We start from the raw sequence: 230686 nt of genomic DNA, 5'->3' as shown, positions 1-230686 counted from the left end.
GGTGCGCGACCAGCGTGCCTACCTCGTCCGGATCACCACCCGGCAGTCGCTGAACCGGCTGCGTGCGATGAGGCGCCGCAGGGAGGCGTACGTCGGCCCCTGGTTGCCCGAGCCGCTGCTCACCGCGCCGGACGTGGCCGAGGACGTCGAGCTCGCGGAGAGCGTGTCGATGGCGCTGATGCTCGTCCTCGAAACGCTGTCACCGACCGAGCGCGCCGTCTTCGTGCTGCACGAGGCCTTCGACGTCGGCTACGACGAGATCGCCGCCGTCGTCGACAAGAGCCCCGCCGCCGTCCGCCAGATCGCGCACCGGGCCCGCCGGCACGTCGACGCCCGCCGTCCGCGTGAGGTGGTCTCCCCGAGGGAGACCCGGGCGGTTCTGGAGTCGTTCCGACGCGCGGTCGAAACCAGGGACCTGCGGGCTCTCCTCGACGTGCTCGCCCCCGAGGTCGTCCTGGTCGGCGACGGCGGCGGCATCCGGCACGCCGCGCTGCGGCCGGTCGTCGGCGCCGGGAAGGTGGTCCGCCTCATCCTCGGTGGTCTCGGCAGGGTCGAGGGCGTGCTCACCGCCGGCCCCACCGTGGCCAACGGCGAACCGGCGCTGCTCGTCCGCCTGGACGGCGAGATCGACGGCATCATGGCTGTCCGGGTCGAGGACGCCCGCATCACCGGCCTCTACTACGTCCGTAACCCGGAGAAGCTGACCCGTGTCGGGTCCGAGACCGCGCTCACCCGGAGATGAGAACCGGTGGCGGGGTCCACCCGGCCCGGGGCGGAGCGAGTCGGCGTGGCCGCACGACCGGACGGCTCTTCCCAGGGCGGGCGATCTCCGCCAGGATGAGAGAGCGCTCTCTCCGGCTCGACCGGCAGGGGTGCACCCCGTCGCCCGTCGATTGGAAACCCCCATGACCATGCCGCCCACCCGCCTGCGGGTACGGCTCGGCCGGACGCTCGCGCTCGGGCTCGCGATGGCCGTCGCCGCCACCACGACGAGCGGTGCCGCCGTCGCCGGCCCGCCCCGACCCGCCGTCCCGAACCTCGGCCCCCACGTGACGGTCTTCGACCCGAGCATGCCGGTCAGCCAGATCCAGGCGACGCTCGACGCGACGCACGCCGCGCAGGTCGACGACGAGATGGGCACGAAGCGGTACGCCTACCTGTTCAAGCCCGGCGTCTACGGCACCGCCGAGCAGCCCCTCCAGATCAAGGTCGGCTACTACACGGAGATCTCCGGACTGGGCGCCTCGCCCACCGACGTCGTCATCAACGGCAAGATCGAGGCGTACAACCGGTGCCTGACCGAGGGGGGCACCGCCAACTGCATCGCCCTGGTCAACTTCTGGCGCACCGTGTCCAACCTCTCGCTCCGGATCAACGCGGCGGGCCAGGACGGCTGCCGCTCCACGGCGAACTTCTGGGCGGTGTCCCAGGCGGTGTCGATGCGGCGGCTCGACGTCAGCGGCGGCGGATTGTCGCTGATGGACTACTGCACCGCCGGCCCGCAGTACGCCAGCGGCGGCTTCATCGCCGACTCGCGGCTGCCCGCCACGACGAACGGGTCGCAGCAGCAGTGGCTGACCCGCAACAGCGAGGTGGCGAGCTGGTCCAACGGGGTGTGGAACCAGGTCTTCGCGGGTGTCGTCGGCGCGCCGGACGACGCCGGCTTCCCGGACCCGCCGTACACCACGCTCGACACCACCCCGGTCAGCCGGGAGAAGCCGTACCTGTTCGTCGACGCCAAGGGCCGCTACCAGGTCCGGGTGCCCGCCGCCCGGCGGGACACCCGGGGCGTCACCTGGGCCGACGGCCTGACCCCGGGCCGGACCATCCCGATCGGCGACTTCTTCGTCGCCAGGCCCTCCGACCCGGTGCACGTGATCAACCGCGAACTCGCCCGCGGCCGGCACCTGCTGCTCACCCCGGGCGTGTACGACATCGCCCGCAGCATCCAGGTCCGGCGGCCCGACACCGTGGTCCTCGGCATCGGGCACGCCACGCTGACCGCCGTGGACGGCGCCATCCCCTTGGACGTCGCCGACGTGCCCGGTGTGGTCGTGGCCGGCGTCACGATCGACGCCGGTGCCACCGAGTCGCCGGTCCTGCTCCGGGTGGGCCGCAAGCACGGACCCGACCGCAGCGACCCCCGCAACCCGACGACCCTCTCCGACGTCTACTTCCGCGTGGGCGGTCCGCACATCGGCAGGACGCACATCGCGCTGGAGGTCAACAGCGACCACGTCCTCGTCGACCACACCTGGGTGTGGCGCGGTGACCACGGTGTCGAGGGGTTCACCGAGGGCGTGAACGGCGACACCGACCGGTGGCGCACCAACACCGGCCGGTACGGGGCCGTCATCAACGGCGACCACGTGACCGCCACCGGCCTGTTCGTCGAGCACTTCCAGCGGTACAACACCGTCTGGAACGGTGAACACGGCACCACCGTCCTCTACCAGAACGAGCTGCCGTACGACCCGCCGACGCAGGCCGACTGGATGAACGGCGACGTCAAGGGCTGGGCGGGCTACAAGGTCGGTGACCGGGTGCGCCACCACACCCTGCACGGCGGCGGCGTCTACGTCTTCAACCAGAACAACCCCTCGATCCACACCGAGAACGGCTTCGAGGTCCCGGTGCGGCCGGGCGTCCGGCTGCACCACGTGATGACCGTGAACCTCAGCGCCGGCACGATCGACCACGTGGTCAACGGCGTGGGCGAGCCGGCCGACTCCACCCGGACGGGGGCGCCGGTCTACCTGGCGCGCTACCCGGCGAACTGACGCCAGCAGCACCGACGAGGGCCGGACCCCGTCCACCGGGACACCGTGGGGTCCGGCCCACGCCGGCCGCCGGCCAGGGCCGGTGGTGGCTCCGCGCAGGTCGGCGAGCGCAGGTCCCCGTGCCGGTCAGCCGACCTCCGGGAGGTCCACCAGGGGGCCGTCCCGGCGGCTCAGGGCCAGGAGCAGTTCCCGGGCCTGCCGGAGTTCCTCGGGATCGCTGCCTCCCTCGTACAGGCCGGCGATCGCCGCGCCGTCCGCCGCGCGGACGATGAGCAGGGCCCGTTGCGGGTGCAGCCCGTCGGCCTCGAACGCCTCCCGCCATCGTTGCTTGTCGCGTTGCAGCACCTCGGCGACGCCGGGGACGGTGCACAGGGTGGCGGCCAGCATGGCCTGCTCGGGGACGGTGGAGCCGTCGAGCAGATCGTCGAAGGTGGCGTTGACGTAGCCGCGCACCAGGCGCCCGGGAGCGTGGTCGCGGGGGTCGGCGGCTGCGTAGACGGCGGCGGCGAACTGCTCGGCGAGGTCCTCGGCCAGGGTGAGGAGAAGCTGGTCCCGGGACCGGAAGTGGTGCAGCAGGCCGCCCTTCGAGACGCCGGCCTGCCGGGCGATCGCGTCCACGCTGGCGCCCGAGCCGTGGGTGCCGACCACCTTCGCGGCGGCGTCCAGCACCACCCTGCGCGTTCTCACCGTGTCGCGTTCCCGACCCTGCACCACAGCCTCCGGTTCGTTCCGCGCGGCGACACCGATTCACCGCTGCCTCGATCCTACGAGCCGACCATATGGTTTGCACAGCCGACCAGGTGGTCGGTAGCGTGGAGGGATGACCTCCGCGACACCCTTCCCGCCGGTCGGTTCCACACCCGGTGCACCCGACCGTCCGGTCCGTGCCGGTGCGCGGCAGTGGGCCGCGTTGGGAGCGCTCACCCTGGCGGTGACCCTGTTGGCCGTGGACGGCACCGTGCTGGCGCTGGCGATCCCGGCCCTGACCGCCGACCTCGGGGCCAGCTCCACCGAGGTGCTGTGGATCGGTGACGCCTACTCCTTCGCCCTGGCGGGGCTGCTGATCAGCATGGGCACCCTGGCCGACCGGATCGGCCGCAAGCGGCTGTTGCTGATCGGCGTCGCCGGCTTCGGTTGCGCCTCGCTGGTGGCGGCCTTCGCACCGACCGCCGGCTGGCTGATCGCCGCCCGCGTCCTGCTGGGGGTGGCCGGGGCCACGTTGATGCCCTCGACGCTGTCGATCGTGCGGAACGTGTTCACCGACCCGGCCCAGCGCACCCGCGCGATCGCGGTGTGGTCGGCCGGCGCATCCGGTGGCGCGGCGCTGGGTCCGCTGGTCGGTGGGGCGCTGCTGGAACACTACTGGTGGGGATCGGTCTTCGTGATCAATCTACCGATCATGCTGCTGGTGCTGATCAGCGTCGCGCTGCTGGTGCCGGAGTCGCGCAACCCCGCCGCCGCGCCCTTCGACCTGGTCAGTGCGGTGCTGTCGGTGGCCGCGATCGTGCCGCTGGTGTGGGCCGTCAAGCACACCGCCAAGACCGGCCTCGACGCGGCCGGCCCGCTGGCCGCCGCGCTCAGCGTGGGCGCCGCGCTGGTGTTCGTGCGCCGCCAACGCACGCTGCGGACGCCCCTGGTGGACGTCACCCTCTTCGCCCGGCCGGCGTTCACCGGCACCATCCTCGTCTCGCTGATCACCATCTTCGCCTTCAGCGGGTTGCTCTTCTTCTTCTCCCAGTACCTCCAGCTGGTCCGCGGTCACTCGCCCCTGGACGCCGGACTGCGGGAGCTGCCCGCCACCCTGGCGTCCATCGCGGTGGTCGTCGTCGCCGTCCGGGTCATCGCCCGGCTCGGCGTCGGCCGGGCCCTGGCCGCGGCGCTGCTGGTGGCCGCGGCGGGGCTGGCCGTGCTGGCGATGGTCGAGGGCGCCGACGGCTACGCCGGCCTGGCCGTCGGGCTGATCCTGGTCGGGTTGGGGATCGGGATGGCGTTCACCGCCTCCACCGACGCGATCCTGAGCGCGGTGCCCCGCGAACGGGCCGGCGCCGCCTCGGCGATCTCCGAGATGTCCTACGAACTGGGCGTCGCCCTGGGCATCGCCCTGCTGGGCACCCTGCACGTCGCGCTCTACCGCGCCGGTCTGCCCGACCTGTCCGGTCTGACCGGCCCCGGCCGAGAGGCGGTCACCGACTCGCTGGCCGCCGGCACCCAGGCCCTGACCGGCACCGGCGAGCAGGGCAGCCAGATCCTGGCCGCCGCCCGCGACGCCTTCGCGCACGGCATGCAGATCACCTCGGTCATCGCCGCGGTCCTGTTGGTGGTGGCCGCCCTGATCGCCTGGAAGGTCATCCCCTCCCACCGCCGCTCCTGAACCGGCGGCATCGCCGGAATCCGGGTGGCTGTGCGGGGTCGTCGACTGGGAAGCTGTGCTGGTGTTCCTGACGATCACCTCGACTGCGCCCGCCGCCACCGACCTGGGGTTCCTGCTGCACAAGCATCCGGGCCGGGTGCAGAGTTTCGAGCTGTCGGTGGGGCAGGCGCACGTGTTCTACCCGGAGGCGACGGCACAGCGGTGCACGGCGGCTCTGCTGGTGGAGGTGGACCCGATCGCCCTGGTGCGTGGCAAGGGCTCGGGCGGACCGGACGGGTTCTCGTTGGCGCAGTACGTCAACGACCGGCCGTACGCGGCCTCGTCGATGCTCGCGGTGGCGTTGGGACGGGTGTTCCGTACCGCGATGGCGGGACGCTGCGACGCCCGCCCGGAGCTGCCGGACCAGCGACTGCCGTTGGAGGTGCGTGTGCCGGCGCTGCCGTGCGTGGGCGGGGTCGAGGTGGCGCGCCGGATGTTCGAGCCGTTGGGGTGGACCGTCGAGGCGACCGCCCTGCCGCTCGATCCCCGGGTGCCGCACTGGGGGCCGTCGCGGTACCTGGACGTGCGCCTCGCCGGTCGGGTGCGGCTGGCGGAGGCGTTGAACCACCTGTACGTCCTGCTACCCGCGCTCGACAACACGAAGCACTACTGGGTCACCACCGACGAGGTGGACAAGGTGGTCCGCGCCGGAGCGGGCTGGCTGCGGGAACACCCGGAGCGGGACCTGATCCTCCGCCGCTATCTGGCGCACCGGCGGACCATGGTCAGCACCGCCGTGGGGCGGCTGGCCGAGGTCGACGACGCCGAACCGCGGACGGTGGACAACGCCGTACCGGACGGGGACACCGACGAGCTGCCCCCGCGTTCGCTCTCCCTGGCCGAGCAGCGCCGGAGTGCGGTGCTGGCCGCGCTCCGGGCCGCCGGCGCGGCCCGGGTGGTCGACCTGGGCTGTGGCGAGGGGAGCCTGCTACGGGCGCTGGCGGTCGACCCGGTCTTCACCGAACTCGTCGGGGTGGACGTGTCGGCCCGGGCGCTGCAGGTCGCGGCGCGCCGGCTGCGTCTGGAGCAGATGTCCGAGCGGCAGCGGGAGCGGATCCGGCTGGTCCAGTCCTCGCTGACCTACCGGGACACCCGGATCGCCGGGTTCGACGCGGTGGTGCTGATGGAGGTCGTCGAGCACGTCGACCCAGCACGGCTCGGGGCACTGGAGCGGACGGTGTTCACCCACGCGCGCCCCGCCACCGTGGTGGTGACGACACCCAACGTCGAGTACAACGTCCGGTACCCGGACCTGCCCGCAGGGCACATGCGCCACCGCGACCACCGCTTCGAGTGGACCCGCGCCCAGTTCCGCTCCTGGGCGGAAACGGTCGCCGCCGAGCGGGGCTACACGGTGCGCCACCTGCCGGTCGGAGTCGACGACCCCGAGATCGGCCCGCCGACCCAGATGGCGGTGTTCACCCGCCTCGACGCCACCGGAGACGCCCGATGACCGACACCGAACGGCCGCTCGTCGTCCCGCAGCTGTGCCTGGTCGCCCTGGTCGGGGTGTCCGGTTCCGGCAAGTCGACCTTCGCCGCCACCCACTTCGCGCCCTTCGAGGTGCTCTCCAGCGACTTCTGCCGTGGCCTGGTCAGCGGCGACCAGAACAACCAGGCGTCGAGTGCCGACGCGTTCGACGTGCTGTACTACATCGCCGGCAAGCGACTGGCCGCCGGGCACCTGACGGTCGTCGACGCGACCAACGTGCAGTCCGACGCGCGGAGGAAGCTCGTCGAGCTGGCCCGCGCCCACGACGTGCTGCCGGTGGCGGTCGTGCTCGACCTGCCGGAGAAGGTCTGCGTCGAGCGCAACGCGCGACGGGCGGACCGGGACTTCGGCGCGCACGTGGTCCGCCGTCAGCACGACCAGCTCCGCCGGTCGCTGCGTGGCCTGGCCCGGGAGGGCTTCCGCCGGGTCCACGTGCTGCGCGGCATCGACGAGGTGCGGGCCGCGACGATCGTGCGGGAGCGGCTGCTCAACGACCACCGGCACGAGACCGGCCCGTTCGACGTCATCGGTGACGTACACGGCTGCCGTGGCGAGTTGGAAACCCTGCTCGCCCAGCTCGGCTACACGGTGACCCGGGACGAGGCGGGACGGGCCGTCGACGCGGCGCACCCCGGGGGCCGACGGGCGGTCTTCGTCGGCGACCTGGTCGACCGGGGCCCGGACTCGCCCGGCGTGCTGCGCCTGGTGATGGGCATGGTCGCCGCCGGGCACGCCTTCGCGGTGCCCGGCAACCACGAGAACAAGCTGGTACGCGCGCTGTCCGGCCGCAACGTGCAGGTCACCCACGGGCTTGCCGAGACGCTGGCCCAGCTCGCCGACGAGCCCGAGGAGTTCCGCAAGCAGGTCGAGCTCTTCTGCCGTGACCTCGTCTCCCACCTGGTCCTCGACGACGGTCGGCTGGTCGTGGCGCACGCCGGGCTCCCGGAGGCGTACCACGGCCGGGCCTCGGGGCGGGTACGCAGCTTCGCCCTCTACGGCGAGACCACCGGGGAGACCGACGAGTTCGGCCTGCCCGTGCGCTACCCGTGGGCCAACGACTACCGGGGACGCGCGACGGTGCTCTACGGCCACACGCCCACCCCCGAGCCGGAGTGGGTCAACAACACCATGTGCCTGGACACCGGGTGCGTGTTCGGGGGCCGGCTCACCGCTCTGCGCTATCCCGAGAAGCAGATCGTCTCGGTTCCGGCCGAGCGGGTCTGGTACGAGCCGGTGAAGCCGTTCCCGCCCTCCGCGTCGACCGGGTCCAACACGGCGGAGACGACCGTCACGGCGGACGGATCCGCCAGCCGCCGGGAGCCCGACCTCCTCGACATCACCGACGTACTCGGCAAACGGACCGTCGAGACCCACCACCACGGACGGGTCACGGTCCGGGAGGAGCAGGCGGCCGGCGCGCTGGAGGTGATCAGCCGCTTCGCGCTCGACCCGCGATGGCTGCTGTACCTGCCGCCGACCATGGCGCCGTGCGCCACCTCCCCGCGCGGCGATCTGCTCGAGCACCCCGCCGAGGCGTTCGACGCGTACCGGGCCGAGGGTGTCGGGCAGGTGATCTGCGAGGAGAAGCACATGGGCTCGCGCGCCGTCGCCCTGGTCTGCCGTGACGCCGCGACGGCCCGGGTGAGGTTCGGCGCCCCCGACGGCACGACCGGCGCCCTCCACACCCGCACCGGCCGGCCGTTCTTCGGCCCCGAGTTGACCGAGGAACTGCTGGACCGGCTGCGGTCCGCAGTCACCGCCGCCGGGCTGTGGGCGGAGCTCGACACCGGGTGGCTGCTGCTCGACTGCGAACTGCTGCCGTGGTCGGCCAAGGCCGAGGATCTCCTCCGCAACCAGTACGCCGCGGTCGGCGCAGCCGCGCGGGCCGCCCTGCCGGCCGCCGTCGACGCCCTGGCGACGGCGCAGGCGTCGGGACTCGACGTCGACGCGCTGCTCGAGCGCACCCGGGCCCGGGTCAGCAACACCGAGTCGTTCACCGAGGCGTACCGCCGTTACTGCTGGCCCACGGACGGCCTGGACGGTGTGCGCCTGGCTCCCTTCCAGGTGCTCGCCACCGACGGGGCCACCTACCACGACCGGGACCACGGCTGGCACCTGGCGCTCGTCGACCGGCTTGCCGACGCCGCACCCGATCTCGTCCAGACCACCCGCCGGCTGCTCGTCGACACCACCGATCCGGAGTCGACGGCCGCGGGCGCCGACTGGTGGGACCGGCTCACCGCCGCCGGTGGCGAGGGCATGGTCGTCAAACCGTACGCGAACCTCACGCGGGGCCGGCGCGGGCTGGTCCAGCCCGGCATCAAGGTGCGCGGCCGGGAGTACCTCCGCATCATCTACGGCCCCGACTACCCGGAGCCGGCGAACCTGGAGCGGCTGCGCCAACGCGGCCTCGGCCGCAAACGGTCGCTGGCGCTGCGGGAGTACGCCCTCGGCCTGGAGGCACTCGAGCGCGTCGCCCGGGGCGAACCCCTGTGGCGCGTCCACGAACCCGTCTTCGCTGTTCTCGCCCTCGAGTCGGAACCCGTCGACCCGCGGCTGTAGCGCGGCAGGGGGCGGGCTACCGCCGGGCTATCGTGAGCGGGTGAGTACCCGCCACGTGCCGGCGCAGATCGGCGACCTACCACCGATCGGGCGGCCCGCCAACAGCGCCCTGCTCGCGGCCGGCATCACGACGCTCGCGCAGGTGGCCGCCGAGCGTCGCCGCGACCTGCTGGCCCTGCACGGGGTCGGGCCGAAGGCGGTCGGCATTCTCGCCGCCGCACTGGCCGAACGGGGCCTCGCCTTCGCCGACTGACGGCTGCCGCGCCGTGTGATCGCGCGAGTGCCGCGGCCGTGCTCCCGGGCCGTGCCGCCCTGTGCTGTGCCGCGTCGCGCTGCCGTGCTGCGCCGCGTCGCGCCGTGCCGTGCCGTGCTGCCGTGCCGTGCTGCCGTGCCGTCGGGGCCCTGGCATGTCGGTCACTACTGTTAGCCTGCGCTGCGTCGTCGATCATGGCGATTCCTGATGAATTCTGGCTGTTTCGCCACTGCGGAGGGTATTCCTGATGGGCTGGCTACCGGTGGGAGACTCGTACGAGATCTCTCTCGTGGACGGGAAGGTGGCGGCCCGGTCCTCGGGCCCGCGCACCACCGGCCGTCCACTGAAGACCCTGCCGAAGGCGCTGCGGGACAGCGCCGAGGTGGACCGGCTGCGCCAACTCGCCCAGTGGCTGGACCGGCACGCCGCCGAATGCCTGGCCCGGGTCGACGCCTGGGTGGTGTCCTCGCTGCCGGTGCCGACCGGGCTGCTGGCCCGGGTCTGGCCGGACCCGGCCTGGCGGGACGCGCTGCGCGACCTGGTGGTGCTCGGGGAGGACCCGGCCGAGCCGGGCTTCCTGCGGGACGTCACCGCCACCGGTGACCTGCGCGTGGTCAATCTCGACGGGGAGACCGTCCGGCTCTCGCCGACCTGCGCCACGCTTCCGCACCCGGTACGCCTGCCCGACCTGGCCGACCTGCGCGGGTTCGCCGACGAGATCGACGTCTGCCAGCGGATCGAGCAGCTGCACCGGGGCACCTGGGACAGACCGGCCGACCTGAGGGACCGGGACACCGCGATCACCGAATTCCGCGGCACCACGGTCCCCAACCGGCTGGCCGTCCGGGCCGCCACGTCCGGCTTCCGGGTTTCCGGTTCGCGGGTCACCTGCCGGGTCTGGGAGGCCGGTCGCACGGTCGAGGCGGCCATCTGGTTCGACGAGGACTACTGGGACACGGAGGCGACCCTGGGCACCCTGTCCTGGTCGGTGGTGGACGGACCGACGCTGCGGTTGCCCGAGGTCGGGCCGGTGGCCTGGTCGGAGGGAATGCGAATGGCGACGGCCCTGTCCGGCGCCGCGACCGGAACGGGGGAGCAGGCGTGACCGGGATGCCGACCAGGTCGGGCGACGATTCGACCGAGAGCCTGCTGACCGCCGGTGCGGTGCTGCCGGCCGACACCGCCGGGGCCGGGGACCGGGCGGTACCCCTCACCGCCCGCGCCTACCGGCACGAGGCCCTCGACGACCGGGTGGTGGTCCGCCTGGTCGACGCCGTGCTGGGCGAGGGCGAGGACCTGGCCCTCGGCTTCCTCGGCCTGGCGCCCGCTGCCGAGCCGGCCGTCGTCGGGCTGGGTCCGCGCCGTCCGCTGGCCTTCCCGGAGTGGGTGCTGGTGCACCACCCGGCGGACGGCCGGCACGCGCTGGCGGTGGTGCCGGAGTTGCAGAAGCTGGCCAAGCAGGTGCGCTCGCGGCCGAAGGCCGCCCTGGACGGGCACCAGGCGATCGCCGACCGGTTCGCCCGTACGCTGCCGCACCTCCTGCCGACGTTCTTCGAGCAGGCGGCCCGGGTGTTCGTCGCCGCCGGGCAGGACACCTACGCGATGCAGCTGTTCAACAAGGCGCGCCGGGCGGAGGCGCAGCACGGCCTGCCGGTCGACCTGAACCGCCTGGACGAGGTCTACCTGGAGTTCGCGTCGGCCAAGGTGGTGTCCGCGACCGCGTTGGCCGGCTACGCGAAGGAGCTGTCGGCCCAGTTGCCGGCCGACGAGGCGCTGGACCGGTTCTGCCGGTTGGCGTTGCGGGCCGCAGCGGCCGGCGTGGTGCCGTCCACGCAGTCGGCCAGCGCGGTCAGCCGGCTGGTCCGGATCGCCGTCAAGGCCGCCGGCCGAGCCGGCGCCACCGCCGTCGCCGACCGCGAGGCGGCCTACCTGGCCGAACTGCTCCGGCTGCCGGTGGCGGCCGAGGCGCCGGCCGGCTGGTGGAAGGCGCACCTGCCGACGGTGACCGCGCTGGCCGGCCGGGACCCGGCGATCCGGGGCAGCCTGCTCGACCTGATGCCCGCCGACCGGGACGACCTGGTCACCTGGCTGGCCGTGTTGACCGACACCGGCGCACTCGCCGGTCTCTCCGAGCCGGACGTGCCGGACCCGGCCCGCCCGCAGGACGGCTCCGTCGGCTGGCTGCGCCGCTTCGTCAGCCTGGCCGACTCCGGCCACCGCCGTCGCCGCGTGCCGGAGCTGTACCCGCTCGTCGAGCGGATGGCCGACCGGCTGCGCGCCGAACTGGCCGCCAGCGGCGAGACCCTCGCCGCCGCTACCGACCTGGACCTGCTCGACCTGCTGCTCGCCCTCGGCCTGCCGGTGACCGCGCCGAAGGAAGGCGACCTGCTGGACCTGGCGCAGTGGGTCACGGCCGAGGGGGAGCGGGACCTGCTCGCCGTGACCGGCGACGACCGGTTCACCGGTGCCCTGCGCCGGGGCCTCGACCAGCTCGACGACCAGCAGCACGCCCTGCGCCGGGTGGCCGGGACGCCGGGCCTGCGGCCGATGCTGACCGACTGGCTGCGGGAACGGATCCGCGACCGGTTCGCCGCCGGACTGCCGTACCTGCCGGAGTCGGTGGACTGGCTGGGTCGGCTCCCGGTCGAGGCGTTGCGCCTGGTGTCCGCGGAACTCGCCCCCGGCGCGGGCGGCGACCTCGGGCCGACCCTCGGCGTCGACCTCGCCGAGCAGGTGGCCCGCAGCCTGCGCGGCGGCATCGTCGAGGAGCTGGGCTGGCCGGACTGGGAGCAGGCCTGGCAGGAGGTGACCGGCGGGGACCACCGGGTCGAGCTGACCCGGCAGGAAGCGTGGCCGTACGTGATCCTGGGCGGGCCGACCACGGTACGGGTGCTCGGCGCCGAGGGCATCGTACTCCGCCACGACCTGCGTATCCCGGCCGGCGACCGGTGGGGCCGGACCGGCTACCACTACGTCGACGGCCAGCTGCTGGTCTACTGGCACTCCCAGGCGCTCGGCTACGACCTGTGCGGCTACTGGCACTCCTCGCCCGGCGAGCCGCAGCCGATCGTCGGCCGTTCGGCGGGCAGCGAGCCGCGTACGAACAGGATCACCCTGCCGCTGCCCGGCGGGGGACGGACCACCGGCGACGGCGTGCTGCACGTCGGGGACACCGCTGTCCCGTCGGAGCTTCCGGTCATCACCGACGGCACCTCCTACTGGGTCCACCGCCCGGGTGAGGAGGACGGCAAGCGCGGCTGGCACGAGTACGACCCGGCGAGCGGCACCCACGGCCGGCGTGGACTGCCCCGGTTCCTGGCCGACGTTCCGGCCGACGGCGGCCACCTCCGGGAGTCGGCCAGCTGGTTGCGGCCGGCCCTCTCCGACCGGGCCACCCCGGCCGCCGTCCCGGTGGACGGTCTGCTCGGCTGGCGGGTGGTCACCCTGCCGGACGGCTCGGTACGCGGTGAGGACCTGGCCGGTCGTACCGTCACCGTGGCCCGGGGACAGGATCCGGTCGCGGCGCTGGTGCTGCCCGGCGACGACCGACCGCGCGCGGTCCTGCGGGGTTTCGCCCTGGTCGACCCGGACGGCGTTGTCTCGGCCGCCGCCGGCCCCCCGGACAGCCGGACCTACACCTCCGGCGCGGTGCCGCTGCCGGACCAGCGGTTCCTCGGCAATTTGCTGCCCCGGGACCCGGTCGGTTCCGCCGCCCTGCGCCGGACGGACCGGGAAACCGCCGCCGCGCTGCTCGCGGTCGCCCTCGACGAACGCCGTGCCGCCCTCGCCGAGGAGGCCGCGCAGGCGGCGACCCGGTCCCTTCTGCCCAGGGCCGCGCAGGCGGTCGCCGGCCGCGCCGTCGCCGGTCCGGCGTCCGCGACCGGCACCCCCGGCTCCGGGGCGTCCACCACCGCCGACGGGGACGCGCTGGTCGAGCTGGTCCGCTCCACGATGCCGGCGGTCGGTCACGACGCGCTGCTGGCCGGGGTGGCCGGGGTGCTGCGACTGGCCGCCCGGGTGCGCACCGACCTCGACGCGGTGACCGAACGGCTCACCAGGTCGCTCGCCGCCCCGGCGGCGGCACCGGTGGCCACCGCGTCCGGACCCACCGACGAGCAGCTCAACCTGGCGCTGGACGGGCTGCGCGGCTCGGCCTACGGGGCGGGCCGGTGGAGCCGCGCCTTCACCCAGTTGCACGCGTTCGCCGCCCAGTCTGCCGCCACCGACGGCGGCGACCCCGCCGTCCGGCTGCACCTCGACGGGCCGCCGCTGCCCTCCGCGCTGGCCTGGTGGCCGGTGCTCGACGGGGTCGCCGCCGTCGCCTACCGGGCCGTCGCGGCGGTCACCCCGGACGAACACCGGGAGACGGTACGCGCCCTCCTCACCGAGCTGGACCGGCTCGGCCTGGCGGAGGTCGGCGAACCGCCCCGGTGGCGCCGGTTCACCCTGCACCTGCTCGACGAGGACGTGAACAACCCGGACGGCACCCGCCGGCATCCCCGGCCGGGGATCCTGCCGTTGGCCGACGGCGCGTTCATCGCGGTCCTGCACTCCAGCGGCACGGCCACCGGCTACCTCTTCGACGCGCTGTACCACGATCCGACCGGCGTGTTCGCCGTACCCGAGCCGTACACCACGCGGGCGTCGGCCCCGGTCGGCGCCGACCGGCCCGCCGGCTGGCTGGCCGGCTTCCTCGCCGAGTGGGCCGCCCGTGGCGCGCTGCCCTGGCGGCCGGAGGCGGCCGAGCAGTTCGCCGAGCTGACCGGCGTCACCCCCACCGCCGCGAAGCTGATGCTGGCCGGGCTGCCGTACGTGGACTCGGCGGGCACCGTGCCGGCCGAGCTGCGCCGGGCGCTCGGGGTGCGGCAGGTCGGCGAGGTCAAGCTGGCCTTCGGGGTGCTGAACGAGGCCGGCCCCGAGGTCCGACGGGCCGTGGTGTCGGCGCTGCTGCCCGACAACCCGGCCCGGCTGTGGACCGACGGCCCGGACGTGGCCGCCGCCGCGACGGCCTGGAACGCCGTCCTGGGCCGCCGGGTGGTGGTGCCCGAACAGTTGCTCGCCGAAGCGGCGCGCGGGGTCCGCACCGGTTGGGGACCGGCGAAGGCGTTGCCGGCGCTGCTCGACCCCGCCCGTTCGGTGGAGCTGAGCACCGACCTGGCCTTCGAGATCAGGGGCGACCGGGCCCGGCAGGTCGACGCCCGGCTCACCGGCTTCACCGGTGAGGTGCTGCGTTCCACGGTCGCCCTGGCGGCCTGGGTCGCCCACCACACGCCGGCCGGCGACCCGTGCCGGACCGCGTTGCCGGCGGTGCTGGCGGTGCTCCGGGAGCGGCTGGCCAATCCCCGTCTGCTGCTCGATCTCAACGAGTACCTCTCGCTGCCCGCGTTCCGGCAGGTGGCGGGCACCCCGTCGGAGACCGGCCCGGGGTGGGAACGCTACGGCGCCATCGTGCTGGCCACCCACGACAGCCAACCGTCGCCCGCGCTGCGGCCGGACCTGCTCGACGCCGACGGGACGGACCCGTACCTGCCGGCGCTGCGGCAGGACGCGGCCCATCCGTGCGCGACGGAGGTGGCGCTGCGCCTGGTCCGCGACCGGCGGTTCGCGGCGCTGCTCGACCAGCCGGGAGAGCCGGGCGGCGACGGGCGGGCCGCCGACGGGACCTGGTGGCCGCAGGATCCGACCCGCTCGGTGCCCGACCTGGTCGCCGAGGCGGCCGGCGAACACGGTCTGGGCGCCGACGCGGCGGCGGTGTACCTGATGCTGCTGGCCATGCCGGACCCGACCGACCGTAACGCGGCGAAGTGGACCGGCTGGAAGCCGGCCCGGCTGAAGGCCGCCCGTGCCGAGCTGGCCGGCACCGACCTGGTCGTCGGGGCCAGCCGGCCCCGGGCCGGCCGGTCGCTGTTCCTGCCCGGTCCGTGGCTGGAACGCGGCAGTGGGCAGGCGCCGATCGAGGGCTGGAAGGTCGCCCTGTTCGACCTGGCCCCCGACGGCACGGCCGGGCTCGGCGTGACCGTGCCCCTCGAACCGGTGCCCGACCTCTACCGCCGGGCCTGGCGACGCCTCCGGGACGGCGACCGGCCCCGGTTCGACGACCTGTCCAGCCGGACTGTCCGCCGCTGACCCCGACCCGGTGGGCGGCGGTGCCCGCGACGACCGACCCGGCCGTCGCGGCACCGTCCACCGCCGAACCCTGTTCCGAGCACCCCCATCCGAACCAGAGAGATCGAGGAACGCCCGTGACCGTGACGGAACACGTCCGCCCCACCACGGCGCCGGAGACCGCCGCCCAGGTCCTCTCCGCCGAGCAGCGGTACGCCGACGAGTTGGCCTTCCTGGCCGCGTACGACGACGGGGCCCGGCCTCCGGGCTGGGCGCTGACCCCACGCGCCGTGGTCACCTTCATCCGGGGCAGCGACGGCGAGGCGTTGACGCTGCCGGCCGACCGGCGCACCCGGCCGGACGGCACCGAGCTGCCGGCCACCCTGACCGTGCCGGCCAAGTTCGTCGGGGAGCGGAGCCTGGTCGAGCGGTGCGTGGTCACCCTGGCCGGCGAGCGGGGCCTGCTGCTGGTCGGTGAGCCCGGTACCGCCAAGTCGATGCTCTCCGAGCTGCTGGCCGCCGCGGTCAGCGGCACCAGCGCGCTGACCGTCCAGGGCACCGCCGGCACCACCGAGGACGCCTTCCGGTACGGCTGGAACTACGCCCTGCTGCTCGCCCAGGGCCCGAGCCCGCAGGCGCTGGTCGACTCGCCGGTGCTGACCGCGATGCGGACCGGTCGGGTGGTCCGCATCGAGGAGGTCACCCGCTGCCTGCCCGAGGTGCAGGACGCGCTGGTGTCCATCCTCTCCGACCGGCGGATGAACGTGCCGGAGCTGTCCGGCACCGAGGACGGACTGATCCGGGCGATGCCCGGCTTCACCGTGATCGCCACCGCCAACCTGCGGGACCGGGGCGTGTCGGAGATGTCCTCGGCGCTGAAGCGCCGGTTCAACTTCGAGACCATCCACCCGATCGCGGACGCGGACACCGAGACCGACCTGGTCCGTCGGCAGGCCACCGCCGCCGTGCAGCGCGCCGGCGCGGCGTACACGGTGGACGACGCGGTGCTCGACGCGCTGGTCACCGTGTTCCGCGATTTGCGCTCCGGCCGGTCCGGCGAGGGCTGGGACGTGGAGCGGCCCGGCACGGTGATGTCCACCGCCGAGGCGGTGCAGGTGGCCGCGTCGCTCGGCCTGGCCGCCGCGTACCTGCCCGGCGGGGACGCGCTCGACCTGGTGCCCGGACACCTGCTCGGCGTGGTCCGTAAGGACGACCAGAACGACCACGCCCGGCTGCTCGGCTACTGGGACGGCCCGGTCCGCCGCCGGGCCGAGGACGGCTCGGCGATGTGGCGCCGGCTCTGGGACCTGCGGGAGAACCTGCGGTGAGAACCCTTTCCCGTACGTCGACCGGTGCGGCCCCGCCGCCCGCCGACCCGGCGACGACCGACCCGGCGACGGCAGATCCGCGTGCCGTGGTCGACGCGCTCGCCGGTTCGACCCGGCCGTACCTGATCGGGGTGCGGCACCACAGCCCGGCCCTGGCGGCGGTGATCCCGGCACTGCTGGACGCCGCCGGGGCGGAGGTGGTCTGTGTCGAGCTGCCGGCCGACTTCCAGCCTTGGCTGCCGTACCTGTCCGACCCGGCCGCCCGAGCCCCGCTGGCCCTGGTCGGCAGCCACGGCACGGACGGGCCGATGGGCTTCTACCCGTTCGCCGACTTCTCCCCGGAACTGGCCGCGATCCGCTGGGCCCGGCAGCACGGCGTCGAGGTGGTCTGCTGCGACCTGCCGCTGGCCGACCCGGGCTGGGTCGGCGACCCCACCCACCCGGCGACCGACCTCGACCCGACCACCGACCCCGACCCGGCCGCCGGTGAGCCGGTGTCCGGCCCGCGCCGGTCCGGCTACGCCGCCGCGCTCGGTGCCAGCGGCACCGGTCGGGACGGCGACGACCTGTGGGACCGGGTGGTCGAGGTACGCGCTCCGGGCTGCCCGCCCGAAGCGGTCCGTCGGGCCGCCCTCGGCGTCGGCTGGGCGATGCGGACCGACAGCGCCGACGGCGACGGCGTCCCGGCCCGGGACCTGGCCCGCGAGCGGCACATGCGCCGGGTGCTGGCCGAGGCCGGTGCCGACGGCCGTCGGGTCGCCGCCGTCGTCGGTGCCTTCCACGCCCCGGCGCTGCTCGCCGCGCCGCCGGTCGACGCCTCCGCCGGCCCGGTCGATGCCGCCCCCGCGTCCACCCGACCCGTCGTCGCCCCGGGCGACCCGGTCCGGTCCGCGCCGAGCCGGTCCGGACCGGCCACCACCGGTGGCGGTACGGCGGTCACCTCGCTGGTGCCCTACGCGTTCGACCTGCTCGACTCCCGGTCCGGCTACCCGGCCGGGATCCGCGACCCGCGCTGGCAGCAGTCCGTCCTCACCGCCGCCGGCGACCCGGAGCGGATCCGGGCCGCCGCCGCTCGGGCGGTCACCGACGTGTGCCGGGAACTCCGCGCGGCCGGTCACACCGCCGGCACCGGCGAGGCCGCCGAGACGGTACGGCTGGCCGACGACCTGGCCCGCCTGCGGGACCTGCCCGCCCCCGGTCGGGGCGAGGTGCTGGAGGCGGTGACCACCGTGCTCGGCCAGGGTGAACTGCTCGGCCGGGGCCGGGCGCTGGCCAGGGCGCTGGAGACCGTGCTGGTCGGCGCCGAACGGGGCCGGATCGCCCCCGGCACGCCGCGATCCGGGCTGGGCCCCGCCGTCGAGGCGGAACTCACCGCGCTGCGGCTGCCCCACCCGGACAGCCCGAAGTCCCGCGAGGTCCGGCTGGACCCGCTGCGCACCGAGCTGGACGGGCGGCGGGAGATCCTGCTGCAACGCCTCCAGGTCTGCGGTGTCGGCTACGGCGAGGCGATCGCGGTCTCCGGCACCGGCGACGGCGCCGCCCTGACCACCCGCTGGCAGCTGGCCTGGACGCCGTCCGTGGCGGCCCGACTGGACCTGGTCGGCGTACGCGGGGTGACCGCGGCGCTGGCGGCGGCCGGCACCCTGCGGGAGCGGTTCCGCCGGGAGGCCGCCGACGGGGGTCCGACCGCCGCGCAGCTGCTCACCGGGCTCCGCGACGCGGCCCGGTGCGACCTGTCCGACCTGGTCACCGACCGCCTCGAACTGGCCGCCGTGGTGCTGCCGGGCACCGCCACGCTGCCCGAACTGCTGGCCGCCCTGGACCTGCTGGAAGCGCTGCGCCGGGAACACCTGCCCGGCACCACCGCCGACGGCCGGATCCGGGCGGGCGAGCTGGCGGGGGTGCTGCTGGACGCGGCGGTGCGCGGGCTGCCCGGCCTGGCCGGCAGCGACGACCCGGCTGACGCCGTCGCGTTGGTCGACCTCGCGGTCCGGGCCGGCGAGGACCGGATCGGACTGCGTCTGGACGAGGCCCTCGGTGACCTGGCCAGGACCGGTTCGGCGTTGATCCAGGGCGCCGCCCTGGCCGCCCGGGTGCTGCTCGACCTGACCGACCTGGAGACGCTGGGCAGCCGGGTGGCCGGCTGGATCGACGCGGCGACCGGGCCGGACACCCGGCGGCACCTGCACCGGCTGCTCGGTGGTCTGCTCACCGCGGCGCACCCGTTGCTACAGTCCGCCCCGGCCGCGCTGGACCCGCTGCTGGACCGGATCGAGCGGCTCGCCGACACCGAGTTCCTGGACCGGCTGCCGGCGTTGCGGGGCGGGTTCGACGTGCTCACCCCGGCGGCCCGGGACCGGCTGTTGCACACCGTCACCGACCGGCTCGGCGACCGGCTCGATCTGGTCCTGTCCGCCCCGCCCGAGCTGCTGGCCCGCTGGGCCGCCGCCGACGCGGCGGGCCGCGCCGTCCTGGTCGCCCGGGGCATCCCGATGCCGGGCCCGACGACCAACGTCGCCGACGCCGACGCCGACGCCGACGCCTCCACCGGAACCGCGTCGGAGACGCCGGCCGCCGGGCTCACCGCCACGGACCGCTGGCGGCTGCTGCTCGGCCGCCAACCCGACCGGTTGCCGGCCGACGCCCGCCGTTACGCCCGTGCCCTCGACGAGCTGTACGGGACGGGCCGGGGCGAGGGGGGCACCGACCTCGGCCAGGCAGCCGGCGGTGGCCAGGAGGCCTCCTTCCCGACCGCACGGGAGTGGGCCGCCGAACTCGAGGCACTGTTCGGCACCACCGTCCGCGAGGAGGTCGTCGCCCGCGCGGTGGAGAGCGGCCGTACCGACGTGCTCACCGAACTCGACCCGGCCGCGGTACGCCCCTCGATGGAGCTGCTGACCTCGGTGCTGTCGCTGGCCGGTGGGCTGCCCGAGGCACAGCTGACCCGGCTGCGTCCCCTGGTCCGGCGGCTGGTCGAGGAGTTGACCCGGCAGCTGGCCACCCAGGTGCGTCCGGCGCTGACCGGGTTGTCCAACCCCCGGCCGTCGCGCCGGCCCGGCGGCCGGATCAATCTCGCCCGGACGCTGCGGGCGAACCTGGCGCACACCCGGCGGCTCGACGACGGCCGGACGGTGGTGGTGCCGGAACGCCCGGTCTTCCACACCCGGACCCGCCGCGAGGCCGACTGGCGGCTGGTGCTGGTGGTCGACGTGTCCGGCTCGATGGAGGCGTCCGTGGTGTGGTCGGCGCTGACCGCCGCCGTCCTGGCCGGCGTGCCCACCCTGTCCACCCACTTCCTGGCCTTCTCCACCGAGGTGGTCGACCTGACCGACCGGGTCGACGACCCGCTGTCGCTGCTGCTGGAGGTACGCGTCGGCGGTGGCACGCACATCGCCGCCGGGCTGGCCCACGCCCGCTCGCTGGTGACCGTGCCGAGCCGCACCATCGTCGCGGTGGTCAGCGACTTCGAGGAGGGCTACCCGCTGGCCGGGCTGCTCGGCGAGGTCCGCACGCTGGCCGGTTCCGGCGTGCACCTGCTCGGCTGCGCCGCCCTGAACGACAGGGGAGTGCCCTGCTACTCGGTGCCGGTCGCCGAGCAGCTCGTCGCGGCCGGGATGCCGGTCGCCGCTCTCAGCCCGCTCGAACTCGCCCGCTGGGTGGGCGACCGCGTACGCGGAGGATCACGTTGACGGAGCGCACACCCACCACCGTGGACACCGACCGGCTGCCGCCGGTGCTGCCGGCAGTCACCGCCACGGCGGTGGCGACCCTGCCACCCCGGCTGCACCGGCGACTGGACGCCACCGTCGAACGGCTGGCCGGCGTACCGGTCGGTCGGGTCGACGGCGGGGTGTCGGTCGACTGCGGTCCCGAGGCCCTGGTCACCCTGACGCCCGGCCCGGCCGGCGCGGTCACCGACCCGGACCAGGCGCGGTGCAGCTGCCTGCTGGCCCCCCGCTGCCTGCACCGGACCGCGGTCCTGGTCGCCTGCCCGGTCGCCGACGAGGCCACCCGTCCGGCGTCCACCGCCGCCGCACCGTCCCGTCCGGAGGGGGCCGATCCGTCCGGTCCGGACAGCGCCGACCCGGTCGCCGGGCGGACGGGGAGGTCCCGGCGTACCGGGGAACCGGCCGGCGCGGACGGCCCGGCCGGTCGCGGCAGCGCACCGACGAAGGCGCAACGGGCCGCCGCCGGCGTGCTGTGGCGGGCCGCCGTCGCGGTGCTCGCGGCCGGCGTGCCGGCCGCCGGCGCGGTCCCCCAGGCCGAGCTGCTGCGGGCCGCGCACGGCGCCCGACTGGCCGGTCTGCCGCGCGCCGAGAGCGCCGCGCTGCGCACGGTACGGGGGCTGCGCGCCCACCGGGACCGACAGGCCGGTCACCGACTGGCCGAACTGGTCGAGGTGCTGCACGACCTGCTGTACGTGGCCGGCCGGCTGGCCGCCGGTGATCCCGACCCGGCGCTGGTCGGCGTCCTGCGGCGGTCCTACCAGCCGGACGGCACGCTGGAGGTGTACGGCGTCTGCCGGGAGCCGGTGATCAGCGCGACCGGGTACGCCGGGGTGGTCACCCACCTGGTCGCCGCCGACGGACGCCAGCTCTCCTTCGGCGACGTGAAGCCGGGCGGCCCGGAGCGGGCCCGCGACTGCGCGCGGGCGGTCACCGAGATGGGCGCGGTCGCGGTCAACCACGCGGTGCTGGCCCGGGGCGGCCTGCGGATCACCGGCACGACGGTCTCCCCGGACGGCCGGCTCGGTGCCGGCAAGGGCGTCCGGGCCACCCCGCTCACCGGGACCGACTGGTCCGTCGGGCCGCTCGCGGACCTGTTCGCCCGTCCGCTGGCCGAGGTGGTGGCCGCCCAACTCGCCGTCGACGATCCGGCGGACCCGGACCGGGCCGGGACCGCGCTGGTCGGTGCGGACCTGATGGTCGTGGGTGCCGTCGGTGACCAGGTGCTGGCCCGCGAGTTGGCGCCTGCCGCCGACGCCGGGGGAGAGCGCCCGCCGCTGCCGGACGGGCCGGTGATCCGGTTGGTGCCGGTCAGCTCCCATCCCGTGCTGTCCCACGTGGCGAACCTGCGGCGGCTCGCCTCCTGGCCGGGCCTGCGGATCCGGGTGGTCGGCCGGCTGGACCCGGACCGGGCCGGCACCCTGCGCCCGCTCGCGGTCGGCGCGGTGCCCGGTTCCGCCGCGACGCTGCGGCTGCCGGCGGACTGGCACGGGCGGGCGGACCTCGGCTACGACCGGATCCAGGGTGGCCACCTACCGCCACGTGATCCGGCCGCGACGACCGGGCCGGTGCTCGCCGTCGGTGCCGATGCCGATGCGGAGTCCCCGCTGTGGCGGGTCCGCCGGCTGGTGGAACTGGCCGTCTCCGGCGGTCGCCGTGCGGTCGGCGAGGCGGCGCGCGGCGAGGGCGCCTGGCTGGCCGGTCCGCTGCGCCGGGCCGGCTTCACCACCGCCGCCGCGGTGGCCACCGCACTCGCCGAGGAGTCCGACCGGCGCGGCCGGGACGCGTTCGGCCGGCTCACCGATCCCGACCCGGACCGGTACGCCTGGGCCTGGCTCGCCGCGACCGCCCACCTCGCCGCCACCGAGCGGGAGCTGATCCGTTCCTCGTGGACCGCCCGAGCATCGGCTGACCTGCCGGAACCCGGGACTGCCGGGGGCCGGGCGGCCGGTGGGCGGCGGGCCGGCTGACCGGCGCACGTGAGCCGGACCGCCGGTACCCCGGCGCCCGCCCGGATCCGGGCGGGCGCCGGGGCGCGGAAGCCGTGCCGCGCCGGGGCTGAATCATCCGATCGGTCGATGACCCCGGTGTATTTTTCCCGGGTCACTCCACTCCTCTACTGGTAGTCAGCCCTTCCAGAGGAGGAGCGCCATGAGGAGTATCCGGCTGTTGGCGGGCGTCGTCGTCGCGGTGGTGTCCGCCGTGACGGTGGCCGTGCCGGCACACGCGGCGGATCCGGTCGCCGCCGACACGGGACGGGACGGGACCGAGGCGGCGGTCCTCGCCTACAAGACGGTGTACCCGACGATCACGGACGGCGCCGCCACACTCGCGGCGACCCAGCAGGAGGCCCGTAAGCAGCTGCACGAGCAGTTGGCGAAGGATCCGCAGACGTACGGCGGGGGCTACTTCGACCCGCCGTCGGGGGTGACCCACGTGGCGCTGACCACGCAGGCGGGCGCGGATCGTGCCGTCGAGGCGGGACGGGCGCTCGGGCTCTCCGTCGCCGCGCGGGTGGTGGAGCGCAGCTACGACGAGTTGGAGCGGCTCGCGGAGACGGTCCGGGTCGGCACCGACGACCTCGCCGTCGTGGCCAAGCAGCGGGTGGGCGTCGAGGTGAGCACCAACACGGTGACCGTCGCCCTGACCGCGCAGGAGGAGGCCGGCCTGCCGAAGGGCGCGGTACCGAGCTGGGTCACCATCGTGCCGGCGAGCACCGACGCGGTCGAGGAGGACGTCTGCACGTCGCGGGCCAACTGCAACGACAGCCTGCGGGCCGGACTGGTGATCCGCCGCTCCGGCGGGGGCTGCTCGCTGGGCTTCACCGCCCGCAGCAGCGGCGTGCGGTGGGCGCTCACCTCCGGTCACTGCGGCGGTGGCTCGGTGACCAACTGGTCCACCGCCGGGACGCCGATCGGCCCGATGCACCCGGTGAACGCGCTCAACTCCGGCGCGGTCGACGCCGGGGCCATCCAGGTCACCAACGCCGGGTACGCGGCGGACACCCTCGGCCGGATCGCCATCTCCGGCTCGTCCTGGGTGCCGGTGAAGGGCCGGGCGCACACCATGTCGTTCATCTGGGTCGGCGACGTCGTCTGCGTCTCGGCGCGGTACGCGGCGCCCGCCACGTCCGGTAACCCGTGCGGGGTGGTCACCAAGACCAGCGACGCGGCGGTGCGCGGCCTGACCCGGTACGAGGGGTACGACCCGTGCCCCGGTGACAGCGGCGGCGGCGTCTACTGGCTCACGTCGTCCGGCAAGCGGTACGCGTTCGGCCTGCACAGCCGCAGCACGTCGGGGTGCAACGCGTCGCCGCGGAAGGCCTGGTTCAGCGCCCTGCCGAGGTTCTGGCCCGGCCTGTCCTACGACGTGGCCTGACCGGTCGCCGACCGACGCCGACGGGGGACCGGCCGGCTGGAGCCCGCTCGGGCCGGCCGGTCCCGTACCCGCTGGTCGGCGCGGGCCGGTGACGGGTCAGTCGGATAACCGCCAGTTCATAGAAACGCATCTACATTCTGATGTCTGCCGTCTAACATCTCCTCAGCTGATCGACATTGGTCGATCAAGCCTCACGTTCCGGAAGGACATGTCCAGATGGCTCTCCAGTCCTCCGCCAGGCAACGCTGGCGTCTCGGCGTCGCCACCACCGCAGTGGCCGCCGCAGTGGCGTTCGCCGCCCCCGCGACCGCGGCACCCGCCGACGGCGCCATCCTCCAGGCGGGCGGCGCCACCGCCGTCGCCGACTCGTACGTCGTGGTGCTCAAGGAGACATCGGTGGCCCGCACCGGGGTCGACGCCTCCGCCCGGAGCCTCGCCCGCCAGTACGGCGGGGCGGTCGCCCGCACCTACCAGCACGCGCTGCGCGGCTTCGAGGTCAGCCTCTCCGAGGCGGCGGCCCGCCGGCTCGCCGCCCACCCCTCGGTGAAGTACGTCCAGCAGAACCACCGGGTCAGCATCGCGGCCACCCAGTCGCCCACCCCCTCCTGGGGCCTGGACCGGGTGGACCAGCGCAACCTGCCGCTGAACAACTCCTTCACCTACCCGAACAACGGCTCGGGCGTGCGGGCGTACGTCATCGACACCGGGATCCGGTTCAGCCACGGCGACTTCGGCACCCGCGCGGTGAGCGGCTTCGACGCCATCGACGGCGGTTCGGCCGACGACTGCAACGGGCACGGCACGCACGTCGCCGGTACCGTCGGCGGCACCGCGTACGGCGTGGCCAAGGGCACCACCCTGGTCGGCGTCCGGGTGCTCAACTGCCAGGGCAGCGGCACCTACGCCCAGGTCGTCGCGGGCATCGACTGGGTGACCGGCGACCACGACCCGGGTGAGCGCGCGGTGGCCAACATGAGCCTCGGCGGCGGCTTCGACCAGGCCACCAACGACGCGGTGGCGGCGTCGATCGCCGACGGCGTCAGCTACGCCGTCGCGGCGGGCAACGAGTCCGGCGCCAACGCCTGCAACGTCTCGCCGGCCAGCACCCCGGCCGCCATCACCGTCGGGGCGACCGAGTCCAACGACGCGCGGGCGAGCTACTCCAACATCGGCACCTGCCTGGACATCTTCGCCCCGGGCAGCGCGATCACCTCGGCCTGGCACACCGGCGACACCGCCACCAACACCATCAGCGGCACGTCGATGGCCAGCCCGCACGTGGCCGGCGCCGCCGCCCTGGTGCTCGCGGCGAACCCGTCGTACACCCCGCAGCAGATCCGCGACAAGTTGGTCGACGACGCCACCGGCAACGTGGTGACCAACCCCGGCACCGGCTCGCCGAACAAGCTGCTCTACACCGGCAACGTCGTCCCGCCGACCCAGGACTTCAGCGTCGCGGTGACCCCGGCCGCCGGCTCGGTCAACCCGGGCGGCTCGCTCACCGCCACCGTCTCCACCACGACCACCGTCGGCAGCCCGCAGACGGTCAGCCTGACCGCCAGCGGCCTCCCGGCCGGCGCGACCGCCACCTTCAGCCCCGCGTCGGTCAGCACCGGCGCCTCGGCCACCCTGACCATCGCCACCGCCGCCAGCACCGGGCCGGGCACCTACCCGGTGACCGTCACCGCCACCGGGCCGGTGACCACGCAGAGCACGTCGTACGTGCTGACCGTCAACGGGCCGCCCGGCTGTTCGCAGACCAACAACACCGACGCCACGATCTCCGACAACAGCACCGTGGAGAGCGCGGTCACCATCTCGGGTTGCGCCGGTAACGCGTCGGCGGCCAGCACCGTGCAGGTGGCGATCGTGCACACCTTCATCGGTGACCTCGTGGTCAGCCTGGTCGCCCCGGACGGCACCGCCTACGTCCTGCACAACGGTACGGGCGGGTCGGCCGACGACATCAACCAGACCTACCCGGTGAACCTGTCGTCCGAGGTCTCCAACGGCACCTGGCGGCTGCGGATCCAGGACGCCGCCTCCGGTGACGTCGGCTACCTGAACACCTGGACGCTCAACCTGGGCGCCCCGGTCGTCCCGAGCTGCGGCGGCACCAACGGCACCGACGTGACCATCGCCGACAACAGCACGGTCACCAGCGCGATCACGGTCAGCGGGTGCGCCGGTAACGCGTCGGCGGCCAGCACCGTGCAGGTGGCGATCGTGCACACCTTCATCGGTGACCTCGTGGTCAGCCTGATCGCCCCGGACGGCACCGCCTACGTCCTGCACAACCGTGCGGGCGGGTCGGCCGACAACATCAACCAGACCTACCCGGTCAACCTGTCGTCCGAGGCCCGCAACGGCGTCTGGCGGTTGCGGGTGCAGGACGCCGCCTCCGGTGACGTCGGCTACCTGAACACCTGGACCCTCGGCCTGTAAACCCGTTCGACGCCGGTCACCCGGCTCGGCCGGTCGGCCCCCGCCCGCGACGTGCGGGGGCCGACCGGGTACCGCCGGGACAGCAGCCCGCCCGGCCGTCGGGGCATTGACAGCCGCCGTGGTGGCGTCGACACTGTGGCGACAACTCAAGACGCGTGTACGTGTGGGGGAAGTCCGGTCGAATTCCGGCGCTGGCCCGCAACGGTAGGCCGTCCAGGGGGTGACCCCGGCGGCGAGCCCGAATACCCGACGTATCCGCGAATCCCGCTCCTTCACCCGTCGTGGCCCACGGGTCGGAGTCCCGGCCGGCTGCCCACGTTCGCCAACCGTCCGGGATCTGACGACCACCGGGCCGGAAAGGCACGTGACGATGGTCGTCCGCCTGAGCCGGCACCACCTGCTCGCCCTCCTCTGCGGTCTTCTCGCCGCCCTCACGCTCGGTGCACCCGCCCTCGCCGCGCCCGCCCAGGCCGGCGCGAACCGCCCCGCCTCCGCAGCCGGTTGGCTGGCCCGGCAACTCGTCGACGGTGAACGCTTCGAGACCGTCTTCGACGGCGTCGCCTACCCCGACCCCGGACTGACCCTGGACGCGGTGTTCGCCTTCGCCTCGGCCGGCGTCGCCGACCACGCGGGCAACCGGGCCCTGAGCTGGGTCACCCGGCCGGACATCCGCGACGGCTACCTCGGCGACGGCACCACCGAGGCGTACGCGGGCGCTACCGCCAAGCTCACCCTCGCCGTCCAGGTGCGCGGCGGCGACCCGACCGCCGTGGGCGGCCTCGACCTGGTCAGCCGGCTGCGGTCACTCCAGGCACCGACCGGCCGGTTCACCGACCGGTCCGCGTACGGCGACTACAGCAACGCCTTCAGCCAGTCCTTCGCGATCCTCGCGCTGGCCCGGACCGCCGCCGGTGTCCCACCCACCGCGGGACAGTGGCTCGCCGGCACCCGCTGCCCCGACGGTGGCTACCCGCTGCTGCCCGCGCAGCCGACCTGCGTCTCCGACGTGGACGCCACCGCCCTGGCGGTGCAGGCGCTGCGGGTCGCCGGCCGACCCGCCGACGCCGCCGCCGGCATCCACTGGCTCGTCTCCGTGCAGCGCACCGACGGGGGCTTCACCAACGCGGCCGGCACCGCGAACGCGAACAGCACCGGTCTGGCCGCCCAGGCGCTCCGGGACGGCGGCCGACCGCTCGCCTGGGCCAGGGCCCGAGGATTCCTGGTCGGGCTCCAGGTCGGCTGCGCCGGTGCGCCCGCCGACCGGGGCGCGGTCGACGTCGACGGCGGCACCCTCGACCGGGACACCGTCAACCGGGCGACCGCCCAGGCCGTCCTGGGCCTGACCGGCGTCGGCTACCCCCGGCTCTCCGCCGTCGGCGCCGATGCGCACGCCCCCACCCTGCCCTGCCGATGAACCGCCGAGAAACCCTGCCGACAGAAGGAGAACCCGTGTCCCGCTTCCGTCCCTCCCGTCGTGGCTGGCTCGTCGGCCTGATGGCCGCCGTCCTCGCCACCGCCGGCCTGACCGCCGCCGAACCCGCCCCACGGCCCGCCCAGGCCGCCGCCTGCACCGGCACCTCCGGTGTCACCGTCGTGGTGGACTTCACCGCGCTCGGCGGGGGAGTGTCGGTCGCCTGCGCACTCGGCGACCCGGCCACCGGGCTGGCCGCCCTGCAGGGCGCCGGCTTCACCGTCACCGGCACCCAGCGCTGGGGACTGGCCTTCGTCTGCCGGATCAACGGCCTGCCGACCTCCGCGACGGACCCGTGCGTCAACACCCCGCCGGTCACGGCGTACTGGTCGTACTGGCACGCGCCGAGCGGCGGCGCCTGGTCCTACAGCAGCTCCGGCGCGGGCAGCTACAACCCCGCACCCGGCAGCGTCGAGGGCTGGTCCTTCGGTTCGGGAGCGGCACCGAGCATCCCCGCCCCCTGACCGGCGGCCACCCGCACCGAACGCGGTGACCGGGTGCCGGCACCTTTCTTCTGGCGTCACGTGACGACCGGACGCTATCGTGTCGGCACCCGGGTCCATCCGGGACAACTGCATACGTCCTGAGTGGGGGGAAGCCGGTAGAAGCCGGCGCTGACCCGCAACCGTGAGCGAGGCCCACCTCGCGAGCCGGAACACCCCGCCCGGGACGAGCGGCTTCCACTGTCGAGGTCTACAGGGTGAAGTCCGGCCACCGCCGAGGCCCGTCACCCCGCTCACGATGCACGCGAGCGGGTTCTTCGGATCCGAGGTGCCCTCCGGAGCTCACCGACCGCTCTGCGAAAGGCACCCAGCATGCCCCTGTCCCCGCTCCGACGTCCCGGTATCGGCGTCGCGGCGACGACCGCGCTCGTCGCGCTCGCCGCCACCGCCCCCGGCCTCGGCCTCGCGGCCCCGTCCAGCACGGCCGACCCGGCCGCCGCCCGCGCCGGTGCGAGCTGGCTGGCCGACGAGTTCACCGACGGGGCGCTGCCCGGCCCGTTCGGCGGCCAGGACTGGGGCCTGACCGTCGACGGTCTGCTCGCGTTGACCGCCGCCGACGTGGCCGAGCCGACTCGCCGTGCGGCCACCGATCAGGTCGCCGCGCACGTCCGGTCGTACAACAGCTACGACGACTACGGCATCGAGGGCTTCACCGACGGCGGTGCGACCGCGAAGCTGCTCTACGCCGCCACCGCCGCCGGTGCGGACCCGACCGACTTCGGCGGCTGGGACCTGCGCGCGGAGACCCTGGCCCTGGTCGCCGGAGCGGACAGCGGCGACCAGCGGGGCCGGATCACCAGCCGGACCAACGAGGCCAGCGGACCCGACGCCAGCAACACCTTCGACCAGGCGTTCACCGTGCTCGGGCTGGCCCGCAGCGGTGACCTTCCGCAGGACCCCGTGGACTTCCTTCTCCGCCAGCAGTGCGCGGCCGGGGGCTTCCGGCTGTACCCCGACGCCGGGGACAAGCCGACCTGCGACACCCAGGCCGCACCGACCCTCGACGTGGACTCGACCGCCATGGCGGTGCAGGCCCTGCTGACCGCGGCCGAGGAGGGGGCCACCGGCGCCGCCGACGCGGCCCGACGCGGCGCCGACTGGTTGCTGACCCAGCAGCACGCCGACGGTTCGTTCGGCGGTTCGGGCCCGACCACCGGCACGAACGCCAACAGCACCGGTCTGGCCGGGCAGGCCCTCGCCGCGGCCGGACGGGACACGGCAGCCGACCGGGCCGCCGTCGCCCTGGTCGCGCTGCAACTGACCACCGCGACCGGCGGGGCAGCCGCCGCCGACGCCGGTGCGATCGCCTACAACGCCGAGTCCCTGGCGGCGGCCCGGGGGGCCGGACTGGGGGAGAACGACCGCGACCAGTGGCGTCGGTCCACTGCCCAGGCGCTCCTCGGCCTGGCGCAGGTGCCCCTCGGCCGGATCGGACTCGACCCGCCCTCCTCGCCGAGCCCCAGCCCGAGCGTCTCCGTCTCACCCTCCCCGAGCGGTTCACCGACGCCGTCCGGCTCCGCCACACCCACCCCGACACCGAGCCTCACCGACAGCCCGGTCCCGCCGACCCCGACGTCGACCGCGTCGACCCCGTCCGCCGCACCGAGCACCACACCGGCCGGGGGCGGGACGGGCGGACTGCCCACCACCGGCGCCTCCGTCGTCACGTACCTGCTGGTGGCGCTGCTGCTCATCGGCGGTGGTACGGCGCTCGTGGTGGTCACCCGCCGGCGGACGACGTGACCGCCGGAATCCGGTTCCCGGCGGTCACCGGGGCGGTCCGGCTCACGGCGGTCCCCGTGGCCGTGGCCGCCGCCCTGGTCGTGCCGAGCCCGGCCCGCGCCGCCGGCACCGCCGGTCCCTGCCCGGACGCCTCCGGGGTCACCGTCGTGGTCGACTTCAACGAACTCGGCGGCGGAACGGTGGTCCGCTGCGCCCCGGGCGCCCAGGCGACCGGCCTGGCGGCACTGAAGAACGCCGGCTTCTCGGTCACCGGCACCCTCCGCTGGGGTGAGGGCTTCGTCTGCCGCGTCGAGGGCAAGCCGTCGGTGGCGACCGAGAAGTGCGTGGACACGCCACCGGCCAACGCCTACTGGTCCTACTGGCACGCCGACAACGGCGGCAGCTGGCGCTACAGCGACAAGGGCGTGCTGAACCGCAGGCCGCCGGCCGGCAGTTTCGAGGGCTGGTCGTTCTCCCGGGACCGCAGCCCCGACGACGCGCCCCGCCCCGGCGTGGCACCGACCCGACCGGCGCCGCCCCGCCCGACGACGTCCCCACCCGTTCCGCCCGGCGGGGCGACCCCACCGGTTCCCCCCGGCCCGTCCCAGCCGGGGCGGCCCGTGCCGACGGGAGCACCCGGCCCGTCGGCGGCCACCACCGCCCCGGCCACCGCGTCGGCACCGGCGACACCGACCGCGCCGGCCCCCACGGGCCTGCCGGCCGCCCCGGGAACCGGCGAACCCGCCGCCGCCCCGCCAGGTGGCCCCGCCGACGCGCCGGTCACCACCGACGTCGCCGCGCGGCACGACGACGGGCTCCCCCTGGGCACGGTGGCCGGAGTGCTGCTGCTGGTGGCACTGGCCGGCGGCGGGATCCTCGCCGCCCGACGCCGGCGCGCCACCGACCCGGATGGCTGACCGTGCCACCGTCACCGGGGCACCCGCTCCGGTGCCGGTTCCCCGCGTCGGGGCAGCCGGGTCCCGCCTGCCCCGGGCCCTGCATCCCGGCGCCTGGTGGCTGTGGGCGCTCGGACTCGCCACCGCGGCCAGTCACACCACGAACCCGCTGCCCCTGGCCCTGCTGATCGGCACCGCCGCGTTCGTGGTCGTCCGCCGTCGGGGCGACGCCCCGTGGGCGTTGGCGTTCCGGATGTACCTCGTGCTCGGCGCGGTGATCGTCGCGATGCGGGTGGTGTTCCGCGTCGTCTTCGGCGGTGGCCAGGGCGAGCACGTCCTGCTCCGGCTTCCGGAGATCCCGCTGCCGGAGTGGGCGGCGGGCATCCGGCTGTTCGGGCCGGTGGCCGTCGAGGAACTCCTCGGCGGGTTCTACGACGGCCTCCGACTGGCGACCATGCTGATCTGCCTCGGCGCCGCGAACGCCCTGGCGAATCCGAAGCGACTGCTCAAGGCGGTCCCCGGGGCGCTCTACGCGGTGAGCACGGCGGTCGTGGTGGCCCTGTCGGTCGCCCCGCAACTGGTGGAGAGCGTGCTGCGGGTACGCCGGGCGCGACGCCTGCGCGGCGGCTCTGGGAGGGGACTGCGCGCGCTGCGCGGCGTCGCCCTGCCGGTCCTCGTCGATGCCCTGGACCGCTCCGTGGCGCTGGCCGCCGCGATGGACTCCCGTGGTTACGGCCGGACGGCCGCCGTACCCGCCGGTCGGCGGGCCGGCACCGGCGCGTTGGTGCTCGCCGGCCTGGTGGGTGTCTGCGTCGGTGTGTACGGGCTGCTCGACGGCACCGCCCCGGAGTACCTGGGCGGGCCGATGCTGCTCGGCGGCCTGGCGACCGCCCTGGCCGGGATGCTGGTCGCCGGCCGCCGGGTGGTCCGCAGCCGCTACCGGCCGGACCGCTGGCGGCTCGCGGAGCTGACCGTGGCCGGCTGCGGGCTGGCCGCCGCAGCGCTGGTCATGCTGGCCGGATCGGTCCACCCGGCCCTGCTCTACCCGCCGGTCAGCCCGCTCGACTGGCCGGAGCTGACCCCGCTGGTGGCACTGGCCGTGGCGGTCGCCGTGGCACCCGCCTGGCTGGCACCCCCACCCGCCGTGGCCCGGCCCGGCACCCCCGGAGGCGGACGATGATCGAATTCGACCGGGTGACGGTCCGGTACGCCGGAAGCGACACGCCGATGCTCCGGGACGTGACGCTCCGCATCGACGAGGGGGAGTTGTGCCTGGTCGTCGGTCGGACCGGCGCCGGCAAGTCGACCCTGCTGCGGGCGATCAACGGGCTGGTGCCGCACTTCACCGGCGGCACCCTGCACGGCACGGTACGGGTGGACGGCCGCGACACCCGCGATCACCCCCCGCGTGACCTGGCCGACGTCGTCGGTGTCGTCGGACAGGATCCGCTGGCCGGCTTCGTCACCGACACCGTCGAGGAGGAACTCGCCTACGGCATGGAGCAGCTCGCCCTGCCGGCCGCGGTCATGCGCAAGCGGGTCGAGGAGACCCTGGACCTGCTGGGCATCGCCGAGCTGCGGCACCGGCCGTTGCGGACCCTCTCCGGCGGGCAGCAGCAGCGGGTCGCCATCGGCGCGGTCCTCACCAGCCATCCCCGGGTCCTGGTGCTCGACGAGCCGACCTCCGCGCTGGACCCCACCGCCGCCGAGGACGTCCTCGCCGCCGTCACCCGCCTGGTCCACGACCTCGGCGTCACCGTCGTCCTCGCCGAACACCGGCTGGAACGGGTGGTCCAGTACGCCGACCGGCTGGTCCACCTCCCCGGGGACGGCCGGGCGGTCGACGGGGACCCGGCGACCGTGCTCGCCGACGCCGACATCAGCCCTCCGCTGGTCGAACTCGGCCGGCTCGCCGGTTGGACACCGCTGCCGCTGTCGGTCCGCGACGCGCGCCGACGGGCGTCGACCCTGCGTCGGCGTCTCGCCGGCACGGCACCACCCACGATCCCCGTTGTCGCGGACTCCACACCGGTCCTGACCGCCCGGGGGGTCGTCGTGCGGTACCCGGGAACGGTCGCCGTGGCCGGCGTCGACCTCGACCTGCACCCCGGCCGGATCGTCGCCCTGATGGGCCGTAACGGGTCCGGCAAGTCCAGCCTGCTCTGGGCCATCCAGGGCAGCGGGCCGCGGCAGGGCGGCACGGTCACCGTCACCGGTCCCGACGGCGCGGTCGACCCGAGGAGCGAGCCGGCGGACCGGGCCCGCCGCCGGGTCGGACTCGTTCCGCAGACCCCCGGTGACCTGCTCTACCTCGACACCGTGGCCGCCGAGTGCGCGCAGGCGGACCGGGAGTCGGGCGCACCGGCCGGCACCTGCCGGGCGCTGGTGGACGACCTCACCCCCGGCCTGCCCGGCGACCGCCACCCCCGGGACCTGTCCGAGGGGCAGCGGCTCGGGCTCGCGCTCGCCGTCCAGCTCACCGCCGCCCCGCCGGTGGTCCTGCTCGACGAGCCGACCCGGGGACTGGACTACCTCGCCAAGCGTCAGTTCGCCGCCCTGGTACGCCGGCTGGCCGCCACCGGTCGGGCGGTGGTGGTGGCGACGCACGACGTCGAACTCGTCGCCGGCCTCGCCGACCGGGTGCTGGTCATGGCCGAGGGGGAGATGGTGGCCGAGGGTACGGCCGCCGAGGTCATGCTCGCCTCCCCGGCGTTCGCCCCGCAGGTGGCCAAGGTCCTGGCGCCGGAGCCCTGGCTGACCGTGGACCAGGTCGCCACCGCGCTGGCCCGCTCCGGGGCACCGGCATGAGCGTGATCCGGGTCGCCCCCCGCACGGCCGTCGTCCTGGTCCTCGCCTCGGCCGCCGCGCTGGCCACCTTCGCCTGGCCGTTCGTCGTCCCCGCCCAGGCGGAGAGCACCGCGCGGACCGGCGAGGCACCCCTCGTCCTGGTCGTCATGCTGCCGGTGCTGGTGGCGCTGGTACTCGCCGAACTCAGCTCCGGCGGCATCGACAGCAAGGCCCTGGCGATGCTCGGTGTCCTCGCCGCGGTCAACGCCGCGTTGCGTCCGCTGGGGGCCGGCACCGCCGGTATCGAGACGGTCTTCTTCCTGCTCGTCCTCGCCGGTCGCGTCTTCGGTCCGGGCTTCGGGTTCCTGCTCGGCGCGATCTCGCTGTTCGCCTCCGCGCTGCTGACCGCCGGGGTCGGGCCGTGGCTGCCGTTCCAGATGCTCGCCGCCGCCTGGGTCGGTCTCGGTGCCGGCCTGCTGCCGCGACGACCCCGGCGCAGAGCCGAGATCGCCCTCCTCGCCGGCTACGGCGCGGTCGCCGCCTACGGGTACGGCCTGCTGATGAACCTGTGGTTCTGGCCGTTCAGCACCGGTGCGGACACCCAGCTCTCCTACGTCGCCGGCGCGCCGGTGCTGGAGAACCTGCACCGGTTCGCCGTCTTCACCGCGGTCACCTCGACCTTCGGCTGGGACACCGGTCGGGCGATCACCACGGCGGTGGCGATCGTCCTCGCCGGACCCGCGGTGCTGACCGCGCTGCGCCGGGCGTCCCGCCGCGCCGCCTTCGGCGCGCCGGTCACCTTCGCCGAGGCGGACCGGCCGGACACCGTGCCGCCCCCGGCCGACCGTTCAGCCGACCGGAGCGGGCCGGCGCCGGTGGTCACCGGCGGCGACCGGCCGGCACCACCGCACCCGCACCCCCGCGATCCGTGACGGGACCGGTTCGCGGGTCAGCCCCGCAGGAGCCGTCGGCGTCGTCGCCGATCGGGACGACCGTCCATCGTGGGTGGACCGGGGCGGGTCGCGGCCGTGATCGCGAAGAAGAGCAGGGTTCGTTACTATTGGCCTTTCGCAAGCCCGGTGCGCATCATGCACCGGAAAGATTCCTATCGTAGCGGTGGCGCCGGATACGTCACGTGTCGGCGAGGAAGGGCGACAATGGAGCGGCCGGAGTGGGCACCAGACGATGTTGATCTCAGCCGGCCGAGTGTCGCCCGGGCCTACGACTACTGGCTCGGCGGCTCGCACAACTTCGAGGTAGACCGGGAGTTCGCCCGTCAGGCGCTCGCGGCGGTGCCCGATCTGCGCCTGGTGGCGCGGGCGAACCGGGAGTTCCTGCACCGGGCGGTGCGGTTCATGCTCGACCAGGGCGTCCGGCAGTTCCTGGACATCGGGTCCGGCATCCCGACGGTCGGCAACGTCCACGAGATCGCCCAGCAGGTGGATCCGGACGCCCGGGTGGTCTACGTGGACATCGACCCGGTGGCGGTGGCGCACAGCACCCAGATCCTCGCGGGCCAGCCGAACGCGGTGGCCCTGCTCGAGGACCTGCGCCGCCCCGAGGCCATCCTCGGCCATCCGGAGACCCGCCGCCTGCTGGACCTCGATCGGCCGGTCGGTCTGCTGCTCGTCTCGGTGGTGCACGCGGTGCCGGACGAGGACGACCCGTACGGTCTGGTCAAGCGGCTGTGGACGGCGCTGGCCTCGGGCAGTTGCGTGGCGATCAGCCATGTCACCACCGACAGCCGGCCGGACGAGATGGGAGAGGGCGCCCGACTGAGTGGCCGGACCAGCACGCCCGTCACCGCCCGCACCCGCTCCCAGGTGGAGGATCTCTTCGCCGGCCTCGATCTGGTGGAACCCGGTGTGGTCTGGTCACCGCTGTGGCGGCCCGAGACGCCGGCCGACGTCGGGGAGCGTCCCGAGCGGATGAGCTTCTACGTCGGAGTCGGACGCCGCAGGTGAGCGATCGGCCCGGTACCCACGGGGACGACGACCGGCGCCGACAGGACGTCGAGGAGTTCGCCCGGGTGTGGGCGACCGCGTTGCACCGGGCCCACTACGTGCCGATCAGCGCCGAGGAGCGGCATCGGATCGTCCGCCGGCTGACGGACCGCCTGGTCGCCGACCTGCTCACCGGAGCGGCCGATCCGGGCGGCGGCCAGCGGATCGGCGCCGATCTCGTGGCAGCGGGCTTCGGATCACCCGAGGCGCTCGGTCGGACGATCGCGATCATCGGGTCGCGGCTGCTCACCGATCTGCGGATGCCGGCCGACCCCACGCTCACCGCTCGGCTGTCCGGGCTGCTCGCCGAACTCTCGATCGGCTTCGCGTCGGCCGCGCACGACCGCAGCCTCCAGGCGCAGGACCTGGTCCGGCTGGCCGCGCTGGCGGCACACTCGCGGGCCGAGGAGGCGCTGCGGGTCAGCGAGGCCCGGTTCCGCCGCTTCGCCACCCACGACCAGTTGACCGGACTGCCCAACCTGACCCTCTTCGCCGAGCGGTTGGCGAGCGTGGCCGCCGGCACGCCGGTCGGCCGGGCCGGCGTCTGCTGCCTCGACATCGACGACTTCGCGGCGGTCAACGACGTGCTCGGGCACGAGGTGGGCGACCTGCTGCTCCGGGACGTCGCCGGCCGGCTCGGGGCGATCGCCGACCGGCGGGGCGACCTGGTGGCCCGCCTGGACAGCGACCGGTTCGCGATCCTGGTCGCCGGCACCACCTGCGCCGAGGACATGAACAAGATCGCTGATCGGGCGCTCGCCGCGCTGGCCCCTCCGTTCCACGTCGCGGGCACCGAGGTGCCGCTGACGGCGAGCGCGGGGGTCGCCGAGGGGCCCCTCCAGGACGGCAGCGCCGCATCGTTGATGCGGGCCAGCGAGATCGCGTTGCACTGGGCCAAGGCGGACGGGAAGGCGACCTGGCGCCAGTTCGACCGGGACCGCAGCGACGCCGACGCCGAGCGGTACCGGTTGTCGGCGGCCATGCCGGCGGCCCTGCGCCGGGGCGAGTTCACCCTCGCCTACCAGCCCATCGCGGACCTCCGGTCCGGGCGGCTGGCCGGGGTGGAGGCACTGGCCCGCTGGCATCATCCCCGGCTGGGCCTGCTGAGCGCCGCCCGGTTCATCGAACTCGCCGAACGCACCGGTCTCGTCGTGCCACTCGGCAACCACCTGCTCGGTCAGGCGTGCCGCCAGGCCAGCCGCTGGCAGCGCCGCCAACCGGGGCTGTACGTGAGCGTGAACGTGTCGGTGCGCCAGCTCCAGCAGGGCGGCATGGCCGGGACGGTCTCGCAGGTCCTCGACCGGACCGGCCTGCCGCCGGACCTGCTCCAGCTCGAGGTCACCGAGCAGGCGGTGATCGAACTGTCCGGGGCGGTGGCGGACACGCTGAGCGCGTTGATGACACTCGGCGTCCGGATCGTCATCGACGACTTCGGCGTGGGATACGCGAACCTGGCCAACCTCCGCGCCCTACCCCTGCACGGCCTCAAACTCGACGCCAGCCTGACCCGTGCGTCGACATCGGCGTTCGGGCCCGCCGCGACCTCCCGCCCCGGCACGGACGACGACTTCCTCACCACCGTCGTGTCGCTCGGCCACAAGCTCGGCCTCACCGTGACCGCCGAGGGTATCGAGACCGCCGAGCAGGCCCACCGCCTCACCGCCACCGGCTGCGACAACGGGCAGGGATGGTACTTCGGTCGCCCGGTCCCGCCCGGCGAGATCACCGCCCGCCTCGTGGCCCGGAACCACCCGACGCCCACCACGTAGGTCCCGGGGAGCGGAACGGGCGTCTACCGGCCGGTGCCGGCCGCCTGGGGGGCGAACACCACGCTCCACGGGCGCGCGGTCTCCACCTCGGGAACGGCCATCGGCTCCGGACAGCCCTCGTCCAACGTCGCGGCGGCGATCTCCGCGAACCGCCGGGCGGCAGGGTGCGGGGACTGCGCCGGCCAGGCGGTGGACGTGGTCCGGTACAGCGGGTGACCGGTGACGGGCCGCCAGACCACGCGTACCTCGCGGCGCGCGACGCCCTCCGGCTCGAACGCGACGCCGTGGCCGGCGAGCACCAGCCCCAGCGCGAACTCCGGGTTGCGGGCGTGCCGGATCCGCGCCGGTGCGAAGCCGGACCGGCGGCAGACGTCGACGACGTGGTCGTGCCAACCCGGCGCGGTGGCGCGGGGCGGCAGGACGAGACCGTGACCGACGAGATCGGCCAGCCCGACCTCGGTCCGGCGGGCCAACGGCGACACGCGTGGCAGGACCACCCCGAGCCGGGTCCGGGAGGTCGGGCCGAACCGCAGGTCCGGGGCTTCCACCGGCTGATGCACCAGGCCGACGTCGAGTTGGGCGTCGGCGAGCATCCGCAGCTGCTCGCCGGTGGTCAGCTCCTGGAGGTCGACGTCGAGGCCGGGCACCTGCTCGGCGAGGCGTCGCAGGAGGGCCTGGAGGGTGACGGCGGGCGTCTCCGGCGGTACGCCGGCGCGCAGTGTCCCCAGCGTCCCGTCCCGCACCATGCGCAGCAGCGCGCGCATCCGTTCCTCGCCGGCCAGCAGCCCGCGCGCCTCGTCGAGGAGCAGCCGGCCGGCGGGGGTGAGGGCGACCCGGCGTCGGGAGCGGTCGAACAGCGTCACGTCCAACTGCCGCTCCAGCCGCTGGATCGCCTGACTGAGCGGGGGCTGCGCGATGCCGAGTTCCTCGGCCGCCCGGCCGAAGTGCAGTTCCTCCGCCACCACCAGGAAGTAGCGCAGGTGCCGCAGGAGATCCATCTCTCGACAGTACGCGGGCCACGGCGGCTACCGTGGCGGCGTGTTGGCCACGGAGATCCTCGACCGGGTGGGCGTCGACGCCCGGGTGCACGCCGTCGACGTCGACACCGGCCGGGAGGTCGGGATGCGCGCCGACGAGCAGGTGGTGATCGCGTCGGTGTTCAAGATCCTGCTGGTGCTGGAGTTCGCCCGGCAGGTCGTGGCCGGGCAGGTCGACCCCACCGAGCGGGTGCTCGTCCGCCACGAGGACCGGTTGGGCGGCTGGGGTACGGCCGGGTGCGCCGACGACGTGGAGCTCTCCCTGCGTGACCTGGCGTACTTCACCATGTCGGTCAGCGACAACACCGCCGCCGACCTGCTGCTGCGCCGGGTGGGCCCGGACGTGGTGCCGCTGCTCGCGACGGAGCTGGGACTCGTGCGGACCAGGGTGGTCGGCGGGCCGCGACAGGTGCTGGAGTCGATGTTCGCCGACGTGGGCGCGACGGACGCCGCCGGGTTCGCCCGCATCTTCGGCACCCTGTCCGAGGAGCGGATCCGGACCCTGCGGGTCTTCGATCCGGAGCACACCACCTCCAGCACCGCGCGGGAGATCACCCGGCTGCTGACCCTGATCTGGCGGGACGAGGCGGGCCCGCCCGCCGCGTGCGCCATGGTGCGTGACCTGATGGCCCGGCAGATGTTCTGGACCCGGCTGCCGTCCGGTTTCCCGCCCGAGGTGCGGGTGGCGGCCAAGACCGGCACGCTGCCGGGGCTGCACATCGAGGCGGGGGTGGCGGAGTACCCGGACGGCGGCCGGTACGCCATCGCGGTCTTCGCCCGCACGCAGCGGTTGGACGCCCGCCGGATCGACGTGGACCTGGCGATGGGTGAGGCCGCGCGGGCAGCGGTCGAGGCGCTGCGCGCGATGTGAGCCACGCCTCCGCCCGCCTCCGGCCCGGACCCGCTGGGCAGCACCGATACGCGACGGGATATGGACGGTGCGGCCCGATCGTCTTGGACGTGCCGGTTCGGGCGGTGCTTCGCTGCCCGCCATGACCGATTCACGACTGGGCCGCCGCCGCTTACTGGGTACCGCCGTCGGCGCGGCCGTCGCCACCGTGGCCACCGACTCCGTCCTCCCCTCCACCGCGCCGGCTGCGCCGGGCCGCCGCGACCCGGGTGGCCCCGCCGTCACGTACCGCTGGCTGGGCACCTCCGGGTGGCGCGTCGACATCGGCGGGAAGACCGTCCTGGTGGACCCGTACCTCAGCCGCTTCGGGACCGGGCTGTTCGAGCCGCCGTTCGACCCGGCCACCAGGCTGACCGTCGACCCCCGCCGCGTCGCGGAGCACGCCGGCACCCCACAGACGATCCTGGTCACCCACACCCACTGGGACCACTACAACGACGTACCGCACATCGCCGGGCAGTCCGGTGCGCGGGTGTTCGGCACGCTCACCGCGTACCACCTCGGACTGGCCTACGGCCTGCCCACCGCCCAGCTCAGCCCGGTCCGGGGCGGCGAGGTGCTGGACTTCGGCGACTACACCGTCGAGGTGGTGGCGTCGCTGCACAGCCGCAACGCCTCGTACTCGATGGCCTTCCCCGGGGTCCGCGCCGCGGTCCCGCCCCGGCCGGAGACGATCGCGGACCTGCCGGAGGGCGACACGCTCGCGTTCCAGCTGACCCCGCGCGGCGGACCGTCGGTGTTCTTCATGGGCGCGAGCGACTTCGCCGAGCGCAACCTCGCCGGGCTGGCCCCCGACGTCGCGATGGTCGCGGTGCCGAACACCGACGTCACCCACGAGTACGTGCCGCGCCTGCTGGGCGCCCTCGACCGGCCCGCCACCGTGGTGCCGGTGCACTGGGACAACTTCGAGACGGAGCTGGAGAACCCGCCTCCGGTCACCCCGGGCGACCGGGAGCGGCTGGACATCTTCGTCGCCGCCGTGCGCAGGGTCGCGCCGCGTACCCGGATCCTGCTGCCGCGCTACCTGACCCCGTACACCTTCGGGTAGCGCGCGGGCCGGGCCCGGCCGTGGCGATCCGTCCGACCGCCGAGGCGTCGCGGGGCCGGCCGCCGCTCCCGGGAAGCCGGGCGGGGCGCTGCCCGCGCGGAGCGGCCGGACGCGGTCGAGGGTCGGCACGGATGGGGGTTGTCGCCGACCGGGATACATCGTATTCTCCATCGAACTAGTAGGGATTTTGAGCGAGCGGGGACCGCGTGGGTCACCACGCCCCCCGCTCTGCTCGCAGGTGGCACGCGGAGGAGCTACGCCATGCGGATCACAGCGCGTGCCGACCACGCCGTGCGGGCGACGGTCACCGCGGCCGTCGGCGCCGGTGACACCCTCCGCGTCGGGCCGGCCCGCCGGACACCGTGCCGGAACTGCCACCAGAACAGGTCGCCCACCAGGGCGTAGCCGCCGCCCGCCTGCGCCGTGGCAGGCCCGGAGCACCGGCGATCGCGAAGTGCCCGTTCACCTCACCCTGACCGAACCACCCGGCGGACGACACGGTCCGGTCGACCTGCCACCCCCTCACGACTGGCGGTAGACATGCGAAAACTCATCCTCCTCGCGCTGGTCGGCCTCGGCGCCCAGCTCGTCGACGGCAGCCTCGGCATGGCGTACGGCGTCACGTCGACAACGCTGCTGCTGGCCATCGGCACCAACCCGGCGGCGGCGTCGGCCACCGTGCACCTTGCCGAGATCGGCACCACCCTCGTCTCCGGCGCCTCGCACTGGCGGTTCGGGAACGTGGACTGGCGGGTCGTCTGGAAGATCGGCATTCCCGGTGCGGTCGGTGCCTTCGCCGGCGCCACCTTCCTGTCGAGCCTGTCCACCGAGACTGCCGCGCCGTTGATGTCGATCATCCTGCTCGCGCTCGGGCTCTACATCCTGATCCGGTTCACCGCACTGGGTCTGCCCAAGGGCAACCTCGGCAAGCCGCTGCGGAAGCGTTTCCTCGCCCCGCTGGGTGTGGTGGCCGGCTTCGTCGACTCCACCGGCGGCGGCGGCTGGGGCCCGGTCGGCACCCCGGCCATCCTGGCCAGCGGTCGTCTCGAACCGCGCAAGACCATCGGCTCGATCGACACCAGCGAGTTCCTCGTCGCCGTCGCCGCCAGCATCGGGTTCATCGTCGGTATCGGCAACGAGGGCGTGAACTTCGCCTGGGTCGCCGTGCTGCTGATCGGTGGCACCATCGCCGCGCCGATCGCGGCCTGGCTGGTCCGGCACATTCCGCCGCGCGTGCTCGGCTCGGCGGTCGGCGGGGTCATCATCCTGACCAACACCCGCACCCTGCTGCGCAGCGACTGGATCGACGCGCCCGACGGTGTCCGCTACGCCTTCTACGCCGTCATCTACGCCGTCTGGGCCGCCGCCCTGGCGTACTCGATCCGCCAGTACCGCGCCAACCGGGACGAGGAACGCCGCGTCATCGCCGAGACCGAAGCCGCTGCGGCGGCCGACCCGTCGAACGAGAAGAGCAGCACCCCGACCGGGTGACCCGGCACCACACCGGACGACGCTGATCGGCCCCACCGGAGGACGGCGGGGCCGATCAGCGTCTGCGTCCACCCGCTGTCCCGACGGCTGCTCACGGAGTTACCGCGTCCGCCGCCGGTGGCGGTACGCGGGTCAACCCACGGGGAAATCGTCCGGGTCGACGGTGCTGGTGCTGGCGTTGCCGCCGACCACCGGCGTGAGGGAGAGCGACCAGCTGGTGTACGTCCGCGAGGTGGTGCGGAACGTGAGCGGGTCGTCGAACTTCTCGAAGTCGCAGTCCCGGCTGAAGGCCTTGCTCCTGGCGTCCCAGTCCTTGCCGCTGGCCATGAAGATCTGGTATGTCCCGTCCCGGACACCGCGTACCGTGAAGGTGCTCTTGCCACGGACGTAGACCCGGGTGACCGCGGTCTTGCCCCGGACGATGCCGATCACCGCGTCGGCACCACCATTTTCGATCTTGAGCTGGCCGAGGCCACCCTTGGTCCGCTTGACGTAGGAGCCGTTGCTCAGCCGCCGGTTGCCGTCCCTGGTCTCCTTCGGGACGAAGGAACCGACCCGGTACGCCCGCGTCTGATCCGCGGTCGCCAGTGCCTGCGCGGCGGCCCGGAGCTGGTCGGCGGCCGTCTCCCGGCTGATCCGCGCGACCGCCGCCGGCCCGAGGCAGGCCTGCCCCGACGGGGTGGCGGTCAGGGCGGTGGCCAGACCGTCCAGTGCCTCGATGAACGTCCCGTGGGCGGTGGCCACGCTCGCCGGCGGCACCAGGGCGTCCAACGCCCGCCGCTGCTCGGCGGCGGTCGTCGCCAGCGTGGACGTCGCAGCGGCCACCGCCGTGGGGCCCTTCGCGGCGGCGAGGGTCCGGAAACCCGTGAGCAACGCCTGGTCGGTGCTGGTCAGCGTCGTCTGGTACTGGTCCGGGGTCATCGGCGCGACACTCGGGGAGGAGGCGACCGACGGTGCGGCGGAGCGGCCTCCGGTGGTCGGCGGGCGGTCCCCGTCGTCGCCGGTGAGGAAGAACGCCAACGGCAGGCCGCCGCAGACCAGCACCGCCACCACCACCGCGGCGGCAGCGACGAGCACCGTTCTGCGTCGCGCCGGCGGGGCCGGGGCGGGCATCGGCGGGCCGTACTGCGGCGGACCGGGTGGGTGCCCTGGTGGCGGCCCGGCCGGAGGCGGGGAGCCGGGCTGCGGGGCGAGCGGGATGACCCGGATCCGGACGTACGCCTCCTGCGGCGCCCCGTCCGCCCCCGGCGGGCCCAGACCGGGCAGTCGCAGCAACGAGCCGTCGGTGGCCCCGGCCGGAACACGGACCGTCGCCGTGCGTCCGGACCAGGGGAGGACGACGTTCTTCACGGTGTCGACGCCGGCTTCACCCGGCTCGAGCTCAATCGTCAGGTGCGCCTCGGGCTCCACGTGTCGAGTATGGACCCTCCCGGCAACCGCGCTTCGATCTGACCTGCGTCCACCCGCCGGACGGCCCGGTCAGTGTCACGCCGAGCCGGAGGGGCGTCCCGATCCGGGGTGTGCCGTCGGCACCGGCGCCGCCGGCCCACCGGGAACCCCGGTGGGCCGGCGGCGCGGGGGTCAGCCCACCGACTTGTTGTAGCTGTCGATCGCCGACTGGACGCTCGCGGCGGCGTCCTTCATGGCCTGCTCGGCGGGCTTGGTGCCGACGATGGCCGCCTCCAGCCCGTCCTCGGCGGCCTTGCGCGCCTGCGGCATCACACCGAGCAGGCAACCGGCCGAGGCGACCGACGGCGGCAGCGCGTGCAGCTGGTCCACGGCGGTACGGAACTGGGGGTACTTCGCCACCCAGTCCTTGTCGACCTGCGCCAGCGCCCCCACGTTGATCGGCACGTAGCCGGTGCCGGTGTGCCACTGCGCCTGCGGCGTGGCACCGGCCGAGAACTTCGCGAACTCCCAGGCGGCCCGCTTCTCGGCCGCGCTGTGACCGACCCCGCTGATCCAGAGCGACGCGCCACCGATGATCGGTCCACCGGTGGAGGAGTCCGACACCTTCGGGTACGGGGCGGTGAGGACGGTGAACTTGCCCGCCGCCGCGTCGACGTAGCCGCGCAGCACACTGGTCGACTCCAGGTGCATGGCGACCGTACCGGCCTTGAACGCCGCCTGGGCGTCGTCGGTCTTCCGGCCGGTGTTCGTCGCGTACCCGTTGCGGACCAGGTCGGTCCACCACTGGGCGACCTGCACCCCCGCCGGCTGGTCGAACTGCACGCGGGTGGCGAGCTTCTGGCGCCCGTTGCCGTTGTCGCAGTACTCCTTGCCGTCCGTGGCGAGGAGCTGTTCGAGCAGCCAGCCGTAGATGGCCGCGCCGAAGCCGTACCGGGTGGTCTTGCCGCTGGCGTCCTTGACGGTGAGCTTCTTGGCCAGCTCGCCCAGCTCGGCCAGGGTCTTCGGCGGCTTGGTCGGGTCGAGCTTGGCCGACTCGAACGCCTCCTTGTTGAGGTAGAGCAGCGGAGTGGAGGTGTTGAACGGCATCGACCAGAGCTTGCCGTCGACCGAGTAGTAGCTGGCGATGTTCGGCTCGATCTCGGCGGCGTCGAAGCCGTCCTTCTCGATGAACCGGTGCATCGGCACGACCTGCTTGGAGTCGACCATGAAGCGGCTGCCGATGTCGTACACCTGGACCAGGGCGGGGGTGCTCTTCTGCTGCACGGACGCCTTGTACTTCGCGATCGTCTCGTCGTAGCTGCCCTGGTAGACCGCCTTGACCTCGATCTTGCCGCCGTTGCCGGCGTTGAAGTCGGCGACCAGCTTGTCCACGGCGGTGGCGTTCGCGCCCTTCATCGAGTGCCAGAACTCGACCGTCGTCTTCCCGTCCGCGTCCTTGAGCGCCTCGGCGCCCGGCGCGTCCAGGGCGTCGGACGAGTCGCCGCCGGGCTCGGAGCCGCACCCGCCGACCAGCGCGGCGGCGGTCAGCAGAGCGATGATGACAGCGCCGGTACGGCGTGGTCGTGGAAGTGCCATTGCCTCTCCTCGGTGGGGGTTCAACGCAGTGCGCCCGCGGTCAGACCACGGACGATGTACCGCTGGCCGAAGACCACGACGGCCAGGGTGGGGAGCAGGGAGAGCGCGACGCCGGCCAGGATCAGTCCCGGCTGGGCCGCCTCAGCGTCGTTGAGCTGGGAGATCCCGATCTGGAGGGTCTGGTACTCGGGGTCCCGGACGAGGATCAGCGGCCAGAAGTACTGGTTCCACGCGGAGAGGAAGACGTACACCCCGACCGCCGCGATGGAGGGCTTGGACAGCGGCACGACCACCCGCCAGAGCAGCCGCCAGTGTCCGCACCCGTCGATCACCGCCGCGTCCCGCAACTCGCTCGGGAACTGGAGGAACGCCTGCCGCAGCAGGAAGGTGCCGAACGCGGAGGCGAGGAACGGCAGGACCAGTCCGAGGTAGGTCAGCCCACCCCGGGTCAGCCCCCAGTCCGAGATGGCCAGGTAGTTGGGGATGATGATGCTCTCCCAGGGGACCATCAGCGTGGCCAGGAAGAGCCCGAAGGTCGCGGCCTTCGCCGGCATCCGCAGGAAGGCGAAGGCGTACGCGGCGAGGATGCTGGTCACCACCTGGGCAAGGGTGATCACACCGGCCTGCACGGCGGAGTTCAGGTAGAACCGGCCGAGCGGCACGGCGTCGAACACGTCGCCGAAGTTCTGCCAGTGCAGCGCGCGCGGTACCAGCGCCGGGGGATAGGTGGCCAGGTCACCCGGGCCCATCACGGCACCGGCGAAGGCGTAGTAGACCGGGAACAGCACCGGGATCAGGGCCAGCCCGAGCACGACGTAGACGGCGATCCGGCCGGGTGTGGTGCGTCGACTCATCGGTAGTGCACCCGCCGTTCCAGGATGCCGAACTGGATACCCGTGCAGATCAACATGATCAGAAGCAGGACGACCGCCTGGGCGCTGGCCGCACCGAAGTCGGCGGAGCCGAACGCGAACGCCTTCTCGTAGATGGAATAGACCAGGGTGGTGGTGGCGTCGTCCGGTCCGCCCTTGGTCAGGATGTGGATCTGACCGAAGCTCTGGAGTGCGTGGATGGTGGAGACCACCACCAGGAAGAACAGTTGCGGGGAGAGCAGCGGGATAGTGATGCTCCGGGCGAGCCGCCAGCCGGTCGCGCCGTCGAGCCGGGCCGCCTCCACCACCTCCTGCGGAATGGCCGCCACTCCCGCGGAGAGCACCAGCACGTTGTAACCGAGGTTCATCCAGACCGTGGCGAGGCCGACCGCGGGCAGCGCGATGGACGGGTCGGTGAGCCAGTTGACCCGGTCGACGCCGACCGCGCCGAGCAGCCCGTTGGCGACGCCGATGGCCGGGTTGTAGATCACCGCGAAGACCACGGAGGCGGTGGCCACCGAGAACGCGAACGGCAGCGCGAAGGCGGTCCGCAGCGCCCGTACGCCCCGGATCCGGGATTCCAGCAGCAGGACCACCAGCAGGGCGCCGAGCACCGCCGGCAGGACGCTGATCAGGGTGAACAACGCCGTGGTGACGAGGACCCCGACGAATTCACCGGACAGCATCGCGGTGTAGTGGGAGAACCCCACGTAGGCGCTCGGCGCGCCGAAGATGTCATTGCCGTGCGTGGACAGGTAGAGGGTCCGGCCGAGGGGCCAGAAGATGAACAGGGCGAAGACCGCGACCGATGGCAGGAGCAGTAACCAGGAGAGGCCACGCTCGCCACGGGGCCGGCCGGGCGGGGTGGCACCGGCGGTCGTGGCCGCCGTGGTCCCGGCGTCTTCGGCGACGGAGGGGGGAGGCACCGCCGCACCCTACCAACGGATCTGGTTGAAGAAATGCTCCAGACACCTCTGCGTTACCTGACAGCAACCTTCACGTTCGGTTCCGCTGCGGTGACCGGCGCCGTTTCCGGGATCCGGGTGGGGAAACGTCGGTCGATGGACCGGATCGCGGGCCGGTGCCGAGGGCTCCGGCCGGGACATTGTCGTGCGTGAGGAGCGCGGAGCCCCGACTCGTTGCCATTGGGAGCGCTCCCGAATACTGTTCCACCTAGAGGCCTGTACGGCGGGGAGTGGCGCCGGGCGTGCGGGACACACCCCGGACGGAAGGAACCCGCGTGCGTACCCGATCGATCTCCCGCCACCGTGCGGCGCTGGGCGCGCTCACCACGGCCCTGCTCGGCGCGAGCCTCGCCCTGGTGCCCCCCGCCCGCGCGGCGGTCCCGGTGCCCTACCTCGACCCGGCGCTGCCCGTCGCGGCCCGGGTCGACGACCTGCTCGGCCGGATGACCCTCGACGACAAGCTCGGCCAGATGACCCAGGGCGAGCGCGGCTCGGTCGCTCCGGGCGACGTGACCACCTACCGACTCGGGTCCATCCTCTCCGGCGGGGGATCCGCGCCCAACCCGAACACCCCGACCGGCTGGGCGGACATGTACGACCGCTTCCAGAACGCGGCCCTGGCGACGCCCCTCCGCATTCCGATCATCTACGGATCGGACGCCGTGCACGGGCACAACAATGTCGTGGGCGCCACGATCTTCCCGCACAACATCGGCCTCGGGGCCACCCGTGACCCGGCGCTGGTGCAGCAGATCGGCCGGGCCACCGCCGAGGAGGTCACCGGCACCGGCGTCGACTGGACCTTCGCGCCGTGCCTCTGCGTCGCCCGCAACGACCGGTGGGGCCGCACCTACGAGTCGTTCGGCGAGACCCCCGAGTTGCCCAGCGCGATGACCAGCATCATCACCGGCCTACAGGGTGCCTCGCTGGACGCGCCCGGCGCGGTGCTGGCCACCGCCAAGCACTACCTCGGCGACGGCGGCACCAGCGGCGGCGACGACCAGGGCGACAGCCAACTCTCCGAGGCGGAGCTGCGGGCGGTCCACCTGCCGCCGTTCCGGGCCGCCATCGCGCGGGACGTCGGCTCGGTGATGATCTCCTACAGCAGCTGGAACGGCCAGAAACTGCACGGACACCGCTACCTGATCACCGATGTCCTCAAGGGCGAGCTGGGCTTCGACGGCTTCGTGGTCTCCGACTGGAACGGCATCGACCAGCTCGACGGGGCACCCGGCTTCACCGGGGCCGAGGTACGCCAGGCGGTCAACGCGGGCATCGACATGGTGATGGCCCCGCAGGGCTGGCGGCGGTTCATCGACCTCCTCCGGGTGGAGGTGCAGAGCGGCCAGGTGCCGATGTCCCGGATCGACGACGCCAACCGGCGGATCCTGACCAAGAAGTTCGAGCTGGGACTCTTCGAGCGACCGCTGACCGACCGGTCGTACACCCCGACGGTCGGCAGCGCCGCGCACCGGCAACTCGCCCGGCAGGCCGTCCGGGAGTCGCAGGTCCTCCTCCGCAACGACGGCGTGCTGCCGCTCGGCGCGGTCGGCAACAAGATCTTCGTCGCCGGCAGGAACGCCGACGACATCGGGCACCAGAGCGGCGGCTGGACGGTCAGCTGGCAGGGCGGCAGCGGGGACGTCACCCCCGGCACGACCATCCTGGAGGGCATCCGCGCCGCCGCACCGGCGAGCACGGTCACCTACCACCCGACCGGCGCCGGCATCGACGGCAGCTACCGCGCCGCGATCGCGGTCGTCGGCGAGACGCCGTACGCGGAGGGCGAGGGCGATCGTCCCGGCGACCTCGGTCTCGACGCGACCGACCGGCAGACCATCGCCACCCTGCGCGCCGCCGGTGTGCCGGTCGTCGTCGTGCTCGTCTCCGGTCGGCCGCTGGACATCGCGGCCCAGCTACCCGGGTGGAACGCGTTGCTGGCCGCGTGGCTGCCCGGCACCGAGGGCGCCGGGGTGGCCGACGTGCTGTTCGGCACCCACGCGCCGACCGGGAAACTGCCGATGACCTGGATGAACAGCGCCGGGCAGCAGCCGATCAACGACGGCGACGGCAAGACCCCGCTCTTCCCGTACGGCTTCGGGCTCTCCTACGACGACGGGCCGGAGCCGCCGGTGGACACCACGCCACCGACCACGCCCGGCCCGCTGACGGCATCCGGCGTCACCGCGACGTCGGCGACCCTGACCTGGGGAGCATCCACGGACAGCGGCGGCAGCGGAGTCGCCGGCTACCAGGTACGTCGGGACGGCACCGTCCTGGCGACGGTGACCGGCACCACCCACCAGGTCACCGGGCTGGGTGCGCAGCGGACGTACCGGTTCACCGTCCGGGCGGTCGACGGCGCGGGCAACGCGTCCTCCGAGTCGGCCCCGGTCACGGTCACCACGCCGCCCGCCGACGGGGGCGGTCCGTGTTCGGTCAGCTACGTCACCAACGGCTGGGGCACCGGATTCACCGCGACCGTCACCATCCGGAACACCGGGACGGCGGCGGTGTCCGGTTGGACGCTGCGATTCGACCTCACCGCCGGGCAGCGGATGACCGATGGCTGGTCGGCGACGTGGTCGCAGACGGGTACGACCGTCACGGCCACCAACCTGGGCTGGAACGGGGCCCTGGCGCCCGGCGCGTCGGTCGGCATCGGGTTCAACGGGAGCCACACCGGCACCAACCCGAGGCCCGCCGCCTTCACCCTGAACGGATCCCCCTGCACGCTGACCTGACCCTTCCGATGCGACCGCATCCCGCCGAACCGCTCCCGGGGCCGTCGTCGTGTCGTCCGTCCCGCCCGGTGGCGGGGGCGGCCGTCCCCGTGGTCCGCGCGGGCCGGCCCCGGGTCGTCGCGGCAGGTGGACCACTGCACAGGAGCCCCGGTCGCGGTCGACCGATGTCGTAGGCTCCGACCGGGGCACCGCGTGCGGGCACACCCGGACCCGGCTGTCGGTCGGAGTCTCGTCCGGCCTCGTGGGCGGTCGTGTCCCGCGGTCGGCCGCCCCATGGCGTACCGGTCCACAACGGCGTGGGCGACACTACGGGCGGTCACCGTCGGTGAACGACGGCCCGCTCGCGTACCCGGGAGGAGTTTCGTGGCGGCACGGGACAGGCTGGAGACCATCTTCGACGACGTGGTGCGCCGCAATCCCGGTGAGGCGGAGTTCCACCAGGCCGTGCGGGAGGTGCTCGACAGTGTGGTGCCCGCCCTGGCCCGGCATCCCGAGTACGCCGACGCCAAGATCATCGAGCGGATCTGCGAGCCGGAGCGGCAGATCATCTTCCGGGTGCCGTGGCAGGACGACCACGGCGTGGTGCACATCAACCGCGGCTTCCGGGTGGAGTTCAACAGCGCGCTCGGCCCCTACAAGGGCGGCCTGCGGTTCCACCCGTCGGTGTACCTGGGCATCGTGAAGTTCCTCGGCTTCGAGCAGGTGTTCAAGAACGCCCTGACCGGCATGCCGATCGGCGGTGGCAAGGGCGGATCGGACTTCGACCCGAAGGGCCGCTCGGACCGCGAGGTGATGCGGTTCTGCCAGTCGTTCATGACCGAGCTGTACCGGCACATCGGCGAGTACACCGACGTGCCGGCCGGCGACGTCGGCGTCGGCGGCCGGGAGATCGGTTACCTCTTCGGCCAGTACAAGCGGATCACGAACCGCTACGAGTCGGGCGTCCTGACCGGAAAAGGACTGAGCTACGGCGGTGCCCAGGTACGCCGGGAGGCGACCGGCTACGGCACGGTGTTCTTCGCCGAGGAGATGCTGCGCGCCGCCGGCGACGGTCTGGACGGCAAGCGGGTGGTCGTCTCCGGATCGGGCAACGTGGCGATCTACGCCATCGAGAAGGTGCACCAGCTCGGCGGCACCGTGGTCGCCTGTTCGGACTCCTCCGGCTACGTCCGCGACGACAAGGGCATCGACGTCGAGCTGCTCAAGGACCTCAAGGAGGTCCGGCGGGCCCGCATCGACGCGTACGTCGTGGACCGGCCGCACGCCTCCTTCGTCGCGGGCCGTTCGGTGTGGGAGGTGCCGTGCCAGGTCGCCGTGCCGTGCGCGACGCAGAACGAGATCACCGCGGACGACGCCGCCGCGCTCGTCAAGGGCGGCTGCATGATCGTCGCCGAGGGCGCGAACATGCCGACCAGCCCACCGGCGATCCGCTGCTTCGGCGCGGCCGGTGTCCGGTTCGCGCCGGGCAAGGCCGCCAACGCCGGTGGGGTCGCCGCCAGCGCGCTGGAGATGCAGCAGAACGCCAGCCGCGACTCGTGGACGTTCACCTACTCCGAGCAGCGGCTACGGGAGATCATGCGCGACATCCACGCCCGCTGCCACGCGACCGCCGAGGAGTACGGCATGCCCGGCAACTACGCGGCCGGAGCGAACATCGACGGCTTCCGGCGGGTCGCCGAGGCGATGCTCGCCCAGGGACTGATCTGATCTCACGGTCCCGCCGGGCGCGGCGCGTCCCGGGTGCCGTGCTCCGGTCCCGTGGGCGCTACCACTGCCGGACGGTCAGCAGGGCGAAGGCGGCCACCAGCACGACGGACCCGCCGACGGTGATCGTCCGCAGTCGTACCCGCAGATCGGTGTCCCACCGGTCGCCACTGCCGGCGGCCCGGCGGGTAAGCGGGGTGAGCGCCCGCCCGACGCCGAACCCGGCCCCGGTGAGCAGCACGACGTCCAGCCGCTGACCGGCGAGCAGGAGCGCGGCGGCCAGCACGTACGGCGCGCTCGACGAGACGTACGTGCGGACCCCGGTGCCCATCTCGAAGCCGAACTGGAGCGCCCCGCGTCGCGGGTTGCGTTGCATGACGTCCTGCGGCACCTGGCGGGCGTTCTGCGGCAGCCGGATCGACACCAGGCCGAGTTGGCGGAGCAGCCCCAGCACCGCCACCACCACGATGCCGGCGTACCGCACCGACGGGGGCAGGGGAGCGGAGAGCCCGGACAGCAGCCCCAACACCATCGCGCTGAGCAGGCCGCCGGCGACCAGTCCCGTGCTGAACAGGGCGAGCAGGACGCCCTGCCGATCTCGATCCCGCCACCCGGGCGAGGCCAGCGCGTACGCGCTGTTGTGCGTTCAAACCGAGCCGGAGAGCGTGTAGCCGGTGAGCGCACCGATCACCGCCCAGGTGAGCACATGGCCTGACCCGGCCGCGCCGAGGGCACCGACGGCCAGCAGCAGGGCGGGCGTGAGCGGATCGGTGACCCACCCGCGTACGCCCCGGCCGAGCCGTGCCGGCCTCGGTCGCGCAGCGGTCATACCGGGGCGCCGGTGAGGGTCCGCCAGGTGTTCACCCCGACGATGCCGTCGGTGGTGAGCCCGTTCTGCCGTTGGAAGTCGCGGACCGCGGCGTCGGTCGCCGGGCCGAACGCCCCGTCCACGCTGATTCCGTGGCCGTGCGCGTTGAGCTGGCGTTGCAGGCCACGGACGGCGTGGTTGTTGTCCCCGGAGCGGACGGTGACCACCAGCACCGGCCAGGTGGCGGCGTCGACCACACCGGTGACCGGGACCCCGGCCGCCGTCTGGCGGCTGCGCACCTTCGTCTCGGTGTCGGCGCCGAAGATCCCGTCGACGGTGGTCGCGAGGCCGCGGAAGGTCAGCAGGTGTTGCACGGTGTAGACGTCGGCCCCGGTGGCGCCGCGTCGCACCGTCGGCCAGGCGACCGTGCCCTGGCAGCCGCACTGGGTGTTCCACCGGCAGATCGAGCGGACCCAGCCCGAACTGGTCTTGCGGTATCCGTCGTGGCACCGGCGTTCGACCGAGCAGGCGCAGGCTCCGCACGCCCCCTGGAAGCGCCAGAGCCAGCCGTCGTACGTCCCGGCGTAGCACTCGTTCGGCCGCAGGATCCAGGTCACGCCGTCGTTCTTGTGGAAGCCGGTGTAGGTGCCGCTGGTGTTGCAGGAGTCGGCGAAGATCGCACTCGGGCCGCAGCCGGGCGAACAGTTGTGGTCGGTGGCGTAGCTGGGACACCCGGTGTAGATCGAGTAGCCGTCGGCGTAGGCCCGCCGGGCAGCGGGGAAGACACTCAGCGCGGCCATCCCGACCGCCGTGCCCGCCCGCAGCAGGGTACGGCGGGACAGTTTCCACGCGGACCGGGTCCGCCCGCTGGTGGCGACCGCCGGTCGGCGTTCGGCGGTGCCGGTTCCGGGGTCGGTTCCGCGCAGGGCGGGCACGGCGTCGAGAGTGATCATGCCCGGCCTCCATGGCGGTCGATGGTGACGGTGGTCCCGGTGCCGGCGGACGGTGCGCCGTCGACCGCGTCGAGCAGGCGCCGCAGCGCGGCCCGGGAGCCGAGTGGTTCGGCCCGGAGCACCCGTCCGGCCGGGTCGACGACGGTGGCGAACGGGGTGGCGAGGGCGTCGTAACGGTCGAACAGCTCCGCTTCGCCGTCGAGCACGGTGACCGGCAGCCCGGCGGCCCGCGCCGGAGCGTCGTCGCGGTAGAGGACCCGGAACTCCAAGCCGTCCCGGCCGGCCTGGTCGGCCGCCTCGGACAGCACCTCCCCGCAGGTTCCGCAGTCGGGATCCAGGAAGAGCAACACCAGCGGGACCGCCGGTGCCGTCGGCGCCAACCGGGTGAACCCGGGGGCCGGCGTACCCGCCGACAGGCCGACCGACTCGGGACGACGCTGGACCATCCCACTCGACAGCGCGTGCACCTGGCGTACCAGGCCCGACACCACGAGAGCCAGCAGGAGGATCGCGATCCAGCTCAGGATCAGCGCGCTGGTCTGGAAACTCATCCGGGTCGGCCTCCTACGGTCGTGCCCCTGGACCGCCGGACCGTCCGGTCGGCGGCCCCGGCCGGTTGGTACATCGCGGACGGGAGGTGCCACAGCAGGGTGGCGAAGGTGGCGGCGGCCAGCAGCACGACGACGAGGGTGGCGTCAGCCCGTGCCCACCCGGCGATCGAGCCGGACCAGGCCAGGCCGACCAGTGCCAGGCCGGCCAGGACCGCGGCCCGGGCGACCACCCAACCGGTCATCGGCATCTCCAGCCGGGAGCACCCGCAGGGGCCGCCGCGCCCGGTCGACCGCAGGTACAGGCCGTAGCCGGCGTACAGGGCGAGGAGCCCGGCGCTGCCGAGCAGGACGGCCACCCGCAGGCCCTGGCTCTCCGCGCGCAGGGCCACGATCCCGGTGCCGGCGAGCACCGCCTCGGCGCCGACGGCCAGGGCGGCGACGGCGGTCGGCGCGGCGACCACCCGGTGCGCGGCCAGCGCCCGAGCGAGCAGGCCGGGCCGGGACAGGTGCTCGGCGGTGGCGGCCACCAGGCTGAACACCACGGTGTACGCCGCCACGCTGGCCAGCAGTGCGGTCATCGGCTGCCTACCGGACCCGCTGGACCCGGAGCCGGTCCACCAGGGTGGGCACCTGCTCCAGGTCGGTGTCGTCGAGCGGCACCACGCTCATCCAGGTGTCCGTCGTGGCCAGCACGAAGTACGGTTTCCCGTCGGAGAGGGCGTCCCGGTACAGCTCGCCGGCCTTGGTCCGCAGGCCGCGCCAGGAGGGCAACCGTTCCGCCCGCTCCCTGGTCAGCGAGGTCATCTCCAGCAGGCCGAGACCGGGAACCTGTTTGAGTACCGTGGCCGGCGCCGCGAACTCCGCGCCACCCTTGGGCACCGGGAGCAGGGTCAGGCCGTCGTCGTGTTCCTCGACGCGCAGGGTCCGCAGCACCCCGAGCAGGTTGGTGGTGGTCGCGCCGTACAACTCGGTGAAGAAGGAGTGCCGCTTTCCCCGCCAGACCGCCACGAGCCGGTCCTCGGTCAGCCGGATCTGTGGGTCGTGCGGTCGGGTCCGGGCGGTCAGCAGCGTGCCGCCCTGGTAGCTGAGTTCCTCGTCGAACCGGTCGACGCCGAGCGCCCGGACGACGTCGTCCGCGAGCCCGGCCACGCCGGTGGTGAACTCGTGGAGTCGCCCACCGATCGTCACGTCGGCCACCGACGTGGACGGCGCGCGGAGATCGAGGGAACCGTCGAGCAGGAAACGGGTACCGTCGACTGCCCGATGTGCCACCGGCACCCCTGCGGTTGCCATCCGACCGACCTCCGCCCAGGTTGGTGACGTTGCAGCGGCATGATATGCAGATGTATCGATGTTGCACAAGATCGATCCTTCGAGGGGTGGGTCCGGGTCGGACCCGCCGGAGGGCAACGCCTTCCCGCGTCCGGTCGCCCCCTCGGCCGGGTGGTCGGGACCGGACGCCCCGACCACCCGCGCACTCACTCCGCGCCCAGCGCCTCCACCACCGGCCGGGACAGCGCCCGCCGGGCCGGCAGCACGGACGCGGCCAGGGCGGCCAGTACGGCGGCGGCGAGGATGCCGCCGAGCTGCCCCCACGGCAGCACCAGGGTGAAGTCACCGGCCAGCTCGGCGAGGACGGCCATCGCCCCCGCGCTGACCCCGACGCCCAGGGCCACCCCGAGCACCGCGCCGACCAGAGCGGTGAGCACCGCCTCGGCGGCGAGCATGGCGCGCATCCGGCCCCGGGTCAGCCCGACGGCCCGCAGCACCGCGTTCTCCCGGGTCCGCTCCACCACCGACAGACTGAGCGTGTTGGCCACCCCGACCAGGGCGATCACCACCGCCAGGCCGAGCAGGGCCACCACGAAGGCGAGCAGCATGTCCACCGTGCCGGTGAGCATCCGCTTGTACGCCGCCTGGTCCATCACGTTCACCGTCGGGTACCGGGCCAGCACCGACTCGACCGCGGCCCGCGCGGTGGACGCGGCGACCCCCTCGGCCGGGTCGACCTCGGCCAGGTAGCCCCGGGCGGCGGGGAAGAGGCGGGTGAGATCGGCGGCGCTCACCTCGACCACGTGCCCGGCCGGCACCGACGTGTCGGCCGCGGCGGGCGGGTCGGCGGTGACCACGGCGGCCACCTCGAACGACCGGCCACCCAGGGTGACCCGGTCGCCGGCCGACCAGCCCCGCTCCCGGGCCAGCTCGCGGTGCACCAGCACCCGGCCCGGCCCCAGCCGGTCGACCCGCCCGGAGTCCACCCCGGTCAGGGCCCGGCCGACCAGCGCCGGATGGGCGGCCCGGAACTCGACGCCGTCGGCCACCTCGCTGCGCTGCTCGTGCACCACCCCCAGCTCGGGGCGGCCGGCCAGCTCGTCGACCACCCCGGCGGGCAGCTCCCCACCGATCCCGGTGACCAGGAAGTCCACCCCCACCTGGGCGTCCACGCTGCGCTCGATGGCCGTCTTGGTGCTCTGCGCGCCGACCACGAACGAGGTCACCAGGCCGATCCCGATGACCAGGGCGGTCGCCGTGGCGGCGACCCGCCGGGGGTTGCGGACCGCGTTGGCCACCGCCAGGGCGGTGGTGGTGCCGAAGACCCGACGGGCGGGGGCACCGATCACCCGGACCAGCGCCGGCACCAGCACCGGGCCGAACAGGACGATGCCCAGGAAGCTCAGCACCCCGCCGACGGCCACCAGCAGCACCTGGCCGGCCGAGGCGGCCCCGGCCAGCGCGGCCACCCCGGCGGCGAGGACCATCGCGCCGGCGGTCAGGCGTACCCGACCGGCGGGGCGGGTGACGTGCACGGCGGCGTCGGTCAGCGCGGCCACCGGAGCGACCCGGGTGCCCTGCCAGGCCGGTACGCAGGCCGCGCCGACGGTGAGCACGGTCCCGGCGAGCAGGCAGCCCAGCACCGTCGCCGGGGTCACGGTGAGGGCGCCGGACAACGGGGTGTCCAGCGACGCCATCAGCGCGGTCATCCCCGCCGCCAGACCGGCGCCGACCAGCACCCCGAGCGTCGAGGCGGCCAGCCCGACCAGTGCCGACTCCAGCAGGGTCGCCCGGAACACCTGCCCCCGGGTGGCGCCGACCAGCCGCAGCAGCGCGGTCCGGCGGGCGCGCTGGGCGAGCACGATGGTGAAGGTGTTGGCGATGACGAACGCGGCCACCACCACCGCCACCCCGGCGAAGGTCAGCAGCACCAGGTTGAACTGACGCAGGTCGCGGACGGCGTCGGCGACGGCCGCCTCGAGGATCTGCGCACGGGTGCGCACCGTGGTGCCGGCACCGGCCACCTCGGCGATCCGGTCGACCAGGTCGGTGTCGGTGACGCCCGACTCGGCCGCCACCATGATCCGGCCGTACCCCCCACCGTCGGTGACGGCGAGCGCGTCGGCGCCGACCAGGCCGATGAACGGTCCGCCGATGTCCCGCGCCGTGTCGGCCACGTCGACCGTGCCGACCAGCGTGAAGGCGCGGGCCGCTCCACTGGCACCGCCGACGCGTACCGGCGCGCCGAGGACGAACCCTTCCTCGGCCACGGTGCCCTCGTCGAGCACCACCTCGCCGGGGCGCGCCGGGAGCCGACCGGCCACCACGTCGTACGACTGGAGGGCTGGGTCGGTGGGGACGGCGGCCAGGAAACCGAAGCCCAGCACCGGCCGGCCGTCGGAGCCCACCACCCCGGCGGTGCCGGTCAGCTCCCCCTCGGCGGCGCGCACGCCGTCGACGGCGCGCACCTTCTCGATGAGGGCGGCCGGTATCGGGTCCCGCTCGGCGTAGACGCCGACGTCGGTGTGCCGGTCGAAGGTGCCGGCCCGCTCGTACGTGCCGGCGCGCATGCCGTCGATGAAGATCAACGTCCCGGCGATGAAGGCCACGCCCAGCACCACGGCCAGGGCGGAGAGCACCATCCGCAGCGCCTCGGCGCGCAGCGAGCGCAGGGTCAGGCGGAACACGTCACCACCCCCGCACGTCGCCGGCGCCGGCCGGGGCGGTGGCCGGGTCGAGGTGGGCCAGGGCGTCGAGGATCCGTTCGGCGGTCGGCGCGGTCAGCTCCCGCACCAGCCGGCCGTCGGCGAGGAAGACCACCCGGTCGGCGTGGGCGGCCGCGACCGGGTCGTGGGTCACCATCACCACCGTCTGCCCGAGGGTGTCCACCGCCTCGCGCAACAGCCGCAGTACCTCCGCTCCGGCCCGGGAGTCCAGGTTGCCGGTGGGCTCGTCGGCGAAGATCACCCACGGTTTGGTGACCAGGGCGCGGGCCACGGCGACCCGCTGCTGCTGGCCGCCGGAGAGTTCGGCCGGGCGGTGCCGCAGCCGCTCGGTTAGCCCGACCGCCGTGACCACCTGCCGCAGCCAGGTCGGGTCGGGGCGACGCCCGGCGATGGCCAGCGGCAGGACGATGTTCTCCTCGGCGGTGAGCGCCGGCAGCAGGTTGAACTTCTGGAACACGAAGCCGACCCGGTCGCGGCGCAGCAGGGTGAGCCGGCGGTCGTCCAGGTGGGCCAGGTCGGCGTCGCCGATGCGGACCGACCCGGCGGTGGGCCGGTCCAGGCCGGCCAGGCAGTGCATCAGCGTCGACTTGCCGGAGCCGGACGGACCCATGATCGCGGTGAACCGGCCGGCGGCGACGTCGACGTCGACGCCGTCGAGGGCGACGACGGCGGCCTGGCCGCTGCCGTAACGCTTGGCCAGGCCCCGGGCGGTGACGGCGACCCCGTTGGCGGGGTGGACGGGTGGTGCGACGGACACGTGGTGCTCCCCGTACGGACGGAAGGTCTCTCGGACGTCTCCGACGCTATGGCCGGCGGCCGTCCACCGAGATCAACCCGTCCGCTCGACCCCGGTACGCCGCGGGTCGTCCGGGCCCGGCCGGTCCGTACGACCCAGGTCGTACGCCGGGGTCAGCCGCCGGGGGTGACCAGACCGCTCTCGTACGCCAGCACCACCGCCTGCACCCGGTCACGGAGCTGGAGCTTGGCCAGGATCCGGCCGACGTGCGTCTTCACCGTCGCCTCGGCCACGTGCACCCGGGCGGCGATCTCCGCGTTGGACAGACCCTCGGCCACCAGCAGCAGGATCTCCCGTTCCCGGTCGGTGAGCTGGGTCAGCCGGGGATCCTCGGCCGGGCCGGCACCGAGCTGCCCGGCGAAGCGGTCGAGCAGCCGCCGCGTGATCGACGGAGCGACCACCGAGTCGCCCTGGGCCACCACCCGGATCGCGGCGAGCAGTTCCTCCGGCGGGACGTTCTTGAGCAGAAAGCCGCTGGCTCCGGCGCGCAGCGCGGCGAACGCGTCGGCCTCGGTGTCGAAGGTGGTCAACACCAGCACCCGGGGCGGCCCGGCCGGGCGGTCGGCGCAGAGCCGCCGGGTGGCCTCCACCCCGTCCATGGTCGGCATCCGGATGTCCATCACCACCACGTCCGCCTCGACCCGGGACAGCAGCCGCAGCGCGTCCGCCCCGTCGATCGCCTCGCCGACCACCTCCAGGTCGGGCTGGGAGCCCAGCACCATCCGGAACCCGGCGCGGACCAGCGCCTGGTCGTCCACGATCACCACCCGGATCGTCATACGGGGATCACCTCCGTCGCGGGGGTCGACGGTAGCGGCAGCCGCGCCCGCACCTGCCACCCCCCGGCCAGTCGGGGTCCGGCGGTGAGGCTGCCGTCGTACACCGACACCCGTTCGCGCATGCCGACCAGGCCGTGCCCACCGGACGGCGCCGGGGTGACCGCCGGACGTCCCCGCCCGTCGTCGACCACGTCGAGCACGACGGCGTCCGCCGTGTGTTCCAGGGTGACCTCCACGGTGGCGCCGACCCCGGCGTGTTTGAGCGCGTTGGTCAGCGCCTCCTGCACCAGCCGGTACACGGTCAGCTCCAGCGCCTGCGGCAGCGTCCCGGCCGGACCGGTGACGGTGCACCGCACCCGCAGCCCGGCGGCGCGGAACCGGTCCAGCAGGGCCGGCAACTCGGCCACCGACGGTCGGCGGTGCGCCGGCTCGTCGACCAGCCCTTCGGCGCCCGGTCCGCCGCCCGTGCCCGTCCGCTCCCCACCGTCGGCCCGCCCACCGGCTCCGGCGTCACCCGCGCCGCCGGCCACCGTCCCCGGTCCCGGCACTGCCCCCGGTCCCGGCCCGGCCGGGTTCGGCTCGCGCAGGACGCCCACCAGGCGGCGCATGTCCTCCAGCGCCTGCCGGCCGGTGTCCGCCACGATCCGGACCGCGGTGCGGGCGGTCTCCGGACTCTGGTCGATCATGTACCGGGCTCCGTCCGCCTGGACGATCATGACGGCCATGCTGTGCGCCACCACGTCGTGCAGCTCACGGGCGATCCGGGTACGTTCCTCGGCCACCGCCGCCCGCGCCTCGGCCTCCCGTTCCCGTTCCAGCGTGGCCGCCCGTTCCTCCAGGCTCAGCACGTACAGCCGTCGGGTGCGTACGTTGAGCGCCACCAGCCAGACCGCCCCGGTGACCAGCCCGTAGTAGATCGCCGAGAAGTACCAGGCGACCTGCGACGGGGTCTGCACGGCGGCGAGGACCACCCCGACCGCCGCGACGATGCCGGCGAGGATCCCGTCGCGCAGCCGGTCGGCGTACTTGACCACGCTGTACAGGGCGACCAGCACGGCCAGGTCGTACGGCATCGGCCCCCAGCCGAAGGCGACCTGGCCGAACGCCAGGACCGCCACCACGGCGGTGACCGCCGTGGGCCGGATCCGACGCCACACCAGGGCCACCGCCATCGCCAGGCCGACGGCGGTGGCCCCCCAACCGCCGGGTTGCGTGGGCGCGGCGGCGACCGCGAAGAGCGCCACCACGCCCGCGACGGCCACGTCGAAGACGACGCCGCGCACCGGCCGGCCCAGGATCCTCCGTGTCATCGTCATCCAGCGTACGAGTTGCCCCGGCCGCCGGTCCGGTCGACGGCGGGCGGGCGGTGACCGGGGAGGGGAAATGGGATGTCGTCCGGCGTCGGTGGCTCACTAGCATCGGCCCGTGAACGACAGGCGATGGCGCGACCCGGAGTGGCTGGCCGAGGTGCGGGACTGGATCGACCACCAGCTCGGCCTGCGGGGTGTGACGCGCAGTGGTCCTCCCGTGCAGCCGCACGTCTACCCCTGGTCGACGGTGCTGCGCGTGCCGACGGACCAGGGGGACGTCTGGTTCAAGGCGAACAGCGAGTCGCTGCGGCACGAGGCCGCCCTCGTGCAGCGGATCGCCGCCCGTCGTCCCGACGTGGTGCCCGCGCTGCTGGCGGCCGACACGGTGACCGGGTGGATGCTGATGCCGGACGCGGGGGAGACCCTGCGGGTGGTGACGCAGCGCGAGCAGAGCCTGGACCGCTGGCACGTCGTCCTGCCGCTCTACGCCGGAGTCCAGCTCGACCTCGCCGACGAGGTCGACGACCTGCTCGCGCTCGGGGTGCCCGACCTGCGCCTGGCCACCCTCCCCGAGGCGTACGCGAGGCTGGTCGACGAGATCGGCGCGGACCGCCGCTTCCGCGACGCGGTGCCGATGGTGGCCGACCTGTGCGGCGAACTCGCCGGGTACGGCCTGCCGGAACTGCTCCAGCACGACGATCTGCACGACGCGCAGGTCTTCGTGCGGGAGGGGCGTCACCTGGTCATGGACTGGGGCGACGCCTGTGTGTCGCACCCCTTCTTCAGCCTCTCCGTCACCCTCGAGGGCGGGGTGGCGTGGGGCCTGGCGGACGTCCAGGACTCGGTCGACGTCGCGCCGTTCCGGGACGCCTACCTCGCGCCGTACGCGGAACGCTTCGCCGGTGACCTGGTGGCCGCGACCCGGGTGGCGCTCCGCCTCGGTTGGGTCTGCCGCGCGGTCAACGGGCGCGTCCCCGGTGACGACCGGCAGACCCTGGTCCGACTGCGGATGTTCCTCGACGGTCGACCGTGACCCGACCGTCGGGTTCGTGATACCGGTCCTGCCGGTGGGGGCGGGCTGCCGCTGCCCGCCCGGGGGTCGCACCCCGGACGGACAGCGGGATCGCCTCGTTACCCGGCGTAGGTCTCGAACTCGGCGACCTTCGGGGCGCCGGACGAGCTGGTGATGTTAAAGGTGATCTTGGTCAGGGAGGTCGGGGAGAAGGTGCTGGTCCCCGCCCCGCTGCCGGCGGCCAGGACGGCGCCGGTGTCGTGGTTGACGAGCTGCCAGGAGCCGATGCTGCCCTGGGTGCCGGAGGGCTCCCGGATGACGACCCGGGCGACCCGGGTGGCGGAACCCCACTTGATCGAGATGGAACCGGTCGCGCCGGCCGGTGACCAGTAGGTGCTCAGGCTGCCGTCCCGCACGTTGCCGTAGCTGGTGCCGCTGGCCTTGCTGGAGCCGTCGGCGCCGGCACCGATGCTGAGGTTGGTCCCGCTGGTCGGCCCCGGCGTGGGGCTGGTCGGTCCGGGGGTGGGGCTGGTCGGTCCGGGGGTGGGGTTCGTCGGTCCGGGCGTCGGGCTGGTCGGTCCGGGCGTCGGGGTCTGCGGCGTGCAGTTGCCGTCGGACACCCGCAGGCCCTTGTTGGCGCCGGCGGTCTGGCGGACGACGTCCGGCACGCAGCTGGCCCCGTCGAGCCGGTAGGAGTACGGGATGCTGACGGTGGTGTTGGACACCGGGTTCGGGCCGGCCGGGTTGTTGTCGGTGCCCCGGGCGGACCAGGTCACGTTGTCGAAGATGTTGCCGCTGACCTGCCAGTAGCCGGCTTCGCTGGTGTAGAAGGTGCCCAGGACGTCCTTCGAGTCCTTGAAGTAGTTGTTGTCCACCTTGGCGCGGGCGCCGGCCCGGGAGTTGATCCCGGACTCGTGCAGGTTCACGTAGTGGTTGTTGTAGATGTGGGCGATGCCGCCCCGCAGCAGGGGCGTACGGGAGTCGATGTTCTCGTACAGGTTGTGGTGGTACGTGATGAAGCCGTTCGAGCGGTCGCTCTCACTGGACCCGACCAGGCCGCCACGACCGGAGTTGCGCAGGATGCTGTAGGACAGCGTCACGTACTGGACGTTGTCCTTCATGTCGAAGAGGCCGTCGAACCCCTCGTCCTCGCCGCCCGAGGCCTCCAGGGTGACGTGGTCGACCCAGACGTTGCGGACGGTGCTCTCCATGCCGATGGCGTCACCGCCGTTGGACGTGGGCGAGCCGGACTTCTTGACGTTCCGGATGGTCACGTTCTGGATGACGATGTTGCTGGAGTCGCGGATGTGGATGCCCAGCTGGTCGAAGAGGGCCCCGCCACCGACGCCGATGATCGTGACGTTGCTGATCTGCTTGAGTTCGATCACCCCGGCGGCGGTGTTGCAGCTGTCGCCCGACACCTTGGTGGTGTTGCCGTGGTTGATGGTCCCCTCGACCTGGATGATGATCGGGGTGCTGCTGCTGGCCCGGGTGCACAGGGCCGTGTGGATCGCGGTGCCGGTGGTGGCGCGCACCGTCTGCCCGCCCGCACCGCCGGTGGTACCACCGTTCTGGGTGGCGTACCCGGTGGGGCTGCCGGTCGCCGCCGACGCCTGGGGTATCGGAAGCGCCACACAGATCGCGGCCCCCACGGCCGCGGTGGCCAGCACTGCCTGGAGTCGCAGTGCGACTGGTCGTCTCATCTCGCCTCGCTCTGTCGTATGCCGGATTCGCTGTACGTGCCGTGGCCGCCCCGGCGGGTCCACTGCGGTCCGCGCTGCGGTCGCCGGTGCCGCGCGGCGGCGTCGGGAGTGAGCGCGCGGCGCGACCGCCGGGGCGAGGTGGTCTACGAGGAGCTGGCGCCGGGCGAGCCGCGATGGACGGCGCGATGGGTCTTCGTCATGGTGCGTGCCCTTCTGGACGGGTGGTGGTCGGTGCACATACGTGCGGGTGTCGCGCCGGGGCACACGGACGGGACGGTCCGGGTGACCTGGAAAGCGCTTTCCCGCTGACCGAAGAATAAAGAGGTGGTCGTTGATATGGCAAGAGTCGGGCCAGGTCGTCCTGCCGCCGACCGGCTGCCCGGCAACGCGTGGACACCGTCCGACGACGTGGGGCGGTCCACGAGCGCGCCGCCGGACGCCGGTCCGGGGGCGAGGAGGAGAGCGGGCGCAACGGAGCGGGCTGTGACCCGCGAAACGCGGATCACAGCCCTGGTCGGTCACGCTCCGGGGAGACGACCCCGACGGCGTCCGTCGGTCGGGGTACCCCCGCCGTCCTGGAGAGGTCGTCCCGACGGCGTCCGTCGGTCGGGGTGGCGGTGCTCGCTCAGCCGGTGACGGGAACCAGCTTGATCAGCTCCCAGCCGCCCTCCGGCACGTCGTCGGTCGGGTCGGTGCGCAGGTTCATCGGATTGGCCGTGCCGAGGTACAGGTCGGCACCGTCCGGGACCATCGTGCGGAAGCCGTAGTTCAGGTGGTTGCCCAGCCCTCTGGTGTCCACCGCCCTGGCGGGCCGCAGGCTCGACTCGTACATCCACAGGTCGCCGCCGTAGAGCTGCGGGTCGATCACGATCGGATCCAGTGCGCTGCTGAGCCCGGTGGCCGCGTTGCGGAAGCCCATCCGCGCCGCGGCCTGGGGCAGCAGGTCCTTCGCGAGGTAACTCCAGTCCATGGTGCCGATGAACAGCCGTCCGCCGGCCACCTCCATGGTCCAGGTGTAGTTGGTGTAGATGTTGCCGAAGCCGATACGTCCGTGGAGCGGGCGGTGCCCGGTGGAGACGTACGTCCAGGCGCCCGCGCCACTGTTCGCGGTCGCGTCGTACGCCGGCAGCTTCGCCTCGCCGTAGAGCAGGTCCACGTCCTCGAGGAGGGTGCCGAACCGCTTGCCCCGGAAGATGCTCACCGCCCGCTGGGAGTTCTCCAGCAGCGCTCGGGCCTCGACCTCGTCCGCCGGCGGGTACGCCTCGGCGACCTTGCTCGTCGACTTCATCGGCACGTGCATCGTGCCCCAGTAGAGGTACCCGTCGTACGACATCAGGGCACCGAGTCCGTACGTGCCGGCGACGACCGGATCCGGCTCGTAGGAGGACGCGCTCCACACCAGCTTCCACCGGGCGCTGTCGCCGGCCGTCAGTCCGGGCTCCCCGTCCCGCAGCGGCGGGCTCATCCACACGCCGGCGACTCCGGGGTCGGCCTCCTCGACCGGCCTGATGCCGATCAGGCCGAGCAGCGAGCCGGTGACGTTTCCGATCAGACCGGAAGCGCGGGCCGTCGAACGCGCGGCGAGCGCGCCGCCGCTCGCCGCCGACCAGGTGCTGACGAAGATCCGGCCCTCGTGCACCGCCAGGTCGGCCACCTGGGCCGCCAACTGGCCGACCTCGACGAAGGCGAACGGATTCGAGCGGTCCCCGGCCCACCGCAGGACGTATCCGCCCTCGCGGCCGTTCGCGCCGACGCCGACACCGGCATAGAGGACGTTGTCGGCGACCACGAAGTTGCGGATGTTGCCGTACCTGGTGAAGTTCGCCGAGCCGAGGTACTGCCCGGTCGCCGTGTCGAACGCGAACATGTTGACCGACTGCCCGAGGGCGGGACCGGCCAACAGGACGACGCCCTGGTGCGTCGCGCCGGCCCGCAGTCCGAGGGTCCGTCGCAACCGGGAGGTGTCCTCGGCGGAGGCGTTCCTGATGTCGTCGGTCTTCTCGGTCAGCACCCGGGAGGACTGGTCGTAGACGTAGGCCCGGGGATGGCGGTGGTCGCCGACGGTGGTCGGCATGGTCGGGTTCTGCTTCACCACCTGGCTCTCGGCGAACTCGCACACGTAGTCGTCGTTGAGCCGGGGATTCGGCAGCGCGAGGGTCGTACCGCTGACGATGCAGTTGACGTTCGCCCCGGTGCCGAACCACAGGCGGTTGTTCGCGCGGGCGAGCGACCAGACGTAGGCCTGATTGACCTTGGCCTGTCCCTGCGCGCACGGGGGACCCGCCGGATAGGGCTGGCCGATCCCGTCGAAGCACTCGTCGGGAGCGGCCTTGGCGAGCAGTTCGTGCTGGAAGGTCGGTGGGGTGGGCGGCAGCAGTCCCGCTGCGGCGGACGGGGTGGCGGCCAGCGCCGGCAGGACCCCGAGAACCACGACCGCGGATAGCAGACGCCAGCGAGACAATCTGATCCGGTGCATCCTTTTCCCTCTCTTTCGACGCGATACGCCCGCGTCGTTATCCGTTCGTCGTACCGGCGATCCGGCGACGTGCCGGGTCACCGATGTCGGGTACGGCGAACTCCCGCGACAACCACCGGCACGGGGTCGGTGGATGTCCGGTGAAACGACTCAAACGGAATCCGGTGCATCCTATGTGGAGCGCCGACAGCGTACCGGCGTCGGTAATTCCTGTCAGCCGTCTCCGGTGAAATGGCCGCCGTGACGTTCGGTCCGTCGGAATGCGGACCGACCCGGCCCCGCCTGGGCGGGGGCGCGCTGACGACCCGGGAAGGCTGAACGGTCGGACCGGGCTGTCCCGACAGTTGTTTATTGCGCCACCCTGGGTAGGGCAAAGCTGTTTCGGATGTTTGCGGCAAATGATACGCAGGCGTCAGCCTGTGGTTATGTCTCCAGGTGCATGAGGGATTGCGTGTCGCGTTTCTCGCACAGGAACGGTGGGCGGCCCGACCGTCGGCCCGTAGTTCGCGGTACGGGCGACGGTGACCCGACGGTCGTCCCCGGGCTCCGTACGGTCGTTCCGTTCGGTCATGACCGGCACGCTACGGGCGTGAGCGGGTGGACCGGCACCACCGGCGGGTGGAGAGCAGGGTGGAGGTCACCGGGCCGGCGCGCCGGCGGTCGATGCCCCCCCGGACAGCACTCAGGGCCCGCCGTGGGGGGGCGGGCCCTGAGCGTCGGGCGGGTGCCGGGGCTACCGCAGGCGGGCCTCGATGGCCTCGATGATGCGCGGGCGGAGTTCGGCGGCCCGGATGACGGCGTCGACCGAGCCGACCTCGACCGCACGCTGGATGTTGTGCACCCGGTCGAACTCCGCGGCCACCTCGCCGAGCTTCTCCGCGCGGACCGCCGAGCGGAGTTCGTCGAGTTCCGCGGTCAACGTGGCGCGGTCGGTGCCGGAGGCGGCCGCGACGCGGACCTCCAGGTCCCGCACCCGCGGGTCGGCCGCGGTACGGGCGTTGACCTCGCCGGAGAAGACCACCGCGGCGGCGGGGGCACCGCCGAGCACCGAGGCGAACGAGCCCTCCAGGGCGAGCACGGTCATGTTCGGGTTCAGCGCCTTCGAGAACACCACGAACGCGCCGCCGTGGTACCGCGAGATCACGCAGAACACGATCGGCCCCCGGAAGTTCACGATCGCGCGGCCGATCTCGGCGCCGTACTCCAGCTGGAGCTTCCGCATCGACTCCGGCGAGCCGTCGAAGCCCGACAGGTTCGCCAGCACCACCAGCGGGCGGTTCCCGCTGGCCGCGTTGATCGCCCGTGCGGCCTTCTTCGACGACCTGGGGAAGAGCGTGCCCGCGGTGTAGGTGTCCGGGCCATCGGTGGGCGGGAAGCCGCGCCGGGGCACCGACCGGGACTCGATGCCGAGCAGGCACACCGGCATGCCGCCGAGGTGGACGTCCTGCACCACCGCGGTCTCCGCGTCGGCCATGCCCGCCCAGCGCTCCAGCACCGGGTGGTCCTGGTCGGAGAGCGCCCGCATCACCGTCCGGATGTCGAACGGCTTCTTGCGGTCGGGGTTGGCCACCGCCGAGAAGATCTCGCCGACGGTGGTGAAGTCGCTGCCCTCCACCGCGTGCGGGAAGTCCGAGACGTCCCGGTCGACGGGGTCGGTGGTCGTCGCCCGGCGGGGCGCCTGCTCGCCGGGGGCGACGTACGTGTGGTCGTAGTGCAGCATCAGCACGTCGCGCGCGGCGGCCAGGTTCGGCGCCCAGTACTGCGCCTGCCCGTTGGGACCCATCACCCGGTCGTAGCCGCCGATGCCGAAGTTGTCCTCGGCCGACACGCCACCGGAGAAGTCGAGCGACTGCTTGCCGGTGAGCACCATCGCCGAGTCCGGCGTCATCACCAGGACGCCCTTGGTGTGCATGAGCATCGTCGCCTCGGCGTTCCAGTACGGCTGCGCGCCGACCGTGATCCCCGCGACCACGATGTTGATCTCGCCACCGTCCTGGGTGAACTCGACGATCCGCTTGAGCGCCGCGGCCACCCAGTCCATGTTCTCCGTGCCGGACTCCATGGAGATCCGGGCCCCGGCGGAGAGCGCGTACCACTCCAGCGGCACCCCCATCCGCTCGGCCAGGTCGAGCGCGGCGATCACGCGGCGGCACTCCGGTTCCGACAGCGCGCCGAGCGACTTCGTCGGGTCGCCGAGCAGCACCACCCGGGTGACGCCCTGCGGGTGCCGCCGGGTCGGGGTGCTGACCACCCCGGCGACGATCGCCGCGCTGTTGCGCCCCTTCGGCCGCTGGACCGGCACCAGGGCGTGCTGCTCGTCGAGGTCGTGCTCGACGAAGTCGCCGAGCAGGCTGGTCAGCTCGTACGGGTACACCGTGTTGCGGCTGCTCGCCCGGAGCACCTTCTGCCGGTAGCTGTCCAGCGGCTCGACCGGATCGTCCGACGGCTCACCGACGGTCAGCTCGACGCCACCGGTGGCCCCGAAGGAGACCCGCACGGCGACCTTGGTCAGCTCGCCGGTGTCCCGGTCGCGCTGCCGTCCGATGAGCAGGATCTCCTCCAGCCCGGCCCCCGCGGTGGTCGGCAGCATGCGACCGGCGATCATCTCCAGCTCCGCCCGGGTCAGCTCGCTCGGCGGCCAGACGTAGACCACGATCCGGTTGGTGTTGACGCGCTTGGTGGAGGGTCGCCGGGACCGCTCGCGGCGGACCGCCTCCACGCAGGCGGTCACGGTGTCCTCGGCCGTGGGCAGCGCGACCAGCCGGCCGTCGTGCTCCCGCAGCGCGGTCAGGTCGCGCACCTGCGCGAACGCGACGAGCCGGTCGTCCGACGGGTTCTCCCGGGCGACGCACTGGAAGAGGTACACCTCCTCGTCCGACGAGGGCAGCCGGGTGAGGTCGAACTTGCTCAGCCGCTCCAGCTGCATCCGCTGGGCGATGTACGGGTGCAGGCCACGGACCAGCCGCTCCTCGACCATCCCGGCAGTCGTCGGGCGGAACGTGAAGTGGTGGTGCATCACCGCACCGCTGCGACCGGCCACCGTCGTGGTGACCCGGCTGACCTCGCTCGGCAACGGGTGCGCGCCGACGACCTCCTGCAGCGCCGCCGCCATCGCGGCGGAGTCCTCGGGCTGGTTCTCCCAGGCGAGGTAGATGTCGGCGTCGATGGCGCCCTCGCCGCTGGCCAGCTCCGCGAGCCCGCGCAACGCGTCGCCCAACGCGTGGAAACCGACGGCGGCGGAGACCACGCACGAGTCCGCCCGCTTGGCGACCACGAACGTGCAGCCCGCGTTCTCGCTGGTGCGGACGCTGAGCAGCCCCTTGTTGCCGTAGTACCGCCGGGTCAGCACCTCCAGCATCACCACGTTGTCGAGGGCCGCCCGCCCCAGCCGCTGCCCGAGCAGCCGCACCAGCGGCTCGGTGCTGCGCACCATCTCGGCGATCCGCTCGGCGCGGTCCGGCGCGTCCGGGTGCGCGTCCAGGTGGTTGAGGTGCTGGCGGACGTTGGCGTAGACGCGGGCGCGGTTGCGGCGCAGCAGCGGCTGGGCGAACCAGGAGAACACCACGCCCCGGGCGAGGTCGGCGACCACGGGGAAGCGGACCTGCGTCGCGGCCACCAGCCGTTCCAGCACGAGACCGGCCGGCTCCCGCAGCGCCTCGTCCGGCGGGGACTCCTGCAACCAGGCGCGCAGCAACGCCGTGACGACCATGGCGTCGACGGACGCCCGTTGCTGGGCGAGGAAGATCCGGAACACGGCGGCTTCGAGGTCGGGGGAGCGTTCCAGCTCGGTGACACCGTAGTGCCCGAGCGCCGTGGCGAGCTTGGCCTGGAAGGTCGGCGGCAACGCGGCCCGTTCGACGTCCAGGCACTGCAGGTAGGTGTGGAAGTACTCCCGGGCGCTGTGCACGTGCCCGTCACCGCCGCCGTCCTCGCCACTGGGCCGGTTGCGGCTCAGCTCCGCCAGGTCGGCGAAGACGCCGACGAGTTCGAGCTCCTCGGCCAGCGGCCGGTGCCCGTCGGCGATGGAGGCCCGGCGGGCGGTGAGGTAGTCGTCGAGCACCCGGCGCTCGTCGTGCGGGTCGACGTCGAAGCCCAGCAGCAGGCTGCGCAGGTCCTCCTGGCCGCGCGCGGTGCGCGCCCGTGCGGGGATCGTGGCAGGCGCGTCGGGCAGGTCCAGTTCGACGGACTCGGTGGCCGAGGTGTCCTCGGCGTCGGCGTCGGCGATCGGCTCCAACCGGACCAGCGGCGCGCCGGCCTCCACCTGGCTGCCCACCGAGACGACGCATTCCTTCAGCCGCGCCTTGAACGGTGCCCGCAGCACCGTCTCCATCTTCATGCTCTCCAGCACCAGCACCGGTGCGCCCGCCTCGACCTCGGCGCCGACCTTCAGCGGCGTGGCGACGACCAGCGCGGGCGAGGGGGAGCGCACCACGCCGCCCTCGTCGCGGCTGACCCGGTGCGTCACACCGTCCACCTCGACCAGGTGGATCGGCCCGTGCGTGCCGGTGGTCAGGCGGTACCGGACCCCGTTCACGACGACCTGCCCGGTGTGCCGGTCGAAGCGGTCCAGCTCCACGTCGGCGGTGCGGACGTCGTCGCCCGCCTCGATGCCGACCCGGAACCGGTGCGCGCCGACCCGCGCGACGCGCACGCGGTAGCCGACACCCCGCAGCTTGAGGTCGAGCGGTCGGCCGCTCTCGTGCTGCACCTGGGGGCGTCCACCGAAGGCGGTCGAGAGCAGCCGCTCCCGTTCGGCGCGCTCCTCCTCCTCGTACGCCTCGATGGCCGCGGCGGCCAGCGCGACGGCGGAGTGCCGGTGCGAGACGAGCCGGCCCTCGCCCCGGACCCGGTCGATCCAGCCGGTGTCGGCGCTGGCGTCGATCACCTCGGGCTGGTCCAGCAGGTCGAGTACGAAGCTCTTGTTCGTCGCGCCGCCCTCGATGATCACCGTGGTCTGCGCCATCGCCCGCCGCAGCCGGCCGAGCGCCTCGTCCCGGTCGCGGCCGTAGGCGATGATCTTCGCGATCATCGAGTCGAAGTCGGCGGGGATGGTGTCACCCTCGCTGACGCCGGTGTCCACCCGGATGCCCGGCCCGGCGGGCAGGTCCAGCCGGGCGATGCGGCCCGGGGAGGGCGCGAAGTCGCGGTCCGGGTCCTCGGCGTTCAGCCGGGCCTCGATGGCGTGCCCGCGCTCCGCCGGCGGCGCGCCGTCCAGCCGTCCGCCCGAGGCGACGTGCAGCTGTGCCTTGACCAGGTCGAAGCCGGTGGTCGCCTCGGTGATCGGGTGCTCGACCTGCAACCGGGTGTTGACCTCGAGGAACGCGAACAGCTGGTCGCCGGGGTGGTAGAGGAACTCGACGGTCGCCGCGCCGCGGTAACCGACCGCCACGGCCAGCCGTTCGGCGGAGGCCTTGAGTTCGGCCGTCTGCGCCGGGCTGAGCACCGGCGACGCCGACTCCTCGATGACCTTCTGGTTGCGCCGCTGCACCGAGCAGTCGCGGACGCCGAGCGCCCACGCGGTGCCCTCGCCGTCGGCGATCACCTGGACCTCGACGTGCCGGGCGCCGGTGACCAGGCGCTCCAGGAACACGATGCCGCTGCCGAACGCCCGCGCGGCCTCCTGGCTGGTGCGCTCGTACGCGTCGGTCAGCTCGGCCTCGTTCGTGACCACGCGGATGCCGCGTCCGCCGCCGCCCGCGGTCGCCTTGAGCATCAGCGGGTAGCCGATCCCGGCCGCCGCCGTCAGGGCGGCGTCCAGGGTCTCCACCGCGCCCCGGCTCCACGGGGCGACCGGCACGCCGACCTCCTCGGCGATCAGCTTCGCGCCGATCTTGTCACCGAGCTTGCGCATGGCGTCGGGGCTCGGCCCGACGAAGGTGACACCGATCTTCTCGCACAGCTCCGCGAACGCCGGGTCCTCGGCGACGAAGCCCCAGCCGACCCACGCGGCGTCCGCCCCGGTCTCCACCAGCGCGCGCTCCAGCAGGCCGAGGTTGAGGTACGGCCGGGCGGCGGCGGGCCCGAGGTCGTAGGAGAGGTCGGCCTCGCGGACGAAGGTGGCCGTTCGGTCGACGTCGGTGTACAGGGCGACGGTTTCGATCCGTGTCCCGGTCTCCGCGGCGATATCCCGTACGGCGTGGATGAGCCGCATAGCGGCCTCGCCGCGGTTGACGATGGCGACACGACTGAACATCCGACCGAACCCCTTCTCAGCGCCCGTTGGGGCGAATCTGCACCTTTACATCGACTTGCGTCACTCATAGTATTGGCTCGTCAACCCTGCGCAGCAACCGCCTCTCGTTTCCCTGCGCCCGAGTCGAAGCTCCACCAGCTTAGACATCGCGGGGCGTCTGACGAGCACTCGTGTCTGTCGTCTGTCGTCAGCTGCGCTGGCCCGCCCTTCGTGATGTCCGAGCAAGCTACCCAGGTCGGTACGGATGTCCTGCCCGGCGGGTGCGCCGCGCGTGTCCGGTCCGTGCCGCCGACGATCCGCTCCGTGGCTCGAGAAGTGGTCGAGGGGGACCGGTTCGCCGCGACATCGGCGCGCACCGTCCTTGTCCCTCTGTGATCGATCCATTACGTTCGATCTATGTCGAGCGCGGTGAAGACCGGTACGAGACCCCAGACGCTCCGCGCGGTGTCGCTCGCGGTCCTCCTGGCGCTGACCGGCGGTGCCAGTGCCTGCGCGCCGGCCGGCACGGAGGACGACGGCCAGACGGTCACCGTCGGCCTCTCCGCCGCGTTCAGCGGCAAGTCCGCCTACTACGGCCAGGACGCCGAGAAGGGCATCGCGCTGGCCATCGAGCACCTCGGGCAGAGCATGCCCGAGGTCACCTTCCGCCTGGTCACCGCCGACGACGAATGCTCGCCCCAGGGCGGTGCCGCCGCCTTCCGCAAACTGGCGGACGTGGACGGGGTGGACGCCATCCTGGGGTCGCCCTGCTCCTCCGGCACCCTCGGCGGCATGCCGACCCTGGCCAGGAGCAAGACCCCGGCGGTGACCTTCGGCTCCACCAACGCCAAGATCAGCCAACAGTCCGGGGTGGGCGGCAACCCGTACATGTGGCGAATGAACATCGACGACTCCATCATGGGGAGGTACTGGACCCGGTACATCGCCGACGCCGGCCGCAAGCGCGCCGCGATCCTGGCCGCCAACAACGACTTCGGTCGCGGGGCCGTCGACCTGTACCGCAAGCTGTTGCCCGAGGCGGGGGTAGAACTCGTCGCCACCGAGTTCTACGACCTCGGCGCCAGCGACCTGCGGGCCCAGTTGGCGAAGGTGCGCGCCGCGGACCCGGACGCGTTCGTCACCTTCGCCGAGCCACCCGACTGTGCCCAACTGCTGCGCCAGATGCGCGAGACGGGCATGACCGTCCCGGTCTACGGGCGCGGCGGTTGCGCCACCGCGGAGGGGATCCGGCTCACCGGTGACCCCACCCTGGCCGAGGGCGTCCAGGAGGCCACCTACTGGACGGCCACCGACGCGCAACGGCCACTGCTCGACGGGTACCGGGCCCGGTACGGCCAGGAGGTGCCGCCGTACAACGCCGCGCTGGCGTACTACGGCATGCTGACCCTCGCCGAGGCGGTCCGGCACGGCGGGACGGACCGGGCGGGCATCCTGGCCGGGCTGGCGAAGGTGGACTTCACCACCGGCATCGGGCCGGTCAGGTTCGACGACCACCACCAGGCCCACCCGAACATGTTCATCCTCAGGGTCGAGGGCGGGAAGATCAGGGTTCTCGACGTCGTCGACACGAGCCGGTGAACGGCGCCGACGGTGAGCGGGCTCCTCGACCAACTCGTCAACGGCCTGACGCTCGGTTCGCAGTACGCCCTCGTGGCGGCCGGGCTGGCGCTCGTCTTCGGCGTCCTGGAGATCGTCAACTTCGCGCACGGTGAGCTGGTGATGGTCGGCGCGTACCTGCTGTACGCGGGCTCCGCGTACCTGGGTCTGCCGTATCCGGTCGCCGCGCTCGCCACGGTGGTGGGGATGGTGGTCGTCGGGATCGCGTTCTACCTGGCCGTGGTGCACCGGATCCTGCACCGGGGCTGGCAGGTCCAGCTCGTCGCCACGCTCGCCGTGTCGATCGTCCTGGTCAACCTGGCGATCGTGGTCGGTGGTTCGCTGCCCAGGACCGTCTACAGCGAGCAGAGCCTGCGCACCGTGGAGCTGGCCGGGACCCCCGTCGCGGTGCAACGGCTGGTCGTGCTCGGCGCCACCGCGGCAACCTTCGGTGCGCTCGCGGTGTTCCTGCACCGCACCCGGACCGGCCGGGCGATGCGGGCACTCGCCCAGAACCGTGAGGCCGCCGTGGTGGTGGGCCTGCCGGCCGCGCGGATCGGGCTGGTGACCGTGGCGATCGCCGCCGCCCTGGCGGGCGTCGCCGCGGCCACCATCACCCCGCTGTACAGCGCCGCACCGACGATGGGGACGCTGCTGGCCGTCAAGGCGTTCGCCGCCGTCATCCTCGGCGGCTTCGGCAACGTCGGCGGCGCGGTGGTCGGCGGCTTCGTCCTCGGCGTGAGCGAGGCGCTGGCCATCGGCTACATCTCCAGCGCGTACGCCGACGTGGTCGTCTTCTCCGTCATGATCGCGGTCCTGCTGGTCCGTCCGCACGGGCTGTTCGGACGGGTGGTGCGGGCGTGACCGCGAGCGGTACGGCCCGCACCGCGCCGCCCGGTCGCGGTCGCGTCGAGCCCGTGGTCTGGTCGCTCGGGGCACTCCTCGCGGTGGTGCTGCCGCTGGTGCTCCCGGTGCCGTACTACCTCTCGACCGCGATCACCGCCCTCATGTTCGTCGCCCTGGCGGTCTCCTTCGACCTGGTGGTCGGCCGGATCGGCGCGCTCAGCCTGTGTCAGCCGGTCTTCTTCGGCTTCGGCTCGTACGCGGCGGCGATCCTGAGCACCCGGTACGGCTGGTCGTTCGGGGCGACCCTGGTCGTCGCCGCGCTGGCCGCCGTCGGCGTGGCGCTGGCCATCGGCGTCCCGTCGTTCCGCCTGTCGCTGCACGCCTTCGCGATCGCCACCCTCGGCTTCGCGACCATCGCGGCGCTGCTGGCCCGGAACTGGGTCGGCCTCACCGGCGGTCCGCTGTGCACCACCGGCGTACCCGCGATGACCCTCTTCGGTGGCGAACTCACCTCGTTGGCCGCGCAGTACTACGTCGTGCTGGGGCTCGCGGCGCTCACCGTCGGGGTCGCCTTCGGTGTCTCCCGCAGCCGGCTCGGCCTCGCCCTCACGGCGGTCCGGGACGATCCGGTGCTGGCCGCCGCCCGGGGACTGTCGCCGACCGCGTTCCGGCTCACCGCCTTCGGCCTCTCGGCCGCCCTCTCGGCGACGGTGGGGGTCTTCAACGCGTACTTCCAGTCGGTGGTGTGTCCGGAGAACCTGGACCCGTCCTACACCACCGCGCTGTTGATCATGGTGTTCATCGGCGGGCGGGGCAGCCTGCGCGGCGTGGTGTCGGCGGCGCTGCTGTTCACCGTGCTGCCGCAGGTGCTGCACCTCGCCGAGGAGTGGCGGATGGTCATCTACGGACTGATCCTGCTCGGGGTGGTCATCGCCGTCCCCGACGGGCTGGAACGGGCGTTCCGGGCGGCCGGCCGGGTCCGGCACCGGCCACCCCCGCCGGCGGCGACCCCACCCGCGACGCCCGAGACGGTGCCCCGGTGAGCGGCGGGGACCTGGCGGTGCGCGGGCTCCGCAAGGCGTACGCCGGGGTGCGCGCCCTGGACGACGTGTCGGTAGCGGTTCCCGCCGGCGAGGTCGTCGGCCTCATCGGCCCCAACGGGTCGGGCAAGACCACCCTGATCGACTGCGTCACCGGCCTCCAGCGGCCGGACACCGGCACGGTCGCGCTCGACGGCCGCGACGTCACCGGGTGGCGGTCCGACCGCCTGGCCCATCACGGGCTGGTCCGGACGTTCCAGCAGGTACGCACGTTCGAGTCGCTGTCCGTCCGGCACAACCTCCGGGTCGCGGCCCTCGGCCGCCGGTCGCGTTCGCGGCGGCTGGCCGATCTGGTCCGACCCGACCGCGAGGACCGCGCGCTGCGGGCCCGACTCGACGAACTGGTCGACACCTTCGCGCTCGGCCCGGTCGCCGACCGGCCCGCCGGGCAGCTCTCGTACGGGCAGCGCAAGCTGGTCGAGTTCGCCGCCGCCTGCGTGCTGCCGCCCCGCGTGCTGCTGCTCGACGAGCCGGTGGCGGCGGTCAACCCGACCCTCGGCAACCTGATCCGGGGCCTGATCCGGGAGCTCAACGCCGCCGGCACCACGATCCTCCTGGTCGAACACAACATCGAGATGGTGGTCGACCTCTGCCACCGGGTGATCGTGCTGGACCGGGGCCGAACCCTGGCGCAGGGGAGACCCGGCGAGGTCATCGCCCGCGACGACGTCCAGGAGGCCTACCTTGGCCGCTGACCTCCCGTCGACGCCGCTGCTGACCCTGCGCGACGTGCACGCCGGGTACCAGGACGTGGAGATCCTGCGCGGCATCGACCTGGACCTGCGTCGCGGCGAGACGGTCTGCGTCGTCGGTGCCAACGGAGCCGGCAAGTCCACCCTGCTCAGGACTGTGTTCGGCATGGTGGCGACGCGCCGTGGGTCGATCCGGGTCGACGGCGTCGAGGTGAGCCGTGAGCCACCCCGGGCCCGGCTGGCCCGAGGGGTCGTCCTCGTGCCGCAGGGGCGGTGCAACTTCCCCCGGATGAGCGTCGAGGAGAACCTGCGGATGGGCGGCTACACGCTGCCCCGGCGCGCGGTCGCGGCCGGCATCGACCGGGCGTACCAGACCTTTCCGGTGCTCCGTGAGCGGCGCGGCCAGGCGGCCGGCAACCTCTCCGGCGGCGAGCAGCAGCTCCTGGAGATGGCGATGGCGCTGATGCTCGACCCGACGGTGGTGCTGATCGACGAACCGTCGTTGGGTCTCTCGCCCCGGATGCGGCACCTGGTCTTCGCCGCGCTTCACGGGCTGGCCGCGCATCAGGTGGGCGTGCTGCTGGTCGAGCAGAACGCGGTACAGGCACTCCGGGTCGCCGACCGTGGCCTGGTGGTCGAACTGGGCCGGGTGACGAAGTCGGGGACCGGGCCGGAGATGCTCGACGATCCCGACGTTCGACGGGCCTACCTGGGCCTGCCTGCCTGAGCGACAGGCCGTGACGCCTCAAATTCATCGAGTGACATCTATGGTCTTGTCTGCTCGGGGGTGGTAAGAATCTTGCAGGACCGCTTCCCCCTTTGGCAATTTTCCCCAAGTGAGGCTCCGATGCGGACAAGAAGGATCATGGCCAGCCTCGCGGCGGTCATCCTCGGCTCGACGGCTCTGGTCACCCCGACCTGGGCGGCCCCGCCGGACGAACGAACCGTCAGCTACCGGGGTTACCAGGTGACGGTCCCGGCGGACTGGCGGGTCGTCGACCTGGCCGAGGACCCGCACGCCTGCGTCCGGTTCGACCGGCCCACGGTCTACCTGGGCCGCCCCGGCGACGAGCCCTGGTGCCCGCCGGACCTGGTCGGTCGGACGGCGGGGCTGGTCATCGAGCCGCTCGACGCCGGCACCGCCGAGCGGATCGCCGGGGACGCCGCCGTCACCGCCGCCGGCAGGGCGACCGTGGACACCCTGGCGTCCCGCGACGGCACCATGCGGGTCGCGGTCCGCGACGCGGGCGTGCTCGTCACGGCCGAGCACACGCCGGACACCGAAGCGACGGTACGCCGGATCCTCGCCTCCGCCAGCCTCGGGCGAGGTGCCGTCCCGGTCTCCCCGGACGCCCTCCGCGCCTCGGCACCCGCCACGGTCACGCCCGCGGCCAACACCCCGCAGCCGGGGACCTACACCGGCAAGGGCTTCGACACCTGCACCGCCCCGTCCCAGTCGACGATGGACACCTGGCGCGCCAGCTCGCCGTACCGCGCGGTGGGCATCTACATCAGCGGCGCCAGCCGTTCGTGCACCCAGGCGAACCTGACCGCGACCTGGGTGGCCAACCAGATCAGCCGGGGCTGGCACCTGATCCCGATCGAGCTCGACAACCAGGCGCCGTGCGGCACCCGTACGCCGAAGATGTCCTACGACCCGGCCACCGCCCGGTCCCAGGGGGCCACCCGCGCGACCAGCGCGGTGAACGCGGCCAAGGCGCTGGGCCTGCCCGCGGGCAGCGCGATCTACAACGACATCGAGCACTATCCGTCGAGTGCGTCGTGCACGGCCGCCGTGCTGTCCTACCTCTCCGGCTGGACCGAGCGGCTCCACGCGCTCGGCTACCTCTCCGGCATGTACTCCAGCGGTTCCTCCGGCGTCAAGGACCTGTGCAACGCCTACAACGACAGCCGCTACACCCGGGTCGACCACCTCTTCTTCGGCTGGTGGAACGGGGTGGCCGACACCGACGCGGGCACCTACTGCCCGGACGGGTACTACGCCAACCGTCAGCGCATCCACCAGTACACCGGTGACACCAACGAGACCTGGGGCGGCGTGCGGATCTACATCGACCGCGACTTCCTCGACGTCTCGACCACGCCCTCCGAGCCGCCGCCGGGGTTCACCGTCACGGTCGACAACACCACCCCGGGACGGTTCACGGCGAGCGCGAGCTGGGGCACCTCCACCTACTCCAGCCAACGGGTCGGCCCCGACTACCGCTTCGCCGACCCCGTCTCCGCCAGCGACGTCGCCTGGTACAAGGCGAACCTCCCCGCGACGGGCACCTACGAGGTCTCCGTCTGGTACCCCGCCACCTCCGGCTACAACGACTCGACCCCCTACGTCGTGGCCACCACCACTGGCAACCAGACCGTGCGGGTCAACCAGCGGGTCAACGGTGGACGGTGGGTCTCGCTCGGCGTGTTCACGCTGGCGGCCGGGGACGGGGACAAGGTGGGCGTGAGCCGGTGGACCACCGGCACCGGCTACGTGATCGCCGACGCGGTCCGGATCAGCCGGGTCTGAACAGGCGGGGGTCGGCTGCACAGGCGCCACGCAGCCGGCCCCCCGGGCTGACCGTCGTGCCGGCCATCCGCGCCGGAGCCGGGGTGGAGCCGGGTCGCGGCCACCGGACCGGTCAGTGCGCCTCCAGCTCGCGCTTCAACCGGTCGAGGGTCTTCCGCATCCCGTCCCGGTTGACCACCGGACGCTGGTTCGCGGCCCGGCCGGTGAAGACCCGGCCGAGCAGGTGCGCCGCGCCGTTACGGCGGTCCTGCCAGTACTCCGTCACCCGGGTGCCGCCGTCGGTGGCCGCGAACCGGTATCCCCAGCGGGCCACCGGCTGACCGAACGTGGTGACCTCGAAGGCGAACTCCTCGCCCGGCGTGGCGGTGACGACCCGGCAGGTGGTGAACCAGAGGAACGGACCCCGACGGTTCCAGCCGACGAAGCGGTCGGGCCGACCGCCCCCGCGTCGGGTGACCCAGACCGCGAAACACTCCGGGCTCCACCGGGCCATCCGCCGGACGTCGGCGACGGCCGCGTAGACCTGCTGCGCCGGTGCCGCGACGATGATCCGTTCGGCGATCTCCGGGCCCTGGCCGGTCGACTGAGGCGTCACCGGGCCAGCATAGGCGTCACTCGTCGCGCCAGGGAAGGTAGCCCGGCAGGTCCGTGCTGACCCGGCCGGGGAACGCGGGGCCGCGCCGTTGCCGGAAGGAGGCGAACCCCTCCCGGGCGTCGGGACTGTCCACCGCGTCGGCCGCGAGCCGGGAGTCCAAGCGGTGCACCGGGTACGGCGAGTCCAGCGCACTCATCCGGTAGAGCATCTGCCGGATGACCGCGACGGAGACCGGGGCGGTCGTGGCGATGAGGGTCCGGGCGAGCTGCTGCGCCTTCTCCAGCAGCTGCTCCGGCTCGTGGACACTGTGCACCAGACCGGCGGTGAGCGCCTCGGCGGCGTCGAAGGCCCGCCCACTGACCATCCAGTCCAGAGCGGTGCCCATCCCGACCAGACGGGGGAGGAACCAGGCGGACGCGCCCTCGGCGTAGATGCCGCGTCGGCTGAACACGTACCCGAAGCGCGCGTCGGTGGCCGCGAGGCGGTAGTCGGCCGGCAGGATGATGGTCGCGCCGGCACCGACGGCCGCGCCCCGGACGGCGGCGATGACCGGCTTGTTCATCGCGAAGATCCGCATCGAGCAGCGGCCGGCGGGCTCCGCCCAGGCGGCGTCGGGATCGTCCGGCGTGTCCAGTTCCGACGTGGACAGATCGAGCCCGGCGCAGAAGTGCTCACCCGCCCCGGTGAGGATGACCACCCGCACGTCGTCGTCGTGGTCGGCACGGTCGAACGCGTGGGCGAGTTCGTCGGCCATCCGCACCGTGTAGCCGTTGCGCTCCTCCGGGCGGTTCAGCGAGATCGTGGCAATCCGGTCGGCAACGGCATAGGTGATCTCGCGATACGCGTCCACGTGGGCACCTTAGATCAACATCAGTTGACGCGGCAATCCTCCGGCTCCGCCGCCGGGCCGACCGTCCGGCCACGAGCCGTCGTCCGGCCCGCCCTTGATCGGCTGCCGCCCGTCGGGCACACTTCCGCGGTGTCCTCCAGTGTCTTCGACCTGTACCGCCGACACCTGGGTGAGGGGCAGGGTCGGGTCGCGGCCATGCTCAACACGCCACTGGAAGTCGGCGCCACGGGCGCGGTCGTGCAGACCGCCGACGGTCGCCAGTTGCTGAACTGCGCCGGCTACGGCGTCTTCCTCGTCGGCGCCGGGCACCCGACCGTGCTCGCGGCGGTGCACGAGCAGTTGGACCGGCAGGCGCTGTCCACCCGGGTCCTGCTGAACGAACCCGCGGCGCGGGCCGCCGAGGCGCTGACCTCCGTCGCGCCCGAGGGTCTGGACAAGGTGCACTTCTCCACCTCGGGCGCGGAGGCGGTGGAGACCGCGATCAAGATCGCGCGGGTGAACGGGCGGCGTCGGCTGGTCTCCATGCACAGCGGATACCACGGCAAGACCACCGGGGCGCTGTCGCTCACCGCGCGGTCGCTGTACCAGGATCCCTTCCGGCCCCTGCTGCCGGAGGTGGTCCACGTCCGTTTCGGTGACCTGACGGAGTTGGCCGCCGTCGTCGACCGGGACGTCTGCGTGGTGGTGGAACCGGTGCAGAGCGAGGGCGGGGTGATCATCCCGGAGCCCGGCTACCTCCGGGCGGTCGAGGCGCTCTGCCGGGACCGGGGCGCGATGCTCGTCCTCGACGAGGTGATGACCGGACTCGGACGTCTCGGTACCTGGTGGGGAGCGGACCGCGACGGTGTGCGGCCGGACATCCTGCTGGTCGGCAAGGCGCTCAGCGGCGGCCTGGTGCCGGTCGCGGCGACCCTGGCGACCGCGGCGGCCTTCGCGCCGCTGGACAAGGACCCCTACCTGCACACCTCCACCTTCTCCGCCGCCCCCATCGCGATGGCCGCGGTCCGGGCGACGGTCGGGGTGATCCGGGACGAGAACCTGGTCGACCGCGCGGGCGCGCTGGGCGCGCGGCTGCTGACGGCGTTGACCGGGGCGGCGAGCGTCATCGGACACCTGGTGGCCGAGGTCCGTGGGGTCGGACTGCTCATCGGCGTCGAGTTCCGGACCGGTCACCACGCCGCGGAGTTCCTGATGGACCTGCTCGACAACGACGTGCTGGTCAACCACTCGATGAACGCGCACCCGGTGCTCCGGCTGACCCCACCGGCGACCATGACGGCGGACGAGGAGGCCCGGCTGGTCGCCTCGTTCGGACGGGCCTGTGCCGCCCTGGCCGCACGCTTCCCCGCCGCGACGACCGGTGCCACGGCATGACGGGACGTACCGTCCTGGTCACCGGCGCCAGCGGCGTCGTGGGTACCGCCGTGCTGGCCGAGCTGTCCGGGTACGACGTGATCGCCGGGGTGTTCCGGCGGCTGCCGGCCGGCTCGGACCGGGTCGTCCGCCTGGACCTGCACGCCCCCTCGTTGGGGCTCGATCCCCGCGCCTACCGCGAGCTGTGCGCGGAGGTCGACGTGGTGATCCACTCGGCCGCCATCGTGAACTTCTCCGCCGACCAGGCCGAGGTCGACCGGCTGAACATCGAGGGTCTCGGCCGGGTGATCGAGTTCGCCGCCGAGGCGGACGCCCTCCTGGTCCACGTGAGCACCGCGTACGTGTCCCGGTACGGCCGGACCGGTGGCGGTGACCGGCTGGGCACGGAGAAGGTGGCGGCCCGGACGGACGAGTACGTGCGGTCGAAGTACCTCGGCGAGCAACTGGTCCGGGACAGCGGGATCGACGCGGTGATCGTCCGTCCGGCGATCGTCATGGGTGACTCCCGGACCGGCGTCATCCGGCAGAAGCAGGGCGTGCACCTGCTCGCCGAGTACCTGCTGACCGGGAAGCTGCCGTTCATTCCCGCCCATCCCGGCACCTTCTTCGACCTCGTACCGCAGGACATGGTCGCCCGGGGGATCCGCGCGGTACTCGACGCCGACCTGCGCGAGGGCGAGTTCTGGTTGACGGCGGGGCCGGCGGGCCTACGGGTGGAGCGCTACCTCGAACTGGTCACGCAGGTCGGTCTGGAGAGCGGGATCGACATGCCCACGCCCCGACTGGCGGATCCGTCGATCGTGGACCGGTTGGTCCGGCCCGCGTTCGCGGACGTGCTCGCCGCCGAGGACCTGGCCCGGTTGGACGGCGTGGTGGCGGTCTGCGGACTGGTCATCATCCCCGAGTTGCTGCCCACGTCGTTCGGGACGATTCCCGGCGGACCGGAGGCGATGACCGCCGCGCAGGTCGAGGACGCGTGGCGGGTTTCCCTGCACCATCTTGTCCAGGGGCTGACGTGACGATCGTCAACCCGAGCTGAGGAGACCACCTGATGGAGTGCTCGGTCGTCGTGCACGCCCTGCTGCCCGGGGCGGACGTCACGGAGTCGTTCGACCGGTTGGCCGACTTCGCCGCCTACCCGAACTTCACCGACACGGTCCGGACCGTCGGCGTGACCCAGGTCAGCCCGACCGAGGTGACCTCGACGTGGGAGGTGAACTTCCGCAAGGGGATCCTGGTCTGGACCGAACGGGACGAGATCGACCCGGTCGAGCGGCGGATCACCTTCGACCAGTTGAGCGGCGACTTCGCGATGTTCACCGGCTCGTGGCTGGTCGTCGAGGTCGGCGACGACGTGCGGGTGGAGTTCGCGTCCCGGTTCGACCTCGGCATCGCCTCGCTGGCCAGCCTGATCGACCCGGTGGCGTGCGCGGCCCTGCGGGACGCGGTCCGGGACATCCTGCTCGGGTTGTTCGGCGCCGACATCGAGGTCCGCGCGGTGGAGGCCGCCCCGCTGGCCTGAGCGGGGCACCCACCGATGCCGCCCGGCGGAGAGGGCCGGCGTCCCGGCCGGCGCGGGACCGCCGGCCCCCGCCGACCGTCCCCCGCGCCGGTCCGGCCGGCTGACCCCGCGCCGGTCCGGCTGCGGAGCACCTAGTCGAGCAGGTCGAAGAAGTCGTCCTTCGCCGCGTCGACCTTGTCCGAACCGGCGGCCACGGTCGACACCAGTCGACCGAGGGCGTCGGTGAGCCGCTTGCGGGCCACCCCGTCCAGGGTGAGGCTCGCCAGGTCGGACTCCAGGCGGGTCAGGTCCTCCAGCACGCCGAGCGCGGTGGTCGCCCGCTCGGGCAGCAGCTCGCCCCGCAGGTACCCGACCAGCTCGCGCACGTTCGGATAGTCGAGGACCAACGTCGCCGGCAGCGTGAGCCCGGTCGCGGTGGCCAGGCGGTTGCGCAACTCCACCGCGGTCAGCGAGTCGAACCCGAGGTCCGGCAGCGACCGCGAGCTGTCCAGGTCGTCGCCGGACGAGTGGCCGAGGACCCGGGCGATCTCGGCGAGCACCACCTCCCGCAGCACCCGGTCCTGGTCGGCGGCGGGCAGCCCGGACAGGGTGCGGGCGAGGTCCGAGCCGTCCGGCCGAGCCCCGCCACCGGCCGAGCCGGGTCCGCCCCGGTCGGCCGGGAGGTCCGCGACGGCGACCCCGGCGCCGGGCCGGTCAGCCGTGGCCAGCAGACCGTGCAGGACGGCCGGCACCGTCCGTCGGTCGTGCCGGCCCAGCAACGCGGTGTCGACCTCGGCGAGGACCCGGGTCGGCGGATCCGCGTCGAGGGCGTCGGTCAGCAGGTCCAGCCCGCGCTGCACCGGCAGCGGCAGCAGCCCGATCTCCCGCATCCGACGCAGTCCGGCGGCGCTCACCTGGTCGGCCATGCCGTCGGTCAGCTCCCACAGTCCCCAGGCCAGGGACTGCGCCGGCAGCCCCTGCGTGCGCCGGTGCTGGGCGAGGGCGTCGAGGTAGGCGTTGGCCGCCGCGTAACCCGACTGGCCGGGCGACCCGAGCAGCCCGGCGGCGGACGAGAACAGGACGAACGCCGCCAGGTCGTGCTCCCTGGTCTGCTCGTGCAACTGTCGTGCGCCGTCCGCCTTCGGCCGCAGCACCGCGGCCACCCGCTGCGCCGTCTGCGACTCGACCACGCCGTCGTCGAGCACACCCGCCAGGTGCAGCACCGCGGTGAGCGGATGCTCGGCGGGCACGGACCCGAGCACGTCGGCCAGGGCGGCCGGGTCGGCGACGTCGCACGCCACCACGCGCACCGACTCGGCACCCGCCTTCTCCAGCTCGCCGACCAGGTCGGCGGTACCGGGGGCATCGGGCCCCCGCCGGGAGGTGAGCACCAGGTGCCGGGCCCGGCCCCGCTCGACCAGGTGTCGGACCACGAGGTGACCGAGGGCGCCGGTCGCGCCGGTGACCAGGACGGTGCCGTCCGGGTTCCACGGACGCGGTCCCGGACCGTCGGCGACCCGTGCGGGCGAGGTGCCGGAGCCGGCCGCCGGTCGCAGCCGGGGCACCAGCAGGACGCCCGCGTCGAGGGCGACCTGCGGCTCACCACTGGCACCCGCGGTGGCCAGCGCCGACCGGGACTGCGGTGCGTCGTCCGAGTCGACCAGGACGAACCGGCCGGGATGTTCCGACTGCGCCGACCTCAGCAGCCCCCACGCCGCCGCCTGGGCGAGGTCCCGAGGGGAGTCACCGACCGCCCCCCGGGTCACCACCGCCAACCGGGCGGCGGCGTACCGGGGCTCGGCCAGCCAGCGGTGGACCAGGTGCAGCGCCGCCGAGACCACGTCGTGCGGTTCGGCACCACCCGCCGGGAGTTCGGCGAAGACCACGTCGGGAACCCGTTCGGAGGCTGCCAGCTCGTCGAGCCACACCACCGGGGCTGCGGACCGGGCCGGGTCCACCGGCTCCCACCGCAGCTCGTACGACCCGCCCGTCGTACCGGCGGTGGGCGCGGCGGCGAGCCGGTCGGCGGCGACCGGCCGCAGCGCGACCTGCCGGACGGAGGCGACCGGCGCGCCCGAGGGGTCGGCGAGGACGACGGCGACGCCGTCCGCGACGCGGGTCAGCCGGACCCGCACCGTCGTGGCGTCCGGCGCGTGCACCTGGAGGCCGGTCCAGCTGAACGGCAGTGCGATCGTGCCGTCCGGGCCGCCGTCGGGGAGCAGACCGAGCGCGTGCAGCGACGCGTCGAGCAGGGCCGGGTGCAGCGCGAACGGTTCGTCCGTGCCGGTCGCCCCGGCGGGTAGCGTCACGTCGGCGAAGACCTCGTCGCCCCGCCGCCACGCCCGCCCGAGGCCCCGGAACGCCGGACCGTAGTCGTAGCCGACGGCGCGCAGGCGGTCGTAGAGCCCCTCGGTGTCCAGCGGCGTCGCTCCCGGCGGCGGCCAGATCCGCAGCCGGGTGGCGTCACTGGTCCGCACCGGGGCGACCGCTCCGGTGGCGTGCGCGGTCCACGGCCCGTCCGGGCGGCGGGCGTGGATCGTCAGCGGGCGCGTCCCGCCGCTCTCCGGTTCGGCGAGGACCACCCGGGTCTCGACGACACCGGCCTCCGGAAGCACCAGCGGGGTCTGCAACAGCAGTTCGACCACCTCGGGGCAGCCGGCGTGGTCGCCGGCCCGTGCCGCCAGTTCCGCCAGCAGCGCACCCGGTACCACGACGGTGCCCCCGACCCGGTGGTCGGCGAGCCACGGCTGCGCGGCGATCGACAGCTCACCGGTCAGCAGCAGCCCGCCGCGACCCGACGCGGCCGGCACCTCGACCGGTTCCCCCAGCAGCGGCCGGACCGACGGGGTGAGCCAGTACCGCCGGCGCTGGAACGGATAGGTGGGCAGCTCCACGTGCGGTGCGGTCCCACCGACCACCGTGGCCCAGTCGACGTCCACGCCCCGGACGAACAGGTGGGCCAGCGCCTCCCGGACCGATGCGGCCTCGTCCCGGCCGGTCCGCAGCAGCGGCACGGCGACCGTGCGATCCCCGGCGGCGTCGCGGCCCTCGACGCAGTCGAGCACCATGGCGGACGACACCCCGCCCGGTCCGACCTCCAGGAACCGGGTGAACCCCTGCTCGTGGAGCCCGGCCACGCTCTGCGCGAACCGCACCGGCTGCCGCACGTGCCGGCTCCAGTGCCCGGGGGTGATCGCCTCGACCGTCCGTCCCGTCTCGTTGGCGACCAGGGCGATCTCCAGCGGCCGGTGGACGAGTCCCGCCTCCAGCTCGCCGAACTCCGCCAGCATCGGGTCCATCAGGGCGCAGTGGAAGGCGTGACTGACCCGCAGCCGGCTGGTCTTGCGGCCCCGGGCGGCGAACGCGTCGGCCACCTGCTGGACCGCGTCCTGCGGGCCGGCGACCACGACCGAGGACGGGCCGTTGACCGCGGCGATACCGACCCCCGGTGCGGAGTCGGCGAGCAGCGGCTCCACCTCGTCCGGGGTGGCCTGGATCGCCACCATCGCGCCACCGGCGGGCAGCGCCTGCATCAACCGGCCCCGGGTGACGACGAGCCGGGCGGCGTCGTCCAGCGACAGCGCACCGGCCACGTGCGCGGCGGCGATCTCCCCGACCGAGTGGCCGAGGACGGCGTCCGGCCGGACCCCCCAGTGCCGCAGCAGGTGGTACAGCGCCACCTCCACGGCGAACAGGGCCGGCTGGGTGTACCCGGTCCGGTCCAGCAGCTCCGGGTCGTCGAGGACCGTCCGGAGGGGACGGTCCAGGTGCTTGTCCAGGGCGGCACAGACCTCGTCGAAGGCTGCGGCGAACCGGGGTTCCGCCGCCGCCAGATCCCGTCCCGTCCCCGGTCGCTGCGACCCCTGCCCGGAGAAGACCAGGGCCAGCCTGCCCTCGGTTGCCGTACCGGTCACCACCGTCGCGGTGTCCCGCCCGGCGGCGAGCGCGGCGAGGCCGTCCCGGTCGAGGACCACGGCGCGCTGCTCGAAGCGGGTACGCGTGGCGGCGGCCGCCGCCGCCACGCCGAACGGCAGCTCCGGGTGGGCGGAGAGGAAGGTGTCGAGCTGTCCGGCCTGCGCCCGCAGGGCGGCCACGGTCCGCGCGGAGACCACCAGCGGCCCCGCCGCCGGCTCTCCGCCGGCCTGCCCGGTCGGTTGCTCCGGCGGCGCCTCCTCCAGGATCACGTGCGCGTTGGTGCCGCTGATCCCGAACGACGAGACTGCCGCGCGGCGCGGTTCGGTCCCGGCCGGCCAGGGCTGTTCCTCGGTGAGCAGCCGCAGCGGGCCGGCCGACCAGTCCACGTACGGGGTCGGCTCGTCGACGTGCAGCGTGCGGGGCAGCCGGCCGTGTCGCAGCGCGAGCACCATCTTGATCACACCGGCCACGCCGGCCGCCGCCTGGGTGTGGCCGATGTTGGACTTGACCGACCCGAGCCAGAGGGCGTCCTGTCGCCCGGCGCCGTACGCCGCGAGCAGCGCCTCGGCCTCGATCGGGTCCCCCAACCGGGTCCCGGTGCCGTGTGCCTCGACCGCGTCCACGTCGGACGGCGCGAGCCCCGCGTCGGCGAGGGCGTCGGCGATCAGCCGCTGCTGGGACGGTCCGTTGGGCGCGGTCAGTCCGTTGGACGCCCCGTCGGAGTTGACCGCGCTGCCCCGCAGGATCGCCAGGACACGGCGACCGTTGCGGCGGGCGTCGGCGAGGCGTTCGAGGACCAGCACCCCGGCGCCCTCGGCCCATCCGGTCCCGTCGGCCGCCGCGGCGAACGACCGGCACCGCCCGTCGGGGGAGAGCCCGCGCTGGCGGCTGAACTCGGTGAAGACCAGCGGTGTCCCGAGCACGGTCACCCCGCCGGCCAGCGCGAGGGTGCACTCGCCGGCGCGCAGCGACCGGGCCGCCAGGTGCAGCGCGACCAGTGACGACGAACAGGCGGTGTCCACCGACAGCGACGGCCCCTCCAGGCCGAGGGTGTACGACACCCGGCCGGAGACGACGCTGGACGCGTTGCCGGCCAGCAGGAAGCCGCCGACCTCGGGCGGGACGGCACCGAGGCGCGGCGCGTAGTCGTTGCCGATGACCCCGGTGAACACACCGGTGCGGCTGCCCCGCAGGGCGCGCGGGTCGACGCCGGCCCGCTCCAGCGCCTCCCAGGAGATCTCCAGCATCAACCGCTGCTGCGGGTCGGTGGCCAGGGCCTCCCGTGGCGACAGGCCGAAGAACCCGGCGTCGAAGTCACCCGCGTCGTGCAGGAATCCGCCGTGCCGGGCGTACGTGGAGCCGGGATGGTCCGGGTCGGGGTGGAACACGTCCGGGTCCCAGCCCCGGTCGGTGGGGAACGGCCCGATCCGGTCGCGGCCGTCGAGAAGGTCGGCCCAGAACGCGTCCGGAGTGGACACCCCGCCCGGGAAGCGGCAGGCCATCGCCACGATGGCGACGGGATCGTCCGCCACCCGCGCGGCACCGGCCGGATCCCCGCCCCCCGGGCGGGACAGGTCGGTGGTCCCGGCTCCTCCGGTCGGGCCGCCGGCCCGCTCCGCCAGGTACCCGGCGAGGGCGGACGGGTTGGGGTGGTCGAAGGCGAGCGTGCCGGAGAGCGAGAGCCCACTGGCGTCGGACAGTCTCTCGGCCAGTTCGAGCGCGCTCAGCGAGTCGAAGCCCAGGTCGGCGAAGGCCCCGTCGGCCGGCACGTCGGCACGGGAGCGGCCGAGCACGGCCGCCGCCTCGGTGCGGACGACGTCCAGCCACCACTGCTTGTCGGGGTCACCCACCGGTCGCCACCTCTCCGCGCACGTCACCCGGCACCCACCCACCGAGCGGCGCCCCATCCTCCATCGGGGGCGGCGATCGGCACAACTGGCGACCGCCGGCAATCCCATCTCGGTCGCCTATGGTCACCGTCGGTACGGCTGACCTATCCTGTGGCCCATGATCCAGGCGCGACCGTCATGAGTCGTTTCGTCGACACCGTGGTCGACACCGCCGCCCGCTCGCCGCGTGGCATGGTCACCGGTGCGCCGCACCATCCGGTGCGGCGGAGCTGGGGCGAACTGCACGCCGCCGCGCGGCGCACCGCGGCGGCCTTGGTCGAGGGTGGACTCCGTGCCCGTGAGGCGGTCGCGGTCCTGGCCGGCGACCCCGGCCAGGTCGCGCAGGTCGCCCAGGGAGTCTGGTTGGCCGGCGGCAGCGTGACCATGTTGCACCAGCCCACCGCGCGCACCGACCTGGCTGTCTGGCGGGACGACACGCTGCGTGTCCTCCGTATGATCGACGCGCGCCTGGTGCTGGTGGGCGCCCCGTTCGAGGCGATGGCCGAGGTGCTCCGCGAGCAGGGCATCGCCCACCGGATCATCGCTGACCTCGACAGCGACCGGGAGTTCACCGTCGTGCCGGCCGCCGAGGACGACACCGCGCTACTCCAGTTGACCAGTGGCTCGACCGCCGAGCCGAAGGCGGTCCAGATCACCCACCGCAACCTCCGTGCGAACCTCGTCGACACCGTGGCCAGTCTGGAGTGCGGCGATTCCGACGTGGTGGTGAGCTGGCTGCCGCTCTTCCACGACATGGGCATGGTCGGCTGCCTGCTGCTCCCGATGTTCAGCGGCGCCGAGCTGGTCAGTGTCACTCCTGCGGAGTTCCTCGGCCGTCCGCTGGTGTGGGCCGAGCTGATGAGCCGGTACGGCGGCACGATCACGGCCGCGCCGAACTTCGCCTACGCGATCCTGACCCGGCAGCTCGCCCGCGCCGAGGCCGGTTCGCTCGACCTGTCGCGGATGAAGTCCGCGTGCAACGGCGCGGAGCCGATCGACCCGTCGACGGTGGAGGCGTTCGTCGCGGCGGGTTCGCGGTTCGGTCTGCGCCCCGAGGGGATCAACTGCTGCTACGGCGCGGCGGAGAGCGCCCTGGTGGTCTCGCTGTCGGCCCTGTCCGACCCGATGCTCCTCGACACCGTCGACGCCCTGGAGCTGGAGAAGAACCGGCGCGCGGTTCCGGTACGCGAGGGGCAGGTCAGCGGGGTCCGCCGGCTGCCGCTGCTCGGTGTCGCCGCGCCGAGTGTCGCCGTCCGCGTGGTCGACGACTCCGGCGCCGAGTTGGGTGACCGGGAGGTCGGCCGGCTGCAACTGCGCGGGGACTCGGTCACCCGGGGCTACCTCACCGAGCAGGGGCCGATCACCGCCCTGGACGACGACGGCTGGCTGGACATCGGCGACGAGGGTTACCTGGTCGACGGCCAGATCGTCGTCTGCGGGCGGGAGAAGGACGTCATCATCATGGGCGGCCGGAACATCTACCCGACCGACATCGAACGCGCGGCCGCCTCGGTCGACGGCGTCCGGAACGGCAACGTCGCCGCGGTGCGGCTGATGGCCGGCGACGGCGTGGCACGGGAGTCGTTCGCGGTGCTGGTCGAGTCGCGGCGCGCCGGTGACCCGGACGCCGAGAAGGCGCTGCGCGACGCCGTCGTCCACCGGGTCGTCGCCGACGTCGACGCCCGTCCCGCGTCGGTCGTCGTGCTGCCGCCGGGTTCCCTGCCGAAGACGCCGTCGGGCAAGCTGCGTCGTGCGGCGGCCCGCGCCCTCGTTCCGGGCTGACCACCACCACCCGACCGTCCCGCCGCTGGAGGAACCCCGATGCGATCACTTGACCAGGCGCGCGCCCTGTGCGAGTCCTACCTGCCGGGGTTGATCGACGGGCTGTCGGCGCTCCCGTTCGAGCAGCGGGAGGCGTCCGGGGGCGCCACCCTGCCGGTGTTCCGGTCCAGCCGGGGTCCGGGCCTGGTGATCCCGAAGGACTACGGCGGGCTCGGCGCCACCCCGCTGGACGCGGTACGGATCCTGCGCGCGATCGGCGCCCACGCGCCGTCGCTGGCGGTCGGGACCACGATGCACCACTTCTCGGTGGCGACGCTGTTCACCTTCGCGGAGAGCATCAAGAACTCCGGCATGGAGTGGGCGCTGCTGGAGGCGATCACCAGCCGCAACCTGCTGGTTTCGTCCGGGTTCGCCGAGGGGCGCCCGGCCCAGGGGATCCTCGCCCCCACGATGACGGCGACCCCGGCCCCGGGTGGTTACCGGATCAACGGAACCAAGAAGCCGTGCAGCCTGAGCCACTCGATGGACCTGCTCACCGCGAGCGTGGCGGTGCCGGGGCCGGACGGCGAACCACAGACCGCGTTCCTGCTTATGCCGGCCACGCTGCGCGGCATCACGCGGCACCCGTTCTGGGGCAGCAGCGTGCTCGCCGGCGCGGAGAGCGACGAGGTCCGGCTGACCGACGTCTACATCGAGGAGGAGTTGGTCATCCCGACCGAGAACGGTCCGGACGGGATGCTCGACGACCTGCAGACCACCGGCTTCATCTGGTTCGAGCTGCTGATCACGGCCTCGTACCTGGGGATGGCGAGCGCGCTCGTGGAACGTGCCCTGGCCGCCCGCCGTGGCGCGGTCACCGACCGGGCCGCCCTGGGCACCCGGTTGGAGACGGCGACGCAGCTGCTCGAGGGTGCGGCCCGCGCCATGATGGCCGGTGAGACGGACAACGACGCGCTGGCCCGCGTGCTGATGGCCCGCTACGGTGCGCAGGACGCCATCGCCGACGCCGCCCGGCAGGCGGTCGAGATGCTCGGCGGGATGGCGTTCATCGGCTCTCCCGACGTGGCCTACCTGATCGCGGCGTGCCAGTGCGTCGCGTTCCATCCGCCGTCGCGGGGCAGCGTCGCGGCGGCGATGGTCGACTACCTCGACGGGAGCGGTCCGTTCCTGATGTCCGACGCCGGTCCGACCGCCGCCGCGCCGTCCGCGCAGCCACCTCCCGCGCCGGCTCCGCAGCCGCACCCCGTCTCGCCCCCCGCACCGGTCCGCGCGCCGCAGCCGGTGCCGGCCGCCGTTTCGGAGCCCGCCCGGACGCCGAGCGCCGGGTCCGCCCCGGTCGCCGTCCCGGCCGGGTCCGCCCCGCCCGCCGCGTCGACGGCGCCCGCCACCACGGCCGTCCCGGCCGGGTCCGCCCCGGTCGCCCGGCCCGCCTCGCTCGCGCGTCCCACGACCCCGTACGTCGTCGCCCAGGCCGAGACGCCCCGCGTCGCCGGAGGGTCGACGATGACGGCGGACGACGCCGCCGACTGGGACAACGCGACCTCCCTGTTCGACGGGGCGGAGGGGCTGCGGCTCACCCCGCGCGACTGCGACCTGCGGTACTGGTTCGCCAACGTTCCCCAGCGGACACTGCGCGGCAACATCGTCGGCTACGCACCGGGGCTGGAGACCCCGGACTTCCTCCGCGAGTCGGGCCCCCTGCGGGACGCGCTCGTCCAGGAGGTCGCGTTCCGGGCACTGGCCGAGGAACGGGCCGCCCGCGCGATCGGGTACATCGTGGCGTGCGCGCCGGACTCCACGACGGCGGAGTTCTACGCCACGCAGCTCATGGACGAGACCCGGCACGCCATGATCTTCCGTAACCACCTGCGCAACCTCGGCGTGGACGAGCACGACGTCGCGGACGTCATCGCCCAGCAGACCGCGGCCGACAAGGCCGGCATCCTCGACCCGCTGGAGGAACTCGGGATGCCGATCGTGCGGGACCAGCAGGACTTCCTCGGTGGCGTGGTGCTGCTGACGATCCTGGTGGAGGGGTTCCTCGCCCCGTCGTTCGAGCTCAGCGAACGCAAGTGGCGCCCGCTCGACCCCCGGATGGCGGACATGGAGAAGGGCGCCGGCATCGACGAGGTACGCCACCTGGCCGTCGGCACCTCGATCATCCGCGAGCACCTGCAACAGCACCCCGACGAGAAGGAACGACTGGTCGAGCTGATCCGGGGCGGCATGCGGCTCTGGGAGCAGCTGCCCGTGGCCGACCAGCTCAACCGCTGGGAGAACTGGTTCCAGGAGGGCATCGCGCCGCACCTGGAGATGATCGGTGACTACGAGATCTGGGACGGACGCCGGCTGGTCGACACCACCCCGGAGGAGCGGATCCAGAAGGCGCTGGAGGTCACCAGCACGGTGCACTCCACCCGGCTCACCGACATGGGCCTCGGCCGGGCGCTGATCTTCTGACCGGGTCGTCCGGGTGGGCGGGCGGCTGCCGGCCCACCCGGACCCCGGACGACGGGGGAGGGGGACCGTCGCTCAGTCGGCCGGGCCACCCTCGCGGATGCCCCACCGGTGGTACAGCGGTCGCAGGGGCCCCGGCACCCACCAGTTGAGCCGGCCGAGCAGCCGCATGGTGGCGGGCATCAGCAGCGCCCGCACGATGGTGGCGTCGACGACGACGGCGATGGCCAACCCGACACCGATGATCTTCACGACCAGCACGCTCGACGTCGCGAACGACACGATCACCACCACCAGCAGCAGGGCCGCGCTGGTGATGATCCGCCCGGAGCGTTGCAGCCCGACCGCGACCGCCTCGGTGTTGTCGCCCACCAGGTCGTAGTGCTCGCGGATGCGGGAGAGCAGGAACACCTCGTAGTCCATCGACAGGCCGAACGCGACCGCGAAGATCAGGATGGGTTGCACCACGTCGATGTTGCCGGTGGAGGTGAACCGGAGCAGCCCGTCGAGGTGGCCGTCCTGGAAGATCCAGACCACCGCGCCGAAGGCCGCGGTCAGGCTCAGCACGTTCATCAGGATCGCCTTGACCGGCAGCACCAGGGAACCGAAGGAGAGGAACAGCAGCCCGAACGTGGTGACCAGGACCAGCAGCGCCATCCACGGCAGACGGGACGTGAGCATGTCCATCAGGTCGGCGAAGCCGGCGGCGTCGCCCCCGACCAGCACGGTGGCGCCACCGGGCGGTTCGACGGCACGCACCGCGTCGACCAGCTCCCGTCCCTGCGCGGAGATCGGCTCCACGTCGAACCGGACGGTGACCCGCGCGGTGTCGGCGGCCAGGCCGGTGACGTCCGCCTGTCGTACCTCGGGCAGGGCGGCCACCCGGTCCAGGTAGGCGGCGAGTTCCGCCCGGCCGGTGGGCTCGGCCGCCGGGCCGTCCAGCGTGACGATGGCGTCGATCGGCCGGGTGACGCTGTCCGGGAACGACTCCTCCAGGGTGTCCTGCACCTGCCGGCTCTCCGCCGTCGCGGGCAGTACCCGGGTGTCCAGCCAGCCGTAGGAGATGCGCAGGAACGGCAGGCCGAGGAGCACCAGGACGGCGATGACCGCGCCGGCGACCAGTACCGGTCGGCGCATCACCGTCCGCGCGATCCGCGCCCACGCGCCGGAGTCCGGGTCGGCGCCGGCCGGTCGGCGTCGACGTTCCCGCAGCCGGGGACCGAGCAGGGCGAGCATCGCGGCCATCACGGTCAACGAGAAGAACCCGGCCAGCAGGACCGCCACGACCCCGCCGACCGCGATGGAGCGCAGGAAGACCTGGGGGAAGACGGCCAGGCTGGCCAGGGCGAGCGCGACGGTCACCGCGGACACGACGATCGTCCGACCGGCGGTGGCCATGGTCCGCCGCAGGGCCTGCGGCACCGGATGGCCCGCGCCGAGTTCCTCCCGGAACCGGCTGACCATGAACAGGCTGTAGTCGACGGCCAGCCCGAGGCCGAGCAGGGTGACCACGTTCACGGCGAAGATCGAGACGTCGGTGACCTGCGCCAGCAGTCGGAGACCGGCCAACGAGCCCACGATCGCCAGCACGCCGACCAGCACCGGCAGCAGCGCCGCCAGCAGGTTGCGGAAGATGAGGACCAGCAGCAGGAAGAGGACCGGCAGGGCCAGCGCCTCGGCGCGGGTCAGGTCCGCCTTGCTCTGCGTGTTGACGTCGTCCACCAGCGCCAGCGGGCCCCCGACCGTCACGTCGAGATCCGGGCTGGTCAGGCTGTCCCGGACGGCCAGGTAGTTGGTGAGCCGGTCGTTCTCGGTGGCCCCGGCGACCTGCACCGCCGCGAACGTCTCCCGCCGGTCGGTGCTGACCAGGGCGGCCTCGTTGGTCCGCCAGTAGTCCGCCACACCTTCGATCGTGTCGGCCGGGAGCCGGTCGAGGACCTGCCGGACGGCGTCGCGGTACGCGGGATCCTCGACCGTCCACCGGTCGCTGCCGAACAGCACGACGACGTCCGCGTCGTTGCGCCCGAGCCGGTCCCGTTCGACCTCCTCGGCGCGGGAACTCTCGCTCGCCGCGTAGGTGAAGCCGCCGGCGGCCAGGTCGTCGAAGGCGTTGGCGCCCCAGGCGCCGGCCGCGGCCAGGAACACCACGGCCCCGGCGATCACCCACCAGCGCGCCCGGTGTGCGAGCCGGCCGAGGACGTCCAACATCGTGGTTTCCTTTCACCCGAACCGTGACGGTGCGCGACCCCTGCGGCGCCGGCCCGGTCGGGACCGGCGCCGCAGGGGTGCGGTCAGCGGATGACGCCGGTCAGGTCCAGCGCCCGATGCCGATCGCGTCGGCGCCGGTGAGCAGCTTCTCCCGGAGCTCCACCCGACGGATCTTCCAGGTGCCGGTGCGCGGGAACTCGTCCCACCGGATCTGGATGGGATCGGCCATCGGGGCGAGGTCGGCGACCGCCCGTGCCCAGTCGCCCTTGTCCAGGGGCACGTCGTCGGTCGTGCTCACCACCGGCACCGGCAGGCCACCGGCGACCGGGAGGACGACGACCTCGGTGGTGTACTCGATCCGGTCGAGGATCAGGTCCTCGAACTCGATCGCGCTGCCGTTGGGGATCCGGTCGATCTCCCGGTCCACGATCCGGACGGCGCCCCACTTGTTGATGATGCCGAGGTCGCCGGTGTTCCACCACCGGCCGTTGCACTTCAGGTCGTGCCGGTCCTGCTCACCGACGTAGGCGAGGCACCGTCCGGGCTGGTCGATCTCGATCATGCCGATCTGCCCGCGCGGGACCTCCCGGCCGGTCTCCGGGTCCACCGCCCGCATCTTCGCGTGGAACGGGATGGGCCAGCCGATCAGCTGGGTCGGCGGCGGCCGGTGCCCCCGGCGCCGCACCACGAACCGGAAGAACGGCCGGATGCACAGCGCGCCGTTCTCGGTCTGGCTCCACGACTGCACCCAGATCGGGAACCGCCGCTTGGTGGCGGCCAGGAAGGTCCGGATGGTGCGGGTGTGGATGGCGTCGAAGGAGTTGACGTACTCGCGGACGTTGCTGAACAGGCCGGCGGGGTCGCGGGCGAGCGGCTCCCACGCGAGGTAGATGTTCGGCAGCGCCTCGACGAGGGTCGGCTTGTGCTCCGCCATCAGCTCCCGGATCCGGGGCGAGAGCGGGTCGGACATGTAGAGGACGCGCGGACCGACCGCGGCCATCGCCAACTGCATCGTGGTGAGCCGCTCGTGGGTGTACGGGTCGCAGAACAGCACGGTGTCGCTGCGCCGCAGCCCGAACCGGGGCCAGCGCTCGGTTTCCACGATCGCCATCGCGTAGATCGACTCGGCGGAGTGCATGACCAGCTTCGGTACCCCGGTGGTGCCGGAGGTGTGGGTGATGACCACCGGCTCCGTGAACTCGCGCATGTTCGGCTGGACCGGCGGCGCGTTCTTGAAGTCGTCCAGGCGCAGGACGTCCGGCCGGTCCTCGACCTCGTCGACGCTGATCGTCCGGACGGTGAGGTCCGCGACGACCTGCGGCGTGATGCCGCACTTGTCGATGTGCTTCCGGTCGGTCAGCAGGATCGGCCGCTCCAGCCGCTCCAGCATGGGGATCATCGCCTCCGGACCGTACGACCCGGAGAACATGCAGGGGATCGCGCCGATCCGCGCGATGGCACACCCCAGGATGACGATGTCCAGGTGGTTCGCCTTGAGCACGGCCACCCGGTCCCAGGGGCGGACGCCGGCCTGGTGCAGCCAGGCGGCGGCCCGGTCGACCAGCTCCGCCCACTGCGTGTAGGTGCGGACCTCGGGGCCCTCCGGGTCGATGTCCGCCGGGCGGTCGACGATGACCAGTTCGTCCGGCGCGGTCTGCGCCGCGACGTGCCAGGTCTCGCCCATCTTCGAGTGCTTCGGTACGCGCGAGAACGGACTGAGCCGGCGGCGCCACCGGGTAGGGGTGAACTCGGTCAGGAACCGCGGGATGGGTCGCTGCGGCTCGACGTCGCTGGGGGCCGTCGGGTCGGCGGATGGAGCCACGAGCGGGTCCTCCGTTCTCGGGGGCGGGGGAGGCCGGCCGAGGATCGACCATCGTCGGCCTGAGGATGATCGTTCACCATATCGACATCGTCCTGGGTAGACCATGTCTGGACGGATGACGATCTGCTCTCGATACGGCCGACCTCCGGACCGGCCGACCCCTGTGGGGCATTCGCGTCCCTCCGCCGGGTCCGGCCGCCGGTGCGCCGGAGGGGCTTCCCCGGTCGGCGTTTCTTTGCCAGGATTCTGCTGTCGGTAAAAGTTTCCTACATCGTTCCACCTGGGAGGACAACCATGCGTATCCGCAGTCTCGCCAGCGCGGCCGTGCTCGCCGGGGGTCTGATCGCCGGAGCAACCCCGGTCACGGCCGCCACCGTGGCACCCGAGCGGAGCACGGCGTGCTCGTTGACGGTCACCAACCTCTACTACTCCATCGGGATGCAGACCGCCTTCGCCAAGCTCACCGGGGGCTGTAGCGGCTCGATCGACATCACCCTCGAGCGGGCGGTGACGCCCACCGGCCCGTACCAGGAGGAGCCGGACGCGCTCTACTACCTGCAGCAGGCCGCCGACGGTACGGCCGCCACCGCCTACTTCACGGACCCTGCCGAGCGCGGGCAGTGCCGCGCGAAGGCCAGCTTCGACACGCTCGTCTCGTACTCCCCGGCGTCGGTCAGCTGCTGACCGAATCCCCTCGGCGTGACGGTGCCGGCACGGTGACGCGGTTCCGCTCGACGAGGGACGGTGACGGTACGGGGCGTCATGCCGACACTCACGACAGTGAACCCGACCGTCCGAACTAGGATCGGACCGGTCGGGTTCACCGGGAGGGGTGTCGATGGATCGGGCGCTGCGGGTGGGTACACCGGTTCTCCTGCTCCTCCTGCTCGGCGCTGTCGGGTGGTACGCCTCGTACGTCACCACCCTCCTCGTCTGGGAGCTGCGCAAACTCCTGCCCTGGCTGCTGGCGGCAGCCCTGGTGGGCCTCCTCGCCGGGGTGCCGGCCCTGGTGCGGCTGCTCACCCGTCGGCGCGGCGGGGGCCGGGGCGCGATCGGCCGCAGCGTCGCCCTGGGCTGGCTGGGTGCCGCCGTCGGGCTGGCCCTCGGCGGGCTCTGGCTGGTCTACGGCGAATACCTCCAGGACCGGGCGTACGTGACCACCATGCGGGTGGTGACCGATCCGGTGCCGGAGCTGACCGCACGCCCGCCGTACGTGGTCGGCGAGGCGCAGGCCGCACCCAACCTGGGCGACGTGACCGGCGAGATCAGCGACGTCAGCTACCTGCCCGACTCCGACCGGTTCGCCATCCTGGTCGAGCGGCGCGGCTGGTTGACCGGTTACGAGGTCGGCCTGGTGCAGGAGGTGCCGCTCGGCGGCACCAGCCGGGCGCAGCAGCGGTGCCGGTTCGACGAGTCGGCGTCCGCGCGGATCGGCGGCTGGTTCACCCACAACCTGGGTCGGAAGATCGCCGCCGAGCGGCGCGGGGCGCGGTTCTCCGAGGAGGACGCCTACGTCTACTGCCAGGGCGACACTCCCGTCGTGGTGGTGCCGCTGAAGCGGCAGACCGGCATCCTGGTGGTGACGGAACGGCCGGCCGGCGTGGCGCTGTACGACGGCGCGACCGGGAAGGTCACCGTCACCGACGTCACCGCCGAGGTGCCCGGACCGTCCTATCCGATCAGTCTCGCCGCCCGGCAGCGGGAGGGCACCGCCGCGGTCGGCGGCTTCGCCGACTGGTGGTTCGAGCGTAGCGGCTGGGACGCCTCCGAGGACGGCGCCAACGAGGGCAACGAGTCGGAGTTCACCCTGCGCCACCGCGACGGCAGTGGCCGCAGTGTGTACGTCACCCCGCTCACCCCACAGGGCGAGGCCAGTTCGGTGGTGGCGGTGTCGGTGGTGCCGACCCGGCACTCCCGCGACGGTCTCGCCCCGCTGACCGTGCACCGGCTCAGCCCCACCTGGTCGTCGCCGCAGGCCATCGCCGCCCTGATCAAGGCGGAGTACCGGGACGTCTGCTGCTGGAACGACGACCAGGTGTTCGAGGTGGTGCCGACTGGCGGCACCACGTGGACCGCCACGCTCGGCAGCGAGCAGAGCATCCGCTACCGGGTGGAGGGCCGGGGCCAGATCAACGGCCGCGAGGCGACCTGCCTGAAGAACGCCGACGGCACCCTGGTCCGCTGCGCGTACGCCGCCCCCGGCTCGCCGGAGGAGCAGGAACTGCAACGCCGGGAGCAGCAGAAACAGCAGGAGCAGCCGGCGAACGGTGACACCGGTCCGGTCGACCTGACCCGGTACACCGACGAGCAGTTGGCCGATCTCAACCGGCGACTGTCCGAAGAGGTCAACCGCCGCCTCAAGGAGCGATAGCCTACCCGGGGGCGGGCGCCGTGACCGACCCCTTTCGGACGGTCGGGTCGGCACGGACGCGGTTTTGTGCTCGCCGGTACGGCGCTGGCAGGATGGCCGCCGTGTCGGATGGGCAGTACAACTACGCGGGACCACCGGACGCGCCGGACCGGTACGAGCTGATCGAGCGGCGCGCCGCCGGTGGCGAGGGCGAGGTCTGGCGGGCTCGTGAGCACCACGGGGACGTGGTGTTCTCGTACGCGGTGAAGATCCTCCGGGTGCCGGCGGAGGACCAGACCGATCGCGGCCTGGAGGGCCTCCGGCTCCAGGCGGCGCTGGCGACCCAGCTCGAACACCCGGCGCTGGTGAAGGTCAAGGAGGTCTTCGTCGGCCCGCCGCCGCACCCGGCCGGGACGGCCAGCACGGACAGCGCGCCGCGACTGTATTTCGTCATGAAGTGGATCGAGGGCCGCAGCCTCCAGGAGATGCTGGAGAGCGGTACGGTGCGCGGGCTGGACGTCCTCGGGCCGCTCGAACCGATCGCCGAGGCCGTCGACTACCTGCACAGCGGCCAGGACACCGACGGCATACCGGTTCTGCACCGGGACATCAAGCCGGCCAACATTCTCGTCTCCGGCAGCGGACGGGCCTACCTCGTCGACTTCGGGCTGGTCCGGCTGCGCAGCACCAGCGGTACCGCCCGGGTGTACGGCACGGCACCGTTCATGGCACCGGAGTCCCTGGCGCGGGGCGAGTACACCCCGGCCACGGACCGCTACGCCCTCGGCGCGACCGTCTTCTACGCGCTGACCGCCGAGGTGCCGGTCCCCGGCGACACCGACGGCATGACCCGGCAACTCACCGCCTCGCTCGGCGCGGGGCAGGACCGGACGGTCCGCGGGATCCTGTCGATGGTCGCGGTGACCGCCGAGCGGCGGCCGGCGGCTGCGGCGTCCTGGGTCAGGGCCCTGCGTACCGCACCGCCGGAGACCTCGGTCGGCGGTGCCTCACCGGCGTCTCCGCCGCCGACCTCCGGACCGCCGCAGCACCCGCTGCCGCCCACGTCCGGACCGCCCACCTCCGCGCCCTCCGGCTACCCGCTGCCGCCCGGTTCTCCGCTGCCGCCCACCTCCGGGCCGCCGAACCGGTCGCTGCCGCCCACCTCCGGGCCACCCGGTTCCCCGCCGTCGGGCAGCCCGGCGGTGTCGAACTACCCGCTGCCACCCGGACCCCGGCCGGTGGGGGCGCCCGGCCCGTCGGCGTACCCCCTGCCGCCCGGCGCGGGACCGGCGGGCTTCCCCGGGGCGCCCGCCCGGAAGAAGTCCAAGCTCCCGTTGGTGATCGGAATCGTGGCGGCGGTCCTCGTCGCCGCCTGCTGCGTACCGTCGGTGTGGAACCTCGCGCAGGGCAACCTGCCCGGCGGTCTCGATCCGAGTCCAACCCCGAGCGTCGACCGTGCCTCCCCGCCACCGGCGGTGACCGCGTTGGAGCCCGTGCTGCTGTCGGTGGCCGACGTCGCGTCCGCGATGAGGACCGAGCGCGACTCGGTCAAGTCGAGTACGACCGCCGAACCGCTGCACAACGGCCTGACCAAGCTCACGCTCTGTGCGGACGGCACCGTGCGCGGCGACGCGATCGGCGCGCACAGCAGCAACGGCTACTGGGTGAGCAGCGGTCAGTACCCGTACCTCGGCTCGGCGGTCGCCGGCTTCTACGGCAACGCGGCCGACCCGTTCCTCGACGCCGTCCGCACGTCGGCCGAGCGGTGCGGTTGGCAGCCGTTCACGGTACCGAAGCTGGGCCAGGAGTCGTTCGGGATCACGGCCGGCGACGGATCCAGCGGGGTCTACGCGATGATCTTCGTTCGTTCGGGCCAGGTGCTCCTCCAGGTCGCGATCCAGAACGACTACACCAGTGGCAGCTACCAGAGCGACCTGATCAAGATGGCGACGTCGATGGCCAAGCGGCTGCCGAAACCCAGGGCGGGCCGGTGACCGCCCCGGGGTCGGTGCCGGCGTGAGCGCCGACCTGCTGGTCGGCATACCCGGCGAGGGTGGGGAACGCCGGGTCACGGCGGCCGGCGGGCCACTGCGGATCGGCCGTGACCCGCTCTGCCCGGTCGTCCTGGACGACTCGCGGGCCTCCCGCGAGCGCCTGGAACTCACCCACCGGGGCGGACGATGGCACCTGCGTGACCTCGCCAGCCGCAACGGCACGTTCGTCGACGGCCGTCAGGTGCACGAGGTGGAGATCACGGCCGCCTGCGCGGTGCGGATCGGCGACGCCGTCGACGGTCCGGTGCTCACCTTCCGGCCGGAAGGAGCCCCCGCCGTCGCGCCGACGGGGACCGGTCCGGCGCAGCCGGGCCCGCCGACCGAGGTGGGGCCGGGCGGCGGCGGACCGGGGGTCGAGCCGCCCTGCGGCGCGCGGTTCGCGTTGGGCCGGACCCCCTCGGCCAGCTATCCGGTCGGGGAGCGGATCCGCGTCGGACGGGCGCCGGACAACGACATCGTCCTCGACGATCTGCTGGTCTCCCGCTACCACGCCGACCTCGTCCGGGACGGCAGCGGGTTCCGCGTCGTCGACCTGGGTACGCGCAACGGCACGTACGTCGACGGGCGGCAGGTCGAGCAGGCGGTGCTCTCCGCCGGCGACCTCCTCTCGTTCGGGCATCACCAGATGGTGTTCGACGGCATCGCCCTGCACGACTACGTCGACACCGGCCGGGTGTCGCTGCGCGCCGAGGGGCTGCGGGTCACCGTCGGCGCGCGGAACCTGCTCGCGGACGTCTCGTTCGCGCTGGACGAGTGCAGTCTGCTGGCGGTGGTCGGGCCGAGCGGTGCCGGCAAGTCGACGCTGCTGGGGGCGCTGACCGGCAACCGCCCGGCGCAGGCGGGCACGGTCCGTTACCAGGACCGCGACCTCTACGCCGAGTACGCCGACCTGCGGCACCGCATCGGCCTGGTGCCGCAGGACGACATCCTGCACCGCCAGCTGACCGTACGCCGGGCGATGCGCTACGCGGCCGGGCTGCGCTTCGGTGCCGACGTGACGCCTGCGGAGCGGGACCGGCGCATCGACGAGGTGCTCGACCAACTCGCCCTCACCGCGCACGCCGACCAGCGGATCGACACGCTCTCCGGCGGACAGCGCAAGCGCACCTCGGTGGCCCTGGAGTTGCTCACCGAGCCGTCGCTGCTCTTCCTCGACGAGCCGACCTCCGGGCTCGACCCGGCGCTGGACCGTGACGTGATGCACGGCCTGCGCGAGCTGGCCGACCGGGGCCGGACCGTCGTGGTGGTGACGCACAGCCCGCTGCACCTGAACGTGTGCGACCGGGTGCTCGTCCTTGCCCGGGGCGGCAAGGTCGCCTACTTCGGCCCGCCGGACGAGCTGCTCGACTTCTTCGGGGCGGCCGAGTACGCCGACGTGTTCACCGCGGTCGCCGCCGAGCCGGACGTCTGGGCCGCCCGGTTCGCGGCCACCCGCGCGGCGGCCGGGGCCGCCCCGTCGGCCGAGCGGGCGGTGGCCGCCGCGCCGCCGCCGCGCCAGGGCTGGTGGCGGCAGATGGCGATCCTGAGCCGCCGTACGGTCGCCGTCACCCTCGCCGACCGGTTGTACGCGGCCCTCTCCCTGGGCCTGCCGGTGGGTCTCGCCGCCCTGCTGCACGTGGTCCCCGGAGCCGACGGTCTCGGGGTCCCCGCCCAACCGCCCGGACGCAGCACCGAGGCCGCCGAGCTGCTGGTCATCCTGATCACCGGGGCGATCTTCATCGGGCTGGCCGGCGGGATCCGGGAGTTCGTCGGGGAGGGGGCCATCTACCGCCGGGAACGGGCGGTGGGCCTGGCGCCCGGGGCCTACCTCAGCGCGAAGCTCGCCGTGTTCGCGGTGCTGAACGCGTTCCAGGCGGCCCTGTTCGTCCTGCTCGGCCTGGTCGGCCGGCCGGCGCCGTCCGAGGCGGTCGTCCTGGGCGGGCCGCTGGTCGAGCTGATCGTGGTGATCTGGCTGACCACGCTGGCCGCCACCGCGCTGGGGCTGCTGGTGAGCGTGTACGTGTCGACCAGTGAGCAGACGATGCCGGTGCTGGTCGGGCTGGTGATGGCGCAGCTCGTGCTCTGCGGCGGGCTGTTCGCCGTGGTCGGGCGCACCGGCATCGAACAGCTCTCCTGGCTGGCCCCGGCCCGCTGGGGTTACGCCGCCGCCGCGTCCACGGTGGACCTACGCGCGATTATGCTGAAGCCCGCGCCGGACGCGCTCTGGGCGCACACCACCGGTGCCTGGGGCTGGGCGATGGCCGTCCTGGCCGGCCAGACCGTACTGCTGACCGTGGCGGTGCGGTGGGCGCTGCGCCGCCACGAACCCGCACTGGAGAGCCGGAGGAAGCGCACGTGAACCGCAAAGACTCGGCCGCCGCCTTCGAAGCCGTGCTGCGCGACGGCTGGAGCAGTGCCTGCCAGCTGTACGAACACCTGGCGCGGGGTGGTCAACTGGTCGCCCTGCCCCCCACCGGGATGCGGCTGGGCCAGGACGAGATGATCTTCAGCGACACGCCGCTGGGTTACGCACGCTTCTACGGCACCACGGTGCAGTACCGGGAGAGCAGCCACTTCTGGTTCGGCTCGACGGGCTTCGTGCTGGCCGGCATGGCCGGTGACGCGATCAGCAACGCCAGTGCCCGTAGCCGGGCGCAGGCGATGGCGGCGGCGCAGTGGCGGGACCAGGCCCAGGTGCGGATGATCCTGACCAACGAGCGGTTGCTCGGGGACTACCAGGGCAACCTGCTGAGCTTCTGGCACAACGGGGTCGTCGAACTCACCGCCGACCTGACCCAGTGGTCGTTCATCCTCCGCTACCAGGAGGGCAACCCGCTGATGCTGCACGGGCCGGCGGCACCGTGGTACGCGGTGGCGGTCGCCTGGCTGATCTTCGGCCCGCAGGCCATGCAGCTTCCGGCGCTGGCCCCGATCAGCGCGGCCGTCGCGCAGCGCTCCCGTGCGATCACCGGCGAGGTCGTGACCGGGCAGCCCTGAGACGGCTCAGGCCGCCCTGGTGGGCGCAGCCGGGCGGGGTGCCGCCGTCGGGTCGGGAACCGGCGCCCGGCCCCGGGCCAGGCCGGAGCGGAGGTCGACGGCGGTGTACGGGGAGTCGAAGGTGTCCCCGCCGCTGCCCTCGAGGGCAGCGGCGATGCTCACCAGCAGGTAGAAGGGGGCGAAGGACCACCAGAAGGCCCGCCAGCCTCCCCGCCAGGCACCGGACCGCTTCCCGTTGGCGATCCTGACCGAGCGCATGCCGGCGACGGCGTCCCCGAGGCTGCCGACCGAGCCCCAGACCATGCCGTACGCGACGACGACCACGAACCAGACGGCGGCCATGACGGCGACGTACACGCCGGTGCTGGCGGACATGGCCGTGCCGAGGCGACCGAGCGCGAAATCCTGGTTGGCCGTGTGGACCGTGCCCATCAGGACCCCGGCCACCACCATCACCACGAGCGCGTCCAGGGTCCGGCCCCAGAAGTGCGGCCAACCGGCTTTGCGGACGTAGTGGGCCCCGGTGTCCGGGTGCCGGCGTACCGGCCGGCCGTTGTCCGTGTCGACCAGGCCGGTCGTGGTCGGTGGTGTGGAGCGGCTCATGGTGCCCTTCTCGGTCGGCTCGACTGGCGACGTGGACCTGGACGGTACATCGTCGGTGCTCGACCGGGGCAGGACCTCGGTGCCCATGCGGCGTGGAGCACGGCGGGGCTCCGGGGCGGTCACGCTCCGTCGAGCCGGAGAGTCGATCAGCGAGATCCGCCGGCCGGCGCGGGGCGGCCGGCGCGGAACGTGTGGCGGTAGGCCGTCGGCGGCACGCCGATCGCGGTGGTCAGGTGTTGGCGCAACGAGGCGGCCGTTCCGAATCCCGCCTCGCCGGCGACGCGGTCGACCGGAAGGTCGGTCGACTCCAGCAGTCGACGGGCGTGTTCGACGCGTTGCTGGGTCAACCACTGGCCGGGGGTCAGGCCGACCTCGTCCCGGAAGCGCCGGGAGAACGTCCGCACACTCATCCGCGCGTGATCGGCCAGCTCGGCCAGGGAGAGCGGCCGATGGAGCTGGCCGAGCGCCCAGTCGCGGGTGGTGGACGTGGTGGCCGCCGAGGGCTCGGGTACCGGACGTTCGATGAACTGCGCCTGACCCCCCTCGCGCCAGGCCGGTATGACGCACCGGCGCGCGACCCGGTTGGCGACCTCGCTGCCGTGGTCGCGGCGTACGAGGTGCATGCACAGGTCGACTCCGGCGGCCACCCCCGCGGCCGTGAGCACGTCCCCGTCGTCGACGAACAGCACGTCCGGATCGACCTTGACCTGCGGGAACATCCGTTGGAAACGGTCGGCCTCGTTCCAGTGCGTCGTCGCCGCGCGGCCGTCGAGCAGACCCAGTGCGGCGAGGACGTACGACGCGGTGCAGATCGACACGATCCGGACGCCCGGTCGGAGACCGGTGAACGCCTCGGTCAGCCCGTCGGGAAGCCAGGTCTGGTCCTCGGTCGGGCCGCAGACGAACGGCGGGATCACCAGGGTGTCCGCCGCGCCCAGGGCCTCGGCCCCGTGTTCCACCGCCAGGGCGAAGTCCGCGCTCGTCCGGACCGGGTCACCGTCGAGGCTGCACGTGATCACCTCGTAGAGCGGGTCACCGTCGGCGCCCGTCGCGGTGCCGAAGATCCGGACCGGGATGCTCAGTTCGAACGGGTAGACACCCTCGACAGCCAGGACGACGACGCGATGCATGGCCAGATCCTTTCACATGTTGGCGATCTGGCCACTCGTCGGGCGGGCCCGCCTCCCGCAGTGTTGGTCGTGCGTCAGTCACCGACCGTATGGAGTCAGAGGAATGATCATGCGTGCTGTCAGCCAGGACTCGCTCGGGGGACCCGAGGTGTTACGGGTGGTCGAGGTGGACCGCCCGGAACCCGGGATCTCGGAGGTCCTCGTCCGGGTCCACGCCGCCGGTGTCAACCCCACCGACCTGTGGCATCGGGCCACCGGGGGACTACTGGGCGAGACACCGGTCAGGCTGGGATGGGACGTGTCCGGCGTCGTCGAGGCGGTCGGGCTCGGCGTGACGATGTTCCAACCGGGCGACGAGGTGTTCGGCATGCCGCGGCTACCGCAACCGGCGGGCACGTACGCGGAGTACGTGACCTCTCCGGCGCGGCACCTGGCCCGCAAGCCGGCGGCGCTCTCCCACGTGGAGGCCGCCGCGCTCCCGTTGGCGGCGCTCACCGCGTACCAGTCGTTGGTCGACACCGCCCAGGTGCGCCCCGGTCAGCGGGTACTGGTCCATGCCGCGGCGGGCGGCGTCGGGCACCTCGCCGTCCAGATCGCCAAGGCGTCCGGCGCCTACGTCGTCGGCACCGCCCGCTCGGCCAAGCACGCCTTCGTGCGCGGCGTCGGCGCCGACGAGGTCGTCGACTACACCCGGGTCGACTTCGCCTCGGCGGTGAGCGACATCGACATCGTGATCGACACCATCGGGGGTGACTACGGGCCGCGCTCACTGCGGACCCTGCGCACCGGCGGCATCGTGGTGTCGCTCGCCTCACCGGCCGAAACCCACCTCGCGGTGGAGGCGCGCGCCCTTGGCGTACGGGCCGGTTTCACGATCGTCGAACCCGACCACGCGGGGATGAAGGCGATCGCGGCGCTCGTCGAAGCCGGGCAGCTGCGCCCCGAGGTCGCCGTGGTCCTCCCGCTCGACCAGGTGGCCAGGGCCCACGAGATCGGCCAGACCGGCCGTACGACTGGCAAGATCGTCCTCACCGTCGTCGACTGACCGGGACCGGCTCCCGTTCCTCGGGGCGGACGGGGCAGCGGGCCGGCCGTGGGCACATCGCCCCGGACCGGCCCCTCCTTCCGCCGGCGGCGACACCGGGGGCGACAGGCCCCGGCCGGGACGCCTCCGGCGAGGAGCGCACGGGCCCGCCCGGCCGGTGACCGGTGGCTCTCCTGCCGGCTCAGGCGTCCCGGTGGTGCATCACCCGCCAGCCCGCCAGGACGGCGGCGACCGCCCAGGCGGCCAGGACGAGCAGGCCGACCAGCGCCGGGTACGGATCGGCCTCCCCGAGCAGGAAGTGGTTGCCGGCGACCCCCGGCAGGCTGTCGGCGATCCGGTCGAGGAGGGTCAGGTCGGGCACCTGGAGGAGCGGCGGGAGCACCACGACGAGCAGGAGGACGACCACCAACGTGACCACCGGCCCCCGCAGGGCCGCGCCGAGCCCGGTGGCGAAGACGGCGAGCAGCATGAGGTACGCGCCGATGCCCAGGGCGTCCGCGCCGATCGCGACGGCACCGGTGTCGCCGAGGTCGCCGAGCACCGCCGCGGCGACCAGGGCGCCGAGCAGTCCCACGGCCGTGCCGGCGACGAGGGTGACCGTGCCGACGACCGCGCACTTGGCCAGCAGCAGCCGTCCCCGGGACGGAATCCACGCCAGCGTGGCGCGGATCGTGCCGGTGGAGTACTCGCTCGTCACGACCAGCATCGCCAGGGCGACGAAGGCGAGCTGCGTGACGCCGACGGCCAGCACCGCGACGGTGCCGACCGGCACCCTGCCGTCGGAGAGCAGGGCGGGGGCGAGGTCGCCGTTGCCGGCGTAGATCGCGTACTGGCCGGCGCCGGCCGCCATGAGCATCGCGGCCGCGCCCAGCGCCCACCAGACCGTGCGGGTGGTCCAGAGCTTGGTCCACTCCGCACCGATCGCGGCTCGCATGACGGTCATCGTCCCTCCCGGGCGGCCGGGGCCGCCGTGAACTCGGTGCTGTCGGTGGTGAGCCGGTGGTAGGCGTCCTCCAGGGAGACGGTGCCGACGCTCAGCTCGTGCAGGCGGATCCCCATCGCGAAGGCCAGGTCGCCGACGTCCGCCGGGTCGACGCCGGCGAGGGTCAACCGGTCCGCACCGGCGTCGAGGACGGTCACCGACCGCCCGGCCAGGCGGTGCCGGAGCGCGGCCAGCTGCGCCGGATCCGGGCAGCGCACGGTCACCCGGCCGGTCGTATCCCGCGGTGCCCCCCGGGCGATGACCTCGTGCAGGGAGGCGTCCGCGACGAGGCGACCACGCCCGATGACCACCAGGTGGTCGGCGGTCAGCTGCATCTCGCTCATCAGGTGACTCGACACGAAGACCGTGCGGCCCTCGGCGGCGAGGTCCCGCATGAGCCCCCGGATCCACCGCACCCCATCGGGGTCGAGCCCGTTGACCGGCTCGTCGAAGATCAGGATCCCGGGATCGCCGAGCAGCGCCCCGGCGATCCCCAACCGCTGCCCCATCCCCAGCGAGTACGTGCCCGCGCGCCGGCCGGCGACCTCGGTGAGTCCCACCGCCGCCAGCACCTCGTCGACCCGCCGCCGGGCGATGGCGTTGCTCCGCGCCATCGCCAGCAGGTGGTGACGACCGGTCCGCCCCGGGTGGACCGCCTTGGCGTCCAACAGTGCCCCGACCTCGCGCAATGGCCGGCGCAACGACGCGTACGGCTTCCCGGCCACCAGCGCCCGCCCCGACGAGGGCCGGTCCAACCCCAGGATCATCCGCATCGTGGTGGACTTGCCGGCACCGTTCGGGCCGAGGAAGCCGGTGACCCGGCCCGACCCGATGGTCAGGTCCAGCCCGTCGACGGCGGTCGTGCCCCCGAACCGTTTGGTCAGTCTCTCCAGCGTTATCACGCCTGCCCCCAGTGATCGGTCATCTCCGGAAGCACGCTAGGAGCGGATGCGGCCCGGCACCCGACCCGATCGACAGCGCCGGGACCTGACGAAGGTCAGACCCGCGGGCGGGCTCACCGTCGACGGAGGCCCGCCTGCGGATCAGGTGTGGCGGCGGACCGGCGACAAGCGTCCTCCGGCCCGCCACCCGGCGTCCCGGCCCCCACCGGGCGTACGGGTCACTTGACCGCGCCGGCGGTGAGGCCGGCGACGAAGTAGCGCTGCAACGCCAGGAAGCCGGCCACGACCGGCACGCTGACCACCAGCGAGGCCGCCATGACCTGATTCCAGTAGACGTTGAACTGGGTGGAGTAGCCCTGGAGGCCGACGGCCAGGGTGCGGCTGGACTCGTCGGTCATCACCGAGGCGAAGAGCACCTCGCCCCAGGCGGTCATGAACGCGTAGACGGCGACCGCGACCACACCGGGCACCGCCGCCGGCAGCACCACCTGGAACAGGGTGCGCAGCGGCCCGGCCCCGTCGACCTGCGCGGCCTCGTCCAGGCCGCGCGGGATGGAGTCGAAGTAGCCGACCAGCATCCAGATCGAGAACGGCAGCGAGAAGGTGAGGTACGTGATGATCAGGCCGGTCCGGCTGGCGTACAACTGGACGCCGGTGGCGTTGCCCAGGTTGACGTAGATCAGGAAGAGCGGCAGGAGGAACAGGATGCCGGGGAACATCTGGGTGGACAGCACGGTGACCGAGAACAGCCCCCGCCCGCGGAACCGGTAGCGGCTCACCGCGAACGCCGCGAAGATCGCCACGGTGACCGAGAAGACCGCCGCCACCGAGGAGACGATCAGGCTGTTGACCAGGTAGCGACCCAGCGGCACGGTCGACCACATGTCCACGAACGCCTGCGCGGTCGGCCGGCGCGGCCACCAGGTGAACGCGTTCTGCACGTCCTGCAACGGCTTGAGCGCCGAGCTGACCATCACGTAGAGCGGGACGAGCACGAAGACCGCGAGCAGGGTCAGCACGACCCGGCGGGACCAGCGCTCGGCGGTGGTCTCACGCATCGTTCCTCCGGCGGTTGGTGAGCAGCAGGTATCCGGCGGTGACCAGGAGCAGGAACAGCAGCAGCGCCACCGACATCGCCGAACCGGAGCCGAAGTCCCAGGTCTTGAAGGAGCTGCGGTAGATGTGGATGGAGATCAGGTCGGCCTGCTCGGGCGCGGAGCCGCCGAAGAGCACGTACGGGGTGTTGAAGTCGTTGAAGGTCCACAGGAAGAGCACCAGCAGCAGGACCAGATTGACCGGGCGCAGCATGGGCAGGGTCACCGAGCGCAGCCGCCGCCAGAAGCCCGCGCCGTCCATGGCGGCGGCCTCGTACAGGTCGCCGGGGATGTTCTGCAGGCCCGCCATCACGCACAGGAAGGCGAACGGCCAGGTCCGCCAGATCGACACCACGAGCAGCGCGCCGAAACTGTTCTCCCCGATCAGCCAGAACGGCCGGTCGTCGAGCAGGTGCAGCTGGTCGACGAGGACGTGGTTGACCAGGCCGGTGTCCCGCTGGAACAGGAAGCTCCAGGTGATCACCGCGGTGTAGACGGGCAGGGCGTACGGGGTGAGGAAGAGCGCGCGCAGCAGGCCCCGGCCCCGGAACGGGCGGTGCAGCAGGACGGCGGCGGTGGTGCCGAGCACCCAGGAGATCCCGACCGAGACGACCGTGAAGACGACGGTCACCCGGAACGAGCGCAGCAGCTCGGCGCCGACGGCGGAGTCGACGTCGAGCACCAGCCGGTAGTTGTCCCAGCCGACGAAGGGCGCGGTGGACCAGTCGCGGATGTGGAACTGGGTCAGCTCCCGCATGCTCATCCCGGCGCCGATCAGCATCGGCACCACGTGGATCGCCAGTTCCAGCACGACGGCCGGGGCGAGCAGCAGGTACGGCAGGAGCGGCCGGCGCGGTCGCCGGGGTCGGACGGTTCGCCGATCCGACGGGGTGACGTCTCGGGCGGTGCTGGTTGCCATCGGGGTCCTCTCGCTCCGGTGGCCGTCGACGGGGGCGCGGCCCCGCCGACGGCCACCGGTCCGGCCGGTCAGCGCATCTGCTGCTGGGCCTTGCCGAGCTTCTGCCGGACGCTCTCCTCGGTGACCGGCCGGCCGCGGGCCGCGTCGGCGAAGAGTTCCTTGATGGCGGTGCCGACCAGCGTCTCGAACGTGCTCTCGTCGGGTACCTGCGGCAGCGGGGCAGCGGTGGTGGCGAGGGTCTCCCGCAGCACCTTCTGCTCGGGGGCGGCGAACGCCGGGTCGTCGGCGACCGAGGTCACCGGCGACAGCGAGCCGTACGTGCGGTTCAGCGTCACCTGCTCGGCGTCGCTGGTCATGAACTTGACGAACTCCAGCGCCGCGTCCCGGTTCTTGGTGTGCTTGAACACCGCCATGTTGATCCCGGCGACCATGCTGTTGACCTTCTTGCCGCCGGCCGGTGGGACGGCGGGGAACGGCACCGGCGCCACGCCGTACGCGTCCGCGGCCATGTTCTGCGCCGTCAGGTTCGCGCCGGCGGCCTGCCAGAGCAGCATCGCCGCCCGACCGTTGGCGAAGTCGGAGACCGACTGGTTCTGCGCGTACTCCGCGTTGCTCGGGTTGACGATCCGGTCGACGGCCATCAGGTCGACGTAGCGCTTCACCGCGGCGACGTTCTGCGGCGTGTCGAAGGTCGGCTTGCCGGCGGAGTCGAACCACTCACCGCCGTACTGCTGGCTGAAGGTGAAGGCGTGGTGCGCGTTCTCCGACGGGTTGGCCCCCTCGACGGCGAGGCCCCACCGGCCGCCCCCGGTCAGCCGTCGGCCGACCTGGGCCACCTCCTCCCAGGTGGTCGGCGGGGCGGTGATGCCGGCGTCGGCGAACGCCTTCTTGTGGTAGTACAGCGCGTAGGCGAGGCTGTAGAGCGGTACCGCGGCGGGGGGCTTGCCGGCCGCGCCGGCGGCGGCCAGCGCGGCCGGGACGAACCGGTCCCGCCCGCCGATCCGGTCCAGGGTGGCGTCGTCGAACTCGACCATCGCGCCGGTCGCCTGCAACGACGCCGACCAGGTGTTGCCGATGTTCACCACGTCCGGGCCCTGCCCGGACGTGGCGGCGGTGAGCAGCCGGTTGAGCAGGTCCGACCAGGGCACCACCTCGACGGTGACCTTGATGCCGGTCTGCTGCTCGAACCGGTCCAGCTCGGGCTGGAGGATCTTCTTGTCGGCCTCCAGGCTGGCGCCCTGGTTGCTGGCCCAGTAGGTCAGGGTCTTGCCCGACCCGCCGGACGGATCGTCCGAACCGCCGCAGGCGGTCAGCGAGGCGGCCGCGAGGACGGCGGCGGCGAGTGTCGCGAGGTGGCGTCTCGACACGATCGGCCCTTCCGGTTCGAGGGGTGGGGTGCCGGCCCCGGTGGCGCGGAGGGGTCGGGCGGCGCTGGTACGACCGGGCCCGGTGGCGGTGCGGTGTGCGGGGTGCGGGCGGGCGCAGTCCGGCGGTGCGCGTGGTGCCGGGATCGGGTGGTGCGGTGGAGCGCCCGGCGGGTCGACGCGCCGCCCGGTCGGACGGTAGTTGCATCACTACTTAATGAATGTGGCCATTAAAGTATCTCGATGCGTGGATCGTCAAGTACGGGGACGTGCCGTCGCCCCGGGCGGCCCGGGAATCGAGGTGGCGTGTGGAGCTGGCGCGAGCGACGAATCGGAGCGTCCGGCTGCGGAACCGGTCGGCGCTGTTGTCCAGGCTCTTCCTCGACGGTCCGTTGACCCGCCAGCACCTGATGCGCGGCACCGGTCTCAGCCAGCCCTCGGTCAGCAACGTGGTGGCCGACCTCATCGACGAGGGCCTCGTCGTCGAGGCCGGCGCGGCCGAGCCCGACGGTGGCCGGCCCGGCATGATGCTCCGGGTCGCCGCCCGCTACGCCGTGGTCGTCGGCGTCGACGTGGGGGAGACCCGGATCCGGGTCGAGCTGTTCGACTTCGCGATGACCCGGCTGGCGAGTGTGGAGTACCCGCTGGACCCGGCCCGCACCGAGCCGTCGACGGTCGCCGGGCACGTGCTGGCCGGCATCGACACGGTCACCGCCCGCGCCCGGGTCTGTCCGGCCGACGTGCTCGGGGTCGGTATCGGGGTTTCCGGCGTGGTGGAGCAGGGCGCGGAGGCCGTGGTGCACGCCCAGGCCCTCGGCTGGGGTCGGGTGCCGTTGGAGCGGCTCATCCGGGCGGGCACCGACCTGCCGCTGCACATCGACAACGGGGCGAACACCCTCGGCCAGGCCGAGATGTGGTTCGGCGCCGGCCGGGGCGCCCGGCACGCGGTGTTCGCGCTGGTCGGCAGTGGGGTGGGAGCGGCCGTGGTGACCGACGGGATCGCCTACCGGGGGGCGTCCAGCAGCGCGGGGGAGTGGGGGCACACCACGCTGGTCTACGGCGGCCGGTCCTGCCGCTGCGGGGCGCGGGGGTGCCTGGAGGCGTACGTGGGCGCCGGGGCGGTCATCGACCGGTACCGGGAGTCCCGGGGCGGTCGGGCGGTGTCCGGCGCGGACGAGGAGTCCCGGCTCGCCGCACTGGTGCGGGCGGCTGCCGCGTCGCCCACCGCCCGGCGGGTGCTCGACGAGACGGCCGACTATCTCGGCGCGGGGGTGGCCAACCTGATCAACCTGTTCAACCCGGAGCGGGTGGTGCTGGGCGGCTGGGCGGCCATGGCCCTCGGCGACCTGCTGCCCGCCGTGCGCGCGGCCGCCGGACGGCAGGCGTTGCGCCAGCCGTACGAGCAGGCGTCGATCGAGCTGTGCCGCCTCGGCGTGGACGCGGTGGCGCTCGGCGCGGCCACCCTGCCGATCGCCCGGCTGCTCGCCGCCGGTGGCGTGCGCCCCGACCGTCGTCGCCGGGAGTCGACCCAGATATTGATGTAGATCGATTTCTTGACTCCGGTGGCACACCGCCGTGACACTCACCAACGAGAGCGCTCTCCGGCGACCGTGCCAGCTCGGCGGCACCACCCCGGCACCCGCCGCCGACTCCGCACCCCGTCGCGCCCGGCATCCGCAGCCCTCTACCGACAGGCGAAGTGATGACAACTCGCGCCCATCCCGTACGCCCGAGAACCGCCCGGCGGCCCCGGCCGCGCCTCCTCCTCGGCCTGGTCGTCGCGCTCGTCGCGGCCCTGACCCCGACCGCCCTGACCCCGCCGGTGCAGGCCGCGCCGGTGCTGCTCTCCCAGGGGCGACCGGCCACCGCCTCGTCCACCGAGAACGCCGGCACCCCCGCCGGAGCGGCCGTCGACGGCGACACCGGCACCCGCTGGTCGAGTGCCGCCGGCGATCCGCAGTGGCTCCAGGTCGACCTGGGCAGCCGGGCCACCCTCAGTCAGGTCACCCTGGTCTGGGAGGCCGCCCACGCGCGGGCGTTCCAGATCCAGACCTCCGACGACGGCAGCACCTGGACCACCGTGTGGAGCACCGCCGCCGGTACCGGTGGCACCCAGACGTTGACGGTCTCCGGCAGTGGCCGGTACGTGCGGATGTACGGCACCGTCCGGGCCACCGGCTACGGCTACTCCCTGTGGGAGTTCCGGATCTACGGCGAGACCGGTACCGCACCCACCTGTGGTGCCACCAACGCCGCACAGGGCCGTCCGGCGACCGCCTCCTCGGTGGAGAACGCGGGCCTGCCCGCCTCGGCCGCCGTCGACGGCGATCCCGGCACCCGCTGGGCCAGCGCCGCCGCCGACCCGCAGTGGCTCCGCGTCGACCTGGGCAGCACCCGGACGATCTGCCGGGTGGTGCTCACCTGGGAGGCCGCCCACGCGCGGGCGTTCCAGATCCAGACCTCCGACGACGGCAGCACCTGGACCACCGTGTGGAGCACCACCGCCGGTACCGGTGGCACCCAGACGTTGACGGTCTCCGGCAGTGGCCGGTACGTGCGGATGTACGGCACCGTCCGGGCCACCGGCTACGGCTACTCCCTGTGGGAGTTCCAGGTCAACACCACCGGGGGTGGCACAGTGGACCCGGTGGAACCCACCGATCCGCGTAACCCGAACCTCGGCCCGAACACCTTCGTCTTCGACCCGTCCACGCCGACCGCCACCATCCAGAGCCGGTTGAACAGCCTCTTCACCCAGCAGGAGACCAACCAGTTCGGCCCGCAGCGGTACGCCGTGCTCTTCAAGCCCGGCACCTACACCGCCGACGTCAACCTCGGTTTCTTCACCCAGGTCGCCGGCCTCGGGCTGAGCCCCGACGACGTCAACCTCAACGGCCACGTCCGGGTCGAGGCGGACTGGTTCGGCGGCAACGCGACGCAGAACTTCTGGCGCGCCGCGGAGAACCTGTCGGTGACCCTGCCCGCCGGGGTGCTCGTCGAACGCTGGGCGGTTTCGCAGGCCGCGCCGTACCGCCGGATGCACCTGCGTGGCGCGCAGAACCAGATCCAGCTCTGGAACGGCGGCGACGGCTGGTCCAGCGGCGGCCTGATGGCCGACACCCGCATCGACGGCCTGGTCGTCTCCGGCTCCCAGCAGCAGTGGTACTCGCGCAACAGCGAGTTCGGCAACGGCTGGACCGGCTCGGTGTGGAACATGGTCTTCCAGGGCGTGACCGGGGCACCCCCGCCGCACTTCCCCAATCCCTCGCACACCGTCATCCCGCAGACCCCGAAGGTCCGCGAGAAGCCGTTCCTCTACGTCGACGGCACCGGCGAGTACCGGGTGTTCGTCCCGGCGCTGCGGACCAACTCCACCGGCACCAGCTGGTACGGGAAGACCCCGGCCGGCTCGTCGATCTCGCTGGCCCAGTTCTACGTGGTCCGGCCGGGCACCAGCGCGGCCACCATCAACGCCGCCCTCGCCCAGGGCCGGCACCTGCTCTTCACCCCCGGCGTGCACCACGTCACCGAACCGATCCGGGTCGACCGCGCCGACACGGTGATCCTCGGCCTCGGCCTGGCCACCATCCAGGCCGACAACGGCACCGTCGCCATGCGGGTCGCCGACGTCGACGGGGTGAAGGTGGCCGGCATCATGTTCGAGGCCGGTTCGACCACCTCGCCGGTGCTGATGGAGGTCGGTCCGCCCGGCTCGTCGGCCGACCACGCGGCCAACCCCGTCTCGCTGCACGACGTCTTCTTCCGCATCGGCGGGCCGGGTGTCGGCCGGGCCACCAACACCCTGACCATCAACAGCGACGACGTCATCGGCGACCACATGTGGCTGTGGCGCGCCGACCACGGCGACGGGGTCGGGTGGACGGTGAACACCGCCGACACCGGCCTGATCGTCAACGGCGACGACGTGACCATGTACGGCCTCTTCGTCGAGCACTACCAGAAGTACCAGACCATCTGGAACGGCAACGGCGGGCGGACGTACTTCTACCAGAACGAGATGCCCTACGACCCGCCGAACCAGGCCGCCTGGACGAACGGGTCGACCCGGGGCTACGCCGCGTACAAGGTGGCCGACCAGGTCACCAGCCACCAGGCGTGGGGGATGGGCAGTTACTGCTACTTCAACGTCAACCCGTCGGTCGTCGCCGACCGGGCCATCGAGGCGCCGACCAACCCGAACGTCCGGTTCACCAACATGGTGACCGTCTCCCTCGGCGGGGTCGGCACCATCAACCGGGTGGTCAACAACACCGGCGGCACCGCCAACACCGCCAACCAGCAGGTCTACCTGACCAACCACCCGTAGTCACCCCGGCGGTGGTCCGGTCGGGCGCGATCCGACCGGACCACCGGCCGTCGCCGCCGATGATTGACATCCCTCGCTCACACCCGCAGAGTGACACCGATGGTGGGGGGAGCGGGCGGGCCGACGTTGCTGGCCGGGGTGGACATCGGCACCACGCACACCAAGGCCGGCGTCTACCGGTCGGACGGTGTCCCCGTCGCACGGCGTCAGGCGGCCACCCCGTCCGATGCCGACGGACTGCGGGACACCGCCCTGCGGCTGCTCGCCGAGTGCGTCTCGGCGGCCCCCGCGCCCCCGCTGGCCGTCGGGGTGTCCAGCATGGCCGAGACCGGGGTGCCGCTGGACGCCGGCGGCGACCCGATCGGCGACCTGCTGCACTGGCGGGACCGCCGCGCCCACCGGGAGGCCGACCGGATCGGTGAGACGGTCGGCCGGACGCCGTTCTTCGCCGCCACCGGCCTGCACCCGAGCGCGAAGCTGCCCCTGGCCCGCTGGCTCTGGCTGCGGCGGCACGACCCGGACCGGCTCCGGCGGATGGTCCGCTGGGCGAGCAGCGCGGACCTGGTGCTGGCCGCCCTCACCGGCACCGTCGCCACCAGCCCCACCCTGGCCGCCCGCACCGGCGCCTTCGACATCCGCGCCATGGCCTACGCGCCCGACCTGCTCGACCTGGCGGGACTGCGGCCCGACCACCTGCCCCCGGTGGTCGCCACCGACCGGGTCGCCGGGCGGGTCACCCGAACGGTGGCGTCCCGGACCGGGCTGCCGGCCGGCACTCCGGTCGTCCTCGCCGGTCACGACCACCTCGCCGCGGCCTGGGCCGCCGGGGTCCGGGCTCCCGGCCAGACGGCGGACTCGATGGGTACGGCCGAGGCGGTCCTCACCCCGGTCGTGGCGGTGCCGCCGATGCCCGCCACACCCACCGGCATCTCGGTCGGCCCCTACCTCGACGGCCGGTCGTACTGCCTGATCAGTGGCCTGTCCAGCAGCGGCGGCCTGGTCGACTGGTGGCTGGCGCGCTTCGCGCCGCCCGGCTGCCCGGACCGGTACCGCTGGTTCGCCGACCTGGTCGCCGCCACCACCGACCGGCCACCCACCGGCATCGTCGTGCAGCCCTACCTGAACGGGCGGGCCAGCCCCCAGCCGCAGCCGCACCGCACCCTGTCGTTCCACGGCATCCGGCCGGAGCACGACCTCGCCGACATCGGCCGCGCGGTCCTCGAAGGGCTCTGCATGCAGGTGCGCTGGATGCTGGAGAGTCAGGTGGCCACCAGCGGCCAACGGCCGGACGCGGTGACGGTCTTCGGTGGCCCCACCGCCAGCCCGACCTGGATGGCGATCAAGGCCGCGGTCATGCCGGTACCCGTGGTGGTGCTGCCCGAAGACCGGTCGGCCGTCCTCGGTGCCGCGCAGCTCGCCGGCCGGGCGATCGGCATCGAGGACGGCACTCCCGACCCGCCACCGCCCCGGCCCGTCGCCGCGCCCGACCCGGCGTGGGAGACGGCGTACCGGTCCCGGTTCCTACCGTTGGTCACCACCCCCGACCCGCTCGGCAGTGAGGAAAGCTCGTGAGCGTCACCGCACCCCCCACCCTGGACCGGTTGGCCCGGCCCGGCACCGGCACGTTCGCCATGGTCGCCATGGACCAGCGGGAGAGCCTGCGGACCATGCTCCGCGAGGAGGACCACCCGGCCGACGACGCCGCCCTGGTGTCGTTCAAACTCGACGTCGCCGACGTGCTGGCACCGCTTGCCTCGGCGTTCCTGATCGACGCCTACTACGGCTATCCCGAACTCGTCAGCACCCGACCGCTGCCCGCCGGGTGCGGGTTGATCCTCGCCGTGGACGCGCTCACCCAACCCCCGGGCGGCCCGGTCGAGGACACCGACCTGGACGAGACGGTCGACGTCGACCGGGCGCGCCGGGACGGCGTGGCGGCGTTGAAGCTCCTGGTCATCTGGAAACGGGACGGCCAGGAGGACCGCCGGGTGGCCACCGCCGAGCGGTTCGTCGCGCTCTGCCGACGCGCCGGGCTGCTCTCCGTCCTGGAGCCGGTCGCGGTGGCCGCGCCCGGCCAGCGGGACGTCGACCTGGACGCGGCCATCCTCGACGCCGCCGCCGCGTTCGGGCCACTCGGGCCCGACCTCTACAAGGGGCAGGTGCCCCGCCGGGGCAAGGGCGACCTCGGCGACCTGGTGACCGCCTGCGCCAAGCTGGACCGGCAACTCGCCCGGCCCTGGGTGGTGCTCTCCAACGGGGTCGCCGCAGCGGACTTCCCCACGGCTGTCGAGGCCGCCTGCCGGGGCGGTGCCTCGGGCATGCTCGCCGGCCGGGCGCTCTGGCGGGACGCGCTGGCCACCGCCGACCCGTCGGCGGCGCTGCGTACCGAGTCGGTCCGCCGGCTGGAACGGCTGGTCGGCATCGTCGACCGGTACGGTCGTTCCTGGACGGAGGCGCGCTGATGCGTCCCGCCGTGAACCTGGGGCTGCTCTTCACCGAGCTGCCCTGGCCCGAGCGCTTCGCCGCGGCGGCCCGCGCGGGCTTCGACCGGGTGGAGTTCCCCTGGCCGCCGCTGCCCCACGACGAGGTCACCCGGCTGGTGCGGGCCGCCGGACTGCGGGTCGTCCTGCTCAACATGGATGCCGGGGACCTCTCCGCCGGTGAGCGCGGCTTCAGCAACGACCCCCGACTGACCGACCGGTGGCGGCAACGGCTGCGGGCGGCGGTGCGGCTCGCCGTCGACCTCGACTGCCCGCTGGTCAACGTGCTGGCCGGTCGTCGGCTGCCGGAGTTCGGTGCGGACGCGCAGCACGACTGCCTGGCCGACAACCTGGCCTGGGCCGCCGAGGTGGCCGCAGCGACCGGGCGGACCCTGGTCGTCGAGCCGATCAACGACCACGACATCCCCGGCTACCTGCTGCCCCGGGTCGCCGACGTGCTGGCCCTGATCGACCGGCTCGGCCACGACCGGGTGCGACTCCAGTTGGACACCTACCACGTGGCCGTGATGGGCGACGACGTGCCGGCGACGGTGGCCACCGCCGGCGCGCGGCTCGGCCACGTCCAGATCGCCGACCATCCGGGCCGGCACGAGCCCGGCACCGGGGACCTGGACGTCGACGCGCTGCTCGCGGCACTGGCCGGGGTCGGCTACACCGGTGCCCTCGGACTGGAGTACCTGCCCACCGGCCCGTCGGCGGCGAGCCTGGCCGCCGTGACCGCCCGGTACCCCCGGCTCGCCCCGTCCCGGGAGCGCCTCCCGTGAGCCGGGTCTGTCTGCTGCACACCGTGCCGGGCCTGCCCGCCGTCTTCGCCGACCTGCTGCGCGACGAGGTCGGCGCGGTGGACGCGCTGCACCTGGTGGACGAGACGCTGTTGCGGGACACCATCGGGCACGGCATGCTGCCGGCCACCGTCCGGCGGGTGACCGACTACGCGCGCTTCGCGGCGGACGCGGGCGCCCAGGCCGTCCTGGTCACCTGCTCGTCGATCGGGGAGGCCGCCGAGCTGGCCCGCGCCGAGGTGCCGGTGCCGGTCTACCGGGTCGACGACCCGATGGCCGGACACGCGGTCACCGCCGGCCGTCGGGTCGGCGTGCTGGCGACGCTGGCCGCCACCCTCGGCCCCACCCGGGAGCTGCTGCGGCGGCGGGCCGCCGAGCGGGGTGCGCCGTGCGAGATCCGGGAGTCGGTCTGCCCGGGGGCGTTCGAGGCGCTGCGGGCCGGCGAGACGGACCGGCACGACGACCTCGTCGCCGCCGAGGTGCGCCGGCTGGCCGCCGAGGTCGACGTGCTGGTCCTGGCGCAGGCCAGCATGGCCCGGGTGGTCGACAGCCTGCCCGCCGACCAGGTGCCGGTGCTCAGCTCCCCCCGCTCCGGGATCCGCCAACTACGGGCCGTCGTCGCCGGCTGACCCGGGCGAGCCGTCGGCGCTCGACCCGGCCGGGCCGTCGAGGTGGCCGGCCGGGTCGAGCACCCGGTTGGCGGCGATCACCGCCGCGTAGTAGCGGGCGCTGTCCTTGACCGTGCGCCGCTGGGTGGCGTGGTCGACGTGGACCAGGCCGAACCGCTGGGCGTACCCCTCGGCCCACTCCAGGTTGTCCAGCAGCGACCAGTGCAGGTAGCCGAGCACCCGCGCGCCGTCGTCGACCGCCCGGGACAGGGCGCGCAGGTGGCCGTGCAGCGCCCGGACGCGGCCGTGGTCGCGGACCCGACCGTCCGGGTCCGGCCCGGCGTTCCACACCCCGCCGTTCTCGGTGATCAGCAGCGGGACGTCGTACTCCCGGTGCAGCCCCACCAGCAGGTCGTGGAACGCCGCCGGGACGTCCTCCCAGCCGCTCTCGGTGACCGGCACGCCCTCCTGCGCCGGCAGCACCCGCCACGGCAGGCCGTCCTGCTCGGCGGCGGCGATCCGCCGACGGGTGTAGTAGTTGACCCCGAGCAGGTCCGATCGGGTGCCGATCAGATCGAGGTCGCCCGGCTGCACGAAGTCCAGCGGGCCGACCAGCCGCTCGAAGAGCGCCCAGGTGTCCGCCGGGTAGCGGCCCCGCAGCACCGGATCGAGGTACCAGCGGTTGGTGTAGCCCTCGGAGCCCCGGGCGGCGGCGACGTCCGCCGGGTCGGCGGAGACCGGGTAGTTCGGGAACAGGCTCAGCGGGATACCGGCCCGCGCGTCCGGGCACCGCTCGCGGATCCGCTCCATGGCCACCCCGTGCGCCAGCAGCAGGTGGTGGGCCACCAGCAGGGAGGTGCGCAGGTCCCGTTCCCCCGGGGCGTGCAGCCCGAGCCGGTACCCCAGCACGGAGACCACCCACGGCTCGTTGACCGTCAGCCACACGGGCACCCGGTCGCCGAGCGTGTCCAGGCAGACCTCGGTGTACTCGGCGAACGCCTCGGTGGTCGTCCGGGCGGTCCAGCCGCCCCGGTCCTGGAGCGCCTGCGGCAGGTCCCAGTGGTAGAGCGTCGGCACCGGGGTGATGCCGCGTTCCAGTAGCCCGTCGACCATCCGGTCGTAGTGGTCCAGTCCGGCCCGGTTCACCGCGCCGGTGCCCTGCGGCACGATCCTCGGCCAGGCCAGGGAGAACCGGTAGGCGTTCAGGTTCAGGCCCGCCATCAGGTCCGCGTCGGCCGGCCAGCGGTGGTAGTGGTCGCAGGCGACCGCCCCGGAGTCCATGCCCCGCCCGGCGGTGAAGGTGTCCCAGATCGACGGGGCCCGCCCGTCGGCGTCCACCGCCCCCTCCACCTGGTACGACGAGGTCGCCGCCCCCCAGAGGAACCCGGCCGGGAAGGTGCCCGTCGCGTTCACCAGTCCACCTCCGTCAGGTTCAGCGCGGCCTCGCAGCCGATCAGCAGCACGCCCACGCTCCACGCGTGGGACAGGGTCAGCAGCATCCCCTTGGCCTGGAAACAGGCCGTCTGGTAGTAGCGCTCGCTGGCCATGCCCCGGTAGGCGTTGAAGTCGCCGTCGGCGCGGGCGACGAACTGTCGGAAGCAGGCCAGGTTCTCCCGCGTGCGGTCCAGGTAGTACCGGTCCCCGGTGGCCCCGGCCAGCTCCACCATCTCCGGCAGGCAGATCAGACCGTACGCGTGCAGGTGCTGGTTGCTGGGGGAGGCCTGGTCGGCGCCCCGGCTGCGGAAGTCGTACCGGCCGAGCAGGGTGTGCGGGTCGAAGCGGACGTCGTAGCCGTAGCGGAAGGTGAGCATCCAGTCCGCCGCCCGGCGGGCGATCTCCAGCCAGCGTCGTTCCCGGGTGACCCGCCAGAGGGCCAGGTACGCCAGGATCGCCGCGTACCCGTCCTCCGAGGTGGGGGCCAGGTCCACGTCCTCCGGCGCCCCGTGCAGGAACTCCTCGTACACGAAGCGGGCGTAGTAGTCGCCGCCGCGCCGCGCGGCCGGCAGGTAGCCGGGGTCCAGGTCGGCCGCCTCGGCGAGCGCGCCGACCCAGGTCAGGCCGGCCGATCCGGCCCAGGAGAGGATCCGCCCGTCGTCGGCGTGCAGCAGGCTGCCCAGGTTGCCGTCGGCGCGCTGGTTGCGCACCGCGACGTCGAGGTTGCTCCGCACCGCCGCCGACCAGGTCGGTCGGGCGACGCCGTGGGCCGCCTCGGCACGCACCGCGCGGTGCAGGAAGAGCGTCGCCTCGGCCAGGGTCCGGGCGTGCAGGCCGCCCCGGACCGGCGTCCAGCTCTGCCCCCAGCCCCGGGCGGCGGTCCACTGCCCCCAGAACGTGCCGGCCGGGGCGAGGTTGGCGCAGATGTGGTCGAGCACCGCCGCGCCCGCCGCGACGTGGTCGCCGGGGCCGGGGCCGTCGCCGTCGGAGCCCTCGTCGCCGGGGCCGGTGCCGCCGGTGCGTCGGCCGTGGGCGAGCAGCGCGGCGGCGTACGGGATGCCGCTGACCCACGCGACGTGCATCGCCGCCCGGTCGCCGAGGCCCTTGACGTTGTCGTTGAACTCCCGGTCGAACGCCGCCGTCTCCAGCAGCACCGCCGGGTCGGGACGGTAGTGCCAGCGGTGCAGCCCGTACGCGGCCAGCTCCGCCGCCCCGGCCACGCTCACCCAGGGGCGTAGCGCTTCGGTGGCGTACCGGGCGTGCCGTTCCCGCAGCACCGGCGCGTACCCGTGCCGGTCGGCCGGCAGCCGGTAGAGGCAGAGCTCGACCACCTGCCGCTCGCCCGGCTGCCACCGGTGGGTCTCGGCCAGCGGGGCGGCCGGGGTCTGGCTGCCCAGGTAGCTGACCGGCTCCTCCCGGTACGGGAAGTCGGCGTGCACGCGCGCGGTCCCGTCCTCGTCGTGCGCGAAGCCGATCCCGGTCAGACCCAGCGGGCTGTGCTCGTCGACGGCGAGGGCCAGGCCGCCCCGTCCGCCCCAGACGAAGACGGCGCAGGTGGCGGCGCGGTCGGCCCGGAAGCTCCAGGCGGGGGAGACGAACCTCGCCGGGTCGGCGGGCTCGTCGACGGCGCGGGCGAAGCGCGGGTAGAGCCGGTCGTTGCCGGCCGGGCGGTTCTCGCCGTAGAACAGCCCGGGGATCAGCCAGTACGGGTCGTCGACGCCGGTGAGACGCGCCGAGACCCGCAACCGCGCCTCGACCGGTCCGGTGGCGCGGCAGGTCACCGCGACGGTCACCGGGACGCCCCCGGCGGGGGACTCGACGCCGGGTCGCACCTCGACGTCGAACCGGTCGGGGTCGAGCCCGTCGACGGTCAGCCCGGCCCCGTCCAGCCAGGTGCCGGTCGCCCCGGCGCGCGTCGCCCCGGAGCTGGCGCGGGGGGTGGCCGTCATGCCGGGGACCCCGGGGCCGGGTGGTCGGCGTTGCCCGCCGATCCGCTGCTGACCGGCGCCACCGGCCGTTCCAGCAGGTCGGTCTCGACCACGGGCATGGCCGGGTGGCGCGGCACGAGCAGGGTCTTGATCTCGTGCGGACCGAAGGCGGCGGTGACGGTACGGCCGAGCAGGGGCAGCTCGATGGTGGCGGTGGCGGGGAGTCCGGCGGTCTCGTAGCCCCGGACGACGAACGCGTCGACGTCGTCCTCGGCCCGCTTGACCACGGTGACCAGGACGTTGTCGGCGTCCCGCACGGCCGCGAACGACTGCCGCCGGGGCAGCGCGCCGTCGTGGTAGGACTCCAGCAGCGCCATCGGTTGCTGGTCCAGTTCGGCGGCGGCCCGTACGGTGCCGGCCGCCCGCCAGTCGCCGGAGTGCGGCAGCAGGCGGTAGGTGAACCGCTGTACGCCCTGGTCCATGACCTCGTAGTCGTCGTCGGCGGGCAGCGGGCGGGGCGCGTGCCAGGCGTACGCGGGGCTGCGCAGCACGGTGATCCCGATCTCGCCGTCGACGACGTCACCGCCGTACTTCGCGTCGTTGAGCACCGACAGCCCGGCCGGTCGGTCGGCCGTGGTGCCCGAGACGTCCACCCACGAGTGGCTGACCACCTCGTGCCCGTTCGGGACCCGTTCGATGTGCCCGTAGGGAATGGAGTGGGTGGCGGTGACGTCGGCCAGCGCGGTCGGGAAGCGCAGCTTGAGCATCCGGAGCCGCTCGTGCCAGTCGACGGTCACCCGGACCTCCAGGTACGGCGCGTCGGCGGCCAGCACGAACTCCTCGGTCAACGTCGACGCGCCGTACGTGCTGCGCACCCGCACCGCCTGACGGACCGGACCGTGCTCGGTCCGGCGCACCGACACCGGGGTGAAGGCACCGATCACGTCGCGGTAGGAGACCACCCCGTGTCCCCAGGTGTCGGTCGGGTCGTCCAGCACGACCGCGTGTCCGCGCCGGGCGGCGCGGTCGTCGACCAGCTCCACGTCGCGGGTCTTGTCGTGGAGGCTGGACAGCCATCCGGTCTCCGGGTCGACCACGACCCGCAGGTGGTCGTTCTCCAGCACCGTGTCGGCGTCGCCGGCCGGTTCGACGGCAGCGGCGGCGGGATCCGGGTACATCCGGTACACCTCGTAGCCCAGCGGCGGCAGCTGCACCGGCACCACCAGCCGGCGGCGGGTGCCGGTCAGCGTCGACGAGCGGGCCACCTGCACCGGTCGGTGTTGCCCGGCGGCGTCCACCGCGACGATCGCGCCCAGCCCCAGCGCGGCACCGAACTCGACCTCGACGGTGGCCCGCACCGGCCACGGGTGCGGGTTGAACACCGCCAGCGGGGTCATCCGGTCCTCTTCGGGGATCCCGATCCGGTGGCTGATGCTCTGGACGGCCCGGTTGTGCAGCCGGGCCGCGATCGCGCGGGCCTCGCCGAGCTGGTCGCGGGCGTCCTCGTACGCGCTGGGCAGCGCGGTGCCGGCCGCCGTGTCGTGGAAGTGGTTGAGCAGGACCTGTCGCCAGGCGTGTTCCAGCTCATCGGTGACCCGGGGCAGGCCGGCGACCGCGTCCGCGACCGCCGCCCACTTCTCGGCGGCCTGCAACGCGTGTTCGGTCTGCCGGATCAGCTGCTTGATCCCGGAGTGCGCCGAGTAGCAGCCGACGCCGTGCGGCTGGATCTCGCCGACGTACTCCGGCAGGTCGTCCCCGGCCGCCGCGGCGTCGAAGAACGCCCGCACGGTGGAGAAGACGAGGCGGGGGTACTGGTCGCTGCGGTCGAGGTCGATGATGCTCTCGATGTTCGCCCGGGTCGGGCCGCCGCCGTGGTTGCCGACACCGTAGAAGCACATCAGCGGTTCGGTGGTGTGCGGCAGCTGGGCCAGTGCCTTGGTGACGTGGGTGCCGAGGTAGCCCTCGGGACTGCAGTACTCGTGCGGGATGCGGTAGGCGAGCACCCGGGAGCCGTCCGCGGCGTGCCACCAGAAGGTCGGGCCGGGCAGCGCGGCCTCGTGCGGCTGGGGGCGCATGAAGGCGTAACCGTCCATGCCGGACTTCGTCAGCAGCTGGGGAATGGTGGCGTTCTGCCCGAACGGGTCGACGTTGCAGCCGATCGTCGCCATGACGCCGAACCGGTCGGCGAGGAACCGTTGCGAGTACAGGGCGTGCCGGACGAAGCCCTCGCCGCCGGGGATGTTGCAGTCCGGCTCGACCCACCAACCGCCGACGATCTCGAACCGGCCGGCGCGGACCAGCCGCCGCAGGTCCGCGAAGAGTTCCGGGTCGTGCTCCTCGACCCAGGCCAGGTAGCCGATCGAGTCGCAGGTGAAGACGAAGTCGGGGTACTCCTCGATCCGCTGCACCGCCGAGCGGAACGTCGCGCGGGCCTCCTGGTAGCCCTCCTGCCAGGGCCAGAGCCAGACCGCGTCGATGTGCGCGTTGCCGACCATGTGCAGCGGGCCCCGGGTGGCCCGGCCCAGCGGCAGGCCCGGCTGGCGGGGGACGACCGGCTGGCGGGTGGACGTCGGCGGCGTCGGGCCGGACGGGTTCGCGGGCATGGCAACGACGTCCCTTCGGGAGGTGGCGTTGGCGGGGGTCAGCCGGAGACGGCGGCAGCCCAACGGTCGATGTGTTCGCTGAGCAGGTGCAGCAGCAGGACGTGCGCCTCCTGCACGCGCGCGGTGCGCTCGGCCGCCACCGCCAGCACGTGGTCGGCGTGCCGGGCGGCGGGACCGCCGCCGGTGTCGCGGTGACCGGTGAACAGGACGGTCAGGGCGCCGGCGTCCCGACCGGCCCGCAGACCGGCCACCACGTTGGCCGAGCGTCCGCTGGTGGTGAAGGCGACCACCATGTCGTCCGGGCGGGCCAGCGCGGTGACCTGTCGGGCGAACACCTCGTCGAAGGAGTAGTCGTTGCCGATGCAGGTGCTCACCGTCGGGTCGGTGGAGAGCGCCACCGCGGCCAGCGGCTGCCGTTCCCGGCAGTACCGGCCGATGAGCTCCCCGGCGAGGTGCTGCGCGTCGGCGGCCGACCCGCCGTTGCCGAACGTGTAGAGGATGCCGCCCCGGGCGAGCCGGGCGCAGACCTCGTCGCCGAGGGCCCCGATCCGGGGCACCAGCTCCCGGACGGACTCGATCACGGCCAGGTGCTCGTCGACGTACGCGTCGAGGGGCGCCTGGTCGCCGACGGCCGGAACGGGCCGGGCCCGGCCGTCGACCTCCGGGACGGGTGGGGCCTGGTCGTCGATGGTCACGTGTCCGCTCCCTCGTCGAGGTGGAGAAATGCCGATGCCGCCGCGCCGACGACCCCGACGGTGTCGCCGAGCGCGGAGAGTTCGATCCGGGCGGCGGCGGCAGCCGGTCGCATGGCCTGACCCAGCGCCCCCCGGCGGACCGGCAGCAGTAGCGCGTCACCGGCCCGGGTGACCCCGCCGCCGAGGACGACGAGCTGCGGCTCGACCATGTTGATCATGACTGCGACGGCCCGGCCCAGCGCGGCGGTGGACTCGTCCCAGATCCGGCGGGCCAGTGGGTCACCCTGCGCGGCGTGCGTGGCGACGGTCTCGGCGGTCACCGTCGCGGCGTCGCGCAGGGTCGACGACTCGTCGTCGGCCAGGGCCTCGGCCGCCCGGCGCGCGATCGCGCTGCCCGACGCGTACGCCTCGACGCAGCCGCGCTGCCCGCAGCCGCAGACCCGGCCCTTCCAGTCGATGATCACGTGACCGAACTCGCCGCCGTTGCCGGCCGCGCCCCGGTACAGCTGTCCGTCCAGGATCAGTCCGCCCCCCACGCCGGTGGAGACGGTCAGGTACAGCATGTGCCGCACGTCGTGCCACCGCCCGTACCGGTACTCGCCCAGCGCGGCGGCGGTGGCGTCGTTCTCCAGTCGGGCGGGCCGACCGAAGCCGGCGGTGACCAGGTCCACGATCGGGACGTCGTCCCAGCCGGGGAGTCCGGGAGGGCCGAGCACCCGGCCGGTCACCGGGTCGAGCGGGCCGCCGCAGCCGATGCCGACCGCGACCAGCTCCGCCGCCCGCCGCCCGGCCGCCGCGAGGGCCTCCCGGCCGAGGGTGAGCAGCCGCGCGACGACCGCGTCGGGCCCCTCCTCGACGCGGGTGGGGGTCCGTACGAACGAGCCCAGCCGGCCGGCACGGTCCATCACGCCGGCCGCGAGCTTGGTGCCGCCAATGTCCAGGGCGAGTACGTGTTCGCGGTTCGGCACCTGCACTCAGCCCTTCCGGCCCCGGGTGGTGATGCCGTCGGTGGCGGGCCGTCGCGCGATCGCGGAGCCGGCCCCCGGACATCGGTGTGGCATCGTTACCACAACGGCGTGAAACATAGCCGGCCGACCGGAGGGTCTGTCAAGGGTCGATCGGCGCATCACGATGCCTCGTGCCCGGTGCGCCCCGGCCCGCCGGGCGTCGACAGGCCGTTCCGGGCGCGGTGGACGGCCCAGCCGGCGGCGACCGCCGACCACGTCGCCTCGTCGAACCGGACCGGATCGAACTCCATCCGGTCCACGTAGTACAGAGCAGGCACGCCCAGCTCCGGCGCGGCCCCGGCGTACGCGGCCAGCGCCGTCCGGTCCGGCAGGCACCAGCCGTCGGTGTCGACCAGCAGTTCGGGGCAGGCCGCCCGCACCACCCGGGCCCGGTAGGTCATCTGCTCGACCACCGCGTCGCCGGCGGTCCCCGGCGGCGTACGGCCGTCCGGGTGGTCGAGATGCAGGACGTCGTTGAGCCGGATCATGTCCGTAGCGTCGAGGAAGCCCGGATCCGGGGTGTGCGTGACGATCAACGCCTCCGGCTTGACCCGCTTCGCCGCCCGATACGCCACCGCCAGCAGCTCGTGCAACAGGTCGAAACCCCAGGACGGGCCGGCGTGCAGCAGCCCGGCCCCGGAGGGCGTCCGACCGATAAAGTCGATCTTGAGCCCGTCGGCGTCCAACCCGTCCGGTGCCAGCATCCGCGTCACGGCCTCCTCGATCGCCGCGCGGCCCGCCGGGCTTTCCGGGTCGATCGCCAGCGGGGTGCCCTCCGGATCCCGGACGCACGCCTCGGCCGGGACTCCCTCCGGGTCCCACGCCTTCCACCACAGCAGCACCCGCTGCCCGGCGGCGTGCCGGCGCGCGACGAAGCCGGGCAGGTCCGGCCACTTGCCGGGATCCGGGTGGCAGGTCCCGTACCGCTCCTGCCACTTGTCGTCCACGGTGATCGTGCCGGGCACCAGCCCCCGGCGCGCCAACGTGTCGAGGAACCCCTCGTACAGGTCCTGCCGCGACAGCTCGGGTGCCCGGACGCCGGCCGCCACGGCCAGTGCGCACTGCGCGCCCCAGCCGCAGAAGATCGGCTGCCGCCAGTGGTCGGGAGCGGGGCGGGTGGTCACCGGCGGGACCAGGCCCCGTGCGACGAGTTCCGCGCGGTAGCGGCGCAGCCCGTCGTACGGGTCGGCCGCCCCGAACAGCAGCAGCACGGTGGGCGTGGTGAACGCGCCGTCGACCCGGGTGTGCCCCTGGTACTCGCAGCGCACGCTGAACCCGCCCGGCGTCGGGTCGTAGCCGAACTCGACGAAGGAGCGTCGCGCGGCGGCCAACCCGAGCATCAGCCACGGGCCGGCCGGCAGCCTGCTCTCGTCGGCGAGCCGATCCCGGGACAGGCCGAAGCACGTCGGCGCGGGGGTGAACAGCCAGCGGCCCACACCCGGCTCGCCGCCCTCGCCGTTGACACTGACCACCGCCGGCTCGACGGCCGGTCGGGCGATCCGCCACGGGTGGTCGGGATTGGGGGAGAAGACCGTCCGGTGTGCGGCCCCGCTGGGCAGCATGCCCTGGGGCAGGCGTGCCCCACCGAGCAGCCGTACCGTGCCGAGCCGGCCCGGCCCGTGCACCGTCGCGTGCACGCCGATGGTGTCCGCCCGGAACTCCACCACCTGCTCACGGCGCGACCAGCGGGTACTGACGCAGCTGACGGTCACCCGGACCAGACCGTCCCGGCACTCGTGGGTGACCGACTCCACGCGTACCGTCTCGTCCGGTCCGTCCAGGGTGTCCACCGAGGCGAGCAGCCGCAGTCGTCCCCACGACCCGCCGTCGCTGCCGGTCAGGTCCGCGAGCAGCCGGGCCCGGTTGACCGCCGCCGTGTAGTGCGGGGTGCGGATCTCCAGCCGACCGTCGACCTCGACGGCCATCACCTGCCCGCTCATCGCAGGTCCACCAGCGCCTCGGCCTGCTGGCCGAAGTCGCGGTCCCCGGCGGTCAGGTTGACCGCCAGCCGGACCCGCCGCTGCGGTGCCGACCCGACCGGCGGGACCACGGTGAAGGTCAGGCACGCCGTACCGAGGGGGTCGACGGCGATCTGGCGCTGGCCCGGTGCGGCCTTCCACCCGTCCGGGGTCACCAGGTCCACCCGCAGCGGGCAGCGGCGCCGGAACGGGTTGCGTACCTCCACCTCGAACGTCAGCGCCTCCCCGCCGGTGGTGCTCGACCGGTACGGCAGCATCCGTGCGCCGAACCCCTCGGCGTCGAAGTCGACCTCGTCCAGGGGCAGCAGGGTCCGGTGCAGCCGGGCCAGTTCCTCGCCCCGGGACAGCAGCATGTCCAGGTAGGCGTCGTCGACCCGGCGGGGCAGCCAGTGCCCGCTGATCAACAGGTCGGGTGCCAACCGCCGGTACAGCAACGCCGAGTCGACGAAGTCGTCGATGCGGAACCGGTTGCGGTACTGGAAGTTCAGCACCTCGGCGCGCAGCCCGTCGACCCAGCCGCCGTCCTGCTGGTCGCCGGTGGCCACCACCCGCTGACCGTCCACGGTGAACGCGACGGCGACGGCGTACAGGGTGTGTCCGGGCAGCGGGTACATGGTCAGTTCGTACTCGTGCCAGCGCACCGGCACGCCGGTCGGCACCACCCGGTGCACCGCGATCGGGTCGTACCAGAGACAGGGCAGGTCGTACCGGAGCGGGTCGGCCAGGATGGGCGCGATCTCCTCGGTCGCCCAGATCCGGGTGCCCTCCACCTCGTGCAGCAGGTTGAAGCCGGCCACGTGGTCGTCGTGGTAGTGGGTGGGCAGCGCCACCTCGATCCGGTCGATGCCGTGCGTGCGCTTCAGCGCGTCCAGCGAGGCGAGCCAGGGCCGGCGGGAGGACCGGTCGGTGCCCACCGGCAACCCGGTGATCGTGTCGAAGCCGTAGTCGATCAGGAGGGCCGCGCCCGAGTCGGACAGCAGCGCGTAGCTGGTCGCGTGTGAGGTGCGGTTGCGCAGCAGGTGCGGGGAGACCTCCTCGTACGGCTGCCGCAGCCACCCGGTGAGGTCCCACGGCTGGTCCCGGCGGAAGTCCACCAGCGCCTGGAGGTTCTGCCGGCACTGGGCGATCGCGGTCGCCGGTTCGCTGATCGGCGCCCCGTGCGAGGGCAGCACCAGGTCGGGGGCGCGTTCGGCGAGCAGGTCCAGGGAGAGTACCGAGGCGGCGGCCCCCTCCAGGGCGCTGTAGCCCCACTGGAGCGCCGAGGCCGACCAGATGGTGCCCGGTCCGTGGAGCAGGTCGCCGGTGAAGGCGATGCGCTTCCCGTCCAGCTCGACGAGGTAGCTGACCGAGCCCAGGGTGTGCCCGGGGGTCGGCACGGTGGTGACGTCGACGCCGCCGAACCGGGCCGTACGGTAGTCGGGCACGATCCCGTGCACCGGTACGTCGTACAGCAGCGAGAACCGGTCCTGGCGCAGGTCGTAGTTGTTGTCCAGGGTGCGGGTCTGCCAGTGCGTGCCGACGTCGGCGAACAGGTCCCGCTCCGAGGACGGCACCCAGATGCGGATGCCGGCGGCGGCGGCCCGGGACAGCCCCTGGCCCTGGTCACGGTGGTGGTGGGTCATCAGGACGTCGGTGATCCGTTCGACGCCGAACTCGGCCAGCCGGTCCAGGACGCGGCCCGACCCGAAGTCGACCGCGACCGCGTCCGGACCGCTGACCAGCAGGTAGACGTTGCAGGTGTCGTGGTACACCCGCACGCTGTCAGTCAGACGCATGTGGAAACGATTCCACATGATATCGATCAGGTGTATTGGCCGAGTCGCCGATTGCGGACCCGGGTCACCGCGGTAGCGGCGCCCGGTACCCCGTCACCCCTTGCGTCCCTGGGTGGCCACACCCTCGATGAAGTACCGCTGACCGAAGCTGAACAGCAGCAGCATCGGCAGGGTGACGAGGAGCGAGGCGACCATGACGAACTGGTAGTCGCCCTGCCCGCCGGCGCTCGGGCTGTACTTGGTCATCGCGTACGCGATGCCCAGCGGCGCGGTGAAGTCCTCGACCGACTCCCCGTTGAGGTAGATCAGCGCACCCTGGAAGTTGTTCCAGGCGGCCTGGAACTCGAAGAGGAACACGATGATGAAGGACGGGATCGACAACGGCATGGCGATGCGCCAGAACAGCTGCCAGTAGCTCGCCCCGTCGATCCGGGCCGCCTCGAACAGCTCCCGGGGCAGGCCCAGGTAGAACTGGCGTTGCAGGAAGATGTAGAAGGCCGAGGCGAACAGGTTGGCCCCGAAGAGCGGCACCCAGGTGCCGAGGAGGCCGGTCTCCTTCCAGATCAGGTAGGTGGGGATCATCGTGACCGAGCCGGGCAGCATCATCGTCCCGAGGACGAGCCCGAACAGGATGTTCCGGCCGGGGAACCGGAAGTAGGCGAACCCGAACGCCACCAGCGAGCTGGACACGGAGACCGTGGCCGCCGCGAGCAGGGCGATCGACACGCTGTTGAACATCCAGCTCAGCAGTGGCAGCTCGGCCCAGACCTGGACGTAGTTGCCCCACTCCCAGGTCTGCGGGACGAGGGAGTTGTCGAAGACCTGGCTGGCCGGCTTGAGGCTCGCCGCGATCAGCCAGACCAGCGGGTACAGGAACAGCGCGGCGAAGCCGACCAGGACGACGGTCAGCAGGATCCGGCCCGCGGTCCAGCGTGTCGGGCGTCGGTCGTCGTCCGGAGCCCGCTCCACCAGGGGCGCGGCGGGGCCCAGCGCGGACGCCGGTGTGGGGGTGACCCCCGGGCCGACGATGGCCATCAGCGGCCTCCCTCGTAGTACACGAAGCGGTTACCGACCCTGACCTGGATGAACGTCAGGATCATGAGGATGACGAAGAGCAGCCAGGCCATGGCGGCGGCGAAGCCGAAGTTGAACTGCCGGAACGCTTCCTGGAACAGGTAGACCGCGTAGAAGAGCGACGCCTCCGGGGCGGGGTTGGACTGGTCCCGCCAGAACAGCAGGTAGGCCTGGTCGAAGACCTGGAAGGCGGCGATCGTCAGGATGATGACGTTGAAGAACATCGCCCCGGAGATCATCGGCAGGGTGATCGAGAAGAACTTCCGGATCGGGCCGGCGCCGTCCAGCGAGGCCACCTCGTAGAGCTCCCGGGGGACGTTCTTCAGCGCCGCCAGGAAGATGACCATGGTGCCGCTGACCCCCCAGAGCGCCATCAGCACGATGGAGGGCTTCACCCAGTCCGGGTCCACCAACCATTGTGGGCCGGAGATCCCGACCAGCCGCAGGCCCTCGTTGATCGCGCCGGTGTTCCCGTTGAGCAGCAGCAGGAAGATGGAGGCGGTGGCGACGGTCGGCGTCATCTTCGGCAGGTAGTAGACGGTCCGGAAGAACCCCGCGCCCCGCCCGACGACCCGGTTGAGCAGTCCGGCCAGCAGGAGCGCGAAGGCGATCTCCAGCGGCACCGCCAGCAGCGCGTAGAAGAGGGTGTTGGCCAGCGAGGAGGCCACCCGGGGGTTGTCCAGCAGCGCCTGGTAGTTGCTGGTCCCGGCCGGGCGGACGACGTTCGTGGCCAGGTTGTAGTGACTGAACGAGATGACCAGGCTGTAGATCATCGGGCCGGCGGTGAAGACGAGGAAGCCGACGATCCAGGGTGAGATGAAGAGGTAGCCGGCCGCCGCCTCCCGGCGGTTGAATCTGGGCCGCCTGGCGGGGCGCGTCGACCCGGGGGGACGGATTCCGGTGTCGGGCGACGCGAGGGTCTTGTCTGTCATCGAACGCCTCCGTGAGGTGCCGGATCGGCCGGCCAGGGCGGTGCGGGACCGGGCGCCCGCGACGGGGTCAGGCGGGCCCGTCGTGCCGGGCCCGCCGTTCCCAGGTGGTGCGGAGGCGTCAGCCGCCGGTGACGGTCTTGTACGCCTGCATCGCCGCGCTCTGCGCGTCGGCGAGGGCCTTCTGCGGCGCCTTGTCGCCGAGCAGCGCCGCGGTGATCGCGTTCAACAGTTCCTGCTTGATCTGCTGGCCGGCGGGGGAGGAGCCGTAGCTCTTGCCGGTGCCCACCACCTCGTAGTAGGTGCTGATCACCTTGTCGAAGCCCTCGTTACCGCTGGGCGTGACGAACTTCTCCCGGATGGTCTTGTCCGCCGCCGGGGAGCCGGTGAACAGGCCGGTGTTGATCGACTTCTTCTCCTTGACCGTCGCGGCCCGCGCCTCGGCGGCGGCCATCCAGGAACCCTCCTCGGTCAGCGCCAGCGCCCACTTGCACCCGGCGCTGGGGTTCTTGGCCTTGGTGGGGACCACGAACGCCGATCCGCCGGCCATCGAGACCGGCTTACCGGTCTTGTCCTTGAACGGCACCGCACCCAGCTTGATCTTGTCCTTGTACGGCGAGAGGACGTTCGGGTACCACTGGGCGTCCACCTCCGCGCCGACCTGGTTCTGGACGAACTGGTTCTTCTCCCCGAAGGTGTCGAACGAGTCGGTGAAGCTCTTGTACTTGGCGAACCCGCCCTGCGCGTCGGTGATCCGCTTGAGCAGTTCCAGGGCGTAGACGTTGGCCGGGTCGTCGAGGGTGGGCACCCCGTTCTCGCCGCTCAGCTTGCCTCCCATGCCGACCACCCACAGTTCGGCCTGGCCGGTCGCCTGCGGGTTGAAGCCGAGCGTGGCGGGCACGTCGCCGTTGGCCTTGTACATCTTGGCGACGGCGCCGAGGAGCTTGTCCGGGTTCGACGTGTCGATGTCGCCCTCCAGCACCCCGGCGGCGTCCATCACGGTCTTGTTCAGCAGGATGGCCGTCGGCTGGTAGAACTGCGGAACCGCCCAGACCTGGTTCTTGTACGTCACGTCGTCGACCACGAAGGGGTAGAAGCGCTCCCGTGGCGTGACCTGGTGGGTGGTGTAGCACTTGTCCAGCGGCATGATGACGCCCTGGGCGGCGTAGGTGGCCACGTACTGGCGGTCCATCTGGACGACGTCGGGGACGTTGCCGCCGGCCAGTCGGGTGGTGAACTTCTGTGCGTCGAACCCGGTCTCGTCCATTTCGATCTTGACGCCGTCGAGTTGCTTCTCGGCGTACGCCATCCGGGCCTTGCCGACGTCGTCGGCGTTGTTGAAGCCCCAGGCACTCAGGGTGCCGGTGGGCTTGCCGTCGAAGGCTGCGGCGCCGTCGGCGCCGGTGTCGTCGTCGGACGAACCACAGGCGGTCGTGGCAGCCAGGACGGCGGCGATGCCTGCGGCGATGAAGGCCGATCGCCTCATTGTCATCGAGGTCCCTTCACATGGCATACGGGTTGGCGAAGAACCGACCCTCGAGGTGGCGAGGTGAATGGGTGGGCTGTCCAGGTGGCGGGCCGATGGTGCCCGGGACGGACATGATCCACACCAGGCCGGACCGTATCGGAATGTGACCCCGGGCACAAGGTCGCACCAGCGTCTATGGCCACGTGTGCAGGGCGGAACCCGCCCCTGGGCTTGCCGTACTGATGAACGTCGAGTTGGATCGGTATGACATCGTTACCACACCGAGAGGCCTCGAGTGGCACCCATTCGCCAGATCCTCCTCGTCGGACACACCCACCACGACGTCGGCTACACCAACAGCCCACGCATCGTGGACGGGCAGCATCGACACATCGTGACCGAGGTGCTACGACTCTGCCAGGCCGAGGCCGAGGTCGGGACCGACACCGGGGCGGGGCCGGATCCGGCCTCGTTCCGGTGGACCTTCGAGGTGGCGCGACCGGTCCTGCGCTTCGTCGCCGACGCCGGACCGGCGGAGGTGGAGCGGCTGCGCCGGTTCGTCACCGAGGGACGCATCGCGGTGACCGGCGGCTACCTGAACATGACCCAGCTGCCCTCGGACGCGGAGTTCGACGCGGCGTACGACGCGCTCGACGACCTCCGGGCGGCCGGGATCCCGGTCCGGACCCAGCAGCACGGCGACGTCAACGGCATCGCCTGGGGCACGGTCGACGCCATGCGTCGGGCCGGGCTGACCCGGCTGCTGATGGCGCTCAACCCGGACCACGGCCGGGCGCCCTACGAGCAGCCGACCGGGTTCTGGTGGGAGGGGCCCGGCGGGGGCCGGATCTTCGTGTGGCTCTCCACCCACTACGGCTTCGGTGAGCAGTGGGGGATCATCGACGGCGACGTCGTCGCCGCCGAGCGCAACATCGCCGCCTTCGTCGACCGGCTGGCGGCCCGGCCGGACTACCCCTACGACGTCGCGGTGGTCCACGCGGCCAACGACAACCGCTGGCCCACCGCCCTCTTCCTGGACGTGGTGCGGCACTGGAACGCCACGCCCGGGAACCCGCCGATGCGGACCGCGACCGTCGACGAGGCCCTCGACCTGCTGGAGGCGCAGGCCGGGGCGGCGGAAATCCCGGTCGTCCGGGGGGAGTGGTCCGACTGGTGGTCGCACGGCCACGGCTCCACGGCCCGGGAGGTGGCCGTCTACCGGGAGGCGCGGTCCTTCGCCCGCGCCGCCCAGAGCAGCCTCGGACTGGCCCTGCTGCGCGGCGACGGCAGCCCGGCCCTCGCCCAGGTGCTCGGCTACCGACGCGGCCCGGTCCGCCTGCGGGAGGAGCGGGAGATCGTCACGGACCTGGCCCGGGTCGACGAGGACCTGCTGCTCTTCGGTGAGCACACCTGGGGCTCCTGGGAGACGTACGCGAAGCCGAACTCGACCTTCAACCACTCCCACTGGAACGCCAAGGCCGGCTTCGCCTACCAGGCCTACGACCTGGCCCGGGACCTGGCGGTCGAGGGCATGTTCCGGCTGGCGGCGAGCGGGCCGGCGGAGGCCGGCGAGCCCGGTCCGCAAGCCGGGATCCTGGTGGTCAACCCCACCGGCCGGGACCGGGTCGAGCCCGTCGACGTCGAGGTCGACCGGGTGCGGCGGGCCCGCCTGGTCGCCCGCGCGCCGGCCTTCGGGACGGCCCTGCTGCCGGTGCCCGCGCCGCTGCCGGCGGCCCGGCCCGGCCGGGAGCTGACCAAGGGGGTGTACCGGGCCGTGGTGGACCCCGCCCGCGGTGGCGTCGTCTCCCTGGTCGACCTGCGCGCCGGCCGGGAGCTGGTCGACCCGGGCGCCGGGTACGGACTCGGCGCCGTCGCGTGGGAACGCCTCCCGGAAGGGTGCGACCACCCGATGATGACCCGCTCGCCGAAGGACTTCCACCCCGACCACCCCGGTCCGGACTTCGACCGACTCGTCGCCGTGGGGGAGGGGGAACCCGAGATCGTCGAGTCGGACGAGCTGGCCGCGATCACCTGGCGGGTCACGCCGCCCGGCCTCCCACCGGCGACGGTCACCCTGACGCTCTACCGCGACGTGGACGTCGTGGATCTCGACGTGCACCTGGTGAAACCGGTGCGCCACGAGCCGGAGAGCGTCTTCGTGGCCTTCCCGTTCGACGTGCCGGACCCGGAGTTCCTGCTGGAGACCGCCGGTGCGGTGTACGCCGCCGGGACGGAGCAGCTCCCCGACACCAGTCGGGACTGGTACTCCGTCCAGCACGCGGTCGGCGTGACCAACGCCCGGCACGGCGTCCTGTGGGGCAGCTTCGACGCCCCCCTGGTGCAGGTCGGGGGTTTCCACACCGGCCGCTGGGCGCGCACCCTGACCACCGTCGGGGGGCACGTGAACAGCTGGCTGATGAACAACCTGCACTTCACCAACTTCCAGGCCACCCAGGACGGCACCGGGCGCTACCGTTACCGCTTCGCCGCCAGCGGCGCGCCGGTGACCCGCGAGCGGGTCCGGGTCCTCGGCCGTGACCTGCTCGAGCCGCTCCAGGCCCGGCAGTACGCCGGCCCCGTCACCGGCGCCGGAGCCGGCGTACTGCGGGTGGAGCCGGCGGACCGGCTGCTCGCCGAGGTGCGGCCCACGGGCGACGGGACGGTGCGGGTGCGCCTGCGCAACATCGGCGCCGAACCGGTGGCGGCGACCGTCGACTGGACCGGCCCGGGGGTGACCGGGGGCGGCGGCGTGCGGGTGGACGGGTACGGCGTCGCCGACGTCCTGCTGCGCCGCGTCGATCCCGCTCCCTAGCGCGGGGGACCGGCGATCCGGGCGGCGGTGCCCGGCAGCCGGGTGGGGAAGCCGGCCGGGGCGGGGGGCACGTTCCCCCGCCCCGGCCCGGCTCAGCGACCGGCCGGCGTGAGCCGGAGCGTCACCACCTGGAACGGGCTCAACGTGAGGTCGACGGCGTCGCCCCGGACCGCGATCGGGGCCAGCGCGGCGATCTCGGCGTCCGGCCGTTCGAGCAGGTCGCAGACGTCGACCCGGGCGGGGACGAACGACGCGGTCAGCCGGGTCCGGGCCCGTCCGCCGAGCGCCTCGTACAGCCGGACGACCAGGTCGCCGGAGCGGTCGTCGGCCAGCTTCACCGACTCGACCACCACGGCCGGGTTCGACACCTCGACCAGCGGGGCGACCGCAGCACCGCCGGTGTGCCGGCGGACCGGCAGGTTGATCCGGTAGCCCTCGCGGACCGCGTCCAGGATCTCCGCGCCGCAGACCAGCGCGTAGGCGAACCGGTGGGTGCCCCGGTCGGTGCCCGGGTCGGGGTAGTTGGGCGCGCGCAGCAGGGAGAGCCGGACGGTGGTGCCCCGGGCCCCGAGCCCGTCCCCGGGCGGGTCACGGGTCACGTCGTGGCCGTACGTGCCGTCGTTGACCAGCGCCACGCCGTACCCGGGCTCGCCGACGTGCAGCCAGCGGTGGGCGCAGATCTCGAACTTCGCCGCGTCCCACGAGGTGTTGGTGTGGGTGGGCCGCTGGAGGTGACCGAACTGGATCTCCGAGCTGGAGTGCGCGGCGTGCACGTCGACCGGGAAGGCCACCTTGAGGAGCGTCTCCCGCTGCTGCCAGTCGACCTCGGTGCAGAACCGCAGCACCCGCTCGCCGGCCGCCAGCGAGACGGTCTGCGTGTACTCCGAGTCACCGTGCCGGCGGGTCACCCGGACCCGGCCCTGTCGGGGGTCGTCCGTCTCGACCACCAGTCCGGTGACGCCGGTCAGGTCGTGACGCCGGTTGCGGTAGAACTCGTCGACGTCCCACGCGTCGAACCGGTTCGGCGTGTCCGGGTGCAGCTGGAGGACGTTGGCCGCCGCGCCGGCGCGGAGCACCTCCCGGTCGGCGACCAGGTCACGGATCGCCGACACCGTGCCGTCCGCGCCGACGGTCACCCGGAGCAGGCCGTTGTCCAGCACCGTGCCGTCCGGCCCGGTCCGCACCGACACCCCGGGTGCCTCGACCGTCCCGGGGACGGCCAGCCCGAGCGCCGGTACCCCGACCCGGTCGTGCGGCGCGGCGTTGCCGGCCAACGGCACCGATCCGGGCCCGGTGAGCGCGGTCAGCGCCGGACCGATCAGCGCCTCCAGGCGCTCGGCCAGCCGCGCGTACGTCTGCCGCGCCTCGCGGTGCACCCAGGCGATCGAGCTGCCGGGCAGGATGTCGTGGAACTGGAGCAGCAGGGTGTCCTGCCAGATCGCGTCGAGTTCCTCGTACGGGTACGGGTGACCGGCGCGCAGCGCCGCCGTCGCGCACCACAGCTCGGCCTCGCGCAGCAGGTGCTCGGTGCGCCGGTTGCCGCGCTTCATCGCGGACTGGCTGGTGTACGTGCCCCGGTGGAACTCCAGGTACATCTCGCCGCTCCACACCGGCGCGTCCGGGTACTCCCGTTCCGCCTCGGCGAAGAACTCGGCGGGGGTGCGGACGCTGACCCGGGGCGACCCCTCCAGGTCGGCCACCCGACGGGCGGTCTCGAGCATCTCCCGGGTCGGTCCGCCGCCGCCGTCGCCGTAACCGAACGGCAGCAGGGAGCGGGTGGACCGACCGTGCTCGTTGAAGTTGCTCACCCCGTACGCCAGTTCCCGCCCGGACAGCTCCGAGCTGTAGGTGTCGGCCGGCGGGAAGTGGGTGAACACCCGGGTGCCGTCGATGCCCTCCCACCAGAACGTGTGGTGCGGGAACCGGTTCGTCTGGTTCCAGGACATCTTCTGGCTGAGGAACCAGCGGAAACCCGCCAGCCGGGCGAGCTGGGGCAGCGCCGCGGAGTAGCCGAACGAGTCGGGGAGCCAGACCTCCCGGGGCTCGACGCCGAACTCGGCGGCGAAGAACCGCTTGCCCTGGGTGAACTGGCGCACCATGGCCTCGCCGCCGGGCAGGTTGGTGTCCGACTCCACCCACATCCCGCCGACCGGGACGAACTGTCCACTCGCCACCTTCTCGGCCACCCGCCGGTACACCTGGGGATGGTGCTGGCGGGTCCACGCGTACTGCTGGGCGGACGAGCAGGCGAAGACCAGTTCCGGGTACTCGTCGGCGAGCGCCACCACGTTGGAGAAGGTCCGCGAGCACTTGCGGATCGTCTCGCGCACCGGCCAGAGCCAGGCCGAGTCGATGTGGGCGTGGCCGACGGCGTAGACCTGGTGGGCGCTCGGCACGGCCGGGGCGGCGAGTACGCCGGCCAGTCGTTCCCGCGCGGCGGCGGCCCCGCCGGAGACGTCGGCGACGTCGAGGTGGTCGAGCATCAGTTCGAGAGCGCGGTGGATCTGGTGCCGACGCGGGTCCGCCTCGGCCAGGGTGAGGGCCAGTTCGTGCAGCACCCGGACGTCCAGCACGAGCGCGTGGACCTCCTCGTCGAGGACCGCGAGCTCTGCCCGGTCGAGCCGGTAGAGCGGCAGGTCGGGGGCGGTGTCCCGGTCGCCCAGCGGAGTGACCACACCGGTGAAGCGGGGGTTGGCCGCCGCCTCGACGTACACCTCCACCCGCTCGCCCCCGGTGGCCGGCCGGGCGACCGGGACGTAGGCGGTCCGGGGCTCGATGCCCTTGATCGGCGTACCGTCGGCGGTGTACGCCAGCCCCTCGGACCGGAAACCCGGTCCGGCCTTCTCGAAGCCGAGGTCCACCAGGAGTTCGACCCGCCCGCCGCGCATCCGCGCCGGCACCTCGCCGGTGAGGCGGAACCAGGTGGTGCTCCAGGCCGGGCCCCACGGCTGGCCCACGGTGAACGGCCGGTACGCCAGCGCCAGCCCCTCGTGGACCGGTACCGGCTCCCCGGGCAGGTGTGCCGCCTCGACGTCGACCGGTTCGGCGTCCCGGTACATCGCCGGGACGAGTCGTTCGTCGAGCGCGCGTTCGATCCGTTGGGTCAGGCTGGACAGCGACCGGTGCATCCGGGAACTCCGCGAGGGGTGTCGGGGGCCTCGATGTGGAATCGTGGCCACACGGGCAACATGTGGGCGCATGTCTATGCCATGGGGCGCGGAGAGTCAACGGTCTGGCCAGGACGGTGCCGGTCGGGTAACTTCGGTCCCTTACGGACGCGGCGGCCGGACGAATCCGGCGCGCCGGACGCGCGAGGGAGTGCCGGTCCGGCCCGCCGGACGCGCGAGGGGGACTGCCGGTTCCGTGCCGGACGGGCGGGAGCGCCCGGCTCAGCGGGCCGGGTACGGGGGCGGGGCCGTGGAGCCCCGCGCGGTCACCGTCGCCGAGAGCAGCACCGTGCGGGCCGGCGCGAGCGGGGCCCGGATGCGTTCGAACAGCTGGGTGACGGCCGCCTCGCCGAGGGCGACCGGATCCTGGGCGACGGCCGTCACCCCGGGCCGGACCAGGCTCATCCACGGAACGTCGTCGAACGCCACCAGGCTGAGCTGGTCCGGGATCGACACACCCAGCTCCGCGGCGGCACGCCAGACGGCCTCCGCCAGGACGTTGTTGGCGGCGAAGATCGCCGTCGGCGGCTCGGCCCGACCGAGCAGGACGTGCGCCTCCTTCCGGGCGGCCTCGACGTCCCAGCCGGCGCGCACCACGAGCGAGTCGTCGGCGGGGACCCCGGCGGCGGCGAAGGCCGCCCGGTAGCCGGCGAGCCGGTTCTGGCCGGTGGTCCAGTGCATCTCGTCGATGACCAGCGCGATCCGGCGGTGGCCGAGGTCCAGCAGTCGGGCGGTGACGCTCTGCGCCGCGCTCTCGTTGTCCACCATCACCGCGTCGCAGGCCCCGGCGGCGAACCGCCGGTCCACCTCCACCACCGGGATCTGCTGCCGGATCAGGTAGGTGCTGACCTGCGCCGAGACGGGTGTGACGAGGACACCGGCGACCCGCAGCGCCACGAACGCCTCGGCGACCTCCGCCTCCACCTCCGGGGAACCACCGCCGTCGGCGAGCATCATCGTGTACCGCCGGTCGCGGGCCTGCTGGCTGATGCCGGCGGCGAGTCCGGCGTAGAACGGGTTGTTCAGGTCGGAGACCAGCACGCCGATCGACTGGCTGGCCTGCTGGCGGAGGTGCCGGGCGGTCGCGTCGGGCACGTAGCCGAGTTCGTGGGCGACCTGTCGGACCCGGTCCCGTACCGTCGGGGCCACGTAGCCGCGACCGGTCAACGCCCGGGACACCGTCGACCGGGACACCCCGGCCGCCTCGGCGACCTCCCGGATGGTCGGCCGTCGGGCCGGGTCGAACCCCTCGGGCGCCGCCAGCCCGCTCCTCACGTGGTCACCTGTCCGCCTCGGTCGCGTCGGTCCTGCCGCTGTCACGCCACCAGTGTCCCGCGCGCCGGCTCCGGAAAGCGCGTTTCACGTGATCACCGCTCGCTCGTCCGGGGCACAGTCTGCGCCTGTGGCGGGTCGGGCGCAAACCAGATGGAACACCACCGGGGACAGCTCTGATAACGTTCCCACATGTCTGTCGCCGGGCCGCCCGCCGGCCGTGGCCCGGCGCTGCCGCTGCGGGGCACCGTCGAGGGGTTCTACGGTCCACCGTGGTCACCCGCGGAGCGTCGGGCCCACCTGGAGTTCTCCGCCGACGTCGGCCTCAACGCGTACGTCTACGCGCCGAAGAACGACGCCTACCACCGGTCGCGCTGGCGGGACCCGTACCCGGCCGAGGAGCTGCGCCAGCTCGCCGACCTCGCCGACCATGCCCGCTCGCTGGGCATCCGCTTCGTCTACGCGATCAGCCCAGGGCTCAGCATGCGGTTCGCCGACGACGCGGACCACCGGGCCCTGGCCGCGAAGGCCGCCGGCCTGTGGGACGCCGGAATCGAGTCCTTCGCGCTCTTCTTCGACGACGTGCCCACCGAGCTGAGCCGGCCGGAGGAGCGGGACCGCTGGCCCGGCGCGGGCGCGGCGCACGGCGAGGCCTGCACCCGTTTCGTCGACGACTTCCTCATTCCCCGGGGCGTCCGGGAACCCCTGCTCGTCTGCCCCACCGACTACGCCGGCACCGACGCCTCCGCCTACCGGCAGCAGTTCGCGCGGACCGCCCCGCCGGAGGTGGTGGTCGCCTGGACCGGCCCGGACATCGTGGTCGCCGCGATCACCCGGGAGGACGTCGACCGGGCGGCGGCCAGCTACCGGCGTCCCCTCGTGCTCTGGGACAACTACCCTGTCAACGACTACGAGCCGAGCCGGCTCTTCCTCGGCCCGCTCACCGGCCGGGCCACGGACCTGGCGGGCTCCGCCCTGGTCGGGGTGCTCGCCAACCCGATGGTGCAGGCGGTGCCGTCGCGTATCCCGCTCGCCTCCGTCGCCGACTGGGCCCGGGACCCGGGCCGGTACGACCCGGCGGACTCGGCCCGCCGGGCGCTGCTCACCGTCGCCGGGACCGGGGCGGTCCACCTGGAACCCCTGGTCCGGGCCTGTAGTGCCTGGCCGCCGAGCGCGGCGCAGGACCCCGACCTCCTCCGGGCGATCGACGACGCCCTCGCCGGTGCGCCGGCCGCCCTGGACGTGCTGACCGACCGTCTGGACGAGTTGGCCCGGGGATGCGCGGCAGCGGCCGAGCCGGAGCCGCTGGTCGCCGCCCTGCGGCCGTGGCTGACGGCCGGAGCGTCCGGCGCGACCGCCGGCCTGGCCGCCGTACGCCTGCTCCGGGCCGCCACGGCCGAGCGGACGACGGCCACCCCGACCGCGTCCACCCCGCCGATCGAGGCGCTGCGGGCGGAGACCGGCCGGGCCCTGGCGGACGCCGAGAGTCACCACGCCAACCTGCTGCGACCGGTCATCCCGCCCTTCGTGCGGGAGGTGCTGCGCCGCACGGCCCCCGCCCCGGTGGCTCCCGACGCCGGGCCGTACGCCCTGCTGGTGACCGGGCCCCGTCCCACCGCCGGCGACCAGGTCGTCACCGAGCTGTGCGCCCGGCGCGGCTACCGGGTGCGCCCGGTGGCCACCCCGTCGGCGGCCGACCTCGACCGGGCGGCGGCGGTGATCGTCACCCGGGGCGCCGACGACGCCGCGATCGACGCCGTGGCCCGCGTCGGGGCTCCGCTGCTCGCCTGGCACGGCCTCGTTCCGCTCGGGCTGGCCCGGGACAGCGCGGTCCTGTTGCTGCACGACCGGGTCCGGCTGGTGGCACCGGACGACCCGCTCGCGGCCGGCCTCGACGGTCTCGTGCCGGTCTACCGTGGTCCGGGAAAGCTCACCGTCGCCGACGTCGGGCCGCAGGCCCGGGTGGTGGCCCGGGTCGCCGACGAGGACCGCGCCGTCCTGTTCCACTACGCCACGGGTGCCGCGCTGGCCGACGGGTCGGAAGCGCCGGCGCCCCGGATCGGCGTCTTCCTCAGCGCGGACGGACCGGCCCCGTGGCTGGTCACCCCCGAGGGGTACGCGCTCGTGGCCGCCGCCGTGGACGCGCTGCTGACCCGGATCCCCCGTCAGGCCGGTCCCGCCGGCGTCGCGTCGCCCGTGGCGCCGGCCACCGTCGGGGCCCCCGAGGGACCGCCCACCCGGGCGGGTGGTTGACGGCCGCCGTACCCCTCAGATCGCCTCGACGATCTCCGCCAGGGTGTCCGGACCGCCGACGTTGCCCGGCACGATCACACAGGTCGTCGCGGTCGCCGTCGTCCGGTCCAGGTCCCAGACCGAGACGCCGGGCAGCACCTGCCCGCGCACCGTCGCGGCGTCCGCGCCGAGTCCCGTGCCGACCACCTCGGCCGAGGTGATCCCGCCCTTGGCCACCACCACACGGGCGGTGCCGGCCAGCTCGCGGACCACCGTCGTCAGGGCGGCCATCACGGCTTCGCCGTGCGCCAGCGTGTGGTGGTCGCCCCGGCGTACCCGCTCCGAGCCGACCACCGCGATCCCGTCGGTGGTCAGCGCCCGCTCGGCCGCCGCGACGACGGCCCGTCCCGCCGCCGCCGGGTCGCGCAGCGCGGCCTCGGTGTCGACGACCAGGGAGGCGACCCCCCGGCGGCGGTGCAGTTCGGTCAGTTGGGCGGTCGCCCCGGAGGTGTGCGATCCGCAGACCACCAGGACCGGCCCCCGGCCGCCGTCGAACGGCCGGGGCAGCAGGCCGGGACTGACCGCACCGGCGCAGCGGGCGGCGAGTGGCGCCGCGCAGCGGACCACCACCGACCGGCCCCGCTGCCGGGCCGCGCGCAGTCCCCGGTGGACCAGGTCGATGTCGGCGTCCGTCTCGGCGTCCGGGGCCACCACGTCCCGGCCGGGCGAGGCGAGCAGGGCCGCCGTCACCGCCGCGCCACGCGAGGACCGCAGCTGGTCGACCGGCACCGGCACGGCCTGCCGGGCACCCATCTCCCGCACGTAGTCGACCAGGTCGCCGTGCCGGAACGGGAAGACCGGGTCGGCCGCGTACTCCGTCCGGTGCGCCGGCACCCGTACCCCGTCGACCCGCACGTAGTGCACCCCGCCGAGGGTGGTCCGCCCGCCGGCCGGGAAGGCCGGCAGGAACAGGATCGGCGTGTCGTCGCCGGTGAAGACGTCGGTCTCGGCGAAGACGTGCCCGCGCAGCGTCGAGTCGCCGCGCAGCACGACGTCGACCCGCTCGCCGAGAACGGCGGAGGCGACCGCGATCTCGTTGCGGATCCGCCGGCACAGCGCCACGGCCGTCGCCGCGTCGACCGCCCGCGAGTTCGTCTGGAGGTAGACCGCGTCCACCGTGCGCAGGGTCTCGGTCAACCGGTCGGCGTCCCAGCGCAGCAGCACCCGGACCCCGCTGGCCGACTGGGTGCCGGTGGGGTCGTCGTCGAGTACGACCGTCTTCGTCACGTGGTCCCGCCTCCCGTCAGCCTGCCGCGCATCCTCCCACGCCGTCGAGGCGACCGGACCGACCAGGTCGCCGTGCGCGGAGGCACGCCGTGCCGGGGCTGGTGCCCGCCGAGACAGCACCGGGGTCGGGCATGTGCACGGCAGTGGACGCGGCACGGTGAACGGTCAGGTCCGGGCGAACCGCCGACGGACGCCGGGATGACCGTCGATATCGATGATGATCGTCCGAGAGTATGGTCGGCAGCTGTTTCGATCTCTACGATCAGCCCGGAAGGGAGCTCCATGAGGAGCATCGTCTCCCGTGTCCTCGCGGCGGTGGGTCTGGCGCTCGCCGCCGTCGTGGTCCCGGTGGTGCCCGCCGTCGGCCCGGCCGCGCTCGGTACGCCGGCCCAGGCGGCGGGCCCGCGGCCGGACTTCCAACTACCGTTCCCCTGCGGGGAGTCGTGGCGGCTGGCCACCTACTACGGCCACGACGACTACGACATCGACATGACCTGGACCGGTGGCGCCAGCAACGGTCGGCCGATCCTCGCGTCCTACGCCGGCACGGTGGCCTTCGCCGGCTGGGGCAGCGGCGGGGGCTGGTACGTCGTCGTCGACCACGGCGGCGGCTGGCGTACCTCGTACATGCACATGATCGAGTCTCCGCCGGTCCGGTCCGGCCAGTGGGTCGCCACCGGCCAGCAGATCGGCCGGGTCGGCAGCACCGGCAACTCCACCGGACCGCACCTGCACTACGAGCAGGTCCGGGACGGGGTCAAGACCGAGGCGTGGTTCGGCGGCGTCCCGTCCGGCATCACCTCGGACGGGAGCCCGCACACCGGCCCGCTCTACGTCTCCGGGCCTGTCTCGGCACCGCGCAGCGTGGTCAGCAACAACTGCGGTGTGGCGTCCCGGCAGGTGTGGGAGGCCGCCAGCAACACCGGTTGGCGGGCGCTGCCGGTCGGCGGCGCGACCGGCCCGGTCGTCGGGTCGGCCACCGCCGCGATCGAACTGGACGGCGTCAAGATCGTGTACACGGTGCGGGACGGCCGGGTGTACGAGGCGGCCAGCAACACCGGTTGGCGCAACCTCTGGACCGGGATCTCCGGGGTGAGCAACTCGGCGTTGGCGGCCATCACGCTCGACGGCGTGAAGTACGTGTACACGGTGGTCGGTGGTTGGGTGCACGAGGCGTCGAGTGCCAACGGTTGGCGGAATCTGAATTCCGGGATCTCCGGGGTGAGCAACTCGGCGTTGGCGGCGATCACCGTGGGCGGTGTGAAGTACGTGTACACGGTGGTCGGTGGTTGGGTGCACGAGGCGTCGAGTGCCAACGGTTGGCGGAACCTGAACTCGGGGATCTCCGGGGTGAGCGGTTCGGCGTTGGCGGCCATGACGCACAACGGCGTGAAGCACGTCTACACCGTGGCCGGTGGCATGGTGCACGAGGCGGCCAGCGACAGCGGCTGGCGCAACCTCAACTCCGGCGTGCGCGGCTCGACCGTCTCGGCCCTGACGCTGAACGGCGTGAAGATCCTCTACACCGCCTGACGGCGGGTCGGCGGGCGGGGGCCGAGCACGACCCCGCCCGCCGCCCGCACCGCCCGACCCGGGTCAGTCCCGCAGCGGGTACGGGATGAAGGTGCTGCGATTCTCGTCCAGGTCGAGTCGCCGACTGATCGGCGGCGCGGCCCGCTGGGGGCAGCCCATCCGCTCGCAGGTCTTGCAACCCGGGCCGATCGGTGTCGCGGCCTCGGCGGCGTGCAGGTCCATCCCGGCCGAGTAGACCAGCCGGCCGGCGTGCCGGATCTCGCAGCCCAACCCGATCGCGTAGACCTTGCCGGGCTGGCCGTAGCCGCCGTGGTGGCGGGTGATCGTCCGGGCGATCCACAGGTAGCGCTGCCCGTCCGGCATGGCGGCGACCTGCGTGACCACCCGGCCCGGTGAGCTGAACGCCTCGTAGACGTTCCACAGCGGACAGGTGCCGCCGGTACGGGAGAACGGGAAACCGGTGGCGGACTGGCGTTTCGACATGTTGCCGGCCCGGTCGACCCGGACGAACGAGAACGGCACACCCCGGGCCCGGGGCCGCTGCAAGGTACTGAGCCGGTGGCAGACCGTCTCCCAGCCCATCGCGAAGTGCTCGGTGAGCAGGTCGATGTCGTACCGGCGACGCTCGGCGGCGGCCAGGAACTGTCCGTACGGCAGGATCAGCGCCGCGGCGAAGTAGTTCGCCAGGCCGACCCGGGTGAGGATCTGGGTCTGGGTGTCCTCGAACCGCTCCTCCTCGACGATCTCGTCGATCACGTCGGCGTACTCCAGCAGCGCGATCTGGGCGGCCATCCGCATGGCCTCCTGCCCGCCGCGCAGCGACGTGGACAGGTGCAGGGTCTGCGTCTGGGGACGGAAGCGGTGCAGGTCGCCGCCGAGTTGTCCGGCGTCCTCGCGGGAGACCCGGATCCCGTGCCGTTGCGCCAGCCGGTCCCGCAGGACGGCGCGGACCTCACCGCGACGCAGTCCGATCCGCGCGGCCAGCTGCTCCGCCGCCTCGTCCAGGTCCGGCACGTAGTTCTGCCGCCGGTAGAAGAACTCGGTGACCTGGTCGTGCGGGCTGCGGCCGACCAGGTCCCGGTCACCGACCAGCTCGGCGAGCTGCTCGTCGAGCTGTTGGTGGCGACGGTGCAGCTCGAGCACGGCCTCGGCCGCCTCGGGCAGCCGGTTGGCGAGTTCGGTGAGGTCGGCGATGCGGACCCGACCGCCCAGCGCCTCCCGCAGCCCGGCGACCAGCCGGGGGGTGTCGTGCGGGGCGAAGACGGTCGGGTCGACGCCGAAGACCTCGGTGATGCGCATGAGCACCGGGACGGTCAGCGGACGGGAGTCGTGCTCGATCTGGTTGAGGTAGCTCGGCGAGATGTTGAGCAGCCGGGCGAGGTCCGCCTGGCTCAGCGCCCGGTCCTCCCGCATCCGGCGCAACCTGGCACCGGCGAATGTCTTGGTGATCGCCCTCGCCCCCTCCACCGCATCGGATGTGGTGCGACATTAACACTGCTGTGAATCAAGACCTTCGCAAGTTAACAAAACGGCGTGGAGACTTTTCAATAATTGGCTTCTTCCGTCCCTCGACCGTCCCGTCGACCCCGTGTGACCGTGAATGACACGCCGGCCCACCGGCGCACCGACACACCCACAGACCGGCACCCGAGGGGAGCGAGGACCATGCAGACAACGGTCGAGCAGTTGCGCCACGAATGGGAGAACGACCCGCGCTGGCAGGGAGTGCGGCGCAGCTACCGCGCGGAGGACGTGGTCCGGCTGCGCGGCGCGATCCAGGAGGAACACACCCTCGCCCGGCACGGGGCGAACCGACTCTGGCACCTGCTGCACCGCGAGAACCACATCCACGCGCTCGGCGCACTCACCGGCAACCAGGCGGTGCAGATGGTCCGGGCCGGCCTGAAGGCCATCTACCTCTCCGGCTGGCAGGTGGCGGCGGACGCCAACCTCGCCGGCCACACCTACCCCGACCAGAGTCTCTACCCGGCCAACTCGGTGCCGGCGGTGGTCCGCCGGATCAACAACGCCCTGCTCCGCGCCGCCCAGATCACCACCGCCGAGGGGGAGGTCGACGGGACCGACTGGTTGGCGCCCATCGTCGCCGACGCCGAGGCCGGCTTCGGTGGTCCGCTCAACGCGTACGAGCTGATGACCGCGATGATCGCCGCCGGTGCGGCCGGGGTGCACTGGGAGGACCAACTCGCCGCCGAGAAGAAGTGCGGCCACCTCGGCGGCAAGGTGCTCGTCCCCACCGGCCAGCACATCCGCACCCTGGAGGCGGCGCGGCTCGCCGCGGACGTGGCCGGGGTGCCGACGGTGGTCATCGCCCGGACCGACGCGCAGGCCGCCAGCCTGCTCACCACCGACGTGGACGAGCGGGACCGGCCCTTCGTCACCGGCGAGCGGACCGCCGAGGGCTTCTACCGGGTCCGCAACGGCATCGAGCCGTGCATCGCCCGTGGCCTGGCGTACGCCCCGCACGCCGACCTGCTGTGGATGGAGACCAGCACCCCGGACCTGGAGGTCGCCCGCCGCTTCGCCGAGGCGATCAAGGACCGCTACCCGGACCAGCTGCTCGCCTACAACTGCTCGCCGTCGTTCAACTGGCGCAAGCACCTGGACGACGCGACCATCGCCAAGTTCCAGCGGGAACTCGGACACATGGGGTACAAGTTCCAGTTCATCACCCTGGCCGGCTTCCACGCCCTGAACTACTCGATGTTCGACCTGGCCCGCGGCTACGCCGCCGACGGCATGCCGGCCTACGTCTCGTTGCAGGAGCGCGAGTTCGCCGCCGAGCCGGCCGGATACACCGCCGTCAAGCACCAGCGCGAGGTCGGCACCGGCTACTTCGACCTGATCAGCACCGTGCTCAACCCGGCCGCCGAGACCACCGCCCTGCGTGGCTCTACCGAGGAGGAGCAGTTCGCGTGAGATACGAGATCATCGGTCCGCTGGCGGACCGCTTCGACGAGGTTCTCACCGCGGAGGCGCTGGCGTTCCTGGTGGCGCTGGACAGCGAGTTCGCCGCCCGCCGGGTGGCCCTGCTGGACACCCGCCGGGCCCGCCGGGCCCGGTACGCCACCGGCCAGCTCCCCGACTTCCTCCCGGAGACCGCGCACATCCGCGCCGACCCCTCCTGGCGGGTGGCGCCGCCCGCACCGGGGCTGGTCGACCGGCGGGTGGAGATCACCGGACCGACCGACCGGAAGATGACCGTCAACGCGCTCAACTCCGGTGCCCGCGTGTGGCTCGCCGACTTCGAGGACGCCACCGCCCCCACCTGGCAGAACGTCATCGGGGGGCAGCTCAGCCTGATGGACGCCCTGGACCGGCGGATCGACTTCACCGACCCGCGCGGCAAGCGGTACGCGCTCGGCGAGGAGCTGGCGACGATCGTGGTCCGGCCCCGCGGCTGGCACCTCGTGGAGAAGGGGATCGCCGTCGACGGGCGGCCGATCTCGGCCAGCCTGGTCGACTTCGGCCTCTACCTGTACCACTGCGCGCGTCGGCAACTCGACGCCGGCGCCGGCCCGTACTTCTACCTGCCGAAGCTGGAGACCCACCGGGAGGCGCGGCTCTGGAACGACGTGTTCGTCTTCGCCCAGCGCTACCTGGGCCTGCCGGTGGGGACGATCCGGGCCACCACCCTGATCGAGACGATCACCGCCGCGTTCGAGATGGAGGAGATCCTGTACGAGCTGCGCGAGCACTCGGCGGGACTGAACGCCGGCCGGTGGGACTACATCTTCAGCGTGATCAAGAATTTCGGGCAGTGGCCGGACTTCGTCCTGCCGGACCGGTCCGAGGTCACCATGACCGTGCCGTTCATGCGCGCCTACACCGAACTGCTGGTGCAGACCTGTCACCGGCGTGGCGCGCACGCGATCGGCGGGATGGCGGCGTTCATCCCGAGCCGTGACCCGGCGGTCAACGAGACGGCCCTCGCCCGGGTGCGGGCGGACAAGCAGCGCGAGGCCGACGGCGGGTTCGACGGTTCCTGGGTGGCCCATCCGGGTCTGGTCGGCGTCTGTGGCGAGGTGTTCGACGCGGCGCTCGGCGACCGTCCGCACCAGCTCGACCGACTCCGGGACGACGTGCACGTCACCCCGGCCGACCTGCTGGCCGTCGACAAGACCCCGGGTCAGGTCACGGCCGCCGGGCTGCGGTCCAACGTCGCCGTGGCGCTGCGCTACGTGGACGCCTGGCTGGCCGGCACCGGTGCGGTGGCACTGTGGAACCTGATGGAGGACGCGGCGACCGCCGAGATCGCCCGTTGTCAGGTGTGGCAGTGGTTGCACCACGGCACACCGCTGGCCGACGGCGGCTGCGTCACCGGGGACCTGGTCCGGTCGATCCTCGCCGAGGAACTGGCCGCCCTGGTCGAGGGACGGGACGACACCGGGCGGGAGCGCGCCGGGGCGGCGGCGCGGATCTTCGAGGACACCGCGCTCGGCGAGGACCTGCCGGCGTTCTTCACCACCGACGCGTACGCCCGGCATCTCGGACCGTCCCACGGCGACATCTGACCGGAGACGGAACCGGCACGGAGCCGGGGAGGGCAACGCCCTCCCCGGCTCCGTCGCGTTCAGGTCGGCGGCTGCACCCTGCGCTGAGGGCGGATTTCTGCCAAGATTCAGATGAGAGAGTTTCACCTTGCCTGGCAGGGCAGCTACCTTGCCGCCATCAGACCGCGCACAAGGGACGTCCACTCGGTGCGGAGGGACCGCAACCCCGACCAACGAGGCAGCCCGGTCGGCGCCGCCGCTCGACCCCGGGTACGACAACGACCGGAGGTGGAGGATTTCGTCGCCCGGCACCCCCGACGCCCGTTGCCGGCCTCAACGACCTGAAAGGAAACCGCACATATGGTATCGCCGACGTGGCAGGCAGGCGGGCACGCGCCATCGCTCAGCGTCGTCATCCCGACGTTCAAGGACCCGCAGAGTCTCGAACTGACGCTGCGTTCGCTGGGCCAGCAGTCACTCCCGGCCGACCGGTTCGAGGTGATCGTGGTGCGCGACGGCGGAGCCGAGGGCGCCGAAGATTACTCCGACGTGGCCGATCACGGCAAGCCCCTCAACCTCCGTGTCGTCGCGCTTCCGGCCCGGGGTGGACGGTCGGCCGCGCGCAACGAGGGAATCCGTCTGGCCAGCGCGGACACCATCCTGTTCCTCGACAGCGACTCGTACGCGACCCCGAACCTGCTCGAACGGCACGTCGCCTTCCACGCCTCCGCCGGGACACCCCAGGTGCTGATCGGCCGGCGTAACGAACTCGGCCGGCGGCACCTGGACGCGGTGCTCGCCGGCGGACCGGTCACGCCGGACTCCGACGTGCGCGCCGACGACGGGGGAGACATGCGTTTCCCGAACGGGATGCCGACCGGGGACCACTGGCTGAGCGCCATGTGGATGTTCGCCCACGGCCACAACGTGTCCGCGCCGCGTGAGGTGGTGAACGCCGTCGGTGGGTTCGACGAGGACTTCGGCACGCGCTGGGGGTGGGAGGACACCGAGCTGTTCTACCGCATCGACCGTCATCTCGGCCCGGAGAACAGGGCGTTCCGCTACGACCCCGACGCGCTGGTCTACCACCTGCCGCACTACCGCAACATGCTCCAGAACCTCCAGGACTACACCGGCAACCGCCGGATGGTCCTGGCCAAGTACCCCAGCGTCGACTGGGAGTTCGTCGGCGTGGTCGACACGATCTACTCGGCGGAGATCCTCGTCCGGTACCGGGAGGCCATGGCCGACTGCGTGGAGCGGCAGGCGTGCCGGATCGGGCCCGCGTGGCGGTGGCTCAAGGACCGGTTGCCGAGTAACCGGACGCTCTGGGTCGGCACGGGCAGCGCGGAGGTGCCCCTCGGGGACCGGGCCGTCACGTTCGACTACGGTGCCCCGACCGGAGGACGCAACTACCACCTGATCGGCATCGACCCGCCGATCACGCCGGGTAGCCTCGACGCCGTCGTCAGCGTCGACTTCTGGCGTTACCTGCACTGGCAGGAGTTCTGCTCCTTCCTGGCGTCGTCCGCCCGGCTGGGCGCGGAGACCTACCTGGTCGGCTCGGACACGCCCCTGTCGGCCGGACCGCCGCCCGGTCCGGAGCAGGTGCGGTACCTGACGCGGGCGTTGCGGCACAGTTTCGAGGTCACCGTGCTGGAGTCCGAGCAGCCCGGCGGGTACTGGGCGCTGCGCCTGCGGGCCACCGGCAGCACCGCGCGGCGCCGACGGCGGTTCTGAGTCCGCCGACCGCGCCGAGGCTGCGGACCGTACCCGGACCAAAGCAGCCTAGGATGCTCTACGCGACGTGTGCTGCGGCACGCAGGGCGCCCAGGCGTCCCGCCCGACCGATCCGGTCGTGCGGGGTGGGTCAGCGGTGGGAACCCGCGACCGGCGTCGGCGGGATCCGCAGCACCACCAGGGCGATGTCGTCCTCGCCACTGGCCGGGTAGCGGCCGAGCAGGTGGTCGCACACCTGCTCGGCGGTCGACCCGTGCTGGTCGGCGAGGGCGTCGGTCAGGTCGGCGAGCCCCTCGTCGAGGACCGTGCCGCGCCGTTCGATCAGACCGTCGGTGTAGAAGACCACGGTGCTGCCCGGGGCGAGGGTGACGCGGTGGTCGGTACGCACGACGTCACCGCTCAACCCGAGCAGCACCTCCGGCGGTGTCATCAGCAGGCTGGTGCGCCCGTCCGGCGCGACCAGCACCGGTGGCGGGTGGCCGGCGTTGGCCCAGCCCAGCGTGTGCGTGCCCGGTCGGGCCGGCTGGTCACCCGGCTCGACGCGGGCCAGGATCGCGGTGGCGAAGGCGTCGACCCGGAGCCCGCCCATCGCCCGGTCGAGACCGGCCAGGACAGCGGCCGGGGACGCCGGTCGGCCGTACGCCACGCCGCGGAGCAGGTTCCGGATCTGCGCCATGGTCGCGGCGGCCTGCCGGTCGTGGCCGGCCACGTCGCCGATGACCAGGGCCAGGCTCCCGTCGGGTTGCAGGAACGAGTCGTACCAGTCGCCGCCGATGTGGGCCCACTCGGTAGCCGGCCGGTACCGTACGGCCACCTCCAGGCCCGCCGGCTGGGCGGGTGGGGTGAGCAGGCTGTGTTGCAGCTTCTCGGACAACTCCCGTTCCAGCGTCGCCATCCGGCGCTCGGCCTGGCGGGTGTGTGCCCGGTGCAGCGCCTGCGTCACCGTCGCGCCGACCAGCCGGACGAACCGCAGGTAGCCCTCGTCGACCGGCAGGTGCTGACTCAACCGCGCCACGAGCACCGCACCGTCGCCGGCGCCGGACACCCGGGGCAGCCGGACCCGGACCCTGGCGGTCCCGGCCACCCCGTCCACGACGACGTCGCCCGCGCCGAACACCGGCGGCGGCGTGGCGGGCGGCGGCCCGCCGGCCGCGCGGGGGAGGAGGACGTCCACGTCGAGCAGGTCGTGGGGATCGTCGCGGAGCACCGACACCGCCCGGTCGAGGATCTGCTCGGGTTCCTCCAGGGCCCCCAGGGCGTCGGTGAGCACCGCGAGCAGGACCAGCCGCCGCTGGGACAGCACCTGCCCGGTGGTCTCCGAGGCGATGTCGATCACGCCCTCGACCTGCCGGTCGACGCCCTGGACGGCCGAGTAGGAGAACGTGAAGAAGCACTCCTCCAGGTAGCCGTGCCGGTCCATCAGAAGCCGCATGTTCCGGGTCCAGGTGGCGCGCCGGGTCGTGCGCACCGACTCCAGCATCGGCCCGATCTCGTCCCAGACCTCGGGGAACACCCGGGCCGCCGGCGCACCGAGCGCCGTCGGGTGCTTGTTGCCGATCAGGTCGACGTAGGCCTCGTTGTAGAGCATGACGAACTCCGGGCCCCAGAGCAGGGTCACCGGGAACCGGGTGTGCAGGGCGATGTCGACGGCGGCCCGCAGCGTCCGGCTCCAGCCGGCCACCGGGCCGAGCGGGGTCGTCGCCCAGTCGACCCGGGAGTAGGCCGACCGCAGCGATCCCGCCGCGTCGAAGAGTTCGTCCACCGGCCGACCATAGTCCTGCTGCCGGGCCCTGGTCGGAGTGCACCGACGATCGACGTCCGCCCGCCGCCGGCTCGGCCCGCTCCGGCGGGACGACGGTGGGCGGGCTCAGGCCGGCGGGGCCGGCACGTGCAGGGCGAGGATCGCCGTGTCGTCGCCGGGCCGGTGCCCGCTGAAGTCGAGGACCGCGGCCTCGACCGCGTCGGCGAGCCCGTCGGCGCTGGTGACGGCACCGGCGAGGACCCGGCGAAGCCGGTCGACGCCGAACATCGCGCGGTCGGCCGGTCGGCGGGCCTCGGTGACGCCGTCGGTGTACAGCAGCAGACTGTCGCCCGGGTGCAGTTGGACGCGTTGGTCGCGCAGCGGCGGTTCGGCCAACCAGCCGAGGATGAGTCCGTAGCGGCCGAGCGTCTCCACGGTGCCGTCGGCGCGGCGGACCAGCGCCGGGTCGTGGCCGCCGCAGCTGACCTGGACGTTGACGCCGGTGTCGTTGGTGCGCAGGGTGGCGTAGACGGCGGTCAGGTACTGGCTGTCGTCGGTGTACCACTCGCGTAGCGCCGCGTTGAGAGTGGCGAGGTTGTGGCTCGGGATGGAGCTGCGCGCCGCGGCGGCGCGCAACGTGTAGCGGGCCAGCGCGGTCGTCTTCGCGGCCTTGGGGCCCTTGCCGGAGACGTCGCCGACGACCGCGCCCCAGGTACGGCCGGTGGAGGGGAAGACGTCGTAGAAGTCGCCGAGGACCTCGTCGCCGCCGGCGCCGCGACGGTAGCGGGCGGCGACCTGCACGCCGGGGATCTGCGGAAGTCGGGTCGGGAGGAGACTCTCCTGGAGAGTGAGGGCGAGCGTGGAGGCCTGCACGGCGGCGTGTTCGGCGCGTTCGGTCGCGGCCTGCGCGTCACGCAGGGCGTCGCGGAGCGCGATCTCACCGGCGGCGGCGTGGGACAGCGTGCGCAGCACCTCGATGTCCTGGGGGGTCCAGTCCCGGCGGACGGTGTCGACCGCGCAGAACGTGCCGAGCACGTGCCCGTCGGCGGAGCGCACCGGGAAACCGGCCCAGGCCACCACCCCCGTCAGGCCGATCGACGGGTTGTCGTGGGTGCGGGGGTCGGCGCGGGCGTCGGGCACGACCAGTTCGGCGTCGGCGCCGACGACGTACCGGCAGAACGACTGCTCGACGGGGCTCTGCCGCTTCTCCGGGTCGGTGCTGTCGACCCCGACGCAGCTCTTCCAGAAGGAGCGGGTGGCGTCGACGACGGTCACGAACGCGTACGGGGTGTTCAGCAGGGTGGCCGCCAGCCGGGTCAGCCGGTCGAAGGGCTCCTCCGGACCGGTGTCCAGCAGATCCGTGCGCCGGACGGCGGCCAGTCGCGCGGGATCGGTGACGGCGGCGGGCAGGGGTGGCGGACCGTCGTCCGCCGGACTGGTGTCGGGAGCGACCGGACGCCGGGGTGGCCCGGTCGGGGATGTCACCGCGAGCGGCCGACGTGTCGGTGTCGTCCGGGCGCGGGGGCCCGCGGACGTTCGTCTCCGCCCGCACCGGCCACCGTCATGGTGCCATTCTGACCACCGTGATTGTCGCTCGGCAACCGCCCTCCCGCGACGACGGAGAGTGGTCGTGCGGCTTCGGTGGGGCGCCGGGCGTCGAGTCCGGTTTCCGTGGTCGGACGGCTCGGGCGGCGTCGGGGCGTGTCAGCCCGACAGCCGGCGGACGACGTCGTCGGTGCTGACCACCTCGCAGAGCTGACCCAGCGTCTCCAGGCTCGCCTGGTGTGCCTGGTCGGTCGCGGCGGTGCACGCGTCGGAGACGATCACCGTCCGGTACCCGAGGTTGATCGCGTCGAACACGGTGTCGGTCACCGCGAGGTTGGTGGCCACCCCCGTGAACAGGAGCGTCTCCACGCCCCTGCCCCGCAGGACGGTGTCCAGTTCGGTGCCGAAGAAGCCGCTGAGCCGCACCTGGTGGACGACCACGTCCTGCGGCTCCGGTGCGAGTTCGTCGATGATCTGGACCTGCGGTGTGCCGCTGAGGAAGGCCTGCCGCTCGGCGACCATCGCGAAGAAGGGAGTGTTGGCGATCAGGTCCGGGTAGCCGGGCCGGTGGACGGTGCGGGTGAAGACGACCAGGCCGCCCCGGGACCGCGTCGCGGCGACGACCCGGGCGACGTACGACGCGACCCGGTGCCGGACGACCTGTTCGGCGAAGAACGGGCCGAACGTCCCCTCCGGGCTGACGACCTCGTGCTGCCAGTGGACGTTGACGACGGCGGTGCGGGCCGGATCGAACTCGGGCATGGTCCCTCCGTCACGGAGCGGAGATCTGATCGGGCGCCGGTTGGTACCGGCGCCCTTCCGTAGCGGCCGAGCCCCTCCCGAAGGCGTCGAGACGCCCCCAACGCCCGGGTATGTCGAGCAAGGCCATATAAGCGAGGTTAGCCGGAAGCGCCGGCCGGATCACGAGATCCTCGCCCACCGGTCGGAGACCGAGCATCGTCCGCAGGAGCAGCAGCGCCGCCCCGGCCGACCAGGCCTGCGGGCTGCACGCCGTCGGGTAGTTGACCGGGTACTTGGTCTTGCTCCGGCTGTATCCCGCGAACGCCTCGGGCAGCCGGCCGTCGTAGAAGGCCGCCGCGTCGAGGATCCCGGCGGCGATCCGGGCCGCCTCGTCGGCATAGCCGTACCGGCGCAGCCCCCAGGCGATGAACGAGTTGTCGAACGGCCAGATGGTGCCCACGTGGTAGCCGATCGGGTTGTAGCGTCCCTGGTTCTCGGCCAGGGTGCGCACCCCCCAGCCGCTGAAGAGGGCGGGCGACATCAGGTGGCGGGCCAGGGCCGGGGCCTTCTGTTCCTCGACGATGCCGCTCCAGAGCAGGTGCCCGATGTTCGACGACAGGGCGTCCACCTGACGGCCGTCGCCGTCGAGCGCGAGGGCCATGTACTCGCCGTCGGTGACCCAGAAGTCGCGGTTGAAGCGCTGTTTGAGGTCGGCTGCCTCCCGTTCCAGCCGGTCGGCGTACGCGGGGTCGCCCCACAGGTGCCGGGCCAGCCGGGCGGTGCGCCGTTTCGCGTCGTACGCGTACCCCTGCAACTCGCAGGTCGCCCGGGGAAAGCTGGGCAGTCGGCCGTCACGGTGGCAGATGCCGTCCCAGGAGTCCTTCCAGCACTGGTTCTCCAGCCCGTTCTTGGTGTTGCGCCGCTGGTAGGAGATGTAGCCGGTGCCGGTCAGGTCGGCGTAGTCGTTGATCCAGTCGATCGCCGCCCGCGCCTCCTGTTCGACGGAGCGGACGAGCTCGACGTCGCCGGTCCACCGCTCGTACTCGTCGAGCAGTACGAGGAAGAGGGGAGTGGCGTCCGCGCTGCCGAAGTAGGGGCTGTGCGGGGTTTCGTCGAAGGCGGTCAGCTCGCCGTAGCGCATCTCGTGCAGGATCCGTCCGGGCTGCTCCTCGCGGAAGTCGTCGACCCGGCTGCCCTGCCGGAGCGCGAGCACCTTCAGGGTGGTGGCGGCCAGCTCGGGGGCGAACGGCAGCGCCTGGAGGCTGGTGAGGATGCTGTCCCGGCCGAAGAGGCTCATGAACCACGGCAGGCCGGCGGCGGGCACGCTCTTGTCCTCGGCGAGGAAGGGGCTGAACCGCAGCGCGGCCAGGTCGATCAGGCTCTGCCGGTAGGTCCCGCTCAGGGGCTCCCACTCGGTGTCCAGCCGGGGTGCCTTGCCCAGCCAGTCCATCAGCCGGTGTTCCTTCTCCCCGGCGTCCCGGGTCACCCGGCCGGGGATGACCAGCCGATCCAGGCCCCTCGGCACGGGCAGGTCGGGTAGGGCGGTGAGCCGGGTCTGCCAGGAGCTCTGTGGCTCGATCCGGACCTCGAGGGTCACCCCCGCCTCGTCCAGCGTCGCCGGGGACGTGACGGAGACGATGGTCTCCCGTCGGAATCGTTCCCGCTCGTAACCGAGGACGAGTCGCCCGTCGTCGACCCGGCGGTAGTGCCGTCCCCTCCGCTCCGGTGTCGCGTCCTTGACCTGGAAGAGGTCCGCGAAGTCGGCGTCCACGTCGATCCGGACGGTCAGGTCGACCGCCTGCGCACCGTGGTTGATGATGGTCAGGTCCTCCTGGAGGCCGGTGTCCAGCGTGTGTCGGCGCACCACCGACAGGGTGCTGTTGACGTAGACGTCCTCGTGCCCCGGGACCAGGTAGAACTTGTTCTCAAAATAGTGAATATCGTCGATGGAAAGCGTGCTGAGTCGCTCGCCGTTGACCGTCAGTACCCACGTCGACAGCAGCCGCGTGTCGTGGGCGAAGAGGCCGACGGGCTCGTCGGGCGAGGCCAGGATGTCGCCCGCCCGGTCGCACACCAGGAAGGTCGTGCCGTCCAGGATGCCCACGTGGCCGTCAGACATCGTCGACTCCTCGCCGTCGTGCCCCCGGGGCAGGCGGCGGCGGGAACAGCCGGCGGATCACCGCGAAGATTCGGGGACTGCCCTCCACGGTCGCCTCGCCGCGCAGGACGGTGGTCAGGAAGTACGCCTCCCCGCTGGCGATCCGGTCGAACACCGCCCGGTCCGCCCGGATCACGGCGTCCGCTCCCGTCGCCTCCTCGGAGACGGTGACGTCGCCGCCGCCGATGGTGACCAGCCAGTGCTCGACGTGCCCGCCCTGACGGACGTCGAAGCGGACGCTGCCCGCGCCGATCGCCCGCAGCCGGGGATCGTGTCCCCGCCGGGCCAGGCTGTGGAAGAAATCCCGGGTGGCGTCAGCCATGGTGAACCCTCCTCGGGGCTACTCTGCGCCCCGGGAGGTCGGGTCCGCCTCACCCGAAGAAGGTGAAGTTCCGCCGCCGGACCTCCCCGCCGTCGATCGCCTCGATCCGCAAGTCACGCCCGGCCACCGGCCCGCCCGACAGCGTCTCGTCGGGCGGCCGGCCGCACTAGCCTGACAGCTGATGGATCCCGTCCAGGCCACGCTGCTCTGCGCCGCCGGTGTCCTCGCGGGCGCCGTCAACGCGGTCGCCGGTGGGGGGTCGCTGATCGCCTTCTCGGCCCTGATCGGTGTGGGCATACCGCCCCTCACCGCCAAGATGACCAACACGGTCGCCGTGTTCCCCGGGAACGTGGCGAGCGTCGCGGGTGGCTACCGGGACCTGCCGGCCCGGCGGGAGGCCGTCCGCATCCTGCCGGCGGCGCTGCTCGGCGGGGTGGCCGGATCGGTGCTGCTCCTGCTGACGCCCACCCGGGTCTTCGACCTGATCGTGCCGTTCGTCGTCCTCGTCGCCTCCGTGGTCTTCGCCCTACAGGAGCGGCTGACGGTGTGGACCACGCGCACCGGCCGCCGGCACCGACACCCGGCGGCCCGGCACGCGCTCGTCGCGGCGGGCGGTGTCTACGGCGGTTACATCGGTGCCAGCTTCGGCATCGTCCTGCTCACGAGCCTGGCCTTCCTCCAGGACGCGTCGCTGGCCCGGACGGTCGCCGTCAAGAACCTGCTCCTGGCGGCCGTCTCCTTCGCGGCGGTGCTGCTCTTCGTCGTCCTCGGCCGGGTGGACTGGTCGGCGGTGGCGTTGCTGGCTCCGGCCACCGTCGTCGGCGGGTACGGCGGTGCGCGGCTCGTCCGCAGGCTCCCGGAGCGGCTGATCAGGGCGGTCATCGTGACGTTCGGGACGGCCTTCGGCCTGGCGCTGCTGTGGCAGAACACCCGCTGACCGGCACAGCTAATGAAATTGGTTAGCATTGTCATCATGTGCCGTCGTGGTAGCGGAAGGCGGCGGCGCGCGGCGCGGGAGCTTCGATCCGGAGGTGGGCCAGGGTGGCGACGAGACCGGTGCCGGGCCCTGCCCGCAACACCCGGCAGCGGGCGGAGGTCGTCCGGCTGCTCGACGGGTCCGACGGCTTCCGCAGTGCCCAGCGCATCCACGCCGAGCTGCGGGACCGGGGCGTCCCGATCGGCCTGACCACCGTCTACCGCCTCCTGCAGGCGCTCGCCGACTCCGGTGAGGTGGACACGATGCGGCTGCCCTCGGGGGAGCAGCTCTACCGCCGGTGCAGCCGCACCCACCACCATCATCTCGTCTGCCGGCACTGCGGGCGCACCGTGGAGATCGCCGGTCCCGCCGTCGAGACCTGGATGCGCCGTACCACCGACCGGCACGGCTTCGTCGACGTCAACCACACGCTGGAGATCATGGGGACCTGCGGCGGCTGCCTCGCCGGATAGCGCCGCGTCCTCCGGCGCGTCGTCCTTGTGGCTCCGGTGGTACGTCACCTACCGTAATGAAAATGAGAATCGCTTTTACTGGCAAGGGCGGCAGCGGGAAGAGCACCCTGGCCGCCCTCTTCGTGGGATACCTGCGCGCCGCCGGGCATCGGGTGCTCGCCGTCGACGCGGACGTGAACGTGCACCTCGCGCCCCTGCTCGGCGTCGAGGCGGGGCCGGCGGGGGCGCTGTCGCACCCGGACAACGTCCGGCGGGTGCGGCGGCACCTGCTGGGCAGCAACCCCCTGGTGGCGGGGATCGAGCACTTCGTGCCGACCACTCCGCCCGGTCCGGGCTCGCGGCTGGTCACCCTGGCCGTCGACGACCCGGTCCTGGTCGGTCACGCGACGGCGCTCGACGCGCGGACGCACGTGCTGCACGTCGGCACCTACGAGCCCGACGACATCGGCGCGGGGTGCTACCACGGGCACCTGGCCATCCTGGAGAACCTCCTGTCCCACCTGCGCCTCGACCCCGGCGACTGGGTGGTCTGCGACATGGTCGCCGGGACGGACGCCTTCGCCAACTCGTTGCACGCCCAGTTCGACGCGATCGTGGTGGTCGCCGAGCCGACCCCCGAATCGGTCTCGGTCGCCCGCCGCTACCGGGAGCTGGCGACGGCGGCCGGAGTGGCGGACCTGCTGGCCGTGGTGGGCAACAAGGTCGTCGACGAGGTCGACCGGGACTACCTCGTCCGGGAACTCGGTGAGCCGCCGCTCGCCGTGCTCGCCACCCAGGCCGGCCTCCGGCGGGCCCGGCAGGTCGGCGCGTGTCCCCGCCTCGAAGACCTCGACGACGTCGGCGCGTTGGCGCGCATCGCCGCGCGGGCCCGGCCGATGACCCCCGAGCGGCGGGAGGCCCTGCTGCGCGCCCTGCACCTGCGGCTGGCCGGTCAGACGTGGGTCCGTGCGGCCCACGGCGACGTGACCAGCCAGCTCGGCCCGGTTCCGGCGTGACCCGTCCGCGGGCCCGCGTCCGCCGTCGACGGTGAGGCGCGGTGGGCGGACGCGGTGCCGGCGGGTCCGCGTCCGCCCGCCGGACGGGTCGGCGGGTCGTCCGTTCGGGCCTTCCCTTCGTAGTTGGAAACGATTATCGTCTTCAGCAACGACAGGAGGGATGTGTCTATGGACTCCCCGCTGTACCTGCGTCCGCGGGTCGACGGCCGACTACAGGAGTTGCTGGGGCAACCGCCCCTGCTGCACGACCTCGTACGGGCCCTGGGCTCACCGCTCAACGTCGTGCTGCCGGACCAGATCGCCGACAACGCCCAGGCGTTCCAGGCCGTCCACCAGCGACACCACCTGCGCGGCGAGGTGTTCTTCGCGCACAAGGCCAACCGCTCCTCGGCCCTGCTGCGACGACTGGCGGCGACCCCCGCCGGCATCGACGTGGCGAGCCTGGGGGAGTTGCAGCACGCGCTCGGTGCCGGCTTCACCCCCGCGCGGATCATGGCCACCGGTCCCAAGACCCGCGAGTTCCTCTGGCTCGCCGCCCGCTGCGGAATCGTCGTCAACCTGGACTCACCGGCCGAGTTGGACGACCTCGTCGACCTCGTCCGCCGGCACGAACTGCCGCCGGTGCGCGTGCTGGTCCGGCTCTCCGCCTTCGCCTCGGCCGGGGCGACCATCCTGTCCCGACCGAGCCGGTTCGGCACCCCGCTGGCCGAGGCCGACCGGCTGCTGGCCCGCCTCGCCGAGGCCCGCGACGCGGTCGAGCTGATCGGGGTCGCCTACCACCTCGACACCATCGGGGTGACGGAGAAGGCCGTCGCCCTGGAGGCGTGCCTCACCGTCCTGGCCGGCGCGCACCGGCACGGCCTGCACCCCCGGATCGTCGACGTCGGCGGCGGCTTCGGCGTCGACTACCTCGCCGACGGCGCGCAGTGGGAGCGCTGGACCAGCGAACTGGCGCTGGCCGTGCTCGGTCGCCGCCCGGAGCTGACCTGGGGCGGCCACGGCTACGGGTGGCGGGCGGAGGCCGGCACGCTGCGCGGCGCCCTGGGTCTCTACCCGGCGCACCGCCCCTCCGCCGGCCACCGCTACCTGGAGGAACTCCTCGGCAGCAGCGCCACCGGCCTCGGCGGACGCAGCCTCGCCACCCTGCTCCAGGAGCACCTCTACGACCTGTGGGTCGAGCCCGGTCGGGCGCTGGTCGACCAGTGCGGCGTGGTGCTCGCCCGGGTGCTGGAGGTACGACCCACCACCGCCGGCTGCCATCTCGTCCGGCTCGACCTCAACGCCGGGGACGTCAGCCTCGAGGAACACGGCGTGATGATGGACCCGGTCCTGCTCCCGGCGGCCCCGGCCGCTCCGGTGGAGACCGCGCCGGACGGCCACCCGGTCTACCTGCTGGGCAACCTCTGCCTGGAGGCCGACCTGATCACCCGGCGCAGGGTCTTCCTGCCCACCCTGCCGCGCACCGGCGACCTGCTCGCCTTCGCCAACACCGCCGGCTACTTCATGGACTTCAGCGCCGACCACGCCCTGCACCAGCCGGTAGCCCGGATGGTCGCCGCCTGGCAGGACGCCGGCACCTGGCGCTGGTGCCTGGACGAGCAGTACTGGCCCCTCGACACCGGGCGACGCCCGTCCCGCCACGATCCGATTCCCACCACGACGGCCGGCCGGTGCACCCCCGGTCCGCGCCTCCAGGAGACCGCAGCCGCATGAGATACGACAGCATCACCGACGCCATCGGCAACACGCCCCTGCTCCGCATCGACCCGGCCGTGCACGGGCTGGCCCACGTCGACCTCTACGCCAAGCTGGAGCTGCTCAACCCGTTCGGGTCGGTCAAGGACCGGGCCGCCTGGACGATGGCCGCACCCCGGCTGGCCGAGGCCCGCGCGACGGGTGCCACCGTGGTCGAACTCTCCAGCGGCAACACCGCGAAGGCGCTGGCGGTGATCGCCGGCATGTACGGGCTGCCGTTCACCAGCATCACCAACCGGATGAAGGTCCCCGAGGTCAAGGACCTGCTCCTCCTGCTCGGCGCCACCATCGAGGAACTACCCGGGCAGGCCGAATGCCTCGACCCGACGAACACCGAGGACCCGCTGACCCGGATCCACCGCACGATCAGCGAGTCGGGCTCGGCGTACCTGCACACCGACCAGTACTACAACCCCCGCAACACACAGGCGCACCTGGACGGCACCGGACCCGAGATCGTCAAGGACCTCGACGGACGGGTGCCGGACTACTTCGTCGCCTGCGTGGGTACCGCCGGGTCGTCCACCGGGGTGGCCCGGGTGCTGCGCGAGCACGATCCGGCGGTCACGGTGGTCGGCCTGGTCGCCGCCAAGTCCGACTTCATCCCCGGCATCCGCAACATCGACGAGGTGCACGAGGTGGGCCTCTTCGACCCGGACACCTACGACACCATCGAGTCGGTCTCCGCCGACGAGGCGATCGACGGCCTGCTGGCGCTCAACCGCCGCTGCGGGGTGCTGGCCGGGCCGACCGGCGGTGGCGCGTACACCGGGGCGGTGCGGTACCTGCGCCGGGTCGACGCCGAACTGGCCGCCGAGGCCGCCGCCGGAGGGGAACCCCGCCGACGCAGTGCCGTCTTCATCGTCTGCGACCGGGTCGAGAGCTACCTCAGCTACCTCCGCCGTCGCCGGCCCGAGCTGCTGCACCAGCCTGCCCGCGCCGGTGCCGTCTCCACGGTCACCGCCGCCGAGGCCGACGCCGCCCGCACGGTGGACGTGCCCGCCGCCCGGGAGTGGATCACCGAGGCGCAGCCGCTCGTGGTGGACCTGCGCGGCACCTTCGCCTACTCCACCGCGCACATCGAGGGCTCGGTCAACATCGTCGACGAACTCTTCGACGAACTGCTGCGCGGAGGGCTCCCCTTCGACACCGGCCGGCCGGTACTGCTGGCCTGTCCGGTGGGGGAGAAGTCCCGACGGTACGCGGCCCTGCTCACCCGGATGGGGCACACCGACGCCCGCAGCCTCGACGGCGGGGTGGTGGCCTGGCGCGACGCCGGCGCCCCCCTGGTACGCACCTGATGGCCGCCCCGGCGACGGCTCCGGGCCCGTCCACCGTCCCGGCCGCCCGGACCGTCGGCGCGCAGGCCGGCGAACCCGGTCCGTCGACGGCCGCCGGGCACCCGGACCGGGTGCTCGCCGAGCTGGCCGGCTGGCAGCGCGGCGTCCGCGCCCAGTTCCCCATCCTGACCGGCACCGACGAGGCGTACCTGGACAGCGCCGCCACCTCGCAGAAGCCGCAGGCGGTGCTCGACGCGGTGCAGCGTTACCTCACCGGCGAGAACGCCAACGCCGGACGCGGCACCTACCGGTGGGCCAACCGGACCACCGCGCTGCTGCACCACTGCCGTACCCGGGTCGGTGACCTGATCGACGACCCGGACCCGGAGCGGTCCGGCGTGCACCTGGTCGGCGGCACCACCGAGGCGCTGCGCCGGGTGGCCCTGGACTGGCTCGTCGACCTCCTCGCCGACGGCGACGAGATCGTCGTGCCCGCCGCCGACCACCTCGCCAACGTGATCCCCTGGCAGGAGGCGCGGGACGCGGCGGCCCGCCGGGGCGTGACGGTACGCCTGGTGGAGATGCCGTACGAGCCGTCCGGCGACTACGACGTCGCCGCGCTCGCCCCGCTGGTGGGGGAGCGGACCCGCCTCGTCGCGGTCACCCACGTCCACCACGTCTACGGGGTGGACATGAACGTGCACCGGATCCGCCGGCTGGTCGGCGACGACGTGGTGATCTGTCTGGACGCCGCGCAGAGCGTCGGGCACCTGCCGGTCTCGGTGACCGACCTGGACGTGGACTTCCTGGCGTTCTCCGGGCACAAGGCGATGGCGCTGCCCGGCATCGGCGTGCTCTGGGCCGGCAACCGCCGTGGTCCCCGGTACGAGCACCGGGGTTGGCAGGGCAGCCCGCACACCGTCGGCGCGGTCAGCCTGGCGGCCGCCGTGGACTGGTTCGAGGCGACCGACGTGACGCGGATCGCCCGCTGGACGGCGGCCCTCGGCGCCCGGTTGACCGACGGGCTGAGCCGACTGCCCGACATCCGGGTCCTCGGCTGCCAGGACAGCCTGACCCTGGACTCGACCGTGCAGCGCCGGCACGGCCCGGTGACCTTCCTGCACCCGGGGATCAGCGCCGCAGACCTCGGGTTCGTGCTGGCCGACCACGGGCTGATGGTGCGCGCCAACGCGCACTGCCAGGGGCCGACGGGGGAGCGGGAGAACTCGGTCCGGGTCAGCCTGCACGCCTACAACACCGTCGAGGAGGTGGACCGGCTCCTCCACGTGCTCGGCCGCCTCGACACCCACCCGACCACCCCGTCCCACCACCGAGGAGCACACCGTTGACCTCGCTCGTGCAGAACCCGCCACCGCCGACCGGTCCCACGGTGGTGATGGTCGACGTGTACGCGCCGACGATGCGGCTGGCCCGCGCCTTCGCCGACGCCGGCTGCGCCGTCGTCCGGGTGCGCAGCACCCCGGAGATCCCCGCCGTGTACCAGGGACACGCCGACCCGGCGGCCGAGGCGTTCTTCGCCGACACCGTCGTCCACCAGGGCGACGTCGAGCTGACCGGCAAGGCGGTCGCCGCCCACGACCCGGTCGCCGTGCTGACCGGCGGTGAACTCGGCGTCGAGCTGGCCGACCGGCTCAGCGAGACGCTCGGCCTGACCAGCAACGGCACGCGGCGCAGCGCGGCCCGGCGGGACAAGTACCTCCAGATCGCGACCGTCCGGACGGCCGGGCTGCCCACCGCCCGCCAGCTGCTCGTCACCGACGCCGAGGAACTGGCCGACTGGCACCGGGAACTGGGCACCCGGGTGGTGGTCAAGCCGGTGCGCAGCGCCGGCAACGACGGGGTGACCTTCTGCGACACCCCGGCCGAGTCGACGGCCGCCTACCGGGCGGTGGCCGGGGCACGCAACATCTTCTCCCTGCCCAACGAGGCGGTGGTCGCCCAGGAGTACCTCACCGGAACCGAGTACGTGGTCAACACCGTCAGCCGCGACGGCCGGCACCGCACCACCGACGTCTGGCGGTACACCAAGATCTCCGCCAACGGCGTGCGCGACCGGATCAGCGGGGCCGTCCTGGTCGCGCCGACCGCACCCGAGCGGGACACCCTCGTGCGGTACGCCGCCGCCGTCCTCGACGCCCTCGACGTGCGGCACGGCCCGGCGCACCACGAGATCATGCTCACCGCCGACGGGCCCCGTCTGGTCGAGGTCGGGGTACGGCTCTGCGGCGCGGACACCGCCGCCCAGGCGTTGCTGGCCCTCGGCGAGTCCCAGGTGGAACGGACGGTCCAGGCCTACCTGGACCCGGCCGGGTTCCTCGCCGCCGTGGACACCCCGCAGCAGCTCCGCCGGCACGTGGCGATGGCCTTCCTCACCTCCCCGGTCACCGGGATCCTGCGCGGCTACCCGCTGCTGGACCGGGTCCGGGAACTGGAGAGCCTGCACGAGATCCAGATCGGGGTGCACCCCGGCCAGCGGCTGCCGTTGACCGTGGACGACACCACCGAGCCGATGATGGTCGTCCTCGGCCACCCGCGCGCCGAGGTGGTCGAACGCGACCTGGCCACGGTGAACTGGCTGGACGGACCCGGCTTCTACGACCTGGAACCGGCCAGCTCCGCAGGTGCGGCGTGACCGCGACGGCGGCCCGCCCGCACATCGTGGTGCTGCACCGCTGGCGCGACGCGTACGCCCACTACGACCGTTACGTCGACCACGACACGCACGCGGTCAGCTACGTCACCACCGACGTCGGCGCGGCGGGCGTCCCGCCGCAGGCCGCAGCCGTCGCGCTGGTCGACGCCACCGACGACGTCGAGCAGGTGGACGCCCGGATCCGGGCACTCGCCGCCCGGTTCGGCCGGCCGGTCGCGGTGGTCGCGCTCAAGGAGGACGACCTGCTTCCCGCCGCCGTCCTCGCCGTCCGGTGGGGCTGTCCGGGACGCACCCCGCAGGAGGTCACCCTCTTCCGCGACAAGCTGGTCATGGCCCGCGCGGTCGCCGCCGCCGGCATCCCGGTGCCGGCCACCGCGCCCGCACCCGACCCGGCGGCGGTCCGGGAGCACGCCGCCCGGCACGGCTGGCCGGTGGTGGTCAAACCCCGCACCGGCAGCTCCAGCGCCGGGGTACGGCTGATCGCCGGCCCCGACGAGGCGGCCGGCGTCGGCCACGACCCGGCGCGGCTGGTCCAGGCGTACCGGACCGACCCGATCCACCACGTCGACGGCGTCTTCGACGGCGCGACGCTCGGCCCGTGGCGGCTCTCGGCCTACCTCGACACCTGCCTCGCCTTCCGCGACGGCCGGCCGCTCGGCTCCGTCGAAGCGGACGAGCCGACCCTGCTCGCCGCCGTGGGCGCGTTCACCACCTCGGTGCTGCGTGCCCTCACCGACCGGCCCACGGTGTTCCACCTGGAGCTGTTCCTCGGCCACGCCGGGGACGGCTCGCCCCGGTGCACCCTGCTGGAGATCGGGGCCCGGGTCGGCGGCGCGGAGATCCCGTTCGTCTGGCGTGACGTGCACGGCTACGACCTGATGCGGGCCGCGTTCCGGATCGCGCTGGGGCACCGGCCGCCGGACCCACCGCCGGCCGGCATCCGTGCCGAGGTGGCCGGATGGCTGCTCGTACCCGCTCCTGCCGGACGGCCCTGCCACATCGAGGAGGCCACGTCGATGACCGGTCGAGACCCGGGACCGTACGCCGAGGTGGTTCCCCGCGTCGGGGACGTGCTGCCGGCGGCGGACGCCTACTACGAGCACGTCGGCGCCCGTTACCGGTTCCGGGGCGCGGACAGCGCCGCCGTACGGGTGGCCGTGCTGGCCACCGCCCGCGACGCCCGCGTCACCGGGCGGACGGTGACCGGACTGGTCGCCGGAGGTCTCCGATGACCGGCGGATCCCGCTACGCGCGGCTGTGGCGGGTGCCGGGGGCGCCGCTGCTGCTCGTCGGCGGGGTGGTGGCCCGGCTCGGACAGGGCGTCACCGTGCTCGCCTGGATCCTCCTGGTCCGCGAGACCACCGGCTCCTTCGCCGACGCGGCCCTGGTCGGGGCGTCGGTGTCGCTGGCCACGGCGGTCACCGCGCCGATCGGGGGGCGACTGGCCGACCGCTTCGGCGCGCACCGGGTGCTGCCGCTCTACGGCGCGGCCTACGCCATCGCCCAACTGCTGCTGCTGGCGGCCACCCTGACCCGGCAGCCGGTGCCGCTGCTCTGCGTCCTGGCTGCCGGATCCGGGGCGGTCTTTCCGGCCGTCAGCCCCGCGCTGCGGGCGGCCTGGACCGTGCTGACCGGGGACGGCACCGGCCGCGAGGACGTCCGCAGCACCGCGATGGCGGCCGAGTCGACGCTGTTCGAGCTGGTCTTCGTCGTCGGTCCGCTGCTGCTGTCGGCGGCGATGCTCGTCGCCGATCCGCTCGCCGCGCTGACCGGCTCCCGGTCCGGGACCGCCGGACCGGCCGCCGCGATCGTCGTGGCCGCCGTCTGTGCCGGCGGCGGCACGGCGCTGCTCGCCCGGGGCCGGGCGCTGCGGCAGCTACGCCCGCACGCCGGCACCCCGACCCGGGGGCTCGGACCGCTGCGCTCGCCCCGGATGCCGGCGCTGCTGCTCTGCGCCGCCGGTGTCGCCTTCTCCTTCGGCGCGTCACCGGTCGCGGTGGCCGCCTTCGCCACCGAGCACGACGGCGACCGCGCCGAGGCGGTCACCGGGGTGCTGATCGCCGTCTGGAGCCTCGGCAGCGCCGCCGCCGGACTCTGGTACGGCGCCCGGACCTGGCCGACCCCGCTGACCCGGCAGTTGACCTGGCTGCTGGCCGGTCTCTCGGTCGGCTACGCGGCCTGGGCGCTGTCGCCCAACAGCACCGTGCTCGGCGCGGTGCTGCTGCTCAGCGGTGCGGTGATCGCCCCGGCGATGACCGTGCAGGCCGGGCTGATGGCCCGGATCGCCCCGGCGTCGATGCTGACCGAGGCGTACACCTGGCTGACCACCGTCAACCTGTCCCTGGCCGCGCTCGGCTCGGCGGTGACCGGCGCGATCGTCGACGGTCCGGCCGGGGCGGCCGGCGGCTTCCTGGTCTGCGCCGGGGCCGCCGCGGCGGCCGCCGTGCTGGCCGCCTGGCCGGGCGTGCTCGCCCCGCGCCGTTCCCGTGACGTCGTCGACCGGGCGACCGACCCGGTGCGGGTCCCCTGAAACTCCTGTTCTCCGAAAGGTATCGATGAACGTCCCGAACATTGCGCGTCGCCGTCCCCGTGCGGTCCTCGCCGGGCTGCTGGCGCTCGTCCTCGGCCTGACCCTCGCCGGTTGCGGCTCCGACGGCGCGAACACCCCGGCCGGGCCGCAGGCGGAGCCGGTCACCATCACCGACCACTGGAAGCGGACCGTCGAGGTGCCGGCCGACCCGAAGCGCGTCGTGGTGCTGGAGTGGGAAGGTCTGATCACCAAGTCCATGCGGATCTTCGGGGTCGAGGACACCCTCGTCGGCGTGGACACCGCCACGAAGAAGATGGGCTACCGCGCCAAGCTCGTGCCCCGCATCGACCGGGCCGAGGCGCTCGGCTCCCCGTGGAGCGGGGTCAACTACGAACGCCTCGTCGGCCTCGAGCCCGACGTGGTGTTCCTCGAGGCCTGGGTGGCCAGCCAGGAGAACCGGACGCTGCACCAGGAGGTGATCGACAAGATCGAGTCCCTCGGTGTCCCCGTGGTGGTCCTCCTCTCGCCGTCCAACTTCGACCGGCCCGACATCCGGACCGCCTGGGTACACATCACCATCACCGGTGCGGTCTTCGGCAAGCAGGCGGAGGCCGCGAAGCTCGTCGGACGGCTCCAGGCCGGCCTCGACAAGGTCACCGCGCGGACCCGGGACATCCCCGAGGCCGAGCGCACCCCGGTGGCGTACTTCGCCACGATCAACAACGTGATGGGTACGAAGAGCATCCAGTCGTACCTGCTCACCGAGATCGTCGGGGCCCGCAACGTGGCCGGCGCGGGCACCTTCGTGACCGTCTCCGAGGAGAAGCTGCTCGCCCTCGACCCGGCGGCCATGGTGGTCGCCGGACACGAGGGATACCTCGACCCGGCCCTGATCCACTCCGGCCGGCACGCCGGCCTGAACTGGGCCAACCTGGCCGAGATGCGGGCCATCAAGAACAGGCGCCTGGTCGCGCTCGGCTACGACGAGTGGCGGGCCACCGTGGAGACGCCGATCGCCCTGCTCAAGATGGCGAAGCTGGCGTACCCGGACCGCTTCGCCGACGTCGACGTCGCCGCCGAGGAGGTCGCCTTCTACCGGGAGGTCTACGGCCTGGACGACCAGCGCGCCCGGGAGGCCATCGAGGCGCAGAAGTACGTCGGGGACCTGGAGGTCAGGTGACCCCCTCCGCACCCCGCGCCACCCTTTCCCCGGTGACCGGCGCGCCGGCCCGGGGGAGGGGCGGCGCCCCGCCCCGCGACGACGCCACCGCACCCGCCGCGGCCCGCAGCAACCGCCTGCGGATCCTGCTGCTCGTCGGCACCACGGTGCTCGTCGGCGCGGTGGCGGTGGTCGCCATCATGGTCGGCGCGTACGTCATCCCCGTCGGCGACGTGCTGGCCGTGCTCGCCGCCCGGGTCGGCCTGACCGACGGCACCGACAACCTGCACGACGCGGTGGTGTGGGACCTGCGGCTGACCCGGGTGCTGCTCGCCGGTGCCGTCGGGGCCGCCCTCGCCTGCAGCGGCGCGGCCTACCAGGGCACCTTCCGCAACCCCCTGGTGGAGCCGTTCATCCTCGGCGTCAGCGCCGGCGCGGCGTTCGGCGCGGGCGTGTCCGTGATGGTGGACGTGCCGCTGTCGATGCAGCTGATGGCCTTCGTCTTCGGCATGGTCGCGGTCTGGCTGACCTACGGCCTCTCCCGGGTACGCGGGGAACGCCCCACCGTCACCCTCGTCCTCGCCGGGGTGGTGGTCGGCTCGTTCTTCTCCGCGGTCTTCTCCCTCTTCCAGTACGTCGGCACCGACGAGCAGCTCCGCCGCCTGGTCTTCTGGATCATGGGCGGCTTCTACCGGGCCACCTGGAGCGACGTCGCCATCGTCGTACCGGCCTCGGTGCTCGGGTGCCTGCTGCTCTGGCGGGCCGGCTGGCGGATGAACGTCCTCAGCCTCGGCGACGACGAGGCGCGGTCCCTCGGCGTCGCCCCCGAACCGCTGCGCCGGTGGGTGATCCTCCTGGCCACCGCGCTGACCGCGCTGGCCGTCTCGGTCTCCGGCATCATCGCCTGGGTGGGGCTGCTCGTGCCGCACGCCGCCCGGCTGCTGGTCGGACCGGACCACCGCTTCGTCGTCCCGCTGTCGGCCACCCTGGGCGCGGCCTTCGTCATGGTCTGCGACGTGCTCGCCCGCACCATCCATTCCGGTGAGGTGCCGATCACCATCATCACCTCCATCCTCGGGGCGCCGTACCTGGTCTACCTGCTGCGCACCCGGTCCACCTTCCTGGGAGCGCAGTCGTGACCCTCCAGGTGCGGGGACTCACCTTCGCCTACGGTCCGCGGACGGTGCTCGACGGCATCGACCTCGACCTGCGGGCCGGTGAGCTGTGCGCGCTCTTCGGCCCGAACGGCAGCGGCAAGTCGACCCTCTACCGGTGCGTTCTGGGCCACCTGCGGCACGGCGGTACCGTCACCCTCGACGGCACCGACCTGGGCCGGCTGCGTCCCGCCGAGATCGCCCGCCGGGTGTCGTACGTGCCGCAACAGCACACCAACCCGTTCCCGTTCACCGTGCTGGACATGGTGCTGATGGGCCGGACCCCGCACCTCGGTGGGGTGTTCGGCCCCGGGCGGCGCGACGTGGAGGCATGCGAGCGGGTCCTGGCGCAGGTCGGTCTGGCCGGCGACCGGGACCGGTACTACCACGCGCTCAGTGGTGGGCAACGCCAGCTCGTGCTGATCGCCCGCGCCCTCGCCCAGGACTGCGACGTGCTGCTGCTCGACGAACCCACCGCCAGCCTCGACTTCGGCAACCAGATGTGGGTCTGGCGCACGGTACGGGACCTGGCCCGCGCCGGACGGGCGGTGCTGGTCTGCACCCACGAGCCCAACCACGTGCTGTGGTTCTGCGACCGGGTGGTGGCGCTGGGCCGGCAGGGTCGGGTCCTCGCCGACGGCGCGCCCCGCGAGCAGATCACCACCGACCTGGTGACCCGGCTGTACCCCTCGGTCGGGGCACTCGCCACCAGCGCCGACGTCACCATCGCCCCCGGCGACGCGCGCTCCGGCGGGACGGGGCGGCGCGACGCCGTGGTCGGCCCGTCCGCCACCGGGGAGGATCCGCCGTCCACCGGTGGCCCGGGACGATAGGACGGGCGCCACCGTGACCGGCCCGTGCGGACGCGGGTCAGCGGACCCGGTGGGTCTGGAGCCAGAGTTCCAGCAGACCGAGCTGCCACAGCTTGTTGCTGCCGGCCGCCGCCCGCGCCCGACCGGGTTCACCGAGCAGCCCGTCGACGTACTCCGGGCGGAACAGCCCGCGCTCGCGCGCGGCCGGGGCGCGTAGCGCCTCGACGACCAGCTCGCGGATCGGCCCGTCGACGTGGCGCAGCGCGGGCACCGGGAAGTAGCCCTTGGGCCGGTCGACCACCTCGGCCGGCAGCACCTCCCGGGCGATCTCCTTGAGCACCCCCTTGCCGCCCCGCGCGATCTTGTGCTGCGGAGGGCAGGCCGCCGCGAGCGTCACCAGGTCCTGGTCGAGGAAGGGGGTACGGACCTCCAGCCCCCAGGCCATGCTCATGCTGTCGACCCGCTTGACCGGGTCGTCGGGCAGCATCAGGTGGGTGTCCAGGCGCAGTACCGCGTCCAGCGCGGTCTCCGCGCCGGGTGCGGCCAGGTCCGCGGCGACCAGCTCCCGGCTGACGTCCCGGTCGAGGACGTACGCCGGGCCCGTCAGCCGGGCGCATCCGGCGTGGTCCCGGTCGAAGAAGGCGGACGCGAACGTCACGGCCGCCTCCTCCCGGGGTACGGCGGCGAGCGGCTGGTGGTAGCCGTACCCGGCGAACACCTCGTCCGCGCCCTGCCCGGACTGGGCCACCTTGACGTGCCGGGCGACCTGTTCGGAGAGGAGGTGGAAGGCGACCACGTCGTGGCTGCCCATGGGTTCGGTCATCGCCTCCACCGTCCGGCGCACGGCCGGCACCAGGTCGCTGTCGGAGAGCCGGATGCGCTGGTGGTCGGTGTCGTAGGCGCGGGCGACCAGGTCGGAGTAGTGGAACTCGTCGCCGGTCTCGTCGTCCCGGCCGTCGAACCCGATGCTGAAGGTGCGCAGCCGCTCCTGTCCGGCCTCCGCCAGCAACGCGACGATCATGCTGGAGTCCAGCCCACCGGAGAGCAGCACGCCGACCGGCACGTCGGCCACCAGCCGCCGCCGTACCGCCGTGCGTAGCGCCTCGCCGACCGCCGCCCGCCACTGTCGGGCGTCCCAGCCGGCGTGCGCCGGGTCCCGGACGTACTCCGGCCGCCAGTAGACCCGGTCACGGGCACGCCCGTCCGGGTCCACCACCCGGACCGTCGCCGGGGGCAGCTTGCGGACGCCGCGCAGGATCGTCCGGGGTGCCGGCACGATCGAGTGCCACGACAGGTAGTGGTGCAGCGCGACCGGGTCGATCCCCGTGTCGACCCCGCCGCCGCGCAGCAGCGCCGGCAGGGTGGAGGCGAACCGCAGCCGGCCCGACGATTCGGCCAGGTAGAGCGGCTTGATGCCGAGCCGGTCCCGGGCCAGCACCAACCGGCGTCGGACCCGGTCCACCAGGGCGACCGCGAACATGCCCACCAGGTGTTCGACGAAGGCCTCACCCCACTGGGCGTACGCCACCAGGACCACCTCGGTGTCGCTGGTCGAGCGGAACGTGTGCCCGGCCGCGCGTAGCTGCTCGCGCAGTTCCGGGTAGTTGTAGACGCACCCGTTGAAGGCCAGCGCGAGTCCCAGGTCGGCCCGGACCATGGGTTGGTCGCCGGCCTCGGAGAGGTCGATGACGGTCAACCGGCGGTGTCCGAGGGTCACCCAGTCGTCCCGCCACAGCCCCTCGCCGTCCGGACCCCGGGACCGCATCGCCCCGGTCATCCGCAGCACGGCGCCGTCGTCCGGGGGCGTGCCGTCGAACCTCATCTCACCGGTTATCCCGCACATGATCAGCGGTGACCCGTCGTGGGACGCGCAGAGAACACGGCTGCTCCTGTCGACTTCGCCCCGGCGGGGCGTCCCCCGTCCGCGTCGGACCGGACGCCTTCCCGGTGCCGACCCGACGAAACCCGGGGCGCGGCTGTGGGGTTTCACCGGCCGCGTACGCTGCCGCGATGAGCCCACCGGCCCGCATCCTGGTCTACGGCGTGTACGGGTCCGGCAAGTCCACCCTCGCCGCCCGGCTGGCGCAGCGTCTCGGGTTGCCGTGGTACCCGGTCGACGACCTGCTCTGGCAACCCGGCTGGGTCGAGGTGCCGGTCGGCCAGCAGCGCAGCCGGATCGAGGAGATCTGCCGGCGTGACCGGTGGATCCTCGACGGGGCGTACCACGGGTGGCGGGACGTGCCGCTGGCCCGCGCCGACCTGGTCGTCGGCCTGGACTACCCGCGTTGGCTCTCCTTCTGGCGCCTGCTGCGCCGCACCCTCCGCCGGCTGCTGACCGGGGAGGAGATCTGCAACGGCAACCACGAGTCGCTGGGCAGCGTGTTCTCCCGGGACTCGGTCCTGGTCTGGCACGCCAGTGCGTTCGGCCGGGCCCGGCGACGGATGCGCGGCTGGCAGGCCGACCCGTCCGGGCCGCCCGTGCTGCTGTTCCGCTCCCCGGCGGCCCTGGACCGTTGGCTGGCCGACCTGCCCCGGTAGATCACGCCCCCGCCCGCCGGCCAGCTCGGGTCAGCCGAGCACCGGCCGTCGCGGAGCGGGAAAACCACTTGCCGCGCGGGCCGGGCTCCGCGACGGTGGAGCCATGACGTTCTGACGGACACCACCTCGTTGAGCCGACGCCCCCCGCGCCGAACCGCGCCGTTCGGGGAGCCGTCGTGCCGTCCGCGTTCCCCTTCTCGCACCCGAGAGAGCGTCGTCTTGGCACCGCAGCAGCCCCGGCAGGAGCCCCTGCCCTCGTCCGTCCCGGCCCCGGGAACCGCCACCGTCACCGTCTTCGCCGGCCCCCGGAGCTGGATCGAGTCCGACGCCGTCACGCAGTGTCACCAGGTGGCGGCCTTCCCGGGCATGCGGCACGTCGCCGGCATGCCCGACCTGCACCCCGGCAAGGGCGCCCCGATCGGCGCGGCGATGGCCTCGACCGTGTTGTACCCGCACCTGGTGGGCTCCGACATCGGTTGCGGCATCGCCGTCTTCCCCGTCGACCTGAAGCGCGTCGTACCCGAGCAGCTGGCCACCCGGTTCCCCGACCTCGACCGCGCCCTGGATCCGGAGCGGGACGCCGACGACCCGGCCTGGTCGGTCGTGGACGGTGACATCCCCGCCGGTCACGTCGAGGGGCTGGGGACGGTGGGGCGGGGCAACCACTTCGTCGAACTGGCCCGGGTCGGGGACGTCCTCGACCCGGCGCACGCCACCCGGCTCGGGCTCGCCGCCGGCCACGTCGTCCTGATCGTGCACAGCGGATCCCGGGGGCTGGGGGAGCAGATCCTGCGGGCACACACCGAGCGGTACGGCGCGGGTCCCGCCGCCGACCCGGCCGGCTACCTGGCCCGGCACGACGCCGCGGTGCGCTGGGGCTCGGTCAACCGCCGGCTGATCGCCGCCCGGGTCGCGTACGCGCTCGGGGCCCGGCCGACCGCGCCGATCGTCGACCAGTGCCACAACCTCGTCGAGATCCGCGACGGGGTCTACCTGCACCGCAAGGGCGCGGCCCCGGGTGACGGCCGGGACGTCCTGGTCGCCGGCACCCGGGGCACCTGCTCCTACCTGGTGGCCGCCCACGCCGGGCCGGCGGCCAACTGGTCGGTGGCCCACGGCGCGGGGCGCAAGATGTCCCGCGCCGACGCCCTGCGCCGGGGCCGGGCCAAGCACACGGTGGAGGAACTGCGGCGGACGCCGGTGGGCTCGCTGGTGGTCTGCGGCGACCGGCAACTGCTCTTCGAGGAGGCGCCGACGGCGTACAAGCGGATCGAGCAGGTGATCGCCGACCTCACCGCGCACGGCCTGGCCACCCCCGTGGTCTCCACGGTCCCCCTGGTCACCTACAAGACGGCCGACCGGCCCAGGGGTGACACCCGGTCCGACCGGCGACGGGACCACCGGCGCGGTCGGGGCCGGTGGTGAGCACCTCGGGCGCGCGCCCACCCGCGTCGGGCGGCCCGGGGCGGCCCCCCACCCGGTGCGGCCGACCGTCACCTGCTCCTCTCCGCCGGCGGCTCGGGCCCGCTGGCGCATCCACGACGAGCTGGTACGCGGCGAGCCGGTGCGGGTCCAACGACCGGCACCGGGCCTGACATCGACCAACGTCATTGACGAGAATAGTTAATACTCCTTAGGATTTGGCTGCCTCGAGGAAGACCGTCCCCGTCCCGCCCGTCCGCCCGACCGGTGGCTGGCCCCCCAGCGCCGGCCGTGGTGGCACGGCGTCCCGCCTCCGGGAAGGCCCTCGATGTCCTCACCGCGTCCCCGCCGCCGCTCCGCCCTGGCCGCCGGCCTGCTCGCCCTGGCCACCGCCGCCGCGACCCTCGCCGTCACCCCGACCACCGCCGAGGCGGTCGTGCTGCCGAACAACTTCAAGAGCGTCGGCTACATGCCGTCCTGGAGCGGCGACGTCAACACCGTCCAGTACCGCAAGCTGACCCACATCAACTACGCCTTCGTCCTGCCCAACAGCGACGGCAGCCTGCGCGCGGTGGAGAACCCCGGCAAGCTCTCCTCCCTGGTGTCCCTCGGGCACGCCAACAACGTCAAGGTGTCCATCGCGATCGGCGGCTGGAACAACGGCGACGACTCGGCGTTCGAGGCGCTCGCCGCCAACGCCGGCACCCGGGGCGCGTTCGTCACCAACGTGGTCAACTTCGTCAACCAGTACAACCTGGACGGCGTCGACATGGACTGGGAGTACCCGGACCCCGGCGCCTCGGCCACCAACTACGGCCTGCTCATGCAGCAGCTCAGCAGCGCCCTGCGCAGCCGGGGCAAGCTGCTCACCGCCGCCGTGGTCAGCGAGGGCTACTCCGTGCAGGGCGTGCCGACCTCCGTCTTCGGCAACGTCGACTGGCTGAACATCATGGCGTACGACGGCGGCAGCCCGCACGCCAACTACGACTGGTCGATCAACAGCGTGAACCTGTGGAAGGCCCGCGGCCTGCCCGCCAGCAAGGCGGTACTCGGCGTGCCCTTCTACAGCCGGCCCGGCTACTACACCTACTCCGCGCTGGTCGGCATGGACCCGGCCAACGCCAACCGGGACTGCACCACCGTCGGCGGCGTCCAGCAGTGCTACAACGGCATCCCGACCGTCAAGCGCAAGACCCAGTGGGCGATGGCCAACGCCGGCGGCATGATGAACTGGGAACTCTCCCAGGACACCGCAGGTGCGACCTCGCTGGTCAGCGCGATCTACGACACGGTCATGGGCGGCACCACGCCGCCGCCGGGGCGGACCGGCCCGATCACCGGCATCGGCGGCAAGTGCGTGGACGTCGCCGCGGCCGGGACCGCCAACGGCACCGCCGTCCAGCTCTACGACTGCAACGGCACCGCCGCGCAGACCTGGACCGTGGCCTCCGACGGCACCCTGCGCGCCCTCGGCAAGTGCGCCGACGTCACCAGCGCCGCCACCGCCAACGGGGCGAAGATCCAACTCTGGGACTGCAACGGCACCGGCGCCCAGGTGTGGCAGCCCCAGTCCAACGGCACGCTGCGCAACCCGCAGTCGAACCGGTGCCTGGACGCCAGTGACAACAGCTCCGCCAACGGCACCCGGTTGCAGATCTGGGACTGCTTCGGCGGCGCCAACCAGGTGTGGCGCCTGCCGGCCTGACCCCGGACCCGGCCGCGCCCGCCCGGCGCGGCCGGGACCACCGTCGTCGGCGCGGTCACCGGTGCGGACCGTGCCGCACTACCCGGTCGGGCCGTCGCCCCACGCGGCGTCGACCAGGGCGGGGAGCACGGTCGCCGCCGGGCCGCGCAGGTTGACCTCGGCGATCCGGTCCAGCGGCGTCTCCTCCGGGTTCACCTGGACCACGGTGGCACCGAGACGGGCGGCCACCTGGGGAATCTCGGCCGCCGGGTAGACCAGCCCGGACGTGCCGATGGTCAGCAGCAGGTCGCAGGCGGACGCCGCCTCGACGGCCGCCTCCAGCGCCACGGGCGGCAACGCCTCGCCGAACCACACCACGCCGGGCCGGACCGGCGCCGCGCAGTGCGCACAGCGGGGCGGCGGCACCCGCCGGCCGTCCGCCGGCTCGCCGTCCGTGCCGTCCGGCACCGGCGCCGGACGGGAGCAGGCCGAGCAGCGTGGGGCGAAGAGACTGCCGTGCAGGTGGACCGGGTCGGGCGAACCGGCGCGCTCGTGCAGGTCGTCGACGTTCTGGGTGACCAGGACGGTGCCGGGGATCCTGGTCTGGATCGTGGCCACGGCCCGGTGACCCGGGTTCGGGACGGCCTGTCGGACGGCGTGCCGACGCCACTCGTACCAGCCCCACACGAGCTCCGGATCGGCCCGGAATGCCTCCGGCGTGGCGAGCGCCTGGGCGTCGTACCGCTGCCAGAGGCCGGTGAGGGCGTCGCGGAAGGTGGGCACCCCACTCTCGGCGGACATCCCCGCCCCGGTGAGGACGACGACCCGTCGGGCCCGTCCGAGTAGTGCCGCGGCCTCGCCCACCGGCGGGTCCGCCGGGATACTGTCCACCCGGAGAACCTACCGTCCGGGCGGACCGCGTTCCACCCGCCGTGACCGGACCCGGCCGCCGACCGGCGTCGTCCCCGGCGGGCGGGGCACCGGTCGGGCGGTCGGTCGCCGCCGGGTGGGGGCGTGGCACCATAGCCGTGGCCTCCGCCACCGGAGGGCCGGGACACGACACTGATGGAGTCGCCGATGACTGGAGTGGCCGGCGTGCCGGTGCCGGGCCTGGCACCGCTGTGGACGCACGACCCGGTCACCGCCGGTCCCTACCGGCTGCTCGGCCGGCTGGGCGCGGGCGGACAGGGCGTGGTCTACCTCGGCGAGGACGACGAGGGTCACCGGGTGGCGGTCAAGATGATCAATACCGATCTGAGTGACCTCCGGATCCGGTCGCAGTTCATGAAGGAGATCGCGGCGGCCCGCCGGGTCGCCCCGTTCTGCACCGCGCAGGTGCTCTTCGCCGACGTGGACGGTGAACGGCCCTACGTGGTCAGCGAGTTCATCCAGGGCCCCAGCCTCTACCGGCAGGTGCGCGAGCACGGCCCGGTCGCCGGCAACGCGCTGCACCGGCTCGCCGTCGGCACCGCCACCGCGCTCGCCGCGATCCACCGTGCCGACGTGGTGCACTGCGACCTGAAGCCGGACAACGTGGTCCTCGGGCCGGACGGCCCCCGGGTGATCGACTTCGGCATCGCCCGTGCCCTGGGCGTCACCGAGACGGTGACCAGCCGGGTGATGGGCACGACCGCCTACATGGCCCCGGAGCGTTTCCGCAGCGACCCGGTCGGTCCACCCTGCGACGTCTTCGCCTGGGCCGGCACCATCGCCTACGCCGCCGGTGGGCGACCGCCGTTCGGCAACGACTCGCTCTTCGCGGTGATGCACCGGGTACTGAACGACCCACCCGACCTGCCGCCGCTCCCGCCGGGCCTCGAGGAGCTGATCCGCGACTGCCTCGCCAAGGAGCCCGGGGACCGGCCGGGGGCCGAGCAGGTGCTGATGCGGCTGCTCGGGCAGGACGCCAGGGTCACCGCCCCGCTCCGCCGGGAGACCGTGCTCCAGGTGGGCAACGAGACCGCCGGCTCGCCCACGCCGAACCAGCCGCTGCCGCTGCCCCGGCCCGAACCGGCCCCGCCGACGACCGAGGTCCGGCCGGTGGCGGAGACCCCGCCGCGGCAGCGGCGGGCGTCATCCGACCGCCCCACGGCACCGGATGCGGCCACCCCGTCGCCCGCCCGGGGTGACGATCGGGGGCAACGGTTCCGCCGGGAGGCCGCCGACGCCTGGGGTGTCTCGACCGCGATCTTCCTCGGCGCGGTGGGCGCCGCCGTGGGATACGTCGCGTCGACCGCGGTGGCCACGGCCGTGGCGGCCGGGGCGGCCGCCTTCGTCGTGGTCTACCTGGTCCGGTTGCTGGTCGCGATGGCGCTCGGCGGTCGCTCCGACCAGCCCTGAGGAGTGCGGCGGCTCCGCCGACGGGCGGGTGGCACCGGACCGGTAGGTTGACTCCCAGCACTCGGCTGCCGAGGAGGATGCCCCCATGGCCCCAACCCACACCCGAGGGTGGTTGCCGTACACCGCTGCCGTCAGCGCCGGGTTGCTGGTCATCGGCGGGGCGTTCGTGCTCGTCAAGCAGCAGGAGACCGACACCGGACCCTCCCGCGACTGCACCGTCCGGCTCGAGGTCAACTCCTCCACCGAGAAGTCGGCGCTGCTCACCCAGCTGGCCGAGCGGTACAACACCAGCGACCGGTCGCTCGACGGCGGTGGCTGCGCCCAGGTGCACGTCAGCGGCCTGAACTCGGGCAAGGCCACCGAGACGCTGGCCGCCGGCTGGCAGGGCACCAACCTGCCGGTGCCGCAGGTGTGGCTGCCCACGTCGAGCCTGTGGACCGGCCAGCTCCGGCTGCTCGACCAGGCCGCCGGCCGGACGCCGCAGACCCCGGACCAGTACCCGTCGATCGCGAACAGCCCGCTGGTGATCGCGATGCCGAAGCCCAAGGGCGAGCTGGTGCGCCAGCGTGGACCGTTGGGCTGGGGCGAGATCCTCGGCCTCTCCGGCCGCCAGGGCTGGGCCGGCTTCGGCAAGCCGGAGTGGGGGCGGTTCACCTTCGGCAAGGACAATCCCAACCTCTCCACGTCCGGCCTGGCGGCGACGATCGCCACCTACTACGCCGCCGTGCAACGGTCCAGCGACCTGACCCGGTCCGACCTGACGAACCCGGCGGTGACGCAGTTCGTCCGGCGGATCGAGGCCAACGTCTCGCACTACAGCGACGACTCGGTGGACCTGTTGCGGGATCTTGCCGAGGCGGATCTGGCCGGCGGCGGCGCCAGCACGGACGACATGAGCGCCATCGTCATGCAGGAGGAACTGGTCCACCTCTACAACGAGGGGGAGCTGAGCCCGAAGCAGGAGGGCGAGACGCAGGGGCGCCGGCCGAAAGTCCCGCTGGTCGCCGTCCACCCGAAGGAGGGCACCTTCAACCTGGACCATCCCTTCGTGGTGCTGCCCACGGCCGACGAACGGCAGCGGGTGGCGGCGGCCGACTTCCTCGACTTCCTGACCGAGGAGCCGCAGCAGCGCAGCTTCGCCGACCTCGGCTTCCGCGACCACGAACGCGAGGCCCCGGAGGACCTGCTGGCCAGCGTGGGCCCGGAGCCGACCGGCGGGCTCACCTACTTCGCGCCGCCGGACCCGGCGGTGGTCGAGGCGATGCTGGACGGCTGGGGCACGCTGCGCAAGAAGGCCAACATCCTGATCACGTTGGACACCTCGGGGTCGATGGAAAAGTCGGTCGGTGACCGTACCCGCTTCCAGGTCGCCTCGGCGGCGGCGGCCAAGGGGCTCGCGCTGCTCAACTCGGAGGACCGGGTGGGGCTCTGGTCGTTCTCCTCGGAGACGTCGAAGCGGCCGGAGAGCCCGTACCGGGAGGAGGTCCGGCTCGGTGACTTCGACCAGAAGCGGATCAACAGCCGGATCGCCGGCCTGCATGTCGAGGGGGGCACCGCGCTCTACGCGACGGTCCGGGCCGCCCACCGGCACCTGCTCGACAACTACGACCCGGAGCGGATCAACGCCGTCGTCGTGCTGACCGACGGCGTGAACGAGTACAACCGGGACAACGACCTGAAGCGACTGCTCACCGATGTCGCCCTGGACCCGGAGCGTCCGGTCAAGGTCTTCTGTATCGCCTTCGACCGCGACTCGGACGTCGTCACCCTGGACCGGATCGCCAAGGCGTCGTCCGGCAAGGCGTTCGACGCCACCGATCCGGCCAGGATCGACGAGGCGTTCGTGAAGCTGGTCAGCAGCTTCTGACCCGGGCTCCCGACCGGTGGACCGGTCAGCCCTTCAGGCCGGTGTGGGCCAGGCCCTCGATGAACTGGCGCTGGGCGATCACGAAGATCACCAGAACCGGGATGGCGGTCATCGACGCCGCCGAGAGCTGCACGTCCCACATCGGGCCGCCGTACGCGTCGACGAACTGGGTCAGCGCCTGCGGCAGGGTGAACTTCTCCGGCGAGGAGAGGAAGACGATCGGCTCGAGGTAGAGGTTCCAGCTGTGCAGGAAGGTGAAGATCGCCACCGCGCCGAGCGCCGGCCGGGCCAGCGGCAGGGCGATCCGCCAGAAGGTGGCGAACCGGCCCAGCCCGTCGACCCGGGCCGCCTCCTCCAGCTCAGCGGGGAGCGCGATGAAGAACTGCCGCATGATGAAGGTGGCGAGCACGCTCGGCGCACCGAGGACCGGCACCAGGATCAGCGGCCAGTGGGTGTCCACCATGCCCCACGAGTTGAATATCCGGAACAGCGGCACGATGGTCACCTCGCTCGGGATCAGCAGCCCGACCAGCACCACCACGAAGAGCACCTGCTGCCCCCGGAACCGGATCCGGGCGAAGGCGTAGCCGGCCAGCGCGGAGACCGCCAGCGTTCCGGCGGTGACCACGGCGGCGATGTAGGCGCTGTTCAGGTACTGCCGGGCGAAGGGTTGCAGCTCGAACACCCGTCGGTAGGCCGAGAAACTGAACTCGGTCGGGACCAGCGAGGGCGGGAAGGCGAAGATGTCGCCGATCGGCTTCACCGACGAGGTGACCATCCACCAGGTCGGGAAGACGAAGGGTACGGCCAGCAGACAGAGCGCGCCGTAGAGGGCGACCTTCGTCCGGGGCGAGAGCCTACTGTTCATGGAAGACCCACCTCCTGCGCATCCGCCACTGCACGACGGTCAGCACCAGCACGATCAGGAAGAGCAGCACGGACAGGGTCGCCCCGTAGCCGAACTGGTGGAACTGGAACGCCCGCTGGTAGAGGTAGTAGACGAGCACCGTGGTGGAGGTGCCCGGCCCGCCCTGGGTGAGCACCGCGATCTGGGCGAAGACCTGCAACGAACCGACCACCGTGATGATCGAGGTGAGCAGGATGGTGGGGCTGATCATCGGTACGGTGATCCGTCGGAAGCGGGTCCAGCCGTTCGCCCCCTCCACCCGGGCCGCCTCGTACAGCTCCGCCGGCACGCCCTGGAGCGCGGCCAGGAACAGCACCATGTTCAGGCCGACGTTCTTGACCACCTGCACCACGATCACCGACAGCAGCGCCGTCCAGTCGCCACGCAGCCAGTTCGGCCCGTCGGCCCCGACCGCCCCGAGCGCGCCGTTGACGCCGCCGTTGTCCTGGAGCAGGAAGCCCCAGACGATGGTCCAGGCCACCAGCGAGACGACCACCGGGGAGAAGAACAGCGTCCGGAACACGATGGTGCCGCGCAGCCGCTGGTTGAGCAGTACCGCCAGGAGCAGGGCGAGGCTGAGGTTGAACGCCACCAGCCCGATCGAGAAGAGACCGGTCACCCGCAGCACCGACGGCAGGTTCGGGTCGTCGGCCATCGCCCGGTAGTTCTCCGCACCGACGAACTCGAAGGTGTCGGCGAGCACGTTCCACTCGTGCAGGCTGTACCAGAACACCAGCCCGAGCGGGATCAGCACGAAGAGCACCGAGCCGATCAACTGCGGGGCGACGAAGAGCAGACCGGCGAGCTGATCGCGGCGGCGGGTCGTCCACCAGCCGCGCCGGGCGGGCGGCGCACTGCCCCCGCCGGGGGCGGACCGGTCTCCGGCCCGCCCCTTCGCGTCCCTGGTCAGGACCGACATCGGCCGGTCCCTACTTCGCCAGCAGGGGGCGGATCGAGGAACAGACGCCGCCGAGCACCCGCCGGACGTCCGCGTCCGCCTTCCAGAGCGGGTCCAGCGCGGCGCGCACCGCCTGACTCAGCTCGGCCTGGCCGGTGTGGCTGGGCTTGACCACGCCCTCGGCGATCCCGTCGATCACCACCTTCTGCAACTGCTCGGGGGAGAGCAGCGGGTTGGTCTTGGCGAGCGTCGCGGCGGTGAGCTGCGAGGTGCGCGGTGGCGGGAAGAACTGGGCCAGCTTCGCCGAGTTGGCAGGGTTGGTCAGGTACGCCAGGAACGCGGCGGCGGCCTCGGCGTGCCTGCCCTTCTTCAGCACGCCCATCCCGCCCTGGCCGATCACCGCGTACTCACCCTTCGGGCCGGCGGGCAGGGGCACCAGGTCCCAGCCGAATTTCTGGTCGGTCAGCAGGGAGGCCCGGGAGATCTGGGTGACGGTCAGGCCGGCCTCCCCGGCGAAGAAGTCGGCGGTGGTGCCCGGTCCGGGCAGCGCCTTGTCGACGAAGATCCCCTTGTGCAGGAAGGTCATCGCCTCGACCATCTCCGGCGAGTCGAAGCCGCAGGTCTTCCCGTCCTCGCTCCACGCCCGCGCGCCCCAGCCGGTCCAGACGGTGGAGAGGAAGTCCCAGCCCTTGTAGTCGAAGTCGCGCACCACCAGACCGGCCTTGCCGCTCTTCGCGTTCACCGCCGCGGCGGTGGCCAGCGCGTTCTCCCAGGTCCACTGGCCGGCGGCGATCAGCTCGGCCGGGCTCTTCGCGCCGGCCGCCTTGACCAGGTCGGTGTTGACGAAGACCCCGAACGGCGAGGTGGAGAAGGGGTACGCGTACAGCCGGCCGTCGGCCTTCCAGAGCTTCGTCGCGGCCGGGGCCAGCTCGTCGAAGGTGTAGCCGTCGGTGTTCTTGAGGGTGTCGTCGAGCGGCACCAGCGCCCCGGAGCTGACGAAGTCGGGGGCGGAGTTCTCCAGCACCCAGGCCAGGTCGGGCGGGTTGCCGCCGGCGATCTGGGTGGTGAGGGTGGTGGTGTAGTTCTCGAACGGGATCGGGTCGAAGGTGATCTTGGTGACCTTCGGATTGGTCGCCAGGTACTCGGCGGCGATCTCGTTGAACAGCTTCAGGTGCGCCTCGTTCGCCGACCACGTGGTCATCCGCAGGGTGACCGGGCCGTCGGATTCGGCGGAGTCGGCGCCGCCGCATGCGGTCAGGCCGAGCAGCGCGGTGAGCGCGACGACGGCCGTCAACCGGATCCTCATCGAAAGTGTCCTCCCTCAGTAGCCGGCGATGTCGGGCCAGCGCAGCTCGACGCCCTCGTCGGCGAGGCGGTTCTGGAAGTCGGCCAGCAGGCCGGGGGTGTAGCGCACCGCGCGGGGGGTGACCCGCCGGGCCAGGCAGAAGTCCGCGAGCAGGCCGGCGACCTCGCCGACGTTCCACTCCACGGGGTGCAGGCGGTAGGAACCGTTGGTGACGTGGGTGGTACCGATGTTCTTGCCGGCGGGCAGCAGGTTCTCCACCCGTCGGGGGATCAGGGCGCCGAGCGGGATCTCGAAGGGGCACGAGGCGACGTCGATGTAGTTGTCGCCGCCGGTGGAGGGGTGCAGGTCGATGCGGTACATGCCGACCCCGACCGAGTCGGCGTAGCTGACCGCGCCCTTGTCACCCCGAATCTCCAAGGAGAGGTCCTGCTCGACGACGGTGTACTCGGCGCGGATGCGGCGCGACTCGCGGATGTACGGGGCCTGGGCCAGGCCACTGTGGGTGACGTCCCCACCGGTCGCGGCGGTGCCGTTGCCGGTGACGTCGCCGCGCAGCCGCAGCCCCGGGAAACCGGTGCCGCCGTCGACGCGGGGCGCCTCGGTCTGGAGCCAGTAGAGCACCGACAGGGACAGCTCCCGGGCCGCCGCGATCTGCGCGTCCGGGTCCGGCACGTCGATCACCGGCTGCTCGAAGTAGTCGATCATCGGCCAGTTGACCAGGCAGATGTCGCTGGCGTACGTCCCCGGCGCGAAGTTGCGCCGCGCGGCGATCCGCCGGAACGTCCACAGGTTGCCGTCGCCCGGGTTGAGCCGCTGGTCGGCCTGGACCAGCCACGGGTCGTCGTCCGGGTTCGGGGTGAAACTGCGCTCGGAGATCTCCAGGGTGCGGGGGTTGGGGGAGCGGAACGACAGCATCCGGTCGCCCCAGAACGAGGGCCGGTACGTCCGCCAGAAGTCGTACCGTGCGGGCCGGTCGACGGTGTGGTCACCGTCGACGTGGTCGACCGCGAAGCAGACCGAGACGGCCTGCATGTTGGCGGGCTGGGCCTCCTCCGGCGCGCTCGGCTCACCGGTGTCGTCCCGGGACTCGAAACCGGTGACGTACTCGGTGCCGGTGAGCGGCAGCAGCTCCCCGGTCTCGGTGGCGTCCAGCACGTACGGCGCGGTGACGTGCACCCGCTCGCCGGTGTCCCGGTGGGCCAGGGTGACCCCGGTGACCCGGTCGCCGTCGGCGTCGGCGGCCACCGGCCGGTACGGCTGGAGCACCCGCAGCCGCCCGGAGCCCCGGTACGGCGCCAGCATTCCCTCCAGCACCGAGACCGCCACCCGGGGCTCGTGGCAGAGCCGGCTGACGTGACCGGCGCCCGGGTTCAACGCGGCGGTCCGCCGGGCCCGGTCGGTCAGCGGGTACCAGCGCCGGTAGTAGTCGCGGATGCCGTCGCGCAGCGCCCGGTAACTCGCGGTGACACCGAAGTGTTCCACCCAGGAGTGCTCGTCCGGTGGGACGGCCTGGCTGGTGAGCTGTCCGCCGAGCCAGTCGTACTCCTCGGTGAGCAGCACCGTACGGCCGGCGCGCAGGGCGGCCAGGGCGGCGGCCACGCCCCCCAGCCCACCGCCGACGACCAGCACCTCGGCTTCCTTCTCGGGCATGGATCCGTCCTCTCGGGTCGGTCGGCCCGTCGGGTGGGGGACCCGGCGGGCGGGGCAGCGGTGCCGGGGGCGGGTGTCCCGGTCCGGTGGCAGTGGGGGCGGGCGGTGTCAGCGGGGCGAGGGGGGTGGGGCGAGGGCGGTGTCAGCGGGGCGAGGGGGGTGGGGCGAGGGTGGCGCCGTCGACCGGCTGGCACGGCAGCAGCCGCTGGCGGACCGTGCCCGGCACCTCGGCGAGCAGCCCGGTCAGCAGTTCGACGGCCTGCCAGCCCATCTCGCGGCGGGGGATCCGGAAGCCGGTGAACTCGATGTCGCTGGCGGCCGGCCGGGTCGGGTCGCCCAGGGCCAGGATGGACAGGTCGCCCGGTACGGCCAGTCCGCGTTCCCGGGCGAGGCCGGCGATCGCGGCTCCGTCGGCGTACTCCTCGACCACGGCCGCGGTGATCCCGGCGGCGAGCAGCGTGTCGAGCAGGTCGGCGGCGGTGCGGTCGGCGGTGGGCTCGTGCCGCACCGGGAGTCCGGCCGCCTCCAGCGTGGTCCGGTAGCCGGCGAAGCGGTCGGCGTGCGACTCTGGCCCGGCCCCCTGGCCGAGGTATGCCAGGGCGGTGTGCCCCGCGTCGAGGGCACGCCGGACCACGGTGGCGGTGGCGACCGGGTAGTCGGCGCCGACGTAGGGCACCGGTCCGCCCGCGTCGTCACGCCGGCCGACCGAGACGAAGGGGTGCCCCTCGGCGACCAGCCGGCCCAGTTCCTCCCGGTCGAGCGAGCGGCCGAGCAGCACGCAGCCGTCGGCCAGCCGCAGCCGGTTGTCGTCGTGGAAGATCCGTCGGCGGCCGTCGGTGACCGGGGCGCTGGTGAGCAGGAGCAGGTCGCAGCCGAGCCGCTCGGCCGACTCCTCGATGCCGACGAGGAACGGGTGGTAGAAGTCGCCGGTGCCGGTGGGGAAGACCGGCTCGTAGGTGAAGACCCCGAGGATCCGGTTGTGCCGGGCGGCGAGCCGACGGGCGACCGGGTCGGCGACGTAACCGGTGGTGCGGATCGCGTGCAGGACCCGTTCCCGGGTTTCCGGGGCGATCCGGACGCTGCCGTCGTCGCGGCCGTTGAGCACCAGCGAGACGGTGGCCTGGCTGACGCCGGTCATCCGGGCGATGTCCTGCTGGGTCACCCGCCTACGCGATCCGGTCACGTTCCGTGTCCAATCGTTTCTGCGCTAATACGCATTAGCTACGTTGGTGTGAAATCCTGCGACCCGCCCCGGCCTGCCGTCAACCCCCGGAGCGGGAAAAGTTCGTCGGGCGACCACGCCTGCTAATTCGTATTAGCGTCTTGACGGTCGCCGACGTCCGCCCGCAGACTCATCGACCACGGGCCCGCTCCACTGTCGCCCGTACGGGCTCACCCACGGTGACTGACGGTCGCGGTCCGGCCGACGGTGCCCGGGTGGTCCCCGTCCCCACGAGACCGGCCCCGTCCGGCCTCCGCTCCGCCATCGACGAGCGTCCCCTCACGATCGGAGACACCCCGTGGACGACCGACTCCCCCCAGCCGCCCTGAACCGGCGTACCCTCCTGCGCGGTGCCGCCCTGCTCGGCACCGCCACGGCGGCCGGCACCGCGCTCGGCGGCGGCCTCGCCGCCACCCCCGCCCTGGCCGGCCCGGCCGGCTTCCCCAGCTACCGGTACGTCCGGGACGCGTTCGCCAAACCCCTGGCCTACGACCCGACCGGCGAAATGATCTTCCCGTGTGTGCGCGGGGTCTACGACAAGATCTCCGGGGCCCGGGGGCGCTACTACCTCTACTACGCCCCGCACGACGCACCGGGCGGGATCTGTCTGGCCTACGCCGACCGCCTGGAGGGCCCGTACACCGAGTACCCGGCCAACCCGATCGTCGACCGGATGCTGCCCGGTGCCACGGTCAGCCACGTGTCCTCCCCGCACGTGGTGTGGAACGCCGCCAGCCGGGAGTTCTTCCTCTACTTCCACGGCGAGAACACCACCACCCGGGTGGCCCGCTCCCGGGACGGCATCTCCTTCACCGACGAGACACCGATCCTGAGCACCCGCCTGGTGCCGAACACCACGGAAACCTCCTACGCCCGGGTCTTCGAGCACCGGGTGGCCGGGAAGAACAACACGTACGTGATGCTCTTCATGGGCGCGCACACCGTCCGGCCCGGTGTCCGCAAGATCTTCTGGGGCTGGTCGCCGAACGGCTGGGACCGGTGGCAGTTCGCCCCGAACCCGCTGATCTCCCCCTCCGGCGACGGGCTGACCGACATCTCCGGGCCGCACCTGCTCCACCGCAACGGCACCACGTACGTCGCCTACCACGGCGGTGACGGCCGCATCCACCTCACCGAGGTCGGCAACAACTTCGACCGGGAAGTGCACCTCGGTGTCTTCCACGCCCCGGTCGCCTCGGACGGCGGCCGGGTCGCCGCGCCCTGCTTCGGCACCGACGGTGGCGTCTCCTACATGATCTACGAGGCCGGCCCCCGGCTGGACGCCCGCATCCGCATCGCCCGCGCCGTCTGACCGCGCGATGCCGGGCTGACGGCCGGCGCCGGTGTGTGGTCCCGGCTCGTCCGGGCCGGCCGGACGAGGGTTGGCGCACGGATCTCGGTCAGCGGCGGCAGACGCGGCCTGCTGCTCTGACCGGGATCCGGTCAGGTCGACGACTCGCCGCGAAGCTGCTCGACCGAGGACGTGCGTGACTGCGCCACCATGGGAGGCGAGGGCCGACCTCTGGACAGGAGCAGCGCATGGAGCAAACTCGCGAGGTGTCCGCCGGGCGCCAGCCGCACTGGGTGGGTGAAGGCGACCTGAGCAACGTCTATCAGGAGATCTGCGCCAACATCAGGGCTACGGACGAGGTCAGTCTCAAGCTCTTGGCAGCGGTCCCGCTGGTGACCGGGGTGGGCATCGTGCTGCTGATGCGCGCTCCCGCGGGAAAGATCCCGGACGCGGCCATCGTGCTGTTGAGCATCTTCGCGGCCCTTGTCACTTTCGGCGTCTACCGCTGGGAACGCAAGAACATGGTGAACTGCCGACACTTCCGGCAGTGGGCTGCCACCCTCGAACGGCACTTCTACGGACTGCACCCGGAGGAGGTGGAGTCCGCGCCGGTCGTTCTTCCGCATGCCCGCATCCAGGCGCCGCGATCCTTCGGGCTGGAGTGGACGAAGACGGAGGCACTCCAGCTGCTGTACGGGGCGGCGATCCTGGGGTGGTTGTCGGCCGGCCTCTACGCCCTGCTCTGAACCCGGTGACCCCGCGACGGGCGTCGCCCTCCCGCCGCGGGGTCACCGGCAGCGAGCAGGCCGACGTGGACGCCGAGGAGGACTCCGTCCGCTGACCGTCCGCACCGCGTCGGCGGTCAGCCGACGACGACCGGTGGGCCGAACACCGCCGGTACGCCGGGGGAGTGCAGCACGCTCACCGGTGGCCCGGACGGGGCCGGAAGCCCGGCGGCGGTGACCAGCTCGTCGTCGAGGTGCAGCAGCTGCGCCCGGTGCAACGGCCAGCGGGGGTGCCAGTTCGGCAGCCGCAGGGTGCGCCCGTAGGCCCGGGTGTGCAGTGCCCAGCGGGCGGTGAGGAAGTGCTCCAGGGGGGTCGGGTCGTCGACCGGCCCACCCACCCGCACCGTCATCCGGCTCGTCGCGCCGGCCGGTCCGGGCCAGCGGCGCCGGCAGCGGTACGTGTAGGTGTCACCGTCGCGGTCCAGCCGCATCGCCGACCACAGGTAGGGCAGCCGCAGGGCCGCCCGGCCGACCAGCACCGGGAGCAGCCGGGACGCGTCGAGGGAGCGGAACACCACGGCCCGTCGGCCGGCGCGGTCGACGGAGTAGAGCCGGACGTTCGTCTCCCAGAAGCTACCGAGGTACGGCACCGCCGGACCCCGGCCGGGGCCCACCCCGACCATCCGGAAGGCCACCAGGCCGACGTGGGCGTCCCCGTCGAGGGTGTCCGGTCGGGTGCCGGCGGGCAGCAGGGGCGCGACGACCTCCGGCGACACCGCCCAGTGCAGGAAGGCGGCGTCCTGCCAGCGCTGCCGCAGGAACGCCCGGCGGAACGCCCGTCCGGGCGCGGGGGCGATCGGCTCGATGTCCACGTACCCATCGTGCCCGTGGCGCCCGGCGCACCCGCGTACGGGCTGGTGCCGCCACCCCGCGCGGCGGCGCTCCACCGGCGGCGGACACCCGGGTGAGGCGCCCCACCCCCGGAGCGTCGGGGCGACCGTCCCTTGTGGCGGGTGGCCCGCCTACAGTGGTGACCTCCCTGCGTGACGAGTGGGTTGGGGGTCTGCGGATGGGCGACACGGGCACGGTGGAGCAGGTGGTGCTGGCCCGCTGGGGCGCGCGCCTGTCGGCGCTGGGCGGACGGTTCGCCGAGCCCGGCTGGTCGTACGAGGAGCCGGTGGTGCGGCCCTGCCCCACCTGCGCGGGCCGCCTGCACAGCCTGCGCAGACCGTACGAGAGCCGGGGCCGGCACTACCGGTACGTGGCCCTGGTCTGCCCGCGCTGCCCGGCGCTGTTCACCCTGGCCGATCTCAAGGCCAGGACGTACGAGCAGGTGATGCAGCCGGTACGACCCGTCGGGTCGACGGCGGCCGGCGCCCCGACCGGTGGGTCGTCGGGTGTGCGGTCTCCCGCGCCGACCCGTCCGCCCTCGGCCACCTCCGCCCGGAGGCCGGTGTCGGCGGAGGCGGCCCGCGAACGCGACATCCTCCGGTTCTGGCGGTCGGTGGAGATGTTCTCCGCCCAGACGTTGGAACGGCCGAACCCCCGTGAGCGCCGGTACGCCCCCGGACGCGGTGAGGTGCTGCCCTGGCAGGACGGGCATCCGCTGCGGCGCCAGCGCCCCGACCCGGAGCGGGTGTGGCGGCACACCGTCTACGGCGGCGTGTTCTCGCTGGACCGGGTGCACGCCGTGGCGCAGGAGGTGTTCGGCTCCAGCGCGGCCGACGTCGACGAGCGGACGCCGCGCGGGGACACCGCGTCGTTCGCCGTCGCGGTCACCGACGACGGCCGGTTGCTGCTGGACTCGATGGTGTTGTCCACGGCGGCCTGGGCGCTCGGCCGCGCCCACCACCCGGGGCCGACGGCACCCGGCTGGCTGGACGGGTTCGATCTGGCGGCCGGCCACCACGCGGACCGGGTACGGGAGATCGTGGCCGCCGCTGACGACGACCACGTCGCCGCACGACTGGGCGAGGACGGGGTGGCGGTGAGCCGCCCGGTCACGCCGGAGCTGATGCAGGCGTTGGTGGAGCTGACCGCGACACATCTCGGTGTGACGCAGGTCCTCCACCCGAGCGGGATCCGGGTGCACAGCGAGCTGGTGCCACGCCGTCGGGCGCACGAGCCCCAGGTCGACTTCCTGAACAGCTTCTACGTGGCGGATCTGCACCGGGTCGCCGACGCGGTCGCCGACGGTGACGCCGGCCCGGCGCTGACCGCCTATCTCAGCAGCGACGACACGGTGGCCGGGCTGGACCGCTGCGACGTACGCGATCCGGCGAACGTCGAATCGCTGCGGGAACAGCTCGCCCCCGCCCGGGTGCCGGCCGGGCGGTGGCCGGCCCACCCGGCGCACGCGCTGGCGACCAGCCAGCAACTGGCGATCAACGCGATCGTCGGGCGGCTCGGCGACCGGGCCGGGGTGTTCGCGGTCAACGGGCCACCGGGTACCGGCAAGACCACCATGCTGCGGGACCTGATCGCGGCGCTGGTGGTCGAGCGGGCCCGCAGCCTGGCGGCGCTGCCCACCCCGACCGCCGCCTTCACCGGGCAGACCCTCGGCTGGCGGAGCGACAAGCACCAGCGGCGCATCCGGCAGCTCCGCGCCGACCTGGTCGGCTTCGAGATGGTGGTGGCCTCGGCGAACAACGGCGCGGTGGCCAACGTCACCCGGGAGATCCCGCAGTCGACGGCGATCGACGACTGCTGGGCCGAGGAGGCGTCCTACCTGCGTCAGCATGCCGAGCGGGTGCTCGGCGAGCCGGCCTGGGGCATGGTCGCCGCGATGCTCGGCAACAAGGGCAACCGTCGGGAGTTCGTGGGCCGCTTCTGGTACGGCGACCCCGCTGCCCCGGACGCCGAGCGCGGCGACGAAGGGCCCGGCTTCCTGGACTGGCTCCGGGACGCCGAGGCCGGAGGCGGTCCACCGTGGTCGCGCGCGGTCACCGCGTTCACCGACGCACTGGCCGCCGAGAAGGGACTCCGCGACGCCCGGCAGCGGGCCCACGCCGCCCTGCGGCTCCTGCCCGAACTGCACGCGGCCCACACCGGCGCGGTCGACCAGCACGAGCAGGCGGTGGCGGCGGGCGACCGGGCCAGGGCCGCCGCCGCGGTCGTCGAGACCGCCGCCAAGCACGCGCGGTACGCGGCCCACACGGCCCTGCAACGACGCCGGGAGCACCGGGAGGTCAAGCCCGGCTTCTGGGACAACCTGTTCACCCTCGGCGCGGCGGCGCGTCGCTGGCACGCCGAGGACGCGGTTCTCGCCGACGCGTTGCGGGCGGCCGAGCAGGCCCTGTCCACCGCCGAGGCCACGTTCGAGGCCGCGCGCCGTGCGGCCGACGAGGCCGCCGGGCGGGTGGAGACGACCGCTGCCCGGCGGGACCGCACGCAGCGGCAGCTCAGCGGTGCCCGTCAGGTGTGCGAGCAGGCCCACCGGGACTGGCCGGGCCGGATCCCGGACGAGGACTGGTCGGCGGCCCCCGAGCGGCGCGAACTCGCCGCCCCGTGGCTGGACGACCAGTGGAACACCGCGCGTACCCGGGTCTTCCTCGCCGCGCTGGACCTGCACGCGGCGTTCCTGGCCGGCGCCGCGGCGATCATGCGGGCCAACCTCACCGCGGCCGTGGACGTCCTCACCGGTCAGGTCCCACCGGACGCGCCGGAACCCGCCGTCCGCGCCGCATGGCAGTCGCTGTTCATGACCGTGCCGGTCGTCTCCACCACGTTCGCCTCCGTCGGCCGGCTGCTGCGCCCGCTCGGCCGCGAGGCACTGGGCTGGCTCCTGGTCGACGAGGCCGGCCAGGCCGCCCCGCAGATCGCCGCCGGGGCTCTCTGGCGGACCCGACGCCTCGTCGCCGTCGGCGACCCGCTGCAACTCGAACCTGTCGTCACCGTCCTGCACACCACCCAGCAGGCCCTCCGCCGGCATCACCGGGTGGCGGAGACCTGGTTGCCCGGACGCGGTTCCGTGCAGGTGCTCACCGACCGGCTCACCCCGCTGGGCACCCACCTGCCGGGGCCCGACGGCGAACAGATGTGGGTCGGCGCTCCGCTGCGGGTGCACCGTCGCTGCGACAACCCGATGTTCGACGTCGTCAACACCGCCGTCTACGGCCAGCTGATGATCCACGCCACCGCTCCCCGGCGGAGCCCGCTGGCCGTCGTCGAGAGCGCCTGGATCGACGTCACCGCCAGCGCGGCCGAAGGGCACTGGATTCCGGACGAGGGCCTCGCCGCCGAGCGGATCCTCGACTACCTGTTGCGGCTCGGGGTCGAGCCCGCCGCGGTCATGGCGGTCAGCCCGTTCCGCGACACGGCCCGCCAGCTGCGTCGGCGCTGGGCCTCGGCGCACCCCGGGATGACCTGCGGAACCATCCACACCGCCCAGGGCAAGGAGGCCGACGTCGTGCTGCTCGTCCTCGGTGGCGACCCCGCCCGCCCCGGCGCCCGTGCCTGGGCGGCCAGCCAGCCCAACCTGTTCAACGTCGCCGTTTCCCGCGCCAGGCAGCGCCTCTACGTCGTCGGCAGCCACGACAGCTGGGCCAAGCTGCCGTACTTCGGCACCCTCGCGCGGGCGCTGCCCGTACGCCCCCTGAAGGCCCACCACTTCACCGGGTGAGCCGTGCCCGCCGTCGGCGTCGGTGTCCGAGCGGGACAGCGGCAGACACCGGTGTGACCGCCCAGTGGGTGAGGTGGCCATGGACAGTCCACTCCCGCCACGGTAAGACAGCAGCGAGACTCCCGGCCGGGGCGTCGGTTCCCGGTCGACGAAGCCGTCCGCCCGGAGCCCGGACCCCGCCGGAAGCTCACCTGCCGCACCCACGGAACCGGCCCAGGAGTCACCGCGATGTCCACTGGCACCGCAACGCCACGTATTTCGGTCATCATCCCCACCTACAACCGCTCGGACCTGCTGCGCCGCACCCTCACGGCGCTGGCCGACCAGCGCCTGCCGACGACCTGCTTCGAGGTCGTCGTCGCCGACGACGGATCGACCGACGACACCCGGCAGACGGTGGAGTCGTTCGTCGACCGCCTGTCCCTGCGCTACCACCACCAGGACGACCTGGGCTTCCGCGCCGCCGCCGCCCGCAACGCCGGTGCCCGGCTCGCCCGCGCCGACGTCCTCGTGTTCCTCGACACCGGCGTGCTGCCCGGACCGGACTTCCTCAGCGCGCACCTCGCCGCGCACCAACGGCCCGGCCCCCGCCGGGCGGTGCTCGGCTACACCTACGGCTACCGGCCCGGGGACCCGGTCGCGGGACTGGAGGCCGCGACCCGCTCCCGTACGCCGGAGGAGATCGTCGGCGTCTGGGGCGGTTCCCCCGACTTCCAGGACGACCGCCAGCCCACCTTCGTGTCCTGCGGATTCGACCTGTCCCGCGTCCCGCTGTCCTGGCAGCTGTTCTGGTCGTTGAACTGTTCCGTGCCGGCCGCGGACTTCCACGCGGTGGGCGGGTTCGACGAGGACTTCCGTTCCTGGGGCGGGGAGGACATCGAGCTGGGCTTCCGGCTGGACCGGCACGGCCTGGTCTTCGAGGTCAGCCGGGAGGCGTGGGCGGTGGATACCCCCCACCCCCGGGCGGACCGGGACACCACCGGCACCAACCCGAGCAACGTGCTGACCCTCCTGCACAAGCACCCGGAGCCGGTGACGGAGCTGCTCTGGGCGTGGTTCTGCCGGCACCTGCCCCAACTGGAGGACAACCGGGCCTGGCACCTCCGGCAGGAACTGCCGGCCATCCGCCGGGCGGTCAGCTACGTCCGCAACCGGGACGTGACGGCGGAACTGGCGCAGCTGCGCGACACCGTGCCGGCGGGCACCCGGATCGCCGTGATCGGCTGCGGCGGCACCCTGCCGTCCGGGTTTCCCCCGGCCCACCTCGTCGACTTCGACGACGACCTGCTCCGGCGGCTGCCGACGGACCCGGCGTACCCCGTCCACCACGGTCTCGGGATCCGCACCGTGCTGCCCGACGACGCCGTCGACGTCGTCCTGGTCACCTCCCGGATGACCCCGCTCTGGCGACGCTGGCGGGCGCACGTCCTGGCCGAGGCCCACCGGATCGGCGCGACGGTGCGCGGTCCGCTCGTCGATCCGGCCACCGAGGTCGCCGCCCCGTCCGCGCGCTGAGGGCGGCTCGGGGCGCCGAACCGGGCCACCCGGGCCGCACGCTGAGCGCGGCCCGGGTGGCCGATCCGGTACGAGTGCCACGGCGGACCAGCACGTCCGCAGCCATCCTCGCCCAGGGCAGCTCCGCCCTACCGGACGGCCGGGCTGTGCTCCGGTCGCGCCCCGGCCACCAGCGCGACCAGGTCGTCCAGGGTGTCGAGGCCGCGACCGGGCGCCTGGAGGTCGACCTCGACGCCGTACTCCAGCTCGATCGCGTCGACGAGACGCAGCAGGCCCAGCGAGTCGAGGCCCAACGCGATCATCGAGCCGCCGGCCGTCAGGTCGGCGACGGACACCTCGCCGCCGGTGGCCGCGCTGACCAGCTCGGCGACCCGCTGCCGCAGCTCGGGGGTGGCACCCATCAGAACTCCTCTCCGGACTGCCGGATGATCTCGGCGATCTCCGCGATCGTAGGGGTGTCGAAGAACGCGTCCAGCGGCACCTCGACGCCGAGTCGCTGCGTGATGCGCCCGCTGATCCGGGTGATGGTCAACGAGTGTCCACCGAGGTCGAACAGGTCCTCGTGCGGGCCGATGTCCGGGATCTTCAGGACGTCCTGCCAGATCTCCCGGAGCAGTTCGACCAGCGGGTCGGCGTCGGCCGCCGGCTCGGTGGCGACCGCCGTGACCCGGGCGGACGGCGCGGGCAGCGCCGCCCGGTCCACCTTGCCGGTCGGGCCGACCGGCAACCGGTCCAGGACCACCCAGTCCGCCGGCAGCATCACCGTGGGCAGGCTCAGCGCCAGGTGTCCGCGCAGCTCCGCCGGCTCCGGCGCGCCCGCTCCCGGCCGGGGCGCCAGGTACGCCACCAGGCGCGGGTCGCCGTCGACCGCGTCGTGCAGCAGCACCGCCGCCTCGGCGACCGCCGGGTGCTCCAGCAGCCGGGCGGTGATCTCGCCCAGCTCGATCCGGTGTCCCCGGATCTTGACCTGGTCGTCGGCCCGCCCCAGGTAGGCGATCCGACCGTCCGGCAGCCAGCGGCACCGGTCCCCGGTGCGGTAGATCCGCTCCACGCCCCCGGTCGCGGCGCCCGGCTCCTCCGACCCGAGAGCGACGGTGACGAACCGCTCGGCGGTCAGGTCGTCGCGACCGAGGTAACCGGCGGCCAGCCCGGCCCCGGCGAGGCACAGCTCACCGGGCAGCCCCACCGGCACCGGCCGCAGGTCGTCGTCGAGCAGGTACGCGCGGGTGTTGGCCAGCGGCCGGCCGATGGTCACCTCGTCGGGGGCCGCCGGGATGTCCGCCATGGTGGCGTAGATCGTCGCCTCGGTCGGGCCGTACCCGTTGACCAGCCGGTCCACCCGGGCCCGCAGGTCCCGGGCCAGCGGCACCGGCAGTGCCTCGCCACCGGTGACCGCCACCAGCGGCTCGGGCGTCACCGCGTCCGGGGCCCCGCCGAGGCCCGCCTCCAGCAGCACCCGCCACCCGGACGGGGTGGCCTGCGCGTGCGTCACCCCGCCGTCGCGGACCAGACGCAGCACGCCGGCCCCGTCGAGGGCACTCACCGCCGAGGCGACCACCACCCGACCACCGGTGACCAGGGGCAGGAAGACCTCTACCGCGGAGATGTCGAACGACAGGGAGGTCAGGTGCAGCCAGCGGTGCTCCGGCCGGCTGTCCAGCAGGTCCCGGACCGCCAGCAGCAGGTTCGCCAGCGCGCCGTGCCGGACCGCGACCCCCTTCGGGCGGCCGGTGGAACCGGAGGTGTAGAGCACGTAGGCCAGGTCCCCGGCGGTCGGCGGCCCGGCCGGGGGCACCTCTTCCTCCGCCCCGGCGGGCGCGTCCAGGTCGGTCACCTCGTCGAGCACCAGCACCGGCCGGGCCGGGTCGAGCCGGGCGGCCGTGGCTGCGGTGGTCACCACCAGGGCCGGGGCGGCGTCGGCGAGGACCAGTTCCTGCCGGGCCACCGGGTGCCCGGGGTCGACCGGCAGGTACGCCGCCCGGCACCGCAGCACCGCCAGCAGCGTCACCACCGCCGACCAGGACCGGTCCAGGGCGACCGCGACCAGGGTTCCCGGGCCGGCACCCCGGTCGCGCAGCAGTCCGGCCAGCCGGGTGGCGGCCGCGTCGAGCTGGGCGTAGCTCAGCGTGCGGTCGCCGTCGACCACGGCCACCGCGTCCGGATCGGTGCGGACCCGTTCGGCGACCAGCGCCGGCACGGTGGTGTCCAGCGGGTTCGCCCGCCCGGTGTCGTTCCAGGCCCGCAGCACGAGGTCGCGTTCCCCGGCGGGCAGCAGCGGCAGCCCCGCCACCGGCTGCCCCGGGTCGGCCACGGCGGCGGCGAGCATGGTCAGCAGGTGCCCACCGATGCGGGCCACCGCGTCGGCGTCGATCGCCGTCGGGCTGTACTGCAACCCCACGGTCAGTCCGGTCGGGGCGTCCACGATCTGGACGTGCAGGGCGTTGCGGGCCGCACCGCCGAACACCGTCCACTCGACGCTGCTCGACACGCCCGTGAAGGTCGGGTCCGCGCCGCGCCGGCGGTAGCCGACCGAGATCGGGGTCAGCGCGGGGGCCGGCCGCAACCCGGAGACCGCGTGGGCCAGCGGCACGTTACGGAACCGGTACAGCTCCCGGACCCGGGCCCGGACCGCGCGGACGTACCCGGCGACGTCCCCGGTGGCCGGGGCGACCCCGACCGGCAGTTCGTTGACGAAGAGCCCGACCTGGTCGGCCTGGGCGGCGGTCCGGGTGGAGAGGCCCACCCCGACCGGCACCTCCCGGTTGCCGTACCGGGCGAGCAGCGCGTGCACCACGGCGAGCAGCAGCTCGAACCGGGTCACCCCGAGGGACCGGGCGGTCCGGTCGACCCCCGCGACCAGCTCCCCGGGCAGCTCCGTCTCGATCGTCGCGCCCGGCTCGGCGGCGGTCGGCACCCGCCGCAGGCCGGGCAGGACCACGTCGCCCGGACCGGACCAGTGCCGCTGCCAGTACGCGCGGGCGGCCGGCAGTTCCGCGTCCACCCGCTCCCGCTCGGCGGTCGCGTGCCCGGGGTACCCGTCCTCGCGCGGGGCGAGGTCGGCCGCCGTGCCGCCGTGCACCGCGTCGTAGGCGGCGGCCAGCTCCCGGACCAGCACGTCCTTGCTCATCCCGTCGAAGACCAGGTGGTGCGCGGTGACCAGCAGCAGGTGCGTGCCGTCCGTCCCGGTCAGCAGGGTGAACCGGGACAGTGGCCCGGTGGCCGGGTCGTAGCGGCGGGCGATCTCCTCGGCGACCCGGTCGTCGGTCAGCCCGCCGAAGGTCACCGCCGGCCGCCCGTCGGCCGGGGCGAGTCGCGGCGTGCCGTCGTGGTCGACGACGACCCGGGTGGTCAGGACGGGGTGCCGCGCGATCACCACCGCACACGCCTCGACCAGCGCCGGCCGGTCCAGCTCGGCGCCGAACCGGACGCCGAGCGCCATGTGGTACGCCGTGCCGGCCACCCCGGCCTGCTCGGTGAACCAGACGGCGTGCTGCGCGTATGTCGCCTCGGCGGTACCCACGTGTTCTCCCCACGATCCTCGGGTGGTCAATTGTCGAAAAGACTGGTCAGTTGGCGTTTGAGGACCTTGCCGCCCTCGTTGCGGGGCAGCTCGTCGACCAGCAGCACCCGCGACGGCAGTTGGTAGTCGGCGAGCCGGTCGGCGAGGAAGCCGCGCAGCGCGGCCAGGGAGAGTGCGTCCGGGTCCGGGCCGGGCCGGGGCACCAGCACGGCGGCCACCGCCGAGCCGAGCACCGGGTGCGGCACGCCCACCACGGCCGCCCCGGCGACACCGGGGTGCTCGTGCAGGGCCGCCTCGACCTCCAGCGAGGAGATCCTGAACGCGCCGGACTTGATGACGTCCTGGTGCCGGTCGGTGAGATACAGATAGCCGTCGGCGTCCAGCCGGCCGACGTCACCCATCCGCACCCACCCGTCCCGGAAGGTGCTCCGGTTGGCGGCCTCGTCCCGGTAGTAGGCCCGGGGGTGCGGGGCCCGGAGCCACACGTCCCCGGTCGTCCCGACCGGCAGCGGACTGCCCCCGCTGTCGGCGATCATGAGCTGGCCGCCGACCGGCCGGCCCACCGCCTCCCGCCGTGCCGGGTCGTAGATCATCGTGGTCTGGGCCGGGGCCGCCTCGGTGGAGGTGTAGTAGTTGACGATGGTGGCCGCCGGGAAGGCCGCCGCCAGCCGGGCCGCCACCGCCGGGGCCAGCGCCGCCGCGGTCGACCCGATCAGGTGGACGCCGGAGAGGTCGCGGTCCCGCAGCATCCCCGAGTCGAGCAGCTCGATGGCCATCGACGGCACCACGAACACCGTCCCGACGCCGGCCGTCCCGATCAGCCGGGCGAACCGTAGCGGGGTGAACCGGGGCAGGGTGAGCGCGGTGGGCTTGGCGGTGAGCGCGTTGAACAGCATCGTCTGCCCGGCGTTCGTGCCGATCGCGAAGGCGTGCAGGAACACCTCGGAATGGGCCAGCGCCAGCCGCCGGGGGTGGCTCGGCGCGCCGACGGTCAGGTTGGCGTGGCTCGCGCCCACCCCCTTGGGGCGGCCGGTCGTCCCCGAGGTGTAGAGGATCTGCGCCAGGTCGGCCGGGCGGACCCTGGGCAGGTCCACCCCGTCGCCCTGCGCGGCGCGCAGCTCGGCCACGGTCCACACCGGCAGGCCGGCCGGTGCCGGTACGGCGGTGTCACCGCCGTGCACCAGCGCGCCCGCCGCGCAGTGGGTGAGCGCGTGGTCGAGCTGCCCGGCGGCCAGCCGGTCCGACAGCGGCACCGCCACCGCACCGGCCCGCAGCACCCCGCAGTACGCGACCGCGTACTCCGTCCAGTCCCGGGGGCCGAAGAGCAGCCCGACCCGGTCGCCGGGGCGGATCCCCCGGAGCAGCAGTGACCGGGCCACGGCGGTCGCGCCGGCCTCCCACTCGGCGAAGGTCAGCGCGGCGACCCCGTGGACCTCGACCGCCACCCGCTCGGGGTGTACGCCGCAGCGCCAGGTCAGCAGCTCGGGTACGGTCCGGGCGGCCGGCGGCGGTGGGCGGCGGACGGTCGCCGTGGTGGTCGTGGTCATGTCAGGCCGCCTTCCGTCCCGGTACCTCGCCCGTCGCGGTGCCGGCGGCCGACGGGCTCACCACGCCGGCACGGGCCTGCCGGGCCTCGATACCGATCAGGTCGTCCGGCGGGGCGTCGGGCACCTCGTCGTCGAACCGGGCCAGGGCCGGTGTGCGCAGGGACACCAGCGCGGTGAGCGCGATGCCCCCGGCGAAGACCAGGTAGAGCAGGGCGATGCCCCGACCCGGCCCGACCCCGATCACCGCGCCGACGCTGCCGGCCAGCGCGCCGCCGGGCATCAGCGTCGGTTCCAGGGCCTGCGAGGCGAACGGGGCGATCACCCCCCAGCCCAGCGGCATGGTCGACCAGGCCACCATCTGGTTGAGGGCGAACACCCGGCCGTGGAACCGGGGCGGCACCTTGGTCTGGATGATCGTGTTGTAGACGCCGTTGACGATGCCGAGCGCGAGGTACATGCCGAACGCGCCGGCCCCGACCACGACCAGGCTGGGCCGCAGCCCGGTGACCAGGCAGGCCACCGCGATGCCGAGGGTGCCCAGCAGCACCGCCCGCATCCGCCGCCGACGGGGGCCGCCCCAGACGAGCATCACCAGGCCGCCGACCGCGGCCCCCGCCCCGCCGGCCAGGGCCACCTGGGCCACCTCGGCCAGCTCGGCGAAGCCGAGCACCAGCGGGGAGAGCAGGTAGAGCACCGGGAACAGGAACAGGTTCAGGGCGGCGAAGAAGACCAGCATGGAACGGAACTCGCGACGACGTACCGAGTAGCGCAGCCCGCCGAGGATCTCCTCGCCCATGCCCTCCCGCCGTTGCAGCGCCAGCGTCCGGGGGAACCGGATGAGCAGCAGCACCCCGATCGCGAACCCGTACGACACGACGTCGATGACCAGGATGCCGGCGAGGCCGACCGCGTCCAGCAGGGCCACCGCGATCAGCGGTACCAGGAACTGGGTGATGCCGGTGGCCGTCTGGGCCAGTCCGTTGGCGTGGCCGAGGAAGCGTTTCGGTACCAGCTGCGGCACGGCGGAGACGAAGGCCAGCCGTTGGAACGCCAGGGCCACCGACAGCCAGCCCACCAGCACGTAGAAGTGCCAGACCTGGATGCGGTCGGTGAGCACCAGCGTGGCCAGGACGGCGTTCGCCGTGCCGGCGGCGGTGCCGGCCAGCAGCAGCACCCGTCGTCGGCTGGTGCGGTCGATCAGCGCGCCGGCGATCGGGGAGACCAGCAGGCCGGGCACCAGTCCGAGCACCGCGAAGAGCGCGAACCGGGCCAGCGATCCGGTCTCCAGGTAGATCCAGAGCGGAATGGCGAAGTTGGTCAGCGCGGTCCCCGTGCTGGACACGATCTGACCGGCCGCGACCAGGCCGAACCGGGCCATGCTCGGCTGCGGCGCCCGGTCGGCGGTCCGGCGGCGGCCGGGCCGCGCCGGCCGGTCCGGCGGTCCGACCGCCGCGGCGGCCGGGGCCGGGGTGGGAGCCGGGGCGAGGGCCGCAGCCGGTTCGGGACCGCGGAGGGAGACGGCGGCCAGCGTCCACGGCGGATCCGACCCGTCCGGGCTGCCCGGCCCGGTCGGACCCGCCGGTGCCGACCCGTCGGGCGGGTCGGCGAGCCGGTGGTGCACACCGGTGACGATCTCGGCCAACTCCTCGGCCCGGTACTTGAGGAAGTAGTGCCCGCCCTCGTCGATCACGGCCAGCGCGGTCCGGTCGCTGAGGAAGTGCCACTCCCGGAACCGTTCCTCGTGGTACTCGGTGCCCCGGTCCCGGTCGCCGACCACCGAGATGACCGGTGCCCGCAGCGGGGTCACCCGTCGGTGCGTCAGGTCGGTGAAGTACTCCTCCGACACCCGGGCGTCGTGGCGCATCGCCCGGATCAGGAAGGCCGCCTCGTCCGGGTCCAACGCGCCGATCGACGTGCCCTGCGCCTGCAACCAGGTGCGGTAGATCCGGTCGCTGCGGATCCGCTCGGACAGGCGGAGCCGCAGCAGCGGCCCGAGCAGCCCGCCCACCGGCCGGGCGAACGGGAACACCGCGCCGAGGTAGACCGCGGTCAGCTCGCGGTCCGCCGCCTCCAGCCGTCGGGCCACCTCGACCGCGAGCGCCCCGCCCGGACCGCAGTGGCCGTAGATGACCAGCGGGCCGTCCACCCGGGCGAGGATCTCCGCCACCACGTCCCCGGCGACCTCCTCGATCGGGGCCGGATCGTCGGCCAGCCCGATGTCGTGTCCGGGCATGGAGACCGACAGCAGCCGGTACCCGGGCGGCAGGGCGTCCGCGAGTGGCTGGTACACCACCGCGCTGCCGCCGCCGTACGGGACGCAGACCAGGGTGGCGACCCGTTCGGCGACCGGCACCGGCGCAGTCAGCTCGTGCAGCAGTCCGGCCGGCTCGGTGTCGGTCGCCGCGACCCGGGCGGCGAGTTCCCGGACCGTCCGGTGGCGGAACAGGTCCATCACGCTCACCCGGGGCGCGTCGCCGTCGGCGGCCGGCAGCTCCCGGCGTAGCCGGGCCACCACCCGGGTGGCCAGCAGCGAGTGCCCGCCGAGGTCGAAGAAGTCGTCGGTGGCACCCACCTCCGCCAGGCCGAGCACCTCCCGCCAGATCCCGGCGACCAGGTTCTCCACCGGGCCGACCGGGGTGACCCGTTCGCCGCTCGGCGTCTCGGCGGCCGGCTCGGGCAGTGCCCGGCGGTCCACCTTGCCGTGCTCCTGCAACGGCAGCTTCGCCAACCAGACGAACCGCTGCGGCACCATGTGGTCCGGCAGCCGGTCGGCGAGCGTCCGACGCAGGTCGGCGGCCTCCGGCGGGTCCGCACCGGGCACCGGCTCCAGGTAGGCCACCAGCCGGTCGTCGCGCAGCACCACCACCGCCTGACGCACCGGCGGGCAGTCGCGCAGCACGGCCTCCACCTCGCCCAGCTCCACCCGGTAGCCCCGGATCTTGACCTGGTGGTCGGTGCGACCGAGGAACACCAGCTGACCGTCGGCCCGCCACCGGCCGAGGTCACCGGTGCGGTAGAGACGGGCACCGGGCGGCCCGTACGGGTCGGGCACGAACCGTTCGGCGGTCAGCCCGGGACGGTTGAGGTAGCCCCGGGCGAGCCGGTCCCCGCCGAGGTGGATCTCGCCGGGCACCCCGATCGGCACCGGACGCATCCGGTCGTCGAGCACGTGCACCCGGGCGTACGGCAGCGGCCGGCCGGTCGGTACCGCGCCGCCGCCGGTCCCGCCGCCGGTCACCTCGTGGGTGGCGACGCCGACCGTCGCCTCGGTCGGTCCGTAGTGGTTGAACACCCGGGCCGGCCCGGCCGCCGCGAGCGGGGCGATCCGCTCCAGGTCGGAGGCCTCGCCGCCGAGGACCAGCGCTCGGGCCGGCAGCAGTTCCGCCGGTTCGGCGTCGGCGGTCAGCGCCGCCAGGTGCGACGGGGTGATCTTCAGGTAGTCGATCCGGTGGGTCCGGAGCTGCTCGGCGAGTTCCGCGCCGGTACCCCGGCGGGGGAGCAGGTGCACCACCCCGCCGGTGGCCAGGGCCAGCCAGAAGACGGTGACGCTGAAGTCGAACGACATCGACTGGAGCAGCCCGTACCGGCCGGCCGGCACGACGTCGAACCGGTCGGCCACCCCGTCCAGGTAGCGCAGCACCTGCCGGTGGGCCACCGCCACACCCTTCGGCGTGCCGGTGGAGCCGGAGGTGTAGATGACGTAGGCCAGGCTGCTGCCGTGGGCGGCCGGGTCGGGCGCGGTCCCCGGGCAGCCGGCCACCTCGTCGGCGATCTCGTCGAGGCAGGTCGGGACCGCCGGGGCCGGAGCCGCCGGGTCGGTGGGGGTGAGCCGGTCGCCCAGCTCGGCGCTGGTCAGCACCACCGTCGGCCGGGCGTCGGCGAGCATCGCGGCCAGCCGGTTCGGCGGCTGCTCCGGATCCAGCGGCAGGTAGGCCCCGCCGGCCCGCAGCACGCCGAGCAAGGTCACGGCCAACTCCACCGACTGCTCCATGAGCACGCCGACCAGCGCGTCCGGGCCGACACCCCGGGAACGCAGCCAGTGCGCCAGCTGGTTGGCCCGCCGGTCCAGGTCCCGGTAGGTCACCGCGTCCGGGCCGCAGACCACGGCCGGGGCGTCCGGGGTGGCCGTGACGTGCGGGGTCACCAGGTCGGCCAGGACGGTGGCGGGGCCGGTAACCCCGACGGCGGGCTCCGCTGGCGCGTCCGGCGCGGTGAACGCCCGTACCCGGTCCCGCTCCCCGCTCTCCAGCAGGTCCAGGTCGACGACGGGCAGGTCCGGGCGGGCCACCGCCGCGCGGAGCAGGGTGGTGAACCGCCCGGTCAGCCGGTCGACGGTGGCCGCGTCGAACAGGTCGGTGTTGTAGACGAACATCCCGCGCAGGCCGTCGCCGACCTCACCGAGGTACAGCGACAGGTCGAACCGGGCGGCGTCACCGTCGGCACCGAAGCTCTCGACGACCAGCCCGTCCGGCCACCGGCTCCCGCTGCCCCGGTCGTAGTTCTGCAGGGTGAACAGCACCTGGAACACCGGCGACCGGCTCACGTCCCGGGTCACGTTGAGCTCCTTGACCAGGCGCTCGAACGGCACCTCCTGGCGCGCCAGCGCCTTGACCACCCCGGTGCGGGTCCGGCGCAGCAGCGTCGCGAAGCTCGGTTCCCCGCCGGGGGAGTCGGCGGTGGCAGCGCCGGGGGAGAGGTCGGCCCGCATCGCGAGGGTGTTGACGAAGAGCCCGATCAGGTTCTCCAGTTCGGGCACCACCCGGCCGGCGACCGGCGAGCCGATGGCGAAGTCCCGCTGCCCGCTGTGCCGGAACAGCAGCGCCTGAAGGCCGGTGAGCAGCGTCATGTAGAGGGTGGCCCGGTGGCTGCGGGCCAGCTGGCGCAGCCCGGCGGTGAGGTCGGCGTCGATCCGGAAGCGGTGGGTGGCACCGGCGTACGTCTGCACGGCCGGGCGGGGCCGGTCGGTGGGCAGTTCCAACGCCGGCACCCCGGCCAGCGCCCCGGTCCACCAGGCCAGCTCCGTCCCGGCGGCGTCCGGCCCGTCGACGCGCTGCCGCTGCCAGGCCGCGTAGTCGACGTACGGGACGGTCGGCGGCGGGGGCACCGGACCGCCCTCGCGCAGCGCGCGGTAGAGCGTGGCGATCTCGGTGAGCAGCAGGTCCAGCGACCAGCCGTCGCTGACGATGTGGTGCATGGCCAGGTGCAGCACGTGGTCGTCGTCGCCGAGCCGGATCACCAGCGCCCGCAGCAGGGGAGCGGTGGCCAGGTCGAACGGGGTACGCGCGCTCTGGGCGACCAGGGCGCGCGCCGTCGCCTCGTCCACCACGTCGGTGACGGTGACCGGCACCTGCACGGCGGGTACCACCTCGACCACCGGTTCGCCGAGCCCGTTCTCGGTGAACCGCATCCGCAGACTGTCGTGCCGCCCGGCGGTGGCGTCGATGGCGGCGGTGAGCAGATCCGGATCGAGGGGACCGGTCAACCGCAGCGTCGCGTAGACGAGGTAACCCGCCGTGCCGGGCGTGAGCTGTTCGGTGAACCAGATTCGTTCCTGCCCGAACGACAGCGACGGTCCCGCCCCGGTGCTGTTGGGAATCCTATTCGAGGAGGATCGGACAACCCGGGCCGGAAGGTCTACATTGGTCACGGGCGCGGCCTTACGTCGATGGTGGGCGAGGCAAGCAGTGTGGCGAATGCAAACGACGCATGTAATCACCTGAACGGCGCACCGACGGACGCCTGTCCGGCGCGGGAGAGCGCCTTTCCGGTGCACTGTGGAAAACCCGAACGAGCGATCCGTACGGCGGCACGTCGTCTTACCGTCAGGAATGCGATTCGCGGATGCCGTGGTGCCGGCCGAGTGGGCCACCGAGACGTTGGTCCTGGCCGAGTTCGGTGGCGGGCGCACCGAGACCGCCCCGACGACCTGGGCGCAGGGGGTGATGTTCCGGGCCGCCGCGCGGTCCGGTGCGAACCACCGGTTCCTGAACCTGCGCCGCACCGTGCCGGTGTCCGGGCGGGTCCGCGCCGACCTGGCCGGCGTGACCCGCGCACTCGGCACCCTGGTCAGCCGGCACGGGTCGTTGCGGACCCGGGTCCGCCTGGTCGACGGCGAGTGGCAGCAGGAGAGCGCGGCGGCCGGCCAACTGCCCCTGCTGGTGGTCCCGGGCGAGGCGGACGGCACGGCGGCCGCGCGGGCGGTGGCGGCCCGGCTCGCCGACGTCGCGTTCGACCACGCGGCGGAGTGGCCGCTGCGGGTCGCCCTGGTCACCGTCGACGACCGGGTACGCCAGATCGTGATCGTGTTCAGCCACTCCACCGTCGATGCCTACGCGGTCGAGGTGATCCTGCGGGACCTGCGCCTGATCCTGCTGCGCGGGCAGATCGCCACGCCGCCCGGTCCGCAGTCGGTGCAGGTGGCCCGGGGCCAGCACGGGCCGGACCAGGAACGCTCCGCCCGCGCGGTGGAGCACTGGGCACGCGGCCTCGCCCGGCTGCCGGCCACCACCCTGACCCCGACGGGGGCGGAACTGACCCCGCGACTGCGCCGGGGGACGCTGGTCTCCCCGGCCGTCGACCGGGCGGCCCGGCTGCTCGCCGCCCGGCACCGGGTCAGCGCCTCCGCGGTGCTGCTGGCCGCCACCACCGCGTTGGCGGCCGGTGGTGCGGGGACGTCGGTGTGCGGTCTGTTCACGATGGCGCACAACCGATTCCGTGCCGAGTACACCGACGCGGTGGCGAATCTCGGGCAGATCGGAATGTGCGTGGTGGACCTGACGGATCGGCCCGGATTCACCGAGTTGCTGCCCCGCGTCTGGCGGGCCGTACTCGAGGCGTACCGGCACGCCTATTACGATCCGCTGGGGCTGCGGAAGCGTCTCCTGGCGGACGGCCACGATCCGGACAGCGTCTTCCTGCCGTACTACTATTTCAACGACGTCCGGCTGGCCGGCGGGGGTGTCGACACCACCCCGTCGGTGACCGAGAGTGACCTCCGCGCCACGCTGGCGGAGAGCACCTTCGACTGGGTCGACGGCCTGGAGCGGGCGGCCTGGCACCGGCTGACCCACGTCGTCGACGAGCCGGGGGCGACGGGCGTCACGGTCAGCGTCGACACCCGGTTCGTGTCCGTCGAGTCGGTCGAGCCGTTCCTGCGCGACCTGGAGGAACTGCTGGTCACCGCAGCTTTCCGGGAGGTGCCCTGGCCCTGGGTGCCCTCCTCGCGTGTCCTGCCCCGCCGGTCGGCGGGATAACCTGGGTGGTGCCCACTTCCCCGTCCACGGACCAGATCGCCGCGTCCACCGAGGCGGTGGCGTACGCGGACTTCCACGGCGGCCGGGCCGCCACCGGGCCGTTGACCTGGGGGCAACGGGCGATGTGGCGGGCGGTGGTGGAGTTCGAGTCCGCCCGGCACAGCTTCCTCAACCTGCGCCGTACCCTCGCCGTGTCCCCACGGGCCACGGTGGACCCGCCCCGGGCGCTACGCGCGCTCGCCGCGCTGGTCGGCCGGCACGAGTCGCTGCGGACCCGGGTCCGCCCCCGTGACGGCGAGCTGCACCAGGTGGCTGCCGCCGAGGGGCGGTTGCCGGTGCTGGTGCACACCGTGCCGGCGGCCGGGGCCGACCCGGACGGACAGCGGGCGGCCGGGGCGCTCGCCGCGCGGCTGGGTGACCCCCGGTTCGACCATGCCGCCGAGTGGCCGCTGCGGGTCGCCCTGGTGGTGGTCGCCGGGTTGGTCCGACAGGTCGTCGTGGTCTTCAGCCACTCCACCGTCGACTTCCACGCCACCGAGACGGTGCTGCGGGACCTGCGGATGTTGCTGCTGCGCGGGACGGCACCCAACCCGCCGGGCCTCCAGTCGCTGGACGTCGCCGAACGCGAACGACAGGTCGAACGGCGGCGCTCGGACCGGGCGGTGGCGTACTGGCTGCGGCAGTTCCCCACGCTCGGGGCGGGCACCTTCGCCGAGCCGGCGGGGCCCGGACTGACCCCGCGCTACCGGCGGGGCACGCTGACCTCGCCGGCGATCCACCATGCGGCCCGGTTGCTCGCCGCCCGGCACCGGGTGAGCAGCTCCACCGTCCTGCTCGCCGCCACCGCCGCCGCGCTCCGGCCCGGGAGCGGACCAGCGGTCTGCGGCATCTTCACCATGGCCAACAACCGCTTCCAACCCGACTACGACACCGCGATCAGCAAGCTGAACCAGATCGGCCTCTGCCGGGTCGACCTCACCGGCCGGCCGGGCTTCGCCGAGATGCTGCGCCGGGCCCGACAGGCCTCGTTGGACGGGTACCGGCACGCCTACTACGACCCGCTCGCGCTCGCCGGGGCCTTCGCCGACCACGGCTACGACTACGGCACCGCGCTCGCGCCGTTCTGCTACCTCAACGACATCCGCCTGCCCCACGACGTGCCGCCCGCTCCGGCCGGACCGGACGAGCCGGCCCTGCGGACCGCCGGCTCCTTCCGCTGGCTGGAGGAACTGGACCGGTTCGCCTGGCGCTGCCGGATCCAGGTGGTCGACGCGCCCGGCGCGGTGGAACTGGCGGTCACCGCGGACACCGTGCACCTGCCGCCGGAGCGGGCGGAGCGGCTGCTGCGGAGCATCGAGGAGCTGCTGGTCGACGCGGCTCTCGTCCGCGCCCCCTGACCGTCGGGCTCCCGGTGGGTACCGACGTGCCCGACCGCCGGCCCGGTGCGTACCGACATGCCCGGCCGCCGGCCCGGTGCGTACCGACATGCCCGGCCGCCGGCCCGGTGCGTACCGACATGCCCGACCGCCGGCCCGGTGCGTACCGACATGCCCGACCGCCGGCCCGGTGAGTACCGCCGTGCCGGCCGTCGCGCGTTGACCGGCCCGCGTCGGCCGACTACCGTCGACACGTTGCGTAGTTGATCAAACACGCTACGGTGGATTCTCCCCGTGCCGCCGCAACGGAGACCAGTCGTGGCGTCGACGTTCCGCCCGCCGCCGCGTGACCGGCCCCCGGGGCGACGACGGCCGTCCCCGTCACGGGCCAGACAAGGAGCAGCAGCGCATGAGCACCCCCGGGAAGCCCGCCGGTGGTCCCGCCGTCCGGCTCCGGCTCCCGGCCCACGGATCCGGTGACCCGGAGCCGACCCGGTCCGGCGGGGCGGGCCGGGGCACCCGGCGCCGGTCGCCGCTGCCGGCGTTGGCGCTGGGGGCGTTCGCCGTCGGCACCGACAGTCTCATCATCAGTGGCCTGCTGGACCGGGTCGCCGCCGACCTGGCCGTCTCCCCGGCCTCCGCCGGCCAGTTGATCAGCGTCTTCGCGCTCCTCTACGCGGTGGGCGCACCGGTCCTGGCGACGCTCACCTCGCGGGGCGACCGGAAGCGGTTGTTGCTGGTGGCCCTGGCGATCCTCGTCCTGGCCAACGTGCTCGGGGCCCTCGCGCCGGACTACCGGGTGCTGATGGCCTCGCGGGTGCTGGCGGCCGTCGGATCGGCGCTGTACCTGCCCTGCGCCCTGGCGGTCGCGGTGGCGGTCGCCCCCGTTCACCGTCGGGGACGCGCCATCGCGTTGGTGGCCGGTGGCCTCTCCGCCGCCACCGCGCTGGGCGTACCGCTCGGCACCCTGGTCGGGGCGGTCGGCGACTGGCGGCTGACCCTGGTCCTGGTGGCCGTCCTGGCCGCCCTGGCGACGACCGTGCTGGCCCTGGTCATGCCCAGGGTCGAGACTCCGGCCGTGGTGACCGTGCGGCAGCGACTCGCGGCGGCGGCCCAGCCGGGGGTGCTGGTCGCCCTGCTGTCCTACCTGCTGGTGATGGCGGGCGAGTTCACGATCTTCATCTTCGTCGCGCCGGTCGCGATGGAGATCACCGGGGTCGGCACCGCGGGGGTCGGGGTCTTCCTGTTGGTGTGGGGCGTCGCCGCGGTGCTGGGCAGCGCTGTCGGTGGTCGTGCCGCGGACGCGTTCGGCGGAACCCGCGCCTACGCCATCCTGGTGGCCGTGCTCTGCGCCGGCCTGGTCGCCCTCACCCTGCTCGCCCTCTTCACACCCCGCGACTCCCGGGTCGCCGTCGGCCTCCTCGCGGTGCTGCTGGCGATCATCAGCATGTCCGCCTGGGGGGTCTCCCCGGCGCAGAACCACCGGATCGCGAGCCTGGACCTCCCGGAGCCCACCGTCGCGATGTCGCTCAACGGGTCGTTCTCCTACCTGGGCCTGTCGCTCGGAGGGGTGGCGGGCGGTCTGGCGATGGAACACGGTTCGGTCGTCGCGCTCGCCCTCACCGGCGTCGGAGCGGAGGTGCTGGCCCTCGCCCTGCTGGCCGGCTCGGTGGTCCTGCTGCGCCCGGCCCGACGGGGCTGGGCGGCCCGCGACCGGCGGATCGGCCCGACCGGCGGGCGGTGACCGGCACCGGCCCCCGGGCCCGACGGGTCCGGGCCGACCGCCCGGACCCGTCCGGCCGGACCGGTCAACCGTTCGTGGCCATGAACGCCTGGAGGGGTTGCGGCACCATGCCGAACCGCATCTTGAACGCCGGGTTGCGCCGCCCGCCCTCCAGGATCGGCACGCCGACGCGGAACCCGAGCTGGATGATCGCGGCCATCAGGACGTAGTACGGGCTGAAGGAGAGGGCCGGGTCCCGGTTGTACCCGCCGGCCCAGGCATGGATCTTGCGGGTCTCGATGAAGACGACGGCCTTGGCGATCAGGTCGCCGCCCAGCGTCACCTCGATGATCCGGGCGCCCTTCTGGGTGTACTGGAGGAAGGCCGCGATCCGCTCGGCGCTGTAGTACCCGGCCGACCCGACCCGGGCCATCAGCTCCTCGAAGATGCGCAGGCTCTCCGGATCCTCGTGCCGGGTCGGTGCCCGTTCGACGATCTTCACCCCGGCGTCGTCCGCGCGTCGGAGCTGCCGGCGGTACTCGCCGCGGTCCTTGAGCTTCAGGGTGGCGAGGTACCCGTCCCAGTCGCCCATGCCCGCGAGGTCCATCCAGTACCGGGTGTCGAGGTCGATCCCGGTGAGGCCGGCCCCGGCGAGGGCGCGGGCGGCCGGCGAGTCGGTCGGGACGTTGATGAACCCGAACCGGCGCAGTCCGGCGGCGGCGGCGACCTCGCGCAGCGCGCCGACGACCGCCTCGGCCACCGCGGGGGTCTGCACGACGCTGGCCAGCTGCGTGTCGGAGCAGTGCCAGACGTGGCTGAGCAGGGCGAGTTCGCCGTCGGCCAGGCCGAGTGCCCGAAGTGGATCGCCCTGGACGTAGCCCGGGGTCAGCGCCAGCAGGGTGCCGTCGGCGTCGTAGGTCTCCACGTAGTAGACGTCCCGCACCGGCTGGATCGGCTCCCGCTCGTAGGCCCGGAGGAACTCGTGGCCGTAGTAGAACTCGGAGGCACCGGCGGCGAGCGCCAGGTCGGTGGTCTGCGGGCTCAGCTCCTCGACGCTGCGGACGACCCGGGTGCGGTAGCCGCTAGTAGATCGCGAAGTACTCACGTTGCTCCCACTCTGAGACGGTGTCGCCGGCGACCGGACCGGTGGAGTCGAGCCAGGCGTGGTAGCGCCGCAGCTCGCTGCTCTTGAGCCGGAAGAGGCAGTCGGCAAGGGCGTCGCCGAGCACGTCCCGGTAGTGGGCGCTCTTGCGGAACGCCTCCAACGCCTCACCGAGCGTACGCGGCAGGGCGGGCGCGGCGACCGAATGGGGGTCGGTCGCGGCGGCACCCGGCACGAGTTCGGCATCGATGCCGGCCAGGCCCGCGCTGACCTGCGCGGCGATGTAGAGGTACGGGTTGGCGCAGGGTTCGCCGATGCGGTTCTCGACGTGCGTGTCGGGCAGCCCGTCGCCGCCGAGCACCCGAAGGAACGCACCCCGGTTCTCCACCGACCAGACCACCCGGTCGGGGGAGAGGGAGAACTCCTCGCCCATCCGGCGGTACCCGTTCACCGTCGGCACGCCGAGGAGTGTGCCGCCGGCGGCGTGGTGCAGCAGCCCGGCCAGGTAGCGTTCGCCGAGGTCGGACAGGAGCCGGCCGGGGGCGGCGAAGGCGTTCTCCCCGGTGGACCGCTGGATCAGGGACTGGTGCAGGTGCCAGCCGCTGGGGTCGAAGCGCGGCAACCCGGGCAGGGCCATGAACGAGGCGTGGTATCCCTGCCGCGCCACGACCTGTTTGGTGACGCTGCGGAAGAGCAGCATCGCGTCTGCGGCGGCGAGACCCTCCAACGGGCTGAAGGTGAACTCGAGCTGGCCGGGACCGGATTCGTGCTCCATGGTGCGCAGCGGCAGGCCCAGCTCGACGAGGGTCCGCGCCAGCGGCTCCAGCACCGGGGAGAGGGCGTCGGTGAACAGGTCCAGGTTGAACTGGTAGCCGCCGTTGACCGGTTCGACCCTCGGTGCCTCGCCCTGGTGCCCGAAGCCGCCGACCTGGGCGCCCGGGTCCCCGCCGGCGTGCCGGGTCAGGTACCACTCCACCTCCAGACCGATGACCGCCTCCAGGTCACGCCCGGCCAGCCGGGCGCAGAGCCGGCGTAGCGCGGCCCGGCTGGACAGCGGGTGCGGGACGCCGTCGCGGAGGTACTCGTCGCCGATCACCCAGCCGACCCGGGAGCCGGTGTACGGCAGGACGCGGAACGTCTCCGGATCCGGCACCACGATGAAGTCGCCGGCACCGGTCAGCTCGGGGATGCCCAGGCCGCCGCCGGAACTGAAGAAGTCGACGGCGACCGCGTGTCCGGTGTCGAAGACGAACGGTCCGGGGCTGTAGTCCATGCCGTTGCGCAGCACCGAGCGGAAGGCGGTCGCGGTCAGGGTCTTGGAGCGCGCGACCCCGTGCGGGTCACCGAAGACGACCCGGACGAGGTCCAGGTCGGGCAGGCGGCTCTCCACCTCGCGGGCGGCCTCCCGCTGGCGGTCGTCCCACACCTCGTGGCGGGCCACGAAGTCACGGCTGCCGGTGCAGCTGTCGACGAGGCGCCGGGGGTCGCGGGGGTCGGCAGGCGTCATCTCAGGTCCTGGCTTTCGGGTCGGGGCGGGACTCCCGTGGCGGGGAGGGCGGCTTCGAGGTCGTGGGCGGCACGCAGGACGACGCTGTCGCGGTGCCACGCGCCGACCAGTTGGAGCCCGACGGGCAGGCCGGTGGCACCGAACCCGACCGGGATCGAGACGGCCGGCTGGCCGGTCAGGTTGAAGGGGTGACAGGCGGGTGCCCAGGCGAGCCAGTCCAGCGGCGAGCCGTCGGCACCGTGGTCGGGGCGGATGGCGGCCCGGTCGAACGGCTCGACCGGCACGGTGGGCATGACCAGCAGGTCGTACCGGGACATGCAGGCGTGCAGCCGTTGCCGCAGGGCGGCGCGTTCCGCCTCGGCCCGCATCAGGTCGGCGGCGGTGAGTCGCCGGCCGTGCGCGACCACCGCGAGCCGGTCGGGGTCGGCGAGCGGATCCCGCTGTGCCGGCTGGCCGGCGGCCTCGGCGGCGGCGAGGACGGTGACGAGGGTGGGGTACGGGTCGTCGAAGGGCGCATCGATCGCTTCCACGACGTGCCCGAGCGCGGCCAGGGTGGCGACCGCCCGACCGCACCGGTCCAGGACGTCCGGTTGCGGGGTGAGCTGGCCGGGCCGGGCGATCCAGCCGATCCGCAGCACGTCCGGGGTGCTCCCGTGCGGCTCGCCGGGCAGGTCGAGCGAGTACGGGTCGGCCGGGTCGGGACCGGCCAGGACGTCGAGCAGGATGCCGGCGTCGGCCACGGACCGGGTGATCGGCCCGAGGTGGGAGAGTCGCTCCGGGCTCACCGGGGCGTAGGGGATCCGGCCGAAGGTGGGCTTGAACCCGACCACGCCGCAGAAGGAGGCGGGGATGCGGATCGAGCCGGCGCCGTCGGTGCCGGTCGCGGCGACCCCCAGCCCGGCGGCGACCGCGGCGGCGGCTCCGCCGCTGGATCCACCGGCGCTGCGCGCCACGTTCCACGGGTTGGCGGTGGGCGGGGCGAGCAGGTTCCGGGTTGCCGCGCTCCACCCGCCCTCCGACGTGTTGGTCTTGCCGATGAGCACCGCGCCGGCCCGGCGCAGCCGGGCCACCGCCGGGGCGTCCTCGTCGGGCACCCAGTCGCGCAGCGCCACCGCCCCACGGGTGGTCCGCAGCCCCCGGGTCGGGGTGAGGTCCTTGACCGAGACGGGCACGCCGAGCAGCGGTCTGCTCCGGAAGGCGGCGCCACCCTCCGTCCGGAGCGTCCGTTCGGCGGTCCGGGCCCGGTCGAGGGCGCCCTCGGCGTCGACGGTGAGGAACGCGCCCAGCCCGGGGTCGATCGCGGCCACCGCGTCGAGCGTGGCGCGGACGTACTCGGTGGGGGACAGCTCCTTCGTCGCGTACGACCGCCGCAACCCGACCAGGTCGAGCTGCCGGAGGCGGTCATCCATAGTGGGACCCGAACCAGCCGTTGTGGAAGTCGGCGACCGTCGGCTCGTAGCGGGTCATCGCCTGGTAGACCTGCTGGAGCAGGAGGGCCGAGGCGGCGGCGGAACGAAGCTCGGCGACGGTGAACGGTGGTTCGGCGACGCGCAGCAGCCGCAGGTCGTACAGGCCCGGCAGGCGTCGGCCGTCGAAGTCGACGCCGAACGGCACCCGGATCGCGTACCGCACGCCGAACTCGACGTGTCCGGCGTGGTGCTGGTCGGACCAGTCGGTGACGTCGGGCATGGTGGGGGCGAAGAACCAGTCCGAGCGTTTCGACTGTCCGGAGGACTCCACGCCGAGGGTGTGCGGCAGGTAGTGCCAGGTGTTGTACCGCATCCGGGTGCTGTACGCCGACAGGCACCGCACGAGGGCGGCCCGGTGACCGTCGAAGCGGGCGGCGAACGCCGCCCGGGGGGTGACGCAGCAGTAGAAGTCCCGGGTGCGCAGGGCCAGCGGGTCGGCGTCGTCGGCGGGCTCGGCGCGCAGCGAGGCGAACGAGCGGGGCCCCCGGCTCATCGACACGTCGGCGTCGAACGCCTCGGCGGTGACGGTCAGGAAGGCGTGCAGGAACTCCTCGAAACCGCTGGAGAAGCCGGCCGGGGCGACGCCGGTGACCAGGTCGTCGGCCAGGCGTACGGCCGACGGGACGTGGTCGGCGAGCGCGCTGTCCGGCGTCGGCCGCCAACCGGTCCGCTCGGTGAGGAACGCGAGCACCCCGGCGGGCACGTCGGTCACGGCCAGGGGCACCGTGAACAGGTGTTCCCGCTTGTGCAGGTTGATGCCGTTGATCACCCGGTAGGCGACCGCGCCGGCGGCGAGTGACCGGTCGCGGGCGGCGGCGCAGGCGGCGGCGAGCCGCTCCAGCCAGGTGCCCAGGGGCGCGTCGCCCCGCTCGGGGGCGGGGGCGCCGTACGCGGCCAGCCGCTCGCGGAGGAACTGCTCCAGCTCCACCGGGTCCAGCTGGACGCCGTTGAACTCCTCGACCCGGACCGGTGGGCCGGAGGCGAGCAGCGCGCCGAGGCAGGCGACGAAGCAGGCGTCCTCCGGCTGCCACCGGTCCACCGCAGTGGCCGCCAGTTCGGTGAGGACACACCCGGGTTGTCCGAAGCTCAGGGACTTGCCGGGCAGGTTGCTCGATCGCCCGAGGTTGCGGTACACCCGTTCGCCGACGTAGATGAGGATCGGCGCCATGTGCGCGGCGACCGTCGCGATGTGCTCCAGCCGGGCGTGGATCCGTTCGGCGGGCTCGGCGGTGAGTCCGTCGTGCAGTTCCTGCCAGCGGCCGACCGTCTCCGTGGTGATCCGCTTGCGGCGCTCGACGAGGTCGGCCGGTTCGTCGGTCCACCGCAGGGTGCCGATGAGGTGCCCGTCGGCCGGGCCGGGGTCACCGGGAGCGGTGAACCGGGTCCGGCCGGTGTGGGTGAGCACCAGCGTCCAACCGCCGTCGGCCTCGGGGCCCAGACCGGGTTCGGAGTCGGCACTGATCAATTCCTGATACGTCAGGCGGTCGGCCGGGGTGAGCGCGCGACGGTTGACGGATTCGGGAAGCCGGCCGTCCAACGTCAGACAGACCCCGAGCGCTTCACGCGCCGAAGTGGACGCGCGCGCGGACGCCGCCGTCGTCTCCAACAGATGGGGGTAACCGTCCCGTTTCAGAGATATCAACAGTGCTCCCCTGTAAAGCACGTGGGCTACTTCATGATCGAATAGAAGTAGATGTGAATAGATCCCTTAACGGTGAGCAAGCCGAAGCTACCCGACCCGGTCGGGCGCTGCAACGCGTACAATTAGGATCAATTTGTGCCTATGGTTCTATGTCCGAAAAGGAAGTGCAGGCTTGACGTCGATCGTCGCCTCGTGGCATGGTCGATTGACCCAGGGTGATCTAATCCGTACCCAGAGTGGGTGAACTATCGGGGGACAGCCACATGAACAACGCGGAACACCCTGCATTCCCCGGAGCCGCGCAACCGGCCTCCCCGGCTCAGCTCGCCACCCTCTACCGGCTGTTCGGTGCCGACGGGAAAACCGGTCCCACGATTGACCCAGTCGGTTGGACGGTGATTTTCGTCGATCCTCGAACGTCCTCCGAGGGGCAATTAGAATGGCCGGACGCTGTGGCCACCGCCATCGAGAGAATGCGCCATTTCGGAGTGGCGGTCCGGGTCGTCGCCCATTCGGTGCCGCACGAATCCCTGCCCGGTCCGGTCCGGGCCGTGACCGTCGACGGGTCGGTGGCGGCCGAACCGCTCGTCGGCACGTACCTGCTCGGCGGCCCGCTGCACGGCTGGCACCTGCCCGCCTCCGACGACCCGCGAGGGCACGTCGACGCGGTCGTGGACCTCGTCGGGCGGACCCGGCTGCGGGCCTGGAACGCGTTGCTGCGTCCCGCCCCCACGCTGGAGAAACTGCACAAGCCCGGCTCGGACTCCACCGGCGTGGTGCAGTTCGACGTCGACGGACCGCTGGTGGCGAAGATCGGACCGCAGGCCGTCATCCGCTCCGAGGCGGCGTTCACCCGGGAGGCCAACGCCCGACTCACCGCGGCCGGGCTGCCCGCGCCCTTCCCCGAACTGCGCGCGGTCGAACTCCAGGGCCACCAGGCGGTGAGCATCATGGAGGCGGCCGAGCAGGTCGACGTCGGCGCCCTCTTCACGGACACGGCCCGGACCCGCCTCGCCCCGGACGCGCTGGCCCGGTTCGAACCCCACCTGGCCTGCCTCGCCCGGTGGTACCGGCTGACCGTCGACCCCAGCCGACCGCCCACCGTCGCGGACTACCTCTACCGGGAGCGGTTCGCGGCGCTGCGTGAGCACCCCGCGTTCCGGGTCACCCTCGCGGCCCGGCTGCCCGGCGCGGACCCGGACACCCTCTTCGCCGCACCGGTCCGCCTGCCCGACGGCTCCACCGTGCCCGGATACACCGCGGCGTCCCGCTGGCTCGACGAGGTGGCCACCTCGCTGCTGCCCTCCTGGGGCAGCGTCGTGCACGGCGACATCTACATGAGCAACATGCTCCACCGCGCGGACGGCAGCCCGGTCTTCATCGACCCACGCACCCTCTGGGACGGCCGGGACCGGGTCGACCCCGGTTACGGCGACCCGGTCTTCGACCTGGCCACCCTGCTGCACGGCGTGCTGCCGATGGCCGCGGTGCTGGAGGCGGTCGTCGCCGGCCGCAGCGCGGAGCTGCTCGACGTCGCCACGGTCGACCCGACCGCCGGGGTGCTCGACCTCTCCTCGCTGACCCTGCCGATGGAGTTCTCCGACGAGGTGCGGGCCCTGGAACGGCGGATGCTCGAGATCCCGCCGGTCACCGAGCCCGAACCGGTGGTGCGGGCCCGTCTCTACGTCGGCGCGGCCAACTCCCTCGCCGGCTGGCTGAAGTACGACCGGTCCCTGCGCACCACCGAATCCTGGCTCGCCACCTACGCCTTCATCGTCTGGTACCTCGACCAGGCGAAGTCGGTCCTGGAATCCGCTGATCTGGAGACGAGATCGTGACTGTCATCGACTACGACAAGCTCGCCAACGAGTACGCCCGGCACCGCCGCACGTACCCGGGACTGATCCGGCACCTCGTCGACCATGCCGGCATCACCGCCGACTCGACCGTCCTGGAGGTCGGCTGCGGCACGGCGAACCACATCAGCGCGGTGCAGCAGGAGACGGGGGCCCGGTCGCTGGGGCTGGAGCCGTCCGCCGAGATGCTGGCGGTGGCCCGTACCCAGCCGGCCACCCTGGAACTGCGGCAGGGGCGGGCCGAGGAACTCGACGTCCCACCCGGGACCCTCGACCTGGTCTTCTCGGTCGACGTGATCCACTTCGTGACCGACCTGGAGTCCTACTTCACCCGGGCGCTCGCCGCGCTCAAGCCGGGCGGCTACTTCTGCACGGTCACCGACTCGGAGTGGAACATCCGTAACCGGCTGCCGCTGTCCCGGTTCTTCCCGGCCGCGATCGAGGCGGAACTGGCCCGCTTCCACCCGGTCGGCACGCTGACCGACGCGATGGCGTTGGCCGGATTCGTCGAGCCGCACGAGGCGACGGTGGAGAGCACGTACCAGCTCACCGACCCGAAGCGGTTCGAGGAGAAGGCGTTCTCCTGCCTGCACCTGATCAGCGAGGAGGACTTCCGGGCCGGCATCACCGCGCTGCGCGCCGCCCTCGCCGAGGGCCCGGTGCCGGGCAACCTCCGCAGCACCGTCCTGTGGGCCCGGCGGCCACGGTGATCCCACGGTACGCACGGGCGGAGATGGCCCGGCTCTGGACCGACGAGGCGAGGTACGCCCTCTGGGTCCGGGTCGAACTACTGGCCTGCGAGGCGCACGCGGCCCTCGGCCTGATCACCGCCGACGAGCTGACCGAGATCCGCGCGGGTCGGGTGCCCACCCCGCACCGGGTCGCGGAGCTGGAACGCAGCCGGGACCACGAGATCCTCGCCTTCCTCGCCGCGTACACCGAGACCATCCCCGGACCGGCCGCCCGCTGGGTACACCACGGCATGACCAGCTACGACCTCGTCGACACGGCCCTCGGGTACACCCTGGCGACCGCCTGCGACCTGGTCACCGACGCCGCCCGGCGGCTGCGCGACACGCTGTGCCGACGGGCCCTGGAGCACTGGGACACCGTCTGCGTGGCCCGGACCCACGGCGTGCACGCCGAGCCGACCACCTTCGGGCACAAGCTCGCGGTGCACGCGCTCGCGGTGGACCGGGCGGTCACCCGGCTCACGGCGGCCCGCGACCTGGTCGCGGTCGGCACCATCTCCGGTCCGGTCGGCACCTACGCCCAGCTCGACCCGTTCGTCGAACGGTACGTCTGCGACCGGCTCGGCCTCGGGGTCGAGCCGGTACCCACCCAGGTCGTAGCCCGGGACCGGCACGCCGACCTGCTCGGTGCGATCGCGCTGCTCGGTGCGGTCGTCGAGCAGCTGGCGCTGGAGCTGCGCCTGCTGCAACGTACCGAGGTGCGTGAGGTGGAGGAACCGAAGACCGCCGCGTACCAGGGCTCCAGCGCGATGCCGCACAAGCGCAACCCCACCTCCAGCGAGCGGCTGTGCGGGCTGGCCCGGGTGCTGCGGGCCAATGCCGGCGCGGCGCTGGAGAACGTCGCGCTCTGGCACGAACGCGACCTCGCCCACTCCTCGGTGGAGCGGGTCGTCCTCCCGGACAGCTTCCAGGCGGTCCACTACCAGGTGACCAGCGCCACCGAGATCGTCGCAGGGCTGCGGGTCTTCCCGGAGCGGATGCGCCGCAACCTCGACGCCACCAACGGGCTGATCTACAGCTCCGTGGTCATGCTCGACCTGATCGCCGGGGGGATGGACCGCGAGGAGGCGTACCGGACCGTCCAGGCGGCGGCCACCCGGGCGTGGGAGGGTGACCGTCCGATGGCGGAGACGCTCCGGGAGCACGCCGTCGCGGTCTCCGACGACCAGTTCCGCCCGGAACGTTTCCTGAAGTCGAGCCCGATGCTCCGCGAACGCTTGGAGAAGATCATCAATGTGGAAGTGTGAAGTCGTCAACGGCCCGTCCCTCGACGTCGCCGAGGTGACCGCCCTGTACCGGGCCTCCGGCCTGGCCGAGCGTCGACCGGTGGCGGACGGCGAGCGGTTCGCCGACATGATCCGTAACGCCAACCTCGTCGTGGTGGCCCGGATCAACGAGAAGCTGGTCGGCATCGCCCGCAGCATCACCGACGGCGCCTACGTCACGTACCTCTCCGACATCGCGGTGGACCGGGAGTACCAACGGCGCGGCATCGGCGTCGACCTGATGCGGGTGACCCAGGAGGCCGCGCCCCGGGCGAAGCTGGTCCTGCTGTCGGCACCCGCCGCCGCCGAGTACTACCCGCACGTCGGGTTCACCCGGCATCCGTCGGCCTGGGTACGGGATCCGCTGTCGTGAGCGGGCCGTCGGTTCGTCCCGTCGTCGGAATCAGCACGTACGAGGAACACGCCACCTGGCGTGGCTGGCACCGGCGGGCCTCGCTGGTGCCCACCGACTTCGTCGGCGGGCTCGCCGAGGTGGGCGCCATCCCGGTGCTGCTGCCGCCGAGCGGCGGCGACGCGGAGGCCACCCGGGTGCTCGCCGGGGTCGACGGCGTGCTGCTGGTCGGCGGCGCGGACATCGACCCGGCGCTGTACGGCGGCCAGGTCGGCCCGCACACCGGCACCCTCGCCCCGGAACGGGACCGCTGGGAGTCGGCCCTGCTGCGGGTCGCCCTCGCGGCGAACCTGCCGGTCCTCGGGGTCTGCCGGGGCATGCAACTGCTCAACGTGGTGCGGGGCGGCTCGCTGACTCCGCATCTGCCGGCCCTGGTCGGCACGGACGACCACCAGCCGGCCGGGTCGGAGTTCGCGACCAACCGGATCCGGCTGCGCGCCGACGCCCTGCCCGGCTCGGTACTCGGCGCGGAGCAACTCGTCGCCTGCTACCACCACCAGTCGATCGACGCGCTCGGCGGTGGTCTCGTCGCGAGTGGCTGGACCGAGGACGGCACGGTCGAGACGATCAGCGACCCCGACCGCCGCTTCGTGGTGGGCGTGCAGTGGCACCCGGAGATCGATCCGGAACGGCGGCTGTTCCGCGCGTTCGTCGAGGCGGCGCGGGAGCGCCATCTCGACACCCCCACCCCCGCCGGTCCGCCGCACCCCGGCACCTCCGGCTCCGCCGCCCCGCCGCATCTCGCCGATCCCAGCCCGACAACCCCGCCGCGCACCGCCGACGACCGGGCCCGATCGGAGGGGAACTCCGCGTGGACACGCTGACCACCGCGTTACGGCAGACCGGTTTCGCCGACCGGGTGGACCGTCGCCGACGCCGGGCGCGCTCGGCGTACGAGCCGTTTCCCCCGGACGCCGGTCTGCCGGCCGCCCCGGACGACGCCGGAGACCGGCTCTTCCGGCTGCTGCACGACGGGACGCCGGCCGGGGACAGCCTCGACCCGAAGCTGGCCAAGGACCTCGTCGTGGGCGACTTCGCCGACGAGACCCTCGCCCCGGCCCGGTGGGAACTGACCGCCTACCGGGGGCTGCTGGCGGCCCGCGACCGGGCGGGCCAACCGGGCGGCGGCACCGTCTACCTCGGCGAGGACTCGCTGCGGTTCGTGGCCACGATCCTGGACGCCGCCCCGCACGGGCGCGCCCTGGACGTCGGCTCCGGCTCCGGCATCACCGGCTGCGCGCTCGCCCGGACCGCCGACCACGTCCTCTCCGTCGACCTGCTGGACGAGTGCCGGACCGCCACGACCCTGTCGGCCACCCTGAACGGCCTCGCCCACCGGGTCGACGCCGTCCGCGGCCGGTTCCAGGAGGTCGACCTCGCCGGGGTCCGGTTCAACTGCCTGGCGGCGAACCTGCCGTACGTGCCGACGCCCCCGGGCTTCGCCTACTCGCCGGCCGGCAACGGCGGCCCGGACGGGCTCGACGCCATCCGGGACCTGCTCGGCCGGGGCGTCGACCTGCTCGACCCGGACGACGGCATGCTGGTGATGCGGTTCCAGTGCCTCGGGCACGAGGGCGGGCCGCTCCTCCTCGACGACCTGCGCGGCTTCGCCGCCCGCACCGGCTACGACGTCGTCGTGGTCGCCGACGGACGGGTGCCGTACGAGGTGCGGGCCGCGCTCACCGCCACGCTCGCCACCGGGCTCAACCCCGACCGGAGCCCGGCCGAGCTGCTCGACCTCTCCCTGGCCCACCTGCGCGGATACCACCGCCCGTCCTATCTGGCCTGCGGACTGGTGGCCCGCTCCGGCGGCACCGGTCAGGTCGAGTTCGTCGACCTCTCCGCCCCGCCGGTGCTGGACGTCCCGCTGACCCCCACCGGTCCGGCCGCCGGGCTGCACGCGGCCCGGGAACAGGTCGTGGCCGGATACTGGTACGGCAGCCGGGACCTGCCCGACGGCTTCTGGGAACTCGCCGACGAGACGCACGTCGAGGCACCCGTGGCCCGCGTCGCGGGCCTCATCGAGGCGCTGGCCGACGGGGTCACCGTGCGCGACGCGGCGGAGCAGGTCTTCGCCGACCTCTTCGCCGTCGACCCACTGCGGGCCCGGTCGCTGCTGGTGACCACGGAACTGCTGGCCCACCAGCTGCTCGCCGCCGGTCTGCTGACCACCTGACCACCCGCACCGGACCCGGCCCGCCGGTGCCGCCGCCCGTGGCGGCCCCGACGGGCGACCCCGTCCACCGGCCCTGGGTCGGTCATCGGTCCCGGTCACCGCGCCTCGTCGGCCACCGGCTCCGGCAGGCGGGCGCTGACCCACAGGAACATACTGCCCTGCCCGACGACGACCAGGGCGTTGGTCAGCACGAGCGCGGTCCAGAGCCCGACGAGGCCGGCGGCCGAGGCGACCGGCAGCGCCGCCAGGGCGAGGAGGCCGTAGGCGACGGAGAAGACCAGGAAGCTCGGTGCCGTGCGCCGGAGTCCGGTCAGCCCGAACCCGAGGACCGCCTGCAACCCGTCGCCCAGGATGACCAACACCACGACCGGCACCAGTGCGGTGACGAGCGTCCGGACGCCGGGATCCTCGGTGAACAGGGGTAGGACCACCGGACGCACGATCACCAGCAGGGCGCACAGGGCGCCCACGACGACGGCGGCGACCAGCAGCGCGGCCCGTACACCGCGCCGCACGCCCGCGACGTCGCCCGCCGTGGCTCGGCTGCTGACCAGCGGGACGCCGGCCTGGCCGACCGCGACCGCCGCCGCGAAGATCAGGCCGACCAGCGAGACGGCGACACCGTGGGCCGCCGCGGCGGGCGTGCTGACCCGGGCGGCGGCGAAGGCGAGGACGCCGAGCACCCCGAACTTGACCAGGACGGTGCCCGCCATCGGGATGCCGACCGCCGCCAGCTCCCGCACCCGCCGCAGATCGGGTCGGACCCGCACCGGAGCCGTCGGCGGGGCGGTCACCGAGCCCGTCACCGGAGCCGTCGGCGAGCCCGCCACCGGGGTGCCGAGCACCGACCGCAGGCCGGACAGGTTCAGGACCGCGGCGGCCAGGCTGGCGACGAGCACCGCGCCGCCGGCACCGGCCAGACCGAACGCGGGCACCGGACCGAATCCGTTGACCAGCACCGACGACAGGACGGCGGCGCACGTCGCGGAGACCAGACCGGCCCGCACCACCGTCCTGGTACGCCCGAGCCCGACCAGACTGGACGAGGCCATCGCCCCGACCGAGCCCAGCAGCACGGATCCGGCCAGCAGGATCGGGAGCAGGCCGAGTGCGGCGACCGTCTCGGCCGGCACACCACCGACCCGGGCCAGCAGCGGTACCCCGGACACGGCGACGGCGCCCGGCACACCGACGGCGACCGCCAGCCACGTGCCGTCCCGGACCACCCGCCGTACGCCGTCGCGGTCGTCGGCGGCCGACGACACGAAGGGCAGCACACCGCGTACCGCGCCGGTCACCGCCGCCATCGTGGGCGCGTGTACCGCGCTGGCCAGGGCGAACGCGGCGAGCGCGGCCGTGTCGAAGCGGCCCAGCGTCGCGGTGACCACCATCGAGCCGACGGACGTGGCGATCATCGACAGGTACAGCGGAGCCGCCACCGCGACGATCCGCCACCCGTCGCCGTGTCCCGCCGTCCGTCGCCCGTTCAGAAAGCTCCTCCGTCGTCGGCCCTGATTGTCGTAGGTCCGCGCGTGGGACGCGAGTGTCGTGCCCGCGACCCGGCCCCGCCCTCCACCCGTCGACGGCGTCGTGGGCAGGGCTGCCCTGGACAGCTCCGGGCGGGCAGACCACGATTCAGGAGAACGGGACCGAGCACAATGGACGGGATACGACATGACCACGACGGTGGACGACAGCTGTTACGTGGGGCCGGACGAGGAGCCGGACCGCTACCGGTTGATCCGGCAGGTGGGCAGTGGCGGGGAGGCGACGCTCTGGCGGGCCGCGACCGTCGTCGCGGGTGGCTGGGAACCGGTCGCGGTCAAGGTGCTGCGTGACGGCCTCCAGCACGCGAGCACGGTGTGGCGGGCACGGTGGGCGGAGCAGGTCTCCGTGCTCCGGCTCATCCAACATCCCGGTGTGGTCGGCGTCCACGAGGGCTTCGAGGGCGCCCCGCTGCACCGGGCCGGTCAGGCCGTCGGCGACGGCGAGCGCAGCCTCTACCTGGTGATGAACTGGGTCGAGGGGCGAAACCTGGCCGAATGGGCGGCGTTGCACCGGGAACCCGCCGACTACTTCGTCGCGCTCCAGCATCTCGCCCAGATCGCGGACGTGCTCGTCTGGCTGCACAGCGGGCGGGCCACCTCCAAGCGGCCGATCATCCACGCCGACCTGACGCCGTCCAACGTGATCATCAACGACGACGGTCAGGCGGTCCTGGTCGACTTCGGCCTGTCCCGGGTCGCCCGGCAGGACGGACAGCCTGCTGAAGGCACCCGCGGCTACTGGGCTCCGGAGGTCGTCGCGGAGGGCAGCTACTCGCCCGCCTCCGACCGGTACTCGTTCGGAGCGCTCACTGCCTTCGTCCTCACCGGGGAACACCCCGCGCAGGAACCGGAGACCGTCCGGGCCCGGTTCGCCGACCTTCCGCTGGTCCGTAACACCCCGGGCCTGCTCGACCACCTGATGCAGATGTTCGATCCGGTCCCCGACCGGCGGCCGGCGCCCGACGAGTGGCTCCGGGCGCTGCGGGCACAGACCAGCACCACCGTCGGACGTCTGCAGCAGGGCATGGCGCCGCCGATGCCAGCCTCGCCGGCAACCGCGCGACCGACCGGCGGCGTCCGTCCGGTGCTGCGTCGCGTCCTCCGCTGGCCCGTCGCCGCCGGAGTGCTCGCCCTGGCCGGTGTCGTCGGGCTCCTGGCGGTCCTGCTGCCAAGCGACGAATCCGAGCGCCCGGACCGAACGGCCGGCGGCACCGCGCCGACGAGTGTGCCGACGGTCCGGCTCACCGAGATACCGGAGGTGCGCGGGATGACCGACCGGGACGCCACCGAACTGTTGCAGGCCGGTGGGCTCGTCGTGCGTACGGAGATCGTCCTCGACGACTCGAAACCGGACGGGACGGTGGTGGACACCGTGCCACCCGTCGGCCAGAAGGCGCCCGCCCTGGTACGGCTGGTCGTCGCCCGCAAACCCGTCGTGCACCAACTGTCCGGCCTGGAGGCGGCCGACGGCTCGACCGAACTCACTCCCGGCACCTTCCGCCTTGCCGGTCGGGACTACCCCGACAGCCTGGCGGCCGACTGCGGGTTCAGTGACTCCACCAGTGTCACCGAGTATTCCCTCGACGGCGGCTACCGCCGGTTCACCGCCACGGTCGGGATCACGGCCGACCCCGGCACGTCCGCACACGGCACGTTCCGCGCCAAGGTGGACGGCAAGCTGGTCGGCTCCTGGGTGGTGACCCGGGACCAGGTCGGCTCGGTGGACCTTGACCTGACCGGCGCCCGGACGCTGGTCCTCGAGTCGGTGGACAAGAGAGGCGTCCTCTACTGCGACGTGGGCCTGTTCGTGTGGGCTGACGCACGGCTGGTCCGCGAGCCGTGACGGGACAGGACCCACGGTCGGGCCTGCGATCGCAACACGGCGTGCTCATCCCGGTCGACACCGCCGGGGTGGTCCTCGGCCGAGGAGCGGACGGCCTGGACGACCCGATGGTCTCCGCGCGGCACCTGCGGGCCCAGGCCACTCCCGAGGGTCTGCTCGTCACCGACCTCGGCAGCACCAACGGCACCTGGCTGGCCGGCACCCGGATCACCACCGCCACCCTGCGCGACGGTGACGTCCTGCGGATCGGCCACACCCTGCTGCGCGCCGTCGTCGACGCCGCCGCACCACCCCCGCCACCCGCCACCGGCCCTGCGGCGCCGTCTCCCACCGCCCCGCCTCCCACCACCGCCCCGCCTCCCACCGCGCCGCCCGCCACCGCCCCGCCTCCGTCGGCCGTCGCCGGTCCCGCCACGAGCCTCGGCATCGTCGCCGAGTGGGAGGAGTTGCAGCGCCGGACACCCGGCAGGCGGGGCGCTGCCGCCGTACGGTGGCTGGCTGGCCGCACCGGACTGCCCTTCCACCGGGTGGACGCGATCCGGTTGGCCCGGAACCGGATCGCTCACGGCGGTGGTGCGCTCGCCGCCGCCGAGTCCGCCGCCGTCGTCGCGACCATCCGGCAGGTGTTCACCAGGCTGGACGAGGGGACGGCCGATGGCCGCTGACTCCGCCCGGGTCACCGTGGCCGGTACGGAACACACGGTCGCCGCCGGCGGCCGGCTCACCTTCGGCCGGGACCGCTCCTGCACGGTCGTCCTCGACAGCACGGACCGGGGTATCAGCCGGATCACCGGCTCGGTGGAGCAACACGGCGGCCTGTGGTGCGTGGTGAACCGCAGCCGGAAGCGGACCCTGCACGTGGTCCAGGACACCGGGGTGGCGACTCCGCTGCCGGTGAGCCACCCGGGTTGGCCGCCGAGCCGACACCTGGTCGACCAGCGTGGCGTCACCGTGCTCGTCACCGGCGAGCGGTGGACACATGCTCTCCAGGTGTGGGCCATGGCACCCGTGTCGAACCAGGACGTTCCCGCCGCCGACCTGGTCAGCACCGCCGCTCACGTCCCGCTGCTGGGTGGGACCCGCCGGGCCGCGCTCGTCGCCCTCGCGGCCGGCTACCTACGCCGCTACCCCCACTACGATCCCCGACCGCTGACCTACCAGGAGGCCGCCGACCTGCTGGGACTCCGCC

The 230686-nt window shown here is 73.3% G+C and carries 157 protein-coding genes and 2 riboswitches (2 of these 159 running past the window's edge); of the genes, 90 read left to right on the top strand and 67 right to left on the bottom strand.

What is annotated here, in order from left to right:
* Positions 1–742 carry the 3' portion of an RNA polymerase sigma-70 factor gene (locus tag AB0F58_RS01495; protein ID WP_357136794.1) on the top strand. Its footprint begins 155 nt before the window's first position, so the window shows 742 of its 897 coding nt (coding positions 156–897); its start codon lies beyond the left edge, outside the window; it ends in the stop codon at positions 740–742.
* A 163-nt stretch (positions 743–905) separates the two neighbouring features.
* On the top strand, positions 906–2780 hold the full coding sequence (locus AB0F58_RS01490) for an adenylyl cyclase (protein WP_357136326.1): 1875 nt from the start codon (positions 906–908) through the stop codon (positions 2778–2780).
* 126 nt (positions 2781–2906) lie between these two features.
* Here the strand turns inward: AB0F58_RS01490 and AB0F58_RS01485 are convergent, their stop codons facing one another.
* Positions 2907–3467, bottom strand: a complete 561-nt coding sequence (locus AB0F58_RS01485; protein ID WP_357136324.1) for a TetR/AcrR family transcriptional regulator — start codon at positions 3465–3467, stop codon at positions 2907–2909.
* 133 nt (positions 3468–3600) lie between these two features.
* On the opposite strand from AB0F58_RS01485, the gene AB0F58_RS01480 reads away from it, so the two are divergent.
* From AB0F58_RS01480 to AB0F58_RS01385, 20 genes are all read left to right on the top strand, one after another.
* Entirely contained in the window at positions 3601–5151 is a 1551-nt protein-coding gene (locus AB0F58_RS01480) for an MFS transporter (protein WP_357136321.1), read from the top strand.
* A 61-nt stretch (positions 5152–5212) separates the two neighbouring features.
* Positions 5213–6643 (top strand): 3' terminal RNA ribose 2'-O-methyltransferase Hen1, encoded by a 1431-nt coding sequence (locus AB0F58_RS01475; protein ID WP_357136318.1) that lies wholly within the window; start codon positions 5213–5215, stop codon positions 6641–6643.
* Positions 6640–9243: a polynucleotide kinase-phosphatase gene (locus tag AB0F58_RS01470; protein ID WP_357136315.1), complete on the top strand. Its 2604-nt coding sequence runs from the start codon at positions 6640–6642 to the stop codon at positions 9241–9243. Before AB0F58_RS01475 ends, AB0F58_RS01470 begins: the two co-directional genes overlap by 4 nt.
* 40 nt (positions 9244–9283) lie before the next feature.
* A complete protein-coding gene (locus tag AB0F58_RS01465; protein ID WP_357136312.1) occupies positions 9284–9496 on the top strand; it encodes a DNA-binding protein in 213 nt (70 codons plus the stop codon).
* Between the two features lie 247 nt (positions 9497–9743).
* Complete coding sequence (locus tag AB0F58_RS01460; RefSeq protein WP_357136309.1) at positions 9744–10601, top strand: DUF4132 domain-containing protein; 858 nt, start codon at positions 9744–9746, stop codon at positions 10599–10601.
* Positions 10598–15622 (top strand): hypothetical protein, encoded by a 5025-nt coding sequence (locus AB0F58_RS01455; protein ID WP_357136306.1) that lies wholly within the window; start codon positions 10598–10600, stop codon positions 15620–15622. Before AB0F58_RS01460 ends, AB0F58_RS01455 begins: the two co-directional genes overlap by 4 nt.
* Before the next feature lie 116 nt (positions 15623–15738).
* Positions 15739–16929 carry an AAA family ATPase gene (locus AB0F58_RS01450; protein ID WP_357136303.1) on the top strand — a complete coding sequence of 397 codons (1191 nt, stop codon included), beginning with the start codon at positions 15739–15741 and terminating at the stop codon, positions 16927–16929.
* Positions 16926–20618 carry a DUF5682 family protein gene (locus tag AB0F58_RS01445; RefSeq protein ID WP_357136301.1) on the top strand — a complete coding sequence of 1231 codons (3693 nt, stop codon included), beginning with the start codon at positions 16926–16928 and terminating at the stop codon, positions 20616–20618. Before AB0F58_RS01450 ends, AB0F58_RS01445 begins: the two co-directional genes overlap by 4 nt.
* Positions 20615–22624, top strand: coding sequence for a hypothetical protein (locus AB0F58_RS01440; RefSeq protein WP_357136298.1), 2010 nt, complete (start codon positions 20615–20617; stop codon positions 22622–22624). The genes AB0F58_RS01445 and AB0F58_RS01440 overlap by 4 nt, the downstream gene beginning before the upstream one ends.
* 181 nt (positions 22625–22805) lie before the next feature.
* Positions 22806–24032, top strand: coding sequence for a hypothetical protein (locus tag AB0F58_RS01435; RefSeq protein ID WP_357136295.1), 1227 nt, complete (start codon positions 22806–22808; stop codon positions 24030–24032).
* Between the two features lie 216 nt (positions 24033–24248).
* Positions 24249–26477: a proprotein convertase P-domain-containing protein gene (locus AB0F58_RS01430; protein ID WP_357136292.1), complete on the top strand. Its 2229-nt coding sequence runs from the start codon at positions 24249–24251 to the stop codon at positions 26475–26477.
* 119 nt (positions 26478–26596) lie between these two features.
* A riboswitch (cobalamin riboswitch) is annotated at positions 26597–26746 on the top strand.
* Positions 26747–26847: 101 nt separating this feature from the next.
* Positions 26848–27891, top strand: a complete 1044-nt coding sequence (locus AB0F58_RS01425) for a peptidase (RefSeq protein WP_357136792.1) — start codon at positions 26848–26850, stop codon at positions 27889–27891.
* Between the two features lie 80 nt (positions 27892–27971).
* Positions 27972–28412 (top strand): hypothetical protein, encoded by a 441-nt coding sequence (locus tag AB0F58_RS01420; RefSeq protein WP_357136790.1) that lies wholly within the window; start codon positions 27972–27974, stop codon positions 28410–28412.
* Positions 28413–28486: 74 nt separating this feature from the next.
* Positions 28487–28631, top strand: a riboswitch (cobalamin riboswitch).
* Between the two features lie 132 nt (positions 28632–28763).
* The gene (locus tag AB0F58_RS01415) at positions 28764–30194 is read left to right on the top strand and encodes a prenyltransferase/squalene oxidase repeat-containing protein (protein WP_357136289.1); all 1431 of its coding nucleotides are present in this window, start codon (positions 28764–28766) and stop codon (positions 30192–30194) included.
* Between the two features lie 56 nt (positions 30195–30250).
* The gene (locus tag AB0F58_RS01410; protein ID WP_357136787.1) at positions 30251–31090 is read left to right on the top strand and encodes a hypothetical protein; all 840 of its coding nucleotides are present in this window, start codon (positions 30251–30253) and stop codon (positions 31088–31090) included.
* Complete coding sequence (locus tag AB0F58_RS01405) at positions 31083–32249, top strand: CbiQ family ECF transporter T component (protein WP_357136286.1); 1167 nt, start codon at positions 31083–31085, stop codon at positions 32247–32249. Before AB0F58_RS01410 ends, AB0F58_RS01405 begins: the two co-directional genes overlap by 8 nt.
* Complete coding sequence (locus tag AB0F58_RS01400; protein WP_357136283.1) at positions 32246–33877, top strand: ATP-binding cassette domain-containing protein; 1632 nt, start codon at positions 32246–32248, stop codon at positions 33875–33877. Before AB0F58_RS01405 ends, AB0F58_RS01400 begins: the two co-directional genes overlap by 4 nt.
* The gene (locus AB0F58_RS01395; RefSeq protein ID WP_357136280.1) at positions 33874–34788 is read left to right on the top strand and encodes an ECF transporter S component; all 915 of its coding nucleotides are present in this window, start codon (positions 33874–33876) and stop codon (positions 34786–34788) included. Before AB0F58_RS01400 ends, AB0F58_RS01395 begins: the two co-directional genes overlap by 4 nt.
* Positions 34789–35013: 225 nt before the next feature.
* Entirely contained in the window at positions 35014–35820 is an 807-nt protein-coding gene (locus AB0F58_RS01390; RefSeq protein WP_357136277.1) for an SAM-dependent methyltransferase, read from the top strand.
* Positions 35817–37628 carry a bifunctional diguanylate cyclase/phosphodiesterase gene (locus AB0F58_RS01385; RefSeq protein WP_357136275.1) on the top strand — a complete coding sequence of 604 codons (1812 nt, stop codon included), beginning with the start codon at positions 35817–35819 and terminating at the stop codon, positions 37626–37628. The genes AB0F58_RS01390 and AB0F58_RS01385 overlap by 4 nt, the downstream gene beginning before the upstream one ends.
* Positions 37629–37651: 23 nt before the next feature.
* Here AB0F58_RS01385 and AB0F58_RS01380 read toward each other — a convergent pair whose 3' ends face one another.
* On the bottom strand, positions 37652–38626 hold the full coding sequence (locus tag AB0F58_RS01380; protein WP_357136271.1) for a LysR substrate-binding domain-containing protein: 975 nt from the start codon (positions 38624–38626) through the stop codon (positions 37652–37654).
* 40 nt (positions 38627–38666) lie between these two features.
* Here AB0F58_RS01380 and AB0F58_RS01375 point away from each other — a divergent pair, with 40 nt between their 5' ends.
* From AB0F58_RS01375 to AB0F58_RS01365, 3 genes are all read left to right on the top strand, one after another.
* On the top strand, positions 38667–39536 hold the full coding sequence (locus AB0F58_RS01375; RefSeq protein ID WP_357136268.1) for a serine hydrolase: 870 nt from the start codon (positions 38667–38669) through the stop codon (positions 39534–39536).
* Between the two features lie 121 nt (positions 39537–39657).
* The gene (locus AB0F58_RS01370; RefSeq protein WP_357136265.1) at positions 39658–40623 is read left to right on the top strand and encodes an MBL fold metallo-hydrolase; all 966 of its coding nucleotides are present in this window, start codon (positions 39658–39660) and stop codon (positions 40621–40623) included.
* A 540-nt stretch (positions 40624–41163) separates the two neighbouring features.
* Positions 41164–42114 (top strand): sulfite exporter TauE/SafE family protein, encoded by a 951-nt coding sequence (locus AB0F58_RS01365; protein ID WP_357136262.1) that lies wholly within the window; start codon positions 41164–41166, stop codon positions 42112–42114.
* Positions 42115–42246: 132 nt separating this feature from the next.
* Here AB0F58_RS01365 and AB0F58_RS01360 read toward each other — a convergent pair whose 3' ends face one another.
* The 4 genes from AB0F58_RS01360 to AB0F58_RS01345 form a co-directional block, all read right to left on the bottom strand.
* Positions 42247–43524, bottom strand: coding sequence for a hypothetical protein (locus AB0F58_RS01360; RefSeq protein ID WP_357136259.1), 1278 nt, complete (start codon positions 43522–43524; stop codon positions 42247–42249).
* 171 nt (positions 43525–43695) lie between these two features.
* On the bottom strand, positions 43696–45099 hold the full coding sequence (locus AB0F58_RS01355; protein ID WP_357136257.1) for an ABC transporter substrate-binding protein: 1404 nt from the start codon (positions 45097–45099) through the stop codon (positions 43696–43698).
* 20 nt (positions 45100–45119) lie between these two features.
* The gene (locus AB0F58_RS01350; protein ID WP_357136254.1) at positions 45120–45953 is read right to left on the bottom strand and encodes a carbohydrate ABC transporter permease; all 834 of its coding nucleotides are present in this window, start codon (positions 45951–45953) and stop codon (positions 45120–45122) included.
* Positions 45950–46897, bottom strand: coding sequence for a sugar ABC transporter permease (locus AB0F58_RS01345; RefSeq protein ID WP_357136252.1), 948 nt, complete (start codon positions 46895–46897; stop codon positions 45950–45952). The genes AB0F58_RS01350 and AB0F58_RS01345 overlap by 4 nt, the downstream gene beginning before the upstream one ends.
* A 314-nt stretch (positions 46898–47211) precedes the next feature.
* On the opposite strand from AB0F58_RS01345, the gene AB0F58_RS01340 reads away from it, so the two are divergent.
* Both AB0F58_RS01340 and gdhA read left to right on the top strand, forming a co-directional pair.
* On the top strand, positions 47212–49680 hold the full coding sequence (locus tag AB0F58_RS01340; protein WP_357136249.1) for a glycoside hydrolase family 3 N-terminal domain-containing protein: 2469 nt from the start codon (positions 47212–47214) through the stop codon (positions 49678–49680).
* A gap of 363 nt (positions 49681–50043) precedes the next feature.
* Positions 50044–51387, top strand: coding sequence for an NADP-specific glutamate dehydrogenase (gene gdhA / locus AB0F58_RS01335; RefSeq protein ID WP_357136247.1), 1344 nt, complete (start codon positions 50044–50046; stop codon positions 51385–51387).
* A gap of 58 nt (positions 51388–51445) precedes the next feature.
* On the opposite strand, the gene AB0F58_RS01330 is transcribed toward gdhA, so the two are convergent.
* The 10 genes from AB0F58_RS01330 to AB0F58_RS01285 form a co-directional block, all read right to left on the bottom strand.
* Complete coding sequence (locus AB0F58_RS01330) at positions 51446–51916, bottom strand: hypothetical protein (protein WP_357136245.1); 471 nt, start codon at positions 51914–51916, stop codon at positions 51446–51448.
* A 114-nt stretch (positions 51917–52030) separates the two neighbouring features.
* Positions 52031–52213, bottom strand: coding sequence for a hypothetical protein (locus AB0F58_RS01325; RefSeq protein ID WP_357136242.1), 183 nt, complete (start codon positions 52211–52213; stop codon positions 52031–52033).
* Positions 52210–53145, bottom strand: a complete 936-nt coding sequence (locus AB0F58_RS01320; RefSeq protein WP_357136239.1) for a peptidoglycan-binding protein — start codon at positions 53143–53145, stop codon at positions 52210–52212. The genes AB0F58_RS01325 and AB0F58_RS01320 overlap by 4 nt, the downstream gene beginning before the upstream one ends.
* Positions 53142–53696 carry a hypothetical protein gene (locus AB0F58_RS01315; RefSeq protein ID WP_357136237.1) on the bottom strand — a complete coding sequence of 185 codons (555 nt, stop codon included), beginning with the start codon at positions 53694–53696 and terminating at the stop codon, positions 53142–53144. Before AB0F58_RS01315 ends, AB0F58_RS01320 begins: the two co-directional genes overlap by 4 nt.
* Positions 53693–54274: a MauE/DoxX family redox-associated membrane protein gene (locus AB0F58_RS01310; protein WP_357136234.1), complete on the bottom strand. Its 582-nt coding sequence runs from the start codon at positions 54272–54274 to the stop codon at positions 53693–53695. The genes AB0F58_RS01315 and AB0F58_RS01310 overlap by 4 nt, the downstream gene beginning before the upstream one ends.
* A gap of 7 nt (positions 54275–54281) precedes the next feature.
* Entirely contained in the window at positions 54282–54968 is a 687-nt protein-coding gene (locus AB0F58_RS01305; RefSeq protein ID WP_357136232.1) for a hypothetical protein, read from the bottom strand.
* A 206-nt stretch (positions 54969–55174) separates the two neighbouring features.
* Positions 55175–57655: an FtsX-like permease family protein gene (locus AB0F58_RS01300; protein ID WP_357136229.1), complete on the bottom strand. Its 2481-nt coding sequence runs from the start codon at positions 57653–57655 to the stop codon at positions 55175–55177.
* A gap of 1 nt (position 57656) precedes the next feature.
* Complete coding sequence (locus AB0F58_RS01295) at positions 57657–58451, bottom strand: ABC transporter ATP-binding protein (protein WP_357136226.1); 795 nt, start codon at positions 58449–58451, stop codon at positions 57657–57659.
* A 152-nt stretch (positions 58452–58603) separates the two neighbouring features.
* Positions 58604–59269, bottom strand: coding sequence for a response regulator transcription factor (locus AB0F58_RS01290; RefSeq protein ID WP_357136223.1), 666 nt, complete (start codon positions 59267–59269; stop codon positions 58604–58606).
* Entirely contained in the window at positions 59266–60585 is a 1320-nt protein-coding gene (locus tag AB0F58_RS01285) for a histidine kinase (protein ID WP_357136220.1), read from the bottom strand. The genes AB0F58_RS01290 and AB0F58_RS01285 overlap by 4 nt, the downstream gene beginning before the upstream one ends.
* 109 nt (positions 60586–60694) lie before the next feature.
* On the opposite strand from AB0F58_RS01285, the gene AB0F58_RS01280 reads away from it, so the two are divergent.
* Entirely contained in the window at positions 60695–61612 is a 918-nt protein-coding gene (locus tag AB0F58_RS01280) for an aminoglycoside phosphotransferase family protein (RefSeq protein ID WP_357136217.1), read from the top strand.
* Positions 61613–61710: 98 nt separating this feature from the next.
* Here the strand turns inward: AB0F58_RS01280 and AB0F58_RS01275 are convergent, their stop codons facing one another.
* The 3 genes from AB0F58_RS01275 to AB0F58_RS01265 all read right to left on the bottom strand — a co-directional run bounded on the left by AB0F58_RS01275 (position 61711) and on the right by AB0F58_RS01265 (position 71963).
* A complete protein-coding gene (locus tag AB0F58_RS01275) occupies positions 61711–63294 on the bottom strand; it encodes a pectate lyase (RefSeq protein ID WP_357136214.1) in 1584 nt (527 codons plus the stop codon).
* Positions 63295–63919: 625 nt separating this feature from the next.
* Positions 63920–65725, bottom strand: coding sequence for a hypothetical protein (locus tag AB0F58_RS01270; RefSeq protein ID WP_357136212.1), 1806 nt, complete (start codon positions 65723–65725; stop codon positions 63920–63922).
* 778 nt (positions 65726–66503) lie between these two features.
* Entirely contained in the window at positions 66504–71963 is a 5460-nt protein-coding gene (locus AB0F58_RS01265) for a carboxyl transferase domain-containing protein (RefSeq protein ID WP_357136209.1), read from the bottom strand.
* 396 nt (positions 71964–72359) lie between these two features.
* On the opposite strand from AB0F58_RS01265, the gene AB0F58_RS01260 reads away from it, so the two are divergent.
* The 6 genes from AB0F58_RS01260 to AB0F58_RS01235 all read left to right on the top strand — a co-directional run bounded on the left by AB0F58_RS01260 (position 72360) and on the right by AB0F58_RS01235 (position 78730).
* Entirely contained in the window at positions 72360–73541 is a 1182-nt protein-coding gene (locus AB0F58_RS01260; RefSeq protein WP_357136206.1) for an ABC transporter substrate-binding protein, read from the top strand.
* Between the two features lie 12 nt (positions 73542–73553).
* Entirely contained in the window at positions 73554–74423 is an 870-nt protein-coding gene (locus tag AB0F58_RS01255; protein ID WP_357136203.1) for a branched-chain amino acid ABC transporter permease, read from the top strand.
* On the top strand, positions 74420–75448 hold the full coding sequence (locus tag AB0F58_RS01250; protein ID WP_357136200.1) for a branched-chain amino acid ABC transporter permease: 1029 nt from the start codon (positions 74420–74422) through the stop codon (positions 75446–75448). The genes AB0F58_RS01255 and AB0F58_RS01250 overlap by 4 nt, the downstream gene beginning before the upstream one ends.
* Positions 75445–76200, top strand: coding sequence for an ABC transporter ATP-binding protein (locus tag AB0F58_RS01245; RefSeq protein WP_357136197.1), 756 nt, complete (start codon positions 75445–75447; stop codon positions 76198–76200). Before AB0F58_RS01250 ends, AB0F58_RS01245 begins: the two co-directional genes overlap by 4 nt.
* Positions 76190–76924, top strand: coding sequence for an ABC transporter ATP-binding protein (locus tag AB0F58_RS01240; RefSeq protein WP_357136194.1), 735 nt, complete (start codon positions 76190–76192; stop codon positions 76922–76924). The genes AB0F58_RS01245 and AB0F58_RS01240 overlap by 11 nt, the downstream gene beginning before the upstream one ends.
* A gap of 138 nt (positions 76925–77062) precedes the next feature.
* The gene (locus tag AB0F58_RS01235) at positions 77063–78730 is read left to right on the top strand and encodes a glycoside hydrolase domain-containing protein (protein WP_357136191.1); all 1668 of its coding nucleotides are present in this window, start codon (positions 77063–77065) and stop codon (positions 78728–78730) included.
* A 112-nt stretch (positions 78731–78842) separates the two neighbouring features.
* Here AB0F58_RS01235 and AB0F58_RS01230 read toward each other — a convergent pair whose 3' ends face one another.
* Together AB0F58_RS01230 and AB0F58_RS01225 are read right to left on the bottom strand one after the other, a co-directional pair.
* Positions 78843–79325, bottom strand: coding sequence for an SRPBCC family protein (locus AB0F58_RS01230; RefSeq protein WP_357136189.1), 483 nt, complete (start codon positions 79323–79325; stop codon positions 78843–78845).
* 16 nt (positions 79326–79341) lie between these two features.
* Positions 79342–80175, bottom strand: coding sequence for an enoyl-CoA hydratase-related protein (locus AB0F58_RS01225; protein WP_357136186.1), 834 nt, complete (start codon positions 80173–80175; stop codon positions 79342–79344).
* A 129-nt stretch (positions 80176–80304) separates the two neighbouring features.
* Between AB0F58_RS01225 and AB0F58_RS01220 the strand changes: the two genes are divergently transcribed.
* Genes AB0F58_RS01220 through AB0F58_RS01210 form a run of 3 tightly spaced genes read left to right on the top strand, consistent with a single transcriptional unit; the run spans position 80305 to position 83071 of the window.
* Positions 80305–81549 carry an aminotransferase class III-fold pyridoxal phosphate-dependent enzyme gene (locus tag AB0F58_RS01220; RefSeq protein WP_357136183.1) on the top strand — a complete coding sequence of 415 codons (1245 nt, stop codon included), beginning with the start codon at positions 80305–80307 and terminating at the stop codon, positions 81547–81549.
* Complete coding sequence (locus AB0F58_RS01215) at positions 81546–82568, top strand: SDR family oxidoreductase (RefSeq protein WP_357136180.1); 1023 nt, start codon at positions 81546–81548, stop codon at positions 82566–82568. The genes AB0F58_RS01220 and AB0F58_RS01215 overlap by 4 nt, the downstream gene beginning before the upstream one ends.
* A 32-nt stretch (positions 82569–82600) precedes the next feature.
* Positions 82601–83071: an SRPBCC family protein gene (locus AB0F58_RS01210; protein WP_357136177.1), complete on the top strand. Its 471-nt coding sequence runs from the start codon at positions 82601–82603 to the stop codon at positions 83069–83071.
* Between the two features lie 131 nt (positions 83072–83202).
* On the opposite strand, the gene AB0F58_RS01205 is transcribed toward AB0F58_RS01210, so the two are convergent.
* Entirely contained in the window at positions 83203–88815 is a 5613-nt protein-coding gene (locus AB0F58_RS01205) for a type I polyketide synthase (protein ID WP_357136174.1), read from the bottom strand.
* 177 nt (positions 88816–88992) lie between these two features.
* On the opposite strand from AB0F58_RS01205, the gene AB0F58_RS01200 reads away from it, so the two are divergent.
* Positions 88993–90636: a fatty acyl-AMP ligase gene (locus AB0F58_RS01200; protein WP_357136171.1), complete on the top strand. Its 1644-nt coding sequence runs from the start codon at positions 88993–88995 to the stop codon at positions 90634–90636.
* Positions 90637–90675: 39 nt separating this feature from the next.
* Positions 90676–93096, top strand: a complete 2421-nt coding sequence (locus tag AB0F58_RS01195; RefSeq protein ID WP_357136169.1) for a hypothetical protein — start codon at positions 90676–90678, stop codon at positions 93094–93096.
* A gap of 72 nt (positions 93097–93168) precedes the next feature.
* Here AB0F58_RS01195 and AB0F58_RS01190 read toward each other — a convergent pair whose 3' ends face one another.
* Both AB0F58_RS01190 and AB0F58_RS01185 read right to left on the bottom strand, forming a co-directional pair.
* A complete protein-coding gene (locus AB0F58_RS01190) occupies positions 93169–95301 on the bottom strand; it encodes an MMPL family transporter (RefSeq protein ID WP_357136166.1) in 2133 nt (710 codons plus the stop codon).
* Between the two features lie 100 nt (positions 95302–95401).
* Positions 95402–97123, bottom strand: a complete 1722-nt coding sequence (locus tag AB0F58_RS01185; RefSeq protein WP_357136164.1) for a class I adenylate-forming enzyme family protein — start codon at positions 97121–97123, stop codon at positions 95402–95404.
* A 294-nt stretch (positions 97124–97417) separates the two neighbouring features.
* Between AB0F58_RS01185 and AB0F58_RS01180 the strand changes: the two genes are divergently transcribed.
* From AB0F58_RS01180 to AB0F58_RS01160, 5 genes are all read left to right on the top strand, one after another.
* Positions 97418–97807, top strand: coding sequence for a hypothetical protein (locus AB0F58_RS01180; protein WP_357136161.1), 390 nt, complete (start codon positions 97418–97420; stop codon positions 97805–97807).
* 154 nt (positions 97808–97961) lie between these two features.
* Complete coding sequence (locus AB0F58_RS01175; RefSeq protein WP_357136159.1) at positions 97962–99494, top strand: hypothetical protein; 1533 nt, start codon at positions 97962–97964, stop codon at positions 99492–99494.
* 101 nt (positions 99495–99595) lie between these two features.
* Positions 99596–101467, top strand: coding sequence for a protein kinase (locus AB0F58_RS01170; protein WP_357136156.1), 1872 nt, complete (start codon positions 99596–99598; stop codon positions 101465–101467).
* Positions 101468–101489: 22 nt separating this feature from the next.
* On the top strand, positions 101490–103865 hold the full coding sequence (locus AB0F58_RS01165) for an FHA domain-containing protein (protein ID WP_357136153.1): 2376 nt from the start codon (positions 101490–101492) through the stop codon (positions 103863–103865).
* A complete protein-coding gene (locus tag AB0F58_RS01160) occupies positions 103862–104503 on the top strand; it encodes a hypothetical protein (protein WP_357136150.1) in 642 nt (213 codons plus the stop codon). The genes AB0F58_RS01165 and AB0F58_RS01160 overlap by 4 nt, the downstream gene beginning before the upstream one ends.
* Positions 104504–104509: 6 nt before the next feature.
* Here AB0F58_RS01160 and AB0F58_RS01155 read toward each other — a convergent pair whose 3' ends face one another.
* Both AB0F58_RS01155 and AB0F58_RS01150 read right to left on the bottom strand, forming a co-directional pair.
* Positions 104510–105106 (bottom strand): hypothetical protein, encoded by a 597-nt coding sequence (locus tag AB0F58_RS01155; protein WP_357136148.1) that lies wholly within the window; start codon positions 105104–105106, stop codon positions 104510–104512.
* Between the two features lie 146 nt (positions 105107–105252).
* A complete protein-coding gene (locus tag AB0F58_RS01150) occupies positions 105253–106236 on the bottom strand; it encodes a helix-turn-helix domain-containing protein (protein WP_357136146.1) in 984 nt (327 codons plus the stop codon).
* Between the two features lie 109 nt (positions 106237–106345).
* Between AB0F58_RS01150 and AB0F58_RS01145 the strand changes: the two genes are divergently transcribed.
* Entirely contained in the window at positions 106346–107281 is a 936-nt protein-coding gene (locus AB0F58_RS01145) for an NADP-dependent oxidoreductase (protein WP_357136143.1), read from the top strand.
* 181 nt (positions 107282–107462) lie between these two features.
* On the opposite strand, the gene AB0F58_RS01140 is transcribed toward AB0F58_RS01145, so the two are convergent.
* The 5 genes from AB0F58_RS01140 to AB0F58_RS01120 form a co-directional block, all read right to left on the bottom strand.
* Positions 107463–108224: an ABC transporter permease gene (locus AB0F58_RS01140; protein ID WP_357136141.1), complete on the bottom strand. Its 762-nt coding sequence runs from the start codon at positions 108222–108224 to the stop codon at positions 107463–107465.
* Positions 108221–109165, bottom strand: a complete 945-nt coding sequence (locus tag AB0F58_RS01135) for an ATP-binding cassette domain-containing protein (RefSeq protein ID WP_357136137.1) — start codon at positions 109163–109165, stop codon at positions 108221–108223. The genes AB0F58_RS01140 and AB0F58_RS01135 overlap by 4 nt, the downstream gene beginning before the upstream one ends.
* 218 nt (positions 109166–109383) lie before the next feature.
* Complete coding sequence (locus tag AB0F58_RS01130) at positions 109384–110223, bottom strand: carbohydrate ABC transporter permease (protein WP_357136134.1); 840 nt, start codon at positions 110221–110223, stop codon at positions 109384–109386.
* Positions 110216–111178, bottom strand: coding sequence for a sugar ABC transporter permease (locus tag AB0F58_RS01125; RefSeq protein ID WP_357136132.1), 963 nt, complete (start codon positions 111176–111178; stop codon positions 110216–110218). The genes AB0F58_RS01130 and AB0F58_RS01125 overlap by 8 nt, the downstream gene beginning before the upstream one ends.
* 68 nt (positions 111179–111246) lie before the next feature.
* Positions 111247–112545, bottom strand: a complete 1299-nt coding sequence (locus AB0F58_RS01120; RefSeq protein WP_357136129.1) for a sugar ABC transporter substrate-binding protein — start codon at positions 112543–112545, stop codon at positions 111247–111249.
* A gap of 305 nt (positions 112546–112850) precedes the next feature.
* Here AB0F58_RS01120 and AB0F58_RS01115 point away from each other — a divergent pair, with 305 nt between their 5' ends.
* The 6 genes from AB0F58_RS01115 (at position 112851) to AB0F58_RS01090 (ending at position 120781) form a co-directional block, all read left to right on the top strand.
* Positions 112851–114086 carry an ROK family transcriptional regulator gene (locus tag AB0F58_RS01115; RefSeq protein ID WP_357136127.1) on the top strand — a complete coding sequence of 412 codons (1236 nt, stop codon included), beginning with the start codon at positions 112851–112853 and terminating at the stop codon, positions 114084–114086.
* A 158-nt stretch (positions 114087–114244) separates the two neighbouring features.
* Positions 114245–116869 (top strand): discoidin domain-containing protein, encoded by a 2625-nt coding sequence (locus AB0F58_RS01110; protein ID WP_357136124.1) that lies wholly within the window; start codon positions 114245–114247, stop codon positions 116867–116869.
* A 99-nt stretch (positions 116870–116968) separates the two neighbouring features.
* On the top strand, positions 116969–118441 hold the full coding sequence (locus tag AB0F58_RS01105) for an FGGY family carbohydrate kinase (RefSeq protein ID WP_357136122.1): 1473 nt from the start codon (positions 116969–116971) through the stop codon (positions 118439–118441).
* Positions 118438–119331 carry a hypothetical protein gene (locus tag AB0F58_RS01100; RefSeq protein ID WP_357136120.1) on the top strand — a complete coding sequence of 298 codons (894 nt, stop codon included), beginning with the start codon at positions 118438–118440 and terminating at the stop codon, positions 119329–119331. The genes AB0F58_RS01105 and AB0F58_RS01100 overlap by 4 nt, the downstream gene beginning before the upstream one ends.
* Entirely contained in the window at positions 119331–120134 is an 804-nt protein-coding gene (locus AB0F58_RS01095) for a TIM barrel protein (RefSeq protein WP_357136117.1), read from the top strand. The genes AB0F58_RS01100 and AB0F58_RS01095 overlap by 1 nt, the downstream gene beginning before the upstream one ends.
* Positions 120131–120781, top strand: a complete 651-nt coding sequence (locus tag AB0F58_RS01090) for an aspartate/glutamate racemase family protein (protein ID WP_357136114.1) — start codon at positions 120131–120133, stop codon at positions 120779–120781. Before AB0F58_RS01095 ends, AB0F58_RS01090 begins: the two co-directional genes overlap by 4 nt.
* Here the strand turns inward: AB0F58_RS01090 and AB0F58_RS01085 are convergent.
* From AB0F58_RS01085 to AB0F58_RS01040, 10 genes are all read right to left on the bottom strand, one after another.
* Positions 120758–122173: a GH1 family beta-glucosidase gene (locus tag AB0F58_RS01085; RefSeq protein ID WP_357136112.1), complete on the bottom strand. Its 1416-nt coding sequence runs from the start codon at positions 122171–122173 to the stop codon at positions 120758–120760. The genes AB0F58_RS01090 and AB0F58_RS01085 overlap by 24 nt on opposite strands.
* A complete protein-coding gene (locus tag AB0F58_RS01080; RefSeq protein ID WP_357136110.1) occupies positions 122170–124143 on the bottom strand; it encodes a hypothetical protein in 1974 nt (657 codons plus the stop codon). Before AB0F58_RS01080 ends, AB0F58_RS01085 begins: the two co-directional genes overlap by 4 nt.
* On the bottom strand, positions 124140–126725 hold the full coding sequence (locus tag AB0F58_RS01075; RefSeq protein ID WP_357136108.1) for a glycoside hydrolase family 38 C-terminal domain-containing protein: 2586 nt from the start codon (positions 126723–126725) through the stop codon (positions 124140–124142). The genes AB0F58_RS01080 and AB0F58_RS01075 overlap by 4 nt, the downstream gene beginning before the upstream one ends.
* 38 nt (positions 126726–126763) lie before the next feature.
* Positions 126764–127420: an SIS domain-containing protein gene (locus tag AB0F58_RS01070; protein ID WP_357136105.1), complete on the bottom strand. Its 657-nt coding sequence runs from the start codon at positions 127418–127420 to the stop codon at positions 126764–126766.
* Positions 127417–128388 (bottom strand): ROK family protein, encoded by a 972-nt coding sequence (locus tag AB0F58_RS01065; RefSeq protein WP_357136102.1) that lies wholly within the window; start codon positions 128386–128388, stop codon positions 127417–127419. The genes AB0F58_RS01070 and AB0F58_RS01065 overlap by 4 nt, the downstream gene beginning before the upstream one ends.
* 158 nt (positions 128389–128546) lie before the next feature.
* On the bottom strand, positions 128547–130367 hold the full coding sequence (locus tag AB0F58_RS01060) for a hypothetical protein (protein ID WP_357136100.1): 1821 nt from the start codon (positions 130365–130367) through the stop codon (positions 128547–128549).
* Positions 130364–132181 (bottom strand): MBL fold metallo-hydrolase, encoded by a 1818-nt coding sequence (locus AB0F58_RS01055; RefSeq protein WP_357136097.1) that lies wholly within the window; start codon positions 132179–132181, stop codon positions 130364–130366. Before AB0F58_RS01055 ends, AB0F58_RS01060 begins: the two co-directional genes overlap by 4 nt.
* Positions 132182–132274: 93 nt before the next feature.
* Positions 132275–133216, bottom strand: a complete 942-nt coding sequence (locus tag AB0F58_RS01050; protein WP_357136094.1) for a carbohydrate ABC transporter permease — start codon at positions 133214–133216, stop codon at positions 132275–132277.
* The gene (locus AB0F58_RS01045) at positions 133216–134187 is read right to left on the bottom strand and encodes a sugar ABC transporter permease (RefSeq protein WP_357136091.1); all 972 of its coding nucleotides are present in this window, start codon (positions 134185–134187) and stop codon (positions 133216–133218) included. Before AB0F58_RS01045 ends, AB0F58_RS01050 begins: the two co-directional genes overlap by 1 nt.
* 118 nt (positions 134188–134305) lie before the next feature.
* Positions 134306–135676 carry a hypothetical protein gene (locus AB0F58_RS01040; protein WP_357136089.1) on the bottom strand — a complete coding sequence of 457 codons (1371 nt, stop codon included), beginning with the start codon at positions 135674–135676 and terminating at the stop codon, positions 134306–134308.
* Positions 135677–135947: 271 nt separating this feature from the next.
* Between AB0F58_RS01040 and AB0F58_RS01035 the strand changes: the two genes are divergently transcribed.
* On the top strand, positions 135948–138464 hold the full coding sequence (locus AB0F58_RS01035) for a hypothetical protein (protein ID WP_357136086.1): 2517 nt from the start codon (positions 135948–135950) through the stop codon (positions 138462–138464).
* 92 nt (positions 138465–138556) lie between these two features.
* Here the strand turns inward: AB0F58_RS01035 and AB0F58_RS01030 are convergent, their stop codons facing one another.
* Together AB0F58_RS01030 and AB0F58_RS01025 are read right to left on the bottom strand one after the other, a co-directional pair.
* Positions 138557–141592 carry a glycoside hydrolase family 38 C-terminal domain-containing protein gene (locus AB0F58_RS01030; protein ID WP_357136083.1) on the bottom strand — a complete coding sequence of 1012 codons (3036 nt, stop codon included), beginning with the start codon at positions 141590–141592 and terminating at the stop codon, positions 138557–138559.
* Positions 141593–141853: 261 nt separating this feature from the next.
* Positions 141854–142906: a LacI family DNA-binding transcriptional regulator gene (locus AB0F58_RS01025; protein ID WP_357136080.1), complete on the bottom strand. Its 1053-nt coding sequence runs from the start codon at positions 142904–142906 to the stop codon at positions 141854–141856.
* Positions 142907–143095: 189 nt separating this feature from the next.
* On the opposite strand from AB0F58_RS01025, the gene AB0F58_RS01020 reads away from it, so the two are divergent.
* A complete protein-coding gene (locus tag AB0F58_RS01020; RefSeq protein WP_357136077.1) occupies positions 143096–145156 on the top strand; it encodes a protein O-GlcNAcase in 2061 nt (686 codons plus the stop codon).
* A 15-nt stretch (positions 145157–145171) separates the two neighbouring features.
* Here AB0F58_RS01020 and AB0F58_RS01015 read toward each other — a convergent pair whose 3' ends face one another.
* On the bottom strand, positions 145172–146422 hold the full coding sequence (locus AB0F58_RS01015) for a four-carbon acid sugar kinase family protein (RefSeq protein ID WP_357136074.1): 1251 nt from the start codon (positions 146420–146422) through the stop codon (positions 145172–145174).
* Positions 146423–146704: 282 nt separating this feature from the next.
* Between AB0F58_RS01015 and AB0F58_RS01010 the strand changes: the two genes are divergently transcribed.
* Positions 146705–147955: a M23 family metallopeptidase gene (locus AB0F58_RS01010; protein ID WP_357136071.1), complete on the top strand. Its 1251-nt coding sequence runs from the start codon at positions 146705–146707 to the stop codon at positions 147953–147955.
* 63 nt (positions 147956–148018) lie between these two features.
* Here AB0F58_RS01010 and AB0F58_RS01005 read toward each other — a convergent pair whose 3' ends face one another.
* On the bottom strand, positions 148019–149422 hold the full coding sequence (locus AB0F58_RS01005) for a short-chain fatty acyl-CoA regulator family protein (RefSeq protein WP_357136068.1): 1404 nt from the start codon (positions 149420–149422) through the stop codon (positions 148019–148021).
* A 198-nt stretch (positions 149423–149620) separates the two neighbouring features.
* Here AB0F58_RS01005 and aceA point away from each other — a divergent pair, with 198 nt between their 5' ends.
* The 3 genes from aceA to AB0F58_RS00990 all read left to right on the top strand — a co-directional run bounded on the left by aceA (position 149621) and on the right by AB0F58_RS00990 (position 154206).
* Positions 149621–150892 (top strand): isocitrate lyase, encoded by a 1272-nt coding sequence (gene aceA, locus AB0F58_RS01000; protein ID WP_357136065.1) that lies wholly within the window; start codon positions 149621–149623, stop codon positions 150890–150892.
* Positions 150889–152487, top strand: a complete 1599-nt coding sequence (aceB, locus tag AB0F58_RS00995) for a malate synthase A (protein ID WP_357136062.1) — start codon at positions 150889–150891, stop codon at positions 152485–152487. Before aceA ends, aceB begins: the two co-directional genes overlap by 4 nt.
* Before the next feature lie 339 nt (positions 152488–152826).
* Positions 152827–154206 carry a glycosyltransferase gene (locus tag AB0F58_RS00990; protein WP_357136060.1) on the top strand — a complete coding sequence of 460 codons (1380 nt, stop codon included), beginning with the start codon at positions 152827–152829 and terminating at the stop codon, positions 154204–154206.
* 130 nt (positions 154207–154336) lie between these two features.
* On the opposite strand, the gene AB0F58_RS00985 is transcribed toward AB0F58_RS00990, so the two are convergent.
* From AB0F58_RS00985 to AB0F58_RS00965, 5 genes are all read right to left on the bottom strand, one after another.
* Positions 154337–155968: a PP2C family protein-serine/threonine phosphatase gene (locus AB0F58_RS00985; RefSeq protein ID WP_357136056.1), complete on the bottom strand. Its 1632-nt coding sequence runs from the start codon at positions 155966–155968 to the stop codon at positions 154337–154339.
* A 105-nt stretch (positions 155969–156073) separates the two neighbouring features.
* Positions 156074–157432, bottom strand: coding sequence for a GAF domain-containing SpoIIE family protein phosphatase (locus tag AB0F58_RS00980; protein ID WP_357136053.1), 1359 nt, complete (start codon positions 157430–157432; stop codon positions 156074–156076).
* 219 nt (positions 157433–157651) lie between these two features.
* Entirely contained in the window at positions 157652–158254 is a 603-nt protein-coding gene (locus AB0F58_RS00975; RefSeq protein ID WP_357136050.1) for a cysteine hydrolase, read from the bottom strand.
* Positions 158255–158264: 10 nt separating this feature from the next.
* Positions 158265–160352, bottom strand: coding sequence for a glycogen debranching N-terminal domain-containing protein (locus AB0F58_RS00970; RefSeq protein WP_357136047.1), 2088 nt, complete (start codon positions 160350–160352; stop codon positions 158265–158267).
* The gene (locus AB0F58_RS00965; RefSeq protein ID WP_357136045.1) at positions 160345–160713 is read right to left on the bottom strand and encodes an SCP2 sterol-binding domain-containing protein; all 369 of its coding nucleotides are present in this window, start codon (positions 160711–160713) and stop codon (positions 160345–160347) included. Before AB0F58_RS00965 ends, AB0F58_RS00970 begins: the two co-directional genes overlap by 8 nt.
* Positions 160714–160894: 181 nt before the next feature.
* On the opposite strand from AB0F58_RS00965, the gene AB0F58_RS00960 reads away from it, so the two are divergent.
* From AB0F58_RS00960 to AB0F58_RS00905, 12 genes are all read left to right on the top strand, one after another.
* Positions 160895–161650 (top strand): sulfite exporter TauE/SafE family protein, encoded by a 756-nt coding sequence (locus tag AB0F58_RS00960; protein ID WP_357136042.1) that lies wholly within the window; start codon positions 160895–160897, stop codon positions 161648–161650.
* Between the two features lie 104 nt (positions 161651–161754).
* A complete protein-coding gene (locus AB0F58_RS00955; RefSeq protein ID WP_357136039.1) occupies positions 161755–162162 on the top strand; it encodes a Fur family transcriptional regulator in 408 nt (135 codons plus the stop codon).
* A 62-nt stretch (positions 162163–162224) separates the two neighbouring features.
* Positions 162225–163157: an ATP-binding protein gene (locus AB0F58_RS00950; RefSeq protein WP_357136036.1), complete on the top strand. Its 933-nt coding sequence runs from the start codon at positions 162225–162227 to the stop codon at positions 163155–163157.
* A gap of 168 nt (positions 163158–163325) precedes the next feature.
* Positions 163326–164870, top strand: coding sequence for a Y4yA family PLP-dependent enzyme (locus AB0F58_RS00945; RefSeq protein WP_357136033.1), 1545 nt, complete (start codon positions 163326–163328; stop codon positions 164868–164870).
* The gene (locus tag AB0F58_RS00940; protein ID WP_357136030.1) at positions 164867–166213 is read left to right on the top strand and encodes a pyridoxal-phosphate dependent enzyme; all 1347 of its coding nucleotides are present in this window, start codon (positions 164867–164869) and stop codon (positions 166211–166213) included. Before AB0F58_RS00945 ends, AB0F58_RS00940 begins: the two co-directional genes overlap by 4 nt.
* Positions 166213–167541, top strand: a complete 1329-nt coding sequence (locus AB0F58_RS00935) for an aminotransferase class V-fold PLP-dependent enzyme (protein WP_357136027.1) — start codon at positions 166213–166215, stop codon at positions 167539–167541. The genes AB0F58_RS00940 and AB0F58_RS00935 overlap by 1 nt, the downstream gene beginning before the upstream one ends.
* Positions 167538–168845, top strand: coding sequence for an ATP-grasp domain-containing protein (locus tag AB0F58_RS00930; protein WP_357136024.1), 1308 nt, complete (start codon positions 167538–167540; stop codon positions 168843–168845). Before AB0F58_RS00935 ends, AB0F58_RS00930 begins: the two co-directional genes overlap by 4 nt.
* Positions 168842–170098 (top strand): biotin carboxylase, encoded by a 1257-nt coding sequence (locus tag AB0F58_RS00925; protein ID WP_357136023.1) that lies wholly within the window; start codon positions 168842–168844, stop codon positions 170096–170098. The genes AB0F58_RS00930 and AB0F58_RS00925 overlap by 4 nt, the downstream gene beginning before the upstream one ends.
* Positions 170095–171396 carry an MFS transporter gene (locus tag AB0F58_RS00920; protein WP_357136020.1) on the top strand — a complete coding sequence of 434 codons (1302 nt, stop codon included), beginning with the start codon at positions 170095–170097 and terminating at the stop codon, positions 171394–171396. The genes AB0F58_RS00925 and AB0F58_RS00920 overlap by 4 nt, the downstream gene beginning before the upstream one ends.
* A gap of 25 nt (positions 171397–171421) precedes the next feature.
* Positions 171422–172576 (top strand): ABC transporter substrate-binding protein, encoded by a 1155-nt coding sequence (locus AB0F58_RS00915; protein ID WP_357136017.1) that lies wholly within the window; start codon positions 171422–171424, stop codon positions 172574–172576.
* The gene (locus tag AB0F58_RS00910; protein WP_357136014.1) at positions 172573–173694 is read left to right on the top strand and encodes an iron ABC transporter permease; all 1122 of its coding nucleotides are present in this window, start codon (positions 172573–172575) and stop codon (positions 173692–173694) included. The genes AB0F58_RS00915 and AB0F58_RS00910 overlap by 4 nt, the downstream gene beginning before the upstream one ends.
* Positions 173691–174542 carry an ABC transporter ATP-binding protein gene (locus tag AB0F58_RS00905; RefSeq protein WP_357136012.1) on the top strand — a complete coding sequence of 284 codons (852 nt, stop codon included), beginning with the start codon at positions 173691–173693 and terminating at the stop codon, positions 174540–174542. The genes AB0F58_RS00910 and AB0F58_RS00905 overlap by 4 nt, the downstream gene beginning before the upstream one ends.
* 37 nt (positions 174543–174579) lie before the next feature.
* Here the strand turns inward: AB0F58_RS00905 and AB0F58_RS00900 are convergent, their stop codons facing one another.
* The gene (locus AB0F58_RS00900; RefSeq protein ID WP_357136009.1) at positions 174580–176364 is read right to left on the bottom strand and encodes an N-acetylglutaminylglutamine amidotransferase; all 1785 of its coding nucleotides are present in this window, start codon (positions 176362–176364) and stop codon (positions 174580–174582) included.
* A gap of 167 nt (positions 176365–176531) precedes the next feature.
* Between AB0F58_RS00900 and AB0F58_RS00895 the strand changes: the two genes are divergently transcribed.
* The 3 genes from AB0F58_RS00895 to AB0F58_RS00885 all read left to right on the top strand — a co-directional run bounded on the left by AB0F58_RS00895 (position 176532) and on the right by AB0F58_RS00885 (position 180186).
* A complete protein-coding gene (locus tag AB0F58_RS00895; protein ID WP_357136007.1) occupies positions 176532–177059 on the top strand; it encodes an adenylate kinase in 528 nt (175 codons plus the stop codon).
* Between the two features lie 249 nt (positions 177060–177308).
* Complete coding sequence (locus AB0F58_RS00890; RefSeq protein ID WP_357136785.1) at positions 177309–178484, top strand: RNA ligase RtcB family protein; 1176 nt, start codon at positions 177309–177311, stop codon at positions 178482–178484.
* 325 nt (positions 178485–178809) lie between these two features.
* Positions 178810–180186 carry a glycosyl hydrolase family 18 protein gene (locus AB0F58_RS00885; protein ID WP_357136004.1) on the top strand — a complete coding sequence of 459 codons (1377 nt, stop codon included), beginning with the start codon at positions 178810–178812 and terminating at the stop codon, positions 180184–180186.
* Positions 180187–180264: 78 nt separating this feature from the next.
* On the opposite strand, the gene AB0F58_RS00880 is transcribed toward AB0F58_RS00885, so the two are convergent.
* Positions 180265–181056 (bottom strand): NAD-dependent deacylase, encoded by a 792-nt coding sequence (locus tag AB0F58_RS00880; protein ID WP_357136002.1) that lies wholly within the window; start codon positions 181054–181056, stop codon positions 180265–180267.
* Between the two features lie 186 nt (positions 181057–181242).
* On the opposite strand from AB0F58_RS00880, the gene AB0F58_RS00875 reads away from it, so the two are divergent.
* The gene (locus AB0F58_RS00875) at positions 181243–182505 is read left to right on the top strand and encodes a serine/threonine-protein kinase (RefSeq protein ID WP_357136000.1); all 1263 of its coding nucleotides are present in this window, start codon (positions 181243–181245) and stop codon (positions 182503–182505) included.
* A gap of 85 nt (positions 182506–182590) precedes the next feature.
* Positions 182591–184372, top strand: a complete 1782-nt coding sequence (locus AB0F58_RS00870; RefSeq protein ID WP_357135998.1) for an extracellular solute-binding protein — start codon at positions 182591–182593, stop codon at positions 184370–184372.
* A 25-nt stretch (positions 184373–184397) separates the two neighbouring features.
* Here the strand turns inward: AB0F58_RS00870 and AB0F58_RS00865 are convergent, their stop codons facing one another.
* From AB0F58_RS00865 to AB0F58_RS00845, 5 genes are all read right to left on the bottom strand, one after another.
* On the bottom strand, positions 184398–185240 hold the full coding sequence (locus AB0F58_RS00865) for a carbohydrate ABC transporter permease (RefSeq protein WP_357135995.1): 843 nt from the start codon (positions 185238–185240) through the stop codon (positions 184398–184400).
* Positions 185230–186198, bottom strand: coding sequence for a sugar ABC transporter permease (locus AB0F58_RS00860; protein WP_357135993.1), 969 nt, complete (start codon positions 186196–186198; stop codon positions 185230–185232). The genes AB0F58_RS00865 and AB0F58_RS00860 overlap by 11 nt, the downstream gene beginning before the upstream one ends.
* A 10-nt stretch (positions 186199–186208) precedes the next feature.
* The gene (locus AB0F58_RS00855; RefSeq protein ID WP_357135990.1) at positions 186209–187483 is read right to left on the bottom strand and encodes a sugar ABC transporter substrate-binding protein; all 1275 of its coding nucleotides are present in this window, start codon (positions 187481–187483) and stop codon (positions 186209–186211) included.
* Between the two features lie 15 nt (positions 187484–187498).
* Entirely contained in the window at positions 187499–189133 is a 1635-nt protein-coding gene (locus AB0F58_RS00850) for an FAD-dependent oxidoreductase (RefSeq protein WP_357135988.1), read from the bottom strand.
* A 142-nt stretch (positions 189134–189275) separates the two neighbouring features.
* Positions 189276–190295 (bottom strand): LacI family DNA-binding transcriptional regulator, encoded by a 1020-nt coding sequence (locus AB0F58_RS00845; RefSeq protein WP_357135985.1) that lies wholly within the window; start codon positions 190293–190295, stop codon positions 189276–189278.
* A 358-nt stretch (positions 190296–190653) separates the two neighbouring features.
* Between AB0F58_RS00845 and AB0F58_RS00840 the strand changes: the two genes are divergently transcribed.
* Both AB0F58_RS00840 and AB0F58_RS00835 read left to right on the top strand, forming a co-directional pair.
* A complete protein-coding gene (locus tag AB0F58_RS00840; protein ID WP_357135982.1) occupies positions 190654–191667 on the top strand; it encodes a hypothetical protein in 1014 nt (337 codons plus the stop codon).
* A gap of 227 nt (positions 191668–191894) precedes the next feature.
* Positions 191895–192392 carry a hypothetical protein gene (locus AB0F58_RS00835; RefSeq protein ID WP_357135980.1) on the top strand — a complete coding sequence of 166 codons (498 nt, stop codon included), beginning with the start codon at positions 191895–191897 and terminating at the stop codon, positions 192390–192392.
* Positions 192393–192508: 116 nt separating this feature from the next.
* On the opposite strand, the gene AB0F58_RS00830 is transcribed toward AB0F58_RS00835, so the two are convergent.
* On the bottom strand, positions 192509–193243 hold the full coding sequence (locus AB0F58_RS00830) for a DUF2071 domain-containing protein (protein WP_357135977.1): 735 nt from the start codon (positions 193241–193243) through the stop codon (positions 192509–192511).
* Positions 193244–193440: 197 nt separating this feature from the next.
* Here AB0F58_RS00830 and AB0F58_RS00825 point away from each other — a divergent pair, with 197 nt between their 5' ends.
* Both AB0F58_RS00825 and AB0F58_RS00820 read left to right on the top strand, forming a co-directional pair.
* Positions 193441–196992, top strand: coding sequence for an ATP-binding protein (locus AB0F58_RS00825; RefSeq protein WP_357135974.1), 3552 nt, complete (start codon positions 193441–193443; stop codon positions 196990–196992).
* Positions 196993–197220: 228 nt separating this feature from the next.
* Entirely contained in the window at positions 197221–198507 is a 1287-nt protein-coding gene (locus tag AB0F58_RS00820) for a glycosyltransferase (protein WP_357135972.1), read from the top strand.
* Positions 198508–198635: 128 nt separating this feature from the next.
* On the opposite strand, the gene AB0F58_RS00815 is transcribed toward AB0F58_RS00820, so the two are convergent.
* Genes AB0F58_RS00815 through AB0F58_RS00800 form a run of 4 tightly spaced genes read right to left on the bottom strand, consistent with a single transcriptional unit; the run spans position 198636 to position 209221 of the window.
* Positions 198636–198908, bottom strand: coding sequence for an acyl carrier protein (locus AB0F58_RS00815; RefSeq protein ID WP_357135969.1), 273 nt, complete (start codon positions 198906–198908; stop codon positions 198636–198638).
* Positions 198908–202027, bottom strand: a complete 3120-nt coding sequence (locus tag AB0F58_RS00810; RefSeq protein WP_357135967.1) for an amino acid adenylation domain-containing protein — start codon at positions 202025–202027, stop codon at positions 198908–198910. Before AB0F58_RS00810 ends, AB0F58_RS00815 begins: the two co-directional genes overlap by 1 nt.
* 26 nt (positions 202028–202053) lie before the next feature.
* Complete coding sequence (locus tag AB0F58_RS00805) at positions 202054–203574, bottom strand: AMP-binding protein (protein ID WP_357135966.1); 1521 nt, start codon at positions 203572–203574, stop codon at positions 202054–202056.
* 1 nt (position 203575) lies between these two features.
* Positions 203576–209221: an amino acid adenylation domain-containing protein gene (locus AB0F58_RS00800; RefSeq protein WP_357135965.1), complete on the bottom strand. Its 5646-nt coding sequence runs from the start codon at positions 209219–209221 to the stop codon at positions 203576–203578.
* Between the two features lie 181 nt (positions 209222–209402).
* Here AB0F58_RS00800 and AB0F58_RS00795 point away from each other — a divergent pair, with 181 nt between their 5' ends.
* From AB0F58_RS00795 to AB0F58_RS00785, 3 genes are all read left to right on the top strand, one after another.
* Complete coding sequence (locus AB0F58_RS00795) at positions 209403–210827, top strand: condensation domain-containing protein (RefSeq protein WP_357135963.1); 1425 nt, start codon at positions 209403–209405, stop codon at positions 210825–210827.
* A gap of 8 nt (positions 210828–210835) precedes the next feature.
* On the top strand, positions 210836–212224 hold the full coding sequence (locus AB0F58_RS00790) for a condensation domain-containing protein (protein ID WP_357135959.1): 1389 nt from the start codon (positions 210836–210838) through the stop codon (positions 212222–212224).
* Positions 212225–212612: 388 nt separating this feature from the next.
* Positions 212613–213947 (top strand): MFS transporter, encoded by a 1335-nt coding sequence (locus AB0F58_RS00785; RefSeq protein ID WP_357135957.1) that lies wholly within the window; start codon positions 212613–212615, stop codon positions 213945–213947.
* 64 nt (positions 213948–214011) lie between these two features.
* On the opposite strand, the gene AB0F58_RS00780 is transcribed toward AB0F58_RS00785, so the two are convergent.
* From AB0F58_RS00780 to AB0F58_RS00765, 4 genes are read right to left on the bottom strand one after another with little or no spacing between them, the layout of a single operon-like run.
* Positions 214012–215031 (bottom strand): GNAT family N-acetyltransferase, encoded by a 1020-nt coding sequence (locus AB0F58_RS00780; RefSeq protein WP_357135954.1) that lies wholly within the window; start codon positions 215029–215031, stop codon positions 214012–214014.
* Positions 215009–216535: a glutamine synthetase family protein gene (locus AB0F58_RS00775; protein WP_357135952.1), complete on the bottom strand. Its 1527-nt coding sequence runs from the start codon at positions 216533–216535 to the stop codon at positions 215009–215011. Before AB0F58_RS00775 ends, AB0F58_RS00780 begins: the two co-directional genes overlap by 23 nt.
* Positions 216532–217944: an amidase family protein gene (locus AB0F58_RS00770; protein WP_357135949.1), complete on the bottom strand. Its 1413-nt coding sequence runs from the start codon at positions 217942–217944 to the stop codon at positions 216532–216534. The genes AB0F58_RS00775 and AB0F58_RS00770 overlap by 4 nt, the downstream gene beginning before the upstream one ends.
* Entirely contained in the window at positions 217937–219469 is a 1533-nt protein-coding gene (locus AB0F58_RS00765) for a hypothetical protein (RefSeq protein WP_357135947.1), read from the bottom strand. The genes AB0F58_RS00770 and AB0F58_RS00765 overlap by 8 nt, the downstream gene beginning before the upstream one ends.
* A gap of 650 nt (positions 219470–220119) precedes the next feature.
* Here AB0F58_RS00765 and AB0F58_RS00760 point away from each other — a divergent pair.
* The 6 genes from AB0F58_RS00760 to AB0F58_RS00735 are packed head-to-tail and all read left to right on the top strand — an operon-like array spanning position 220120 to position 226107.
* On the top strand, positions 220120–221484 hold the full coding sequence (locus AB0F58_RS00760; protein WP_357135944.1) for a hypothetical protein: 1365 nt from the start codon (positions 220120–220122) through the stop codon (positions 221482–221484).
* Entirely contained in the window at positions 221481–222212 is a 732-nt protein-coding gene (locus tag AB0F58_RS00755; protein ID WP_357135941.1) for a class I SAM-dependent methyltransferase, read from the top strand. The genes AB0F58_RS00760 and AB0F58_RS00755 overlap by 4 nt, the downstream gene beginning before the upstream one ends.
* Positions 222209–223501, top strand: coding sequence for an adenylosuccinate lyase (gene purB / locus AB0F58_RS00750; RefSeq protein WP_357135938.1), 1293 nt, complete (start codon positions 222209–222211; stop codon positions 223499–223501). Before AB0F58_RS00755 ends, purB begins: the two co-directional genes overlap by 4 nt.
* Positions 223488–223892: a GNAT family N-acetyltransferase gene (locus AB0F58_RS00745; protein ID WP_357135935.1), complete on the top strand. Its 405-nt coding sequence runs from the start codon at positions 223488–223490 to the stop codon at positions 223890–223892. Before purB ends, AB0F58_RS00745 begins: the two co-directional genes overlap by 14 nt.
* Complete coding sequence (locus AB0F58_RS00740; RefSeq protein WP_357135932.1) at positions 223889–224755, top strand: gamma-glutamyl-gamma-aminobutyrate hydrolase family protein; 867 nt, start codon at positions 223889–223891, stop codon at positions 224753–224755. The genes AB0F58_RS00745 and AB0F58_RS00740 overlap by 4 nt, the downstream gene beginning before the upstream one ends.
* Positions 224743–226107: a hypothetical protein gene (locus AB0F58_RS00735; RefSeq protein WP_357135930.1), complete on the top strand. Its 1365-nt coding sequence runs from the start codon at positions 224743–224745 to the stop codon at positions 226105–226107. The genes AB0F58_RS00740 and AB0F58_RS00735 overlap by 13 nt, the downstream gene beginning before the upstream one ends.
* A 95-nt stretch (positions 226108–226202) precedes the next feature.
* Here the strand turns inward: AB0F58_RS00735 and AB0F58_RS00730 are convergent, their stop codons facing one another.
* Complete coding sequence (locus AB0F58_RS00730; RefSeq protein WP_357135927.1) at positions 226203–227546, bottom strand: MATE family efflux transporter; 1344 nt, start codon at positions 227544–227546, stop codon at positions 226203–226205.
* A gap of 235 nt (positions 227547–227781) precedes the next feature.
* Here AB0F58_RS00730 and AB0F58_RS00725 point away from each other — a divergent pair, with 235 nt between their 5' ends.
* The 3 genes in view from AB0F58_RS00725 to AB0F58_RS00715 are tightly spaced (at most 41 nt apart) and all read left to right on the top strand, a layout consistent with a single transcriptional unit that may run on beyond the window.
* A complete protein-coding gene (locus AB0F58_RS00725; protein WP_357135924.1) occupies positions 227782–229497 on the top strand; it encodes a protein kinase in 1716 nt (571 codons plus the stop codon).
* Between the two features lie 41 nt (positions 229498–229538).
* Positions 229539–230162 (top strand): FHA domain-containing protein, encoded by a 624-nt coding sequence (locus AB0F58_RS00720; protein ID WP_357135922.1) that lies wholly within the window; start codon positions 229539–229541, stop codon positions 230160–230162.
* Positions 230152–230686, top strand: the 5' portion of a protein-coding gene (locus AB0F58_RS00715; protein ID WP_357135920.1) for a hypothetical protein. Its footprint extends 182 nt past the window's final position; 535 of the gene's 717 nt are visible here — the first part of the coding sequence; it begins with the start codon at positions 230152–230154; its stop codon lies beyond the right edge, outside the window. The genes AB0F58_RS00720 and AB0F58_RS00715 overlap by 11 nt, the downstream gene beginning before the upstream one ends.

The sequence above is a fragment of the Micromonospora sp. NPDC023956 genome (genome assembly GCF_040639195.1).
Taxonomy (GTDB): domain Bacteria; phylum Actinomycetota; class Actinomycetes; order Mycobacteriales; family Micromonosporaceae; genus Micromonospora.
This window is presented reverse-complemented; position numbering and strand designations above follow the sequence as displayed.

Excerpts from the sequence above, each read along its gene's own strand:
- AB0F58_RS01490 (WP_357136326.1), top strand. The coding sequence starts at position 906 with ATGACCATGCCGCCCACCCGCCTGCGGGTACGGCTCGGCCGGACGCTC.
- AB0F58_RS01480 (WP_357136321.1), top strand. The coding sequence starts at position 3,601 with ATGACCTCCGCGACACCCTTCCCGCCGGTCGGTTCCACACCCGGTGCA.
- AB0F58_RS01470 (WP_357136315.1), top strand. The coding sequence starts at position 6,640 with ATGACCGACACCGAACGGCCGCTCGTCGTCCCGCAGCTGTGCCTGGTC.
- AB0F58_RS01460 (WP_357136309.1), top strand. The coding sequence starts at position 9,744 with ATGGGCTGGCTACCGGTGGGAGACTCGTACGAGATCTCTCTCGTGGAC.
- AB0F58_RS01435 (WP_357136295.1), top strand. The coding sequence starts at position 22,806 with ATGAGGAGTATCCGGCTGTTGGCGGGCGTCGTCGTCGCGGTGGTGTCC.
- AB0F58_RS01430 (WP_357136292.1), top strand. The coding sequence starts at position 24,249 with ATGGCTCTCCAGTCCTCCGCCAGGCAACGCTGGCGTCTCGGCGTCGCC.
- AB0F58_RS01425 (WP_357136792.1), top strand. The coding sequence starts at position 26,848 with ATGGTCGTCCGCCTGAGCCGGCACCACCTGCTCGCCCTCCTCTGCGGT.
- AB0F58_RS01420 (WP_357136790.1), top strand. The coding sequence starts at position 27,972 with ATGGCCGCCGTCCTCGCCACCGCCGGCCTGACCGCCGCCGAACCCGCC.
- AB0F58_RS01415 (WP_357136289.1), top strand. The coding sequence starts at position 28,764 with ATGCCCCTGTCCCCGCTCCGACGTCCCGGTATCGGCGTCGCGGCGACG.
- AB0F58_RS01405 (WP_357136286.1), top strand. The coding sequence starts at position 31,083 with ATGGCTGACCGTGCCACCGTCACCGGGGCACCCGCTCCGGTGCCGGTT.
- AB0F58_RS01400 (WP_357136283.1), top strand. The coding sequence starts at position 32,246 with ATGATCGAATTCGACCGGGTGACGGTCCGGTACGCCGGAAGCGACACG.
- AB0F58_RS01395 (WP_357136280.1), top strand. The coding sequence starts at position 33,874 with ATGAGCGTGATCCGGGTCGCCCCCCGCACGGCCGTCGTCCTGGTCCTC.
- AB0F58_RS01390 (WP_357136277.1), top strand. The coding sequence starts at position 35,014 with ATGGAGCGGCCGGAGTGGGCACCAGACGATGTTGATCTCAGCCGGCCG.
- AB0F58_RS01380 (WP_357136271.1), bottom strand. The coding sequence starts at position 38,626 with ATGGATCTCCTGCGGCACCTGCGCTACTTCCTGGTGGTGGCGGAGGAA.
- AB0F58_RS01370 (WP_357136265.1), top strand. The coding sequence starts at position 39,658 with ATGACCGATTCACGACTGGGCCGCCGCCGCTTACTGGGTACCGCCGTC.
- AB0F58_RS01365 (WP_357136262.1), top strand. The coding sequence starts at position 41,164 with ATGCGAAAACTCATCCTCCTCGCGCTGGTCGGCCTCGGCGCCCAGCTC.
- AB0F58_RS01355 (WP_357136257.1), bottom strand. The coding sequence starts at position 45,099 with ATGGCACTTCCACGACCACGCCGTACCGGCGCTGTCATCATCGCTCTG.
- AB0F58_RS01350 (WP_357136254.1), bottom strand. The coding sequence starts at position 45,953 with ATGAGTCGACGCACCACACCCGGCCGGATCGCCGTCTACGTCGTGCTC.
- AB0F58_RS01330 (WP_357136245.1), bottom strand. The coding sequence starts at position 51,916 with ATGGTGTTGGGGCTGCTGTCCGGGCTCTCCGCTCCCCTGCCCCCGTCG.
- AB0F58_RS01325 (WP_357136242.1), bottom strand. The coding sequence starts at position 52,213 with ATGACCGCTGCGCGACCGAGGCCGGCACGGCTCGGCCGGGGCGTACGC.
- AB0F58_RS01320 (WP_357136239.1), bottom strand. The coding sequence starts at position 53,145 with ATGATCACTCTCGACGCCGTGCCCGCCCTGCGCGGAACCGACCCCGGA.
- AB0F58_RS01315 (WP_357136237.1), bottom strand. The coding sequence starts at position 53,696 with ATGAGTTTCCAGACCAGCGCGCTGATCCTGAGCTGGATCGCGATCCTC.
- AB0F58_RS01310 (WP_357136234.1), bottom strand. The coding sequence starts at position 54,274 with ATGACCGCACTGCTGGCCAGCGTGGCGGCGTACACCGTGGTGTTCAGC.
- AB0F58_RS01290 (WP_357136223.1), bottom strand. The coding sequence starts at position 59,269 with ATGACGATCCGGGTGGTGATCGTGGACGACCAGGCGCTGGTCCGCGCC.
- AB0F58_RS01285 (WP_357136220.1), bottom strand. The coding sequence starts at position 60,585 with ATGACGATGACACGGAGGATCCTGGGCCGGCCGGTGCGCGGCGTCGTC.
- AB0F58_RS01275 (WP_357136214.1), bottom strand. The coding sequence starts at position 63,294 with ATGAGACGACCAGTCGCACTGCGACTCCAGGCAGTGCTGGCCACCGCG.
- AB0F58_RS01265 (WP_357136209.1), bottom strand. The coding sequence starts at position 71,963 with ATGTTCAGTCGTGTCGCCATCGTCAACCGCGGCGAGGCCGCTATGCGG.
- AB0F58_RS01260 (WP_357136206.1), top strand. The coding sequence starts at position 72,360 with ATGTCGAGCGCGGTGAAGACCGGTACGAGACCCCAGACGCTCCGCGCG.
- AB0F58_RS01235 (WP_357136191.1), top strand. The coding sequence starts at position 77,063 with ATGGCCAGCCTCGCGGCGGTCATCCTCGGCTCGACGGCTCTGGTCACC.
- AB0F58_RS01215 (WP_357136180.1), top strand. The coding sequence starts at position 81,546 with ATGACGGGACGTACCGTCCTGGTCACCGGCGCCAGCGGCGTCGTGGGT.
- AB0F58_RS01210 (WP_357136177.1), top strand. The coding sequence starts at position 82,601 with ATGGAGTGCTCGGTCGTCGTGCACGCCCTGCTGCCCGGGGCGGACGTC.
- AB0F58_RS01200 (WP_357136171.1), top strand. The coding sequence starts at position 88,993 with ATGAGTCGTTTCGTCGACACCGTGGTCGACACCGCCGCCCGCTCGCCG.
- AB0F58_RS01195 (WP_357136169.1), top strand. The coding sequence starts at position 90,676 with ATGCGATCACTTGACCAGGCGCGCGCCCTGTGCGAGTCCTACCTGCCG.
- AB0F58_RS01190 (WP_357136166.1), bottom strand. The coding sequence starts at position 95,301 with ATGTTGGACGTCCTCGGCCGGCTCGCACACCGGGCGCGCTGGTGGGTG.
- AB0F58_RS01180 (WP_357136161.1), top strand. The coding sequence starts at position 97,418 with ATGCGTATCCGCAGTCTCGCCAGCGCGGCCGTGCTCGCCGGGGGTCTG.
- AB0F58_RS01175 (WP_357136159.1), top strand. The coding sequence starts at position 97,962 with ATGGATCGGGCGCTGCGGGTGGGTACACCGGTTCTCCTGCTCCTCCTG.
- AB0F58_RS01155 (WP_357136148.1), bottom strand. The coding sequence starts at position 105,106 with ATGAGCCGCTCCACACCACCGACCACGACCGGCCTGGTCGACACGGAC.
- AB0F58_RS01150 (WP_357136146.1), bottom strand. The coding sequence starts at position 106,236 with ATGCATCGCGTCGTCGTCCTGGCTGTCGAGGGTGTCTACCCGTTCGAA.
- AB0F58_RS01145 (WP_357136143.1), top strand. The coding sequence starts at position 106,346 with ATGCGTGCTGTCAGCCAGGACTCGCTCGGGGGACCCGAGGTGTTACGG.
- AB0F58_RS01140 (WP_357136141.1), bottom strand. The coding sequence starts at position 108,224 with ATGACCGTCATGCGAGCCGCGATCGGTGCGGAGTGGACCAAGCTCTGG.
- AB0F58_RS01130 (WP_357136134.1), bottom strand. The coding sequence starts at position 110,223 with ATGCGTGAGACCACCGCCGAGCGCTGGTCCCGCCGGGTCGTGCTGACC.
- AB0F58_RS01125 (WP_357136132.1), bottom strand. The coding sequence starts at position 111,178 with ATGGCAACCAGCACCGCCCGAGACGTCACCCCGTCGGATCGGCGAACC.
- AB0F58_RS01110 (WP_357136124.1), top strand. The coding sequence starts at position 114,245 with ATGACAACTCGCGCCCATCCCGTACGCCCGAGAACCGCCCGGCGGCCC.
- AB0F58_RS01105 (WP_357136122.1), top strand. The coding sequence starts at position 116,969 with ATGGTGGGGGGAGCGGGCGGGCCGACGTTGCTGGCCGGGGTGGACATC.
- AB0F58_RS01095 (WP_357136117.1), top strand. The coding sequence starts at position 119,331 with ATGCGTCCCGCCGTGAACCTGGGGCTGCTCTTCACCGAGCTGCCCTGG.
- AB0F58_RS01080 (WP_357136110.1), bottom strand. The coding sequence starts at position 124,143 with ATGACGGCCACCCCCCGCGCCAGCTCCGGGGCGACGCGCGCCGGGGCG.
- AB0F58_RS01075 (WP_357136108.1), bottom strand. The coding sequence starts at position 126,725 with ATGCCCGCGAACCCGTCCGGCCCGACGCCGCCGACGTCCACCCGCCAG.
- AB0F58_RS01060 (WP_357136100.1), bottom strand. The coding sequence starts at position 130,367 with ATGAGCGGGCAGGTGATGGCCGTCGAGGTCGACGGTCGGCTGGAGATC.
- AB0F58_RS01055 (WP_357136097.1), bottom strand. The coding sequence starts at position 132,181 with ATGCGTCTGACTGACAGCGTGCGGGTGTACCACGACACCTGCAACGTC.
- AB0F58_RS01050 (WP_357136094.1), bottom strand. The coding sequence starts at position 133,216 with ATGGCCATCGTCGGCCCGGGGGTCACCCCCACACCGGCGTCCGCGCTG.
- AB0F58_RS01045 (WP_357136091.1), bottom strand. The coding sequence starts at position 134,187 with ATGACAGACAAGACCCTCGCGTCGCCCGACACCGGAATCCGTCCCCCC.
- AB0F58_RS01040 (WP_357136089.1), bottom strand. The coding sequence starts at position 135,676 with ATGACAATGAGGCGATCGGCCTTCATCGCCGCAGGCATCGCCGCCGTC.
- AB0F58_RS01030 (WP_357136083.1), bottom strand. The coding sequence starts at position 141,592 with ATGCACCGGTCGCTGTCCAGCCTGACCCAACGGATCGAACGCGCGCTC.
- AB0F58_RS01020 (WP_357136077.1), top strand. The coding sequence starts at position 143,096 with ATGTCTGTCGCCGGGCCGCCCGCCGGCCGTGGCCCGGCGCTGCCGCTG.
- AB0F58_RS01010 (WP_357136071.1), top strand. The coding sequence starts at position 146,705 with ATGAGGAGCATCGTCTCCCGTGTCCTCGCGGCGGTGGGTCTGGCGCTC.
- aceA (WP_357136065.1), top strand. The coding sequence starts at position 149,621 with ATGCAGACAACGGTCGAGCAGTTGCGCCACGAATGGGAGAACGACCCG.
- AB0F58_RS00990 (WP_357136060.1), top strand. The coding sequence starts at position 152,827 with ATGGTATCGCCGACGTGGCAGGCAGGCGGGCACGCGCCATCGCTCAGC.
- AB0F58_RS00975 (WP_357136050.1), bottom strand. The coding sequence starts at position 158,254 with ATGCCCGAGTTCGATCCGGCCCGCACCGCCGTCGTCAACGTCCACTGG.
- AB0F58_RS00970 (WP_357136047.1), bottom strand. The coding sequence starts at position 160,352 with ATGTCTGACGGCCACGTGGGCATCCTGGACGGCACGACCTTCCTGGTG.
- AB0F58_RS00965 (WP_357136045.1), bottom strand. The coding sequence starts at position 160,713 with ATGGCTGACGCCACCCGGGATTTCTTCCACAGCCTGGCCCGGCGGGGA.
- AB0F58_RS00960 (WP_357136042.1), top strand. The coding sequence starts at position 160,895 with ATGGATCCCGTCCAGGCCACGCTGCTCTGCGCCGCCGGTGTCCTCGCG.
- AB0F58_RS00950 (WP_357136036.1), top strand. The coding sequence starts at position 162,225 with ATGAGAATCGCTTTTACTGGCAAGGGCGGCAGCGGGAAGAGCACCCTG.
- AB0F58_RS00945 (WP_357136033.1), top strand. The coding sequence starts at position 163,326 with ATGGACTCCCCGCTGTACCTGCGTCCGCGGGTCGACGGCCGACTACAG.
- AB0F58_RS00940 (WP_357136030.1), top strand. The coding sequence starts at position 164,867 with ATGAGATACGACAGCATCACCGACGCCATCGGCAACACGCCCCTGCTC.
- AB0F58_RS00935 (WP_357136027.1), top strand. The coding sequence starts at position 166,213 with ATGGCCGCCCCGGCGACGGCTCCGGGCCCGTCCACCGTCCCGGCCGCC.
- AB0F58_RS00920 (WP_357136020.1), top strand. The coding sequence starts at position 170,095 with ATGACCGGCGGATCCCGCTACGCGCGGCTGTGGCGGGTGCCGGGGGCG.
- AB0F58_RS00915 (WP_357136017.1), top strand. The coding sequence starts at position 171,422 with ATGAACGTCCCGAACATTGCGCGTCGCCGTCCCCGTGCGGTCCTCGCC.
- AB0F58_RS00900 (WP_357136009.1), bottom strand. The coding sequence starts at position 176,364 with ATGTGCGGGATAACCGGTGAGATGAGGTTCGACGGCACGCCCCCGGAC.
- AB0F58_RS00895 (WP_357136007.1), top strand. The coding sequence starts at position 176,532 with ATGAGCCCACCGGCCCGCATCCTGGTCTACGGCGTGTACGGGTCCGGC.
- AB0F58_RS00885 (WP_357136004.1), top strand. The coding sequence starts at position 178,810 with ATGTCCTCACCGCGTCCCCGCCGCCGCTCCGCCCTGGCCGCCGGCCTG.
- AB0F58_RS00875 (WP_357136000.1), top strand. The coding sequence starts at position 181,243 with ATGACTGGAGTGGCCGGCGTGCCGGTGCCGGGCCTGGCACCGCTGTGG.
- AB0F58_RS00870 (WP_357135998.1), top strand. The coding sequence starts at position 182,591 with ATGGCCCCAACCCACACCCGAGGGTGGTTGCCGTACACCGCTGCCGTC.
- AB0F58_RS00865 (WP_357135995.1), bottom strand. The coding sequence starts at position 185,240 with ATGAACAGTAGGCTCTCGCCCCGGACGAAGGTCGCCCTCTACGGCGCG.
- AB0F58_RS00860 (WP_357135993.1), bottom strand. The coding sequence starts at position 186,198 with ATGTCGGTCCTGACCAGGGACGCGAAGGGGCGGGCCGGAGACCGGTCC.
- AB0F58_RS00855 (WP_357135990.1), bottom strand. The coding sequence starts at position 187,483 with ATGAGGATCCGGTTGACGGCCGTCGTCGCGCTCACCGCGCTGCTCGGC.
- AB0F58_RS00850 (WP_357135988.1), bottom strand. The coding sequence starts at position 189,133 with ATGCCCGAGAAGGAAGCCGAGGTGCTGGTCGTCGGCGGTGGGCTGGGG.
- AB0F58_RS00835 (WP_357135980.1), top strand. The coding sequence starts at position 191,895 with ATGGAGCAAACTCGCGAGGTGTCCGCCGGGCGCCAGCCGCACTGGGTG.
- AB0F58_RS00825 (WP_357135974.1), top strand. The coding sequence starts at position 193,441 with ATGGGCGACACGGGCACGGTGGAGCAGGTGGTGCTGGCCCGCTGGGGC.
- AB0F58_RS00820 (WP_357135972.1), top strand. The coding sequence starts at position 197,221 with ATGTCCACTGGCACCGCAACGCCACGTATTTCGGTCATCATCCCCACC.
- AB0F58_RS00815 (WP_357135969.1), bottom strand. The coding sequence starts at position 198,908 with ATGGGTGCCACCCCCGAGCTGCGGCAGCGGGTCGCCGAGCTGGTCAGC.
- AB0F58_RS00805 (WP_357135966.1), bottom strand. The coding sequence starts at position 203,574 with ATGACCACGACCACCACGGCGACCGTCCGCCGCCCACCGCCGCCGGCC.
- AB0F58_RS00795 (WP_357135963.1), top strand. The coding sequence starts at position 209,403 with ATGCGATTCGCGGATGCCGTGGTGCCGGCCGAGTGGGCCACCGAGACG.
- AB0F58_RS00785 (WP_357135957.1), top strand. The coding sequence starts at position 212,613 with ATGAGCACCCCCGGGAAGCCCGCCGGTGGTCCCGCCGTCCGGCTCCGG.
- AB0F58_RS00775 (WP_357135952.1), bottom strand. The coding sequence starts at position 216,535 with ATGACGCCTGCCGACCCCCGCGACCCCCGGCGCCTCGTCGACAGCTGC.
- AB0F58_RS00770 (WP_357135949.1), bottom strand. The coding sequence starts at position 217,944 with ATGGATGACCGCCTCCGGCAGCTCGACCTGGTCGGGTTGCGGCGGTCG.
- AB0F58_RS00760 (WP_357135944.1), top strand. The coding sequence starts at position 220,120 with ATGCGCCATTTCGGAGTGGCGGTCCGGGTCGTCGCCCATTCGGTGCCG.
- AB0F58_RS00745 (WP_357135935.1), top strand. The coding sequence starts at position 223,488 with ATGTGGAAGTGTGAAGTCGTCAACGGCCCGTCCCTCGACGTCGCCGAG.
- AB0F58_RS00725 (WP_357135924.1), top strand. The coding sequence starts at position 227,782 with ATGACCACGACGGTGGACGACAGCTGTTACGTGGGGCCGGACGAGGAG.